At 63.3% G+C, this 223,888-nt stretch carries 223 protein-coding genes, 1 tRNA gene and 2 pseudogenes (2 of these 226 running past the window's edge); 119 read left to right on the top strand and 107 right to left on the bottom strand.

The features are described from left to right. The 3 genes in view from pgsA to AAIH46_RS07890 are tightly spaced (at most 20 nt apart) and all read left to right on the top strand, a layout consistent with a single transcriptional unit that may run on beyond the window. Positions 1-41, top strand: partial view of a CDP-diacylglycerol--glycerol-3-phosphate 3-phosphatidyltransferase gene (gene pgsA, locus AAIH46_RS07880; protein ID WP_430305241.1) — the final stretch only. The gene continues 547 nt to the left of window position 1, outside the view; only the last 41 of its 588 coding nucleotides appear in the window; its start codon lies off the left edge, out of view; it ends in the stop codon at positions 39-41. Then, entirely contained in the window at positions 38-295 is a 258-nt protein-coding gene (gene moaD / locus AAIH46_RS07885) for a molybdopterin converting factor subunit 1 (protein WP_430305242.1), read from the top strand. The genes pgsA and moaD overlap by 4 nt, the downstream gene beginning before the upstream one ends. A 20-nt stretch (positions 296-315) precedes the next feature. Continuing rightward, positions 316-780 carry a molybdenum cofactor biosynthesis protein MoaE gene (locus AAIH46_RS07890; RefSeq protein WP_430305243.1) on the top strand — a complete coding sequence of 155 codons (465 nt, stop codon included), beginning with the start codon at positions 316-318 and terminating at the stop codon, positions 778-780. Positions 781-814: 34 nt separating this feature from the next. Here AAIH46_RS07890 and AAIH46_RS07895 read toward each other — a convergent pair whose 3' ends face one another. The 3 genes from AAIH46_RS07895 to AAIH46_RS07905 all read right to left on the bottom strand — a co-directional run bounded on the left by AAIH46_RS07895 (position 815) and on the right by AAIH46_RS07905 (position 2,814). Beyond that, on the bottom strand, positions 815-1,489 hold the full coding sequence (locus AAIH46_RS07895; RefSeq protein ID WP_430305245.1) for a spermidine synthase: 675 nt from the start codon (positions 1,487-1,489) through the stop codon (positions 815-817). A 103-nt stretch (positions 1,490-1,592) separates the two neighbouring features. Further along, positions 1,593-2,015, bottom strand: a complete 423-nt coding sequence (gene ndk, locus AAIH46_RS07900) for a nucleoside-diphosphate kinase (RefSeq protein WP_430305248.1) — start codon at positions 2,013-2,015, stop codon at positions 1,593-1,595. 115 nt (positions 2,016-2,130) lie between these two features. Beyond that, positions 2,131-2,814, bottom strand: coding sequence for a glutathione S-transferase family protein (locus AAIH46_RS07905; RefSeq protein WP_430305250.1), 684 nt, complete (start codon positions 2,812-2,814; stop codon positions 2,131-2,133). A 142-nt stretch (positions 2,815-2,956) separates the two neighbouring features. Here AAIH46_RS07905 and AAIH46_RS07910 point away from each other — a divergent pair, with 142 nt between their 5' ends. The 5 genes from AAIH46_RS07910 (at position 2,957) to AAIH46_RS07930 (ending at position 8,719) form a co-directional block, all read left to right on the top strand. Beyond that, positions 2,957-3,466 carry a DinB family protein gene (locus tag AAIH46_RS07910; RefSeq protein ID WP_430305251.1) on the top strand — a complete coding sequence of 170 codons (510 nt, stop codon included), beginning with the start codon at positions 2,957-2,959 and terminating at the stop codon, positions 3,464-3,466. A 49-nt stretch (positions 3,467-3,515) separates the two neighbouring features. Next, a complete protein-coding gene (locus tag AAIH46_RS07915) occupies positions 3,516-5,399 on the top strand; it encodes an ABC-F family ATP-binding cassette domain-containing protein (RefSeq protein WP_430305253.1) in 1,884 nt (627 codons plus the stop codon). A 59-nt stretch (positions 5,400-5,458) separates the two neighbouring features. Continuing rightward, a complete protein-coding gene (locus AAIH46_RS07920; protein WP_430305254.1) occupies positions 5,459-5,629 on the top strand; it encodes a type II toxin-antitoxin system VapC family toxin in 171 nt (56 codons plus the stop codon). Positions 5,630-5,677: 48 nt separating this feature from the next. Beyond that, complete coding sequence (locus AAIH46_RS07925) at positions 5,678-7,741, top strand: prolyl oligopeptidase family serine peptidase (protein WP_430305256.1); 2,064 nt, start codon at positions 5,678-5,680, stop codon at positions 7,739-7,741. A gap of 111 nt (positions 7,742-7,852) precedes the next feature. Next, a complete protein-coding gene (locus tag AAIH46_RS07930) occupies positions 7,853-8,719 on the top strand; it encodes a polysaccharide deacetylase family protein (protein ID WP_430305257.1) in 867 nt (288 codons plus the stop codon). Between the two features lie 65 nt (positions 8,720-8,784). Here the strand turns inward: AAIH46_RS07930 and AAIH46_RS07935 are convergent, their stop codons facing one another. The 3 genes from AAIH46_RS07935 to AAIH46_RS07945 form a co-directional block, all read right to left on the bottom strand. Further along, positions 8,785-9,393, bottom strand: a complete 609-nt coding sequence (locus AAIH46_RS07935) for a nitroreductase family protein (RefSeq protein ID WP_430305259.1) — start codon at positions 9,391-9,393, stop codon at positions 8,785-8,787. Between the two features lie 223 nt (positions 9,394-9,616). Then, entirely contained in the window at positions 9,617-10,066 is a 450-nt protein-coding gene (locus AAIH46_RS07940; protein ID WP_430305261.1) for a DNA polymerase III subunit chi, read from the bottom strand. Positions 10,067-10,074: 8 nt separating this feature from the next. Further along, positions 10,075-11,559 carry a leucyl aminopeptidase gene (locus AAIH46_RS07945; protein WP_430305262.1) on the bottom strand — a complete coding sequence of 495 codons (1,485 nt, stop codon included), beginning with the start codon at positions 11,557-11,559 and terminating at the stop codon, positions 10,075-10,077. A gap of 303 nt (positions 11,560-11,862) precedes the next feature. Between AAIH46_RS07945 and AAIH46_RS07950 the strand changes: the two genes are divergently transcribed. From AAIH46_RS07950 to rsmA, 7 genes are all read left to right on the top strand, one after another. Then, the gene (locus AAIH46_RS07950) at positions 11,863-12,528 is read left to right on the top strand and encodes a phosphatase PAP2 family protein (protein ID WP_430305264.1); all 666 of its coding nucleotides are present in this window, start codon (positions 11,863-11,865) and stop codon (positions 12,526-12,528) included. An 81-nt stretch (positions 12,529-12,609) separates the two neighbouring features. After that, positions 12,610-13,788, top strand: a complete 1,179-nt coding sequence (gene lptF / locus AAIH46_RS07955) for an LPS export ABC transporter permease LptF (RefSeq protein ID WP_430305266.1) — start codon at positions 12,610-12,612, stop codon at positions 13,786-13,788. Continuing rightward, the gene (gene lptG, locus AAIH46_RS07960; RefSeq protein ID WP_430305268.1) at positions 13,785-14,873 is read left to right on the top strand and encodes an LPS export ABC transporter permease LptG; all 1,089 of its coding nucleotides are present in this window, start codon (positions 13,785-13,787) and stop codon (positions 14,871-14,873) included. Before lptF ends, lptG begins: the two co-directional genes overlap by 4 nt. Then, positions 14,873-17,206: an LPS-assembly protein LptD gene (locus AAIH46_RS07965; protein WP_430305270.1), complete on the top strand. Its 2,334-nt coding sequence runs from the start codon at positions 14,873-14,875 to the stop codon at positions 17,204-17,206. The genes lptG and AAIH46_RS07965 overlap by 1 nt, the downstream gene beginning before the upstream one ends. Positions 17,207-17,335: 129 nt before the next feature. Then, the gene (locus tag AAIH46_RS07970) at positions 17,336-18,277 is read left to right on the top strand and encodes a peptidylprolyl isomerase (protein ID WP_430305272.1); all 942 of its coding nucleotides are present in this window, start codon (positions 17,336-17,338) and stop codon (positions 18,275-18,277) included. Then, positions 18,274-19,305, top strand: a complete 1,032-nt coding sequence (gene pdxA / locus AAIH46_RS07975; RefSeq protein WP_430305273.1) for a 4-hydroxythreonine-4-phosphate dehydrogenase PdxA — start codon at positions 18,274-18,276, stop codon at positions 19,303-19,305. The genes AAIH46_RS07970 and pdxA overlap by 4 nt, the downstream gene beginning before the upstream one ends. Next, positions 19,305-20,132 carry a 16S rRNA (adenine(1518)-N(6)/adenine(1519)-N(6))-dimethyltransferase RsmA gene (gene rsmA / locus AAIH46_RS07980; protein ID WP_430305275.1) on the top strand — a complete coding sequence of 276 codons (828 nt, stop codon included), beginning with the start codon at positions 19,305-19,307 and terminating at the stop codon, positions 20,130-20,132. Before pdxA ends, rsmA begins: the two co-directional genes overlap by 1 nt. Before the next feature lie 36 nt (positions 20,133-20,168). On the opposite strand, the gene gmk is transcribed toward rsmA, so the two are convergent. The 8 genes from gmk to AAIH46_RS08020 form a co-directional block, all read right to left on the bottom strand. Continuing rightward, a complete protein-coding gene (gene gmk, locus AAIH46_RS07985) occupies positions 20,169-20,837 on the bottom strand; it encodes a guanylate kinase (protein WP_430305277.1) in 669 nt (222 codons plus the stop codon). Between the two features lie 3 nt (positions 20,838-20,840). After that, entirely contained in the window at positions 20,841-21,734 is an 894-nt protein-coding gene (locus tag AAIH46_RS07990; RefSeq protein ID WP_430305279.1) for a YicC/YloC family endoribonuclease, read from the bottom strand. Between the two features lie 45 nt (positions 21,735-21,779). Then, positions 21,780-22,988: an endolytic transglycosylase MltG gene (gene mltG / locus AAIH46_RS07995; protein WP_430305281.1), complete on the bottom strand. Its 1,209-nt coding sequence runs from the start codon at positions 22,986-22,988 to the stop codon at positions 21,780-21,782. A 139-nt stretch (positions 22,989-23,127) separates the two neighbouring features. Beyond that, complete coding sequence (fabF, locus tag AAIH46_RS08000; protein ID WP_430305283.1) at positions 23,128-24,390, bottom strand: beta-ketoacyl-ACP synthase II; 1,263 nt, start codon at positions 24,388-24,390, stop codon at positions 23,128-23,130. A 113-nt stretch (positions 24,391-24,503) separates the two neighbouring features. Further along, positions 24,504-24,740 carry an acyl carrier protein gene (locus AAIH46_RS08005; protein WP_003502080.1) on the bottom strand — a complete coding sequence of 79 codons (237 nt, stop codon included), beginning with the start codon at positions 24,738-24,740 and terminating at the stop codon, positions 24,504-24,506. Positions 24,741-25,026: 286 nt separating this feature from the next. After that, positions 25,027-25,764 carry a 3-oxoacyl-[acyl-carrier-protein] reductase gene (fabG, locus tag AAIH46_RS08010; RefSeq protein WP_430305285.1) on the bottom strand — a complete coding sequence of 246 codons (738 nt, stop codon included), beginning with the start codon at positions 25,762-25,764 and terminating at the stop codon, positions 25,027-25,029. 17 nt (positions 25,765-25,781) lie between these two features. Then, a complete protein-coding gene (gene fabD / locus AAIH46_RS08015; protein WP_430305286.1) occupies positions 25,782-26,726 on the bottom strand; it encodes an ACP S-malonyltransferase in 945 nt (314 codons plus the stop codon). Positions 26,727-26,819: 93 nt separating this feature from the next. Further along, on the bottom strand, positions 26,820-28,106 hold the full coding sequence (locus AAIH46_RS08020) for an Nramp family divalent metal transporter (RefSeq protein ID WP_430305288.1): 1,287 nt from the start codon (positions 28,104-28,106) through the stop codon (positions 26,820-26,822). Positions 28,107-28,369: 263 nt separating this feature from the next. Between AAIH46_RS08020 and AAIH46_RS08025 the strand changes: the two genes are divergently transcribed. Continuing rightward, on the top strand, positions 28,370-29,413 hold the full coding sequence (locus AAIH46_RS08025; RefSeq protein WP_430305289.1) for an aldo/keto reductase: 1,044 nt from the start codon (positions 28,370-28,372) through the stop codon (positions 29,411-29,413). 46 nt (positions 29,414-29,459) lie between these two features. Here the strand turns inward: AAIH46_RS08025 and AAIH46_RS08030 are convergent, their stop codons facing one another. Continuing rightward, positions 29,460-30,179 (bottom strand): cytochrome c biogenesis CcdA family protein, encoded by a 720-nt coding sequence (locus AAIH46_RS08030; protein WP_430305291.1) that lies wholly within the window; start codon positions 30,177-30,179, stop codon positions 29,460-29,462. 3 nt (positions 30,180-30,182) lie between these two features. Then, positions 30,183-30,584, bottom strand: coding sequence for a thioredoxin family protein (locus AAIH46_RS08035; RefSeq protein ID WP_430305293.1), 402 nt, complete (start codon positions 30,582-30,584; stop codon positions 30,183-30,185). 379 nt (positions 30,585-30,963) lie between these two features. Here AAIH46_RS08035 and rpsF point away from each other — a divergent pair, with 379 nt between their 5' ends. From rpsF to rplI, 4 genes are all read left to right on the top strand, one after another. Beyond that, complete coding sequence (rpsF, locus tag AAIH46_RS08040; protein ID WP_430305295.1) at positions 30,964-31,425, top strand: 30S ribosomal protein S6; 462 nt, start codon at positions 30,964-30,966, stop codon at positions 31,423-31,425. 24 nt (positions 31,426-31,449) lie between these two features. Then, positions 31,450-31,698, top strand: a complete 249-nt coding sequence (gene rpsR, locus AAIH46_RS08045) for a 30S ribosomal protein S18 (protein ID WP_430305297.1) — start codon at positions 31,450-31,452, stop codon at positions 31,696-31,698. Between the two features lie 198 nt (positions 31,699-31,896). Next, positions 31,897-32,868 carry a DUF2232 domain-containing protein gene (locus tag AAIH46_RS08050; protein ID WP_430305299.1) on the top strand — a complete coding sequence of 324 codons (972 nt, stop codon included), beginning with the start codon at positions 31,897-31,899 and terminating at the stop codon, positions 32,866-32,868. An 18-nt stretch (positions 32,869-32,886) separates the two neighbouring features. After that, positions 32,887-33,468 (top strand): 50S ribosomal protein L9, encoded by a 582-nt coding sequence (gene rplI / locus AAIH46_RS08055; RefSeq protein WP_430305301.1) that lies wholly within the window; start codon positions 32,887-32,889, stop codon positions 33,466-33,468. Between the two features lie 96 nt (positions 33,469-33,564). On the opposite strand, the gene AAIH46_RS08060 is transcribed toward rplI, so the two are convergent. From AAIH46_RS08060 to AAIH46_RS08070, 3 genes are read right to left on the bottom strand one after another with little or no spacing between them, the layout of a single operon-like run. Then, on the bottom strand, positions 33,565-34,617 hold the full coding sequence (locus AAIH46_RS08060) for an HlyD family secretion protein (RefSeq protein WP_430305303.1): 1,053 nt from the start codon (positions 34,615-34,617) through the stop codon (positions 33,565-33,567). A gap of 4 nt (positions 34,618-34,621) precedes the next feature. After that, complete coding sequence (locus tag AAIH46_RS08065) at positions 34,622-36,349, bottom strand: MFS transporter (protein ID WP_430305306.1); 1,728 nt, start codon at positions 36,347-36,349, stop codon at positions 34,622-34,624. Continuing rightward, a complete protein-coding gene (locus tag AAIH46_RS08070; protein ID WP_430305308.1) occupies positions 36,336-36,800 on the bottom strand; it encodes a MarR family winged helix-turn-helix transcriptional regulator in 465 nt (154 codons plus the stop codon). Before AAIH46_RS08070 ends, AAIH46_RS08065 begins: the two co-directional genes overlap by 14 nt. Before the next feature lie 376 nt (positions 36,801-37,176). Between AAIH46_RS08070 and AAIH46_RS08075 the strand changes: the two genes are divergently transcribed. From AAIH46_RS08075 to AAIH46_RS08160, 18 genes are all read left to right on the top strand, one after another. Then, on the top strand, positions 37,177-38,673 hold the full coding sequence (locus AAIH46_RS08075) for a replicative DNA helicase (protein WP_430305310.1): 1,497 nt from the start codon (positions 37,177-37,179) through the stop codon (positions 38,671-38,673). 96 nt (positions 38,674-38,769) lie between these two features. Then, a complete protein-coding gene (gene alr / locus AAIH46_RS08080) occupies positions 38,770-39,936 on the top strand; it encodes an alanine racemase (protein WP_430305312.1) in 1,167 nt (388 codons plus the stop codon). 52 nt (positions 39,937-39,988) lie between these two features. Then, positions 39,989-40,246 carry a type II toxin-antitoxin system ParD family antitoxin gene (locus tag AAIH46_RS08085; protein WP_430305314.1) on the top strand — a complete coding sequence of 86 codons (258 nt, stop codon included), beginning with the start codon at positions 39,989-39,991 and terminating at the stop codon, positions 40,244-40,246. Between the two features lie 11 nt (positions 40,247-40,257). Further along, positions 40,258-40,539, top strand: coding sequence for a type II toxin-antitoxin system RelE/ParE family toxin (locus AAIH46_RS08090; protein ID WP_430306517.1), 282 nt, complete (start codon positions 40,258-40,260; stop codon positions 40,537-40,539). A 4-nt stretch (positions 40,540-40,543) separates the two neighbouring features. Continuing rightward, entirely contained in the window at positions 40,544-41,947 is a 1,404-nt protein-coding gene (gene radA / locus AAIH46_RS08095) for a DNA repair protein RadA (protein ID WP_430305316.1), read from the top strand. Between the two features lie 124 nt (positions 41,948-42,071). Beyond that, positions 42,072-42,668: a CvpA family protein gene (locus tag AAIH46_RS08100; RefSeq protein ID WP_430305318.1), complete on the top strand. Its 597-nt coding sequence runs from the start codon at positions 42,072-42,074 to the stop codon at positions 42,666-42,668. 141 nt (positions 42,669-42,809) lie between these two features. Continuing rightward, the gene (purF, locus tag AAIH46_RS08105) at positions 42,810-44,300 is read left to right on the top strand and encodes an amidophosphoribosyltransferase (protein ID WP_430305320.1); all 1,491 of its coding nucleotides are present in this window, start codon (positions 42,810-42,812) and stop codon (positions 44,298-44,300) included. Between the two features lie 73 nt (positions 44,301-44,373). Beyond that, positions 44,374-45,114 carry an SDR family NAD(P)-dependent oxidoreductase gene (locus AAIH46_RS08110; protein ID WP_430306518.1) on the top strand — a complete coding sequence of 247 codons (741 nt, stop codon included), beginning with the start codon at positions 44,374-44,376 and terminating at the stop codon, positions 45,112-45,114. Positions 45,115-45,160: 46 nt separating this feature from the next. Then, positions 45,161-46,048, top strand: a complete 888-nt coding sequence (locus tag AAIH46_RS08115; protein ID WP_430305322.1) for a DMT family transporter — start codon at positions 45,161-45,163, stop codon at positions 46,046-46,048. A gap of 263 nt (positions 46,049-46,311) precedes the next feature. After that, the gene (gene cysS / locus AAIH46_RS08120) at positions 46,312-47,700 is read left to right on the top strand and encodes a cysteine--tRNA ligase (RefSeq protein WP_430305323.1); all 1,389 of its coding nucleotides are present in this window, start codon (positions 46,312-46,314) and stop codon (positions 47,698-47,700) included. Between the two features lie 56 nt (positions 47,701-47,756). Then, positions 47,757-48,008: an antitoxin gene (locus tag AAIH46_RS08125; RefSeq protein ID WP_430305325.1), complete on the top strand. Its 252-nt coding sequence runs from the start codon at positions 47,757-47,759 to the stop codon at positions 48,006-48,008. Between the two features lie 14 nt (positions 48,009-48,022). Beyond that, a complete protein-coding gene (locus tag AAIH46_RS08130) occupies positions 48,023-48,421 on the top strand; it encodes a type II toxin-antitoxin system VapC family toxin (protein WP_430305327.1) in 399 nt (132 codons plus the stop codon). Beyond that, on the top strand, positions 48,418-48,915 hold the full coding sequence (locus AAIH46_RS08135) for a GFA family protein (RefSeq protein ID WP_430305329.1): 498 nt from the start codon (positions 48,418-48,420) through the stop codon (positions 48,913-48,915). The genes AAIH46_RS08130 and AAIH46_RS08135 overlap by 4 nt, the downstream gene beginning before the upstream one ends. Then, positions 48,912-49,373: a GFA family protein gene (locus tag AAIH46_RS08140; protein WP_430305331.1), complete on the top strand. Its 462-nt coding sequence runs from the start codon at positions 48,912-48,914 to the stop codon at positions 49,371-49,373. The genes AAIH46_RS08135 and AAIH46_RS08140 overlap by 4 nt, the downstream gene beginning before the upstream one ends. A 2-nt stretch (positions 49,374-49,375) precedes the next feature. Further along, a complete protein-coding gene (gene pip / locus AAIH46_RS08145; protein WP_430305333.1) occupies positions 49,376-50,335 on the top strand; it encodes a prolyl aminopeptidase in 960 nt (319 codons plus the stop codon). A 38-nt stretch (positions 50,336-50,373) separates the two neighbouring features. Continuing rightward, entirely contained in the window at positions 50,374-51,990 is a 1,617-nt protein-coding gene (gene cimA, locus AAIH46_RS08150; protein WP_430305335.1) for a citramalate synthase, read from the top strand. A gap of 158 nt (positions 51,991-52,148) precedes the next feature. Further along, the gene (rarD, locus tag AAIH46_RS08155) at positions 52,149-53,063 is read left to right on the top strand and encodes an EamA family transporter RarD (RefSeq protein WP_430305337.1); all 915 of its coding nucleotides are present in this window, start codon (positions 52,149-52,151) and stop codon (positions 53,061-53,063) included. A 25-nt stretch (positions 53,064-53,088) separates the two neighbouring features. Beyond that, positions 53,089-53,418 (top strand): DHCW motif cupin fold protein, encoded by a 330-nt coding sequence (locus tag AAIH46_RS08160; RefSeq protein WP_430305339.1) that lies wholly within the window; start codon positions 53,089-53,091, stop codon positions 53,416-53,418. 45 nt (positions 53,419-53,463) lie between these two features. Here AAIH46_RS08160 and AAIH46_RS08165 read toward each other — a convergent pair whose 3' ends face one another. Next, the gene (locus tag AAIH46_RS08165; protein WP_430306519.1) at positions 53,464-54,084 is read right to left on the bottom strand and encodes a TIGR00730 family Rossman fold protein; all 621 of its coding nucleotides are present in this window, start codon (positions 54,082-54,084) and stop codon (positions 53,464-53,466) included. A 153-nt stretch (positions 54,085-54,237) separates the two neighbouring features. Between AAIH46_RS08165 and AAIH46_RS08170 the strand changes: the two genes are divergently transcribed. From AAIH46_RS08170 to AAIH46_RS08195, 6 genes are all read left to right on the top strand, one after another. Next, positions 54,238-56,127, top strand: a complete 1,890-nt coding sequence (locus AAIH46_RS08170) for a LysM peptidoglycan-binding domain-containing protein (protein WP_430305341.1) — start codon at positions 54,238-54,240, stop codon at positions 56,125-56,127. A gap of 146 nt (positions 56,128-56,273) precedes the next feature. Next, positions 56,274-58,160, top strand: coding sequence for an ABCB family ABC transporter ATP-binding protein/permease (locus tag AAIH46_RS08175; RefSeq protein WP_430305343.1), 1,887 nt, complete (start codon positions 56,274-56,276; stop codon positions 58,158-58,160). Positions 58,161-58,338: 178 nt separating this feature from the next. Further along, positions 58,339-59,523: an N-methyl-L-tryptophan oxidase gene (solA, locus tag AAIH46_RS08180; RefSeq protein WP_430305345.1), complete on the top strand. Its 1,185-nt coding sequence runs from the start codon at positions 58,339-58,341 to the stop codon at positions 59,521-59,523. Between the two features lie 305 nt (positions 59,524-59,828). After that, positions 59,829-60,530, top strand: coding sequence for a phosphatidylserine decarboxylase (locus AAIH46_RS08185; RefSeq protein ID WP_430305347.1), 702 nt, complete (start codon positions 59,829-59,831; stop codon positions 60,528-60,530). Between the two features lie 23 nt (positions 60,531-60,553). After that, positions 60,554-61,369, top strand: a complete 816-nt coding sequence (pssA, locus tag AAIH46_RS08190) for a CDP-diacylglycerol--serine O-phosphatidyltransferase (protein WP_430305349.1) — start codon at positions 60,554-60,556, stop codon at positions 61,367-61,369. Between the two features lie 221 nt (positions 61,370-61,590). Next, positions 61,591-61,722: a hypothetical protein gene (locus tag AAIH46_RS08195; RefSeq protein ID WP_430305351.1), complete on the top strand. Its 132-nt coding sequence runs from the start codon at positions 61,591-61,593 to the stop codon at positions 61,720-61,722. A 27-nt stretch (positions 61,723-61,749) separates the two neighbouring features. Here AAIH46_RS08195 and AAIH46_RS08200 read toward each other — a convergent pair whose 3' ends face one another. Both AAIH46_RS08200 and AAIH46_RS08205 read right to left on the bottom strand, forming a co-directional pair. Further along, the gene (locus AAIH46_RS08200; protein ID WP_430305353.1) at positions 61,750-62,511 is read right to left on the bottom strand and encodes an SOS response-associated peptidase; all 762 of its coding nucleotides are present in this window, start codon (positions 62,509-62,511) and stop codon (positions 61,750-61,752) included. A gap of 31 nt (positions 62,512-62,542) precedes the next feature. Then, a complete protein-coding gene (locus AAIH46_RS08205) occupies positions 62,543-62,872 on the bottom strand; it encodes a YnfA family protein (protein ID WP_430305355.1) in 330 nt (109 codons plus the stop codon). A gap of 62 nt (positions 62,873-62,934) precedes the next feature. Between AAIH46_RS08205 and AAIH46_RS08210 the strand changes: the two genes are divergently transcribed. The 7 genes from AAIH46_RS08210 to AAIH46_RS08240 all read left to right on the top strand — a co-directional run bounded on the left by AAIH46_RS08210 (position 62,935) and on the right by AAIH46_RS08240 (position 67,074). Then, entirely contained in the window at positions 62,935-63,402 is a 468-nt protein-coding gene (locus AAIH46_RS08210; protein ID WP_430305357.1) for an NUDIX hydrolase, read from the top strand. A gap of 68 nt (positions 63,403-63,470) precedes the next feature. After that, positions 63,471-63,908, top strand: a complete 438-nt coding sequence (locus AAIH46_RS08215; RefSeq protein ID WP_430305360.1) for a TIGR02301 family protein — start codon at positions 63,471-63,473, stop codon at positions 63,906-63,908. A gap of 105 nt (positions 63,909-64,013) precedes the next feature. Further along, positions 64,014-64,271, top strand: a complete 258-nt coding sequence (locus tag AAIH46_RS08220) for a hypothetical protein (protein WP_430305362.1) — start codon at positions 64,014-64,016, stop codon at positions 64,269-64,271. A gap of 16 nt (positions 64,272-64,287) precedes the next feature. Further along, positions 64,288-65,028 (top strand): hypothetical protein, encoded by a 741-nt coding sequence (locus AAIH46_RS08225; RefSeq protein ID WP_430305363.1) that lies wholly within the window; start codon positions 64,288-64,290, stop codon positions 65,026-65,028. 71 nt (positions 65,029-65,099) lie between these two features. Beyond that, complete coding sequence (locus tag AAIH46_RS08230; RefSeq protein WP_430305364.1) at positions 65,100-65,945, top strand: YgfZ/GcvT domain-containing protein; 846 nt, start codon at positions 65,100-65,102, stop codon at positions 65,943-65,945. Continuing rightward, positions 65,942-66,559, top strand: coding sequence for a hydrolase (locus AAIH46_RS08235; RefSeq protein ID WP_430305365.1), 618 nt, complete (start codon positions 65,942-65,944; stop codon positions 66,557-66,559). Before AAIH46_RS08230 ends, AAIH46_RS08235 begins: the two co-directional genes overlap by 4 nt. Continuing rightward, positions 66,556-67,074, top strand: coding sequence for a tyrosine phosphatase family protein (locus AAIH46_RS08240; protein WP_430305366.1), 519 nt, complete (start codon positions 66,556-66,558; stop codon positions 67,072-67,074). The genes AAIH46_RS08235 and AAIH46_RS08240 overlap by 4 nt, the downstream gene beginning before the upstream one ends. Positions 67,075-67,113: 39 nt before the next feature. Here the strand turns inward: AAIH46_RS08240 and AAIH46_RS08245 are convergent, their stop codons facing one another. After that, a complete protein-coding gene (locus tag AAIH46_RS08245; protein ID WP_430305367.1) occupies positions 67,114-67,521 on the bottom strand; it encodes a DUF2000 family protein in 408 nt (135 codons plus the stop codon). Here AAIH46_RS08245 and AAIH46_RS08250 point away from each other — a divergent pair. Next, entirely contained in the window at positions 67,520-68,413 is an 894-nt protein-coding gene (locus AAIH46_RS08250) for an AraC family transcriptional regulator (protein ID WP_430305368.1), read from the top strand. The two genes, AAIH46_RS08245 and AAIH46_RS08250, sit on opposite strands and share 2 nt — an antisense overlap. A gap of 140 nt (positions 68,414-68,553) precedes the next feature. Beyond that, positions 68,554-69,378: a mechanosensitive ion channel family protein gene (locus tag AAIH46_RS08255; RefSeq protein ID WP_430305369.1), complete on the top strand. Its 825-nt coding sequence runs from the start codon at positions 68,554-68,556 to the stop codon at positions 69,376-69,378. Between the two features lie 23 nt (positions 69,379-69,401). Here the strand turns inward: AAIH46_RS08255 and AAIH46_RS08260 are convergent, their stop codons facing one another. The 3 genes from AAIH46_RS08260 to AAIH46_RS08270 all read right to left on the bottom strand — a co-directional run bounded on the left by AAIH46_RS08260 (position 69,402) and on the right by AAIH46_RS08270 (position 72,236). Beyond that, on the bottom strand, positions 69,402-70,226 hold the full coding sequence (locus AAIH46_RS08260) for an ABC transporter permease (protein WP_430305370.1): 825 nt from the start codon (positions 70,224-70,226) through the stop codon (positions 69,402-69,404). Further along, positions 70,223-71,011, bottom strand: a complete 789-nt coding sequence (locus tag AAIH46_RS08265) for an ABC transporter ATP-binding protein (RefSeq protein WP_430305371.1) — start codon at positions 71,009-71,011, stop codon at positions 70,223-70,225. Before AAIH46_RS08265 ends, AAIH46_RS08260 begins: the two co-directional genes overlap by 4 nt. Positions 71,012-71,204: 193 nt before the next feature. Then, a complete protein-coding gene (locus tag AAIH46_RS08270) occupies positions 71,205-72,236 on the bottom strand; it encodes an ABC transporter substrate-binding protein (protein WP_430305372.1) in 1,032 nt (343 codons plus the stop codon). A gap of 255 nt (positions 72,237-72,491) precedes the next feature. Between AAIH46_RS08270 and AAIH46_RS08275 the strand changes: the two genes are divergently transcribed. From AAIH46_RS08275 to AAIH46_RS08300, 6 genes are all read left to right on the top strand, one after another. After that, positions 72,492-75,230, top strand: coding sequence for a DUF2339 domain-containing protein (locus AAIH46_RS08275; protein ID WP_430305373.1), 2,739 nt, complete (start codon positions 72,492-72,494; stop codon positions 75,228-75,230). Then, the gene (locus tag AAIH46_RS08280; RefSeq protein ID WP_430305374.1) at positions 75,227-75,883 is read left to right on the top strand and encodes an HD domain-containing protein; all 657 of its coding nucleotides are present in this window, start codon (positions 75,227-75,229) and stop codon (positions 75,881-75,883) included. Before AAIH46_RS08275 ends, AAIH46_RS08280 begins: the two co-directional genes overlap by 4 nt. Before the next feature lie 12 nt (positions 75,884-75,895). Then, complete coding sequence (locus tag AAIH46_RS08285; RefSeq protein ID WP_430305375.1) at positions 75,896-76,741, top strand: MOSC domain-containing protein; 846 nt, start codon at positions 75,896-75,898, stop codon at positions 76,739-76,741. A 106-nt stretch (positions 76,742-76,847) separates the two neighbouring features. Further along, a complete protein-coding gene (locus AAIH46_RS08290; protein WP_430305376.1) occupies positions 76,848-77,741 on the top strand; it encodes a DMT family transporter in 894 nt (297 codons plus the stop codon). 160 nt (positions 77,742-77,901) lie between these two features. Next, positions 77,902-78,870 (top strand): flagellin, encoded by a 969-nt coding sequence (locus AAIH46_RS08295; RefSeq protein ID WP_430305377.1) that lies wholly within the window; start codon positions 77,902-77,904, stop codon positions 78,868-78,870. 139 nt (positions 78,871-79,009) lie between these two features. Next, positions 79,010-80,230 carry an MFS transporter gene (locus AAIH46_RS08300; protein ID WP_430305378.1) on the top strand — a complete coding sequence of 407 codons (1,221 nt, stop codon included), beginning with the start codon at positions 79,010-79,012 and terminating at the stop codon, positions 80,228-80,230. 6 nt (positions 80,231-80,236) lie between these two features. Here AAIH46_RS08300 and recO read toward each other — a convergent pair whose 3' ends face one another. Continuing rightward, entirely contained in the window at positions 80,237-80,998 is a 762-nt protein-coding gene (gene recO, locus AAIH46_RS08305; RefSeq protein WP_430305379.1) for a DNA repair protein RecO, read from the bottom strand. 157 nt (positions 80,999-81,155) lie between these two features. Here recO and AAIH46_RS08310 point away from each other — a divergent pair, with 157 nt between their 5' ends. Further along, entirely contained in the window at positions 81,156-81,548 is a 393-nt protein-coding gene (locus tag AAIH46_RS08310; protein ID WP_430305380.1) for a hypothetical protein, read from the top strand. Between the two features lie 12 nt (positions 81,549-81,560). On the opposite strand, the gene era is transcribed toward AAIH46_RS08310, so the two are convergent. The 7 genes from era to rpoZ form a co-directional block, all read right to left on the bottom strand. Continuing rightward, on the bottom strand, positions 81,561-82,502 hold the full coding sequence (gene era / locus AAIH46_RS08315) for a GTPase Era (protein ID WP_430305381.1): 942 nt from the start codon (positions 82,500-82,502) through the stop codon (positions 81,561-81,563). A gap of 7 nt (positions 82,503-82,509) precedes the next feature. Next, the gene (gene rnc, locus AAIH46_RS08320; RefSeq protein WP_430305382.1) at positions 82,510-83,229 is read right to left on the bottom strand and encodes a ribonuclease III; all 720 of its coding nucleotides are present in this window, start codon (positions 83,227-83,229) and stop codon (positions 82,510-82,512) included. Beyond that, entirely contained in the window at positions 83,226-83,972 is a 747-nt protein-coding gene (lepB, locus tag AAIH46_RS08325) for a signal peptidase I (RefSeq protein WP_430305383.1), read from the bottom strand. The genes rnc and lepB overlap by 4 nt, the downstream gene beginning before the upstream one ends. A 66-nt stretch (positions 83,973-84,038) precedes the next feature. Further along, positions 84,039-84,464 (bottom strand): holo-ACP synthase, encoded by a 426-nt coding sequence (gene acpS, locus AAIH46_RS08330; RefSeq protein WP_430305384.1) that lies wholly within the window; start codon positions 84,462-84,464, stop codon positions 84,039-84,041. Between the two features lie 295 nt (positions 84,465-84,759). After that, positions 84,760-84,912: a DUF3563 family protein gene (locus tag AAIH46_RS08335; RefSeq protein ID WP_430305386.1), complete on the bottom strand. Its 153-nt coding sequence runs from the start codon at positions 84,910-84,912 to the stop codon at positions 84,760-84,762. Positions 84,913-85,045: 133 nt separating this feature from the next. After that, positions 85,046-87,289, bottom strand: a complete 2,244-nt coding sequence (locus AAIH46_RS08340) for a RelA/SpoT family protein (RefSeq protein ID WP_430305387.1) — start codon at positions 87,287-87,289, stop codon at positions 85,046-85,048. Positions 87,290-87,405: 116 nt separating this feature from the next. After that, entirely contained in the window at positions 87,406-87,819 is a 414-nt protein-coding gene (gene rpoZ / locus AAIH46_RS08345) for a DNA-directed RNA polymerase subunit omega (protein WP_430305388.1), read from the bottom strand. A 287-nt stretch (positions 87,820-88,106) separates the two neighbouring features. Between rpoZ and AAIH46_RS08350 the strand changes: the two genes are divergently transcribed. The 3 genes from AAIH46_RS08350 to AAIH46_RS08360 all read left to right on the top strand — a co-directional run bounded on the left by AAIH46_RS08350 (position 88,107) and on the right by AAIH46_RS08360 (position 90,317). After that, positions 88,107-88,685 (top strand): NYN domain-containing protein, encoded by a 579-nt coding sequence (locus AAIH46_RS08350; protein ID WP_430305389.1) that lies wholly within the window; start codon positions 88,107-88,109, stop codon positions 88,683-88,685. 95 nt (positions 88,686-88,780) lie between these two features. Next, positions 88,781-89,845: a bifunctional transcriptional activator/DNA repair enzyme AdaA gene (locus AAIH46_RS08355; protein WP_430305391.1), complete on the top strand. Its 1,065-nt coding sequence runs from the start codon at positions 88,781-88,783 to the stop codon at positions 89,843-89,845. A 175-nt stretch (positions 89,846-90,020) separates the two neighbouring features. Beyond that, on the top strand, positions 90,021-90,317 hold the full coding sequence (locus tag AAIH46_RS08360) for a hypothetical protein (protein ID WP_430305392.1): 297 nt from the start codon (positions 90,021-90,023) through the stop codon (positions 90,315-90,317). A gap of 75 nt (positions 90,318-90,392) precedes the next feature. On the opposite strand, the gene smpB is transcribed toward AAIH46_RS08360, so the two are convergent. Together smpB and dapA are read right to left on the bottom strand one after the other, a co-directional pair. Next, complete coding sequence (smpB, locus tag AAIH46_RS08365; RefSeq protein ID WP_430305393.1) at positions 90,393-90,869, bottom strand: SsrA-binding protein SmpB; 477 nt, start codon at positions 90,867-90,869, stop codon at positions 90,393-90,395. A gap of 159 nt (positions 90,870-91,028) precedes the next feature. Further along, a complete protein-coding gene (gene dapA, locus AAIH46_RS08370; protein ID WP_430305394.1) occupies positions 91,029-91,913 on the bottom strand; it encodes a 4-hydroxy-tetrahydrodipicolinate synthase in 885 nt (294 codons plus the stop codon). Positions 91,914-92,130: 217 nt separating this feature from the next. Here dapA and AAIH46_RS08375 point away from each other — a divergent pair, with 217 nt between their 5' ends. Further along, positions 92,131-94,194: a lytic transglycosylase domain-containing protein gene (locus AAIH46_RS08375; protein ID WP_430305395.1), complete on the top strand. Its 2,064-nt coding sequence runs from the start codon at positions 92,131-92,133 to the stop codon at positions 94,192-94,194. A gap of 649 nt (positions 94,195-94,843) precedes the next feature. On the opposite strand, the gene AAIH46_RS08380 is transcribed toward AAIH46_RS08375, so the two are convergent. The 3 genes from AAIH46_RS08380 to AAIH46_RS08390 form a co-directional block, all read right to left on the bottom strand. Beyond that, on the bottom strand, positions 94,844-95,884 hold the full coding sequence (locus tag AAIH46_RS08380) for a porin (protein WP_430305396.1): 1,041 nt from the start codon (positions 95,882-95,884) through the stop codon (positions 94,844-94,846). 100 nt (positions 95,885-95,984) lie between these two features. Next, complete coding sequence (locus tag AAIH46_RS08385) at positions 95,985-97,049, bottom strand: porin (RefSeq protein WP_430305397.1); 1,065 nt, start codon at positions 97,047-97,049, stop codon at positions 95,985-95,987. A 525-nt stretch (positions 97,050-97,574) separates the two neighbouring features. Next, the gene (locus AAIH46_RS08390; protein WP_430305398.1) at positions 97,575-97,997 is read right to left on the bottom strand and encodes a winged helix-turn-helix transcriptional regulator; all 423 of its coding nucleotides are present in this window, start codon (positions 97,995-97,997) and stop codon (positions 97,575-97,577) included. Between the two features lie 99 nt (positions 97,998-98,096). On the opposite strand from AAIH46_RS08390, the gene AAIH46_RS08395 reads away from it, so the two are divergent. The 7 genes from AAIH46_RS08395 (at position 98,097) to AAIH46_RS08425 (ending at position 104,288) form a co-directional block, all read left to right on the top strand. Then, complete coding sequence (locus AAIH46_RS08395) at positions 98,097-98,825, top strand: SDR family NAD(P)-dependent oxidoreductase (protein ID WP_430305399.1); 729 nt, start codon at positions 98,097-98,099, stop codon at positions 98,823-98,825. A 409-nt stretch (positions 98,826-99,234) separates the two neighbouring features. Continuing rightward, positions 99,235-101,589 (top strand): bifunctional diguanylate cyclase/phosphodiesterase, encoded by a 2,355-nt coding sequence (locus tag AAIH46_RS08400; protein ID WP_430305401.1) that lies wholly within the window; start codon positions 99,235-99,237, stop codon positions 101,587-101,589. Between the two features lie 12 nt (positions 101,590-101,601). Then, positions 101,602-102,063 carry a BLUF domain-containing protein gene (locus AAIH46_RS08405; RefSeq protein WP_430305402.1) on the top strand — a complete coding sequence of 154 codons (462 nt, stop codon included), beginning with the start codon at positions 101,602-101,604 and terminating at the stop codon, positions 102,061-102,063. Positions 102,064-102,285: 222 nt separating this feature from the next. Beyond that, positions 102,286-102,540, top strand: coding sequence for a hypothetical protein (locus tag AAIH46_RS08410; protein WP_430305403.1), 255 nt, complete (start codon positions 102,286-102,288; stop codon positions 102,538-102,540). 199 nt (positions 102,541-102,739) lie between these two features. Then, on the top strand, positions 102,740-103,057 hold the full coding sequence (locus AAIH46_RS08415) for a PepSY domain-containing protein (RefSeq protein WP_430305404.1): 318 nt from the start codon (positions 102,740-102,742) through the stop codon (positions 103,055-103,057). Positions 103,058-103,082: 25 nt separating this feature from the next. After that, entirely contained in the window at positions 103,083-103,685 is a 603-nt protein-coding gene (locus AAIH46_RS08420) for a general stress protein (RefSeq protein ID WP_430305405.1), read from the top strand. 108 nt (positions 103,686-103,793) lie between these two features. Then, entirely contained in the window at positions 103,794-104,288 is a 495-nt protein-coding gene (locus AAIH46_RS08425) for a ferritin-like domain-containing protein (RefSeq protein WP_430305406.1), read from the top strand. Between the two features lie 110 nt (positions 104,289-104,398). On the opposite strand, the gene AAIH46_RS08430 is transcribed toward AAIH46_RS08425, so the two are convergent. Continuing rightward, the gene (locus AAIH46_RS08430; RefSeq protein ID WP_430305407.1) at positions 104,399-104,920 is read right to left on the bottom strand and encodes a cupin domain-containing protein; all 522 of its coding nucleotides are present in this window, start codon (positions 104,918-104,920) and stop codon (positions 104,399-104,401) included. A gap of 159 nt (positions 104,921-105,079) precedes the next feature. Continuing rightward, on the bottom strand, positions 105,080-105,394 hold the full coding sequence (locus AAIH46_RS08435; protein WP_430305408.1) for a hypothetical protein: 315 nt from the start codon (positions 105,392-105,394) through the stop codon (positions 105,080-105,082). A gap of 172 nt (positions 105,395-105,566) precedes the next feature. Here AAIH46_RS08435 and AAIH46_RS08440 point away from each other — a divergent pair, with 172 nt between their 5' ends. Beyond that, positions 105,567-106,145: a carboxymuconolactone decarboxylase family protein gene (locus AAIH46_RS08440; protein ID WP_430305409.1), complete on the top strand. Its 579-nt coding sequence runs from the start codon at positions 105,567-105,569 to the stop codon at positions 106,143-106,145. A 57-nt stretch (positions 106,146-106,202) separates the two neighbouring features. Here AAIH46_RS08440 and AAIH46_RS08445 read toward each other — a convergent pair whose 3' ends face one another. After that, the gene (locus AAIH46_RS08445) at positions 106,203-107,468 is read right to left on the bottom strand and encodes a DUF2254 domain-containing protein (RefSeq protein WP_430305410.1); all 1,266 of its coding nucleotides are present in this window, start codon (positions 107,466-107,468) and stop codon (positions 106,203-106,205) included. Between the two features lie 379 nt (positions 107,469-107,847). Between AAIH46_RS08445 and AAIH46_RS08450 the strand changes: the two genes are divergently transcribed. Further along, the gene (locus AAIH46_RS08450; RefSeq protein WP_430305411.1) at positions 107,848-109,200 is read left to right on the top strand and encodes a chloride channel protein; all 1,353 of its coding nucleotides are present in this window, start codon (positions 107,848-107,850) and stop codon (positions 109,198-109,200) included. A 196-nt stretch (positions 109,201-109,396) separates the two neighbouring features. Further along, on the top strand, positions 109,397-111,388 hold the full coding sequence (locus AAIH46_RS08455) for a BCCT family transporter (RefSeq protein ID WP_430305412.1): 1,992 nt from the start codon (positions 109,397-109,399) through the stop codon (positions 111,386-111,388). 174 nt (positions 111,389-111,562) lie between these two features. Here the strand turns inward: AAIH46_RS08455 and AAIH46_RS08460 are convergent, their stop codons facing one another. Further along, on the bottom strand, positions 111,563-111,805 hold the full coding sequence (locus AAIH46_RS08460; protein ID WP_430305413.1) for a hypothetical protein: 243 nt from the start codon (positions 111,803-111,805) through the stop codon (positions 111,563-111,565). Positions 111,806-112,779: 974 nt separating this feature from the next. On the opposite strand from AAIH46_RS08460, the gene AAIH46_RS08465 reads away from it, so the two are divergent. From AAIH46_RS08465 to AAIH46_RS08490, 6 genes are all read left to right on the top strand, one after another. Then, the gene (locus AAIH46_RS08465) at positions 112,780-113,175 is read left to right on the top strand and encodes a hypothetical protein (protein WP_430305414.1); all 396 of its coding nucleotides are present in this window, start codon (positions 112,780-112,782) and stop codon (positions 113,173-113,175) included. A 16-nt stretch (positions 113,176-113,191) separates the two neighbouring features. Next, on the top strand, positions 113,192-114,175 hold the full coding sequence (locus tag AAIH46_RS08470; RefSeq protein WP_430305415.1) for a phosphorylase: 984 nt from the start codon (positions 113,192-113,194) through the stop codon (positions 114,173-114,175). A 105-nt stretch (positions 114,176-114,280) separates the two neighbouring features. Beyond that, positions 114,281-117,286 (top strand): type I restriction endonuclease subunit R, encoded by a 3,006-nt coding sequence (locus AAIH46_RS08475; RefSeq protein WP_430305416.1) that lies wholly within the window; start codon positions 114,281-114,283, stop codon positions 117,284-117,286. After that, positions 117,276-118,571 (top strand): restriction endonuclease subunit S, encoded by a 1,296-nt coding sequence (locus AAIH46_RS08480; protein WP_430305417.1) that lies wholly within the window; start codon positions 117,276-117,278, stop codon positions 118,569-118,571. The genes AAIH46_RS08475 and AAIH46_RS08480 overlap by 11 nt, the downstream gene beginning before the upstream one ends. Then, complete coding sequence (locus AAIH46_RS08485) at positions 118,568-119,746, top strand: AAA family ATPase (protein WP_430305418.1); 1,179 nt, start codon at positions 118,568-118,570, stop codon at positions 119,744-119,746. Before AAIH46_RS08480 ends, AAIH46_RS08485 begins: the two co-directional genes overlap by 4 nt. Continuing rightward, on the top strand, positions 119,739-121,370 hold the full coding sequence (locus AAIH46_RS08490; RefSeq protein WP_430305419.1) for a type I restriction-modification system subunit M: 1,632 nt from the start codon (positions 119,739-119,741) through the stop codon (positions 121,368-121,370). The genes AAIH46_RS08485 and AAIH46_RS08490 overlap by 8 nt, the downstream gene beginning before the upstream one ends. A 3-nt stretch (positions 121,371-121,373) precedes the next feature. On the opposite strand, the gene AAIH46_RS08495 is transcribed toward AAIH46_RS08490, so the two are convergent. Next, positions 121,374-123,374: an AAA family ATPase gene (locus AAIH46_RS08495; RefSeq protein ID WP_430305420.1), complete on the bottom strand. Its 2,001-nt coding sequence runs from the start codon at positions 123,372-123,374 to the stop codon at positions 121,374-121,376. After that, positions 123,355-124,140 carry a metallophosphoesterase gene (locus tag AAIH46_RS08500; RefSeq protein ID WP_430305421.1) on the bottom strand — a complete coding sequence of 262 codons (786 nt, stop codon included), beginning with the start codon at positions 124,138-124,140 and terminating at the stop codon, positions 123,355-123,357. Before AAIH46_RS08500 ends, AAIH46_RS08495 begins: the two co-directional genes overlap by 20 nt. A gap of 2,769 nt (positions 124,141-126,909) precedes the next feature. On the opposite strand from AAIH46_RS08500, the pseudogene AAIH46_RS08505 reads away from it, so the two are divergent. Then, positions 126,910-128,028 (top strand): annotated as a pseudogene (locus AAIH46_RS08505) (recombinase family protein); the annotation flags it as partial. 225 nt (positions 128,029-128,253) lie between these two features. Here the strand turns inward: AAIH46_RS08505 and AAIH46_RS08510 are convergent. The 3 genes from AAIH46_RS08510 to AAIH46_RS08520 form a co-directional block, all read right to left on the bottom strand. Continuing rightward, positions 128,254-128,499 (bottom strand): hypothetical protein, encoded by a 246-nt coding sequence (locus tag AAIH46_RS08510; protein ID WP_430305422.1) that lies wholly within the window; start codon positions 128,497-128,499, stop codon positions 128,254-128,256. A 57-nt stretch (positions 128,500-128,556) separates the two neighbouring features. Next, positions 128,557-128,647: transfer RNA gene (locus tag AAIH46_RS08515), tRNA-Ser, on the bottom strand. Positions 128,648-128,760: 113 nt separating this feature from the next. Next, positions 128,761-129,978, bottom strand: a complete 1,218-nt coding sequence (locus AAIH46_RS08520; protein WP_430305423.1) for an NAD(P)/FAD-dependent oxidoreductase — start codon at positions 129,976-129,978, stop codon at positions 128,761-128,763. 200 nt (positions 129,979-130,178) lie between these two features. Here AAIH46_RS08520 and AAIH46_RS08525 point away from each other — a divergent pair, with 200 nt between their 5' ends. Further along, positions 130,179-130,532 carry a hypothetical protein gene (locus AAIH46_RS08525; protein ID WP_430305424.1) on the top strand — a complete coding sequence of 118 codons (354 nt, stop codon included), beginning with the start codon at positions 130,179-130,181 and terminating at the stop codon, positions 130,530-130,532. Between the two features lie 144 nt (positions 130,533-130,676). Further along, on the top strand, positions 130,677-131,789 hold the full coding sequence (locus tag AAIH46_RS08530) for a pyridoxal phosphate-dependent aminotransferase (RefSeq protein ID WP_430305425.1): 1,113 nt from the start codon (positions 130,677-130,679) through the stop codon (positions 131,787-131,789). A gap of 123 nt (positions 131,790-131,912) precedes the next feature. Here the strand turns inward: AAIH46_RS08530 and AAIH46_RS08535 are convergent, their stop codons facing one another. Further along, a complete protein-coding gene (locus AAIH46_RS08535; RefSeq protein ID WP_430305426.1) occupies positions 131,913-132,179 on the bottom strand; it encodes an SEL1-like repeat protein in 267 nt (88 codons plus the stop codon). Positions 132,180-132,668: 489 nt separating this feature from the next. Here AAIH46_RS08535 and AAIH46_RS08540 point away from each other — a divergent pair, with 489 nt between their 5' ends. From AAIH46_RS08540 to vapC, 5 genes are all read left to right on the top strand, one after another. Continuing rightward, the gene (locus AAIH46_RS08540) at positions 132,669-133,010 is read left to right on the top strand and encodes a DUF2147 domain-containing protein (RefSeq protein ID WP_430306520.1); all 342 of its coding nucleotides are present in this window, start codon (positions 132,669-132,671) and stop codon (positions 133,008-133,010) included. A gap of 153 nt (positions 133,011-133,163) precedes the next feature. Continuing rightward, the gene (locus AAIH46_RS08545) at positions 133,164-133,340 is read left to right on the top strand and encodes a hypothetical protein (RefSeq protein WP_430305428.1); all 177 of its coding nucleotides are present in this window, start codon (positions 133,164-133,166) and stop codon (positions 133,338-133,340) included. A gap of 102 nt (positions 133,341-133,442) precedes the next feature. After that, positions 133,443-134,939 (top strand): AMP nucleosidase, encoded by a 1,497-nt coding sequence (locus AAIH46_RS08550; protein ID WP_430305429.1) that lies wholly within the window; start codon positions 133,443-133,445, stop codon positions 134,937-134,939. Between the two features lie 59 nt (positions 134,940-134,998). Beyond that, positions 134,999-135,229 (top strand): type II toxin-antitoxin system VapB family antitoxin, encoded by a 231-nt coding sequence (locus AAIH46_RS08555; protein ID WP_430305430.1) that lies wholly within the window; start codon positions 134,999-135,001, stop codon positions 135,227-135,229. Continuing rightward, positions 135,226-135,615 carry a type II toxin-antitoxin system VapC family toxin gene (gene vapC, locus AAIH46_RS08560; protein WP_430305431.1) on the top strand — a complete coding sequence of 130 codons (390 nt, stop codon included), beginning with the start codon at positions 135,226-135,228 and terminating at the stop codon, positions 135,613-135,615. The genes AAIH46_RS08555 and vapC overlap by 4 nt, the downstream gene beginning before the upstream one ends. A gap of 6 nt (positions 135,616-135,621) precedes the next feature. Here vapC and AAIH46_RS08565 read toward each other — a convergent pair whose 3' ends face one another. After that, positions 135,622-136,578 (bottom strand): lysylphosphatidylglycerol synthase transmembrane domain-containing protein, encoded by a 957-nt coding sequence (locus AAIH46_RS08565; RefSeq protein WP_430305432.1) that lies wholly within the window; start codon positions 136,576-136,578, stop codon positions 135,622-135,624. A 106-nt stretch (positions 136,579-136,684) separates the two neighbouring features. Between AAIH46_RS08565 and AAIH46_RS08570 the strand changes: the two genes are divergently transcribed. After that, positions 136,685-137,704 carry a glycosyltransferase family 2 protein gene (locus AAIH46_RS08570; RefSeq protein WP_430305433.1) on the top strand — a complete coding sequence of 340 codons (1,020 nt, stop codon included), beginning with the start codon at positions 136,685-136,687 and terminating at the stop codon, positions 137,702-137,704. Continuing rightward, positions 137,685-139,205, top strand: coding sequence for a glycosyltransferase family 39 protein (locus tag AAIH46_RS08575; protein WP_430305434.1), 1,521 nt, complete (start codon positions 137,685-137,687; stop codon positions 139,203-139,205). The genes AAIH46_RS08570 and AAIH46_RS08575 overlap by 20 nt, the downstream gene beginning before the upstream one ends. An 8-nt stretch (positions 139,206-139,213) precedes the next feature. Here AAIH46_RS08575 and AAIH46_RS08580 read toward each other — a convergent pair whose 3' ends face one another. Continuing rightward, positions 139,214-140,662: an aspartate aminotransferase family protein gene (locus AAIH46_RS08580; protein WP_430305435.1), complete on the bottom strand. Its 1,449-nt coding sequence runs from the start codon at positions 140,660-140,662 to the stop codon at positions 139,214-139,216. Between the two features lie 71 nt (positions 140,663-140,733). On the opposite strand from AAIH46_RS08580, the gene AAIH46_RS08585 reads away from it, so the two are divergent. The 3 genes from AAIH46_RS08585 to AAIH46_RS08595 all read left to right on the top strand — a co-directional run bounded on the left by AAIH46_RS08585 (position 140,734) and on the right by AAIH46_RS08595 (position 142,907). Continuing rightward, entirely contained in the window at positions 140,734-142,083 is a 1,350-nt protein-coding gene (locus AAIH46_RS08585; protein ID WP_430305436.1) for a glutamine synthetase family protein, read from the top strand. Positions 142,084-142,170: 87 nt separating this feature from the next. Continuing rightward, entirely contained in the window at positions 142,171-142,536 is a 366-nt protein-coding gene (locus AAIH46_RS08590; protein WP_430305437.1) for a type II toxin-antitoxin system RelE/ParE family toxin, read from the top strand. Then, complete coding sequence (locus tag AAIH46_RS08595) at positions 142,536-142,907, top strand: helix-turn-helix domain-containing protein (protein ID WP_430305438.1); 372 nt, start codon at positions 142,536-142,538, stop codon at positions 142,905-142,907. Before AAIH46_RS08590 ends, AAIH46_RS08595 begins: the two co-directional genes overlap by 1 nt. A 47-nt stretch (positions 142,908-142,954) precedes the next feature. On the opposite strand, the gene AAIH46_RS08600 is transcribed toward AAIH46_RS08595, so the two are convergent. After that, complete coding sequence (locus tag AAIH46_RS08600) at positions 142,955-143,914, bottom strand: diacylglycerol/lipid kinase family protein (protein WP_430305439.1); 960 nt, start codon at positions 143,912-143,914, stop codon at positions 142,955-142,957. A gap of 237 nt (positions 143,915-144,151) precedes the next feature. Between AAIH46_RS08600 and AAIH46_RS08605 the strand changes: the two genes are divergently transcribed. Both AAIH46_RS08605 and AAIH46_RS08610 read left to right on the top strand, forming a co-directional pair. Then, complete coding sequence (locus AAIH46_RS08605; RefSeq protein ID WP_430305440.1) at positions 144,152-145,372, top strand: MFS transporter; 1,221 nt, start codon at positions 144,152-144,154, stop codon at positions 145,370-145,372. Positions 145,373-145,470: 98 nt separating this feature from the next. Then, the gene (locus AAIH46_RS08610) at positions 145,471-145,884 is read left to right on the top strand and encodes a DoxX family protein (RefSeq protein WP_430305441.1); all 414 of its coding nucleotides are present in this window, start codon (positions 145,471-145,473) and stop codon (positions 145,882-145,884) included. A gap of 42 nt (positions 145,885-145,926) precedes the next feature. Here the strand turns inward: AAIH46_RS08610 and AAIH46_RS08615 are convergent, their stop codons facing one another. From AAIH46_RS08615 to xth, 5 genes are all read right to left on the bottom strand, one after another. Further along, positions 145,927-146,553, bottom strand: a complete 627-nt coding sequence (locus tag AAIH46_RS08615) for a L,D-transpeptidase (RefSeq protein ID WP_430305442.1) — start codon at positions 146,551-146,553, stop codon at positions 145,927-145,929. Positions 146,554-146,655: 102 nt separating this feature from the next. Beyond that, positions 146,656-147,426, bottom strand: coding sequence for a pentapeptide repeat-containing protein (locus AAIH46_RS08620; protein WP_430305443.1), 771 nt, complete (start codon positions 147,424-147,426; stop codon positions 146,656-146,658). A gap of 97 nt (positions 147,427-147,523) precedes the next feature. Next, positions 147,524-149,182 carry an electron transfer flavoprotein-ubiquinone oxidoreductase gene (locus tag AAIH46_RS08625; protein ID WP_430305444.1) on the bottom strand — a complete coding sequence of 553 codons (1,659 nt, stop codon included), beginning with the start codon at positions 149,180-149,182 and terminating at the stop codon, positions 147,524-147,526. A 149-nt stretch (positions 149,183-149,331) separates the two neighbouring features. Beyond that, a complete protein-coding gene (locus tag AAIH46_RS08630; protein ID WP_430305445.1) occupies positions 149,332-149,892 on the bottom strand; it encodes a DUF4334 domain-containing protein in 561 nt (186 codons plus the stop codon). Further along, entirely contained in the window at positions 149,885-150,661 is a 777-nt protein-coding gene (xth, locus tag AAIH46_RS08635) for an exodeoxyribonuclease III (protein ID WP_430305446.1), read from the bottom strand. Before xth ends, AAIH46_RS08630 begins: the two co-directional genes overlap by 8 nt. Positions 150,662-150,931: 270 nt before the next feature. Here xth and AAIH46_RS08640 point away from each other — a divergent pair, with 270 nt between their 5' ends. The 6 genes from AAIH46_RS08640 (at position 150,932) to AAIH46_RS08665 (ending at position 155,180) form a co-directional block, all read left to right on the top strand. Then, positions 150,932-151,720 carry an SDR family oxidoreductase gene (locus tag AAIH46_RS08640; RefSeq protein ID WP_430305447.1) on the top strand — a complete coding sequence of 263 codons (789 nt, stop codon included), beginning with the start codon at positions 150,932-150,934 and terminating at the stop codon, positions 151,718-151,720. Between the two features lie 111 nt (positions 151,721-151,831). Further along, positions 151,832-152,029 carry a hypothetical protein gene (locus AAIH46_RS08645; RefSeq protein ID WP_430305448.1) on the top strand — a complete coding sequence of 66 codons (198 nt, stop codon included), beginning with the start codon at positions 151,832-151,834 and terminating at the stop codon, positions 152,027-152,029. 448 nt (positions 152,030-152,477) lie between these two features. Then, positions 152,478-153,773 carry an Hsp70 family protein gene (locus AAIH46_RS08650; RefSeq protein WP_430305449.1) on the top strand — a complete coding sequence of 432 codons (1,296 nt, stop codon included), beginning with the start codon at positions 152,478-152,480 and terminating at the stop codon, positions 153,771-153,773. A 44-nt stretch (positions 153,774-153,817) separates the two neighbouring features. Continuing rightward, positions 153,818-154,696 carry a uracil-DNA glycosylase gene (locus AAIH46_RS08655; protein WP_430305450.1) on the top strand — a complete coding sequence of 293 codons (879 nt, stop codon included), beginning with the start codon at positions 153,818-153,820 and terminating at the stop codon, positions 154,694-154,696. Positions 154,697-154,835: 139 nt separating this feature from the next. After that, on the top strand, positions 154,836-155,027 hold the full coding sequence (locus AAIH46_RS08660; protein WP_430305451.1) for a hypothetical protein: 192 nt from the start codon (positions 154,836-154,838) through the stop codon (positions 155,025-155,027). A gap of 12 nt (positions 155,028-155,039) precedes the next feature. Then, positions 155,040-155,180, top strand: coding sequence for a hypothetical protein (locus AAIH46_RS08665; RefSeq protein ID WP_430305452.1), 141 nt, complete (start codon positions 155,040-155,042; stop codon positions 155,178-155,180). 16 nt (positions 155,181-155,196) lie between these two features. Here AAIH46_RS08665 and AAIH46_RS08670 read toward each other — a convergent pair whose 3' ends face one another. Next, positions 155,197-156,135 carry a DMT family transporter gene (locus AAIH46_RS08670; protein WP_430305453.1) on the bottom strand — a complete coding sequence of 313 codons (939 nt, stop codon included), beginning with the start codon at positions 156,133-156,135 and terminating at the stop codon, positions 155,197-155,199. Positions 156,136-156,407: 272 nt separating this feature from the next. On the opposite strand from AAIH46_RS08670, the gene pepN reads away from it, so the two are divergent. Further along, a complete protein-coding gene (gene pepN, locus AAIH46_RS08675; RefSeq protein ID WP_430305454.1) occupies positions 156,408-159,065 on the top strand; it encodes an aminopeptidase N in 2,658 nt (885 codons plus the stop codon). 213 nt (positions 159,066-159,278) lie between these two features. Next, positions 159,279-161,660: a PAS domain-containing sensor histidine kinase gene (locus tag AAIH46_RS08680; protein ID WP_430305455.1), complete on the top strand. Its 2,382-nt coding sequence runs from the start codon at positions 159,279-159,281 to the stop codon at positions 161,658-161,660. Between the two features lie 21 nt (positions 161,661-161,681). Here AAIH46_RS08680 and AAIH46_RS08685 read toward each other — a convergent pair whose 3' ends face one another. From AAIH46_RS08685 to AAIH46_RS08835, 31 genes are all read right to left on the bottom strand, one after another. Beyond that, entirely contained in the window at positions 161,682-164,645 is a 2,964-nt protein-coding gene (locus AAIH46_RS08685) for a bifunctional [glutamine synthetase] adenylyltransferase/[glutamine synthetase]-adenylyl-L-tyrosine phosphorylase (RefSeq protein WP_430306521.1), read from the bottom strand. Between the two features lie 38 nt (positions 164,646-164,683). Continuing rightward, positions 164,684-166,093 carry a sensor histidine kinase gene (locus tag AAIH46_RS08690; RefSeq protein ID WP_430305456.1) on the bottom strand — a complete coding sequence of 470 codons (1,410 nt, stop codon included), beginning with the start codon at positions 166,091-166,093 and terminating at the stop codon, positions 164,684-164,686. A gap of 7 nt (positions 166,094-166,100) precedes the next feature. Next, positions 166,101-166,790, bottom strand: coding sequence for a response regulator transcription factor (locus AAIH46_RS08695; RefSeq protein ID WP_430306522.1), 690 nt, complete (start codon positions 166,788-166,790; stop codon positions 166,101-166,103). Between the two features lie 147 nt (positions 166,791-166,937). Continuing rightward, a complete protein-coding gene (locus AAIH46_RS08700) occupies positions 166,938-168,509 on the bottom strand; it encodes a Do family serine endopeptidase (protein WP_430305457.1) in 1,572 nt (523 codons plus the stop codon). Positions 168,510-168,691: 182 nt separating this feature from the next. After that, the gene (locus tag AAIH46_RS08705; protein ID WP_430305458.1) at positions 168,692-169,165 is read right to left on the bottom strand and encodes a cytochrome c-type biogenesis protein; all 474 of its coding nucleotides are present in this window, start codon (positions 169,163-169,165) and stop codon (positions 168,692-168,694) included. Beyond that, the gene (locus AAIH46_RS08710) at positions 169,162-171,150 is read right to left on the bottom strand and encodes a heme lyase CcmF/NrfE family subunit (RefSeq protein ID WP_430305459.1); all 1,989 of its coding nucleotides are present in this window, start codon (positions 171,148-171,150) and stop codon (positions 169,162-169,164) included. Before AAIH46_RS08710 ends, AAIH46_RS08705 begins: the two co-directional genes overlap by 4 nt. Continuing rightward, positions 171,147-171,596 carry a cytochrome c maturation protein CcmE gene (gene ccmE / locus AAIH46_RS08715; protein WP_430305460.1) on the bottom strand — a complete coding sequence of 150 codons (450 nt, stop codon included), beginning with the start codon at positions 171,594-171,596 and terminating at the stop codon, positions 171,147-171,149. The genes AAIH46_RS08710 and ccmE overlap by 4 nt, the downstream gene beginning before the upstream one ends. Beyond that, positions 171,593-172,723, bottom strand: a complete 1,131-nt coding sequence (ccmI, locus tag AAIH46_RS08720; protein ID WP_430305461.1) for a c-type cytochrome biogenesis protein CcmI — start codon at positions 172,721-172,723, stop codon at positions 171,593-171,595. Before ccmI ends, ccmE begins: the two co-directional genes overlap by 4 nt. Before the next feature lie 184 nt (positions 172,724-172,907). Continuing rightward, entirely contained in the window at positions 172,908-173,336 is a 429-nt protein-coding gene (locus tag AAIH46_RS08725) for a hypothetical protein (protein WP_430305462.1), read from the bottom strand. 171 nt (positions 173,337-173,507) lie between these two features. Continuing rightward, a complete protein-coding gene (locus AAIH46_RS08730; RefSeq protein ID WP_430305463.1) occupies positions 173,508-174,905 on the bottom strand; it encodes an ATP-binding protein in 1,398 nt (465 codons plus the stop codon). Further along, entirely contained in the window at positions 174,895-175,566 is a 672-nt protein-coding gene (locus AAIH46_RS08735) for a response regulator transcription factor (RefSeq protein ID WP_430305464.1), read from the bottom strand. The genes AAIH46_RS08730 and AAIH46_RS08735 overlap by 11 nt, the downstream gene beginning before the upstream one ends. A gap of 46 nt (positions 175,567-175,612) precedes the next feature. Continuing rightward, positions 175,613-175,867 carry a hypothetical protein gene (locus tag AAIH46_RS08740; RefSeq protein ID WP_430305465.1) on the bottom strand — a complete coding sequence of 85 codons (255 nt, stop codon included), beginning with the start codon at positions 175,865-175,867 and terminating at the stop codon, positions 175,613-175,615. 117 nt (positions 175,868-175,984) lie between these two features. Further along, positions 175,985-176,197 (bottom strand): hypothetical protein, encoded by a 213-nt coding sequence (locus AAIH46_RS08745; RefSeq protein ID WP_430305466.1) that lies wholly within the window; start codon positions 176,195-176,197, stop codon positions 175,985-175,987. Then, positions 176,197-180,009 carry a baseplate multidomain protein megatron gene (locus tag AAIH46_RS08750; protein ID WP_430305467.1) on the bottom strand — a complete coding sequence of 1,271 codons (3,813 nt, stop codon included), beginning with the start codon at positions 180,007-180,009 and terminating at the stop codon, positions 176,197-176,199. Before AAIH46_RS08750 ends, AAIH46_RS08745 begins: the two co-directional genes overlap by 1 nt. 315 nt (positions 180,010-180,324) lie before the next feature. Continuing rightward, complete coding sequence (locus tag AAIH46_RS08755) at positions 180,325-180,765, bottom strand: NlpC/P60 family protein (protein ID WP_430305468.1); 441 nt, start codon at positions 180,763-180,765, stop codon at positions 180,325-180,327. Continuing rightward, a complete protein-coding gene (locus tag AAIH46_RS08760) occupies positions 180,762-181,637 on the bottom strand; it encodes a DUF2163 domain-containing protein (RefSeq protein ID WP_430305469.1) in 876 nt (291 codons plus the stop codon). Before AAIH46_RS08760 ends, AAIH46_RS08755 begins: the two co-directional genes overlap by 4 nt. Further along, positions 181,634-182,272 carry a phage distal tail protein, Rcc01695 family gene (locus tag AAIH46_RS08765; protein WP_430305470.1) on the bottom strand — a complete coding sequence of 213 codons (639 nt, stop codon included), beginning with the start codon at positions 182,270-182,272 and terminating at the stop codon, positions 181,634-181,636. The genes AAIH46_RS08760 and AAIH46_RS08765 overlap by 4 nt, the downstream gene beginning before the upstream one ends. A gap of 16 nt (positions 182,273-182,288) precedes the next feature. Beyond that, positions 182,289-182,840 (bottom strand): phage tail tape measure protein, encoded by a 552-nt coding sequence (locus tag AAIH46_RS08770; RefSeq protein WP_430305471.1) that lies wholly within the window; start codon positions 182,838-182,840, stop codon positions 182,289-182,291. A 47-nt stretch (positions 182,841-182,887) separates the two neighbouring features. Next, positions 182,888-183,043 carry a rcc01693 family protein gene (locus tag AAIH46_RS08775; protein WP_430305472.1) on the bottom strand — a complete coding sequence of 52 codons (156 nt, stop codon included), beginning with the start codon at positions 183,041-183,043 and terminating at the stop codon, positions 182,888-182,890. Further along, entirely contained in the window at positions 183,043-183,477 is a 435-nt protein-coding gene (locus AAIH46_RS08780; RefSeq protein WP_430305473.1) for a gene transfer agent family protein, read from the bottom strand. Before AAIH46_RS08780 ends, AAIH46_RS08775 begins: the two co-directional genes overlap by 1 nt. Further along, positions 183,477-183,884, bottom strand: coding sequence for a phage major tail protein, TP901-1 family (locus AAIH46_RS08785; RefSeq protein WP_430305474.1), 408 nt, complete (start codon positions 183,882-183,884; stop codon positions 183,477-183,479). Before AAIH46_RS08785 ends, AAIH46_RS08780 begins: the two co-directional genes overlap by 1 nt. 33 nt (positions 183,885-183,917) lie before the next feature. Next, a complete protein-coding gene (locus AAIH46_RS08790; RefSeq protein WP_430305475.1) occupies positions 183,918-184,316 on the bottom strand; it encodes a DUF3168 domain-containing protein in 399 nt (132 codons plus the stop codon). Further along, positions 184,313-184,648 (bottom strand): phage head closure protein, encoded by a 336-nt coding sequence (locus AAIH46_RS08795; protein WP_430305476.1) that lies wholly within the window; start codon positions 184,646-184,648, stop codon positions 184,313-184,315. Before AAIH46_RS08795 ends, AAIH46_RS08790 begins: the two co-directional genes overlap by 4 nt. Beyond that, positions 184,648-185,217 carry a head-tail connector protein gene (locus AAIH46_RS08800; RefSeq protein ID WP_430305477.1) on the bottom strand — a complete coding sequence of 190 codons (570 nt, stop codon included), beginning with the start codon at positions 185,215-185,217 and terminating at the stop codon, positions 184,648-184,650. The genes AAIH46_RS08795 and AAIH46_RS08800 overlap by 1 nt, the downstream gene beginning before the upstream one ends. Before the next feature lie 117 nt (positions 185,218-185,334). Next, the gene (locus tag AAIH46_RS08805) at positions 185,335-186,588 is read right to left on the bottom strand and encodes a phage major capsid protein (RefSeq protein ID WP_430305478.1); all 1,254 of its coding nucleotides are present in this window, start codon (positions 186,586-186,588) and stop codon (positions 185,335-185,337) included. 4 nt (positions 186,589-186,592) lie between these two features. Next, complete coding sequence (locus tag AAIH46_RS08810) at positions 186,593-187,165, bottom strand: HK97 family phage prohead protease (RefSeq protein ID WP_430305479.1); 573 nt, start codon at positions 187,163-187,165, stop codon at positions 186,593-186,595. A gap of 52 nt (positions 187,166-187,217) precedes the next feature. Then, the gene (locus tag AAIH46_RS08815; RefSeq protein WP_430305480.1) at positions 187,218-187,541 is read right to left on the bottom strand and encodes a DUF6107 family protein; all 324 of its coding nucleotides are present in this window, start codon (positions 187,539-187,541) and stop codon (positions 187,218-187,220) included. Between the two features lie 314 nt (positions 187,542-187,855). Further along, entirely contained in the window at positions 187,856-188,158 is a 303-nt protein-coding gene (locus AAIH46_RS08820; protein WP_430305481.1) for a type II toxin-antitoxin system RelE/ParE family toxin, read from the bottom strand. Further along, entirely contained in the window at positions 188,158-188,457 is a 300-nt protein-coding gene (locus tag AAIH46_RS08825) for a CopG family ribbon-helix-helix protein (RefSeq protein ID WP_430305482.1), read from the bottom strand. The genes AAIH46_RS08820 and AAIH46_RS08825 overlap by 1 nt, the downstream gene beginning before the upstream one ends. A gap of 64 nt (positions 188,458-188,521) precedes the next feature. Then, complete coding sequence (locus tag AAIH46_RS08830; protein WP_430305483.1) at positions 188,522-189,694, bottom strand: phage portal protein; 1,173 nt, start codon at positions 189,692-189,694, stop codon at positions 188,522-188,524. 36 nt (positions 189,695-189,730) lie between these two features. Further along, positions 189,731-190,375 (bottom strand): hypothetical protein, encoded by a 645-nt coding sequence (locus AAIH46_RS08835; RefSeq protein WP_430305484.1) that lies wholly within the window; start codon positions 190,373-190,375, stop codon positions 189,731-189,733. A 204-nt stretch (positions 190,376-190,579) separates the two neighbouring features. On the opposite strand from AAIH46_RS08835, the gene AAIH46_RS08840 reads away from it, so the two are divergent. Then, a complete protein-coding gene (locus tag AAIH46_RS08840; protein WP_430305485.1) occupies positions 190,580-190,717 on the top strand; it encodes a hypothetical protein in 138 nt (45 codons plus the stop codon). A gap of 51 nt (positions 190,718-190,768) precedes the next feature. Here the strand turns inward: AAIH46_RS08840 and AAIH46_RS08845 are convergent, their stop codons facing one another. After that, positions 190,769-192,058 (bottom strand): DNA-packaging protein, encoded by a 1,290-nt coding sequence (locus AAIH46_RS08845; protein ID WP_430305486.1) that lies wholly within the window; start codon positions 192,056-192,058, stop codon positions 190,769-190,771. Between the two features lie 166 nt (positions 192,059-192,224). Further along, positions 192,225-192,836 (bottom strand): hypothetical protein, encoded by a 612-nt coding sequence (locus AAIH46_RS08850; protein ID WP_430305487.1) that lies wholly within the window; start codon positions 192,834-192,836, stop codon positions 192,225-192,227. Positions 192,837-193,164: 328 nt separating this feature from the next. Here AAIH46_RS08850 and AAIH46_RS08855 point away from each other — a divergent pair, with 328 nt between their 5' ends. Genes AAIH46_RS08855 through AAIH46_RS08870 form a run of 4 tightly spaced genes read left to right on the top strand, consistent with a single transcriptional unit; the run spans position 193,165 to position 198,130 of the window. Then, a complete protein-coding gene (locus AAIH46_RS08855) occupies positions 193,165-193,689 on the top strand; it encodes a (2Fe-2S)-binding protein (protein ID WP_430305488.1) in 525 nt (174 codons plus the stop codon). After that, the gene (locus AAIH46_RS08860; RefSeq protein WP_430305489.1) at positions 193,686-194,702 is read left to right on the top strand and encodes an FAD binding domain-containing protein; all 1,017 of its coding nucleotides are present in this window, start codon (positions 193,686-193,688) and stop codon (positions 194,700-194,702) included. The genes AAIH46_RS08855 and AAIH46_RS08860 overlap by 4 nt, the downstream gene beginning before the upstream one ends. Positions 194,703-194,714: 12 nt before the next feature. After that, the gene (locus tag AAIH46_RS08865; RefSeq protein ID WP_430305490.1) at positions 194,715-196,982 is read left to right on the top strand and encodes a xanthine dehydrogenase family protein molybdopterin-binding subunit; all 2,268 of its coding nucleotides are present in this window, start codon (positions 194,715-194,717) and stop codon (positions 196,980-196,982) included. Continuing rightward, a complete protein-coding gene (locus AAIH46_RS08870; RefSeq protein ID WP_430305492.1) occupies positions 196,979-198,130 on the top strand; it encodes a catalase family protein in 1,152 nt (383 codons plus the stop codon). The genes AAIH46_RS08865 and AAIH46_RS08870 overlap by 4 nt, the downstream gene beginning before the upstream one ends. Positions 198,131-198,300: 170 nt before the next feature. Here the strand turns inward: AAIH46_RS08870 and AAIH46_RS08875 are convergent, their stop codons facing one another. Both AAIH46_RS08875 and AAIH46_RS08880 read right to left on the bottom strand, forming a co-directional pair. Next, positions 198,301-198,534 (bottom strand): hypothetical protein, encoded by a 234-nt coding sequence (locus tag AAIH46_RS08875; protein ID WP_430305493.1) that lies wholly within the window; start codon positions 198,532-198,534, stop codon positions 198,301-198,303. 263 nt (positions 198,535-198,797) lie between these two features. Next, the gene (locus tag AAIH46_RS08880) at positions 198,798-200,315 is read right to left on the bottom strand and encodes a protein adenylyltransferase SelO (RefSeq protein WP_430306523.1); all 1,518 of its coding nucleotides are present in this window, start codon (positions 200,313-200,315) and stop codon (positions 198,798-198,800) included. Between the two features lie 219 nt (positions 200,316-200,534). Here AAIH46_RS08880 and AAIH46_RS08885 point away from each other — a divergent pair, with 219 nt between their 5' ends. Then, positions 200,535-201,170: an outer membrane protein gene (locus AAIH46_RS08885; protein WP_430305494.1), complete on the top strand. Its 636-nt coding sequence runs from the start codon at positions 200,535-200,537 to the stop codon at positions 201,168-201,170. An 81-nt stretch (positions 201,171-201,251) separates the two neighbouring features. Here the strand turns inward: AAIH46_RS08885 and AAIH46_RS08890 are convergent, their stop codons facing one another. From AAIH46_RS08890 to AAIH46_RS08905, 4 genes are all read right to left on the bottom strand, one after another. Beyond that, positions 201,252-201,455: a heavy-metal-associated domain-containing protein gene (locus AAIH46_RS08890; protein WP_430305495.1), complete on the bottom strand. Its 204-nt coding sequence runs from the start codon at positions 201,453-201,455 to the stop codon at positions 201,252-201,254. Positions 201,456-201,488: 33 nt separating this feature from the next. Then, a complete protein-coding gene (cueR, locus tag AAIH46_RS08895) occupies positions 201,489-201,920 on the bottom strand; it encodes a Cu(I)-responsive transcriptional regulator (protein WP_430305496.1) in 432 nt (143 codons plus the stop codon). Beyond that, complete coding sequence (locus tag AAIH46_RS08900; RefSeq protein WP_430305497.1) at positions 201,917-204,421, bottom strand: heavy metal translocating P-type ATPase; 2,505 nt, start codon at positions 204,419-204,421, stop codon at positions 201,917-201,919. The genes cueR and AAIH46_RS08900 overlap by 4 nt, the downstream gene beginning before the upstream one ends. 99 nt (positions 204,422-204,520) lie before the next feature. Continuing rightward, positions 204,521-205,387 (bottom strand): DMT family transporter, encoded by an 867-nt coding sequence (locus AAIH46_RS08905; protein WP_430306524.1) that lies wholly within the window; start codon positions 205,385-205,387, stop codon positions 204,521-204,523. Between the two features lie 107 nt (positions 205,388-205,494). Here AAIH46_RS08905 and AAIH46_RS08910 point away from each other — a divergent pair, with 107 nt between their 5' ends. After that, a complete protein-coding gene (locus AAIH46_RS08910; protein ID WP_430305498.1) occupies positions 205,495-206,919 on the top strand; it encodes a PLP-dependent aminotransferase family protein in 1,425 nt (474 codons plus the stop codon). A 22-nt stretch (positions 206,920-206,941) separates the two neighbouring features. Here the strand turns inward: AAIH46_RS08910 and AAIH46_RS08915 are convergent, their stop codons facing one another. The 5 genes from AAIH46_RS08915 to AAIH46_RS08935 form a co-directional block, all read right to left on the bottom strand. Beyond that, the gene (locus tag AAIH46_RS08915) at positions 206,942-207,226 is read right to left on the bottom strand and encodes a type II toxin-antitoxin system RelE/ParE family toxin (RefSeq protein WP_430305499.1); all 285 of its coding nucleotides are present in this window, start codon (positions 207,224-207,226) and stop codon (positions 206,942-206,944) included. Beyond that, complete coding sequence (locus AAIH46_RS08920; RefSeq protein WP_430305500.1) at positions 207,223-207,522, bottom strand: type II toxin-antitoxin system RelB/DinJ family antitoxin; 300 nt, start codon at positions 207,520-207,522, stop codon at positions 207,223-207,225. The genes AAIH46_RS08915 and AAIH46_RS08920 overlap by 4 nt, the downstream gene beginning before the upstream one ends. A 63-nt stretch (positions 207,523-207,585) precedes the next feature. Continuing rightward, entirely contained in the window at positions 207,586-208,479 is an 894-nt protein-coding gene (locus tag AAIH46_RS08925) for an NAD-dependent epimerase/dehydratase family protein (RefSeq protein ID WP_430305501.1), read from the bottom strand. A gap of 166 nt (positions 208,480-208,645) precedes the next feature. Beyond that, positions 208,646-212,029 carry a class I SAM-dependent DNA methyltransferase gene (locus AAIH46_RS08930; RefSeq protein WP_430306525.1) on the bottom strand — a complete coding sequence of 1,128 codons (3,384 nt, stop codon included), beginning with the start codon at positions 212,027-212,029 and terminating at the stop codon, positions 208,646-208,648. 382 nt (positions 212,030-212,411) lie between these two features. Further along, entirely contained in the window at positions 212,412-212,882 is a 471-nt protein-coding gene (locus AAIH46_RS08935; RefSeq protein ID WP_430305502.1) for a YcgN family cysteine cluster protein, read from the bottom strand. A 178-nt stretch (positions 212,883-213,060) separates the two neighbouring features. Here AAIH46_RS08935 and AAIH46_RS08940 point away from each other — a divergent pair, with 178 nt between their 5' ends. The 5 genes and pseudogenes from AAIH46_RS08940 (at position 213,061) to AAIH46_RS08960 (ending at position 217,178) form a co-directional block, all read left to right on the top strand. After that, on the top strand, positions 213,061-215,259 hold the full coding sequence (locus AAIH46_RS08940) for a transglycosylase domain-containing protein (protein ID WP_430305503.1): 2,199 nt from the start codon (positions 213,061-213,063) through the stop codon (positions 215,257-215,259). A 43-nt stretch (positions 215,260-215,302) separates the two neighbouring features. Then, positions 215,303-215,555: pseudogene (locus AAIH46_RS08945) on the top strand (BrnT family toxin). Then, entirely contained in the window at positions 215,552-215,866 is a 315-nt protein-coding gene (locus tag AAIH46_RS08950; protein ID WP_430305504.1) for a BrnA antitoxin family protein, read from the top strand. The pseudogene AAIH46_RS08945 and the gene AAIH46_RS08950 overlap by 4 nt, the downstream one beginning before the upstream one ends. A 183-nt stretch (positions 215,867-216,049) precedes the next feature. Further along, positions 216,050-216,637: a DUF1214 domain-containing protein gene (locus AAIH46_RS08955; RefSeq protein WP_430305505.1), complete on the top strand. Its 588-nt coding sequence runs from the start codon at positions 216,050-216,052 to the stop codon at positions 216,635-216,637. Continuing rightward, entirely contained in the window at positions 216,630-217,178 is a 549-nt protein-coding gene (locus AAIH46_RS08960) for a DUF1254 domain-containing protein (protein WP_430305506.1), read from the top strand. Before AAIH46_RS08955 ends, AAIH46_RS08960 begins: the two co-directional genes overlap by 8 nt. 19 nt (positions 217,179-217,197) lie before the next feature. Here the strand turns inward: AAIH46_RS08960 and AAIH46_RS08965 are convergent, their stop codons facing one another. Beyond that, entirely contained in the window at positions 217,198-217,401 is a 204-nt protein-coding gene (locus tag AAIH46_RS08965; protein WP_430305507.1) for a hypothetical protein, read from the bottom strand. 699 nt (positions 217,402-218,100) lie between these two features. Here AAIH46_RS08965 and AAIH46_RS08970 point away from each other — a divergent pair. Continuing rightward, positions 218,101-219,063, top strand: a complete 963-nt coding sequence (locus tag AAIH46_RS08970; RefSeq protein WP_430305508.1) for a DUF2336 domain-containing protein — start codon at positions 218,101-218,103, stop codon at positions 219,061-219,063. A 23-nt stretch (positions 219,064-219,086) separates the two neighbouring features. Here the strand turns inward: AAIH46_RS08970 and AAIH46_RS08975 are convergent, their stop codons facing one another. Further along, complete coding sequence (locus AAIH46_RS08975) at positions 219,087-219,425, bottom strand: DUF1491 family protein (RefSeq protein WP_430305509.1); 339 nt, start codon at positions 219,423-219,425, stop codon at positions 219,087-219,089. A gap of 154 nt (positions 219,426-219,579) precedes the next feature. On the opposite strand from AAIH46_RS08975, the gene AAIH46_RS08980 reads away from it, so the two are divergent. Continuing rightward, the gene (locus tag AAIH46_RS08980; RefSeq protein WP_430305510.1) at positions 219,580-219,813 is read left to right on the top strand and encodes a hypothetical protein; all 234 of its coding nucleotides are present in this window, start codon (positions 219,580-219,582) and stop codon (positions 219,811-219,813) included. A gap of 59 nt (positions 219,814-219,872) precedes the next feature. Here AAIH46_RS08980 and AAIH46_RS08985 read toward each other — a convergent pair whose 3' ends face one another. Continuing rightward, positions 219,873-220,775, bottom strand: coding sequence for a peptidoglycan-binding protein (locus AAIH46_RS08985; RefSeq protein ID WP_430305511.1), 903 nt, complete (start codon positions 220,773-220,775; stop codon positions 219,873-219,875). A gap of 16 nt (positions 220,776-220,791) precedes the next feature. Beyond that, a complete protein-coding gene (locus AAIH46_RS08990; RefSeq protein WP_430305512.1) occupies positions 220,792-222,327 on the bottom strand; it encodes a sensor histidine kinase in 1,536 nt (511 codons plus the stop codon). Positions 222,328-222,776: 449 nt separating this feature from the next. On the opposite strand from AAIH46_RS08990, the gene AAIH46_RS08995 reads away from it, so the two are divergent. Continuing rightward, on the top strand, positions 222,777-223,259 hold the full coding sequence (locus AAIH46_RS08995; RefSeq protein ID WP_430305513.1) for a DUF5330 domain-containing protein: 483 nt from the start codon (positions 222,777-222,779) through the stop codon (positions 223,257-223,259). Between the two features lie 160 nt (positions 223,260-223,419). Next, entirely contained in the window at positions 223,420-223,839 is a 420-nt protein-coding gene (locus tag AAIH46_RS09000; protein WP_430305514.1) for a SufE family protein, read from the top strand. Positions 223,840-223,852: 13 nt separating this feature from the next. Here the strand turns inward: AAIH46_RS09000 and AAIH46_RS09005 are convergent, their stop codons facing one another. Next, on the bottom strand, positions 223,853-223,888 hold the 3' portion of the coding sequence (locus tag AAIH46_RS09005; protein WP_430305515.1) for a DUF6456 domain-containing protein. The gene runs 849 nt beyond the window's last position; 36 of the gene's 885 nt are visible here — the last part of the coding sequence; its start codon lies beyond the right edge, outside the window; it ends in the stop codon at positions 223,853-223,855.

Consider the following 223,888-nt stretch of genomic DNA (forward strand, 5'->3'; position numbering starts at 1 on the left):
ACTTCAAGGCCGGGCTCAAGCACGTGGTGGACGCAGAATGAGGGTCAAGCTCGTCTATTTCGCCTGGGTGCGCGAACGCATCGACAAGCCCGAGGAGGACATCGACCTTCCGGAGAGCGTCGTGACGGCAGGCGATCTGCTGGATTACCTGAAGACGCTCGGCGAAGGCTATGAAGCGGCGCTGCAGTATCCGGATGTCATCCGGGTGGCGGTCAACCAGGAACATGTCGATCACGACGAGCCGATCGCCGGCGCCCGCGAAATCGGCATCTTTCCGCCGATGACCGGCGGCTGAGCGGTTTCCCGGAGAACAGCATGACGTCCATCGTCCCGACCATCCGCGTCCAGGCAGAGGATTTCGACCTGCAGGCGGAGATCGATGCGCTGACGGGCGGGCGCCGGGATGTGGGGGCGGTGGTCACGTTTTCCGGCCTCTGCCGTGACGAAGGCGGCAGCCTGACCGCACTCGAACTCGAGCATTATCCCGGCATGGCGGAGGCCGAGATGCGGCGGATCGGTGAACTCGCCGTGAACCGCTTTTCGCTTCTCGGGCTCACCGCCATCCATCGCTATGGCAAGATCGCTCCCGGCGGCAACATCGTCCTGGTCATCGCCTCGGCATCGCACCGGCAGGCAGCCTTCGACGGCGCCAGCCTGATGATGGATTTCCTGAAGACGGCGGCGCCTTTCTGGAAGAAGGAGCATCTTGCCGACGGGACGTCCGGCGGCTGGGTGGCCGCCAAGGATGCCGACGACGCGGCCCGAGACAAGTGGCTCTGACGCCTCCGGCGACCAACCCCGCTCCAAATACCTCTTACGGCTTCACCGCCAGCCAGATGACATGCCTCGCCCCGCTGCGCTTGGTGCTCGCACGGGCCTTGACGGCTTCCGCATGGAAGCCGCTGTCCTTGAGGCGACGCGTGAATTTGGCATCCGGCCCGGAAGACCAGACGGCGAGAACGCCGCCCTTGCGCAGCGCTTCGTGCGAGGCGCGTAGCCCCTGATGATCGTAGAGGCTGTCGTTGCTGGTTCGCGTCAGGCCGTCGGGACCGTTATCGACGTCGAGCAGGATCGCATCGAAGCCCGCACCGGAGCTGCGGATCAGTTCGCCGACATCGCCGACATGGATGGATACGCGTGGATCGTCGAGGCATCCCCCGAAAACCTCGGCCATCGGACCGCGCGCCCATTCGACCACCGCCGGAACCAGTTCAGCAACGACCACCTTCGCATCCGCCGGCAGCACGGCAAGTGCTGCACGCAGGGTGAAGCCCATGCCAAGACCGCCGATCAGCACGACCGGCTTTGGCCGGTCCCTGATGCGTTCCTGCGCCAGTACCGCCAGAGCCTCTTCCGAGCCGCTGAGGCGGCTGTTCATCAGCTCGTTTGCACCCAGCATGATCGAGAATTCCTGGCCGCGCTGTTTCAGGCGCAGTTCGGACTTGTCGCCCGGTACTCTGACGGTATCGAGCTGGATCCACGGCAGCATCGGCAGGTTTCCTCACGCAAAAGAAAGCCGCCCGCAAGAGGATCTCGCGAGCGGCTTTACCAATAGTCTTACATACAGGCTCTCCGGAAGACCGGAGAAAGGTTCAGCCGACGATTTCGGTCTCTGCGAACCAGTAGGCGATTTCCTGGGCAGCGGTTTCCGGAGCGTCCGAACCGTGTACCGAGTTCTCGCCGATCGACAGCGCGAAGGACTTGCGGATGGTGCCTTCGTCGGCGTTGGCCGGGTTGGTGGCGCCCATGATCTCGCGGTTCTTGAGGATGGCGTTTTCGCCTTCGAGAACCTGGACGATCGTCGGGCCGGAGGTCATGCCTTCAACCAGTTCGCCGAAGAACGGACGTTCCTTGTGAACGGCGTAGAAGCCTTCGGCTTCGCGCTTGCTCATCCAGACGCGCTTCGAAGCAATGACGCGCAGGCCGTTGTCTTCGAAAACCTTGGTGATCGCGCCGGTCAGGTTGCGCTTGGTTGCGTCGGGCTTGATCATGGAGAAGGTGCGTTCGATCGCCATTGCCAAAAATCCTTATTGTCAGGGAATGAGTGGGCGGTGTTTAGCCGCCCCGAATCACGAAGACAAGAGGGCTCCGGGAATTTCACGCGGCCGTCACAAGCCCGGCTGCGCAGGCTCAGGCGACCGCCCTGCCCTTGCCACCGTAGAGATCAAGGCAGCGCTCGAACCAGTCGCTGACCGGATCGTCCGCCGGCAGCAGAGTGAGCCTTGTCGTCACCCGCACCCATTGCAGGGCGCCAAAAAGGATGTAGTCGGCAAACAGCGGCCCTTCGCCGCCGATGAAGGGCTGATGTTTCAATGTCTGGCGGATCGCCTCGAACCGGCTTGCAATCGCGGAGATTTCAGCATCCCGGTCGGCATGCACGTCTTCCAAGTTCCTGCCGAGCCGCGCCTCGCGGCTGTGACGGAAGTAGATCTGGTCCGTCTCTCCCAGCAGGTCGTGAATGTCCTTGATGGCGACCTTGACCAGCGCCGGATGGATCAGGGTATTCGACACGCTTTCGACAAAGCGCGACAGCGCCTTGCCGCCTTCGCCGCCGAACAGCGTCGGGCCGTCCGGATAAGTTTCTTCCAGGTAGAGTGCGATGTCGAAGCTGTCGCGGATCAGCAGGTTACCATCGCGCAGGATCGGCACGGTTTTCGAGAAACCGTTCTCCAGCGTCGGGATCTGCGTGAACGGCACCGGCTTCTCGATGTAGTCGAGCCCCTTGTGGGCGAGCGCCAGCGACACTTTCCAGCAGTGGGGCGAAAACGGCCGCGTGTCGTCGCGGCCACACAGTGAATAGAGAATTCTGGTCATCCGGATCATCGTCCTGTTGCGTTCGGCGCCCATTGAACCGCAGCCGGGCCCCAGATCCAATCACGAAATTTCATCGGTGCCATCACAGGCACGACGCGCGGTATGCGATAGGGTGCTAGAGACCATTCAGAAAGGGAACCGGATGCTTCGCCATTACCAGATGCTTGCCGATTACAACCGGTGGGCCAACGAGCAGGTTTATGCCGCCTGCGCTGCGCTGACCGACGCGGACTATCGGACCGACAAGGGCGCCTTCTTCGGATCGGCGCACCGGACGCTCAACCACATCCTGGCGGCCGATCGGATCTGGCTGAAGCGCTTCTCCGGGACCGGCGACGCCCCAACCTCGCTCGATGCCGTTCTGTACGACGATCTCGACGGCCTACGTGCCGCGCGAGTGGTCGACGACCGCCGGATCATCGACTGGATCGACGGACTGACGGCGCAAGCACTTGCCGGCCTCGTCTCCTATACGCCGATCACCGTCGCGACGCCGATCACCCAGGCGCTCTCGCCGCTTCTGGCGCATGTCTTCAACCACCAGACCCATCACCGTGGCCAGGTGCATGCGACGCTTACGGCGCTCGGCCAGCCATCGCTGGCGCTCGACCTCGTCTATTTCCTCAGACGGGAGGGACAGCGCTGGCAATAGCGCCCCGCCCGGCTTGCCACGGCCGGAAACTTCGGTCAAAACCGCGCGCATGATCACCATTACCGACCTTTCGGCGCGCATCGCCGGCCGCCTTCTCCTCGACCATGCCAGTGTCAGCCTGCCGACCGGAACGAAAGCCGGCCTTGTCGGCCGCAACGGTGCCGGCAAGTCGACGCTGTTTCGCATCATTACCGGCGATTATGCGTCGGAGACCGGCGACGTCACCCTGCCCAAGGCGGCGCGCATCGGACAGGTGGCGCAGGAAGCGCCGGCAACCGAAGAGTCGCTGATCGACATCGTGCTTTCCGCCGACAAGGAACGCACGGCGTTGATGCTGGAATCGGAAACCGCAACCGACGCGCACCGGATCGCCGACATCCAGATGCGGCTGGTCGATATCGACGCCCACTCGGCCGAAGCGCGGGCGGCAAGCATTCTGGCCGGCCTCGGCTTCGACGCCGAAGCGCAGCTACGCCCGGCCTCGTCCTTCTCGGGCGGCTGGCGAATGCGCGTCGCACTGGCGGCGGTGCTGTTTTCCGAACCGGACCTGCTGCTGCTCGACGAGCCGACCAACTATCTCGATCTTGAAGGCACGCTGTGGCTGGAGGATTATGTGCGGCGTTACCCGCACACGGTTCTGGTCATCAGCCATGACCGCGACCTCCTGAACAATGCCGTCAACGCGATCGTCCATCTCGACCAGAAGAAGCTGACCTTCTACCGCGGCGGCTATGACCAGTTCGAGCGCCAGAAGGCCGAGAACGACGAACTGCAGATGAAGTCGAAGGCTAAGAGCGACGCGGCGCGCAAGCACCTGCAGACGTTCATCGACCGATTCAAGGCCAAGGCTTCCAAGGCCAAGCAGGCGCAGAGCCGCGTCAAGGCGCTGGAGCGCATGGGAACCGTCGCCTCGGTGATCGAGGACCATGTGCAGCCGATCAATTTCCCGGAGCCGGACAAGCAGCCCTCCTCGCCGATCGTCGCCATCGACGGCGGTGCCGTCGGCTATACGCCCGGCCAGCCTATCCTGAAGAACATCACCCTCAGGATCGACAACGACGACCGCATCGCGCTGCTCGGCTCCAACGGCAACGGCAAGTCGACCTTCGCCAAGTTCATCTCGGGACGGCTCGCAGCTGAAAGCGGCAGCGTGAAAACGGCGCCGAACCTGAAGATCGGCTTCTTCGCCCAGCACCAGCTGGACGACCTGATCCCCGACCAGTCGCCGATCGAACACGTCCGCCGGCTGATGCCGGACGTGCCGGAAGGCAAGGTTCGCGCGCGCGTCGCGCAGATGGGACTGGCGACCGAGAAGATGAACACCGCCGCCAAGGACCTGTCCGGCGGTGAAAAGGCGCGGCTGCTGATGGGGCTTGCGGCGTTCCACGCCCCCAACCTTTTGATCCTCGACGAGCCGACCAACCACCTCGACATCGACAGCCGGCGGGCGCTGATCGAGGCGCTCAACGACTACAACGGCGCGGTGATCCTGATCAGCCACGACCGGCACCTGATCGAGGCAACCGTCGACCGGCTTTGGCTGGTCAACAACGGCACCGTCACCTCGTTCGAAGGCGATCTGGAAGAGTATCGCAGCCTGATTGTCTCTTCGGGTAAAAAAAAAGAAGAAAAACCTGAAGTCGTAGTCGATACGGGCTCGAAGGCGGACCAGCGCAAGCTTGCCGCCGAACGCCGCGCCTCGCTCGCGCCGCTGAAGAAAAAGATCAACGAAATCGAGGCCCTGATGAAGAAGCTGGAGACCTCGATTCAGGCGCTTGATGCAGAGCTTGCGGATGTCTCGCTCTACGAGAAGTCGCCCGCCAATGCCGCCGACAAGATGAAGCAGCGCGGTGAGGCCGCGGCCCGGCTGGCAAGCGCCGAAGAGCAATGGCTCGAGTTGTCGACGCAATACGAGGAGGCGATGGCGGGCTGAGTTCGCCATCCTTTCCGCGCTGGGGAATGTGCGCTAGTGTCCGGACGTATATTCACGAGGTGACGCGCGAGACTGCCTTCGCCGCGCTTGATGCGTTTTCACGCTATGGCAAGGGCCACCATCAGGCCCGTCTCAATTTCGGCGATCGTTTTCCCTATGCCGGAGCCAAGGCAGCCGCCGGCGGCCAGCTCAACGTGGGCGACGATCTACGCCGAACAGATCTTGGCTGACGGCAATCGAACATTTTCAGGCAAAGAATGACAGCAGGGAGTGGCATCATGGATCTGTTTCTCGAAAGGGATGACGATCCCGCCACGCGTGAATTCGTCGACGAGCGCAATATCCTTTCCCAGGCGGCTCTCGATACGCCGGCCATGCGCGCGGACGCCGAGGCGCTGCAGGCCATGATGGAACGCGACGATCGGCTGATCATGCCTGCGCGGCGCGGCAACTGGCTGTTTGATTTCCGGCGCAGCAAGGACAATCCGCTTGGGCTCTGGCGGCGGCTGCCGGCGGATCAGGATCCTCTGCCGAACGCAGAGTGGGAGACGGTATTCGACCTCGATGCCTTCTGTGCATCGGAAGGCAAGCGATGGATCTATGCGGGCGCCGTGACCTGTCCATGGGAGCCGACGCGGGTTCTGCTGCGGCTTTCGGATGGCGGATCCGACCTCACGCGGCTGCTCGAATTCGACGCCGAGGCGAAGGAAATCGTCGCCGGCGGCTTTGATCTGCCGGCGGTGCGGTCGCATGCCAACTGGCTGAGCCGCGACGAGATCTGCTATTTCGGCGCGATCGACGAATTTTCGGCAACGCTGTCGGGCTGGCCGCGGGTCGGCCGGCGGTTGCAGCGGGGCGTTGCGCCGCAGGAGGGATCGATCCTCTACGAGGCAGCCCGCACCGACGTCTACGGCTATGCCTTCGTCATCGACCCGGCACTCGGTGATGCGGTCATCGACGACGCTAGCGGCGATCGTCGACAGATCCATGTCTTCTTTGCCGGGCACCAGATCGGCAAGATGAGCATCCACGCGGAGGATGAGAAAGGCGCGCTGCGGCGCCTCGACCTGCCCGTCGAGATCGAGGCCGACCTCAATCGCAGCCATTGTCTGTGGCTCGCCAAATCGGACGAGGCGGTCGCTGCCGGAAGCCTCGTGCTGCAGCGTCTTACGCCGTTCGGTGCGGCTCCGCTCGATGCGGAGCGGCGGATCATCTCGCTGCCGGCCGACGGACGGTCGATCCGGCAGTTCCGGCTGTTGCGCAGTTATGCGGTCTGGGTGGTCGAGGACCGCCTGGTTCCCAGACTGTTCGTGCTCGACCTTAGCAGAACCGATGCCGAGCCGCTGGAGGTGGTGCTGCCGGAGGGCGTCGAATCGGTGAGTTTCACGCCGCGCTTTGCCGATCTGCAACTGGGCGACGATACGCTCTGGGTCGTCGGCCAGGGCTTTCTGCTGCCGCCGACCCGCTATCTTCTTGACCTATCGGAGCAGCGGGCGCCGCTGGCCCTGAAGGAGCCGCAGGCCTCCCCCGCCTATTTCGATGCCGAAGGGATGACGAGCGCCTTGCTGGAGGCAGTGTCGGAGGATGGCACGCGCGTGCCCTATCACCTGGTTCTGCCGAAGGCATTCAGGACCGGCGAACTGCCGGTGCTGATCTATGGCTATGGCGGCTTTGCCGCATCGCTCGGCCCGCACTATTCCGGAACGACCGGGCGCTGGCTGGAACAGGGTGGCGGCTATGTGCAGGCGTATATCCGCGGCGGCAGCGAGCTTGGGCCGCAATGGCATAGCGTCGCCAAACGAGAAGGCCGACACAAGGCATTCGAGGATTTTGTCGCCATCGCCCGCGATCTGGTCAAGCGCGGCTACACGAAGCCGTCGCGGATCGCCTGCACCGGCGCCAGCAATGGTGGCCTGCTGTCGGCCGTGATGCTGACGCGCTACCCGCAGGATTTCGGCGCCGTCTGGTGCCGCGTACCGGTGATCGACATGACGCGCTTCCAGCAGTTTCCGGCCGGCCGGGCGTGGATCGACGAGTACGGCGATCCGGACGACGAGGAGGATCGCCGCTTCATGCTGGATTACTCACCGCTGCAGGCGATCCGCCCGGCTTTGCAACAAAGGTATCCGGCACTGTACATCGAAAGCTCGTCGAACGACGACCGGGTGCATCCCTCGCATGCGCGCCGCTTCGCCCTGCGTCTTGAGCAGGCCGGCCACCGGCCGCTGTTCCACGAGTTCGGCTCTGGCGGACACGGCGGCGCCGGCAATTCGGCGGAAATGGCGCGACGCACGGCGATAGGCTACAGCTTTCTGCGGGGGGCGATCCTCGAACCCCGGTAGTCGTCGGGGGCTGGGCAGGAGTTTGCCCATCTGGAAGATACCGACTGTTAACCATCATCGGAGACAGTGCCGTCACCTCCTTCCGGCACCTGTCATCCGAGTCGTTCCCCAATGTCCCTTCGCGTCGTCTGCGTCGCCGCCTCCTTTGCATGCCTGCTTTCCGCCTGTGCCGGCCGCGTTCCGAGCGAAGGCGGCACCTTTGTCTCCGCCTTCGCCGCGCATCCCGCGATGAAGCCGTCGACGGTGACCGATGCGGACACGCCCGTTCCCCTGACACCCGCCGCCTGGGGACGCGTCACCAACCCTTCCAGTCTTGCGGGCCGGACCATCGACGTGAATTCGCTCGAGGATATCGCGCTGCGCGACAAGGAAGTGGTGCTTACGTTCGACGACGGCCCGATGCCGAAGAAGACGGAGCGGATCCTTGCAACGCTCGACGAGTTCGGCGTCAAGGCGACCTTCCTGATGGTCGGGGAGATGGCCCAGGCGTATCCGCAGATCGCCCGGGAGGTCGTCAGCCACGGCCACACGATCGGCAGCCACACCTATCACCACGCCAACCTGCGCAACCTCTCCTTCGATGGGGCTATGGCGGAAATCAACAAGGGCAGGAAGGCTGTCAGCACGGCCACGCGTGAAGATGTCGGCTTCTTCCGCTTTCCGTATCTGTCGGATACGCGGCGCCTGCGCCGATCCGTCGCCAGCGAGGGCATGGTGGTGCTGGATGTCCAAGTGGATTCGAAGGACTATTTCAGCGAAAGCCCGGCAGCCGTTGCGACCCGGACCATGCATGCGCTCAACGCCCATCGTCGCGGCATCATCCTGCTGCACGACATTCATGTGCGGACGGCCGCCATGCTGCCGGCGCTGCTGACCCAGATGCGCGCCGAGGGCTACAAGGTGGTGACGTTGCGCCGCAAGGCGCCTTCCCTGCTGATGGCATCCGTCCAAACCGCGACCGCCGGCGACAGCCATTAACCGCGGTCTAAACGAGAACGGCCTCCACGTGGGAGGCCGTCTTGCTCTTGCCAAAGATCGGACGCTCAGGCCTTGCTGAACCTCCCGTGAAACGCGGTGGCTGCGAGCGGATGACGCGGGCTCGGCACTTCGCGCGCCTGCAATCCTTCCGGAAGGCTGGAAGCGTCGCCCTGGCGGCCGATGGCGATGGCCGCGTGCAGGACGAAGGTTTCCGGCATGCTGGTGACGGCCGCCATCGCGCTGCGATCGAAACCGGCCATGGCATGCGATGCCCAGCCGGCGATGTGCGCCTGCAGGGCGAGATAGCCCCAGGCGGTGCCGGCGTCGAAGGCATGGCTGCCGTTGTCGGAGGCTTCGGTCTTTCCGGGTGCGGTGAACTTCGTGTCGGAGGCGAGGATCACCAGAGCCGATGCCTTCTGCGCCCAAGTCTGGTTGAACGGCAGAATGGCGCCCAGAATACCATCCCACGCGGCGTCACCGCGCAGTGCATAGGCGAAACGCCAGGGCTGCGCATTGAAGGCGGAGGGTGCCCAGCGGGCGGCCTCAAGCAGACCGAGCAGTTCCTGTTCCGTTATCGCCGCATCGGTGAAGGCCCGCGGCGACCAGCGCTCGGTGAAAAATTCGGCAATCGGATGATCCGCTACGCGGGCGGCGGTCGGGCTGTTGGCGGTCATGGGATGCGGCTCCAGGTCAATGATGACTACCAGCTACCAAGCGATATTGCGCTGCACAAGTGACGTCGGAAGAACAGGGAGCCGGCTGAACATCAGCGATGCGCGGGATCTGACCGCCGCTGCCAACGCCATCTGCCCGTAATGCCGAGTGCCTGATGCCCACCACCTCTGGCTTGACACCGGTCCGGCAGACTGCCGAGCCGGCGACCAGCTTGAGCAAGCGTCAGGCCTTCTTGACCCAGCGGCCGTCCGGCGCCTGCTGCCAGTAGGTGAGATTATGTCCGCCGCCCTTCAGCCGCTTCCACTGGCTGCGCGCCCCCTCGAGCTGGGCGGCATCATATCCGTCGAACATGAAGACCACCCGCTCATAGGATTCGATCTCCGGCGGCTCGGCGCCATCGACAAGGAAGCGGATGTTTCCGCCATTGGCGTTTTCGGGAGAGACCGTCAGCAGCACCGGCTGGTCTGCCGGATGCGCCGATTGATCCGTGCCGTGCGGCAGGAAGCTTTCCTCGCGGTAGGTCCAGAGATGCTGGTCCAGCGCATCACGCCGCTCTTCGCCGACCGTCTGCAGCACGACGCGCCAGCCACGCTCGACGCTCTTCTCGAGGAGCGCCGGAAGCGCCTCCTCGAGCTTCGATTCGGTCAGGTGGTAGAACAGCACCTCTGTCATGATGCGGCTCAGGCCTCGTAGCGGTCGCGGACCAGCTGGTCGAGAAGCCGCACGCCATAGCCGGAGCCCCAGGACTGGTTGAACTCGGTGGCCGGCGAGTTCATCGCGGTACCGGCGACGTCGAGATGCGCCCAGGCGGTCTCGCCGACGAAGCGCTTGAGGAACTGGGCGGCAGTGATCGAGCCGGCAAGGCGTCCGCCGCTGTTCTTCATGTCGGCGAACTTCGAATCGATGATCTTGTCGTAGTCCTTGCCGAGCGGCATGCGCCACAGCTTCTCGCCGGTCTCTTCGCCGGCCGCCAGCAGGCTCTCCGCCAGCTCGTCATCGTTGGAAAACAGGCCCGCATGCAGGTTGCCGAGTGCCACGAGGATCGCGCCGGTCAGCGTCGCAAGGTTGATCATGATCCGCGGCTTGAACCGCTCCTTGCAGTACCACAGCGCGTCGGCCAGCACGAGGCGGCCTTCGGCATCGGTATTGATGATCTCGATGGTCTGGCCGGACATCGAGGTGACGATGTCTCCCGGCCGCTGGGCATTGCCGTCCGGCATGTTTTCGACGAGGCCGAGAATGCCGACGGCGTTGACCTTGGCCTTGCGTGCGGCAAGCGTATGCATGAGGCCAATGACCGCGGCTGCACCGCCCATGTCGCCCTTCATGTCTTCCATGCCGGCACCGGGCTTGATGGAAATGCCGCCTGTATCGAAGACAACGCCCTTGCCGACGAAGGACACCGGCGTCTCACCCTCGGTGCCACCCTTCCACTGCATGACTGCCAAACGGGCGGGACGCGCAGAGCCTTGTGCCACGCCGAGCAGCGCGCCCATGCCCAGTTCCTGCATCTCTTTCTCGGGGAGGATCTCCACCTCGACGCCCAGCGTTTCCAGCGCCCGGGCGCGATCGGCGAATTCTTCCGGCCCAAGCACGTTGGGTGGAAGGTTGACCAGTTCGCGCGCCAGGTTGACGCCGCCAGCCACCGCCTGCGCCTGCTCGAAGGCTGCTGCCGCCTGCTCGTGAGCGGCGGTGACGATGGTCACGGCAACCTGCGCCGGCGCCTTGTCGTCATCCTTCTTGGTCTTGTAGGCGTCGAAGGAATAGGCACGCAGCAGCATGCCGAGCGCCACATCGGCAGCCTGTTCCGCGGATACGTCGAGACCCGGCACGTCGAGGAAAACGGTCATCCGTTCGGCGCGCTTGGTAAGACTTGCGGCCTTGCCGCCGGCACGCAGCCAGTCCAGCGCCTTCAGCTCATCGGCCTTGCCGAGGCCCAGCACGACGATCCGGTCGAACGGCGACTGATGCGGCGCGAGGATATCGAGCACCGCCATCTGTTTGCCCGAATAGGCCGATACCGCGCTGGCCTTGCCGATGACCGCACCCGGGTCGGCGGTAGCGGCGCCGGCGGGAGCGCCATCGCCCTTGAGCTTCAGGAGGACGGCCAGGCCGGCCTCTTGCGGAGCGGACGGGGCGAAGCGGATGGTGAATTGAGAGGACATCGTGTCTCCAGGAAGCAAGTTCGAATGAGATGAACGAGCACCAGACCTAAGGCATGGCGAAGGCCCGAACAAGGCGTCGAGCAAGGACAGCCGGTAAAGCCTTCCGGTGGCATCTTGCCACTGCCTTCTCAACTTGCTTAATGTAGACACGCTGGCAATCGAGGCAAACCCGTTTTGGCATACATCTACCAGACACGTCGGCCGTTTTCGAAACGGCGCCTCCGGGTTCTGTTCAGTCGGCCCCAGGCCTGGCTCGTCACCCTGCTGGCGCTCTGGTGGCTTCTTCTGGCGTTCTTCTACGCCGTGCCGCAGCTCGACATCGTGGTTGCACGGGCCTTCTTCCAGGAGATCACCTGCACCGCGTCGGCGCACACGGCGCGTATCTGCGGCCTGTTTCCGTATGCCAGCGAAGGCGCACTGATTGCCGTTCGCAAGATCTTCTTCTACCTGCCGGCGCTCTCGGCGATCACCCTGCTGGTCCTGCTGATTCGCAACCTCCAGCACCACGGGGCGACCTACAACCCGGTAAAGACGCGGCAGTACTCGATCGCGCTCATCGCCTTCGGCCTCGGGCCCTATCTGCTCGTCAACCTCATCCTGAAAACCATCTCTGGGCGCCCGCGTCCCTATGAAACCGACCTTTTCGGTGGCCACCAGGTGTTCACCGCGGCCGGGACCCTTGATGGCGGCTGCATCAACAACTGTTCTTTCATTTCCGGCGAAGCCGCCGGCGCCGGGTGGATCGCCTGCCTGGTGGTTCTTCTTCCGCCTCGGCTGCGGCTGATCTTCGGGCCGCCGATCATCGCCTTCTGCCTGATCTCGCCGGCTTTGCGCATCACCTTCGGCGGCCACTACCTCTCTGACGTGCTTCTGGGCTTCCTGTCGTCATGCGTGATCTACGCCGCAGTCGCGACGTATTTCGAAATGACACAGAGCGCGAGAAAACGTACTCAGCAAACAGCTTTGTGACGTTTGAGCTGTCGCATTCTTCCCTGAAATTGCTTAGATGCCGGCTAGCGCCGCGATGACAGGACGGCGTGGCGGATCTCTATGAAACTTCTTGAGCTCTACATCTTCCGGCGCGCGTTCCAGATGTTTCTGGTCACCCTGTTGCCGGTGCTGACCATCATCTGGACGATCCAGGTGCTCGGTCGCATCAATCTGGTGACGGATACCGGTCAATCGATCGGTTCCTTCGCGACGCTTGCGACATTCATCCTGCCGACGATCATCCCGGTGGTCCTGCCGTTCGCCATCGTCATCGGCGTGACGCAGACGCTGAACGCGATGAACAATGATTCGGAGCTGGCAGTCATCGATGCGGCCGGATCGGCACGCTCGGTGATCTATCGGCCGGTGATCCTGCTTGCCGTCCTGATGGCGGCGTTCTCCTTCCTGATCACCAACTTCGTCGAGCCCGCGTCGCGTGTCAGCGCCCGCGAGATGGTCGCCGAGGCCTATGCAGACCTGTTGTCCTCGGTGATCGAGGAAAAGACCTTCCGGAGTATCGAAGAAGGCCTCTACGTGCAGATCTCCGAGCGACACTCGAATCGCGTGCTGACCGGAATCTTCCTGGTCGACTACCGCGATCCGAACTGGGACCTCATCTATTACGCGCGCGAAGGTTCGATTGCCGAAGACGGCAAGACGCTGACGATGCGTGACGGCGAAGTGCACCGAAAGGCCAAGGACGGTCGCATCTCGATCGTCAAGTTCGTCTCCTATGCGTTCGATCTTTCGTCGATGACCGAATCGACTGGTGAAGCGCCGGTCTTCTCCAGCGACCGCAGCCTGGCGTTCCTGCTGAACCCCGACCCGACGGACAAGACCTTCCTCGCCTCCCCCGGCAGCTTCCGGGCCGAACTGCACCGGCGCCTGTCCGACTGGATCCTGCCGATCGTCTTCGCGCTCCTGTCGCTGGTGGTGACAGGCGGCGCACGCTCGAGCCGCCGCGCCCGGCTGCATCCGATGGTCGTTGCGCTGGCGATCTGCTTTGCGCTGCGCTGGCTCACCTTCTACGTCACCAATCTCAGCCGAAACAATTACAGCATCACCCCGCTCATCTACGGCGTGCCGATCGCCTTCGGCCTGCTGGCGATCTTCATGCTGGCAACCAACCGGCAGCTGACCATGCCGTCGCTCCTCACCGATTTTACCGGACGCTGGGTGGGCAAGGCCCGTAACCGTCTGGTAAATGGTGCAAGCGGACCCAAGGGAGGCACCGCATGATCCCGGTAACCCTCAGCCGCTACTTCTTCAAACGCTACGTGATCACCGCAATCTGGTTCTTCATCGGCGTCTGCGGCATCATCTTCCTTGCGGATTTCAGCGAGACGAGCCGGCGCATGTCGGGCTTCGTCGGCTATACGGTGCCCGGCGGCCTGCTGATGAGCGCGCTGCGGCTGCCGCTGATCTTCCAGCAGACGATCCCGACGCTGACGCTGTTCATCGGCATGACGACGCTGATCGCGCTTAACCGGCGCTCCGAACTGGTCGTCGCCCGCGCCGCAGGATTGTCGGTCTGGCAGTTCGTCATGCCGTTCGTCGTCGGTGCCTTCCTGATCGGCGTCTTCGCCATGGCCGTCATCAATCCGATCTCCGCGTGGGGCCAGAGCAAGGCCAGCCTGATGGAGACGGACTGGCGCAAGGCCAGCAATGCCGCCAAGGCCTCCAACTTCCTGCCGTGGATCCGCCAGATCAGCAATGACAACGATACCGTCATCGGTGCGAAGGGCTACGAGGACGGCGGGACTCAGCTGTTCGACGTGGTGCTGTTCCATTTCGACAAGGACGGCCGCATCGTCATGAGACAGGATGCAGCGACGGCGACCTTGGAAGATGGTTACTGGAACCTTAACAACGTTCTGGAAACGCGGACCGACTCGCCGCCGACCCGCAAGCCGACGGCACAGGTGCGCACCAATCTGAAGCGAGAATTCCTTCAGGAGAGCAATACCAAACCGGAAAGCGTTGCTTTCTTTGACATTTTACGAAAAATCGAAGTAGCTCGGTCTTTCGGCATCTCGACCAAGGCGCTCGAGACCCAATTCCATTCCTTGTTGTCGCTGCCGCTTCTCTTGGTGGCGATGACCCTCATCGCCGCAACCGTTTCCCTTCGCTTCAGCCGTATGGCGCAATCGCGCTCGGTGATTCTGGGTGGAATCGTGTGTGGCTTCGTGCTTTATGTCGTGACGGTGCTCGTAAGGGCATTCGGGAGCAGCGGAGTTGTTCCACCCTTCGTGGCGGTCTGGGTTCCAGTCGTCGTCGCGATGGCACTCGGGGCAACAATTCTGCTTCATCAGGAGGATGGCTAGTGGCGGTAAATGACCGCGGGACTATCAGACGGCTTCTCGCAGCCCTGCTGACCAGCACGGCTGTGGCCATGACGGCCGTCTACCCGTCGACCGTTATGGCGCAGGGATCTCCCCTGGCGCCGGAAGTCGCCGATGGAGCCAAGATGCTCCTGCGGGCGAACGAACTCACCTATAATCAGGATGCCGAGCGCGTCACTGCCGTCGGCGGCGTGCAGATCAACTACAACAGCTACCGGATGGTGGCGCAGCGCGTCGAATACGATCAGAAGAGCGGCCGCGTGATGGCCACCGGCAACATCGAGCTGATCGAGCCGGGCGGCAACCGCATCTATGCGGATTCGCTGGATGTGACGGACAATTTCGGCGAGGGATTCGTCAACTCGCTGCGCGTCGAAACGACCGACAATACCCGTCTTGCGGCAGAGAGCGCCGAGCGCCTGCCGGAAGAAAAGATGGTGCTGAACAACGGCGTCTACACCGCCTGCCTTCCGTGTGCTGCGCGTCCCGACCGCGCGCCACTGTGGCAGGTGAAGGCACAGAAGGTTATCCGCGACGGCAAGGCCCACACGATTCGCCTGGAGCGCGCGCAATTCGAACTGTTCGGATTCTCGCTGGGCAGGCTGCCCTTCCCGATCACGGTTCCAGACGAGACCGTCGAGCGCAAGTCGGGCATCCTGTTTCCGCGCATGAGCGTGACGCAGAAGCTCGGCTTCGGCCTGACCGTTCCCTACTACCATGTCTTCTCGCCGAGCATGGACGCAACGATCAGCCCCACCTACTACACCAAGCAGGGCCTTTTGCTGGCGGGAGAGTTGCGCAACCGATTCGAGACCGGCGAGCACACGCTGCGGGTGGCGGGTATCGACCAGAAGAGCCCCGGCACATTCGACAAGGGCTCCAGCGACGAACGCGCCGATCAACGCGGCATGATCGCCTCCAAGGGCCGCTTCGAGATCAATCCGCGCTGGACCTTCGGATGGAACGTCATGCTCCAGTCCGACAACAATTTCTCGAAGACCTACAGGCTTGCCGGCTACAACACGACGCCGTTCACCAATGACATCTACCTGAACGGGCTCGGAACGCGCAATTCGTTCGAACTGCACAACTACTACTTCGACGTTCAAGATACGGACTATGCCCGCACTGCCGAAAAGCAGCAGGCCGTCGTCTATCCGTCGCTTGACTACACCTATTACGCACCGGAACCGATCTACGGCGGCCAGCTGTCGATCACGAGCAACTTCACCAACCTGTCGCGCAAGCAGGACGACTTCTACACCGAAGGGACGTCGACCCGCTTCCGCGGCCTGGAAGGCAGCTACACCCGCTTCACCACGGAAGCCGAGTGGAAGCGGACGTTCACCACCGACGAGGGACTGCTTCTTACGCCGATCCTGGCAGCTCGAGGCGACGGGATCCGCCATACGGGCAACAGCAGTCCAAGTTTCAATGGCGTCACCTATGACGGCGACTTTGAAAGCTCAGGCGGTGATGCGCGCTACATGCTGACGGCCGGTCTCGAAGCCCGCTACCCGATCCTGATGACCACGGCGACGAGCAGCCACTTGCTGGAGCCGGTGGCTCAGATCCTCGCACGTCCGGACGAACAGATGGCCGGCGGACTGCCGAACGAGGACGCGCAAAGTTTCGTCTTCGATGCCACCTCGTTGTTCGAGCGCGACAAGTTCTCAGGCTATGACAGGGTCGAGGGCGGTACGCGCGCCAATGTCGGCATCCGCTACACCGGCACGTTCGACAACGGCATCGGCCTGCGCGGCCTGTTCGGCCAGTCCTACCACCTGGCCGGGACGAACTCGTTCGATACGTCGGACCTCCTGAATGTCGGGGCTCAGTCCGGTCTCGAATCGGATGCGTCGGACTACGTCGCGCTTGCAGCCGTCGATCTGCCGCAGGGTTACAGCGTGCAGGGCCAGGGCCGTTTCGACGAGAAGAGCTTCGAGCTGGAGCGTGCCGACGTGGCACTGACCTACGCTCTGCCGCGTGTCAGTGGCGCTGTCGTCTACACCAATATCCAGGCCCAGCCGGACTACGGCTTCCAGAAGGAAGCGGAGTATCTGAAGACGGCAAGCTCGCTGCGCATCAACGAGCAGTGGTCGCTGTCGGGATCGACGACCTGGGACATCAACAAGAACGAGGTCATTCGGCGCGGCCTGGGTGTCACCTATGCCGACGAGTGCACGGTGTTTACGGTCGCCTATACGGATCAGCCGGACAGCGCCGATGCCGACGACTGGACGGTCACGGCACGGTTGAGCTTCCGAACCCTCGGCGAAATTGCCGTCGGATCGACGGATCTCGACGAGGAATAGCCCTCGACGCAGGCGGTTTGTTCCAATCGTCATTGTTTCGCCGCATGAAGTATGCAATCCAGCGGCTGATCTAAACGCGACAGAAGCGCGGCCGGGACGGCCGTGCGTATGCCAGGAAGGACGAGATAGATGTTTGCCAGCGTAGCATGGAGGCGTGTCGCCCTTGCCGCCACAGCACTCGCCGTCTCCTTTGTCGTAGAACCGATGCAGCAGAACGCGTTCGCTGCGACCCAGGTGGCTGCGGTCGTCAACAAGACGCCGATTACCAATACCGACGTTGCCAAGCGCGTCGCATTCCTGAAGCTGCAGCGGCGCACCGGCAATCTGCAGAAGATGGCCCGCGACCAGTTGGTCGACGAAGCCCTGAAGCGCGACGAGATCGCCCGTGTTCGAGGCTCGGTGAGCACCGAGGACGTCGACAAGGCGTTCGAGCGGTTTGCCGCCAGCAACAAGATGAACGTCACGCAGATGACCGGCATCCTCAGCCAGGCAGGCGTGGGTGCGGACCACTTCAAGTCGTTCATCGCTGTGCAGATGAGCTGGCCGCGGCTCGTCAACTCCCGTTACGGCGTCGGCAAGATGTCGTCGGAAGAGCTCGTCAAGCGGATGATGCAGAACAAGGAAAAGCCGGTCACTACCGAATATTACCTCAAGCAGGTTATCTTCGTCGTGCCGGCTGCCAAGCGCAACGCCATCCTCGGCAAGCGCCAGAAGGAAGCCGAAGCCTCGCGTTCGAAGTTCCCGGGCTGCGACCAGGCCAAGGACTTCGCCAAGACCATGCTCGACGTGTCGATCCGCGATCTCGGCCGGGTGATGAAGCCTGAGCTTCCGGAAGACTGGAAGCCGTTCATCGAGAAGGTATCCGGCAACGGCACCACCCAGTCCCGCGTCACCGAACGCGGCGTCGAATTCCTGGCGATCTGCACCCAGCGTCAGGTTTCCGATGACGCGGCGGCGGAAGTCGTGTTCCGCGCCGAAGACCTGGGCAAAGAAAAGAAGGACGGCGAAAGCGCCAACGAGGCGAAGTATCTTGAGGAACTGCGTAAGAAGGCGCAGATCGTCTATCCTTGAGCCCCGCCGGCAGATCAGACCGGCCGCTGGCCCTGACGCAGGGCGATCCCGCCGGGATCGGCCCTGATATCACCATCGCCGCGTGGATGCGGCGACACGAGCTTTCCCTGCAGCCCTTCGTCTACATCGGCGATCCGGATGTGCTTGCCGCACGGGCTCGCATGCTCGAGATCGATCTGCCGATCAGCGAAGCCACCGCTGCCACCGCATGCTCAATCTTCGCCGATGCCCTCCCCGTCCTGCCGATCAAGATCGGTTCGGAAATCGAGGCCGGTCGTCCACATGTCGCCTCGGCATGCAGCACGATCACGGCGATCGAGGCGGCTGTCGCGCTGTCGCTCTCCGGCGAGGCGAGCGCCACGGTCACCAATCCGATCGCCAAGTCCGTCCTCTATGAAGCAGGCTTCGGCTTTCCGGGTCACACGGAATTCCTGGCGGATCTCGCAGAGCGGGCGACGGGTCGGCCATGCCGGCCGGTGATGATGCTCGCCGGGCCGAAACTGCGGGCAATCCCGGTCACCATCCACATTCCGCTCAAGGACGTACCGACAGCGCTGAACGAGGATCTCATCCTGGAAACGTGCCGGATCGCAGCCCATGACCTTCGCCACCGTTTCGGGCTACTTCATCCGCGTCTGGCGATTGCCGGCCTCAACCCGCATGCCGGCGAAGACGGCGCGATCGGCAGGGAAGATCTAGATATGATAGAACCGGCGATCGAGATCCTGCGTCGGGAGGGAATCAACGCCGTCGGTCCGTTGCCGGCGGATACGATGTTCCACGACGAAGCGCGCACGCGATACGACGTCGCGATCTGCATGTATCACGACCAGGCTCTCATCCCGGCCAAGGCGCTCGGCTTCGATGACAGTGTCAATGTCACACTCGGTCTGCCCTTCATCCGCACCTCGCCGGATCATGGCACGGCCTTCAGCCTGGCCGGCAAGGGTATCGCGCGGGAAAGCAGCCTGGTTGCCGCCCTGCGGCTGGCCGGCGAACTGGCGGCCCAGGCAGGATTGCAGCATTAATGGCCACTCTCGACGGACTTCCGCCGCTCCGCGACGTCATCGACCGGTTCGGCCTCGACGCCCGCAAGGCACTCGGCCAGAACTTTCTCCTCGACCTGAACCTCACCCAGAAGATCGCCCGGACAGCCGGTCCGCTGGAAGGCATTACCGTCATCGAGGTCGGACCAGGACCCGGGGGGCTGACCCGGGCAATCCTGTCGCTCGGCGCCAAGAAGGTGATCGCGGTCGAACGCGATCCGCGATGCCTGCCGGCACTGGCGGAAATCGAAAGCCACTATCCGGGGCGGCTGGAGGTGATCGAGGGCGATGCGCTGAAGACCGATTTCGCCTCTCTCGTGCCGGACGGTCCCGTGCGCATCATCGCCAACCTTCCCTACAATGTCGGGACGCAACTGCTCGTCAACTGGCTGCTTCCAGCGACGTGGCCGCCGTTCTGGCAGTCGATGACGCTGATGTTCCAGAAGGAAGTAGGCCAGCGGATCGTCGCCGAAGAAGACGATGACCATTACGGTCGGTTGGGCGTGCTGTGCGGCTGGCGTACAGAGGCGCGGATGGCGTTCGACGTGCCGCCACAGGCCTTCACCCCGCCGCCGAAGGTAACGTCGACGGTCGTCCACCTGACACCGCGCGACAACCCCCTGCCCTGCGACGTGACGAAGCTCGAGCGCGTGACGATGGCCGCATTCGGCCAGCGACGAAAGATGCTGCGCCAGAGCGTCAAGTCGCTTGGTGGTGAAGCATTGCTGCAGAAGGCCGATATCGATCCACAGCGGCGGGCCGAGACCTTGTCGGTGGAAGAGTTCGTCAGGCTGGCGAACGCGCTCTGAGGCCGCCGGCGGCGGCCCGAGGCGAAGCGAACACTATCAGGCCGAAAGCACCGGCTCTTCTTCCAGAAGGTCCCGCACGAAATCGAACAGGCCGTGGCGCCGGTCGCGACGGATCCGCTCGGCGTTGACGATGCAGCTGACATGGCCGAAAGCCTCGTCCAGGTCATCGTTGACGATGACGTAGTCGTATTCGCGCCAGTGCTCGATCTCGGCGCGAGAGTTCAGCAGCCGGGTGCGGATCACCTCTTCGGTATCCTCGGCGCGACGGTGCAGGCGCGACTGCAGCTCGGTCATGCTGGGCGGCAGCACGAAGATCGAAACGATGTCGGCCTTCATCTTGTCCTGCAACTGCAGGGCGCCTTGCCAGTCGATGTCGAACAGCATGTCCCGGCCCTCGGCCATGGCGGCCTCCACAGGCTCACGCGGCGTGCCATAGAAATTGCCATGCACTTCCGCCCATTCCAGCAGCTCGCCGCTGTCGCGCATGCGCTCGAACTGCGGGATGGTGATGAAGTGGTAGTGCTTGCCGTTGATCTCGCTCGGGCGCTTCGTCCGCGTCGTGACGCTGACCGAGATCTCCAGGCTGTGGTCATCGCGCAGCAGGTTGCCCGCGATGGTCGATTTGCCCGCGCCAGACGGCGAAGACAGAACCAGCATCAGGCCACGACGGGCGATCTTGATGGGCGAGGACTGCGCCGGGCTCATGGACTACTCCAAATTCTGGACCTGTTCTCGGAACTGGTCGATAACGACTTTCAATTCGATGCCTGCCGCGGTTACCGCAGCCGAGTTGGATTTGGAACAGATTGTATTGGACTCGCGGTTAAATTCCTGTGCAAGAAAATCGAGCCGCCGGCCGATAGGTCCGCCTCGGGCCAATAGATCGTCCGCCGCCGCCACATGCGCCTTCAACCGGTCGATCTCCTCGCGCAGGTCTGCCTTCGTCGCCAGCAGAGCTACTTCGCCATAGAGACGGTCGCGGTCGAGCCCCGAGCCGCCGCTCTCCAGCAGCGTCGACAATTGAGCCGACAGACGGCGGGCAATCTCCTCCGACGATCGCGAGGGATCGTTTTCAACCGTCGCCGTCAGCGCTTCAATGGTCCGCACCTGGCCGCTCAAGATCGCCGCAAGCGCTGCCCCCTCGCTGCGCCGCATGGCGACCAGATCCTCCAGCGCGCGGTCGAGCCCTTCGAGGATTGCCGCATCCCGGACAGACACAGCCTCGGCATCGTCTTCCGCCTCCTTGAACTCGACGAGCCCGCGGATGGAGAGGAGGCTGTCGAGGCGTAGCGGCGAAGGGTCAACCAGGTCGCCAAGCTCGCTCCGCAAGACCTGCAGCGCCGCCAGCGCATCGCGGTTGAGCACCGCTTCGATCTTCGGCTCGCTGTAGCCAATCGACAGCGACGCCTGGATATTGCCGCGCCCGAGTTCAGCCGCGATACGGCGGCGCACTTCGGTTTCCAGGAGATCCAAGCCGGGCGGCAGCCGCAGCCGCACATCCAGTCCCTTGCCGTTGACCGAGCGCAGCTCCCAGGCCCAGCGATAGCGCCCCGTCGTGCCCTCCCGGCGGGCAAAACCGGTCATCGATTGCACAGTCGTCATAAGACCCTTCCGAACGAAAAAGGCCGCCGAGCGGCGGCCTGTCTCCTAGTTGCCTTTCGGCGGCTTTTCGGCGTCCGCCCCGCCGGGAAGCCCGTCCGACAATTCCTGATCGGCGCCGCCCGCAGCGGCGCGATCCGCCTCGATCTTGCGCCAGCGGCGGACATTGGCATTGTGCTCGTCGAGCGTCGCGGCGAACACATGACCGCCGCTGCCGTCGGCGACGAAATAGAGGTCGTTGGTGCGCCACGGGTTGGCAACCGCTTCCAGCGCGGCGCGACCGGGATTTGCGATCGGCGTCGGCGGCAGGCCGCGCACCTGGTAGGTGTTATAAGGCGTCTGCTTGTCGAGATCCGATTTCAGGATCGGCCGGTCGGAGGGCTTACCCGCGCCGCCGAAGATGCCGTAGATGATCGTCGGGTCGGACTGCAGTCGCATGCCCTTGTTCAGGCGGTTGATGAAGACCGAAGCGACATGCGCCCGCTCGTCATCCTTGCCGGTTTCCTTTTCGACAATCGACGCCAGAACGACGAATTCCTGCTTCGTCTTGATCGGCAGGTCGGGATCGCGCTTCTCCCAGATCTGGTCGACGAGGCGCTCCTGAGCGACCCGCATCTGCGACAGGATCTCGCTACGCCGGGTGCCGCGCGAGAACTTGTAGGTATCGGGCCGCAGGCTGCCTTCCGGCGGATGCTCGTTCGGCAGATCGCCCTCCAGCACCGAATCTTCCGACAGTCGGCTCAGCATCTGCTGGACCGTCAGTCCTTCCGGCATGGACACGGAATAGAGAATGGACTTGCCTGACTCGAGCAGGGTCGCGACGTCCTTCATCGAGGCGCCGGCCTTGATCTCGTATTCGCCGGCCTTCAGCGTCGCCCCATCTCGCAGGTTGCTTGCCGTCATGTAGCGGAAGATCCGCCCGTCGGAGACGATGCCGTTACGCTCCAGGCTCTGGGCGATTTCCGCCAGACCGGAGCCTTCGCGCACGGTAAAATGCGTGTTGGTCTCGAGCGGACCCGGGTTCTGGTAGGAGGTGACGACGTAATAGAAGGCGGCGATCGCCGCGATGCAGCCGAGAACGACCATCGTCATGAGGAAGTTGAGGAAAATGACGATCTGGCTGCGCGCCTTCTTCGAGCGCCGCGGCGGCTCCGGAACCCGTTCCGGCTTCAACGCCTCGTTCGGCGACTTCGGCATGAAAGGCCCGCCGCCCTGGCCGGCATCGCGGCCGGAAGCCTGATCGCTGCTGCTGTTCATGTCGATTACCGGCACTCCTTCTGAGGTTCTCTCATCGTTGGTCCATGACCAAGCAATGCGGCGAAAACAGGGTTCAGAAGACGACGACAACCCGGCCGCGGATCAACAATCCGAGGCCGGGCAGACCCGTCTCGCAGTCTCAGCCTTCGTAGCGCCGAAGCACGAGCGAGGCGTTGGTGCCGCCGAAACCGAATGAGTTCGACAATGCAACATCAACCTGCCGCTTGCGCGCCACGTGCGGAACGAGATCGATCGCCGTCTCGACGTCGGGATTGTCGAGGTTGAGCGTCGGAGGCACGACGTTATCGCGAATGGTGAGCGCCGAAAAGATCGCTTCGATGGCGCCGGCGGCACCCAGAAGGTGACCGACCGCCGATTTGGTCGACGACATCGAGATCTTTGAGGCGGATCCGCCGACCAGCCGCTCCACGGCACCGAGTTCGATCGTGTCGGCCATGGTCGAGGTGCCATGGGCGTTGATGTAGTCGATGTCCGACGCGCCGAGACCGGCACGCTTCAGGGCCGCGGTCATGCAGCGGAAGGCACCGTCGCCGTCTTCCGACGGAGCCGTGATGTGGAACGCATCACCCGACAGACCGTAGCCGATCACTTCGGCATAGATCTTGGCACCGCGTGCCTTGGCGTGCTCGAGTTCCTCGAGCACGACGATGCCGGCGCCCTCGCCCATGACGAAACCGTCGCGGTCCCTGTCATAGGGACGCGACGCCCTTGTCGGCTCATCGTTGTGCTGCGTGGACAGCGCCTTGCAGGCGGCGAAACCGGCAAGCGAGATGCGGCTGATCGGCGATTCTGCGCCACCTGCCACCATCACATCGGCATCACCGAAGGCAATCAGACGGCTCGCATCGCCAATCGCATGGGCGCCCGTGGAACAGGCCGTCACCACCGAATGGTTGGGACCGCGCAGCTTGTGACGTATCGACACGTGGCCGGAAATCAGGTTGATCAGGCGGCCAGGAATGAAAAAGGGCGAGATGCGGCGCGGCCCCTTGTCGCGGAGCGTATAGCCCGCTTCGACGATGCCTTCGATGCCGCCGATGCCGGAGCCGATAAGCACGCCGGTGGCGCACTGATCTTCGTCGGTCTGCGGATGCCAGCCGGCATCTTCGAGCGCCATGTCGGCGGCTGCCATGCCGTAGATGATAAACGGATCAACCTTGCGCTGTTCCTTGGGCTCCATCCAGTTGTCGGCACTGAACGTTCCGTCGGAACCGTCGCCGAGCGGAATGCGGCAGGCGATCTTGGCAGGAAGGTCTTCGACTTCGAACTCGGTGACGCGGCGCGCTGCATTCTGGCCAGCGATCAGACGCGCCCAGCTCACTTCAGTGCCACAGCCCAGAGGAGATACCATACCGGTACCGGTGATAACGACACGCCTCATGCCAGCGTCCCACCCCGCATGTTCTATGTTATATCACGTCAATAAAACGGCCCGAACATGCCGGGCCGCCAAAGAACTTCCCAAGCGAGGGAGCTCTCAGATATCGATCGAAATCAGGCCTGAGCCTTTTCGATGAACTTCACGGCATCGCCGACCGTCAGGATCGAGTCAGCAGCGTCGTCCGGGATTTCAACGCCGAACTCTTCTTCGAAAGCCATGACGAGTTCGACGGTGTCGAGGGAGTCAGCGCCCAGATCGTCGATGAAGCTTGCGCCTTCGACAACCTTGTCGGCGTCAACGCCGAGATGATCAATGACAATTTTCTTAACGCGCTCTGCGATATCGCTCATGTCGGTTTTCCTCGACCTTTATCTTTTCGGACTACCGTAACGGCATCCGCACCCTGTTGAAAACCCCCGAACCGCCTGGTGAGGCCGGTCGAGGGCAAACTCGCGCACCCGAGAGAAGTTGCGATCCATGATGCGCGAAACGCATGGAGGACGCCAACCTTCGGGGTGACTGTTCACAGTCATGGCCCGCTTAACACGGTTTCACCGCGCCGCAAAGCCCGAAAATCGCCCGCCGCCACGCCGCCAACAGGCAATCGAGCAGCGTTCGACAGCGGGCGCAAACCATTCAGATCATTGCCATGCCACCGTTGACATGCAGCGTCTGGCCGGTGACGTAGCCGGCCTCGTTGGAAGCCAGGTAAAGGACGGCAGACGCGATGTCGGCGCCGACGCCCATCCGCTTCATCGGGATGACCCCGAGAATGCCTTCCTTCTGCTTGTCGTTCAACTTTCCGGTCATGGCGCTCTCGATAAAGCCGGGGGCGATGCAGTTGACCGTGACGTTGCGGGTGGCGATTTCCTGGGCCAGCGACTTCGACATGCCGATCATGCCGGCCTTCGAGGCGCAGTAATTGGCCTGCCCCGGATTGCCGGTGACGCCGACCACCGAGGTGATGTTGATGATGCGGCCAAAACGGCGGCGCATCATCGGATGGGTGAGTTCGCGCGTCAGCCGGAAAGTCGCCGTGAGGTTGACCTCAAGAACCGCGTCCCAGTCCTCGTCGCTCATCCGCACGAACAGGCCGTCCTTGGTGATGCCGGCATTGTTGACAAGAATATCGACGCCGCCAAGTTCGGCTTCAGCCTTCTCGCCGAGCGCCTTTACCGCGGCGCGATCACTGAGATCGGCGGGGAAGACGTGCGCCCGTTCGCCGAGTTCGGCGGCCAGGGCCTCCAGCTTTTCGGCGCGCGTGCCATGCAGCCCGACGGTTGCGCCCTGTGCATTAAGCAGCCTGGCGATTTCTTCGCCGATGCCGCCGGTCGCACCCGTCACCAAGGCCTTGCGGCCGGTCAAGTCAAACATCGTCTATTCCTTTGTTCTCAGCCGAGGAGCGTCTTTACCGCTGCTTCGATATCGGCAGGCGTATTTACCGCGATGCCGGTGACGTTCTTGTCTATGCGGCGCGCCAGGCCTGTCAGCACCTTGCCGGAGCCGATCTCGTAGAGCGTCGTCACATCGTTGGCGCCGAACCACTCGACAGTTTCGCGCCAGCGCACCTGGCCGGTGACCTGGGTGACGAGAAGCTGGGCGATCTCGCCGGCATCGCGCACCGGCGCGGCCCGGACGTTGGCGATCAGCGGCACGACCGGATCATTCTTCGTCACCAGGTCCAGCGCGTGCTGCATGGCACTTGCGGCCGGTGCCATAAGGTCGGAGTGGAAAGGTGCCGAAACCGGCAGCATGATGGCACGCTTGGCGCCCTTTTCCGAGGCCAGTGCGGCGGCTTTTTCAACGGCAGCCTTCGAGCCGGAGATGACGAGTTGTCCTCCGCCATTGTCGTTGGCGATCTGGCAGATGCCGACCGGCAGGACTTCGGCGCAGACGGCTTCGACATCTGCATGTTCCAGCCCGATGATCGCCGCCATGGCGCCCTCGCCGACGGCGACTGCCGACTGCATGGCGTTGCCGCGGGTGCGCAACAGGCGAGCCGTATCGGAGAGGCTAAAGGCGCCGGCGGCGCACAGCGCCGAATATTCGCCGAGTGAATGGCCGGCGACGTAGGCGACTTTTTCGGCCAGCCTCACACCATTGGCTTCCAGAACGCGCATGACCGCCATCGACACGGCCATCAGCGCCGGCTGCGCATTGGCCGTCAGCGTCAGCTGATCTTCCGGGCCATTCCACATGATCTCGGAAAGCTTCTGATCGAGCGCCTCGTCGACCTCATCGAAAACGGCACGCGCCTCGGGGAACGCCTCGGCGAGATCCTTGCCCATGCCGACCGACTGGCTGCCCTGGCCCGGGAATGTAAATGCAATGCTCATGGGATCCGTTTCCTTTCCCTTTTCGCCTCTCCATTCACATTCCCGCCGGGAGAGTCAAGGCTCCCGGACGGGGACGATGCCGTCTGCTGCCCGCTAACCCCCGGAAACCAGGCCGACCACCTCGTTGATGCACAGGACGATAAACAGCAACGCGGCAACGCCCAGCAGACCGTTCGATACCCAGCCGCTGCGCCATTCCTTCGGGACGCGCGACGAGTTGAGCAGCCAGATCAGCGTCAGCGCCAGGAACGGCATGAAGAAGGCGCCGAGCGCTCCGTAGACGATGACGAGCGTGAACGGGCGACCGAACCACAGCAGTGCCATCGGCGGGATGGTCAGCCAGAACAGGTAGAAGCGGAAGGCGTTGGTCTTCTCGAGATTCTGCCCGCGGCCCGTGCCGCCGCGCAGGATGTGGATGAAGTCGGCGAACAGCAGCGAGACACCGTGCCAGACGCCGAGGATGGAGGAGATGGCGGTGGCGAAGAAGCCGATGAGGAAGATTGTCGACACGACCGGCCCGAACCGTTCACGCAACACCTCGTCGAGGTCGAGAAGGCCGCGGTCGCCCGTCGAGAGGGTGATCTGCGCCGTGTAGAGCATTTCGGCGCCGATGATCAGCATGGCGACGACGAAGATACCGGTGATGGCGTAGGAGACGCGGTTATCGAGGCGCATGACGCCCATCCAGGCCGGCGTGCGCCAGCCCTTGGCGTTCACCCAGTAGCCGTAGGAGGCCATGGTAATGGTGCCGCCGACGCCGCCGATCAGGCCGAGCGTGTAGACGACCGAACCTTCCGGTATGCTCGGCACCAGGCCCGTCAGGGCGTTGCCGACGTTCGGCGCGACCATCAGCGCCACGCCGACGACGATGACGAACATCAAGCCGATGAAGAACTTCATGACGTTCTCGAACATCTCGTAGCGGTTGAGCGCGACGAAGACGGCGCAGATCGAGCCGCACAGCATGGCCCAGAGCCAGAGCGGCACCGCCGGAAACAGGGCGGCGAGCGGCAGCGCCGTGGCGCTCATCGCCGTTGCGCCGTACACGAAGCCCCAGATCATGATGTAGATGCCGAAATACCAGCTCGTCCATTTGCCGAGCGACCGCCAGCCCTCCAGCATGGTGGAACCGGTGGCGAGGTGGTAACGGGCGGACCCCTCAGCCAGGGCAATCTTGACGATGCAGCCGATGACGGCAGCCCACAGCAGCGCATAGCCGAAGCGCGACCCGGCGATCAAAGTCGCCACCAGATCACCGGCGCCGACGCCCGTGGCAGCCGCCACGATCCCCGGTCCGATCAGCTTCCAGCGGCCATGTCTAGGCGGCGCCGACAGGTCTGCCGGAGGGGCCTCAGCCTGCTGTTTCGTCACATCATTCATGCTTTTCTCCTACACCAATGGAACACGGCCATTGAGGCAGAAAGTCAATTCGGCGGAAAAAGTTGCCTCATTTCCTCCATCATTGCCCTCTGCCTGCTTTGCCACGTTCCCTGCCGCAAGAGCCGGATCTTGCCTTGAGGCGAAAGCGGGTTACATTCGTCATGCCCGACCCGCTCCAATCCCCAAGGCCTTCGCAAGGTCGCCAGCGGTTCTCCTCATCGGCCGCCCAGCCCATCCCACCATCTCAAGACGGAAACATCTGCATGAACTTCAAGACGCTCGGTCGCACCGGTATCAAGGTGTCGCAAATCTGCCTCGGCACGATGACCTGGGGCTCCCAGAACAGCGAGGCGGAAGCCTTTCAACAGATGGATTACGCGCTGGACCAGGGCGTCAACTTCTTCGATACCGCCGAACTCTATCCGACGACCCCGGTTTCGCCCGAGACCTACACCGACACCGAAAAGATGATCGGCAACTGGTTCGAGAAGACCGGCAACCGTGACAAGGTCGTGCTGGCCACCAAGGTCGCCGGCGCCGGCCGTCCGTATATCCGCAACGGCGCGCCGATCAATGCCGAGACCATCCGCCAGGCGGTCGACGCGAGCCTATCCCGGCTGAAGACCGACTATATCGACCTCTACCAGATCCACTGGCCGAACCGCGGGCACTACCATTTCCGCGGCGCCTGGAATTACAATCCGTTCGAGCAGGACAAGTCCCGCACCCGGGACGAGATCACCGAGAAGCTCGAGGCGCTCGGCGAGTGCGTCAAGGCCGGCAAGATCCGCGCCATCGGCCTGTCGAACGAGACGGCCTGGGGAACCCAGAACTTCCTGACGATCGCCGAAAAGCTCGGCCTGCCGCGCGTCGCAACCGTGCAAAACGAATACAGCCTGCTCTACCGCACCTTCGACCTGGACCTGGCTGAACTGTCGCATCACGAAGATGTCGGCCTGCTTGCCTATTCGCCACTCGCCGCTGGCATCCTCTCCGGCAAGTATCTGGACGGCGGCAAGCCGGCTGGTTCGCGCGGTTCGATCAACGGCGACCTCGGCGGTCGGCTGGTGCCGCACCAGGAGCCGGTGACACGCGCCTATGTGGGACTGGCGCGTCGTCATGATCTCGATCCGACGCAGATGGCTCTCGCCTTCTGCCTCACCCGGCCGTTCATGACGTCGGTGATCATCGGTGCCACCTCGATGGAGCAGCTGAAGCTCAACATCGGTGCCGCCGACGTGGTTCTCTCCGATGAGGTGATGAAGGGAATATTCGACATCCACCGCCAGTACCCGATGCCGATCTGACGAAAACCGGCGCGGTTGCAAAAAACCGCGCCGGTTAGGACCCAGCTCAAAACTGTGTCGTCAGGCGTGTCAGCCAATCCGGCGACAGTTCCACCAGGCGCGTCTCGACCAGCTTGTCGAGCCCCGTCAGAACCGCCAGGCCGACAAGCAAGAGCAGCAGTCCAAGGCCGATCTTCATCGTCTTGCCGGCATCCATCAGGCGGCCGCGCCAACGCTGCATTGCCTCGCGCGACAGGGTGCCCAGCAGGAGAAGCGGTGTTGCGGCACCGATGCCGAAGGCGACCATCGTCAGGAAGACCTCACCGAGGTTCTGCCCCTGCGCGGCCATCACCGAGGCCGCGCCGAGCGTCGGTCCGACGCAAGGGCTCCAGACCGCACCTAGCAGGACGCCAACCAGGAACTGCCCCGTCCAGCCCTCCTCGCCGAAACCGCCGAAACGGCGCTCGGCCCAGTTGCCGACCGGGCCGGCAGCGGCCGCCAGCCGTGTCTGCATGGACGGCGCCATCAGCACGAGGCCGAAGGCGATCATCATCAGCGCCGCGAAGCTGCGGAAGAAGGCGAGGTCAAAGCCGAGGCCGAAACCGATCGTTGCCACGAACATGCCGATCGCGACGAACGAGCCGGCAAGGCCGAGCGCCAGCGCCAGCTGACCATACCGATGCTTGCTTGCAGCACTCGTCAACACGATCGGCAACAGCGGCAGCACGCAAGGGGAGAGGATCGAAAGCAGGCCCGCGAGTGCCGCGAGCGACAGGGAGCCGACCATCGCCTAGTTCTTTACCGTCGATCGGAACAGCGCCTCGATCTTCTGCGCACTCGTGTCACCGACCGACCGTGAGGTCTCGGTCTTGCCCTTGAATGCGATCAGCGTCGACTGGCTCTGCGCGCCAAAGGTCCGCACGACGTCCTTCTGCGTGTCGAAGTCGACCCGGAAGATCGTCAGCTCGGAGAAGTCCGGCGACGACGCCAGGTTCTTGATGATCGGCTCCTGGGCCTTGCAGGTCGGACACCAGCTCGCCCAGACGTCGACGACGATCGGTTGGTTCTTCTGCTGCGCCGCCTGAAACGACGCCTTATCATAGGGCTTCAACTCGGCTGCGCCGGTCGTCGTCGCCAAGGCGATCATGCCCACGAAGCCGGCTGCCAGTGCCGATACCATTCTGGTGTTCATCTGATTCTCCCAGGTTTCCGATTGATGACGATATCTTGTACGGGCGCAGGTGCTGCGCGGTTACAGGTCTCGCAAACACATCCGCGTGATGCGCCACGGCCGATCCACTCGCAACATTCTGGCGTGCGGTGTTGCGTTCTGGCGAGAAATCCGTATAAGCGCGGCTGTTCACAACACCCGGTCATTTGGCTGGTGGCTGAACGGAGGGCTGGCTTCCGGCAACGGAAACCGCAGGAACTAGAGAGTTCCGGTCTCCCGTGTCTCCGCTCTCGACCGTCTCGAACAACGCTTTTCTTGCATCGGTTACCCGAACAGGAGCAGTCGTTGAGGCTTAGCGCCGGACCCGGGTGTGACAACCGCAAGAAAAGGCAAAGCTACCATGGCTCTTTACGAACATGTATTCCTTGCCCGGCAGGATATGTCCGCACAGCAGGTTGATGCCCTCGTCGAACAGTACAAGGGCGTCCTCGAAGCTAATGGCGGCAAGGTCGGGCGTGTAGAGAACTGGGGCCTCAAGTCCCTGACCTACCGCATCAACAAGAACCGCAAGGCTCACTACGCGCTCATGGACATCGATGCACCGGCTGCTGCCGTGCATGAGATGGAGCGCCAGATGCGCATCAACGAAGACGTTCTTCGCTACATGACGGTTTCCGTCGAGAAGCACGAAGAAGGCCCGTCTGCAATGATGCAGAAGCGCGACCGCGACGACCGTCCGCGTCGTGACGGCGACGATCGTGGCCCGCGCCGCGAAGGTGGCTTCGGCGACCGTGGTCCGCGTCCGGACCGTGGCCCGCGTGAAGGCGGCTTCGAGCGCCGTCCGCGCGAAGATCGCGCCTAATCGAGAGCTCAAGGAGAACACATCATGGCTGAATCATCCTCCGCTCCGGCACGCCGTCCGTTCCATCGCCGCCGCAAGACCTGCCCCTTCTCGGGCGCAAACGCTCCGCGGATCGACTACAAGGACGTTCGCCTCCTGCAGCGCTACATTTCCGAGCGTGGCAAGATCGTACCTTCGCGTATCACGGCCGTTTCCCAGAAGAAGCAGCGCGAACTGGCCCAGGCCATCAAGCGCGCCCGTTTCCTCGGCCTGCTGCCCTACGTTCTGTCCTAATCGGACCTGACTGAGAGGGAAGGCAGTCTCTGCCTTCCCTTCTCCCTTCCGCGTTGGGCGCGGATCGGAATCCTACACAGGCCGCGGCGCGGTACCGGAGTTCGTCCGGAGCGGCGCCAGCGGACAAAACCCATGTTGGGGACCAGCAATCCGGAGATCCGGAGCTTCCCCTAACTGCTCGACAGCAGGACAGCGACCGTGACCGGACTGAACCAGACAGTGCTGACAACCGGCATCCTTGCCGGCATTGCCGCCGCCTTGCTCGTGCTGGGCGCCAATGCGCAGCCGTCGTTCGCCTCGATTCTCTATGCCTCCTCCGCCCTTCCGGTCCTGGTTGCCGGCCTCGGCTGGGGCAATCGCGCCGCCATCGTCGCGATCGTCACCGCTGCCATCATCGGCGCCCTGCTGGTATCGCCGATGTTCGCGCTGGCAATGGCGATCTTCACGCTGATACCGGCCGGCTGGCTGTCGCACCTGGCAAACCTGGCGCGCCCGGCATCGGAACTCGGCGGTCCGGACGACCTGGTGGCCTGGTATCCGATCTCCAACATCCTGATGCATCTGTGCGGGCTGGTGACGGTTGCCGTCGTCATCCTCGGCGCGGCAATCGGCTACGGCCCCGAACTGACCGACCGGATGGTCGACGTGATGGTCGACAGCTTCAACAGCCAGGATGCCGGTCTCGTGCCGGATCCGGCCGGCATCGCCCAGACCAAGGCGATGGCGGTCCTGATGCTGCCGCTCATCCAGGGTGGGCTGTGGGTGATCCTGCTGTTTGCGGCCTTCTACCTCGCGGTCCGCATCGTGTCGCGCAGCGGCCGTGCACTTCGCCCGCGCGAGGACATGCCATCGGCGCTGCGCATGAACCGCAACGCCATCTTCGTGTTTCTCGGCGGCATCGTGCTGACCTTTCTTGGCGGCGTTCCGGCGATGATCGGCGCAACGATCTGCGGCACGTTCGGCGGCGGCTTCCTGATGGCCGGCTTCGCCTCTCTTCACTACCGCACCAAGGGCAAGGACTGGCGCGTCCCGGCCCTGGTGCTCGTCTACCTGTCGACGATGATGGTGCTTCCGGCTATCGCCATCCTCATCATCGGCCTTTCCGATACCCGCCGGACGATCGCCCTGACGCCGGCCCGCAATACCGATAAAACAAACACATCCGATTGATAGAAAGGAACATCAACGATGCACGTCATCCTACTTGAACGCATCTCCAAGCTCGGCCAGATGGGCGAAACCGTCAAGGTTCGCGACGGCTACGCCCGTAACTTCCTGCTGCCGCAGGGCAAGGCACTGCGCTCCAACGCTGCCAACAAGACCCGCTTCGAAGCCGAGCGTGCGACGCTCGAAGCCCGTAACCTGGAGCGCAAGTCGGAAGCCGAACAGGTTGCCGAAACGCTGAACGGCAAGTCGTTCATCGTCGTACGCGCCGCCGGCGAAACCGGTCAGCTCTACGGTTCGGTCGCCGCTCGCGACGTTCTTGAAGTGCTCTCGGCCGAAGGCTTCGCCATCAGCCGCAGCCAGGTCGACCTCAACAACCCGATCAAGGCCATCGGCCTGCACAAGGTGGTTCTCCACCTGCATGCCGAAGTCGAGATCGAAATCGAGCTCAACGTCGCTCGTACGCCGGAAGAAGCCGAGCGCCAGGCACAGGGCGAAAGCCTCACCTCGGCCGACGCCATCTACGGCGTTGACGAAGACGCCCTGCGTCCGGAAGACTTCTTCGATCCGGATGCAGACCGCGACGGCGAAGGCGACGACGAATAATCGACCGCCAAGCATCATGAAAATGGCCCCGGACCTGACTGGTCCGGGGCCATTTTTTGTTCGGGCATCTTCTGTAGCTGCGAGCTTCTCTGACCCTTAGCGGTTCTCAGGAGCCGCCGAGGTATCCACCCTGACCACCACCGACATGCCGGGATCGAGGTCCTTGGCAGACTCCTGGTCGGCATCGATCGAGATGCGCACGCCGACGCGCTGGGCGATTTTGACGAAGTTGCCGGTCGCGTTGTCGGACCGGATGACGGCAAATTCCGAAGCGGTCGCCGGCGCGAACCGTTCGATGCGGCCGCGCAGTTGACGATGGCCCAGCGCATCGACGCTGATCGCCACCGGCTGGCCGACCTGCATGCCGGCAAGCTGCGTTTCCTTATAGTTGGCGATCACCCAGACCTCCGACGGCACGACCGCCAGAAGCTGCGTGCCGGCGGTCACGTACTGGCCGAGGCGCACCCCGACCTCGCCGACCCGGCCATCGCGCGGTGCATGAATCTCGGTGTTGGCGAGATCGATCTTGGCAAGTTCGACGGCAGCTTCGGCACCGGTCACGGCAGCCTCCAGCGATCCGCGGTTGACGACGATCGTCGTCAGTTGCTGGCGGGATACCTCGAGCTGCGCCTGCGCCTGGGCGACGGCTGCGCGTGCCTTCTCCAGTTCGGCTGCGGACTGTTCCTGCGCGCTCAAGACGCCGGCGCCGCTGCGACTGAGGTTTTGCTGGCGTTCGGCGGCAAGCTGGGCCTGTTTCAGGGCGGCCTGCGCGCTGTCCACGGTCGCCTGGCTTGCGCCGATATTGGCGTTCGCGGAAACTTCCTGCTGGTGCGAGTTGGCGAGTGCGGCCTTTTGGCTTTCCAGCGTCGAATTGGCCTGTGCCAGCTTCTGCACGTAGGTGCGGTCGTCGATCTTCACCAGCAGCTGGCCTTCCGTGACCCGCTGGTAGTCCTTGATCGGGACTTCCACCACGTAGCCGCTCACCTGTGGGCTGAGCACCGTGACGTAACCGCGAACATAGGCGTTGTCGGTCATTTCAAGGGTGCTGGTGAACGGCGGCAGCCGCCAGGCATAGAGCACGAGGCCTATGCCGGTCAGGCCGACCAGGAGGACGATGAGGGTTGCCGGCGAAAAGATACGTTTGAGCATGAGTTCAGACCTGTTTGGGTAGTGCCATGCCTGCCTCGCCCGATGCGGGCTTGGAGCGTGCCACGGCGAAGCGGTTCCAGGCAAGGTGGAGTAGAAGGATGGCGAGCGAGGCGATGGTGACGCAACCGATCAGCAGGAAGGCATCGTTGTAGGCGAGCACGTAGGCCTCGCGCGAAACCTGCTGGCCAAGCAGCGCCAGACCTTCGGCGTTGAGCAGCGTTCGGTCGGTGATCGTGTGGCTGTAGCCGCCGACCAGCTGCGAGATGCGCTGGGTGACCTGCGGATTGGTGAGCAGCACGTTCTCGACGAGGATCGAGGAATGAAACTTCTCGCGGATGGTGACGAAGCTGCCGAGGAAGGCGGTGGTGATGACCGACCCGGTGATCTGGGTGAACAGGAAGATGGTGATGAAGTTCACCAGATGCGGCGCCCCCCGCTCCATCGCCGAGGCAAATCCCTTGGCCATGACCGGCGGCAGAAACATCGCGGCACCGAAGGCGATCATCGACTGGCTGAGATACATCTGCTCCGGGCGGGTGAGATTGTTCGACTGGCTGTCCAGGAAGGCGCCGGCGGCAATCAGGCTGAGCGCGATGACGTGCGCCAGGCCGGTGCTTTCGCGCAGCATGAGGCCGGCGCAGACCAGTCCGCCGAGAACCGACGCGATCAGTATCAGCACGTAGAGGAACGTCATCTGGTCGTTCTGCAGCCCGAGCTGCTGGTAGAAGCTGACGATGGTGGTCGACTGCTCCGACGTGATGGCGCGGAACATGATCAGCACGGCGGCCAGATGTAGGTTGGAGCGCGAAAAGATCCAGCGCAGGTCGAGCAGCGGATTTTCGCGGCGCAGCTCGATCATCCCGTAGGCGGTGAGGAAGGCGAGCGCGCTCGCCAGAAGAACGCCAAGCCATGGTGCTTCCAGCCACCAATAGAAACGGCCGAGCGTGAAGAAGACGGCGAGCGAGCCGAGGCCGATCGCCAGCAGCAGATAGGTGAAGACATCGGTGCGCTGGATGACCTTGGCGCGCGGCGGCGGGGTGAGCGGCAGCAGGTAGATGATCGGCAGCGCGATCAGCGACAGGCCGAGCTCCATCGTGTAGAGCGCCCGGTAGCCGTCGAAATCGAGCAGCGTCGGCGAGATGATGCGGGCTGCCGGAGCGGCCAGAAGCGTTCCCATCAGCGCGATGCTGAGGCCAAGGTTCAGCTTGCGCTGCGGTGGGAAGGCTTCGAGGATGTAGAGAAATCCGAGCGACGACAAAGGCGCTGCCGCCATGCCGCTGACGAAGCGCACGACGACCGCCGAATGCAGATCGGTGACGAACAGGTTGAGACAGGATGCCAGCACGAAGGCGGCGATGCTGAGTTCGGCGAATGGACGCAGGCCGTACTGGACGCGGATCTTGAACAGCGCCAGCGACAGGCTGGCATAGGGGAACATGTAGGCAGCCGACAGCGCCGCAACCTCGGCAACAGTCGCCGAGAACGTCCCCTGCAGCTGGTAGAGGTTGACGTTGACGATGTTGAGGCCCAGCCCCTGGGTGAGGAACATCATCAGCCCGGAGGCGATGTAGAGGCCGGTCAACCAGGCGGGCCTCTGCTCGACGGGAATGGGGCTGCCCGGCGGCAGCGGCGCCGCAGGGCCAGGCGTCGCGGCAAGCGTCGTTCCGGGCGCTGCAGCCGGCCCGGCGCCGGAAGGAGCTCCCTCGACAGCCACGGTATCAGCCTTCGTCATCAGTCGCCTTCCCCGTGTTCAGGTCCGAAAGATTGCCGTTCAATCGCTGCAGAACACGCAACGCCACATCAAGATCCCGCTCATCTATGTCGACCACCAGTTGTCCGCGTAAGTCGGCCGCCAAGGCTTGGACATTCCTGCCGACCTCTGTGCCTTCCTCGGTCACATGGATGAGCTTGACGCGCCGGTCAGAGCCTTCAGCCCGCCGCTCGATGAGAGACTGTTTTTCCATGCCGTCCAGCACGCGCACCAGCGTCGGTGTCTCGATTTCGAGTTCCTGCGCAAGATCGGTCTGGCTGAGCGGGCCGCGACGGCTGAGCGCGAAGAGCACGCGGGCGCGCGGCAGGGTAAGCCCCGTCTGCCGCGCCCGCATGTCGAACATCGATCGAAGCCGCCGGTTGAAGGCCGACATCTCGTCGAACAGCCTCTCCGTCATGGTGTGGCGAGACATTGGTAACCCCGGCTGATCATTAGGTTGCTAACTATTCGTGGACTACCTATTGCTGACGTCAGCGCCTTTCAAGCGGCAGGCTTGCATTGCAGCCATGCAACAGACGAAGTTGACGTAAGTTCGCTGGATCGACGCCAGCCAGTCGCGCGGATACGCCTAATGCTTCCGGTGGATGGGCTTTTGCGCGATGATGAAGCCCGGCTGCAAAGCGATTCGGCAGAGGTCACTGTCAATGGAATTCGGCGGCGCGCGAACAAAATTTGCCTTGCTGCAGACAGGCCCTGTGAATTGATATGTGTTGCGGTTAAACGCCCTGTTCTCGGCGCAGCGCTTCACTACACTCCGCCGCTCACAGACAAGATATGGATCCGACGTCATGAACGAAGCAGCGCGCAAGCTGGGCAATATCGCACCGGCGGAGCCGCATTTCCGCGAGGCTCCCAACAACCTTGAAGCCGAGCAGGCTTTGCTGGGCGCGATCCTCGTCAACAACGACGCTTATTATCGCGTGTCGGATTTTCTGAAGCCCGTGCATTTCCACGAGCCGCTGCACCGCAAGATCTTCGAGGTCGCCGGCGACATCATCCGCATGGGCAAGATCGCCCACCCGGTGACGATCAAGACATTCCTTCCGGCCGACACCAAGGTCGGCGAATTGACGATCGCTCAGTATCTCGGCCGGCTGGCGGGCGAGGCTGTGACGATCATCAACGCCGAGGACTATGGCCGGGCGATCTACGACCTGGCGCTTCGCCGGGCGCTGATCACCATTGGCGAGGACATGGTCAACATCGCCTACGACGCGCCGCTGGACATGCCGCCGCAGACGCAGATCGAGGACACCGAGCGCCGGCTGTTCGAGCTGGCCGAGACCGGCCGCTACGACGGCGGCTTCCAGACGTTTTCCGATGCCGTCGCCCAGGCAATCGACATGGCCGGCCAGGCCTTCGAGCGTGATGGCCATCTGTCGGGCATCTCGACCGGCATCATGTCGCTCGACAACAAGATGGGCGGCCTGCAGCGCTCCGACTTGATCGTGCTCGCCGGACGTCCGGGCATGGGCAAGACGTCGCTCGCCACCAACATCGCCTATAACATCGCCGCCTCCTACGAACCGGAGGTGCAGCCGGACGGTTCGTTCAAGGCCAAGAACGGCGGCGTCGTCGGCTTCTATTCGCTCGAAATGTCGTCCGAGCAGCTCGCCACGCGTATTATCTCCGAGCAGACGGAAGTGTCGTCGTCGAAGATCCGGCGCGGCGACATCACCGAGGCCGATTTCGAGAAGCTCGTCGCCTGCAGCCAGATGATGCAGAAGGTGCCGCTGTTCATCGACCAGACGGGTGGTATTTCGATCGCCCAGCTATCGGCCCGAGCCCGCCGCCTGAAGCGCCAGCGCGGCCTCGACTGCCTGGTGGTCGACTATATCCAGCTGATGACCGGCTCGGGCAAGTCGGGCGAGAACCGCGTTCAGGAAGTGACGCAGATCACGACTGGTCTGAAGGCGCTCGGCAAGGAGCTGAACGTTCCGATCGTCGCCCTGTCGCAGCTGTCGCGTCAGGTGGAAAACCGCGAGGACAAGCGCCCGCAGCTTTCAGACTTGCGTGAATCCGGATCTATCGAGCAGGACGCAGACGTCGTGCTGTTCGTGTTCCGCGAGGAATACTATGTGAAGAACATGGAGCCCCGCGATCCCGCCGACCCAAAATACGCGGAGTGGGAAGCGCAGATGGACAAGGTGAAGGGCACGGCTGACGTGATCATCGCCAAGCAGCGCCACGGGCCGACGGGCACAGTGAAGCTCGCCTTCCAGTCGGAATACACCCGCTTCGCCGACCTCGCCGAACCGAGCTTCACCCAGTACGAAGAGCACTGATGGGGCGACTGGCCTGCTTTCTTCTTGAGCCGTATGCAATTTGTCATCGACGAAGGCATACGCATCAGGCCGGCAACGATTGAACGGACCGCTGGCATGACCGACATGGACCTGACCGAAGCCGAACTCGATCCCTTCGAGGCAGCGCCGCTTCGCCTGACCATCGACCTGCAGGCGCTGACCGACAACTGGCGGGACCTCGCGCAGCGGTCTGGCCGGGCGCGCACCGGCGCGGTGCTGAAGGCCGATGCCTACGGGCTCGGCATCGAGGATTGCGGCACAGCCCTCTACCATGCCGGCGCGCGCGACTTCTTCGTCGCTGCCGCCACGGAAGGCGAAACGCTTCGTCCTTACGCGCCGGAAGCGCGGATTTTCGTGCTGTCCGGCATATGGCCCGGCCAGGAGAAGACCTTCTTCGACAACGATCTGGTGCCGGTTCTCGCATCGGAAGAGCAGCTGGCCTTCTGGATGTCGGTGATTGCCGAGCGCGGCGACCACCCCTGCGCACTGCAGGTCGATACCGGCTTCAACCGACTTGGACTATCCGTCGCGGAAGCGCTGGAGCTTGTCGGCGACGTGTCGCGTCCGGCGAGCTTCTCACCGGTGCTTTTGCTGTCGCATCTGCACAGCAGCGACCTCAGCAGCGCCGACAGCAATCGGGTGCAGCTTGAGGCATTCCGCAAGGTGAGCCATGCCTTCGACGGCATTGAGGCGAGCCTCAGCGCGTCGGCCGGCATTTTCCTGGGCCCGGAATACCACTTCGACCTAACGCGTCCGGGCATCGCGCTCTACGGAGGCCAGGCCGCCGGCGAGATCCGCAACCCGATGCGGCCCGTCGCCACGGCCGAAGCCCGGATTCTGCAGGTCCGCTCGGCGCTTGCCGGCGAGACCGTCAGCTACGGCGGAAGTCACAGGCTCGCCCGCGACAGCCGGCTGGCGATCGCTGCAGTTGGCTACGCGGATGGATATCTGCGCGCACTTTCGGGCGCCGGAATACCGCTGCGGCAGGCCGTGCCGTCGGGCGCCTTCGGTTTTGTCGCCGGCCAGCGCGTTCCCGTTGTCGGGCGCGTGACGATGGACCTCACCATCTTCGACGTGACCGACGTTACCTCCACGGCGGTGCGCGCCGGCGACTATATCGAGCTGTTCGGACCCAACATGCCGCTCGAAGAGGTGGCAAATGCCGGCGGAACGATCGGCTATGAACTCCTGACCGGCCTTGGATTGCGCTACGAGCGCCGCTACCTGGATCCCGATATTTGACCTCTGGTCAGCGGTCGCGCGCCGCGCTATAAGAGAACAAAAGGAGATCGAAATGGCCGAGATCCAGTTGAGCGATGAAGATCGCGCGTTCATCGAGAGCAAGATGCGTACGGGTGCTTATAGAAGTGCCGAAGACGTCGTTAGGGCAGGCCTTCGCTTGCTCGATCGCGACGATGAGCACATCCGCGAGATGATCGATGCTGCCGACGCTCAAGTGGCTTCAGGCGACACAGTACGTTTCGCCAGTGCCGAGGCGGTCGCCGATTCGATCATCGATCGGGGGATGCGCCTATTAAACCGAAGGAGCTAGTTTATACTCCGCTGGCAGATCAGGACCTCCTCGCCATGTTCGTTTACATCGGTCAAGAGGATGTGAACGCAGCTGCCCGGTTCATCCGCCAGATAACCGACAAGATCGATTGGATCGCCGCGAGTGGTTTCCCAGGAGTTCCGCGTGACGATCTCCGCCCTGGACTGAAGGCCTTGCCGTTTCGTCGGCGCTGCATCTACTTCCGAACCACACCGGAACAGGTGATCATTCTGCGCGTCCTGCACGGCCACCAGGACATTTCGCCTGATCATTTCACCGACATAAAAGACTGACCTCATGGCAAAGACCAAGACCCAATTCGTGTGCCAGAACTGCGGCACCGTGCACAACCGCTGGGCCGGCAAGTGTGATGGCTGCGGCGAGTGGAACACCATCGTCGAAGAAGATCCGATGGGCGGCATCGGCGGCGGCCCCGGCAAGGTGCCGAAGAAGGGCCGCGCCGTGGCCCTCACCACGCTGTCGGGCGAGACAGAGGAAGCACCACGCATCTACACCGGCATTTCCGAACTTGATCGGGCGACCGGCGGCGGCTTCGTGCGGGGCTCGGCCGTGCTGATCGGCGGCGATCCCGGCATCGGCAAATCGACGCTTTTGATGCAGGCGGCGGCAGCGCTGTCGCGGCGTGGCCACCGGATCATCTACGTCTCTGGCGAAGAAGCGGTCGCCCAGGTGCGGCTGCGTGCCCAGCGGCTGGACGCTGCCTCTTCCGACGTGCTGCTGGCGGCCGAGACCAATGTGGAGGACATCCTGGCAACGATCGGCGAAGGCAAGCGGCCGGACCTGGTGATCATCGATTCGATCCAGACGCTGTGGAGCGATACCGCCGATTCGGCGCCCGGCACCGTCACCCAGGTGCGCACCGGCGTGCAGGCAATGATCCGTTTCGCCAAGCAGACCGGCGCCGCCATGGTGCTGGTCGGGCATGTGACGAAGGAGGGCCAGATCGCCGGGCCACGCGTCGTCGAGCACATGGTCGATGCGGTCCTCTATTTCGAGGGCGACCGGGGCCATCATTACCGCATCCTGCGCACGGTGAAAAACCGGTTTGGCCCGACCGACGAGATCGGCGTCTTCGAGATGTCGGACAAGGGCCTTCGCGAGGTGACCAATCCATCCGAACTGTTTCTCGGCGAGCGCAATGCCAAGGCACCAGGTGCCGCAGTGTTTGCGGGAATGGAGGGAACGCGGCCGGTCCTCGTCGAGGTGCAGGCGCTGGTGGCCCCCACCTCGCTCGGCACGGCGCGACGCGCCGTCGTCGGATGGGACGGGTCGCGCCTGTCAATGATCCTTGCGGTGCTGGAGGCGCATTGCGGCGTCAAGCTCGGCAGCCATGACGTCTATCTCAACGTGGCCGGTGGCTACCGGATTTCCGAGCCGGCAGCCGACGTGGCGGTTGCCGCGGCACTGGTTTCGTCGCTTGCCGGCGTACCGCTGCCCCCTGAATGCGTCTATTTCGGCGAGGTCAGCCTGTCGGGCGCCGTGCGGCCCGTGTCGCAGACGGCGCAGCGGCTCAAGGAGGCCGAGAAGCTGGGCTTCACCTCGGCCATGCTGCCCGCCTCCTCGGCGGAAATCCCGAAAGGCGGGGAGAAGCGCTGGAGCAAGATCGAAGGACTTCCGGATCTGGTCGTCACCATTGCCGGCTCGGCGAGGAAGCTGGGGACGCCGCCGCAGGAGGATTGATCTTTTCCCGGCGACGCCGCTGTTGTAAGGAGTGCGCCATACGGCGAGCGGCGGGGTTATGTCCGACGCCATCACCAGATCACCTTTCGGCTTTGCCGGGCCAGTCTTGGAGTTAGATCATCCCATGCCCATCACGATTTTCGACGGCATCGTCCTCGGCGTCACACTGTTCTCGGCGGTGCTCGCCATGGTCCGCGGCTTCTCCCGCGAGGTGCTGTCGATCGCCAGCTGGGCAGGCTCGATCGCCGCGGCCTACTATCTCTACCCGGTCATCCTGCCCTATGCGAAGAACTACACCAACGACGACAAGATCGCGCTTGCCGCATCGGCCGGCCTGATCTTCCTCATCGCGCTGATCGTCATCACCTTCATCACCACCCGCATCGCCGACTTCATCATCGACAGCAGCATCGGCGCGCTCGACCGGACGCTCGGCTTCCTGTTCGGCGCCGCCCGCGGCATCCTGTTGCTGGTCGTCGCCGTCGCCTTCTGGAACTGGCTGGTCGACGTGCGGTCGCAGCCGGAATGGATCACCCAGGCAAAGTCCAAGCCCTTCCTCGACACGCTGGTCGGCCGGCTGGAAGCCGTGCTGCCGACGGATATCGAGCCGCAGATCCGCGCCCGCATTCTGGGCCATGGCGATGAGGCCCCGGCCACCGGCACCGAGCCCGCCCCCTCCGACGAGGCACCGGCTCCGGCGCCAGGTGTGACAAACAATTGACGCTAAGTTGCGATTGTAAGGGCTCTCAAGCATTCCCAGATATGCTATAGGCAATTCGAGAGGCCGGAAGCAGGCGTCACCCGCACGCCCTTCCGGCCTCTTCCCATTATCGACACTGAGACAGCGCAAGGACCTGCAGACATGAATCAGCCGGTTGCTCATGATATTTCCGATGAACTGGACGGCGATACGCTGCACGAGGAATGCGGCGTCTTCGGCATTCTGGGGCATCCCGATGCGGCGACGCTCACGGCACTTGGCCTGCACGCGCTGCAGCATCGCGGTCAGGAGGCGGCCGGCATCGTTTCCTTCGACGGCCAGCAGTTCCACACGGAAAAGCACATGGGCCTGGTGGGGGACCACTACACCAACCCGCTGACGCTGGCGAAGCTGCCGGGCAACATGGCGATCGGCCATACCCGCTACTCGACGACCGGTGAGGTCGCGTTGCGCAACGTCCAGCCGCTGTTTGCCGAACTGGAAGTCGGCGGCATCGCCGTTGCCCATAACGGCAATTTTACCAACGGCTTGACGCTGCGGCGCCAGCTGATCGCCGGCGGCGCCATCTGCCAGTCGACCTCCGATACCGAAGTCGTGCTGCATCTCATTGCCCGCTCGCGCTACGCCTCGACCACCGATCGCTTCATCGATGCCATTCGGCAGATGGAAGGCGGCTACTCGATGCTCGGCATCACCCGCACCAAGCTGATCGCCGCGCGTGACCCGACGGGCATCCGGCCGCTAGTGATGGGCGACCTCGATGGCAAGCCGATCTTCTGTTCGGAAACCTGTGCGCTCGACATCATTGGCGCCAAATTCGTCCGCGACGTCGAAAACGGCGAAGTCATCATCTGCGAGATCCAGCCGGACGGCTCGATCACCATCGATTCCCGCAAGTCGACGAGCTCCCAGCCGGAGCGGCTCTGCCTGTTCGAATATGTCTACTTCGCCCGGCCTGACTCGGTCGTCGGCGGCCGCAGCGTCTACGTCGCGCGCAAGAACATGGGCATCAACCTTGCCAAGGAAGCCCCGATCGAGGCTGACGTCGTCGTGCCGGTTCCGGACGGCGGTACGCCGGCTGCCCTCGGCTACGCGCAGGAAAGCGGCATTCCGTTCGAATACGGCATCATCCGCAACCACTATGTCGGCCGCACCTTCATTGAGCCGACGCAGCAGATCCGCGCCTTCGGCGTCAAGCTGAAGCACTCGGCCAACCGGGCGATGATCGAGGGCAAGCGCGTCGTGCTGGTCGACGATTCGATCGTCCGCGGCACGACCTCGCTGAAGATCGTCCAGATGATCCGCGATGCCGGCGCCAAGGAAGTCCACCTGCGCGTCGCCAGCCCGATGATCTTCTACCCGGACTTCTACGGCATCGACACGCCCGATGCGGAAAAGCTGCTGGCCAACCAGTATGACGGCGCGGAAGCCATGTGCCGCTATATCGGCGCCGATACCCTCTCCTTCCTGTCGATCGACGGCCTCTACCGCGCCGTCGGCGGCGAGCCGCGCAATCCGGCGCGCCCGCAGTTCACCGACCACTACTTCACCGGTGACTATCCGACCCGCCTGCTTGACAAGGATGGCGAACCGGTGGGACGCAAGCTGGCTGTGATGGCCAGCAACGGCTGATCGAGCAAACGGCTGAGGGAGATCGCGCGCGGGCGCCTGCATGGGCGCTCACGCCGAAGGGGCAACGGGACGGATAATGACGGATCTGAAGGGCAGGATCGCGCTGGTCACCGGCGCGTCGAGGGGCATCGGCTACTTTACCGCATTGGAACTGGCAAAGGCTGGCGCGCATGTGATTGCCTGCGCCCGCACCGTCGGCGGGCTTGAAGAGCTCGACGACGCCATCCAGGCGTCCGGCGGCAGCGCCACGCTCGTACCCTTCGACATCACCGACATGGCAGCGATCGACAAGCTCGGCGCCTCGATCTTCGAGCGCTGGGGCAAGCTCGACATCCTCGTCGCCAATGCCGGCATCCTCGGCGTCATCTCGCCGGTCGGTCACATCGAGGCAAAAGTCTTCGACAAGGTGATGCTGACCAACGTCACGGCCACCTGGCGGCTGATCCGCTCGGTCGAACCGCTGCTGCTGAGATCAGACGCGGGCCGTGCGTTGCTCCTGTCTTCGGGCGTCGCCACCGATGCGCGCGCCTTCTGGGGTGCCTATGCTGCCTCCAAGGCCGCCGTCGAGATGCTTGGCCGCACCTGGGCTGCGGAGACGAAGCAATCGAAGCTCAGGGTCATAAACGTCAATCCGGGCGCCACCCGCACCGCGATGCGGGCGCAGGCGATGCCGGGCGAAGATCCTGCCGACCTGCCGCATCCCTCGGAAGTGGCGCAAAAGCTTCTGCCGCTCTGCGGACCGGAGATGACCGAGACCGGCCGGCTGTTTGTCGTCCGGCAAAACAAGTTCGTCGACTACCGCCTGCCGGAATAGCCAGACCAGACCGGCCGCCCGCCCTCCTCCATCACCGGATTTCCGCATGCGCCCGCGCGATCTTGCCGCCTACCTTTGTCTGGCCGTCGCCTGGGGCCTCTCCTTCCTGCTGTTGCTGAAGGTGGTTCAGGCATTTGGCTGGGTCGGCGCGGTGACCTTCCGCTGCTTCATCGCCGCAGCCATCCTGCTCGTCCTGGCGCGGGTGACGCGGCGCCGCCTCGACTTTCCAGAGAACTGGACGGCGCTGGCCGTGGTCGGCGCGACGACGGTGGCGGGCCAGCTCATCGGCCTTTCCTACGCAATGCCGCGGATCGGTACGGCCATGGCGGCGATCTTCGTTGCATCGATCCCGCTGTTTTCCATGGTCATCTCGCAGGCCTGGGGCCTTGAGAGGATCACGCCGACACGCGTGGCCGGACTGGCGCTCGGCACGATCGGGCTCATCATGCTGGTCGGCTTCCCGGCCGTCCCGGTGACCACGCCGTTCCTGCTGGGATGCGCAGCAATGCTGTTTTCCACCTTCTCCGCCGCCTATGGCAGCAACCACGCCAGCCGTCACCTGTCGACGACCGGGCCGTGGGAGGTAACGATCGGTGCGTTCCTGGCCGGCGGGCTGATGATCCTGCCGCTGCTTGCCGCGGTGCCGGTGCCCGGCATTCCGCAGCTGCTGGACTACGTCTACCTGATTGCGCTGGCGGGCCTGATGAGCGCGCTGACCTACGTCCTCTACTTCGGTCTCGTCGCCAGCATCGGCGCGACGCGGGCAATCAGCGTCGAGTTCGTCGTCACGCTGGTCGCCGTCCTCGTCGGTGCAACCGTGCTCGACGAACCGCTGACGCTGGTACAGATCATCGGCGGCGTGGTGATCATCGCCGGTTGCGCGCTGGTGCTCGGCCTCGTGCCGGCCAGGGACAAGATCCCGGTTTCTCCGTAAGGCAAGAGACGCAGCTATCGCCTGCCCGCCGACCGGGGAATTTATTTGCCGCACATCTGGCGCAGCTGGATGGTGCACCCTTGCCCTCCCTTGACCAGCCGCGCGTTGCGCGCCATAACCTTTGCCATGAACACGGCCCTCTGCATCATCTGCGGGAAGATTATTCGCTAGCTTTCGCTGGCCGGCCGTTCTCGTCTCTCGAAGTCCGAAAGAAGACACAGAACCGGTCCGGCCGGTTACAGTGCATTCCGGGAGACACCTCGATGAGCCTCACGCTCAAGCTCTACAACACGCTGACCCGCCAGAAGGCGCCGTTCCAGCCCATCGATCCCGAGAACGTGCGCATGTATGTGTGCGGGCCGACGGTCTACGATTTCGCCCATATCGGAAATGCCCGGCCGGTCGTCGTCTTCGACGTGCTCTATCGGCTGCTGAGGCATGTCTATGGCGACGCGCACGTCACTTATGCCCGCAACATCACCGACGTCGACGACAAGATCAACGCACGGGCACTACGGGATTATCCGGGCCTGCCGCTCAACGAGGCGATCCGCGCCGTGACGGACAGCACCGAGCGCCAGTTCCAGGCCGACGCTGCAGCACTCGGCTGCCTGGAGCCGAGCATCCAGCCGCGCGCCACCGACAACATTGCGCAGATGATCGACATCATCGAGCGGCTGATCGAGCGCGGCCATGCCTATGCGGCCGAAGGCGAAGTGCTATTCGACACCCGCTCGATGGCCGATTACGGCCAGTTGTCCAAGCGGCCGCTCGACGAGCAGCAGGCCGGCGCCCGCATCGCCGTCGACGCGCACAAGAAAAACCCCGGCGACTTCGTGCTGTGGAAGGCGTCCAGCGACAGCGAACCGGGCTGGGACAGCCCCTGGGGCCGCGGCCGTCCCGGCTGGCACATCGAATGCTCCGCCATGGCGGGTCGCTACCTCGGCGAGGTCTTCGACATCCATGGCGGCGGGCTGGACCTGATCTTCCCGCACCACGAAAACGAGATCGCCCAGTCGCGCTGCGCCCACGGCACCGAGGTGATGGCGAATTTCTGGATGCACAACGGCTTCGTGCAGGTGGAAGGCCGCAAGATGTCGAAGTCCGAGGGCAATTTCGTCACCATCAACGAGTTGCTGGAGACCGACAAGTTCGGCGGCCGGAAATGGCCGGGCGAAGTGCTGCGGCTCGCCATGCTGATGACACACTACCGCGAACCGATCGACTTTTCGGTCAAGCGGCTGGAAGAGGCGGAACGGCTGATCTCCAGATGGCCGGTCGTCGAGCCGGACGACGACGCGCGGCCCTGCGAAAGTGTGCTCGATGCGCTCGCCGACGATCTCAATACCGTCGCGGCCGTGCAGGCGCTGCACGGGCTGGCGCAGGCGTCTCATTCGGATGCCGACGCGCGGCGCCGGTTTGCCGGCTCTGCCGCGCTTCTCGGCCTGCTGCCGAAGCAGACGGAGGTCGACGACGCGGTGGCGGCGGGCATCGATGCCGTCGTCGAGATGCGCCTGGAACTGCTGAAGGCGAAGAACTTTGCCGAGGCCGACCGCATCCGCAACGAGCTTGCCGACAAGGGCATCCAGCTGAGGGACGGCAAGGATCCGGCAAGCGGCGAGCGGGTGACGACCTGGGAGATGAAGCGGTAGGCTTGCTGCCTCACACAGCGAAGCATAGGCTGCCAAGAGTGATCAAGGAGGACAGCATGGGTGCCGAACATCATGTGAAGTTTTTCCGCAATGGCGGAAAACAGGCCGTGGTCATTCCTGCCGAGTTAGAGATGACAGGTGAAGAGGCCGTCATGCGCAAGGAGGGCGACCGGATCATTCTAGAGCCAGCCAGGCCAAATGAAGAAAACCTTATCCGGTGGCTTCAGGCCCAGCCGCGTCTGAGTGACGAGGATCTCAATTTCGACTTTGATGAAAAGGGACCGCCGCCCCGGGACGTGGATCTTTGACCGAAGCGGCCTTCATGCTCGATACGAACATCCTCTCGGATGCCTTGCGCAATCCGTTCGGCAAGCTCGCAGCGCAGATCGACAAATTCCGGCACGACCTCATCTGCACAAGCGCGATCGTCGCGTCCGAGATGCGCTACGGAGCTGCAAAGAAGGGATCCCAAAAGCTGGTCGAGCGGGTCGAAGCCGTGCTCAGTCGCATCAGCATCGTGTCTTACGATGCAGAGGCGACGGTTCATTACGCGGCGATCCGGACCCATCTCGAGATGAGGGGAGAGATCATCGGCTGGGGCGATCTGTTTATCGCCGCCCATGCACGATCTCTGGGCATGGTACTCGTCACTAACAACACGCGCGAGTTTTCCCGGGTACCGGGTTTGACGCTGGAAAACTGGCTGGAGGAATCCGCATGACCCAGATCTACACCGGCGGATGTCAGTGCGGCGCGATCCGCTTCCGGGCAGAGGGAGAGATCAGCCGCGCGTCGATCTGCCACTGCCGCATGTGCCAGAAGGCGTTCGGCGGCTATTACGCGCCGCTCGTCTCGGTGCGCGAGGTCGACTTCCAGTGGACGCGCGGCGAGCGCAAGATTTTTCGCTCCAGCAACGTCGTGTCGCGTGGCTTTTGCGGCGATTGCGGCACGCCGCTGACCTATGAGGCGCCGGACGGAATAGCGATCGCCGCCGGGGCCTTCGACGATCCCTCCAGCGTGGCGCCGACCCTGCAGTTCGGCGCCGAAGGCAAGATCGGCTTCGTCGACCATCTGCACGAACTGCCGTCGCGCCGGACTGAAGAGGATCTACAGGACGAGCCGTTCCTTGCGGATCTCGTCTCCTACCAGCATCCGGACCACGACACGCCAGAATGGCCGCCGAATGACCGGTCGGCAAAGGATGGGCAGCCATGACCATGACTGGCGTTTTCACCGGCGGCTGCCAGTGCGGTGCGGTGCGGTTCCGGGCGGAAAAGCTCGGCCGCCCGTCGATCTGCCACTGCCGCATGTGCCAGAAGGCGTCCGGCGGCTTTTTCGGCGCCTTCGTCACCGCCGACCAGGCGCATCTGACCTGGACGCGCGGCCAGCCCAGCCTGTTTCGCTCTTCGGCGAAGGTGAAGCGCGGCTTCTGCAACCGCTGCGGCACGCCGCTCACCTATCATCATCCGGGCGGCGTCGAGATCACCATCGGCGCGTTCGACCAGCCTGAGCTGCTGGAACCGCAGGTGCAGGTGAACCACGACAAGCGCCTGCCCTGGGTCGAAACGCTGTTTGACAAGCCGCCTGCCGCACAGAGCCTCGACGCAACCGAGATGGTGTCCTACCAGCATCCCGATCACGACACGGCCGAGTGGCCGCCAAAGGACGAATGAGCATGACCGCTGACCTGCGCGGGTTCTATCCCGAAATCGAACCCTACGAGACCGGCTTCCTGGACGTCGGCGACGGACACAGCGTCTACTTCGAGCGGGTCGGCACCCGCGGCGCCAAGCCGGCGGTGTTCCTGCACGGAGGCCCCGGCGGCGGCATCGGCCCCACCCAGCGGCGGCTGTTCGATCCCCATCTCTACGACGTCATCCTGTTCGATCAGCGCGGTTGCGGCAAGTCGACCCCGAATGCTTCGATCGAAGCCAATACCACCTGGCATCTGGTGGCCGACATCGAGCGGCTGCGCGAGATGATGGGCGTCGAGCAGTGGCTGGTGTTCGGCGGATCCTGGGGCTCGACGCTGGCGCTCGCCTATGCGGAGACGCATCCGCAGCGGGTGTCGCAACTGGTGCTGCGCGGCATCTACACGCTGACCCGGGCGGAGCTCGATTGGTACTATCAGTTCGGCGTGTCGGAGATGTTCCCCGACAAGTGGGAGCGGTTCCAGGCGCCGATCCCGCAGGAGGAGCGTCACGAGATGATGGCCGCCTACCGCCGCCGCCTGACCGGTGACGACCGCGACGAGCAGGTGCGCGCAGCGCTCGCCTGGAGCACCTGGGAAGGCGAGACGATCACGCTTCTGCCGAACCCGGATTATTCCGGTGGCTTCGGCGAGCCTGACTATGCGCTCGCCTTCGCCCGCATCGAGAACCACTTCTTCGTCCATGCCGGCTGGCTGGAGGAAGGACAGCTGCTGCGCGATGCAGTGAAGCTGAAGGACATTCCGGGCGTCATCATCCATGGCCGCTACGACATGCCCTGCCCGGCGAAATATGCCTGGATGCTGCACAAGGCCTGGCCGAAGGCGGAGTTCCACCTCATCGAAGGTGCCGGACACGCCTATCTGGAGCCCGGCATTCTCGACCAGCTGATCCGTGCCACGGACCGGTTCGCCGGCAAGAACTGAAGGCTCGGGCAATGCATAGCGTGCTGGGAGGCACCGACATGACACGGGAAAAGATTCATCTCTTCGATACGACCCTGCGTGACGGGCAGCAGACGCCCGGCATCGATTTCTCGGTCGAGGACAAGATCGCCATTTCCCGGCTGCTGGACCAGTTCGGCATCGACTATGTCGAGGGCGGATATCCCGGTGCCAATCCCACCGATACCGCCTTCTTCACTGAAAAACGCACCCGCAAGGCAAAGTTCGTTGCCTTCGGCATGACCAAGCGAGCGGGCATTTCGGCCGCCAACGATCCGGGTCTTGCGGCACTGCTGCAATCGAAGACCGATGCCATCTGTCTTGTCGCCAAGAGCTGGGACTATCACGTGCGCGTGGCGCTCGGCTGCACGAATGAAGAAAACCTCCAGTCTATCCGCGAGAGCGTCGAGGCCGTCACCGCCTCCGGTCGCGAGGCGCTGATCGACTGCGAGCACTTCTTCGACGGCTACAAGGCCAATCCGGGCTACGCTCTCGCCTGCGCCCGGACCGCCTTCGAGGCGGGCGCCCGCTGGGTCGTCCTCTGCGACACCAATGGCGGCAGCCAGCCGAACGAGGTGCGCGACATCGTCTCGGCCGTCATCGCCGCCGGAATCCCGGGCAGCGCGCTCGGCATCCACGCGCATGACGATACAGGACAGGCGATCGCCAATTCGCTGGCCGCCGTCGAAGCCGGTGTGCGGCAGATCCAGGGCACGCTGAACGGCATCGGCGAACGCTGCGGCAACGCCAACCTGGTGACGCTAATCCCGACGCTGGCGCTGAAGGAGACCTATTCGTCGCGGTTCGAAACGGCCATCGATGCCGAGCGGTTGACCGAGCTGACGCAGCTCAGCCACGCCTTTGACGAGCTGCTCAACCGCTCGCCCAATCATCAGAGCCCTTACGTCGGCGCGTCTGCCTTTGCGACCAAGGCCGGTATCCACGCCTCGGCGCTGCTCAAGGACCCGCGCACCTATGAGCACGTGGTGCCGGAGAGCGTCGGCAATTTCCGCAAGGTGATGGTGTCCGACCAGGGCGGCAAGGCGAACTTCCTCAACGCCCTGAAGCGGCGCGGCATTGAGGTGGCGAAGGACGATAGCCGGCTCGATACGCTGATCTCGATCGTCAAGCAGCGTGAAGCGCAGGGCTATGCGTACGAAGGCGCCGATGCGAGCTTCGAACTGCTGGCGCGCCGGACGCTGGGGACCATCCCGAGCTTCTTCGACATCGACGGTTTCCGGGTGATGGTGGAGCGCCGGTTCGACGCCAACGGCCAGATGAAGACCGTCTCGGAAGCGGTCGTGCGCCTCGTCATCGACGGCCAGCGGATCATGTCGGTGGCGGAAGGCGACGGGCCGGTCAACGCGCTCGACCTTGCGCTGCGCAAGGATCTCGGCAAGTTCAACCGCGAGATCGAAGACCTCGAACTGGTGGACTACAAGGTGCGCATCCTCAACGGCGGGACGGAGGCGATCACCCGCGTTCTGATCGAATCCATGGACGGCGACGGCACCCGCTGGTGGACCGTCGGCGTCTCGGAAAACATCATCGACGCCTCGTTCCAGGCGCTGATCGATTCGATCATCTACAAGCTGATGAAGAACCGTCACATGGCCGGACGGCTGGCGGCGGAGTGAACCGCACGGCGCGTCTAATCGACATGCAGACCTTCGACTGATCTCAGCCTGCACGGGCGGATCGGATGAACGATGTTGATGCAAGCACCAGACGAATGAATTGGCGCAAGCCTTCGTTCCGGCCTATGGAGGGCGCGAATCATCGAAAGGCGACCCCCATGGCGACAGACAGCGCTGCTTCCCCCGCGGTCCAGACGGCCGATCAACCGCGCGGCTTTGCCTATGCGCTGACCGTTTACTGCATGTGGGGCTTCCTGCCGCTCTACTTCAAGGCGCTGGCGCACATCTCGCCCTTCGAGGTGCTGGCGCACCGGGTCGTCTGGTCGGTGCCGATTGCCGCGCTGATCCTGCTGATCACCGGCCGGACCGGCGACCTCAAAACGGCGCTGCGCTCGCCGCGCACGCTGGTGATGGCGGCGGTGACAGCGACGCTGATCACCGTCAACTGGTGCACCTATGTCTATGCGGTCGGCTCCGGCCAGACGGTCGAGGGCGCCCTCGGCTACTTCATCAATCCGCTGTTCAGCATCATGCTCGGCGCGATGCTGCTCAACGAGCGGCTGGCGACCACCCAGAAAGTCGCCATCGCGCTGGCCTTCGTGGCGGTAGCGATCCTGACCTTCGAGGCCGGCCGCCTGCCGTGGATCTCGCTGACGCTGACCTTCAGCTGGGGCTTCTATGCGCTCCTGCGCAAGACGCTGCCCGTTGGACCGAACCAGGGCTTCTTCCTCGAAGTGGCGATCCTGTCGGTGCCGGCGGTGCCCTACATCCTGTATCTCGAAGCAACCGGCACCGGCCATCTTCTCAACGGCACCACGTCCGATGTCTGGCTGTTGGCAGCGGCGGGTATCACCACCGCCGTGCCGCTGATGATCTACGGCAATGCGGCCAAGCTCCTCCGGCTGTCGACGATCGGCATCATGCAGTACATCACCCCGAGCATCGTCTTCCTGATCGCTGTGTTCATCTTCCACGAGGCGATGAACCCGATCAAGCTTTCCGCCTTTGCGCTGATCTGGACGGCGCTTGCGCTCTACAGCTGGTCGATGCTGAAGAACTACCGGTCGCGCTGACGGGGTAAGAACAAGGACAAGACGGATGCAGATCAACGATATTCCCTTCGGCACCACCGACTGGAACCAGGTGGAACGGAGCGAACACCAGGGCGAGAGCGGCATCGCCGTCTGGCGGACGCAGCGTTTCGGCGACATTCGCGTGCGCATGGTCGAATATACGCCCGGCTATCTCGCCGACCACTGGTGCGAGAAGGGCCACATCCTGCTCTGCCTCGACGGCGAACTGACGACCGAGCTCGAAGACGGCCGCATCTTCGTGCTGAAGCCGGGCATGAGCTATCAGGTGGCCGACAAGGCCGAGCCCCACCGCTCCTCCACCAGCGTCGGCGCAAGACTGTTCATCGTCGACTGACGCCGGCCCGTAGACCGACGTCGAGGTTGGTTCCAGATTGCGGGGTCAGAGCTTGGCGATGACCGCCTCCTCGCCTTCCTCGGTCGGCGCATTGCCCCAGGCCTCAAGGATCGCCGGGACGATATCCTCGATCCGGTCGATGACCAGCGGCTGCACAAGCGCCGCGTTGTGGATGAACCCTTGGGCGCGCATGTGGTCGACGAGTTCCAGCATCGGATCCCAGAAGCCGCCGATATTGGCAAACACCATCGGCTTGCGATGCCGCCCGAGCTGCGCCCAGGTCATGATCTCGACGATCTCCTCCAGCGTGCCGATGCCGCCCGGCAGGGTGACGAAGGCATCCGAGCGCTCGAACATGGCGTGCTTCCGCTCGTGCATGTCCTTGGTGATGATGAGCTCGTTCAACTGGCTGAGCGAATGGCGGGTCGCCTCCATGTCGACAAGAAATTCCGGAATGATGCCGGTTACCTCACCGCCGCCCGACAGCACGCCCGAGGCCACGGCGCCCATGATGCCCTTGGTGCCACCGCCGTAAACGAGTCGCAGGCCATGGTCGGCGATTGATTTGCCGAGGGTCCGGCCGGCAGCCACATAGGCCGGGTCGCGGCCGGGCTGCGAGCCGCAGTAAGCACAGATGGATCGAATCGACACAAAATTCTCCGTCAGATGTCATGAAGGGCGCCGTTCATCATCGCCCGACCGGTAAAAGTGACGGGAAATCAAGCTTCGGGCAAGCGGAAACCCGCGGGCAAGCTTGTGAACGAGTGGTGAAAGCTGTAATTCCATTGTCATCGACGGAGTTCCGTCTGGAGAGGTCTGATGATCAAGAATCGTGCCGGCTGGCTCGCACTATCCGTACTCGCGATCGCAACGGTACTGATGGTTTTCTTCGTGATGCCGCGGCTGTCGAAGGATGAGCAGCCTGCAGGCCAGGCGCCGGTTGCGGCGGGTTCCGCCACCCCGGCACCGACAGAGAGCGCCGATGCGGTGCGTCAGGCCGCTCAACCCGCTGCGGGTCAAGCAGCGCCTGGAGAGGCCGCTCCGAAGACCGATAGCCAGACTGCCGCCGGCTCCGCCACGCTGCCCTCCCCCACGACACGAGGAACGGCCGTCGCGCCCGCCGCAGAAACGGCGAAGACGGCACTCGTGGTGCCGACCTTCGACGTGCTGCGCGTCGAGCCCGATGGGTCGGCGGTCATCGCCGGTCGGGCCGAACCCAAGGCCAAGCTCGAAGTGGCCGATCAGGCCCGCACGGTTGCCGCCAGCCACGTAGATACCGCCGGCGAGTTCGTCGCAATTCTTGACGCGCCGTTGCCGCCTGGTGACCATCAGCTGGTGCTGAAGGCGACGTCCGCGGACGGCCGCACCGTGATTTCTGAAGAGATCGCCACCGTTTCCGTGCCGATGACCAAGGATGGCGAGCTGCTCGCCATGGTCACCAAGCCGGGCACCGCAAGCCGCATCATCGCCATGCCGAGCGCCGGCGCGGGGGCCAAGACCGAACGCGTAGCGCTTGCCGGCAAGGATGCCGCAGCCGTGGCACCGCAGGTGCAAGATGCCGCGAAGCCCGGTCAGCCGGCGGCGCCTTCCGCAGGCGCTCCCTCCACGACCACCGCAACTGCTCCGGCGACCGAGACCGCGTCTGCACCGGCGGCGGCCAATACGGCTGGCACCGCCCCGCAGGCGGCACCGGCTGCCGGCGCGCCGGATCTTCAGGTGAGCGCCGTCGAGATCGAGGGGGACCGCATCTTCATCGCCGGCATCAGCCGCCCGGGCGCCAAGCTCCGCGGTTATGCGGACGGCACTGCCGTCGGCGAGGCGCAGGCTGGCACCGACGGCCACTTCGTCATCGAGGGTCGCCAGACGCTGCCTGTCGGACAGCACCGCATCGCCGTCGACCACATCGGCCCTGCCGGCGAGGTCATGCTGCGCGTCGAGGTTCCGTTCGACCGACCGGCCGGCGAACAGGTGGCGGCTGTGGCGACCCCGCAGGCCGGCACCGCCGGACTGGCACCGATCGACCAGGGCGCCTTCGACCGTCTGCGCACCGACGTCTCGCGCGCCTTCCAGCTGTTGAGCAACCTCTACGCCGATGGCGCAACGCCGTCCGCCGAACAGGTGGCGGCAGCCCGCTCGGCAACCGCCATTGCGCTTCGCTCGCTCACCGAATACCGGCTTGCCGCCGGTGCCGAACAGAATGCCGGTCTGATCGTCGAACGGACGGCGAAGGACGCCGCTGCGGCACTGGCCGCGCTCGAGGCTCTGCCGAGCGACGTGGCGGGCCTCGGCGCAGGTCTGCCGTCGGTTCGCGACATGATCGCCAAGACGATCGGCCCCATTTTGCCGGACGGTGCGGTAGCACCGCTGCCCGAGACGCTCGCGGCTGCACAGGCGGTCGATCCGGCTGCCGGTTCGACGACGGGCCAGCCGGCGGCAGACGGTGCCGCCACTGCACCAAAGACCATCGCCCAGGCGCCGCTGACGCAGAGCGAGGCCGCATCGGTGATCATCCGCCGCGGCGATACGCTCTGGCAGATCTCGCGGCGCATCTATGGCCAGGGCGTCCGCTACACGACGATCTACATCGCCAACCAGGATCAGATCAACAATCCCAACCTGATCGAACCGGGTCAGATCTTTGGCTTGCCGAAAGATGCGATGCCGAACGGCGAAGCCGAGCAGATGCATCGGCGGCTCAACAAGAGCTGACGGTCAGCCCTCATATTCATCCCTGTGGAAGGGCGTCGTTTGCGGCGCCCTTTTGCTTTTTCCGATGACCCGGACACTTAGACCGGCCTTTCATTTGCAAAGCGGCGCCGACCGGCCTATGTGCTCAGGGCTTCCGGAGACCCATCATGGCAGACAGCAAGAAGACGGTTTCGGCGGATTCCAGCAATCCGCTGGCAACGATGGTGAACCTTTGGCCCTACATGTGGCCGAGCAACCGCCGCGACCTCAAGGCCCGGGTCGTCTGGGCCACCTTCTTCCTGTTCGTTGCCAAGCTGGTGCTGATCGGCGTTCCCTACTTCTTCAAGTGGGCAACCGATGCGCTGAACGGCCGGCTGGACATGGTGGGGCTGCTGCCAGCCTTCCTGCTCGGCGCCGTGGCACTGGTCATCGCCTACAACCTGACGCGCATCATCCAGCTCGGCCTCAACCAGCTGCGCGACGCGCTGTTTGCCTCGGTCGGCCAGCATGCGGTGCGCCAGCTCGCCTATCGCACCTTCGTCCACATGCACCGGCTATCGCTGCGTTTCCACCTGGAGCGCAAGACCGGCGGCCTGTCGCGGATCATCGAGCGCGGCACCAAGGGCATCGAGACGATCGTCCGCTTCACCATCCTCAACTCGGTGCCGACGCTCGTCGAGTTCCTGCTGACGGCGATCATCTTCTGGTACTCCTACGGCTTCACCTATGTGGCGATCACCGCGGTCACCGTCTGGGCCTATATCTGGTTCACCATCCGCGCCAGCGACTGGCGCATCGGCATCCGCCGTTCGATGAATGCCAGCGACACGGACGCCAACACCAAGGCGATCGACTCGCTGCTTAACTTCGAAACGGTCAAGTATTTCGGCAACGAGGACATGGAGGCGACGCGCTTCGACACCTCCATGGCGCGCTATGAGAAGTCGGCGACGCAGGTATGGACCTCGCTCGGCTGGCTGAACTTCGGCCAGGGCCTGATCTTCGGTCTCGGCACCACGGTGATGATGGTGATGTCGGCGCTGGCGGTACAGCGCGGCGAGCAGACGATCGGCGATTTCGTCTTCGTCAACGCCCTGCTGATCCAGCTTTCCGTGCCGCTCAACTTCATCGGCTTCGTCTACCGCGAAATCCGCCAGGGCCTGACGGACATCGAGCAGATGTTCGAGCTGCTGGAGGTCGAAGCCGAAGTGGTGGACAGGCCGGGCGCCGCGCCGCTATCGATCGACCGCGGCAGCATCTCGTTCAGGGACGTGCATTTCGCCTATGACCCGGAGCGGCCGATCCTGAAGGGCATCTCCTTCGAAGTGCCGGCCGGCAAGACGGTGGCAATCGTCGGCCCGTCGGGGGCCGGAAAGTCCACCATTTCCCGCCTGCTCTACCGCTTCTACGATGTACAAAGTGGCTCGGTCGCAATCGACGGACAGGATGTTCGCGACGTCACCCAGAAGAGCCTGCGCGCGGTGATCGGCATGGTGCCGCAGGATACCGTCCTGTTCAACGACACGATCGCCTACAACATCCGCTACGGCCGGCTTTCGGCGACCGAGGACGAGATGCTGGCGGCGGCCGACGTGGCGCAAATCGGCCACTTCATCACCAGCCTGCCGGACGGCTTCGAGACCATGGTCGGCGAGCGCGGCCTGAAGCTGTCTGGCGGCGAAAAGCAGCGCGTGGCAATCGCCCGCACCATCCTGAAGGCGCCGCCGATCCTCATTCTCGACGAGGCGACCTCGGCGCTCGACACGACCACCGAGCAGGAAATACAGGCGGCGCTCGACGTGGTGTCGAAAAACCGTACGACGCTGGTCATCGCTCACCGGTTGTCGACGGTCATCAATGCCGACGAAATCATCGTGCTGCGCGACGGCCAGATCGCCGAGCGCGGGACCCATATGGGACTGCTCGAGAGCAATGGGCTTTATGCCTCCATGTGGAACCGCCAGCGCGAAGCGACGCAGGCGGAGGAACATCTGCGCCAGGTCCGCGAGAGCGACGACATGGGCGTCGTGGTGCGCAAGACGCCGGCAAATTGAGGCATCTGGGCCACTCCGGCGGTGCTCGAGAGAGCGCCTGCCGCTGCGTTTCTCTTCATCTCCTCAGCCGACATCACCGGCACCGGGCGTTACCTGCTGCAATCTGCTGCCAATATTTACCGCTCAAGCGTGCTTGTGTACGAAGACGTGAGCACAGACGCGTTATCTCGGCGGTGGCATGGTGGCAGCACGATACGAAGTGGCGGTTGTTGGCCTCGGCGCCATGGGGGCGGCCACCCTCTATCAGCTTGCAAAGCGAGGCGTGACGGCGGTCGGCATCGACCGACTGGCGCCGCCGCACGATCAAGGGTCCAGCCACGGGGACACGCGGATAACGCGCCGAGCAGTGGGTGAAGGCGACGCCTATATCCCGCTTGTCGCCAATTCGCACCGGATCTGGCGCGAGATCGAGGGCGAGCTTGGCGTGTCGCTGTTCGAACAGTGCGGGCTCCTGGTCATGACGTCGAGTGAGACGCCGACGTCACATCACGGAATGGCCGACTTCACGCAGAACACGATCCGGCTGGCAAAGCGTTACGGGATCGAGCATGAGGTGCTTGATGCCAAGCAGATACGCCATCGTTTCCCGCAGTTCAGCCCGGTCATCGACAGCGCCATCGGCTATTTCGAGCCGGGCGGCGGCTATGTCAGGCCAGAACGGTGCATCGATGCGCAGCTGACGCTGGCCAAGCGCTATGGGGCCGAGATCATCACCAATCGGACCGTCACCGGTCTGCGTTCGGTGAACGGGGCGGCCGTGGTGTCGATGGATGGTGGCGAGATCGTTGCCGACAAGGTGATCGTCTGCGCCGGCATGTGGTCAGCGGAACTGCTTGGCGCGCCCTTCGATCGGTTGCTCAAGGTGTGCCGACAGAACCTCTACTGGTTCAAGCTCGCCGAGCCTTCCATCTTCCCGGATCCATCGCCCGCCTTCATCCTGTCGCATGGCCCGACGGATCAGGACATATGCTACGGCTTCCCGCCGCTTGCCGGAGAGGGCAGCATGAAGATCGCCACCGAGCAGTTCCGCGTGCCGACGACGCCGGAAGAGCTTTGGCGGCATGTCGAACCCCATGAGTGCCGCACGATGTTCGACACGCAAGTGGCCGGGAAGATCTCCGGGGTGCTGCCTGAAGCCGTCAAGACGAGCGTCTGCACCTACACGCTGACGCCCGACTTCGGGTTCATCATCGACCGGCATCCGATGATCGACAATGTCGTGGTTGTCAGCGCGTGTTCGGGCCACGGCTTCAAGCACTCGGCGGGTATCGGTGAAGCGCTCGCGCAGCAACACGTTGACGGTACAAGCCAGACCGACCTCAGTGCCTTCTCCCTGAGCCGCTTTTCGGCCGAGAGCCGCTGACGCCACTGCCAGGCAAGCGGCTGCGCGTAAGGGTGATCTCGATGTTCATGTCACGACGCTGGACGGCCGCTGATCGCTGCGCGTGACCGATGCGGCCGCTGGCGTTCCAGAGAGGAGCCCCGCGCGGTCATGGTCGCATTCCTGTGCCCGCAGTCTTTTGCCAACAACTGCTGACGCCTTCGCAGCAGCCAGCCAGAACTCTGTTACCCTTCGCCACTCCGGCGGAACCGGATTGCCCCCAATTCTGTTTGCCTGTAGTCAGCTAGGAACAAGATCCCTGGCTGGACAATCTGGAGAAACACTCGTTGGTCAATCTTTTCGACACCATCCGCAACACGCTCGTGCCGATCCACAAGGAAGGCTACATCTTCGTCATCGCCTTCTTCGTGGCGTCGCTGGTCCTCGGCCTGATCGCCCAGCCGCTGTTCTGGATCGGCCTGGTGCTGACGCTGTGGTGCGCCTACTTCTTCCGCGATCCGGAACGCGTCATCCCGCAAGACGACGACATCATCATCAGCCCCGCCGACGGGCGCGTGTCTGCCGTACAGGTCGTCGTGCCGCCGGTGGAACTCGATCTTGGATCGGCGCCGATGTTGCGGATCTCGGTGTTCATGAATGTCTTCGACTGCCACATCAACCGGGCACCGGCACGCGGTCGCGTCTCGCAGATCGTCTACCGTCCGGGCCAGTTCATCAATGCCGAGCTGGACAAGGCCAGCGTCGACAACGAGCGTAACGGCCTGGTGATCGAGACAAAGCACGGCAAGCTCGGCGTCGTCCAGATCGCCGGGCTGATCGCACGGCGCATCCTCTGCTTCGTGCACGAGAACGAGCCCGTCGATGCCGGCGAGCGTTTCGGCCTGATCCGCTTCGGTTCGCGCCTCGACATCTACGTGCCGGAAGGCGGCCAGCCGCGCGTTTCGCTCGGCCAGCGCACCATCGGCGGCGAGACGGTGATTGCCGAATTCGCTTCGCTGAAGGGCCCGACCATCAGCCGCCGCAACTGACACAGCCCATCCTGGAGAACGCCATGCAGCCGAACGAGATCCCCGAGACCCGTGACGACGACGCCGCGCGTGGGCCACGCTTCCGGGAGATCCCGCTTCGGCTGATGGTGCCCAACCTGATCACCGTGCTTGCCATCTGCGCCGGACTGACGGGCATCCGCCTCGCCTTCGAGAACCGCTTTGAACTGGCGGTCGCCATGGTGCTGCTGGCAGCCTTCCTCGACGGCATTGACGGTCGGGTGGCGCGCGCCCTCAAGGCAACCTCGAATTTCGGTGTCCAGATGGATTCGCTTGCCGACATCATCAATTTCGGCGTCGCCCCTGCCCTGGTGCTCTACGTCTTCGTCCTCGATCAGGTCGGCTCGATCGGCTGGATCGCCGCGCTGATCTATGCGATCGCCGCCGGTCTGCGGCTGGCGCGGTTCAACGTCATGGCCGAACGCCAGTTCAAGGCCAAATGGCAGTCGGAGTTCTTCGTCGGCGTGCCGGCACCAATGGGCGCGCTGCTGGTTCTTCTGCCGGTCTATCTCGGATTTCTCGGTGTCGAGCAAAGCCGGCCGATGGCCTTCATCGCCACCGCCTATACGGTGCTGATGGCCTATCTGCTGGTCAGCCGCCTGCCCGTCTGGTCGGGCAAATCGGAAACCCGCGTCCGACGCGACCTGATGCTGCCGGTGCTGCTCGGCGTCGTCATCTATGTGGCGCTGCTGATGAGCTATACCTGGGAAGTGCTGTCGGTAACGGCGATCGCCTACCTCTGCATCCTGCCGTTCAGCGCCCGCGCCTGGAAGCGCCGCTACGGCACGCTGACCATCGAAGATGATCACGCCAATATTTGATGCGGCGCAGCAAAGGTTAACGGAAGCTTAACAACGCAGCGCAGCATTCTTCGGCGCCGCAGCAAAACTGCGTTGTTTCGACAACAGTTTTCGACCATCGGCATCTACAAACAGACTAAAATGCCGCGAACTTCTTGCTCGACAAATTTCCGCCCGGTTTTCTGACGAAACGCGCAGTCCCAACATTGATTCCGAGTGAATCGCGCCTCGAGGAAAAGACCATGAGCCAGGACAAGACCACTGCTTCGCACGCCAAGAACGACCTGCACGCGCCGCTGCGCCCGCTCGGTCTGAAGGCTGTTGCCGCTGCCGCCATGATGCTGCAGCGTAAGAGCATGAAGCCGGCTTCCTGAGCCTTCCCTGACCTTGGCGGCAGCAGATCAGAACAGCGAAAGTTGGTTCTGCTGCCCGCGCGGTTCTGATCGCCCCGGCCGCAGCTTCGGCTCGACCGGCTGTTGCAGTTCCTGTCCCATGTTGGCGACCTTGTTGACGAGGTCGGACACCGGGATCATCTCGAAGAGATCATCATCCGCCGGCTTCATCAGGTCGGCGATGTTACGCGGCTCCTGCGTCTTGCAGTCCAGCCAGCGCTCGAAGTCATGCGGATCGACCACCACCGGCATGCGATCGTGAATGGTGCCGATCGTGCGGTTGGCGCGGGTCGTCAGGATGGCCGCCGTATCCACCTCGGAACCGTCGGCAGACGACCACGTCTCCATCAGCCCGGCAAAGGCGATGATGCCGCCGCGCTTCGGGCGGATCCAGTAGGCCTGCGACGGGCCGCCCTCCTCCTTCGACGGCCGATGCCATTCGTAGAAACCCGATGCCGGAACCAGCACGCGTCTGTGGCGCATGGCGGCGCGGAAGGATGCCTTGCCGATCGCCGTCTCTGCCCGCGCGTTGATGAGCAGCGGAAACTCCTTCGGATCCTTCACCCATCCTGGCAGAAAGCCCCAGCGGGCAAGCACCGCCTGGCGGGCCGGCAGGTTGCTTCCCGGTAGAGGCTTCTCGCCGGCGACGATGAGCAGCACCGGTTGCGTCGGCGCAATGTTGAACCGCTTGGGGAAATCATCGATCGACACGACGCTCAGGAATTCGAGGATCTCCTCGGGCGTCGCGGTCAGGGAGTAGCGTCCACACATGCCGATGTGATCGCATCGCCGGGCGTAAGGGTCAAGCGCCGGCCCGGGGGCCGAACAGGATGACCCCGCAGCCGGCAAGGCACAGCGCACCGCCGGCAAGATCGAACCGGTCCGGCATGCGGCCCTCGACCGTGAACAGCCAGAGGAGCGAGGCTGCGACATAGATGCCGCCATAGGCGGCGAAGGTACGACCCGCGGCGGCGCTGTCGACGAGCGCAAGCAAAAGCGCAAAGACGATCAGGGATCCGGTGCCCGGCAGCAGCCACCAGGCCGACTTGTCCAGCCTCCACCACGCCCAGAAGGCGAAGCAGCCGCCGATTTCGGCAAGCGCGGCGGCGATGAACAGCAGAGAGGTCTTCATCCTTCGTTCGTGGCAGAGGCGAACCGCTTGCGCAAGATGGCTGCCCTTGCCAGTGTGCGTCCATGACCTCGCACCTGCCCGGACAACCCACATCATCCACCGCCGCCCGCAGCCGGCCGCATCCCGCCTCCTCGGCGATCCTCGAGAGGGACGGCCGCTACCTGCTGATCCGTCGGCGCAATCCGCCATCGGCCGACATGTTCGCCTTTCCCGGCGGCCGCGGCGAACCCGGCGAGACGCCCGCCGAAACGGCGGTGCGCGAGTTTTACGAAGAGACGGGGATCCAGGCGTTCGATCCGCAGCTGTTCGCCACCTATGATCTGGAACAACGAGATGACGAGGGCCGCATGGTGAGCCACTTCTTCCTCTCCGTTTTCACCGTCACTGCCGATGCCGCGACGCAGGCGATTGCCGCCGACGATGCCGCCGATGCCGGCTGGTTCACGGTCGACGAGATCCGCGCGCTGCCGGTGCCGTCCAGCGTCCTGGAATGTGCCGAGAGACTGGCGGCAGAACGGGAAGCAGGCTAAAGCTTCCGCGCCTGCCGTTGGCTCAGACGATGGCGGACCACCTCCATTTGCCAAGCCCGATGGTGTCGATGCTTCAAAGTCCTGTCCGTCTCCTCGTCGTCTTCTGCCTTGCGCTGGCAAGCCTTGCCACGCCGGCAGTCGCCCAGAAGAAGGGACAGGAGCCAGTGCCGCCTGTTGCCCCGGCACCGCCGGCCGAAGAGAAGCCCGCCCCATACGACACCCAGTTGATGCGGCTTGCGGAGGTGCTCGGCTCCGTGCACTACCTGCGCACCCTGTGCGGTGCCGATTCGGCCGACTGGCGTTCCTCGATGCAGACGCTTCTGGATGCCGAGACGCTGAACGAGCCGAAACGCCGGGAACGGCTGACGGCATCGTTCAACCGCGGCTACCGGGCTTTCGCCGCAGTGCACACCACATGCACCACGGCGGCCCGGGTGGCGGAGGAACGCTACCGTAACGAAGGTGCAACACTGGCCGGTGAAATTGCCGCCCGCTATGGAAATTAGACCTTTATTAACCTCTTTCACGCCGCGCACGTGTCGTTTTGATAAAAGGCTGCTAGTGTTGTTAACGTGCCGGTAAGATAGCCAACCGTTGCAAGAGGAATTGAAATGCAGACTGCGCGCAACGACATCGACGACATGATTGTGCACGAGAAGATGCAGGCGGCGCTCGAATATCAGAACGAAGCCTGGGCTGACGGACGTGCCGACGGCATCGAAGCCGAGATCATCGCTGACGCCGCTATCGCGCTGGCGATGCGTGAAACCATCCGCCTTCATGGCGAAGACGGCGCCGAAGCCATGCTTGAATCTCTGCGTGCCCGCATGCTGGCAGGCGAGTTTTCCCCCGAGCGCATCGTCCAGTAAGAGCCGAGGCCTTCCCATGATGGCGAATGCGCCGACGTCGATTCGCAGCTTTGTTCGCCATGGACTGGTCGCCTGCGGTCTTGCTTTCACGACGCTTACGGCTACAGGAAGCCTTCCGGCACTGGCGCTGTCGGGCACCACGGCGCAGTCGGCGGAGCCCGCGCCACAAACCACTCCTCCGGCGACCGGCTTGCCGCTTCCCGATCCGATGGTGAAGCAGAGCCAGGCACCCGCCACCACGCCATCCGCGGGCGAGGCTCCGGCTGCCGGAGCGCCTGCAGCAGCCACACCGAAGATCGACATCCTGCACGACCTGAGCAAGCTGCCGGACGCGGTGCAGAAGACCCGCCAGGCGCTGGCCGAAGCGGCTGCCTCTGGCGACATCGAGCGGCTTCGTCCGCTGATGAGTTTCGATGCCGACGTGATGCAGCAGTTGCAGGCGGACGGTGGCGATCCGGTCGAGGCGTTCAAGAGCCTTTCGGGCGATCCGGACGGCCTCGAAATCCTGGCGATCATCCTCGATGTGCTGCAGACGGGCGCCGCGCATGTGGGCGTCGGCACGGCCGACGAGATGTATGTCTGGCCCTATTTCGTCGGCAAGCCGGTCACTGGCTTGAGCGCTCCGGAACGTGTCGAGCTTCTGCGTCTCATCACCGCCGGCGATCTGGTGGCGATGGAAGAGACCAACAACTATAATTTCTACCGTCTCGGCATCACTCCCGACGGCCGCTGGCGGCTGTTTGCCGGCGGCGACTGACATCGCCCGCCCGGTGCTTGCCTTGGCCGGCGCCGGCGCCTATGTCTGGATCAGAACCGGACGTTGACCCCATGCCATCCGCCTATCTTCCCGACCGCAGCCTGATCCTGATTGCCGGCGCCGAAGCGCAGAGCTTCCTGCAGGGCATCCTCACCACCGACGTCGATGCGCTGGTGCCCGGCGAGAGCCGTCCGGGCGCGCTGTTGACGCCGCAGGGCAAGATCCTCTTCGACTTCAACCTCTGGCGCGACGGCGAAGGTTTCCAGCTGGAATGCGACGCCGAGCACCGCGATGCGCTGATCCGCCGCCTCACCATGTACAAGCTGCGCGCCGCGGTGACGCTTGCGCCGGGCGACACCGGCCTGACGGTGATCTGGGGCGACGGGGCCAAGGAAGCCGAGGGCATCATCGACGGCGCCTTCGACAAGGCCGGCATCCTTCTCAGGCGCCAGCCCGGCAATCTCGCATCTTCCGATGGCAGCCAAGCCTACGACGCCATGCGGATCGAGGCGGGCCTTGCGCTTTCGGGCCGCGACTTCGCGCTTCAGGACGCGTTTCCCCACGATGTTCTGCTGGATCTCGACGGTGGGCTGTCCTTCCGCAAGGGCTGCTATGTCGGCCAGGAGGTCGTATCGCGCATGCAGCATCGTGGCACCGCGCGTCGCCGCGTGGCGCAGGTGACGGGTGGGACCGATCTGCCGGCTTCCGGCACCGAGCTCATGGCCGGCGGCAAGCCGGTCGGCACGCTCGGCACGGTGGTCGGTTCCCGCGGGCTTGCCATCGTCCGCACCGACCGCGTCGGTGCCGCCATGGCCGCCAACCTGCCGATCCTGGCTGGCGAGACGCCGGTGACGCTGGCACTGCCGCAGTGGTCGGGTCTCACGTTTCCGATCGAGGCGAGCGAGGCCGAGCAGTGACCAACCCTGCTTCGGCCCGCGCATGGCAGCGGATGCTTTCCGGCCGGCGGCTCGATCTGCTCGACCCCTCGCCGCTCGACGTCGAGATCTCCGACATTGCCCACGGGCTGGCGCGCGTCGCCCGCTGGAACGGCCAGACGCGCGGTGATCATGCGTTTTCCGTCGCCCAGCATAGCCTGGTGGTGGAGGAAATCTTCCGGCTTTCGGTGCCCGGCGCTACGGCCGGCGAGCTGCTGATGACGCTGCTGCACGATGCGCCCGAATACGTCATCGGCGACATGATCTCGCCGTTCAAGGCTGTCGTCGGCGGTGGCTACAAGGGTGTCGAGAAGCGGCTGGAAGCGGCAGTTCACCTGCGCTTCGGTCTTCCGCCGCATCCGACCAAGGAGTTGAAGGCACGCATCAAGAAGGCCGATACGGTTGCCGCCTTCTTCGAGGCAACCGAACTTGCCGGCTTCACCGCCGCCGAGGCCCGCAAGTTCTTCGGCCTGCCGCGCAACATTACCCGCGACATGCTGCCGTTGCAGCCGATGGCGGCCGTCGAGGCGCAGCAGCGGTTTCTCGACCGCTTCCAGACGCTGGAAGAAGCGCGCCGCGTGGAAGGTCTGCGATGACCGGCATCGTCGTCTGCCCGCTTGCCAGCATCGCCGAACTGGCCGTTCGCCACCGGGCCCGCGAGATGGTGAGCCTGGTGGCCGCCAACCAGGATTTCCACCGCCCAGGCGTCATCCGCGCCGAGCGACATCTGAAGCTTGCGATGAACGATATTGTGTTCGCCGGCACCGGCGATCTGGTGGCCCCGAGCGAAGGCCATGTCGACGACCTGATCGCCTTTGCCCGTGGCTGGGACCGGACGGCCCCCATCGTCATCCACTGCTGGATGGGAGTTTCGCGGTCGCCGGCCGCAGCGGTGATCGCGGCACTTGCCGTCGACCCGGACCAGGATGACTTCGCGCTTGCCCGGCGGCTGCGGCAGGTCGCGCCACACGCAACGCCGAATAGCCGGCTGATCGACATCGGCGACCGCGCCCTGAAGCGCGACGGACGGCTGGTGGCTGCGATCAAGGCCATCGGCCGCGGCAGTGAGACAGACGGCCGGGCGTCATTCTTCCTGCCGCTTTCCGGCTAGGTCACCCTGCAGATCGGACGATGCGAAGGACGAGCTGGGCTAGCCGTGCATCGCCGCGCCCTTGGTGATCTTGTCGACGATCTTCCTGTCGGCCCGCAGGGCAATGCCGACGAAGTTCGCATCGTCCGGCTTGGAGCGAGCGAAAACCTCGCGGTTGGCGGCGTCATGGCCGGTCGCGAACATCTCCTCAACATAGGCGGAGGTGATCACCTGCCGCTCCAGCGCCCGCTTCTGGATCGTCCGCAAGGTTTCCTGATCCGCGACGAGGACCACCATTGGCTGGATGGTCATTGGGTTGTAGACATTGCCGGCCGCATCCCGGTACGCTTCGCCGATGATATCCGGCGCCTGACCGACGATGCCGCTCGTCAGGAAGGCCGTGACGTTGAGCTTCTGCCAGGCGGCAAGATCGTCGCGGACAACAATTGCAATCTTGGTCTGGAACATGCGGGACAACTCCGTTCAAGGCATCGAGAGAGGCGAACTCCTAGCGCCCGATCCGCATCGCGGTCTTGAACGTTCGTGCACGGACGGCAAGGGCGACGGCATGCGGATATCGAACTCGGCGCGCGGCATCGAACGCATCGAGGCCCGCTTTCACGGCAACGGTTTTTCGCCCCACCGCCATGACACCTACGCGCTCGGGCTGACGCTGCACGGCATCCAGACGTTCCACTATCGCGGAACCTCGCACTTCAGCCGCCCCGGCAACGTCATCATCCTGCATCCGGACGAGGTGCATGACGGGGCAGCCGGGACAGATCTCGGGCTGATCTACCGGATGATCTACCTGCCGCCCCAACTGCTCGCCGCCGTCGGCGACTACCGCCATGCATTGCCCTTTGCTCCTGATCCCGTGACGGCCGATGCGACACTGTGGCAGGCGCTGGCGGAGGTTCTCGACGATCTCGACCACGAGCCGAGCGAACTGCTGCTCGACGACGTGGTCTTACGCATTTCCGATGCGCTCAACCGACACGCCGGCGGACCAAACGCCGCGGTGGCGACGCCGGCGCGGGTTGCCGTCATGCGGACGGTCGACTTCTTGGAAAGCCATTACAACGACAGTATCGGATCGGAGGACCTGGAGGCGGTGAGCGGGCTGAGCCGCTTCGAGCTTGCCCGGCAGTTCCGCCGGCTGATGGGCACGAGCCCGCACCGATACATGGTCCTGCGCCGGCTGGACCAGGCAAAGCAGTTGCTGACGGACGGGGTCGGCCTTGCAGATGCGGCAGCCGCCGCCGGCTTTGCGGACCAGCCGCACTTCACCCGCCATTTCCGCAAGACCTTCGGCATGACGCCCGGCCGATGGCTGGCGCTGAGGAGCGGCGGCAAATGAGCCGCTACTGCAGCATCTCGATTCGGGTCTGCCTCAAGATGAAGCGGACCGGCCTATTCCGCCTCAAATCCCCTTGACCGCTCTCGCTGCCGCGCCAGTTAGCCTTCTCAACCGGACAGGACCAAGGAGAGATTGGCAGTATGGATGAAGCATCCCAGTTCGTGATCGCCACGCGCGCGGCGCTGACGCAGCTTTCGGCGCTTGCCGTACAGTATTCGTTCTCCGTGGTCGGCGCGATCATCCTGCTCTGCCTCGGCTGGCTGGCATCGGGCATGATCAGCCGCTGGGCCCGAGAGGGACTTGGCCGGATCCACGGCATCGATGCGACGCTGGCGCAGTTCTTCTCCAACGTCATCCGCTACGCCATCCTGGTGCTGGTCATCGTCATGGTGCTCGGACAGTTCGGAGTGCAGACCGCGTCGGTGCTCGCAGCGCTTGGCGCCATCGGTCTGGCTGTCGGTCTGGCGCTGCAGGGCACGCTGCAGAACATCGCCGCCGGCATCATGCTGCTCGTTCTTCGGCCGTTTCGCGTCGGTGAGACGATCGAGACCAACAACGTCAGCGGAACCGTCGTCGATGTCGGGCTTTTCGCGACCGAGCTGAAGACCGCCGATGGCGTGTACCGGCTGGCGCCGAACCAGACGCTTTGGAACGTGCCGATCACCAATTACAGCCGCCACGACAGCCGCCGCAACGAGATCACCGTCACGACCGACAGCAAGATCGGCATCGAGAAGGCGCAGGAACTTTTGCTGGCCATCGCGGCCGCCGACCAGCGGGTCCTGCAGTCGCCCGCACCGACGACGTATGTGGCCGAGTTCGGCGATTCGTCGGCGAAGGTGACGCTGCGCTACTGGGCGAGAAGCCGCGAATGGGGACCGGTGCGGCGCGACCTTGCGAAGGCGGTCAAGCTGCAGTTCGACCGGCAGCGCACCGAGGCTGACGCCGCCAAGGTCGCGGACTAATCGGCTGCCGGTTCGCCGGCTGATCAGTTGGCCATCGTCGAGCGGTGCGCCCAGCCGGTCATCCGCCGCTCGATCCACGCCATCAGCGCGTACATGGCGATGCCCTCTACCGCCAGCATCAGCAGGCCGGCGAATACCAGCGGCACGTTGAACTGGCTTTGCGCCGAGCTCATCATGTTGCCGAGGCCATAGTTGGAGGCGACGGTTTCCGAGACGACAGAGCCGACGAAGGCGAGCGTGATGGCGATCTTCAGGGAGCCGAAGAAATACGGCATCGAGCGCGGGATGCCGACCTTCAGCATGATGTCCATCTTGCGTGCCCCCAGCGCCCGCAGCACGTCTTCCGTCTCCGGCTCGATGGTGGCAAGCCCGGTGGCGACATTGACGACGATCGGGAAGAACGAGATCAGGAACGCGGTCAGCACGGCCGGCACCGTGCCTATGCCGAACCAGATGACAAGGATGGGCACCAGCGCCACCTTGGGGATGGCATTGAAGCCGATCATCAGCGGATAGAGCCCTGCATAGATCGTCTTCGACCAGCCGATGAACAGGCCAATCCCGAGGCCGGCGACCACAGCGATCGCAAAGCCGACGGTGGTGGTGTAGAGCGTCTGCAGCGAGTTCTTCCAGATCGGTGACCAGTACTGAACGATCGCCTGGAATACCCGGGTCGGTGACGGCAGGATCGTCGCCGGCATGTCGAGCACCAGCACCAGCACCTCCCAGGCAGCGAACAAAGCGAGCGTGTAGAGCCAGGGCGCCGCGCGGACCCAGTTGATCCGGGATGCCGGCGGCTTCGCCTGCACGATTTTCGCGGGGGCGGCGGTGTCGATCACGGTGCTCATGCGGCTACCCTCGCTTTGGCGATTTCCCCGTGCAGGTCGTGCACCATGTCGTTGAAGGCCGGCTGGTACATGATCTCCAGGTCTCGCGGCCGGGCGAAGGGCACGGCGTGCTCCCTCAGGATGCGGCCGGGCCGTGCCGTCATGACGAAGATCTTGTCGGCGAGGAAAACCGCTTCGCGCAGATCATGGGTGACCAGCACGATGGTGACACCCTGCGCGGCGTGCAGATCGCGGATGACGCACCACAGTTCTTCGCGGGTGAAGGCATCCAGCGCACCGAAGGGCTCGTCGAGCATCAGCAGGTCGGGCTCGTGGATCAGCGCCCGGCAGAGATTGGCGCGCTGCTGCATGCCGCCCGACAACTGCCAGGGAAATTTCGAACCGAAACCCTTGAGGCCGACCGTTTCCAGCAGATGCTCGGCCTTTTCCACATATTCCCGCTTGTTGGCCCGCAGCCGGTGGCGATGCCTCTCGACGATCTCCAGCGGCAGGAGAATGTTCTCGAGCGTCGTGCGCCACGGCAGCATGGTCGGGTTCTGGAAGGCCATGCCGACGATCGAAACCGGTTTGGTGACCTGCTCGCCGGCGACGATGACGACACCGGCCTGTGGGATATGCAGCCCAGTCACCAGCTTCATCAGCGTCGACTTTCCACAACCGGACGGGCCGACAACGGCTGCGAACTCGCCTTTGTCGACGCGCATGGTGAGACCGGAGACGGCAAGCGTGCCGTCGGTACCGCCGTAGCGCATGTCGACATTATCGATGGAAACGAGGTGGGACATCAGTTCTCCGTCCAGTCTCATGCAGGCCCAAAGACCCCCTCTGGCCTGCCGGCCATCTCCCCCACAAGGGGGAGAAGACCCGGGGCACCCGCCTGACCTTCTCCGCGCAGTTCGCGCTCGATATGCGTAAGCCCGTGCGGCAGGTTAAGCCCCTCCCCCTTGTGGGGAGGGGTTTGGGGCGGGGTGTTAAGTTTCAAGGCAGCATGCGCTCGGCTTTCGCCGGCAGGTAGCTGGCGTCGAAGACGTCCTGCGCCTTAACATTGCCCTTCAGGCCCATCGAGACCTTGAGCGTTTCGATCGAAGCGCCGAGGCGGGCCATGTCGACACCGCCAAAGCCGTTGTCGACGACATAGGGCGTCTTGATGTTCATGGAATTTGCCATGTTGAGGCGCTCGAGCTCGATCGCGCTATCGAGCGTTTCGTTGCGCTTGAGGACGGCTTCCACGCCCTCTTCCGGGTTGGCAATCGCGTCGGCAAAACCCTTGGCGAGCGCCTTGACGAAGCCCTTCACCGCCTCCGGATTCTTCGCCGCAAAATCCTCGTTCACCAGAACGGCGTTGCCGTAGAGATTGAGGCCGTGCTCGGCCATCAGGATCGTGGCGATATCCTCGTCCTTGATGCCCTGCTTCTTCAGGTTGAGAATGACCGAGAAGGCAAAGCCGAAGACGGCATCGACATCACCCTTGGCCAGCATCGGCTCGCGCACCGGAAAGCCGATGGATTCGATGGTGATCTTGCTGTCGTCGATCTTGGCAACCTGCTTGAAGGCCTTCCACTGGGCAAAGGCGCCATCCGGCGGCGGTGCGCCAAGCTTCTTGCCCTCCAGCGACTTGGGATCTTCGGTGATGCCGAGCGACTTGCGGCCGACGACCGCGAAGGTCGGGCGCTCGTAGATCATCATGACCGACTTGACCTTCTGGCTCGGATCCTCGTCGAGGAACTTGATCACCGAGTTGATGTCGCCGAACCCCATCTGGTAGGCGCCGGTCGCGACGCGCGGGATCGCCTCGACAGAACCGTTGCCGCTGTCGATCGTGACGTCGAGGCCCTCTGCCTTGAAGTAGCCCTTGTCGAGCGCCAGCAGGAAGCCGGCGGCAGGACCTTCGAACTTCCAGTCGAGGGTGAATTTGACCGCCGTATCGGCAAAGGCCGGTGCGGAAAGACCGGTTGATATCACAAGCGCGGCTACGGCCGGCAGCTTGCTGAAGAGGCGGCGAGTGAACATGGTGTCGAATTCCCCCTTGGAACGTGCTGAACTGTCGCTATCAAAATCGATTCCTCACCCGCGACGCAACATCAAAATGCCCATTATCTAATCATTTTGACGTTACGTCCACTTAATGGGCAAATGCACTTCAGGAGGCTGGCAAGTGCAAAGAATTTGAACAGCAGCGGTTGTGAGGCCTGATCTGGAACAGCGGCTTTTCTTTCGCAGCCGCAGGGCGATATAAGCGGACTGCTGAACCATGGCGGGGCCTAGATGCTGGAACTCCTTCTTCTCGTTTTGCTTTTCGCGCTGCTGATCTGGCATCGCCGTCTGTCGCAGAGGTTGCGGACGCTGGAGACACAGGTGGCCGCGCTGACGACCGCCGTCGCCTCCGGTTCCATCGCAAGACCGTCCATCGATGAGACAGCGGACGGTTCGGCGACGCTGGCGACAACCGACGCAGCATCCGCGGACATGGTGGAGGCACCCGCCGATATCGAGGCGGCGCGCGAGAGAGTGCCGGATGAGGTTGACGAGGCCCCGGCGGCCGCAACCGCGCCCGCACCACCGCGTCAGAGCTTCGAGAGCCGGTTCGGCGCACGCTGGCCGGTCTGGGTCGGCGGATTGGCGCTGGCGCTCGGCGGCATCTTCCTGGTCCGCTACTCGATCGACAGCGGGTTACTCGGTCCGGCGGCGCGCCTCAGTCTTGCCGCTGTGTTCGGCTTGCTGCTGGCGGCAACCGGTGAGTTCATGCGACGCGGTGGCGGGCTGCCGCGCCTGCCATCGGCCTATTCGCACGCGATGATCCCAGGCGTGCTGACGGCAGCGGCGAGCGTGACGCTGCTGGCGACCATCTATACCGCCTATGCGGTCTACGGCTTCCTCGGATCGGCGCCGACCTTCGCGCTGCTGGCGATCGTTTCTCTGACGACGCTTCTCCTGTCGCTGTTGCATGGACAGGCGCTTGCAGGGCTCGGTCTCGCCGCCTCGCTCGTGACGCCGGCACTGGTCGCGTCTTCTTCTCCTAACATCAGCTTCCTGTTCGGCTTCCTGTCGCTTGTCTGGCTTGCCGCCGATGCGGCGGCACGCATTCGCCGCTGGCGGCTGCTTCCAGTGCTCGCCAACCTGGGACTGGCGCTCTGGGTCCTGGTCTATGCCGTGAACGCGGAAATCCTCGATCCCGTGCCCGCAGGCTGGGCGCTTCTGGTAATGGTGGCCGGCACCGCGTTCATATGGCCTGGACGCCTGTTCGAAATACCGACGGAAGAGCCCGAGGCAGACGGCGGGATCTGGCGGCGGACGCGGCGGCTCATCGGCCGGCGTCCGCGGTCGATCATGCTGTCGGTATCGCTCTCGGTCTTCCTGCCGTTGCTGATGCTGATGGCCGTGGATGCCCCGTCCGTCACACATCCGGTACTGATCCTGGTGGCGGTGGCGGGCGCACTGGCCGGCCTCGGCGCCGGTCGCCGCGCCGGCTTGCTGCCGGCGACCTTTGCGGCGCTGTCCGGCCTCTGCGGCGTGTCGCTGATCGCGATCAAGGATCTCTCGACCTCGATTGCCGATCCCTCGGCCGCTGCCGTCACCGGCTGGCTTGCCGCCATCGGTCCCGAAACCCTCGGCGGCCTGGCGCTCGGGGCGATCTTCACCCTCTGCGGTGTCAGCGTCGCGCGCCGGCGTAGCGCCAGCGATCCGGATTTTGCTGCATTCTGGGCGATCCTTGCTGCAGCGATGCCGGTGACACTGGCGACCATCACCCACCTCAACTACGGGACGCTGGGCGGCGACTGGCTGCACGGGATCTATGGGCTCGCGATCGGCCTCGCCCTGCTGCTGACCGCCGAGCGCATCTCGACACGGTCCCCAAGCGCTGCCACGGCGAGCACGCCGCGCGACCTGCTGGTGCTCGGCGCCTTCGCGGCCTTCGTCTTTGCCCTGCACACGGTGACTCACGCGTTGACGACGACGATCGGGACCGCCCTTATTGGCTTTGCCTTCGTTGCGGCGACGACCGTGCGGCCATGGCGCGGCCTGCCCTGGGCGATGGTCGCAGCCGCGATCGTCGTCGGCCTGCGGATTGCCTGGGAACCGACGATCGTCGGGCCGGATCTTCTGGGCAAGACGCCGGTGTTCAACGCCCTCATCGCCGGCTACGGCATTCCGGCGCTGCTGCTGACGCTGTCGGCCTTCTGGCTGCGCGCCTGGCCAGGACGCCGGGTGCTCAATGCCCTGCAGGGGCTCGCAGCGCTCGGCTGCCTGATGACGGTCGCAATCCTCGTTCGCCACGCCATGAACGGCGGCCTGCTCGACGAGCGGGTGCCGACGCTTGCCGAACAGTCGATCTACACGCTGCTGCTGATCGGGCTTTCCGGCATCCTCATGACGCTCGACCTGAAGAGCCCCAGCCGCGCCTTCCGCTACGGCTCGATGCTCGCCGGCATCATCGCGACGCTCAATGTTCTCAGCCTGCATCTCATCGGGCTCAACCCCTATGCGACCGGCGAAGACATCGGCAGATGGCCGCTCATCAACCTGCTGCTGCCGGGCTACCTGATGCCGGCCCTCGCCTATGCCGGTCTCGCCCTATACGCGCGCGGCAAGCGGCCGATGCCCTATGTCGTCATGCTGGCGCTGGCAGGCGCGGTGCTCGGCTTCGCCTGGGCGACGCTTTCCGTCCGCTGGTTCTGGCAGGGATCGGAGATCAGCGCCTGGAAGGGCTTCCTGCCGGGCGAGACCTACACCTATTCGGTGGTCTGGCTGGCGATCGGCGTCGGCCTGCTTGCGCTCGGCTCCCGACTCGATGCACGCAGCCTGCGTCTCGTTTCGGCGGGACTGGTGCTCGTCTCCGTGCTGAAGGTGTTTCTCGTCGACATGTCGAACCTCGAGGGCATCCTGCGGGCGATCTCGTTCATGGGGCTCGGCGTCGTGCTGATCGGCATCGGCCTCTTCTACCAGCGCATCCTGGCCCGCTCGGCAGAGACGGCCAAACCGACAGCCCCCGGAGATCCCTCGTGACCGACACCTCCACCGCCGCTGCCGCCTTTGCGCCGTTCGAGGACCTGGCCGCTGCCCTCCTGCCGCATGCCGAGGATGCCGGCGACGGTGCCCACGACGTGGCGCATCTGCTGCGGGTATTCCACAATGCCATGCGACTTCAGGCAACGGAGGGTGGCGACGCGCAACTGCTGGCGGCCGCAGTGCTGCTCCACGATTGCGTCTCGGTGGAGAAGAATTCGCCGCACCGGGCAGAGGCCTCGCGGCTCGCCGCCGACAAGGCCACGGCAATCCTTGCCGATCTCGGCTGGCAGCCGGAGCGCATCGATGCCGTGGCGCACGCCATTCACGCCCACAGCTATTCGGCCAATGTCGAGCCGGTGACGCTCGAAGCGCGCATCCTGCAGGACGCCGACCGGCTGGATTCGCTCGGCATGATCGGCGTGGCGCGCACCTTCTACATTGCCGGCCGGATGGGCTCAAAGCTCTACCACGCAGCCGACCCGCAGGGCACGGATCGGCCGCTGGACGATCGAACCTACGGCCTCGACCACTTCGAAACGAAACTGATGAAGCTGTCGCAGGGCTTCAAGACCGACAGCGGAAAGGCTATGGCAGCCGAGCGGCACCGGCGCCTCGTGCAGTTCCGCGACCTGTTCCTCGACGAGATCTGAAGGATCCGCCCCATGCACATCTCCGCCCTCAACATCTTTCCGCTGAAGAGCGCCCGCGGCATTGCGTTGAACGAGGCCGCAATCGATGGCTGGGGGCTGGCGGACGATCGGCGCTGGATGATCACCGATCCGAGCGGCGCCTTCATCACGCAGCGGGAGCTGCCGGCACTTGCCCGTATCGAGGTCTCGCCACATGCGCAAGGCCTGCGGCTGGCGATGGACGGCAAGAGCGACCTGGATGTCGCAATGCCCAATGGCGACGGCCGACTCGACGTGGAGATCTGGAAATCGCCGGTCAGCGCAGCGCTTGCCGACGACGCCGTGCATGCGGTGCTGAGCGACTGGCTTCAGCGCGAGGTGCGGCTCGTTCATTTCGACGCAGATGCCCGTCGGACCGCGAGCACCGATTGGGCGGGACCCGAGACGCCGGTTGCCTTTGCCGACGGCTACCAGGTGCTGGTCACCACCACCGGCTCGCTCGGCGCGCTGAATGCCGACATGGCGAAGAACGGCGAAGCGCCGGTCGGCATGGACCGGTTCCGCGCCAATATCGTCCTCGAGCATGATCAGCCGTGGGCAGAGGATGGCTGGGCATCGATCGAACTCGGCGGTGTGACACTTCATCTGGTCAAGCCCTGCGCGCGCTGCATCATGACGACGCAGGACCAGCTGACCGGATCACGCGAGGGCGCAAGTCCGATGCCGGCGATGGGCCGCATCCGCATGTCGGCGGACCGGCGCGTGCCGGGACCGCTATTCGGCTGGAATGCGGTGCCGGTCGGAAGCGGCAGACTGAGCATCGGCCAGGAGGTTCGCGTCGTCGAGCAGCGGCCCGCCTGGGACATCAAGCGTCGCTGACAGCGGATGGCAGCGGGATGTTCCTGACAATGGTCCCGCAGCCAGCAATTCCCTTCCCCTCGTCGCCGGCAGGCGGCGAACTTCTCCTGACATTCGAGCAGCATTCATGACAGCAAGATCCAAAGGCCTCGCCTTCGCCCTTACAGCGGTCATCATCTTTGCGGCGCAGGACGTGGTCTCGAAGTATCTCGGAACACACTACCCGCCGATCTTCATCATCATGATCCGATACTGGGCCTTCGCCGCCTTCGTACTGCTCCTGTCGGCCCGCTCCCGCGGCGGCATCGCCGGTGCGGCCCGCACCGCCCGACCGCTGCTGCAAATCTCCCGCGGCGTCATCCTGGTCGTGCAGATATGCTTCGCCATCACCTCGTTCGCCGTGGTCGGCCTGTCGCAGACGCAATCGATCTTTGCCGCCACACCGCTGGTGGTTGCGGCATTGTCCGTGCCACTGCTCGGCGAGAAGGTCGGCTGGCGGCGCTGGACGGCCATCGGCATCGGGCTGTTCGGCGTGCTGATGATCGTCAACCCGGTCCAGGCAAGCTTCGGCCCGACGATCCTGCTGCCGATCGCCGGCTCGGTGATCTTCGCCCTCTATGCCATCACCACCCGGCTGGCGGCGCGGGTCGACAGTTCGACAACCAGCTTCTTCTACACCGGCATCGCCGGCGCCGTCGCCATCACCTTCGTCGGCCCTTTCTACTGGACGCCGCTTGCGCCTGAGGACTGGATCTGGATGGCTGTTCTTTGCCTCACCGGCACCGTCGGCCATTACCTGCTGATCCGCGCCTACGATCTCGTCGACGCCGTCACCGTCCAGCAGATCGGCTATGTGCAGGTGGTTCTCGTCTGCATCCTCGGCGTGCTGATCTACGGCGAAATCCTGACGTTGAACATGATCGCCGGCGCCGCGCTGGTCATCAGCGCCGGCCTGTTCACCATCTGGCGCGAAAGCCGCAAGGCTCGGATGAACGGCCCGTCCCTCCCTGACCAGGAATAGGACCAGGCAAGAAAAAAGCATGTCATGGCTTTCTATTTAAGCGAGCATTAAGGTTAGCGATGCTTGAATGAGACCCAAGAGATACTGACCTCCGTTCACCATGCAGCGGCGGTCGCCACAGTCTCTCCTGCGTTTCGTAAGTGTTTGAGTAGAGCGTATCATGACGAGTATCAGGACCAACGTCGCCTCGATGGCGGCGCTTGCGACGCTGCGCCATATCAGCGACGCCCTTGATCTGACCCGGTCGCGCATGGCAAGCGGCGAGCGGGTCGGTCAATCCTCCGAGAATGCCGCCTATTGGTCGATCGCCGCGACGATGAAATCCGACGACAAGGCTCTCGGAGCCGTGCAGGATGCCCTCAACCTCGGTTCGGCGACCGTCGACGTCGCCTATGAGGGCATGCAGGCTGCGATCTCCGTGACCGACGAGATCAAGGCGAAGCTGGTTTCCGCCAGCCAGCCCGGCGTGGACAAGGACAAGGTCAACAGCGAGATCGAACAGCTGAAAGGGCAGCTGAAATCCATCGCCAGTTCGGCGACCTTCAACGGGGTCAACTGGCTGACCATTACTGATGATTCCGACCAGACGGCGAAGCTTGCAGCCTCCTTCTACCGCGACCTCGACGGTGGGGTTTTTCTGGAGACCATCGAGAACCGGTTGTGGACATCCGGCGGGACGATCAGCCCGCTGATCGACGACCGGTCGAACAGCACCACAGGCGACGCCGGCATCCTCACCAGCACGAGGTTTTCAAGCGAGGCCGGAGCTTCGACCACATACGTCCTGCTGGCAAACGACAGCAATAGCGGCGCAACCGAAGTGTCGATCGGCGCCGGCACGACCTCAGAACAGCTGACCGACATGATCAAGACGGTCGACGGCATGTTGCAGATGATGGCTGATTCGGGCGCCAACTTCGGCTCGATCCAGGCGCGGATGGAAATCCAGACGGAGTTCACCGCCAAACTCCGCGACTGGATGAGCCGCGGCATCGGTACGCTGGTCGATGCCAACATGAACGAGGAGGCCACCCGGCTGAAGGCGCTGACGACACAGCAGCAGCTGACGCTGCAGGCGCTGTCGATTGCCAACAGCCAGCCGCAGTCGCTGCTGACACTGTTCAACTGAGGCGGGCGGCGAAACCCCTCCCCCCGTTGTTCAGGCAGCCTGCGATCCATCAGCCAAACTGATGCAAGGGCCAAGAAAACGCACTTGGCTTCCGGGCTGCGGCGGCTATTGTCGGGCAGGATTACGCAAGGGTTCCGACATGACTGCACAAAGCGCCCGCCGCATGCCGTGGCTGATCATTGCCAGCGGCTCGCTGATCGTCATGCTGACGTTCGGGCCGCGCTCGGCGATGGGGTTCTTCCAGCTGCCGATGCTGGCCGATACCGGCTGGGACCGCTCGACCTTCGGTCTGGCCATGGCGCTGCAGAACCTGTTCTGGGGTCTCAGCCAGCCGTTCTTCGGCGCGCTCGCCGATAAATACGGCACCGCGCGGGTGCTGGTGATCTCCGGCCTTCTCTATGCCGCCGGCCTGCTGGTGATGTCGCATGCGGCCGGACCAATGTGGCTGCATGTCGGCGGCGGCATTCTCGTCGGCATGGCGATCGGCGCCGGCTCGTTCAGCGTCGTGCTCTCCGCCTTCGCACGGCACGTGACGCCGCAGCAGCGGTCAATGGCCTTCGGCATCGGCACCGCCGCCGGCTCGGCGGGCATGTTCCTATTTGCGCCGATCAGCCAGACGCTGATCACCCAATACGGCTGGTCGGACAGCCTGGTGATCATGGGCGTGATGATGCTGATCGTGCCGCTTCTGGCGTTCCCGCTGCGCGGCAACTCGTCGTCCGGCACGCAGAGCCAGGCGCAGTTCCAGCAGAGCATCGGCGAGGCGCTGAACGAGGCCTTCCGGCATCGAAGCTACCTGCTGCTGGTCAGCGGCTTCTTCGTCTGCGGCTTCCAGGTGGCGTTCATCACCGCGCATTTCCCCGCCTATCTCGGCGACATCGGCATAGACGCCCGCTACGCCGTCATCGCCATGGCCTGCATCGGCTTCTTCAACATTGCCGGGTCGCTGGCAGCCGGCGTTATCGGCCAGCGCTATTCGAAGCCGTATTTTCTTGCCTACATCTATATCGGCCGCTCGATCGCCGTGACGGCCTTCCTACTGCTGCCGCAGACGCCCTTCTCGGTCATCGTCTTTGCCATCGTCATGGGGCTGCTGTGGCTGTCGACCGTGCCGCCGACGAACGCGCTGGTGGCGATCATGTTCGGCACCCGCCATCTCGGCCTGCTGGGCGGCATGGTCTTCCTGTCGCACCAGATCGGCTCGTTCCTCGGCGTCTGGCTGGGCGGCTTCCTCTACGACCGGTTCGGCTCCTATGATGCGGTCTGGTGGCTCGGCGTGGTGCTCGGTCTGTTTGCCGCAGCCGTGCACCTACCGATCCGCGAGCGCCCCGTCGACCGGCCGATCGCGGCAGCCGCATAGAGGCCGCTACGCACCGGTTTCCGAAGATTTGTCCTCCAGCCTGACCAGCGCCTTCAGCGCCGCCTGGACGAAACCGTCGCGGGCCGTGTTCTGCTGCAGCCCGCGCGGCTCGTAGACATGCCGGTGCAGGAAGAAGCCGCTCAGCCGAAAGGCCGCCAACAGGCTGTCCGGATCGTTGCTGCGGCTGCCCTCCGGGCGCAGGAAGGGCGGTAGCGTGAGAAGCCGGTCCGCATAGGCCGCGCCGGCGTCGCGCGAGACGGCCCGGCCGCTCTTCGGCGACACATAGATGAGATCCTGGCGCTCGCCGGTCGCCGCACATTCGCTGAGGTCGAGACCGAAGCCCAGGTCGTTGAGGACCGCCAGCTCGAAGCGCACGAACAGTTCGCCAGCCCCCACCGGGTCGTCCATGTGATCGAGGATGACGTCGAGCGCTTCGTAGAGATGCGGATGCGGATCCCGCTCCGGCAGCAGCCGCAGCAGCGCCCCCATCGCCTGCACCCCATAGACCGCCGTGGCGCTTTCCATCAGCCGTGCGGCACGCAGGTGGATCGGCTCGAGCTTGAAGTCGCCGAGATGTTCGTCCAGGCGTGCCCGCCAAACGGCATCGACGCGGTTTCCGGGCTGCAGCACCGGCTGCATCGTGCGTGACCGGCCGCCGCGAACGAGGCCCATGTGGCGGCCGCGCTCGCGGGTCATCAGCTCCGCCACGACGCTGGTTTCCCCGTGCCGGCGAACCCCTATGACGATGCCTTCATCCTGCCACTGCATGCTGCCGGCTCATCCTTTGCTTTCGATTCAACAATAGCCGGTAAGCCGCTCCGACTGAATCGCTTTCTGCACTCGCTGGACGACCTCGAGCACAGCGGGCGATGGAACAAAAATCCAAGTCGCGGGTTGCTGGGCACAGACAATCTCTGGAGAACCCATGCGCCACGCTGCCTATGCCACCGCCCTCATCGCCCTGCCGATGCTGTTTGCCAGCCCGGTCACCGCATCGGCGCAATCTGCCGGCCTCGACCAGGCCTGCGTCGCCGTCGCCAAGAACTTCCTGCTGGCCCCGGTGCTGACCACCGGCGTGGTCCAGTCCTTCCCGGAATTGCAGCCGCCGGGCGCCCGCCTCACCTATTCGACGCGCGCCAAGCCGGAGCCTTCCGATTTCACCAGCGAGATCAACTGCGAGTTCGAGAAGGCCCAGGCACCGTTCGGCCTGACGCGCTTCTGCATTTCCAACACCTGCTATTCGGCTTCCGAACAGGATGAGGAACGCCAGCGCCGCTACCGCGAGGTCAAGGCGCTGATGGATCGCCAGCAGAAATAAGCGGTTCGCCGCTCAGCCCTTCGGGAATTCCAGGCCCATCTCGCGGAACCTCTCGGGATCGTCGCCCCAGTTCTCGCGCACCTTGACGAACAGGAACAGGTGCACGGGCTGATCGAGAATTTCTGACAATTCCTTGCGCGAGGCGGTCGAGATCGACTTGATGGCCTCGCCGCCCTTGCCAAGCGCAATCTTCTTCTGGCTGTCGCGCTCGACGTAGATGACCTGCTCGATGCGCACCGAGCCGTCCTTGCGCTCTTCCCATTGTTCCGTCTCGACATGCGACGAATACGGCAGTTCCTGATGCAGGCGCAGGAACAGCTTTTCACGGGTAATCTCGGCCGCCAGCTGACGCATGGGCAGGTCTGAAATCTGGTCTTCCGGGTAGTACCACGGACCTTCCGGCAGCTTTGCCGACAGATGCGCGATGAGGTCGTCGCAGCCGGAACCGGTGGTGGCCGAAATCATGAAGGTATCATCGAACGTGACGACCTCGTTGGCTGCAGAGGCGAGCTTCAGCAGATCCTCGCGCTTGACCTGGTCGATCTTGTTGAGCACCAGGATCTTCGGCTGACGAACCTCCTTCAGCCCCTCGAGAATGGCTTGCGCATCGCCGCGCAGACCGCGTTCGCTGTCGACCAGCATGACGATCAGATCGGCATCCTTGGCGCCACCCCAGGCGGAGGTGACCATCGCCCGGTCCAGCCGGCGACGCGGCTTGAAGATACCCGGCGTATCCATGAAGACGATCTGCGTGCGGTCGTGGATGGCGATGCCGCGGACGATGGCGCGCGTCGTCTGCACCTTGTGGCTGACGATCGACACCTTGGCGCCGACGAGCCGGTTGAGGAGGGTCGACTTGCCGGCATTGGTGGCGCCAATCAGCGCCACGAAGCCCGACCGGGTCGGAGTGGTCGGCGCCTCGGGCAGGCCTGTCGTGTTGTCTTCTTCGGTCATAGCGTCCTTAGCCTTCGTCGGCGGGCTTTTGCCACACGCCTTCACGTTCGAGCATCTTGGTTGCGGCCACCTGCTCGGCGGCACGTTTGGAGCGGTCGACACCGGTCTCCGGCGCCACGCCCTTCACCTCCACCGTAACAGTGAAGCGCGGATCATGATCCGGCCCGGAGCGATCGTCGACGCGGTATACGGGCGTCAGCCCGGAGCGGGCATGCGACCATTCCTGCAGTTCGGTCTTGGCGTCGCGACGGGCAGCATCGGCGGCCGTCGCCCGCTTTTCCCAGTAGCGCAGGATGAAGCGACGCGCCGCTTCCAGGCCTGCATCCAGATAGATAGCAGCAATCAGGCTTTCGACAACGTCGGCGCGGACGTTCATCATCCGCTTGCCGGTGAGCTTCTTCACATCGGCGCCGGTGCGGATGAACTGGTGCAGGCCAAGTTCGTCGGCGACGCTGGCGCAGCTGTCGGCGCTGACCAGCTGGTTGAGGCGCACCGAGAGCTCGCCTTCGTCGGCAGTGCGGAAGGTGCTGAACAGCAGTTCGGCGACGCAGAGGCCGAGCACCCGGTCTCCGAGAAACTCCAGTCGCTCGTAATTGCCGGATTTGGCGGTGCCGGTGCTTGCGTGGGTGAGCGCCCGGTCAAGCCATTGCTTGTCGGCAAACGCGTGCCCGAGAACCGTTTCCAGTTTTGCCCGCTGGTCTGCCGACAGCGTTGGTGCCTTCATCAATCGACCACCTTGAACAGACGCTCCCAGCGCATATTGGACGGCCACTTCCAGATCTCGCGGAACGAGGTGTCGTTGCCAAGCGAGAAGAAGATGACGCTGGCGCGGCCGACGAGGTTTTCGGTGGGCACGTAGCCAACGTCGAAGCGGCTATCCAGGGAGTTGTCACGGTTGTCGCCCATGAAGAAGTAATGACCGTCCGGCACGACAAACTCGCGGGTGTTATCGCCGCGCGAATTGGGCGACTGGTCGAGCGTCGTGTACGATTTGCCGTTGTCGAGGGTTTCGCGGAATACCGGAACGTCCGAGCCCGGGTCGAGGCGGTAATCGGAGGTGAAGGTGCCATCGGGCATCTTCGGAACCGGCTGGCCGTTGACCTGCAGCACGCCGTCGATCATCTGTACGCGGTCGCCCGGCAGGCCGATCAGGCGCTTGATGTAGTCGACGTCCGGATCCGTCGGCAGGCGGAAGACGATGACATCGCCACGCTTCGGCTCGGAAAACTCCAGCACGCGGCCGGAGAACAGGTCCGGCGAGAACGGCAGCGAGTACTTCGAGTACCCATAGGCGAACTTGTTGACGAAGATGTAGTCGCCGACCAGCAGCGTCGGCATCATCGAGCCGGAAGGAATGGTGAAGGGCTGAAACAAGACCGTGCGGATGACCATCGCCAGCAGCAGTGCCTGGATGATGACCTTGATGTTTTCCCAGAGGGCGTTCGGCTTCTTTTCAACTTTTTCAGACACGTGCACGTCTTTCGTTTGCAGCGATTTGCGCTTCTCTAAACCCTTCACCCCGTGCGGGCAATGGCATCAATCGCCAGGTGACGGCGACAGCGCTGCGGCAGGTCGGGCCTCGATGATGACGAAGGCCTGCGCATACGGGAATTCATCGGTGATGGTGAGGTGGATGACGGCGACGTGGCCCGGCGGCATCAGTGCGGTGAGACGATCGCCTGCGCCGCCGGTCAGTGCCATCGTTGGCTTGCCGCTCGGCAGGTTGACGACGCCCATGTCCTTCCAGAATACGCCCTGGGCCAGACCGGTGCCAAGCGCCTTCGAACAGGCTTCCTTGGCTGCAAACCGCTTGGCGTAAGAGGCGGCGCGCATCTTGCGGCCATCGGACTTGCGGCGTTCGACTTCGGTGAAACAGCGATGCGTGAAACGATCGCCAAAACGCTCAATCGACCTCTCGACGCGTCGAATGTCGATGAGGTCGCTGCCCATGCCGATGATCATGCGGTTCCTTTCGCCTGCCTGTCGAGCTTTTCTGCCAGACAGCGATGCGAATGTCGACCAGAAGCACTAGGTGCGGCCCGCAGCCGCAGGCCTTGGGCGGAATGGTTGCCGGGCACCAGCCTCGGCGTCGCAGTTGGATGGGTCAGCCCAGAACAAACGACGTCGGCGGACGCTGGGGGGATCCGTTCGAAAACAGGAACCGACCAGCCATGCGACAAGCGCATGGAAGATATGCAGGCCAGCGCAACGCAGGCGGACCGGCTTCGGACGGTGAAGCCGGCGGTAGAACTCTGGATCAGAGACCCTTGCGGAACATTCCGCGGTCGATCTGGCGCATGCGGTATTCGAGTTCGATCGCGTCGTGCGACTCGTTGAGGTAAGCCATTTCGCGTTCCTGGACGGACGGGGCACGAAGGGCGCGGGCGAACTGCTTCAGCGGCTTGAACATGATTTGCTCCTTATGATGTTGGACAGAACATAAGGGTTCCCACCGCATTCCACCATCGCCAGCTTCCACCGGCAGCCCTGCGTCAGACGCATAACAGCGGGGAGCAGGCGCAGGCCGCCTGCTCAATTGGCAATCAATCGTAGACGCGCTTGACGGTCGAGATGCAGTCGAGGTCCTTCAACTGGGCCAGCAACTGGTTCAGCTGGCGCAGGTCCCAGACCTCGACTTCGAGCGACAGTTCGGAGAAGTCCGTGGCGACGCGTCCCATCGTCATCCGGCGAATGTTGATGTCGAGCCGCGCGATCGTCTGTGCCACCGTCGCCAGGGTCCCCGGCTCGTTCAGCGCGTTGATATTGAGCTTGGCGGTGAAGCGCGACTTGTTGGCCTCATCGAGATCCCAGCGCACGTCGATCCAGCGTTCGGGCTGGTCGTCGAACTTCTGCAGGGCCGAGGCCTGGATCGGGTAGATGGTGATGCCCTTGCCGTCTTCCATGATGCCGACGATCCGATCGCCCGGCACCGCACCGGCCGGCGCGAAACGGACCTCGGTGGAGCCTGCAAGGCCGCGGATCGGCAGCGGATCGAGCCCGGCGCCCGGCACCTCTTCGCCCGGCTTGCCAATGTCCTTGACGGTCCGGTCGCCGCCCGGCAGGCGGAACATCATGCCGCTTGCCGTCTGCACGTTGAACCAGCCCTGGTCGGCGGCGGGCTTAATCGTCGTCCGGTCGTCCTTGAAGTCGGGGAAGACCGCCCGAAGCACGTCGAGCGACGACAGCTCGCCACGTCCGACGGCTGCGATCGCATCCTCGACATCCTTCTGCGCCAGCCGGTAGAGCGCCGGCTTCAGCGCCTCGCGGGAGAACTCCTTGCCGGCGCGCTCGAAGGTGCGCTCCAGGATACGGTGGCCGAGGCCGGCATACTGCTTGCGGATCGCCATGCGCGTGGCACGGCGGATGGCGGCACGCGCCTTGCCGGTGACGACGATTTCTTCCCAGGCGGCCGGCGGCACCTGCACGCCGGAGCGGATGATCTCCACCTCGTCGCCGTTGTTGAGGCGCGTCACCAACGGCATGATACGGCCGTTGATCTTGGCGCCGACGGTCGTGTCGCCGATATTGGTATGCACGGCATAGGCGAAATCGATCGGGGTTGCGCCGCGCGGCAGCGCGATCAGCTTGCCCTTCGGCGTGAAGCAGAACACCTGATCCTGGAACAGCTCGAGCTTGGTGTGCTCGAGGAACTCCTCCGGGTTGTCGCCCTCGGACAGCGACTCGATCGTATGGCGAAGCCAGGAATAGGCATTGCTGTCGCGCGACAGCAGTTCGCCCGGCTCGCCGTTCTCGCCGTCCTTGTAGAGACTGTGGGCGGCTATGCCGAATTCGGCGATTTCGTGCATGCGCTTGGTGCGGATCTGCAGCTCGATGCGCTGCCGCGACGGCCCGATGATCGTCGTGTGGATCGACCGGTAGTCGTTCTGCTTCGGTGTCGAGATGTAATCCTTGAAGCGGCCGGGGACGACGCGCCAGCGCGTGTGGACGATGCCGAGGGCCCGATAGCAGGCCGGCACGTCATCGACCACCAGACGGAAACCGTAGACGTCCGACAGCTGTTCGAACGACAGGGACTTCGACTGCATCTTGCGGAAAACCGAATAGGGCTTCTTCTGGCGCCCCTTGACGGTGGTGTTGAGCAGGCCGTTGGCGATCAACAGGTCGCGCAACTCGTCCTCGATCTTGGTGATCAGCCCCTCGTTGCGCGCCGACAGTTCCGACAGACGGTGCGTGACTGTCTCGTAGGCCTCCGGATTGAGGTAGCGGAAGGACAGATCCTCCAGCTCGTCGCGCATGTCCTGCATGCCCATGCGGCCGGCAAGCGGCGCATAGATATCCATCGTTTCTTCGGAGATGCGGGCGCGCTTTTCCTGCGACATATGCTCGAGCGTGCGCATGTTGTGCAGACGGTCGGCGAGCTTGACGAGCAGGACGCGGACATCGTCCGAAATCGCCAGCAGCAGTTTGCGCAGGTTTTCCGCCTGCTTGGCCTTCTTCGACACGAGGTCGAGGCGCTTCAGCTTCGTCAGCCCCTCGACGAGGCGGCCGATGTCCTCGCCGAACAGCTCGTCGATTTCGGCACGGGTTGCGGTCGTGTCCTCGATCGTGTCGTGCAGCAGGGCAACCGCGATCGTCGACTCGTCCAGATGCATGTCGGTGAGGATGGCGGCCACTTCCAGCGGGTGGGAAATGTAGGGGTCGCCGCTGGCGCGCTTCTGCTGGCCATGCTTCTGCATGGCATACACATAGGCTTTGTTGAGGAGAGCTTCGTTCGCTTCGGGCTTGTACTTCTGAACCCGCTCGACGAGCTCGTATTGCCGCATCATGCCTCGAGAGATCCTTCAAACCCGTAAAACAAAAAGGCCCGCCAACCGTTCTAGATTGGCGCAGCCGGTATCAATGCCAGAAAGCGCCTCGCCCGAGGCGTCGACAAGCGCCGATCTTAGTAGTCGTCGCTCTTTTCCGGCGGGACAAGGCCTTCGATGCCGGCCAGCAGCTCTTCTTCCGACATCTGGTCGAAGGTGACGGTTTCCGGCAGGTCGTCCTCGTCCGAGCCGCGCTCGGCACCCGTCGCAGCGCCGGCATTGCTGGAGATCAGCGTCGACGGATCGGGTTCCGGCTCGTCCACTTCCACATGCTTCTGCAGCGAGTGGATGAGGTCTTCCTTCAGGTCGTCGGGGGACAGCGTCTCATCGGCGATCTCGCGCAGGGCAACCACCGGGTTCTTGTCGTTGTCGCGATCGATGGTAATCGAAGCGCCCTGCGAGATCTGCCGCGCGCGGTGGCTGGCAAGCAGCACCAGCTCGAAACGGTTGTCGACTTTGTCGATGCAATCTTCTACTGTGACGCGGGCCATTGCCTGTCCTTTACGGTCGATATTTCGTGGATTGAACGCCCGATACAGGGATTAGCCATGAAATTCAAGTTTTTCCTCACTCATCACGACTCCGCCGCACGCGGTCGGGTTACACAACGGCTAATTCAACCAAAGGTTGCTTGGATATCGACGCTTCGTACCTTAAAGACTTAATATATGAATATAACATAATGTAACACGCCTTTTCCTTGTCACCGGGCCGGTTCCGGGGATCTAATTAGCCTGGCGGAAGTTACTTCGTGTATTGAGACAGGGAGCGAGAATACATGTTTGACCCGAGGGAAAAGATCGCCCTTTTTATCGATGGCGCTAATCTTTATGCTGCATCCAAGAGTCTCGGCTTCGACATCGATTATCGGAAACTGCTGAAGGCGTTTCAAAAGCGCGGATACCTGCTGCGCGCCTATTACTACACGGCGCTGATCGAAGATCAGGAGTATTCGTCGATCCGGCCGCTCATCGATTGGCTGGATTATAATGGCTACAAGGTGGTGACCAAGCCGGCCAAGGAGTTCACCGACTCGATGGGCCGCCGCAAGGTGAAGGGCAACATGGACATCGAACTCGCGGTCGATGCCATGGAGCAAGCGGCAACGGTGGACCATCTCGTACTGTTTTCCGGCGACGGCGACTTCACCACCCTGGTCGAGGCCATTCAGCGCAAGGGCCGCAAGGTTTCAGTCGTCTCAACGCTTGCAACCCAGCCGCCGATGATCGCCGACGATCTTCGCCGCCAGTCGGATCACTTCATCGACCTGATGTCGCTGAAGGCGGAAATCGGTCGCGATCCCTCGGAGCGCGCGCCACGTCCGGCCGAACCGACCGTCGAACCCGAAGCTGAATAGATCCAGGCTTTGGACGAAGCCGCGTAGAGCGAGCAGCTGAAATAGCTGCCCGTTTTTCGGCGGCAAAGACGCGGAAGCGAGACTATGGTGGCGGCATGCTGATGACCCGCCCTTCCGACGACACTCTCTACCAGGCCCTTCTCAGCCGCGATGCGGCCTATGAAGGATTTGCCTATGTCTGTGTCACGACAACCCGCATCTTCTGCCGGCTGACCTGCCCGGCGCGCAAGCCGCTCCGCGACAACTGCCGCTTTGAAGCGAGCATCGCCGCCTGCCTGGACGGCGGATACAGGCCCTGCAAGCGGTGCACACCGATGCTGCGCCTCGGCGAAGGCGAGCCGACGATCCGGGCTCTGCTTGATGATCTGGAACGGGCCCCCGAAAGGCGCTGGAGCGAAGCCGATCTCCTAGCCCTCGGCTACGATCCCTCGACCATCCGCCGCATCTTCAAGCGCCGGTTCGGCATGAGCTTTCTGGAGATCGCCCGCCGCAGACGGCTGAGCCATGCCGTCACCACGCTTGGCACCGGCGCATCCGTCATCGACGCGCAGCTGGAGGCGGGCTTTGAGTCCGGCAGCGGCTTTCGCGCCGCCGTCAGCCAGTGGCTGGGTGCCGCCCCGCAACAGGTGAAGTCGCAAAGCCTTCTGAAGGCCGCCTGGATCGAGACGCCGATCGGGCCGATGCTGGCGGTTACCTGCGACCACGCTTTGCACCTCCTGGAGTTCGCGGACCGCCCTGCCCTGCAGGCGGAACTCACCCGGTTGCGCGACCGCAACGGCCGGGCAATCATCATGGGGCGTACGGCGGTCACCGATCGCGTCAGCGAGCAGCTGGCGGCCTACTTCGAGGGTCGCCTGACGACGTTCTCCCTGCGCATCGGCGATCACGGCACGCCGTTCGAGCGACAGGTCTGGCGTGCGCTGCAGGAGATCCCTTCCGGAACGACGGCCAGCTATCGGGACATCGCAGAGGCGATGGCCAGGCCCACTGCCGTGCGCGCTGTCGCGCGTGCCAATGGCGCAAATCAGATCGCCATCGTCATTCCCTGCCATCGCGTGATCGGCACCGACGGCAGCCTGACCGGCTATGGCGGCGGGCTGTGGCGCAAGCAGTGGCTGCTGCGTCACGAGCAGCGCGCTGGGACCAATACTACGTCCTGATCCATCATCGACATTGATGGCCCGCATCGAAAACATTCACTAGACCCATGGATCCGGCTCAAGCAGGGTGCTGTTGCCGCATCAGGCGGCTTCACCCCGAGCCCGATCTCCAGCCCTCACCCTCGTCTCAGCCCGCTGCGGGACTGCTTCTGCGCGTCTTCGAAAGGATCAAATCATGCGCACCACGGACAGCAACCTCGCCATCCTGACGAACGACAAAGAGAGGCGCGACGCGATCCGAACCGGTCGCGCGGGCTTGCGCTGGATCGTCACATTCTTCCGCCCGCTTATCGGCACTGCGCGGCGGCTCAATCGCCTCGGTGATCTCGACCAGAGGCAGCGGCGCGACCTCGGGCTCCAGGGAGATCTAGACTACAAGGATCCGATTGACCGGGCCGCGCGGCAGGACGCGCTGCTGCAGCAGGCGCGCGACAGGGCACTGCTGCTGGCGCTTGGTCACAGAGCACGTTGACCCAACGCAACAAGCCGCAGGCGAGAACCTGCGGCTTGTTGAGGAGACCATTGAATCTGCGGGAGACCGGCTGGGTCAGCCGGACTTGAGCAGCCTGCTCTTCTGCCGGTTCCAGTCGCGTTCCTTCTCGGTCTCGCGCTTGTCGTGCAGCTTCTTGCCCTTTGCCAGAGCCAGTTCCAGCTTCGCCCGTCCCTTTTCGTTGAAGTAGATCTTCAACGGCACGAGTGTCATGCCCTCGCGGTTGATGCCGACGCGCAGACGGTTGATCTCACGCTTGTTGAGCAGCAGCTTGCGACGCCGGCGCGGCTCGTGGTTGAAGCGGTTGGCCTGCAGATATTCCGGCAGATGCGAGTTGATCAGCCAGATCTCTTCGCCTTCGTCCGAAGCATAGGATTCGGCGATGTTCGCCTTGCCCTCGCGCAGAGACTTTACCTCGGTGCCGGTGAGGACGATGCCGGCCTCATAGGTATCGATGATCTCGTAATTGTAGCGCGCCTTGCGGTTTTCCGCGACGATCTTATTGACGATGCGCTGGCTGGCTCTGGGTGCCATGGACTGTGGTTGTCTCCGCCCTCAAAGGGTCTGGTTGCCGGTCGAGCGCGCCAATTCGGCGCTGCCCGGTGGCTGTATGTAGTGTTTCGTACCCGGCTTGGAAAGTCATCCGGCGCCAGCTTCGGTCGGAAGCCGCGGAACGCGGCCGGATGCTGCCTCTCAGTTCAGCAGGCCGGCATGTCGAAGTGCTGCATCGATCGCCGCCTCCGTGCCGGGCTCCAGCGTCGAAAGCAGTGGCGAACGGACGGTGCGGTTCATGCCGCGGGTCCGCGACAGCGCATATTTCGCGCCGCAGAGACCAGGCTCGATGAAGATCGCCTTGTGCAGCGGCATCAGCCGATCCTGGTATTCGAGCGCCTTGGCAAAATCGCCGGCAAGCGTTGCCTGCTGGAATTCGGCGCAGAGACGCGGCGCGACATTGGCGGTGACCGAAATGCAGCCGACACCACCATGGGCGTTGAAGCCGAGAGCCGTCGCATCCTCGCCGGACAGCTGGACGAAATCGGTGCCGCAGGTGATGCGCTGCTCGGAGACGCGCTCCAGCTTGCCGGTTGCATCCTTCACACCGACGATGTTCTTGTGCGCCTTGACGAGCGTACCCATCGTATCCGGCAGCATGTCGATCACCGAGCGCGGCGGAATGTTGTAGATGATGATCGGCAGGCTGACAGCCTCGGCGATCGCGCCGTAGTGGGCGATCAGGCCCTTCTGCGTCGGCTTGTTATAGTAGGGCGTGACCACCAGCAGGCCATCGGCGCCGGCCTTCTCGGCATGCTGCGCCAGCTCGATCGCCTCGCGCGTATTGTTGGATCCGGCCCCGGCGATGACCGGCACCCGGCCGCCAGCGACCTCGATGCAGATCTCGATGACCCGCTTGTGCTCGGCATGCGACAGGGTGGGCGATTCTCCGGTCGTGCCGACCGGCACCAGACCTGTTGAACCTTCGGCAATCAGCCACTCCACATGGGCGGCGAAGGCTTCCTCATCCACTGCACCCGCGTCGGTAAACGGTGTGACGAGCGCGGGCATGGACCCCTTGAACATGCGATGACTCCTGCGCGGCCGACTTCACGCTTCGGCCGTAATATCCGGTTATGAGGCGGGCACCATAGAGCGGCCGATTGCGGGCGACAAGCCGAGTTCTCGCTGAATTGCAACAGATCGTGATGGGCTGAAGACACACGCGGCGGCATCCGGTAAGGTTCCGTTAACAAGACCCGTCGCTAACTGGGGGTAGCTCCTTCTTGCCACGAGTGAATGGATGAAAAAGTCTGTTCTGATCGCGTTCCTGATCCTGTCGACAGGGCTGGAAACAGCCTTGGGCGCACCGCTGCCAGAGGGTCCGGCACCGCTTCCCTATGCGCGGCCGGACCGGTTGACCGACGCGGCCATGCCGACCCCTGAAATCACCGGAGCCATTCCGCGCGCAGTGCCCGACGCGGCGCCGATCACCCAGCTGAAGACTGGTCTCGACGCCCTTTCCGACCGCGACCCTGCTACCGCAATCATCACCCGCGACGGGATGGCAAGAGGTTCGCTCGACCGCCACCTGCTCACCTGGGCGATCGCCACCTCCGGGCAGCGCGGCGTGCCGTCGCGCGAGATAGCCGAAGCGCAGCAGGAGCTGCGCGGCTGGCCGGGCCTGCAGCATCTGCGTGCCAGTTCCGAGCGGGCACTCTACCTGGAAGCGCCCTCGCCTGAGGAAGCACTGGCGGCATTCGGCAAGACCCGGCCTGAGACGCCGCAGGGCGCCATCGTGCTCGCCCGCGCACTTGTCGCGACCGGCAAGCCGAAGGATGCGGCAGCCACATTGCGACCGTTCTGGACTGGTACGGCGCTCGACAAGGACTTCGAGGACCGGCTGCTGCAGGAGTTCGGCCGGCTGCTCACGGCCGCAGATCACCGTGGCCGGATGGATTACCTGATGTATCGCGGCCGTGTGGCCCAGGCGAAGCGATTTGCCGACCTCGGCGCGGCGCAGAGCCTTTATGCTGCCTGGGCAGCGGTCGCCGGCCAGGCCAAGAACGCCGCCGCACTGATCGATACGGCGAGCGCCTCCTTTGCGAAGGATCCGGCCTTTCTGTTCGTCCGCATCGAACACCTGCGCCATCAGGATCGTTACGAGGACGCGGCAGCGATCCTGGAAAAAGCTCCGCGCGCCACATCCGAACTGGTGAATGCCGGCGAATGGTGGAACGAGCGGCGGATCATTGCCCGCGGGCTGGCAGACAAGGGAGATTACCGGCAAGCCTACCGGCTGGTTGCGAGCCATGCCGCCGCCACGCCGGCCGATATCGCCGACGCCGAGTTCCATGCGGGCTGGTACGCGCTGCGGGCTCTGAACGATCCGGCCACTGCCGAGGGTCACTTCCAGCGCATCCTGCAGGCTTCCACCCGGCCGCTCTCGGCTTCTCGCGCTTGGTACTGGCTGGGCCGTGCAGCGGAAGCTGGAGGCCCGGGCAAGTCTGCGGACTATTATGCCAAGGCGGCCCGCTATCCGGCGACCTTCTACGGCCAGCTTGCCGCCGCCAAGCTGCAGATGAAGACGCTCGACGTCTCCTACCCCTCGCCCAGCGGCAGCGACCGGCTGACCTTCGAGACGCGCGAGGCCGTGCGCGCCATCGACAGGTTGGACGCCGCCGGACATGCGAACCGTGCCGATGCGCTGTACAAGGCGCTTGCAGAAGAGCTGACGAGCCCTGGCGAACTTGCGATCCTATCGGCGCGCGCCGAGCACAACCGCAACCACGCACTCTCGCTGCAGATCGGCAAGACCGCCTTCAACCGCGGTGTCGATGTGGCGGCGCTCGCCTTCCCCGTCGGCGTCATTCCCTCGAGCGCCAACATTGCCGGATCCGGCAAGGCCCTGGCCTATGCGATCGCCCGCCAGGAAAGCGCCTTCAACCCCGCCGCCGTCTCGCCGGCCAATGCCCGCGGCCTGCTGCAGATCCTTCCGGCGACAGCCCAGGGCGTCGCCAAGCGGCACGGCCTCAACTTCAAGGCCGACCGACTGACCACCGACGCCGGATATAATGCGACGCTTGGCGCCCATTATCTCGGCGAGCAGATCGATGCCTTCGGCGGCTCCTACATTCTGACCTTCATCGCCTACAATGCCGGGCCGCGCCGTGTTCCCGAATGGATCGCCCGCTACGGCGACCCGCGCGGCAAGCCGCTCGATGAGGTGATCGACTGGATCGAACGAATTCCGTTTCCGGAGACCCGCAACTACGTGCAGCGGGTGATCGAGAATTACGAGGTCTACAAGGTGCGCCTGGGCCAGACGGCGGAGATTGACAGCGACCTGCGCCTCGGCCGCCAGTAATCCCGGTTGCGGTCGTGCTGGGTCGTGACCGACGAAGTCATCGCACCGCTGCGCAGGAATCTCTGAGGTTCATCTGCAGGACCGAGACCGAGCCCCGGGGAATTTCCGACAAGGCGGCGATCATTGCGTGAGAACGTCGCTACGCGCCTTCGAACCGCTACGCGTCGCTCTCCTGCGCAGCGTGATCTCGACTGGAACGCATCACCAACCGCACCAGGGGAGAACTTCTCACCGTGCGGATTGGCTTCGTCAACAGGCGGATGACATCGACGCCGCCTGCCATCGTGCACGGGCTGCGCCAATTCCGCGGGCATTTGCCAACAATGATTCCGGAGACATGGCCAGTTAGCAGTTTGACCGCCGCTGGCCAATGGGTGGGCCGCGGCTCCTCCCCCCAACCTTTCTACCGCGCCGCGCTGACGGCAGAGGAAAGACGCGAATGCCGCAGGACCAGCACCGCGAACTTGTGCCGGAAGGGCTGCTCGCTGCGACATGCGGTGCGAGCCGACGCCCGAGCTCTCGAGCCTCACAACGACTGCCGCAACATCCGCCTTTCGACAGCCCAGTTGGTGCCGAGGTCCCTAGACGGTAAAACGAAAAAGGCCCGGCCTTGCGGCCGAGCCTTTCTGACTGGAGGGTCGAATGCGGATCAGAACGTGCGCTGCAGGCGGAAGAAGCCCGACCATACGTCGGCAGCTGCACCGTCTTCTTCGGTGTACTGAACGCTGACCTTGGAATCCAGGCCGGCGGTGATCGCGTAGTCAAGGGTCACGCCGGCGCGCCATGCTTCGCTGTCGCCGCTGAAGTCGCCGTTCGCCAGGTTGACGTCACGGTTCCACCAGTACTGGACGCCCGGCGTGATGCCGAACTTGTCGTTGACCTTCAGTGCGTACTGAGCGGCAACAGTCCATTCTGCGAGATCGTAGTAGGCGTTTGCACCGCTCGAGTAGATGCCGGCGAGGCCGAGCTGGCCCGGGCCGATGTCAGCGGTCATGAGAGCGCGAACCGAACCGTTTTCAGCAGCGAAGTCGTAGCCGCCGAGCAGGTAGGCCTTGATGCCGCCGAAGGTGCCGGAGATCTGGCCTTCGATACCAACATTGTCGTTGCCGGTGTAGTAGCCCGGGAACAGATCGCTGTAGGTCTTGGTCAGCTCGTCGGCGAAGATGCCAACCGAGAATGCGTCGGTCGTGAATTCGTAGCCGATCTGGTTGATGCGGTTCGAACCGATATCATCGGTTTCGCCGGACAGATCGTTATCCCAGTAGTTGTAGCCGTAGCCAGCGCGGAAACCGCCGAGCGTGATGAAGGCTTCGTCGAGGTCGAGGCTGTTCTGGGTAGCATCGCCTTCAGCCCAGGTACGAACCGTGATCGTCGAAGCCAGCGCACCGAGTTCGGTGTCCGACTTGGCATTGACGGTCAGAAGGCCACGCGTACGAGCGTTCCAGTCGAAATCGTCTACGCCCGGACCGCGATCAAAGCTCGACCAATCCAGCTGTGCACGGACGTAACCGTTGATCTTGAGGCAGGTTTCGGTGCCAGGAATGTAGAAGTAGCCGGTGCCGAATGCGTCGCAGACGCGAACGTATTCCATCGGCTCGGGCTCGGCAGCAACGATAGCGTCGGCAGCCTGTGCAGTCGATACGGCCATCAGCGCTGCGGAAGAAGCGAGAAGCAGAGATTTCATGTGCATGGAACACATCCCCTGATAATGTTATATAATAACGTTTTGGAGCTTGAAACAGGCCCGGCGCAATGCCGGGCCTATCCCTAAATCAGGAAGCGGCGTTCGATCAGAACGTGCGCTGCAGGCGGAAGAAGCCAGCCCATACGTCGGCAGCGTTGTCGTCTTCCGTGTACTGAACGCTGACCTTCGAGGTCAGGCCGGCAGTGATAGCGTAGTCGAGGGTTACGCCAGCCTTCCAAGCGTCGCCGTCGGTGAACGAACCACCAGCGTCAACACCGGTGTTCCAGAAGTACTGGAAGCCGGGGGTCAGCTTGAACTTGTCGGTGATCTTTGCTGCGTATTCAACAGCAACGGTCCATTCGGCAACGTCGTAGTAGGCGTTGACGCCCGACGTCCAGATACCAGCAGCGCCGAGCGTGCCCGGGCCGATTTCAGCGGTGCCCATCAGACGAACCGAGCCTTCTTCAGCAGCGATATCGTAGCCGCCGAGGAGAGCCAGCTGTGCCGGGCCGAGAACGCCGGAGATCTGACCTTCAACACCAACGTTGTCGTTGATGCCGTCGTTGATGCCGCCGGTGCCGTAGGTGCCAGCGTTGAACGCTGCGCCGCCGCGGCTGTAGGACTTGGTCAGCTCGTCAACGAATACGCCTGCCTTGATGGCGCCAGCGTTGTATTCGTAACCGATCTGGTTGATGCGGTTGGAGCCCAGGTTGTCGGTTTCACCCGAAAGGCCAAGGTCCCAGTAGTTGTAGCCGTAGCCAACGCGGAAGCCGCCGAGCGTGATGAAGGCTTCGTCGAGGTCGAGGCTGTTCTGCGTAGCGTCGCCTTCGGCCCAGGTACGGATCGTGATCGTCGAAGCCAGCGCACCGAGTTCGGTGTCGGACTTGGCGTTAACGGTCAGAAGGCCACGGGTACGAGCATTCCAGTCGAAGTCGTCAGCGCCACCGGCGCGGTCGAAGCTCGACCAGTCGAACTGTGCACGGACGTAACCGCTGATCTTGAGGCAGGTTTCGGTGCCCGGGATGTAGAAGTAGCCGGTGCCGAATGCATCGCACACGCGAACGTATTCCATCGGCTCGGGTTCGGCAGCAACGATAGCGTCGGCAGCCTGAGCGCCGGATACTGCTGCGAGTGCAGCAGCGGAGCCGAGAAGAAGGCTCTTGATGTTCATAATGACCTCCAGTCAAGTTTCGTAAGGGTATGGGTTCTTTGGCTGAAGGACAGCATTCCCTGCCCCATCCCCGTCGGTTTTAGAAGACAGACGATCCACCGCCTCGCTTCTGTTGGTGACCATACAAGACCGACATCGGCTTGCAATCGCGAACTGCCCGCCAGACTTGCCTGCACACCCGCTTCACCAAGTCCTGTTGCTGAAAGGACACAAAACCGTGAGGCGAACCGTTCAATTTTTACCAATCATTAAGAAAAGCCTTAAGGGACAAGCATTTATGCGGACCGGAAGACGACGTCGGATGCCAAGGAACCAACGCGAATCCCGGGAAACGCGGCGTCTTTCGGAAAGGTGGAGGTCGGGTATCGCCAGCGCCGCCTGTCTTCGCCGGCCATCGACAGAGCCTGCAGACGCAGAATCGGTCGAATCGTGCGGTGCGATTCTCGCAGCAGCGGACGGGCTCGCATGCGAGTCGCCATGATAAGAGAGGAGAAGACAGACCGGGAGACGGAGGGAGACACGCGATCACGTCCGGGCGCTGTCGTACTCCATCTGCGCACCTTCCATTTCGGGTCCATACGCCATCGCCCAGGCGTAGAGCGCTTCGAACGGCTCCCGAAGCGAATGGCCGAGAGGCGTGATCGTATACTCGACGCCGACCGGCGTCGTGGTGGTCAGCACCTCGCGGCGGATGAGGCCGTTGCGCTCCAACCGCTTCAACGCGTCGGCGAGCGCCTTGTGGGTGATGCCGTCGAGACGTCGCATGATCTCGTTGAACCGCGATGGCCTCGTGCACAGGACCGTCAGAATCAGGATCGACCATTTGTTGGCGATCTGCTCCAGCACCGGCCGCGCCTTCTGGACGTCCAGCAAGGCTTCCGGCGAGACGGGCTTCGGCCGCGCTGGCCGGCTGATCTCGGTAAAACGATCGTCTGTCAGGGCTGACATCGGTATACTCCGGGTTATCTGCTTTACCCATAGCGCGTAATTGACCGTAGATATAGCATATATATCTGTGAGCCTTCTTCTTTCTCTGATGGAGGTCACATGAGCAGACTTGAAAACAAGATCGCACTGGTCGTCGGCGGCAGTGGCGGGATCGGCAGTGCCATCACGCAAAGGTTCGCCAGCGAAGGCGCCCGCGTCTACGCCACCAGCCGCAAGGGAGGCGACGGGATTTCCGGAGCAAAGGGCACCGGCTCCGTCCTCTTCGTTCAGGCGGATGCAAGCAGCAACGCCGATCTCGGACGCGTCTTTGAAGAGATAAGGGTCGAGGAGGGACGCATCGACGTCCTCGTGGTGAATGCAGGGCTTGCCGAACACGCGCTCCTTGAAGACCTCAGCGAGGACCACTTCGACCGGACCTTCGGCCTCAACGTCCGGTCCCTGGTTTTGGCGGCACAGGGCGGGATCCAACTGATGCAGCCAGGCGGGACGATCGTGCTGATCGGCTCCATCGCCGGCGATATCGGCACGAAGGGATATGGTGTCTACGGCGCCACCAAGGCGTCGGTTCGCGCATTCGCGCGGACGTGGGCCAATGAACTCGCGCCGAAGGGCATCCGCGTCAACGTTGTCAGCCCGGGACCGACGGATACCCCGATGATGGCGAATGCCAGCCAGGAGATCCGCGACGCGATCGTCAGCCTGGTGCCGCTTGGCCGCATGGCCCGGCCCGAAGAAGTGGCCGCGGCGGCACTCTTCCTCGCCAGCGACGAGAGCAGTTTCACCACCGGCGCGGAACTTGTCGTCGATGGCGGCATGAATCAGGTCTGACGCTGCGGCAGACGCACATACATAGAGAGGATACCGGCGCCCGTCTGGCGGCGCCGGTATCCGCACACGCCTCCATCTCGCATCCATGTCCCGCGTCGGACCTTAGCAGTGACGCAGGAGATCGATCGTGCGGGCGCGATGACATCCCGGCTGGAGCCGGAACAGGCTAGCCATGGCGGCGGAAACTGCCGGCACGCGATCCATCAGCGATTAGCAGGCGTCGATTGTATAAGTAACTACTGATATAAATGAGGCGCCGGACCGGGCCGTCGAACGCGGGCAAGATCGGCCGCCAAGACATGCAACTATTCTACACAATCTATTTATCATATTCCGACCTTCGACCGTGCCTTTCCTATCAGCCGTTAAGAACTCGCTGATATGAGCCTTCGGGAACGGAGGGAAGCCCATGCAGGACGTCTACAGCTGTCTTCGCGAAGCGCATGATCAGTACTTGTTGGCCATTGCCGCGATCGTGTGCATCGTTGGCGTCTACGCCTCGTTCTCGATTGCCAGACATGCGAGCCGTGCGGAAGGCCCCTCGAGACGGACATGGGCGGGCGTAGCCATCCTGGCTGCCGGCTGTACCGCATGGGCCACGCACATGATCGGCCTGCTTGCGTTTCAGCCCGGCATGCTGAGCGGGTTTGAACCGCTTCTGACGGCTGCTTCCTTGCTCTTCACGATCATTGGTATCGGTATCGCCGTCGCGACAGCGATCGGCAGACGCAACCGGCTCTGCCGAATGGCGTCGGGCCTGCTGCTCGGCTGCAGCATCATCCTGCTCCACTATCTTGGACAGTCCGCCTTTCTCGTTACCGGCCACGTCAGCTGGAACACCAGGTTGATCGGACTTTCGATCGTCGCCAGCCTGCCCTTGTTCGCCGTTGCCATGGTCATTGCCGGCGATAAGCGGCGCGCACTGAGGAGGCTGGCGGCTCCCCTCCTCGTCATTGCAGTAGCGGTTCTTCATTTTGCCGGAATGGCAGCGCTGCAGCTGGAATACGATCCGCGCATCGAACTGCCGGAGAGCGCCATCTCTCCGGACGTCATCGCACCGATCGTCGCATCCGTCAGCGCTGGACTGGTCCTGCTCGCCTTTGTCGGTCTCCGATTCGCGCTGGCCGCACGTGCGCAGCAGCGCCGCGATCAACTTCGTCTGAAGCAACTGGCGGATCTCGCCGTCGAAGGGTTGCTCATCTGCGAGGATGACATCATCCAGGCGACGAACAGCAGTTTCTCCAACCTGGCCGGCCTTCGGCAAGAGGATGCGGCCGGCAGGCCGGTCACTGCGCTCATCCCCGGCTTTATGGCATCCGAACTGGACGAGGGAGAAGAACAGGACGCCAGCCTCAACCATGCCGACGGTCGATCGATCCCGGTGCGCATTCTGCGCAAGACGGTAGCTGTCGGCACCAGACAGCAGACCATCATCGCCGTTCGAGATCAGAGCGAGCGGCTCCGAACCGAAAGCCGGATGCATGCGCTCGCCTATTTCGACGATCTGACGGGCCTGTCGAACCGACAGCGGTTCAACGAGATCCTGCAAGGCTGCTGCCATGCGACAGAGCGCGACGGCCATCCGTTCGCACTGCTGCTCCTCGACCTCGACCGGTTCAAGTCCGTCAACGATACGCTGGGGCATGTGACGGGCGACCAGCTTCTCACGCGCGTTGCCAAGCGGATCTGTGCCTGCGTCGGGGAGGCTGATGTGGTCGCACGGCTGGGCGGCGACGAATTCGCCGTCATCGTCCGAGATGCCGAGCATGCCGATCGAACTGCCGGCATGATCGCCGATCTCCTCGAACGGCCGTTCCTGATCGACGGTTCGGTGATCGATGTCACCAGCAGCATCGGCATCGCCGTCGCGCCTCGTGATGGTTGCGAACCGACCCTGCTGTCGCGTCATGCGGATCTGGCGCTCTATGCCGCCAAGCACGGTGGCGGCGCATCGTTCCGTCACTTTGAAAAAGAGATGAGCGAACGGGCGCAGGCGCGACGGGCGCTGGAGCTCGATCTGCGCCGTGCACTGGCCCGCGAGGAATTTGACGTTCACTACCAGCCGCAGGTCGATCCGGGTTCGGGAGCGTATCAGGGCGCCGAAGCGCTGGTTCGCTGGCAACACCCCATCAGAGGAATGGTGGCGCCGGCGGACTTCATTCCCCTGGCGGAGGAGATCGGTGTGATCGGCGCGCTGGGAGAATGGGTGCTGCGGACGGCATGTCTGGAGGCTACCGCCTGGCCCGACCATATCTCGATTGCCGTCAACCTGTCGCCGCTCCAGCTTCGCGACAGCAATTTCACCGCCATCGTGGCGAATGTCCTGCGTGAGACTGGCCTTTCCGCTTCACGGCTGGAGCTCGAGATCACCGAAAGCGCCTTGCTGCAGGACGGCGAGACGGCCTACCGCATTCTCCACGAATTGCGTGCGATGGGCATCCATATCTCGATGGATGATTTCGGCACCGGATATTCGTCGCTCAGCTATCTCAGACGTTTCCCGTTCACGAAGATCAAGATCGATCAGTCATTCGTCCGGCAGGTCCCCGAGGATCGGGATGCAGTCGCCATCGTCCAGGCGATCACGTCGCTTGCCGCCAAGCTGAACATGACGGTCACCGTTGAAGGTGTCGAGACGACCGAACAGCGGGACTTCACCATTGCCGAGGGCTGCAATCAAATTCAGGGCTACCTCATCAGCCGACCGGTTGAACGATCGGTGATCAGGTCGCTGTTCAGCGTCGCAGACAAAGCCGTCGCCTAGGGAGATCACGCCATGCCCCTTTACCGCCTGTTGTACCGGAGCGACATCGCCCTGTCGCCGGAAGCCAGTCCGCTCGATCAGCAGATCGAGGCCATCGTGGCGTCGTCGGCACTTGCGAATACACGCGACAATCTTTCCGGTGCGCTGATCGCGTCGAATGGCGTCTTCATCCAGGCCCTTGAGGGGCCTCTGACGGCGCTGGAGACGACCTTCGAAAGGATCTGCCGCGACCTCCGGCACCGACGTGTGCGGCTGATCGAGCTTGCAGCGGCCGAAGAGCGGGCGTTTCCCGAATGGCGGATGATCCGCGTCAACAATAAGGAAGATGTCCTCCAGCTCTGCAGCGAATTCGGCCTGCAGGGCTCAGGCCGGCCGGACGCCCTCAGGACGAGTGCCATCATCGCACTGATGCGATCTGTGCTGGTGAGCAATGCGAGGGTCGCGACCGGAGCAGGTTTCCCGCTGCACGGCTAGGCATCCTCGATAAGCCGCCGCGTCGACAGCAGACCCTGTGACCGGGCCGCCCCCCCTTGCCGCTCGCATAGCGAAGAACTGAATCCTCGCATCTCGTGTCGTCTGCCAGAGCGCCCGGACGGGTGGCGGATGTAGCGTCCATGGTCATGGAACTTCGGGAGCGGTCGCAGGTTCGGCCGCCTCAAGAGATAGGTTTCAGTCCGAGGGGAGGATGTCAGCGTCGTGACCGAGCGAGCCAAGCAGCGCGGACCCGATAATCTCCATTCGCGGCAGACGGTCGCCGCCAGGGTCATCGCCCGTATGCGCGAGCGCGGCGTGGCGATCGATGCCGACGCGGAATTCATGGAGCTGGTCGGGCTTTGGACCAGCGGGGCTATCGACATGCAGGAATGTCGATCCCGCTATCTCGATCTGCTTAAGCGCTACGAACGGGAACGGAGCCTTGGTCCGACACCGGCGGAGCAGCAAGCGCCGTGAACTTCCGACCCCCTGAAGGCTCACCGTCCTTAAAGGTCGGCGGTCATGCTGACGTCATCGTCGTTTCCCGGTGGAAGTGGTTCACGCGCCCTTCCCGCCGGTAGCCAACTTGTGCGGTGCGACGGAACCAAACCTCTCCCAGCGGGTTGCCTGCTCACGGATCTGTGAACAAGGATCCAAACGAGAGGAAATTCCCGACATGAAGAAAATCATCTACGCCGCGGCGCTTCTTGGCGCGTCCGCGCTCTCCGCTGTCGCCCAGACGGCACCTGCCGCCACGACCAACGGCAACACTCCGGCAGTCGCCACGCCGGACTCCAAGAACACGACGGCGCCCGTCGAAGGCGCCAACAGCTTCACCGAAAGCCAGGCGAAGAGCCGCATCGAAAAGGCAGGCTACGCCGACATCAAGGATCTCAAGAAGGATGACAAGGGCATCTGGATGGCGTCCGGCATGAAGGACGGCAAGCCCGTCATGATTGCCCTCGACTATCAGGGCAACGTCGTCGCCAAGTAATTCAATCCTTCAAGGAGACTATCATATGAAGACGATCACTGGACTTTTCGACGATTACACCGATGCCAGCGCAGCCGTCAGCGCACTCGAAGCCGCCGGCGTTCCCTCCAAGGACATCAGCATCGTATCCAACAATGCTGACAATCGTCACGGCGAGCATTCCAACGCAGGCGAAGGCGCCGGCACGGGAGCCGGTATCGGCGCCGTGGTCGGTGGCGCTGGCGGTCTGCTGACGGGCCTGGGCCTGATGGCAATTCCGGGCGTCGGTCCGGTCGTTGCCGCCGGCTGGCTGGCTGCAACGGCTGCCGGTGCAGTCGCCGGTGCTGTCGCAGGCGGCGCAGCGGGCGGTCTGGTCGGTGCCATGACCAGCTCTGGTGTCTCCGAAGATGACGCGCATGTCTATGCGGAAGGCGTTCGTCGCGGCGGCTCTCTGGTCACTGCCAAGGTCGACGACGTGCTCGCACCGCAGGCAGACGTGATCCTCAAGCGCTCGAACTGGGTCGATCCGACCGAGCGACGCGCAGCCTACAATCAGGAAGGCTGGTCGACGTTCGACGACACGCTTGATCCCTATGGTCCCGACCAGGTCGAGCAGGAACGCCAGCGTTACCGCCGCACCGGCCTCTAATATCGCCGGTCTCTAATATCAATGGCGCACGACCCGTCCGTCGGGACGTGCGCCTCCCATTGCTACCCGAGGCCACCGGACGCTGGCCATAACGGACAGGAGCCCATCATGGCTGACAAGATCAAGAAGCTCGACGAACTCTTTCACGACACGCTGAAGGACGTCTATTTTGCCGAAGGCAAGATCGTCGAGACACTGCCGAAAATGGAAAAGGCCGCCAAGAGCAAGGAACTCAAGGCTGCGTTCACGAAGCACCTTGCGGAAACCAAGGTCCACATCGAGCGCCTCGAACAGGTCTTCAAGATCATCGGCGCCAAGCCGGAGAAGAAGACCTGCGATGCCATTCTCGGGATCACCGACGAAGGCGACGAGATCATGAAGGAATACAAGGGTTCGCCGGCTCTCGATGCCGGTCTGCTGGCTGCAGCTCAGGCCGTCGAGCATTACGAGATGTCGCGCTACGGCACGCTGCGTACCTGGGCTCTCGAGCTCGACATGAAGGATGCCGCCAAGCTCCTGCAGACGACGCTCGACGAAGAGCAGGCCACCGACATCGCGCTGACCGAGCTTGCGACCTCGGTCGTCAATCAGAAAGCCGAATAACGTCACGATCTGGGGCTCCCGGTGCCGGGAGCCCTTCGACCTGCTTACAAAGGGCCAGTCGACCACGATCGTCTCACGCTTGCGCCTGCTCCCCTGGAGCGGCACGTCGCCTAGGCTTGCGGCCGAGGCGACAGGACGGAGTAGATGTTATCGAATGGCGGAGGCCCGACGATCGTCGAGCCGGAATCTTCCGCCGAACTCGCAATGGCTTCAAGATCGCCGTTGCTGAGCGCGCCGATCATCCGGAACGCTTTCTCCATGTGTCCCGGGGAAAAGATGATGAGCATCCGGACTGCTTCATCCGACAGATTGCACCATGCGTGGGGCGTTCCCCGTTTGACAGTCGCCGCGTCTCCAGCAGATAGAGACAGGCTCTGGTCCCCATTGGTCAGATGAACGCTGCCCTCGAGCACCACGAAGTGTTCCTCTTCGTTGGCATGCGTGTGAACGGGTACGCCATTGCGAGCCTCGCCGACCATCTCGATGATGGTGTAGATGCCGTTCGTGTCGGCAGCCGACGTCAGTAGCCTGAAGCGCTCGCCAGGCGTGACTTCCCGCCATTCACTGTCGCCGTTCGGGTTGATGGGCAGGATCGCAACAGATGTATTCACTGGAATCTTCCTCTCAAGCAATGCCTGACACTGCGTCAGGACGATGCTGTCTTGAAAGATCCGTGCTACACGGCCGCTTCAATGCGCGGGCTTAATGTTTCAGACGAAGCTCACGGAAGGCTGCACGGAGGTAGGCGAGAGCGCGCGAACAAGCGCTCCGCCTACTCTCATCCCGGCCGGTTACCGGCTCGACACGTCGCGCGCGCCGGCCTCTTCGAATGCCGCCTGTGCCTTGGCGATATCTTCAAGCGCGAGATCGACGGACACCTGAAGCTGTCCCTCAAGCGCTGCATCGTTGCGTGTGCCAGAGCCTTCGCGGTTCAGGACATCACCTCCAGAGGGTTCCGTACCGGCCGTATTGTCCGCCCCCTTTGCCTCGACGAATACATCCGTGCGGTCGATCCCGTACTGCTGCACGAGATGCTCGATGGCGAGGTCGGCAGCTTGCCGGGTATCGAACGTGGCGTAGAGGGTTTTGACATTGTCACTGGACATCAAGCGGCTCCTGTTGCGTGCGAGGGAAACGGGATGTCGAGCCTCTGGTTCCCACAGGCATCGCGGCTCTCGCGGGCAATGCACATCGGCGCGAACCGACTGGACGCGGGTGTCGTCATCTGCTCGTTTTTCGCGTAGCTTCGTGGCGCTCTTTGGCCAAGGGAGGCACAGGATGTTCATCAGGACAGTCGAACCAGGCGAGGCAGACGGCGAGATCGCCGCGCTTTACAGCGGCGAGATACAGTCGACGGGGCGCGTCATGCAGGCGACCCAGTGCTGGTCAGCGCGTCCGGATATCCTCGTCCCCGTCGAGAACCTGCTCCATCAGATACGCGACGGGTCTTCCCTCGGGCTTCTCAATTTCCGGCTGATCACCTTCGTGGTCGCCCGGCACGTGCCGTCGAGCTATTGCTCCCACGTCTACTTCCGCAGCCTGTCAGGCATGCTCGGGCGCGAGCAGGCGCTAGCAATCCGGAGCGACTACCGCAACGCCGGGCTGAGCGACCAGCAGGTCGAGATGCTCGCCTACGCGGAGCAGATCACCCGCGACGCGTCCCGGATCACGCAAGCCGATATCCATCGGTTGCGAGATGCCGGCCTCTCAGATCTCAACATAGCCGACATCGCCTTGGCCGCCTCGTTCAGGAGCTTCATGAGCCGCTACTTCGATGCCGTCGGTGCGACCGTCGAAATGGAATTCCTAGATGACGATCCGGCTGTCAGGGAGTTGATGGCGGTCGGGCGGACGTAGCCCGACGTTAGAGCACGGTACCGGTGTCGGCGTGAGCGAGCTCAATGCACAGCGACCTCAATCGGCCGCCGGCATCAGTGCCGCATCCCGTATTCGCTGCTTGTCCGCCTCGATATGGAGACTTGCCTCAGCTCTGGCTAAAGCCTCTCTTGAATGTCTCGCGGCATCGAGGCGGAACTCCTTCTCGCTCATGCGCGACAACGCCTTGAACGTTTTCTGCAGCCTCAGTCCAACCTCCACCAGACCGGCGCCATCACGCGCTATCGGAGTGAATAGATCATCGAACACATCCTGCAGCCGTATCGGAACGACATGCAGTCGCGGATACCTTACCTGGCTCCGTTCCGGGTCCTCCGCTGGCTCAACCCAAACAGCCAGAATGCGCAGAGCCCTGGAGATCACATCGATCGCCGTCCCTGGATCATTGACGGCTGGCGACAAGGCGCGAGAGGCGATTTCCGACAGCACGGATGCCCCGAACCTCGGGTCCTGTTCGAAGGATCGGGTGTCAGCGATGGTGAAACAGGATGCGATCCGGTGAGTGAGTTCATCGTCCAACCCGCCGCTCGACCAGGCGATGGCCTCCGACGGATCGGCCAGTTTCCCGGGTATGGCCACGACGGAGATATCGATCTCAGCCTCTTCGGCAATCGCTGACAAGGCTGCGGCATCCACATGCTGGACGTAGCCGATATCGGAAGAGAATATCGGGTGGTTGGGATGTCCAATCAGGCCGGACGCAGCGTCGAGCGGTTGACCACCGAGATGAGGCGCAGATTTGGAAGCCCGTAGCGCCTTCACTGTAGCAGCCTCTACCCGCTGGGTTGTTTCCGTCACGCGCCCAAGCCGGGAAAGATGGTCGATCCAACGAAGAAGCGTAACGACAATGACAACGATCACCCCGATCGTCACGAAGAAGAGAACGATCCGACCTTGCTCGCCGTAGGCGCCAGTGGTGAGCGCAATGATGCCGACGAGGCTAAAGAGAAAGGAGCCGATAAAGGTGGCGAGCACGTTCTGTGTCGTGCTGTCCTCCATCACCAGTCTCGTCGCCCGCGGAGTGACATTTGTTGTCGCTGCAGAGTATGCCGAGACCATGGTGCTGAGTGAGAAGGTCGTGACGGTGAGCATGCTGGACGCGATGATGCCGAGAATGTTGTCGACAGCATCGGCTCCAATTTTCGTCGATAGCCCGACAGGGATGTAGGGAGACACGACGATCGCAACGAGGGCCGTGGCGACCGCCAAGATCGAAAACAACGTCGCCCTCAGCCAGATGCGCCGCGTGACCCTGGAGATTAGCCACACCCACCTTGACGTCATGATAGAGCCTCGCGTTGTCGTGCGGACATAGTCCCTCCGCAGCACACGGCAAGTTGGGTCCGAGCCGAAAGTGGGACCATCCACCGTGCAGTCGTTTCATGAGAGGTAGGCGGTAGAGACGTGAAGGACGCTCTGCCAAGTGCAGGATTGCGATTTGCCTCAGTTGTTCTTCGGCGAAACGGCCGTGTTGAAGATGCCGGGTTGGAGCTGCTGCTACCGGCGTCTTACGCTTTCACAAGAGTTCGCCAGAGGCCATAGTTCCGCAAGAATGGTGGCCAAGGGTTGCCATGCCGGACGGGCCTCTGGTTAATAGACGATCTGCCTCTGCCCAAATCTGCAGCGGCAATCCCATCCCATGATCTGCTAGAAGTTTGCCCAAGTGCGCACAGTCTACCGAAAAACCAAGGTCTTCCGTCGTTCGCGCGTCGTCTGGGGATCGGCACGGGTCTGGAAGCCGCGGCTGGTCTTCTGGACCGGAGCACTCGCCATCGGTGTCGTCAGTGTCGCCTTCGCGAAGCTGGCTGATCTCACCCAGCGTCTTTTCACGAGCATGACGTCCTCCGGTGAATGGTCGTTCTGTTTGCCTCTGATCATTACGCCGCTCGGCTTTGCACTGTCGGCCTATCTTGCAGCACGCCTGTTTCCCAACGCACAGGGCAGCGGCATCCCGCAGGCGATAGCGGCCCGTCACTTGCGCGAGGACGCTGACCGTTCGCGCCTATTGTCCTTGAGACTGGCATTCGGAAAGATCGTACTGACGGTACTCGGACTGGCCTCCGGCGCGTCGATCGGCCGTGAAGGGCCGACCGTACAGGTCGGCGCATCGTTCATGCTGGCGGTTGCCAGGTTTGGCGGCATGGCGCACACCCGAGGCCTTATCCTTGCCGGCTCTGCGGCAGGCATAGCTGCCGCGTTCAATACGCCGCTCGCCGGCATCGTCTTTGCGATAGAGGAGATGAGCCGTACATACGAATCGCGCGCCAATGGTCTCGTTCTGACGGCTGTCATTCTGGCCGGACTGGCGGCACTCGGGATATCCGGCAGCTACAACTATTTCGGGACGGCGTCTGCGGCTCCCAGCGAGATCGCCGACTGGGGCCTGGTCATCGCGTGTGGCGTCGGCGGCGGGGCTCTCGGCGCCGGGTTCAGCGGCCTCGCGCTGCAGATTGGATCCCGTGTCCGCCGCTGGGCGCAACCGGCGCCTCTCAAGCGGATGGTGTGGCTGGCATTCGCATGCGGCGTCGCAGTCGCGATAATCGGGGTGATGTCTGGCGGAGAGACATTCGGGACCGGCTATGATCAGGCGAGAAGCGCAGTCGAGGGCCAGCCGCTTCCGCTGATGTTCTTTGCCGAAAAGCTGCTTGCCAGCTTTGCCTCGATGATGTCCGGCATCCCGGGCGGAATATTTGCACCGTCGCTCTCGGTCGGGGCCGGGCTCGGAAGCACCATCGGCACGTTGATGGGAAGCAGCATAGCACTGGCCGCAATACTAGGAATGGCCGGTTACTTCGCCGGTGTCGTGCAGGCGCCAATGACCGCCTTCGTCATCATCCTCGAGATGACTGGCGACCACGATGCCGTCATCTCGATCATGGCTGTCTCGATGATCGGCTATGTCACGTCGAGGATCCTCTCCCGCGAGCCGTTGTATCACGGCCTCTCGCGGGTGTTCATTGCCGCAGCGATCAGGGCAAGACGTGCCGACGAGATCCAGAGCCCGCACGTCCCCTAGGGCACGGGCAATCAGCTTTCCGCTTTTGCCAGTTGAAGAGGCCAGCTCTGCCCACCGCGATCGCCGCGGTTCCGGACCATGCCCCGCGCCAAGTCAATGGTGGACTTCATATGAACTTCCCCTAATTTCCGTATAAACCAATACCAATTGTGCCGAGATGCCGAAGCGAATGCAGTAGGGGGCGACACAACGAACCATGAAAAGCTTCATTATCAATCCGCCGGTCTTCTATGGCTCTGTGATCGTGATCGGCATTTTCGTGGCTGTCGGCATCCTCGTACCCGGACAGGCGGGAGCAGTCTTCGGGGCCATTCAGGCCTGGATTCTCCAGACATTCGGATGGTTCTATCTTCTCTCGGTCGGCATCTTCCTATTGGCTGTCGTCATGCTCTGCTTCGGGCGGTTTGGCCAGTTGAAGCTCGGGCCGGACGACTCTGTTCCGGATTTCCGGTTCAGTTCCTGGATCGCCATGCTGTTTGCTGCCGGCATGGGGATTGGTCTGATGTTCTATGCTGTCGGCGAGCCCATGACGCATTTCATGGCGCCACCCACTGCCGAGCCGAGATCGATCGCCGCCATGCGCGAGGCCATGACGGTCACCTTCTTTCACTGGGGTGTGCACGCCTGGGCGATATACGCTGTGGTGGGTCTCTCACTCGCCTACTTCGGCTACCGGTATAATCTGCCGCTGACCATCCGCTCGGGGCTCTATCCGCTTCTGAAAGGTCGCATCGACGGGCCAATAGGTCATGCCGTCGATATCTTCGCGATCGTCGGCACGATGTTCGGCATCGCAACGTCTCTCGGCTTGGGCGTGTCGCAGATCAATGCCGGTCTCAACCATCTGATCGGGGTCCCGATCGGCATCGAGGTGCAACTGCCCCTGATCGCGGTCGTGACGGCGATGGCAACAGTCTCCGTCGTCACGGGTCTGGACAAGGGGGTCCGCATCCTGTCGGAGACCAATCTCGTTGTCGCCATCCTGCTGATGCTCTTCGTTTTCGTCGTCGGACCGACAAGCCAGCTGCTGCGTGACTTCGTGCAGAATTTGGGTCTTTACCTCGACACGCTCGTTCTTCGCACCTTCAACATCTATGCCTACCAGCCAACGCCCTGGATCGACGCCTGGACGCTGTTCTACTGGGCGTGGTGGATCTCCTGGTCGCCCTTCGTCGGCATGTTCATCGCCCGCATTTCCCGCGGCAGAACCGTGCGTGAGTTCGTCGCCGCTGTTCTCTTCATCCCGGCTGGCTTCACATTTTTCTGGATGACCGTTTTCGGCAATACCGCGATGTTCCTGGACACCGGCGCTGCTGGCGGTGCACTTGGAGCAGCCATTGCCGATGACGTGTCCGTCGGACTGTTCCGTTTTTTCGAGTACCTTCCCCTCCCCGCAATCACATCAACTCTTGCGGTGGTCTTGGTGTCGATCTTCTTCATCACCTCGGCCGATTCCGGTGCGCTTGTCATCGACTCCATTGCCGCGGGCGGCGAAACGCAGACCACGACCGGCCAGCGGGTATTCTGGTGTGGCATGGAAGGGGTGGTGGCGGGTTGCCTGCTGCTTGCGGGCGGACTGACAGCCTTGCAGTCTGCGACTATCGCAAGCGCCCTGCCCTTTTCTGTGGTCATGCTGGGGCTTGTCTTCTCACTGTATCTCGGCATGAGGGAGGATCTTGCCCAGAGAGAAGCGCATCACGGGCAGAACCTGCTGCCTTCCGCTCAGCCAGCGTCCGGGCAAACATGGCAGCGACGGCTTGCGCTCATGCTGACCGCTGCAACGGAAAAGGACGTGCGGCAGTTCATCACGACACAGGTCAGACCCGCTCTCGATCAGGTGGCGGCAGAGTTGAGCTCTCGAGGTCGACAGTCGAACGTGGTCGAAGAAGCCGACGGCGCCATTGCCTTGCGGTCACCCGCGGACGGTGTGCGGGATTTCGTCTACGGTGTCACGCTGACTGATCACCGTATCGCCAGCTTCACACCCGTGCGGGCTGGAGAGGCTGAGTTCAGATATGAGGCCAGGACGTATTTTTCGAGTGGCAACAGAGGCTATGACGTGATGGGCATGTCGAGAGACCAGCTCATCAGCGACGTGTTGGCGCAATTTGAGCGGTATCTGCATCTGGTTCATTCGCCTGATTTCCAGCTGGTGCACGGCGCCCCTGGCCATCAGTCGGGCGTTTAGAAAATCGCGCGATCAGCATCGTCCCGGCCGCTCCAACGGAGTTGAAGGCTTCCAGAATCTCTCAAGACACTGAGGTCGGTCCAGCTGTCCAGTTGAGTCGCTTGCGTAATCAGTCAGCTGATAGATCACATGGAGCATACAGGCGCGCGCCACATGAAATCCGCGGCACCTGGATTAGGTTATCTGAAGTAGAAGAGCCTTGATCTTCTCGGAAACAGGCAGCGCCGGCGCCTGATTGCTGCTTGAGCGGTACCGGGTATCGGCCGAATACCAGTCGATCAACGCGGAGGCGACTTCCAGTGCCCGCTCGTCCGACTTTTCAACGCCGTTTTCTTCACACCAGGCGGAATGGAACCGCTCTATTTCTTCCAGGTCCTCCGATGACAGGACCTTTGATGAGGTTGAACTGAAGATCATAATTTCGGTGCCGCCTGTGATGTGTGCAATCTCATAAGATGCAGCGGCTCACTTGGTTCCGATGGAAGCGGATGCCCTGGTCCGCCGTGACCGCGTTTTCCGCTCACGCACATAGTGCCGCAAGGCTTGTTCTGCCGGGTCAGCCGCGAAGATCCGAAACTGAAAACGCCGAAAGTTTGAACCGATCAGTCGGCCCATCGGCGCCGGACGAAGCTACCGGGGCTGTATAGCATCTCTCGATTTACCGCTTATTCCTGCGCAAGTTCTGCAGCGGATCAAGACCGAGGATGTTCACTGGACAGTCGGAGCAGTATCCGATTGGCGAGATCGCCGCCACAGCCCACGTCTACCGCCATCCGGAAGCGAGTAAAGCAAAGCGCGGCTCAGTTATCAGCAGCCGCTTACGCAAAACTATGGCGGATTGGGCAGAACATAAATGCGAACCCCGAGAACATGTGGAATATCAAGGTCTTACGCAACTCTTTAGTGCGACCTGGTCCTGCTCAGCTGCAGACAGAACATATCATTGCGATGCATTTAAACGGCACATCACAGAGGCAAATCGCCGAAGCGCTTGGTGTTGGCTTAGCATCAGTTTCACGGATCATTGCGTTGGCCAAGCCCAAAACAGAGGCCGCGTCTTGAATTCAGAAAGGCTTTTGAATTTCTGAGCTCGCATCAGATTTATGTTAAAGCGTTCTGCTTCCCGCTTTCTATCGGGATGGGTCGGCAGTTGATGTTCACTTGTGTCCAAGCTGATTCTCGTTGTCCGCAGCGGTCCGCCGGCTGAAGCACCGTGTAAGCCGCTCCCAGCGATTCTGAAGCACGCCGATAGGCACTTCGTTAACCTTACATTTGTACAATTGAACTCCTGACACCGGAAAGTCGGTTCGTGTAAGGCCCAAATGTGTGCATGTCGCCGGAATGGGGTTCCCTACACGAGTTGTCGAAATCAGACATGCGAGGATTCGGTCATGTATGAAGATGAGTTCGAGTTCGGCGAAAACATTGACGCTAGGTTCAAGCCACTTTTTACAGAATACAAGCGTTCCGCCGACTTTGTTCATAGTCTGACCTCCCGGCAAGACTTTTTTGAAGAGATCGATTTCTTCATCGCATTCAGCTTCTACATCGCTACATTGGAAGGCGAACGCGCGGCCATTGACTTCTGCGAACGTCTGCATCGCCGCCTTCTGGACGCCGACCGTGATGACCACCTTGGCTTAATGTTTTTGGCTCAGGCAAAGTTCTACGCCAAGCTCGGAAAGGGAATGAGCCGCGACCTCTATGCGATCGAAGCCGCAGAGGCTTTTGCTGCGCGTGGCGAGTTGAGTGCCGCAAGAAAAGCCTTGTCTCTGGTTCACGCGTAGTCAAGAGGCAAGCAGGTTGAACGACATAAGAGACGCGAACACGAAGATGAGAGGCCTTCCGCCTGAACAAAGGGCTGAAATTCTCCAAGAGCTCGTCGCGAAGAAGACCGAAGTACTTAAAAAACTTAGGGTCGCGGTAATCAATGCGATCCCGCATGAATACGCTGCAACCAACATCGTATTTGGTGAACCCGAGGTCATCCCCGTCATTGGGAAGCGGGAGGCGATGATTGAGTACGTCACGCTCCAAGATCGGGCTGGTAACGATTTGTATGTGGCGCTTGCCGGCACAAGCGGCCAAGGCATCGCTCAAGCAGCTGCAGCAACGGCGCTGATTGCCCATAAGTGTCCTTGGTTGGAAACAGTTATTTTGATAGGGATCGCGGCAGGACAACCTAACTTATCAGACAAGGAAAAGGACGTGCGTTTGGGCGATATCGTGGTCGGCGATAAGATGATACAGTACGACCATATTAAACGTACGGACGGAAAGACAGAACTTCGTGGCGACAATCTTCAACCAGGAGATAGCGGCATGTTGGCGACTGTTCGCCGTTTGGTCGCATCGCAGTTTCGAACCGATTCAAACGCCCCGCGGAAGGCTTGGGAGGACTTCATCTCCCTAAATGTTAGTAAACTTGCTAACGCAGAGCGCCCGTCACCTCCGCAGGACCCAAATTCGGTTAAGCGCAACTACAGCAAGGGCCACAATTTTCAACGGTCGGATGATTTGCCTTTCGTGCATGTGGGTACAATCGGCTCGGCGAATATTCTGCTCAAGGATGCGGCGTTCAGGAACGAGCTCAACCAAAACCACAAAATCATCGCTTATGAAATGGAAGGTGCCGGGGTGGCTATTGCAGCTGCGTCGATGCGTATGGGCTATCTCAATGTCCGCGGCATCTGCGACTACGGGGACAGCAGTAAAGACGATAACTGGCAGACCTACGCAAGCCTCTGCGCGGCCTCGTTCGCTAGAGCCATTATCGAGGGGGCATAGGCAAGGACGCAACAGCTGGCTGCCTTTTTGCTGAAAGAACAGGTATACGTATCGAATCTGAAAAAGGGGCGCCCAAGCCTTTGTTGTTGGAGTGACATTTTCGATATGAACACACTCGAAAGCGGCCTCGAAAAATCACTCGTTACTAAATTGCAGGACCTCAAATACGAATATCGCCCCGATATCCGCGATCGCTCCATGCTGGAGAAAAACTTCCGTGAGAAATTCGAAACGCTTAACCGCGTACGCCTGACCGAGGGCGAGTTCACCCGCCTCCTTGATGAAATCGTCACTCCTGACGTATTCACTGCGTCCCGCACGCTGCGGGAGCGCAACAGCTTCACCCGCGATGACGGCACGCCGCTCAACTACACCCTCGTCAACATCAAGGACTGGTGCAAGAACACCTTCGAGGTGGTCAATCAGTTGCGCATCAATACGGATAACAGCCATCATCGCTACGACGTCATAATTCTCATCAACGGCGTCCCCGCTGTTCAGATCGAGCTTAAAGCACTCGGCATCAGCCCCCGCCGTGCGATGGAGCAGATTGTCGAATACAAGAACGATCCAGGCAATGGCTACTCCAGGTCGCTTCTATGCTTCCTTCAGCTTTTCATCGTTAGCAATCGCGACCGCACCTTCTATTTCGCGAATAACAACGCCCGGCACTTCGCTTTCAATGCCGAAGAGCGCTTTCTGCCTGTTTATGAATTCGCGGACGTCGACAACAAAAAGATCACCCACATTGGTAGCTTCGCGGAGACCTTCCTCGTCAAATGCACCCTCGGGCAAACCATCAGCCGTTACATGGTGCTCGTAACCAGCGAGCAGAAGCTGCTGATGATGCGGCCCTATCAAATCTATGCGGTGAAGGCGATTGTGGACTGCATCGCCCAGAACTGCGGCAACGGCTATATCTGGCACACCACCGGTAGCGGCAAGACACTCACGTCTTTCAAGACCTCAACCCTTCTCAAGGACAATCCTGATATTGAGAAATGCCTCTTCGTCGTGGACCGCAAAGACCTCGACCGTCAGACCCGGGAAGAGTTCAACAGGTTCCAGGAAGGCTGCGTAGAGGAAAACACCAATACTGCCTCCCTCGTGCGCCGCCTCCTGTCGGACGACTACGCCGACAAGGTGATCGTGTGCACGATCCAGAAGCTTGGCCTGGCGCTGGACGAAAACAGCAAGCGAAACAAGCAGCAGAAGAAGGACGGCCGGCAGACATTCAAGGAGCAATTGGAGCCACTTCGCGACAAACGCATCGTCTTCATCTTCGACGAATGCCATCGCTCCCAGTTTGGCGAAAACCACAAAGCTATCAAGGAGTTCTTTCCCAGGGCCCAACTCTTTGGTTTTACTGGCACGCCCATTTTCGAGGAGAACGCCAGCCGAGTGAAGATTGAGGATGAAGAAGCCTCGTTCCAGACAACCAGCGAACTCTTCCAGAAGCAGCTTCACGCATACACGATCACACATGCCATCGAGGACGCAAATGTCCTGCGATTTCATATCGATTTCTTCAAGCCAGAAGGCAAGAAGTTGCCCAAGCCGGGCGAGCCGCTAGCGAAGAAGGCGGTCATCGAGGCCATTCTTTCCAAGCACGACGCCGCGACGGGCGGGCGTAGGTTCAATGCTTTGCTAGCCACCGCGTCCATTAATGACGCCATCGAATACCATCGACTATTCGCCGAACTGCAATCCGAGAAACAAAAAACTGCCCCCGACTTCCAGCCCTTGAACATCGCTTGTGTCTTCTCACCGCCCGCCGAGGGCGATCCCGATGTGAAGCAGATTCAGGAAGACCTGCCGCAGGAAAAAGAGGACAACGCTGTCGAGCCCGAGAAGAAGAAGGAAGCCCTCAAGGCCATCCTTGCAGAATACAACACGCGCTACGGCTCTAACCACAGTATTGGCGAGTTCGACCTCTATTATCAGGATGTGCAAAAACGCATCAAAGACCAGCAGTGGCCCAATGCCGACCAACCACATGCACAGAAAATCGACATCACGATCGTGGTAGACATGCTGCTCACTGGCTTCGATTCCAAATATTTGAACACGCTGTACGTCGACAAGAAGCTCAAGCACCACGGTTTGATCCAGGCGTTTTCTCGCACCAATCGCGTGCTCAACGCCACGAAACCGTACGGCAACATTCTCGACTTCCGTCAGCAGCAAGACGCCGTCGATGCCGCTATCGCACTTTTTTCTGGCGAGTCAGCCGGGGAAAAGGCCCGTGAAATCTGGCTTGTCGACAAGGCCCCCGTCGTTATCCGGAAACTGGAAGTCGCGGTGCAGAATCTGGATGCCTTTATGAAATCCCAGGGCCTCGACTGCGCCCCGGACGCGGTGCCCAACCTCAAGGGCGACGCCGCCCGCGCTGTGTTCATTGAACGCTTCAAAGAAGTCCAGCGCCTCAAGACCCAGCTTGACCAATACACCGACATCACGGACGAAAACGCCGCCGCCATCGAGCAGATTCTGCCGAAGCAAAATCTGCTTGGGTTCCGGGGTGCCTATCTGGAAACCGCCCAGCGGCTTAAAGCCCAACAGGACAAGGTGACGGACAGACCCAGTCCGGAAGTGGACGAGCTCGATTTCGAGTTCGTCCTCTTTGCTTCTGCCGTCATCGATTACGACTACATCATGGGCCTCATCGCTCGCTTCTCTCAAGCGACGCCGGGCAAGCAAAAGATGAGCCGCGAGCAACTCGTTGGCCTCATCCAGTCCGATGCCAAGTTCATGAACGAAAGCGAGGATATCGCCGCGTACATTGCCACTTTGAAAGCCGGCGAGGGGCTAAGCGAAAAAACCATCCGCGAGGGCTACACGCGATTCAAGGCGGAGATGGAAGTTAAGGAACTTGCCGATATCGCGGACAAACATGGCCTAACTACCCGCGCCCTTCAGGCTTTTGTGAACGGCATCCTGCACCGTTTAATCTTTGATGGAGAGCAACTTACCGACTTGATGGAACCGCTCGGTCTGAATTGGAAGGCCCGCCGCGTGAAGGAACTTGATCTTATGGGTGAGCTGATGCCTCTACTGATCAAACGCGCTGCAGGGCGCGACATCTCCGGATTGAATGCATATGAGCAGTAAGGCTAAAACCGCAACGATGAAGAACGATGACAAATTCTTATTGGAACCCGCGAGGCGCTTTCCTGGGTTCAGCGCTCCTTGGATGCTTGAGCCGCTTTCGAAGGTTCTGAAAGAACAGAGAATCAAAAATTCCGCTGGCCGTGACGTGTTCTCAGTCTCGATGGAAAGTGGTGTCGTCAACCAGGTCGAACTCTTGGGTCGGAGTTATGCGGCAGCAGACGCCTCGCGCTACACCATCGGACAGCGTTTCGATGTTGTTTACACAAAAAGCCCATTGAAGGCTTTCCCGTTTGGCATCGTAAAGCAATGCAAGTTCGATGGGGAGGTTGCGCTGTCCCCGCTATATGGTGTTTTCACGCCGACTAATCCTCACCTGGGCTTGATGATCGAGGCCTATTTCGAATCCCCCGACCGTTCAAAAGCCCTTCTTTCTCCGTTATGTCAGAAAGGCGCGAAGAATACGCTTCAGATCGCGAACACTACCTTCTTATCTGGTCGTCTGCCAATTCCGACGCAAACCGAGGAACAGAAAAAGATCGCCGACTGCCTGACCTCAGTCGATGAGCTGATAGCTGCCCAAGCCAAGAAAGTGGAAACGCTGACGACGTACAAGAAAGGGCTGATGCAGCAGCTTTTTCCATGCGAAGGCGAAATCCAGCCCCGCCGGCGCTTTCCCGAGTTCCAAAGCGCAGGGGTGTGGAAGGAAGAGAAGCTCGAAAGTCTAGCTAAAAGAGGTTCTGGCCACACGCCAAACAAGACGATGGATGAGTACTACAATGGGGGCATAAAATGGGTGTCGCTTGCTGACTCAAAGCGCCTGGACAAGGGATTGATCTCAAAAACTGCGATTGAGATTTCCGAACTAGGAATCAAAAACTCGTCGGCTGTTCTTCACCCCGCTGGTTCCGTGATCCTTAGCCGCGATGCAGGTGTGGGAAAAAGCGCGATCTTGACTGAGCCAATGGCTGTAAGCCAGCACTTCATTGTCTGGCGCTGTGATAAGCGCCACATAACTAACTGGTTTTTGTACTATATTCTGCAGATCAAAAAGCCAGTGTTCGAGAGGGTGGCATCCGGCAACACCATAAAGACAATCGGGCTCCCATTCTTTCAAGAAATGCGTATCTCCATTCCTTCGGTGGCGGAACAGCAGCGCATCGCCGAGTGCCTCACTTCCCTCGATGATCTCATCGCCCAGCAAACCCAGAAATACGCCGCCCTCAAGGTCCATAAAAATGGGCTGATGCAACAGCTTTTCCCGTCTTCGGAGGAGGTTGAAGCATGACTGGCATCCGCACTTACAATAGCCTACGCGATCTGGTGGCACGGCTGCGCGATGACTTGAATAACGCGCAGCTCGTGCTCCTCTATGCCTACAACCGCACCGGCAAGACGCGTCTCTCGATGGAGTTCAAGGACGTCGGGAAGCGCCAGAACAACGGGAATGCGGACACCCTCTACTTCAACGCGTTTACTGAAGACCTTTTCATATGGGAGAATGACCTCGATGGAGACAGTGTTCGCCATCTTCAGTTAAACAAGAATTCAAGATTTTTCACAGCGCTGACCGAACTGGCGCTGGATGAAACAATTGCTGGATATCTCGACCGCTATACAGATTTTGACTTCGACATCGACTATACTGCTTGGAAAGTGTCTTTTCGCAAGGGTGAAGAAGAAAATATAAAGATTTCCCGAGGTGAACAAAATATCTTCATCTGGTGTCTTTTCATGGCTGTCTGCGAGCGAATGCTTGATGGTCACATTTCCTATCAGTCAAACAAATATCTTTACATAGACGATCCTATCTCATCGCTCGACGATAATAATGCTATTTCGGTTGCCTGTGATCTTGCCAAGCTTCTGCGCCGCGCCGCTAGTCGCAAAGATAGCGACGGTGTTCCGGCCCCCATAAAGGTCATCTTCTCATCTCATCACGTTCTATTTTTCAATGTCATTTGCAACGAGGTTGGCAGGCGCGTGGATGACGAGCCAAAAGTTATCCACAAGCGCTATTTTTTGCATCGTCCGAACAACGACGGTGTCTACACGCTTAGGGCCACCGAGGATACGCCACTTTACCATCACGTCGCGACCCTCTCCGAGTTGCAACGGGCCGCCGATCCGAGCACCGGCACACTTTACACGTTTCACTTCAATGCTCTGCGCAGCATTATGGAAAAGACAGCATCCTTTTTCGGGCATACCGGAATGGCCTTCTGCCTGAAAGCTCTGGACAACGAGGATGACCGAGCACTCTTCAACCGGGCACTCCAACTGCTAAGTCACGGTGCGTATGCTATCCACGAGCCCACTGAAATGGGTGAAGACAATAAGGAACTTTTTCGCCGAATTTTGATGGAGTTCATAGAGAAATTTGAATTCGCCTTGCCTGCATTGGTTCCGGCACTTGCACCTAACCTATCTCCAGCCCACGAAGAGCACCCAGCCCATGAATGATCAAGCTCAGAAGAAACTCGGTGCAACCCTCTGGAGCATTGCCGATCAGTTACGTGGGGCAATGAACGCGGACGACTTCCGCGACTACATGCTTTCCTTCCTCTTCCTCCGATATCTTTCGGACAACTACGAGACCGCCGCGAAGAAAGAACTGGGTAAGGATTACCCAATCCTCGCCGCAGACGACCGCCGCGTGCCGCTAGCCCTGTGGTACGCGAACAACCCTGAGGACGTCCTTGAGTTTGAGAAACAAATGCGCCGCAAAGTGCATTATGTCATCCAGCCGCCCCACCTGTGGAACAGCATCGCCAACATGGCCCGTACCCAGAATGGCGAACTGCTCAACACGCTGCAGGCGGGTTTCAAGTACATCGAAACTGAGTCATTTCAGAGTACTTTCAACGGCCTATTCTCCGAGATCAATCTCGGCTCAGACAAACTCGGTCGCAAGTATGAGGACCGCAATGCCAAGCTCTGCGCCATCATTTCAGAAATCGCCAAAGGTTTGGCGGTTTTCTCTTCCGAAATTGATGCCCTCGGTGATGCCTATGAGTACCTGATCGGCCAGTTTGCGGCCGGCTCCGGCAAGAAGGCGGGCGAATTCTATACCCCGCAGCAGATTTCCGATATCCTGTCCGCTATCGTAACCCTCGACAGCCAAGAACCATCCACTGGCAAAAAGGATCGCCTGGCCAGTGTGCTCGATTTCGCCTCCGGGTCCGGCTCGCTGTTGCTTAATGTGCGCAATCGTATGGGGCCACACGGCATCGGCAAGATTTTTGGCCAAGAAAGCAACATCACGACTTACAACCTTGCCCGGATGAACATGCTGCTGCATGGGGTGAAGGATACGGAGTTTGAAATCTACCACGGCGATACGCTAACCAACGACTGGGACATGCTGCGCGAGCAGAACCCCGCCAAGAAACCCGCGTTCGATGCCATCGTCGCCAATCCGCCCTTTAGTTTCCGATGGGAACCGACCGAGGCGATGGGCGACGACGTGCGGTTCAAGAACTACGGACTGGCACCGAAATCCGCCGCCGATTTCGCTTTCCTACTGCACGGTTTTCATTTCTTGAAGGACGACGGCGTGATGGCAATCATCTTGCCGCACGGTGTGCTTTTCCGAGGTGGTGTTGAAGAGCGCATCCGCACCAAGCTTCTCAGAGACGGTCATATCGATACCGTCATAGGCCTTCCCGCCAATTTGTTCTACTCCACAGGTATCCCGGTCTGCATTCTCGTGCTCAAAAAGTGCAAAAAGCCGGACGACGTACTTTTCATCAACGCCGCCCAGCACTTCGTAAAAGTCAAACGCCAAAACGGCCTCACAAACGAGCACATCGCAAAGATAATCGACACCTATCAATTCCGCAGGGAAGAAGATCGATACTCGAAGCGCGTTGGCATGGATCGTATCGCCGATGAAGGCTACAACCTCAATATCTCCCGATACATCAGCACAGCCGAACAGGAGACCGCGATCGATCTATCTGCCACACACAGGGAGTTGGTCGAGATCGAGAAGCAGGTCCGCGAGGCAACAGCGAAACACAATGTCTTTCTCAGGGAACTCGGGCTGCCCCTTTTGCCAATAGTCGATGAACAGCGTGGGGACTGAACACTAAATGGCATGACGCGCGACTTGACCAGGATAATCGGGTTCAGACGTATCGATGCCCAACGGGTCGGCATCCGAACCAGGATGCCGACGAAGGACCTCGCTAACTTCCGCGGCGCTCATCGAACGTGCCGTCAGCAGGGTATCGGCGATATTACCGAGTGCTTTGTTCCGGAGGTCCAAAATTTCCTTCGCGCGGTTGAACTGCCGAGCGAGGATTTCAGATACCGCGGCACGGACCCTGTTATCGGTTGTACGCAGCCTACCCAGTTCGTGGTCGAGAACGACGTCGATCGCCAATGTGCTTCCCATTCCGAAACTCGCTTCAACTTTCGTCGCGAGAGCTGTTGCCACCCCCAGATCAGAGTTCGGATCGCTGGCACCAGATTCGGTAAACTCGCCGAATATCAGGGTTTCAGCCGCGAGGCCGCCGAGATACATTGTAATGAGATTAAGGTAGAACGACTTCGTTTTCATTGGGAAGGCTTGCCTTGTGAACAACGCCCCGCCCAAGGTATTCACGCCCTCGGCCAAGATTTTATCCGCAACGCTGATCCCCTTCAGTTCCATTCCCAACTCGAGACCAACAATGGCGTGTCCCGCTTCGTGAAACGCCGCTACCCGTATGAGTTCGACCGGAAGGTCGATTTGCGGCTTTGCCGCTTCTAGGACTTGTTCAAATCCAAATGAAGCTCCAGAGCGGCGGGCTATTCGTCTCCCATCTCTCACCAGTTGCTTCAACCCTGCACCTGCCATGCCGGCAGTGGAACGGGCAAATTGATCTTCGTAATCTTCGGGGACGGCAAACCCAGCATGGAACTGGAATATCTGCTTGCGCGTCTTCGAGTCAGGCAGCGGTATTTCGAAATGCCGATCAAGCCGTCCTGGTCGTAGAATAGCAGGGTCGATATCCCCCGGATGATTGGTCGCTCCCACGACGACAACACCAGTACGACGCTCAAAACCATCAAGGAGCTCGAGCAGTCCGTTTATTACTTGCCGTTTGTAGTCCGCATTTTGACTGTCGTTGACCGCTCGGCTTCCCATCGCATCGAGTTCATCGATGAACAGCAATGCTGTTCCTTTCGACTGCGCTTCCCGGAAACTTTCACGCATCGCTTTGAGAAGGTCATTGAGATACCCGGCCGCCTGCCACTGTGCGGCCGACGCGGCGACAATCGGCAAGGCACACGTCCGCGCCAATGCCTCGGCGAATAGTGTCTTGCCTGTCCCGGGAGCGCCTGAAATCAGAGCACCAGTGTCCACGTCGTCCCATGGAATAAGACCTGCTTTGAAATCCGCAAGATCGCGCGCGAGCTCAAGACCCCAATCTTTGGCGAGACCGAGACCACTCAAGTCCTCGAGTGTCGGCCCCGTTGCGACGGCCGCCACCTTTTGCACTGATGCGCGGTAGGCAGTTTCGCGAAGACGGCGCAGGCCTGCCAATACCGAGCGATCCGGCGGAAAGGCGTAGACAAGCCGCGTCCAGGACTCGGATGCTATCATCTGTTCTTCGGGTGTAGTCAGGATGTGGCCATACCGCTTGAAAGTTGCCGCAATTTGGTTCGGAGTCGGCTGTGGGATTGTCACCACCACATCCGCGAACAGTCTGAGCTCTTCGTCCACGTCGCCCAGGCTTGTACATAACAGAATACCTCGACCGTCTTCGGCAGCGCGACGGTAGACATCCAGTTCGGATGGTTTGTCGCTCTTCCGCTGCTTTATGGCTCGAACAAACGGGTCCGAATATCCGCGACGATTGAGGAATTGGCGCAGGAACAGGCGGCCGGCATGAACGTAGCTGTCGATCGAATCAGGTGTTGTGGTCGCGAGGACCGCAAGCGACGACGTCTTCGCCGCAACATGATGCCGGAGCGCTGCGGCGATCCCGCAATACGCGAGGTAGATAGGGATCGTGACATCTGATTGATCGGATGTGTTGTCGGGCTTCCAAAGCGAACGCCCGCGCGTTCTTGTAGGTTTGTTATTGGGCGAGTTTGTCAAGGTCGATCACCAGGTCCGGAATAAATGTCTCACGCGACTCCTCTTCTGGATAGCCGAGGGGATTACAGATCACCCGCGTCTTGCCAAGGAAGTAGTCGCTGGCTGAATGAATGTGACCGTGCACCCAAAGACGCGGCTCGTATTCGAGGATACGATACTCGAACCGCGACGCGAATGAGGGTGTCAGGCCGTCCTTCAGAAATTTCCGAGGCACTGACATAAGACTTGGCGCGTGATGGCTAATGATGACCGTAGGAAGGTCGCATTGAGAGCGGTACGCGTTGTCGATATCGATGGCCGCTCGGAGATGAAGGTGAAGGCTCTCCTGCGGCGAAAAACGCTTAAACGGGGTCTTTGATAGCTTGATGCGGCGGTAGTCGTTCAATTCGTCCTTAGCGATGGCCATTGCCAACCTGGGATCGTCGTGCAGATCGAAATTCGTCCAGAGCGTTGCCCCGATGAAACGGTAGCCGTCGAGGATGATCGAGTCCCCATCCAGAAGAAACAGGTTATCATAGGCTTCTGCCAGCTTATAGCCGGCCGCGAGCCCTTCTCTGAAGGCACTCCTGTAATATTCGTGATTACCGGGCACGAACACGACCGGCATGTGGGGGGCAACATTTTCGCCCAGCCACATGATACTCGCAATCACACCGCCATCGAGAATGTCGCCGGCACAGAGACAAACTTCCGCCTCTGGAACAGTGGTGAGTTGGAAGCCCTCGTCCACTTCGAGGTGTAGGTCAGAGAATATCCAGGCTCTCATCGCTGCACCGGAAAGCGATGTTCCCAATAGCTGGGATCGACCTGGTTTCCAAGTTCATACCAGCGGGAGAACGAACGTGCGATTCGTTTGTCGGGATCAAGGTAATATAACTCGCTAGAGTAAAGAGGTTCGCCGTCCGAAATCCTTGGATGCGAAGTGGGGATGCCAATAAGGCAAGGAACTGCTCGCCTAGCCACCATCCAATGGTCAATTCGCGTTATCGGTCCGCTCGCGGAGATTGAGGCAACCTCAAGCTCATCGGCCAGCTGTCTTAATCGGTGAACCAGTTTCAACCTGGTCATACCAAACCAGGCGATCGATGATGTATCACTCACGGCAAACTCCGTTATTTTGACGGTGCTCCGGGGCAGAGCGCTCCCGCATTTGTCGAAACTTCTTTGATCGAATCGGCGCTGACAGCCTCCTCTTGAGGACGGATGCCATACCAAAAAGACGTCAAATATGCTTCTACAATGAGTCTATGAAGAATTAAAAGACTTCATAATGAGGAAATTTGACATTGCGTTCTGAAACCGGCCTTAGGTTTCTATGAGAACGCTTCTGTCCGCCGATGCACTTAGAGCAGCCCGTACGCTTGCTGGACTTAGCCAGCGAGAAGCGGCCAACGGCGCGTTGATGACTCAAAAAGCCCTTTGGCTCGCAGAGGGCGAAAACCCACTCGGCATTTCCACCAATGCAAAGCTCAAGATGTTCTATGAAAATTTGGGCATAGAGTTTCTAGGAACAGTCGATCTTGCGACCGGGCAAACGGCAGGCCTTGGGGTGCGGTGGCGTTCTCCGTCACAGCTGCCGACTCTATCTCCGATGCCATCCGAGTTTCACACAGAACGGACAGGTGTCGCATTTGGCCCAGCGAGGGCGATTCTCAACAAAAACCAGTCCGAAATAGCTGACCTTTCCGGGGTTCCGCAACGAAAGATCGGTCTCATGGAGACAGGTGGATCGGTCGATCAAGCCTCCTCGCTCCGTCTAAGGTCGTATTACGAGCGGGAGGGCATCGCGTTCCTCGGATGGGGCGACGTTACGTCAGGCTTGTTCTACGGCGTGGGCATTAAGTGGGCAGCGACGCCGCTGTCCAGCCCAGATCGGGCTGAACCGTGAAGTTATTCGATCCTTCGATTGCTCGTGCCGCTAGGGCCTATACAGGGCTCGGACAAATTGAGCTTGCTCGTGCGGCCAAGGTTGCATCGAGAACGGTCTATCGGCTCGAGCAAGACGGGCATGTAACACAGGCATCACTAGACAAAATCCTGAATGCGCTGAACGCACGAGGAGTCAAGATGGTCTCTGATGATTTTGGACGGGTGTACGGAATGACGTTTAGCATGCCTTCAAATTCACAGAAGTGACTTGCTCAAAATCAGGCTGCCTGCACGTCTTTGGAAGCTACGGCTTCGCAGGGGTATTGGGAAATGATATCTGCAGGAGGCAGAAGTGGCCTAACATTTGTCGGGTCTCAGCCTCGGCTTCGGCTTGATTCAAGCGTGAGGCCTGTAGTCCGCTCGCGGGCCGTCGAAAAATGTCCATCTCCATTCGGCGCTCCTGTCAGGCGAGCATAGCTAGAGCGACAAATTGCGCGCGGATCACGATTCCTGATTAGCACGTCTATCAGTCCGTCAAAGATATGCTCCTAGAAAGTAGTCGGCATGTGTGTCTTGGCGCCGGAGCGGCCGATGGAAAACACGTCCCGTGTTCGGATATTGTAGACGTTTCAGTCGCCGCGCGACGAGCATCTTGCGCAGTTTCTTGGCAGAAAATGGCTTGCTCAAGATGGGTCGACGAGGTGGCAATTCTAAAAGATTCGGTTTTGGCATGCATTTTCGTGCATTCGTTTCGCATATTTTTTCAACCGTCAATTTATTCAGCCGGCTATTGACCTACACATTGGGGGTCGATCCGCTGGGCAATTGATGCAGTCACAGTGCATTTTTCTGCGAAATTCAAAACCTAAAGTCTTTCGCCAAAGACCCCAATACGCCTGCGCGATGTCGAGGTTGCCCACGCTCTGGAGTCTTCAATTACGATCTCCAAATAAACAACGTTTTCATAGGCTTGTTGACTCCTGCTAAAGTTTTTGTTTCATTATGCAGTAGTGAAGGGAGCTGTGATTTCGCAACACACAAAACAGGAGCGATATCGCCGCTGCCGGCATACTGGGTCAAGAAACCGGGGTAGTGTGTATGACCATTGAGCGTGAGAATGGTAATTCGCAGGAGCCTGAAAATCTCTCACGAGTATTTTCGCCAAGCGCAGAACGCGTTCGCAGATCACGACCCCCATCGCAAGACAAACACCACGATGAAATATCGCGGCTTAACGTTCGGTGTGGTGGGTTGCCTGAGGAGGCAGGTGAGAGCGTCAACTCACCAAAAATGACGAAGATAGACAAAATATGCCGACCGAACGCATCGAAATGGCAGGTTTCCAACTCGGTTGTCCTGCCGCGTCGGGTAACGGATCGCGAAGTTAATGCCCTTTCAGCGATTTTGAAAACGAAAACAACACGTAGATTCTAGAGGAGTGATGACGATGGCAAAATCCCGCGGTGGATCACATTCGACAACCGCCCCTGGTAAGAAGTCAAAATCTGGAAGGGCTTCAAATAAGAAACCACCGGCTGATAATGCGCGTTTCACCGATCCGAGAAATCCTCTGCAGGTTCTATTTGACGATGTACTAAGCCGGAAAACTAAAAGAGAGGGGACTCTGGAACGCAGAAAGCGGCAAGCTGCCCTGACCAACGTGTCGATGAGCGTCCCTGAAGTTGTTCCCATTCGTGCTGCGTTATATGTGCGGGTTTCCAGTGACAGAAGTGTTCGAAGCGACCTCTCCATGCCCGATCAGGAAATCCAGCTTCGGAGATATTCCGATCACCAGGGATGGGAAGTCGTTGCTGTGTACTACGAACCGGGAAAGTCGGCGAAATCAACTGCTCGCAAGGAATTCAAGAGCATGATCAAGGATGCTTCCTGCGAAGGTGAGCCGCCATTTGATAAAATACTGATACACAGCACGTCCAGGTTTGCTAGGTCCACGAGAGACTACATGGTTTTTGAGGCACTCTTACATCAGAAGAATGTGGAGATACTATCAATTACACAAACATTTTCAAAAGATGCGGGCGGTATGGTTGCTATGCGCCTGACTAATCTAATGGATGAGTTTCACTCGTTGAGATCGTCAGTCGATTCGACCCGAGCGCGACGGCATATGATAGACAAAGGATTTTGGCCGGGCGGTCTTCCACCGTATGGTTATAGGTGTGTCACCAGTCCAGACAACCCGCAACGTTCCATCCTCGCAGTTGATCTGGAAGAACGCATCTTAGTCGAGAAGGTCTATGGTCTAGCTGTCTACGGAGACGGAAAAGGTCCGCCGATGGGGATAAAGGCTATAGTGCGTTCACTCAATGGGCAGGGCTATAGGACGAGGCTTGGATCAAGGTGGAGTATTCAGGGCATCCATCGGATTCTCACTAACTCGATATATTACGGTGAATACTATTGGGGAGTGAGCCAAGTCGAACACCAGTTCCAGGAGAAACAGGAGGCGCGGTTACTCAAAGTACCCCCCATTATATCCCGAACGGAATTTGACAAAGTGCAGGAAATGCTCGAGCGACGAAATCCGCAGATGGGTGGAGCGAAACTTACTAGCAGCCCACTTTTACTGGCCGGAATTGCCAGATGTGCCTGTGGCGCGTCCATGACCTTAGGGACCGGAACTGGAAAGCTCGGCAAGGTGTATCGCTATTACAGATGCAGTAGCGACAACAGAGGCACCAACCTTGTCGCGTCGAATTCTACAAAGGAAAATGTTTGCAGCCGGCCCCGAGTTGCCGAAGACGTCCTCGATGCGGTTGTACTTGAGCAAGTCCGAGATCAGGTCCTGTCCCCGGACCGGCTGCTTGAGCTTCTGGTCAAATTGCGTGACAGGGATGAGTTGGCAAGGCAGCATGAAAGCGGCTTAGTACCAGAGCTGCGGGCACGGATCACTAAGGCAGAGGCGGAGCTTAGTGGATTGTTCGCGATCGCCAAGCAGGTTCCGTCCATCAGTGATCAGCTACCGTATCAGAAAGACGTTACAGCCGTATCAATACAGCTCAGAGCCGCCAACCAAATGCTTTCCGACTTGCTGCGCAGAAGTTCGGACCAATCGAGCGATATAACACCCGAGAACATCGATTTTTTCCGCCGCGATATGATGGAAGTGCTTTTTGGCGAAAACAGAGCGATCGCGAAAATATACCTGGGTACGATTGTAGCTGTTGTGGTCGTGGGGAAAAATCACATCGACATTCAGGGGCACATAACTGACCTTGTCGCGGGTATCGATCATGCTAGTCGGAGCCAGCTTGAACCATCCGCTTCAGGGGTTCGTACATATGAACGCAGATGGCGGAGAGGAAGGGATTCGAACCCTCGATACGCTTTTGACGTATACTCCCTTAGCAGGGGAGCGCCTTCGACCACTCGGCCACCTCTCCGGTGCGGTCTGATTAAGTGGGAGTGCTCGGCTTTGCAAGAGATTTTGCACGCGCGTCGCAATTTCCCCGCCAATGCCGCGAAAACCAGGAGATCGAGGCGACCGGAGACCTGCTCAGCCAAGCAGCTGCTTCAGATCCGCGGCAGGATCTGCGAGAATCAGGCGATCCGGCTGCAGGTCGCTTTCCAGCAGCTTCTTGCCGGTGACATAGGCCTTGGCATCGTTGATCGCATCCACGGCGATGAACCGCCCCTGGCGAAAGTACCAGACGGAGAGGCTGCCCTCGCGGCTGCCGGGCCGGGTGACGGTTTCGTCGTAGCCGAGATTGAAGCCGGCGATCTGCAGCTTCACATCATACTGATCCGACCAGAACCACGGTTTCGGCCGATAGGCATCTGCACCGCCGGCAATGGCGGACGCGGCAGCCTCCGCCTGGTCGACCGCATTCTGCACCGATTCGAGCCGGACGCGGCCATCTTCCCATGGCAGTTCGGCACAATCGCCGACGGCAAAGATCTGCGGGTCGGAGGTTCGCGAGAATGCATCGACCGCGATGCCGTTGCCGACATCAAGGCCGGCAAGCTGGGCGAGCTCAGCGTTGGCGCTGACGCCGATCCCGACGATGACGAAATCGACCTTGATGGTCGTCTCGTCCGCCAGTTCTGCCGCAACGACATGACCCTCGTGGCCGAGCAACCGCCGGAGGCCCGTCGATTCGCGGATCGATACGCCGTGCCGCTGGTGGATGTCGCGCATCGCGTCGGCCGTTTCTTTGGCCGCGACACGCTTCAGGATACGGTCTGCCATCTCGATGACGGTCACCTCCAGCCCCTTGTGCCGGGCGACGGCTGCCGCTTCAAGCCCGATGTAACCGCCGCCGATGATCAGCACGCGCCGCCCGGGGCGCATTTCCTCGGCCAGCCGGTCGGCATCGCGCTTGTCGCGCATCACGTAAACGCCGGAGAGATCGCCGCCGAGCGCTGCCGGCAGGGTGCGAGGCGTAGCACCCGTCGCCAGCACCAGGACGCCGTAGTCGAGCGTTGAGCCGTCCTGCATGCGCAGCCGCCGGGCGTCGCGGTCGATCTGCTCGACGAAGGCCGAGAGGCGCAGTTCCACATCGTTCTGCGCATACCAGTCGAGCGGCCGCAGCAGCAGCCGCGCAAATTCCATCTCACCCAGCAGATATTTCTTCGACAGTGGCGGGCGCTGATAGGGAGCAACGTCCTCCGCGCTGAGGATGGTGATCGGCCGCGGATCCTTCAGCGCCCGCAGCTTGGCTGCCAGCGAGAAGCCGGCCTGACCGCCGCCGATGATGACCACTCGATCCGCCACGTCGTCACTCCTCCTGCCCGTCTGCAAATACTGCGGCAGCAGGCGTAGCGCCGCCAAGCCAAGCCGTCAACGCACGCCTGGATCTCGTGTCGGCGGCACGACATGAATCCAGCCGATCGGTCGCATTTGAAAGATCCGCTTCAACGTAAAGCAGCGAAACGCATGTAGGCTCACGGCAGATAGAGGCGTGGGAGGGTTGGATGCCCTTGGATATCGGTAGAAACACACAGAGCGGCCCGGCGGCCGAAGACGGTTTCGAGACGTTCCAGATCGATCGCCCCGGACGGATCATCTTCGTCGAGCATCACCTCAGCACCAAGAGCCATTGCCGCTGCGTGGTGCGCAGGATCTCGCGTTCGGGAGCCGAACTCGACGTCAGTCCCAGCATCGTCATTCCGAAAAACTTCTTCCTGGAGATCCTCGGCGTCAAGGGAGAGATCGGCTGCACGCTATCCCGGCGCCAGGAGGAGAAGCTGAAGATCAGCTTCAACATGCTGATCGACCCGGATTTTCTCCATCATGTGCTGCGCATGTGCTTCCAGACCCGCCACTGACCACGACGGCGAAGACCGTCACCGCAGTTTTGGATCGGAAGCGCCACCGAGCGCAAAACCGGGGCGATCCGGGCGCGGCTTGATCTTGCGCGGCGACGAATCCCTCCTATTGTGTGGCGCTTCACACAGACCGGATCCATCAGCATGTCGTCTTTCGCGCATTTCACTCCCCTCGCCGCAAGCCTTCCCGCAAGCGTTCCCTTCGTCGGCCCGGAAGCCATCGAGCGCAGTCGCGGGCTCACGGTGAAGGCCCGCATCGGCGCCAATGAGAGCGGTTTCGGTCCGGCTCCCTCGGTGCTGGAGGCGATCGGCAGCGCCGCGGCCGAGACCTGGAAATATGCGGATCCGGAACATTTTGCCCTCAAGCAGGCGCTTGCCGCGCATCTCGGTTGCCGGCCGGAGAACTTCGCTATCGGCGAAGGCATCGATTCGCTGCTCGGGCAGATCGTGCGGCTGGTCATCGAGCCCGGCGCACCGGTCGTCAGCTCGTTCGGGGCCTACCCGACCTTCAACTTCCACGTCGCCGGCCACGGCGGTCGGCTGGTGACGACGCCCTATGTCGACGATCGCGAGGACATGGAGGGACTTCTGGCGCTGGTGAAGCGGGAAAACGCGCCGCTCGTCTATTTCGCCAACCCCGACAACCCGATGGGAAGCTGGTGGGACTCCGAGCGCGTCGTGGAGTTTGCCCAGAGCGTGCCGGAGACCTGCCTGCTGATCCTCGACGAAGCCTATTGCGAAACAGCCCCGGACGGCGCGACGCCTGCCGCGACAGCGCTCATCGACCGGCCGAACGTGATCCGCACACGGACCTTCTCCAAGGCCTATGGCCTGGCCGGTGCGCGCGTCGGCTACGCGATCAGCACGCCCGGCAACGTCCAGGCCTTCGACAAGATCCGCAACCACTTCGGCATGTCGCGCATCAGCGTTGCCGCGGCACTGGCGGCACTCAAGGATCAGGATTACCTTCGGACGGTGGTTACCTCGATCGTGCAGGCGCGCGAGAGGATCGCCGGCATCGCCCGCGAAAATGGCCTGCATCCCCTGCCCTCGGCGACGAATTTCGTCACGATCGATTGCGGCCGCGATGGCACCTATGCGCGCGCCATCGTCGACGGGCTGATGGAGCACGGCGTGTTCATCCGGATGCCCGGCGTCGCGCCGCTCAATCGCTGCATCCGGATCAGCACCGGTCCCGAGCCGGACATGGCACTGCTGGCCGAGGCACTGCAGCAGGTGCTGCGCACGCTCGGCTAATCGAAAACGAGCAAAGACCGCGCCGGCCTTGTTTCTGCCGGTCGCGGTACATCATCCGGCGACGATGGCACGAAGCCCGTCGCTTCTCTCGTTCCGGCACCGTCATGGTCCCGGCAATCTCTATCAGTGCATGGTCATCCATTCACGGGCGGCGCGAAGAGCTTCCGCCAGCTGCATCTTGGTCATCGAATGGGAGAGGTCGGCGCGCAGTTCGGCGGCGCGGTCCGATCCCTTGATCGCGGCGATGTTCAGCCATTTGTGGGCGGCGATGAGATCGACAGGGCAGCCCCGGCCGGTCGCATACATCAGGCCCATGTCGCAGAAGGTTTCGGCGCGGGCTTCGCCACCGAAAGTGGCCATGTCGGAATTGTACATTTCAAAGCGTGCCATCGGTAAAGATCCCTGTTCGAGCCTGTCGTTTGTAGTCCCTGTTTGATGCCCTCGCGGGCGCTCTCCGGATCACCGTCTTCTGCGGCTTTTCGATCCTTCAAGCCGGCAGGTTGTCCTGCTCGTTTGATGAACCCACTATGCCTGCCGGACTTCAAAATTCGCCTAAAATGCATGATTAATTCGACGCAAACAAAGTCCAAACGCTTGGTAAACTTGAGTTTTCGTTAAACATCAGAGCGCCTGCGGGGCAGCCGTTTCGGCGATTTGAGAAGCTTCCGCTAACCATGCCGGTTTTACCGTTCGTTCACCCTGCCAGCAGCGGCCTCACTCCGATCTCACGCGTAGGGTGACCTCCGAGACGCCGCGAACGACCGTCAGGTCCCGCTTTACGTTTACGTGTGCGTAAGATATTTGGGCAATGGCGCGATGGGCAGACGGGAGGAGCCGTACGTCCGGCGCACAACGGGATGATCAGTGGGAGGAAATATGATGATCCGCGAGACGACCTTGATCCTGGCAGTGCTTGCAAGCGGTGCAGTCCAGGCTTTTGCCGCAGAGCCCATCGAGGGCAGCTGGAAGACAGCCAGCGGCGAGACCGCCGCCATTTCCAAATGCGGTTCCGCCTATTGCGTGACGTTGAAGACGGGCAAGCATGCCGGCAAGCAGATCGGCATGATGTCCGGCACGGGCAGCGATTACAAAGGCGAGATCACCGATCCGGAGGCCAACAAGACCTACAACGGATCCGGCTCGGTCAGCGGCAATGCACTGAAGATGAAGGGCTGCGTGATGTCGGTGTTCTGCAAGACGCAGACCTGGTCGCGGCTTTAGTCGGGTTGGCGGGTCATCAACCCGCCTTCTCCCGATCTCTCTCGGCCCACCCGTCCATCCGAGCCCACTTGTTGAACGGTTGATGAACCGCCGGATCAGCGATCATTCAGTTCCCATCTCTATTGTCATACCTAAGGATAAGGGAGAGGGATCATGCACCGGATCGTCAGGCGATTGACCATCATTACACTGACAATGGCGATCTTCGCCTTCGGCTTCGCATCCTTGGTTCAAGGGGTTCAGGAGATGCGCGGCACGGCGCGGCTTGAAGCCGGGGCGACGCCGACCTGCCAGCCGCTCGGTGGCATGCATTGCCGTAGCATCCTCTAGCAGAGACGCCAGACGCGCGGCTGTCTTCGCGCAGCCACATCGAGGCTGATTTGCGGGCTCGCCTGTGATTTGCTTGTTAGGAAGAGCGCATTATAATGCGCCATGAGCAAAAGAATCTTCGCATCTGCCTCCCCCAACTGCATCAGCCCCGAGCCGTACGAACCGCAGGTTTTCGACGACGCGGCCCAGGCGGTCGATGCGCTTACCGCGCTCTACGAGCGCAACACCGCCTTCCTGATCGACGGGTTTTCGCGCCTTGCCGACGGCGCTCCGGTTGGCGGACGTCTGCGCGCCTGCTATCCGCAGGTCAGCATCGAGACGACCAGTTTCGGGCATATCGACTCGCGCCTGTCCTACGGCCACGTGGCATCGCCCGGCCTCTACACGACGACGGTCACGCGCCCGAAACTGTTCCGCCACTACCTGATCGAGCAGTTGGGCCTCCTGGTCCGCCACCATCACGTGCCGATCACCGTATCTGAATCAGAGACGCCGATCCCGCTGCACTTCGCCTTCGGTGAAGGCGCGCATGTGGAGGCCTCGGCCTCGGCGGCGCTCACCGACATGCCGTTGCGCGACCTGTTCGACACGCCCGACCTCAACATCACCGACGATCTGATCGCCAATGGCGAATATGATCAGGTGGCAGGCGAACCGGCGCCGCTCGCGCCGTTCACGGCACAGCGCATCGACTATTCGCTGGCCCGCCTCAGCCACTACACGGCCACCAGCGCCGATCATTTCCAGAACTTCGTGCTGTTCACCAACTACCAGTTCTACATCGACGAATTCGCCACCTGGGCGCGCGAGCTCATGGCGGAAGGCGGCGGTGGCTATACGGAATTCGTCGAGCCTGGCAACATCATCACCCCCGCCGGCAGCCGCAGCAACGAGATGCCGGTCCGCCTGCCGCAGATGCCGGCCTACCATCTGAAGAAGAAGGGCCACTCCGGCATCACGCTCGTCAACATCGGTGTCGGCCCGTCGAACGCCAAGACGATCACCGACCACATCGCCGTCCTGCGCCCGCATGCCTGGCTGATGGTCGGCCACTGCGCCGGGCTGCGCAACAGCCAGCGGCTGGGCGACTACGTGCTGGCGCATGCCTACATGCGCGAGGATCACGTGCTCGACGACGACCTGCCGGTCTGGGTGCCGATCCCGGCGCTTGCCGAGGTGCAGCAGGCACTGGAGGATGCTGTCGAGGAGATCACCGGCCTCGAAGGTTTCGAGCTGAAGCGCATCATGCGCACCGGCACCGTGGCGACAATCGACAACCGCAACTGGGAACTGCGCGACATGCGCGGACCGGTCAAACGACTGTCGCAGGCGCGGGCGATCGCCCTCGACATGGAATCGGCGACCATTGCCGCCAACGGCTTCCGCTTCCGCGTTCCCTACGGCACCCTGCTCTGCGTGTCGGACAAGCCGCTGCACGGCGAGCTGAAGCTGCCGGGCATGGCGACAGACTTTTACCGGACGCAGGTGCGCCAGCACCTGAAGATCGGCATCCGCGCCGTTCAAAAGCTGGCCGCCATGCCGACCGAGACGCTGCATTCGCGCAAGCTGCGCAGCTTTTACGAGACAGCGTTTCAGTAGAATTGTGAACATACCCCTTTAGGTGTACGCTCAGCTCAAATTATACACACGAGGGTGCCATGCGTACCAATATCGATCTGGACGATAGCTTGATCGTAGAAGCGATGGAGCTCGGAGGTCTTCCGACGAAAAAGGCGGCGGTTGATCAGGCACTACGGGAATTCGTGCGTATCCGCCGGCAGTTGCGTGCTGTCGATAATCTGGAAGGGATTGGCTGGGAAGGTGACCTTGATGCGATGCGCGAGGGAACAGCCGAACAAATCGACTGGGGCTTGAAGGCTGGCCAATGATCGTCGCGGACAGCTCCGTCTGGATCTCGTTGTTCAGGAAGGATGATCTCGGCGTTTCAAAGCAGCTGCGCGCCTATATATCGCAGGGGACTGTTCTGGTCGGTGACATCATCATGCTGGAAGTGCTTCAGGGCGCGCGTGATTATCATCACGCCCGATGGATCGAGCAGAATTTCCGGGATTTCCCCACCGCCCGGATGCTATCTGCGGATCTCGCCATCAAAGCGGCCGCCAATTATCGGTTGCTCCGCGACCGTGGCATCACTGTCCGCAAGACCATAGACACCATCATCGGCACCTACTGCATCGAACATGGTCACCGCCTTCTTCAGCGCGACAAGGATTTCCTGCCAATGGCAGAACATCTCGGCCTGCGGCTGGCGTGACTGCCCTCAGGCCTTCGACCTTGCCACCAGCATCGACAGCAAAGTTCCGATCACGGACGTCACGATGATCAGCAGATGGGCGTTGACGGCGGCCTTGCCGAGCGCCTCGACTGCGCCTTCCGTGTGCGCGGCGCCGAACCCCAGCGCGCCGGCGGTGATGCCGGCCGGATAGGTGCCGACGCCCCCCGGCGCGTGCACGGGCAGGATGGACGACAGTTCGCCGCCCAGCGCACCGCCGAACGACGGTGCCAGATCGAGGTTGCCGAGAAGCATCAGCACCCAGGCCAGAACGGCGATCTTGACGAACCAGTTGACCAGCGTCACGCCCCAGGCGCGGCAGAAGGCCAGTGCATCGGCGGGCAGACCGCCCTCAATCTCCGCGACGAGCCGTTGCAGCCTTGCCGGCAGCAGGCGATGCAGCAGCGCAAGCAGCGGGCGACGTGCCGTGAAGGCAATCGCCGGGAGGATGGAAAAGGCGGTCCACGCCAGCCAGGCCGCCGGACGTCCGTGTTCCAGCGCCAGACCGATACCGGCCGCCGCCATGAGCGCATGCAGGTCGAGCAGCCGCATCACGAACAGCGCCGCACCTGCGCGGGTGAAGGAGACGCCGAACTCCTGCTTCATCAGCAGCGGAAAGGAGACCTCGCCGCTGCGGAACGGCAGCATGACGTTGAGCAGGTTATGCACCTGCACCAGCCGCAGAAGCCGCGCAAATCGCCCACCCGTCTCCAACGGAAAATAGTCGTGGATCCGCCAGGTGCGCAGCACGTAGGTCGACAGCAGCAGCGCCACCGCCGAGACGAGCGCGGCCAGACCAACCTCCCGCCACAGGGCGATGATCTGTCCCCATCCCCAGAACCATTGGATGAAGACGATGTAGCCGAGCACCGCAGCACCCGTCAGGAGGCTGGTTGCGTTTCGAATAATCCACGGCTTCCGGCTGGCAAGCATGTCGTTCTTCATATAACACGGCGCTCTGATGGCGCGGTTTCCGGGAAACTGCGGCGGCCCGGGAACTATCGGCTCTGCCGGCGGATCAACGGGCACTGAGGTTTAGGAGAAAGATCTGGTGCGGACAACGGCCGAGTCGACGGAAATTGCGGCGAGCGGTACGCCGGCGGTGGAACTCTCCCTCGTCGTGCCGATCTTCAACGAGGAAGAAAGCGTCGCTCCGCTGATCGCCCGCATCGTCGAGGCGATGACCGGCTACGCGGCACCATGGGAACTGATTCTCGTCGACGACGGCAGCACCGATGCAACGCTTGCCGTTGCGCGAGAGGCACTCGGCCGCCCCGGGCTTGACCTGCACGTGGTCGCCCTGCAGCGCAATTTCGGGCAGACCGCCGCGATGCAGGCCGGGATCACCCAGGCCCGCGGTCGGCTGATCGCGACACTGGACGGCGATCTGCAGAACGATCCGAAGGACATTCCGGCTATGGTTTCCGAGCTGGAGCGTCGCGAGCTGGATCTATTGGTCGGCTGGCGCCAGAACCGTCGCGACGGCCTGCTGCTGCGCAAGGTGCCGTCGTTCATCGCCAACCGGCTGATCGGCCGCATCACCGGCGTCCGGCTTCATGATTACGGCTGCAGCCTGAAGGTCTACCGCGCCACGGTGATCAAGCAGGTAAAGCTGATGGGCGAAATGCACCGATTCATTCCGGCCTGGGTCGCCGGCGTCGTGCCGAGCTCGCGGATCGGCGAGATGCCCGTTACCCACCACGCCCGCCAGCACGGCGTTTCCAAATACGGCATCTCGCGCACTTTCAGGGTAATCCTCGATCTGCTGTCGGTGATGTTCTTCATGCGCTTTCGCGCGCGGCCGGGGCATTTCTTCGGCTCGCTCGGACTTGGCCTCGGCGCCCTGTCTGCGGTCATCCTCGCCTATCTGTCGGTCGAGAAGTTCATCCTCGGCAACGACATCGGCACACGGCCGTTGTTCATCATCGGGGTCATGCTGTTTTTGTCTGCCGTCCAGTTGATCACCACCGGAATTCTGGCAGAAATGATCGCCCGCACCTATTCCCGGGACGATAGTTCCGTCAGCTATATCGTGAGAGACGTCTACAGCGGTGAGCAACCGAATTCATAATCTCCTCGTCCGACGTCCGGAAATCGTTTTCTGGCTGATCCTCGGCTATTTCGTCCTGTCGGTCCTGCTGCGGGCGCTGCGGTCCGACAGCCTGCAGAACGACGAGGCCGAACAGGCCTTCCAGGCGCAGTTCCTGCTTCTCGGCTACGGTCGCCAACCGCCCTTCTACAACTGGCTGCAGATCGGCATGGCGGAGGTGTTCGGCCTGTCGATCTTCACCATTTCGCTGTTGAAGAACCTGCTGCTCTTGCTGTGCTGCCTGTTCTACTGGCTGGCGGCAAGGATGCTGATGGACGACCGGCGCCTGCCGCTCGTCGCCATGCTCGGCGTGCTCGCCATCCCGTCGGTGACGATCCTGGCTCAGCGCGACCTGACGCATGCGACAGCCACTCTGTGTCTGGTATCGGTGTTTCTGTGCATCTTCATCCGGACGCTGAAGCAGCCAAGCCTCGGCAGCTACATCATGCTTGGCGTGACGGTGGGCATCGGTGCCATCACCAAGTACAACTTCGTCATCGTGCCGCTTGCCGCAGCACTTGCCGTGCTGCCGGAGCCGCAGTTCCGGAAGCGGTTGCTGGACGTGCGTGTCCTGGCCGCCCTCTGCGCCGCGGCCGTCGTCGCGCTGCCGCACCTGATCTGGGCAGTCATGCACCTTGAGGCGGCGACAACCGGCACGGTCGAGGCCATGCGCGAGGGTTCCTCCGGCGATCCGTTGAAGGACACGATTCGCGGCCTGATCTCTATCCTGCTGTCGACCCTCGAGGGCAGTCTGCCGGTCATCATCCTGTTCGGGCTGGTGTTCTGGCGCGATGTCGGCGCCGCCTGGCGGGCGGAAAATGCCTGGACGCGGGTCATCGGCCGGATGATCGTGGTCTGCATCGTGCTGGTCGCCGTCATCGGCATCGGCTTCGGGGCATCGAGCATCCGCCAGAAGTGGCTGTCGCCCTTCCTCTTGCTGCTGCCGCTCTATCTGTCGCTGAAGTTCGCCGCGGCGCGCACCGACAGCGGCGCCAGTGTTGCGCGGATGGCGCCGCCGCTGATGGGCATCGTCACCGGCTTCATCGTCTACCTGGCGCTCAGCAACATCATCGGCCCATTCCTCGGCAAATACGGCAAGGAACACATCCCCTACCGGCCGATGCTGGAGCAGGTGCTGGCGCAACGCGGCGAGCATCCGGCCTATATCATCACCGACGATCTGATGACGGCCGGCAACACGCGGCTGCACTACCCCACTGTGCCGGTGATGATGCCCGGTTTCGACCAGCCGATCCCGCTCGTATCTGCCGAGCGCCGTGGACCGGGCCTGCTGATCTGGCCGGCCGGCGGCGAAGCCGATGCGCTTCCGGCGCCGCTGGCCGATCTGGTAAGAGCGAACGGCGTCGCACCCGAGACGGTGCCGATTGCCTATCTGGACGTGCCGTACAACTTTTCCCGCCGCGGCGACGCCATGCGGTTCGGCTATGCGTGGCTGGAGCAGGCGCCACAGACGAGCCGCTGACAGGGGGCTCATTTGCGCAATGTCTCGCGTAGGTGATCGAGCCCCAGCCGCAGCGTGTCGACCATCTCGTCGACCTGCGAACGGGAAATGATCAGCGGCGGCGAGGCCAGCATGCGGTCACCGGTTGCCCGCATCACCAGGCCGTTCTCCAGGCAGTGGTTGCGCACCGCAGCTCCCGCATCATCAAGCTTTGCAAAGCGGCGGCGGGTTGCCTTGTCGGCTGCCAGCTGCACCCCGGCGATCAGTCCGACGGCATCCACCTGCCCGACAATCTCGTGGTCCTCCAGCGTCTTCAGCGCCGCGGCGAAATAGGGGCCGATCTCGTCACGGACCCGCTCCACCAGTCCTTCCTCCTCGATGATGCGCAGGTTTTCCAGCGCTGCTGCCGCGCAGACGGGATGACCGGAATAGGTGAAGCCGTGATTGAAATCGCCGACCTCCTCGATCATCACTTTCGCGACGCGGTCGCCGACGAGTACGCCGCCGATCGGCAGGTAGCCGGATGACAGACCCTTGGCGATCGGCGCCAGGTCCGGCTGGAAACCGAAATGCTGGTGGCCGAACCAGGTGCCGAGCCTGCCGAACCCGCAGATCACCTCGTCGGAGACCAGCAGGATGTCGCGCTCGCGGCAGATCCGGGCGATCTCCGGCCAGTAGCTGTCGGGCGGTACGATAACGCCGCCGGCGCCCTGGATCGGCTCGGCGACGAAGGCCGCAACATTCTCCTCGCCCAGCTCATCAATCATCGCTTCCAGTTCGCGCGCCCGTGCCAGCCCGAAATCGTGCGGCGTGAGATCGCCGCCCTCCGCATACCAGTAGGGCTGACCGATGTGTGAGATGCCGTCGATCGGCAGGCCGCCCTGTTCGTGCATGTGCCTCATGCCGCCGAGCGACGCTCCGGCGACCGTCGACCCATGGTAGCCGTTGCGGCGGCCGATGATGTGCGTCTTCGACGGCTGGCCGAGCGCCTTCCAGTAGACGCGCGCCATGCGAAACCAGGTGTCGGTCGCCTCGGATCCGGAATTGGTGAAGAAGACATGGTTCATCCGGCCGCCCGTATAGCCGGTGACCTTCTGCGCCAGGAGTGCCGTCGGCTGGGTCGTGGTGCCGAAGAAGGTGTTGTAATAGGCAAGCTCGTTCATCTGCCGCGATGCAGCCTCGGCGATCTCGCGACGGCCGTAGCCGATGTTGACGCACCATAGGCCGGCGAAGGCGTCGAGATACTTCTTTCCCTGCGCATCGAAGATATGCACGCCGTCTGCCCGGGCGATCACCCGGCTGCCATTGTCGTTCAACGCCTTCATGTCGGAGAACGGATGCAGATGGTGGGCTGCATCGATCGCTGCCAGATTAGAGAGGGGCGTCAGAGGGTTCACGGATCTTTCTCCCGAAGCGGCGGCCGTGGGGGACCGGTCGCGCGGCACATTGTAAGGCGGTTTGCGATGGGCTACGACCATGGCCCAGCGACAACAGGTTTGGCAAGATCCCGGTGGTTTGACCGGGTTCGCCTGACGAGAAGGGATGCGTCATGACCGATCAGCCGGAACGCGATTGCGCTGCAGCCACACCGCGTATCGAGGTGCTTCTCGTCGGCATGAACGGCGACCTGCGCGGCAAGATGATCCCGCTGAAGGCCGAGGACAAGGTCTGGAAGAACGCCGTCCGTCTGCCCTCCTCCACCCAGTCTCTCGACATCTGGGGCGACGACAACGACGACATCACCGGTATCTCGCTGACGCTGGGCGACCCCGACGGGATCTGCGTCGCCGACCCGCGGTCGCTGACTGCCCTTCCGTGGGGGCCGTCGGGGTCCAAGCAGGTGCTGGCGACGATGCACAGGCTCGACGGACAGCCGCATTTCATCTGCCCACGCGCCATCCTCGCCCGGGTGCTGGAGCGCTACACGGCACTCGGCCTGACGCCGGTGGTGGCGACCGAGCTGGAATTCTACCTGATCGAAGCGGATTTCCGCGAGACCGGCCGGTCGATGCCGCCAAAGTCGCTGGTGATGAACGGCGAGGTAGAAGGTTTCCAGCTCTACGACATGCGCGCCACCGCAGCGCTCTCCGAGTACCTTGATACGGTTCGGGCCTACTGCGACGCCATGGAGCTGCCGGCCGATGCGACGACGGCCGAATTCGGACCGGGCCAGTTCGAGGTGAACCTCCTGCACCGGCCGGACGCGATGGCGGCTGCCGACGACTGCATCTACCTGAAGCGAGTGATCGACTTTGCCGCCCGCCGGCACGGGCTAAAGGCCACCTGCATGGCAAAGCCCTACAGCGACCATGCGGGTTCCGGCCTGCACGTGCATGCCAGCATCATCGACCACAACGGCAGCAACGTGCTCGATTCGCATGGCGGTGATCCCGCGCGGCTGAAATCGGTGACCGCCGGCATGCTGCAGACGATGCAGGATGCGCAGCTAGTGTTTGCGCCGTTCGCCAATTCCTACCGGCGGTTCCAGCCGGGCTCCTTCGCGCCCGACAAGATCGACTGGGGGTTCGGTCATCGGGGGACGGCTGTGCGCATTCCAGACAGCGAGGGACTGGCTTCCCGCATCGAGCATCGCGTCGCCGGCGCCGATGCCAATCCTTACCTGCTGCTGGCCGCCATCCTCGGCGGCATGCTGCTTGGACTGGAACAGGATCTCGATCCGGGGCCGGTCACTGCCCCCGGTTCGGCGCCCGACAATCCCGCGATGCTGACGCATGATTTCCTGACGGCGGTCGACCGCTTCCGCGCCTCCGCCTTCGTCCGCGACATCTTCGGCGCGGACTACCAGCGCATCTATGGCGACACCAAGCGCAAGGAGGCGATCACCCACCTGCGCACCGTCTCGAGCTTCGACTACCAGACATACCTGCCGCGGGTTTGATTATCAAAATACACCACGCGCATGGCAGACCACGCTTGCCGCATTTGATGATAGCATTGACGTTATATACGCTGAAAGCTATACAAGATGACGTGGAATGTGCTTTTCGACGATGATTTCGCGCGCGAGTTCGGCCAGTTCGAGCCTGACGTGAAGATCGAACTGCGCGCGTTGATCTCGCTGCTGGTCGTCCACGGGCCGAAGCTTGGAAGTCCCTGGGCTGATACGCTCAATGGGTCTCGCTACACGAACATGAAGGAGCTCCGCTTCAGGGCGGCTGACGGCGTATGGAGGGCAGCTTTTGCCTTCGATCCCGGGCGGAAGGCCATAGTGCTGGTGGCTGGAGACAAATCGGGTTCGAGCGAGAAGAACTTCTACAGGAGACTAATCCGCACCGCCGATCAGCGGTACGAGGCGCATCTCGGAAGCCTGAATTCGAAGGAGAGCAAGTAATGGCCATCCCGGCAAACGACGTCTTCGCCAACACCATGTCTCCGAAGATGATCACCGCATCGGACCACCGCGCAGCTGACCTGCTCGAAGACTACGACACGCTGAAGAAACTACGAAAGGCACTCGATCTGACGCAGGAGCAGATTGGCCGGAAGATGGGTACCCGCCAAGTCTCGGTGGCTCAGCTTGAGAAACGATCCGATGTGCTGCTGTCGACGCTGCAAGACTACGTCGAGGCGCTGGGCGGAGAGTTGGAGCTGATTGTTCGCTTCCAGGGTCGTGCGCCGGTGCGGCTACAGGGAATCGGCGACGAGAAGCCAATCGGACTGTCGAGCAAACGAACGGGTCGCTCGCGACGCACCGCCGTCTGACACTGTCCCGATAGGCAGTTCCCGGCATAGTCAGGCTGGCGGAAGCCTCAAAGCCCGGTCGGCTGCGGCGCGATGCCTTCCTGTGCCTGGACCTGTGCCATCGGCTGCTGCGGCTCGCGCACCAGGACCTTCAGCTCGCCGGCGTGGATCTTCAGAATGACGTCGCGCTCCATCGGTAGAAGCTCGCCATCGATCACGCATTTGACGTCGTGGCGCGCCTTGGGGAAATGCAATTCGAGTTCGGTGGCCGTCATCGCATTGACCGCCTCGTTCTCTTTCAGGCGGCCACGCATGATGTCGAGGGCGAGCTTGGCGACACCGGCCGGGGTCAGCGGATCCGCGGTATAGAACCCCAAATGTCCGCCGGTGACGCTGTCGGCATACATCAGCGCTTCGCGGCCAAATTCGTTGTTGGAGACGGAGATGGCGGAAACCTTGCGGCGGCCCTGGTGGCCGCTGGCGTTGAACTCGACCTCGAAGACCGGAGGATTGAGCATCACGCCAATGGCGGCGCGGGTGCTTGCACGCATCTTGCCCAGCCGGGAGCCGAAGCTCATCTGGTTACGGTAGCGAACCATCCGCGCATGCAGGCCGGCGGAAAACTGGTGGACGAAGCTGCGGCCGTTGGCGCTGGCGATGTCGACATCCTGCACCTCGCCATCCGCCAGAACCTCCAGCACCTGCCAGATGTCGAGCGGCAGCTTCAAGGTTCTCGCAAACAGGTTCATCGTCCCGGCAGGCACGACGCCGAGCACCAGCCCGCTCTTCCAGGCAATGCCGGCTGCCGCCGAGATCGTGCCGTCGCCGCCGCCGGCGATCAGTCCGTCGATGCCTGACGTAGCAGCCACCTCTTCCATCGCCGAGACGACGTCCTTGCCGGACACGACACGGCACTCGATCTCGTGCCCGCCGGCGCGGAACGCCTGCAGCGCCCGCTCACAATAGGCGTCCATGTCGGTCGTCTTGAACGTGCCGCCGTCGCGGTTGAAGATAGCAATGAGCTTCATGGGTCAGGTGATCCCGAGAGGTATGAGCGCGCCACACAACGGCGCAAGTGGGAAATGGTTGCTGCGGCGCGCTGCAACAAGAGCTTAAGGACCCTAAGGCGCAGAATGATAGGGCCGTTGCAGCTTCGCCTCTCCCGCAGTGCAAAATAGTATGTTAGCCTTATCAATAACGCCGAGCCCTCCCCATCATTTCAGTGACCACCTGACAGGCTGGTCGAACGCGCACGAAACACACTCATGACCAACGCATCCGCTGCTCTTCCCGCCGACTGCGCTCCCCCGCAGGACGCCCGGCTCTCTCCGCTTACCATTGCCCTCATCGAACTTGCGCTCGCTGTCGGCGGCTTTGCCATCGGCACCGGCGAATTCGCCATCATGGGCCTTCTGCCGGACGTTGCCGCAAGCTACGGCGTGACAATCCCCGAAGCCGGCCACGTGATCAGCGCCTATGCGCTGGGCGTTGTCGTCGGCGCACCGGTGATTGCAGCACTTGCCGCCAAGCTGCCGCGCAAGACGCTGCTGCTGATCCTGATGTCGCTGTTTGCCGGCGGCAACATTCTGAGCGCGCTGGCGCCGCAGTTTCTCAGCTTCACGGCGCTGCGGTTCGTCACCGGCCTGCCGCACGGCGCCTATTTCGGCGTCGCGGCGCTGGTTGCCGCCTCCATGGCGCCGCCACATCGGCGGGTCCGTGCCGTGGCACGGGTGATGCTCGGCCTGACGATCGCCACTCTGGTCGGCACGCCCATCGCCACCTTCCTTGGCCAGATCCTCAGCTGGCGGGCGGCCTTCATGATGGTCGCTGCCATCGGCATCATCTGCGTTTTGTTGATCGCCATCTACCTGCCGAAGGACCAGGTGGCCGAGGGCGCCAGCATGCGCCGCGAACTCGGCGCCTTCAAGCGGCTGCAGGTGTGGCTGTCGTTTGCCGTGGCAGCGATCGGTTTCGGCGGGATGTTCGCCATCTTCAGCTACATCGCCAAGACGACCACCGACACGGCCGGCCTGTCCGTCAGCATGGTCGCGGTGGTGCTGGCACTGTTCGGCATCGGTATGAACGTCGGCAATGTCGTCGGCTCGCGCATGGCCGACCGCTCGCTGAACGGCACGATCGGCGGCATGCTGGCCTTCAACGTGGTGCTGATGGCAATTTTCTCGATGACGGCCCACAACCCGGTGATGCTGTATGTCTGCGTCTTCCTGACCGGCTGCGGCTTTGCCGCCTGCCCCGCCGTACAGACGCGGCTGATGGATGTCGCAGCCGATGCACAGACGCTCGCTGCCGCCACCATGCACTCAGCCTTCAACATCGCCAATGCGCTCGGCGCCTGGCTGGGCGGCGTCGTGATTGCAGCCGGTTACGGCTACGGTGCCACCGGCTACGTCGGCTCGGTGCTGTCGGCGCTCGGCCTCGTGGTGTTCCTGATCTCGATCGCCGTGGAGCGCCGCCAGGCCCGCTGATGGCGATTGAAGCCCTGCCGTTTCAGTCGACATAACATCTGGTTTGAGCACAATCTGAACCTCGGCTATGATCACTCCTTCACGAAGGGGGAATGATCATGGCTCTGGCAGACAGCGGACGTGCATCGTCCGGTATGGCACTCTTCAACACCACGTGGTTCGGCTATCTGGCGCGGACCGTGCTGACCCTCATGTTCTGGGGAAGCGGGCTGTCGAAGCTCATCGACTTCCCGGCCGGGGTCGCCGAGATGACGCATTTCGGGTTGGAACCGGCAGCGGCTTACAATGTCGCCGTCATCGTCACCCAGCTCGGCGGGTCAGCGCTGATCATCCTGAACCGGTATGCCTGGCTCGGTGCCGGGATGCTGGCGGTCTTCACGCTGCTGACTATCCCGATCGCCCACAATTTCTGGGCGATGGAGGAGCCGATGAAGACGCTCGAATTCTACGTGGTGGTGGAGCACATCAGCATCGTCGGTGCGCTGATGCTGGTCGCCTGGAAATGCCGCTGATGCAGCGTGCGGGAGGACTAGACCTCCCGCCGCCAGCGCCGATCAGGCCCGGGCTTCCTGGATGACGACGACCCGATCGGCGACGTTGACGCGCGCGTAGAGGTCGATCACGTCATGGTTCATCATGCGGACGCAGCCGCTCGACATGGCGTGGCCGATCGAGTCCGGCTGATTGGTGCCGTGGATGCGGAAATGCGTGTCGTTGCCGCCGCGGTAGAGATACATGGCGCGGGCGCCGAGCGGATTGTTCGGTCCACCCGGCAGGCCGCCGGCATATTTGAGGTTCTTCTGCGGGTCGCGGCGGATCATGTTGGCCGTTGGCGTCCAGGTCGGCCATTCGGCCTTGCGGCCGATATAGGCGCTGCCGGCAAAAGCGAGACCGGCGCGGCCAACGCCGATGCCGTAGCGCATCGCCCTGCCGCCGCCGAGAACGTAGTAGAGCCGGCGCGCCGGCGTATCGACGACGATGGTGCCGGGCTTGTAAGGGGTCTCGTAGGCCACCTCGGTGCGGCGCAGCTCGGGCTTGATGCGATCGACCGGGACCGGCCGCAGCGGGAATTTCTCGTCCGGCAGAGCGGCGTAGTCTGCCTGCGGGTTCAACCTGACGGTGGAGCATCCGGCAAGGAACAGCGGCAGTCCGAAGAGCAGCCCGCGACGGGAAATCGACATGAAAGTGTCCTTATTGCGGTCGGTTCGTGATGACCGGCAATTTATGGACGCTATGGTTAATGAAGAACTAACGCCGGCGGTCGGGCCATCGACGTTGCAGGATCATTCCTCGCGGCAGGGCCAATTGGCCGGCCGCGTCAGCCCCGGCGGGAGAATGGTTGCCGCATCGCCGCAGGCAAGCCCCAGTTGCTCCTGCTCAAGGCCGGTCGCCTGCGAAAGATCGACGCCCTCGATGCGGGTGAGGAACAGAAACGCATCGGTGAAATCCACCGGCCCGGTGACCTTGGCGTTCTGGAACGTCGCGCGAGACAGGTTGACGGTGGCGAAACGGGTATTGCCCAGCGTCGCCTGCGAGAAGATCACCCGCCCGAGTTCGGCCTTGGTGAAATCGGTGTTGGTAAGAACGGCTCCGGCGAAATTGGCGCGCTGCATCTCGGCGCTGACGAAGGTAGAACCGTCCGCCTTGACCTCGGAAAATTCGCCGCGATAACCCTCGACCTTCTGGAAGACAGCGCCTTCGGCGTCGGCCTTCGACAGCGAGGCGCGCATCAGGTTGGCCTTGGTGAAATCGACCTTCTTCAGGCTGCTGCCGTTGAGGTCCGTACGGCTGAGGTCGGCGCCGGTGAATTTCGCGCCGTCGAGCCGGCTGTGGTCGAGCATCAGCATGCTCTTGCGGCAGTCGCTCCAGTCGACGGAGGGTCCGGCATCGGTGCGGCATTTTCCGACGACACCGGTCGGCCACTGGGTGACCACCAGCAGCAGACCCCCGGCCAGGCCGACCACGATCAGCAGCGCCCGGCTGCGGCTGTAGCGAATGCGCTGCCAGGCCCGCATCAACAGGCTGCCGTTCTTCGTCCGCTCAGCCGCCTTCATTGCCAATCCTTCACCTCTTGCCACGCCGGCCACTCAGTCATACCCCGCCTGCCCCCGAACCGGAAGCCGCAAAGCCCGACCCGGGCCAAGACGACAGTCACATGCTCGGATAGACCGGGCCTTCGCCGCCCTGCGGCGGCACCCAGTTGATGTTCTGGTTCGGGTCCTTGATATCGCAGGTTTTGCAGTGAACGCAGTTCTGTGCGTTGATCACGTAGACCTCCTCGCCGTCCTTCTCGACCCATTCGTAGACGCCGGCCGGACAGTAGCGGGTCGACGGGCCGGCATAGACACCAAGCTCCGACCGCTTCTGAAGTTCCATGTCCTTCACCTGAAGGTGGACCGGCTGGTCCTCCTCGTGGTTGGTGTTCGACAGGAAGACCGAGGACAGGCGATCGAAGGTCAGCACGCCGTCGGGCTTCGGGTAATCGATCTTGCGAAAGCCCGCGGCCGGTTCAAGACTTGCCGCATCCGTCTTGCCGTGCTTGAGCGTGAAGGGCGACGAGCCGAAGATCTGGTTGATCCACATGTCGATGCCGCCCAGCGCAACGCCCAGCACGGTGCCGAACCGCGACCACAGCGGCTTGACGTTGCGGACACGTTTCAGATCCGTGCCGATCGGAGTCGAGCGCCATTCGTTCTCGATTGCCACCGGCTCGTCATTGGCGCGCCCGGCAGCGATGGCCTCGGCGATCTTCTCGGCCGCCAGCATCCCCGAGAGCACGGCATTATGGCTGCCCTTGATGCGCGGCACGTTGACGAACCCGGCGGAACAGCCGATCAGCGCGCCGCCCGGGAAGGACAGTTTCGGCACCGACTGGTAGCCACCCTCGGTGATGGCGCGGGCGCCGTAGGAGATGCGCTTGGCGCCCTCGAAGGTGTCGCGGATCGCCGGATGGGTCTTGAACCGCTGGAAATCGTCGAACGGCGACAGATAGGGGTTCTTGTAGTTCAGGTGGACGACGAAACCGACGGCCACCAGATTGTCGTGAAGGTGATAGAGGAACGAGCCGCCGCCGGTCCTCATGTCGAGCGGCCAGCCGAACGAATGCTGCACGAGGCCGGCCTTGTGGTGCTCCGGCTTGACTTCCCAGAGCTCCTTGAAGCCGATGCCGTATTTCTGCGGCTCGCGTCCCTCGTCCAGCTTGAAGCGGGCGATCAGCTGCTTGGCGAGTGAACCGCGCACGCCCTCGCCGATCAGCACGTACTTGCCGAGCAGCGCCATGCCGCGCGTGTAGTTGGGGCCGTGCTCACCGTTCTTTTCGATGCCCATGTCGCCGGTGGCGACGCCGATCACCGCCCCGTCTTCATTGTAGAGAACTTCAGTCGCCGCAAAGCCCGGATAGATATCGACGCCCAGCGCCTCCGCCTTCTCGGCCAGCCACCGACAGACGAGCCCGAGGGAGACGATGTAGTTGCCGTGATTGTTCATCAGCGGCGGCATCAGGGCATTCGGCAGGCGCACGGAGCCGGCAGGCCCGAGCAACAGGAAATGGTCGTCGGTCACAGGCGTGGTGAAGGGATGGCCGCTCTCGGCGCGCCAATCCGGCAGCAGCTTGTCGATGCCGCTCGGATCGACCACGGCACCGGAGAGGATATGCGCACCGACCTCGGCACCCTTTTCCAGGACGACGACCGAAAGCTCCGGATTGACCTGCTTGAGGCGGATCGCCGCGGAAAGACCGGCTGGCCCCGCGCCGACGATCACCACGTCGAACTCCATGCTCTCGCGTTCCGGAAGCTCCTGTTCGCTCATTCTCATGCTCCGCTCGGCCTGATCCCCGTCAACTGCATCCTCCTTGTCAAAACCCATGCGACTTGTCGAGCCGACATGCGACGCGGAATGACGAACTGATCGGACTCTCCTGTTTCTGACTGAGAAATTAGATAACGTTTACGTACACGTCAATGATCTGCTTCCGGGGCGGGCGTGGCTTGCGCGTCTTCGGCAACCCGCTGGAGCGTGAAGAAATACGGTCGGGGGTCGCCTTCCACGCACATGACGCCCAGCAGTTGGTCATCCGAGATCCGGCGGAAGTGATCGGTGATCGGCTGCCGGTCGTAGACCATCGCGGCGCTGGACTGGCCACGGAACGCCATCGCCCTGACGGAAGCGACCGGTGCCTTGGCCCACAGTGAACGCAGAAGATGCGAGAACAGGTTGCGCGCCGCACCGCTTCTGCCGAGCCACTGGAAGCGAAACAGCATTCGCACCGGCAGGCCCGACGGATCGACCGGCACGAGCCGCCGCCCGCCGACCCGAAACAGCAGCGCGTCGGCGCGACGGTCGGCGTGGAAGCGCTTGCCGTACCAGCCGAGGTTCTCGAGCACGCCGTCCAGCGGATGGCCGCTGGCGATCCCCTTGCCCTGCCAGAGGCCGACAAGTTCGATCGGCGAGACGTTTGCGAGGGTGTCAAAATAGGCGAACCCGGCGTCGGGCGAGGCAAAGGCGGTCGGTTCAGTCATCGGCAAGCTCCATCCACACCGGCGCGTGATCGCTGGCATGCGGCCAGCTGCGCACAGTCTTGTCCACACCCGTTCGCAGAAGCCTTGGCGCGAGGCTCTCGCTCAGCAGGAAATGGTCGATCCTCAGCCCCGCATCGCGGGCGAACGCGTTGCGGAAATAGTGCCAGAACGTAAAGATCTTCTCGCGCGGGTGAAGATGGCGCACGGCGTCCGTCCACCCCTCATCGAGAAGCCGCTGGAACGCTTCGCGGACCTCTGGCCGAAACAGCGCGTCGTCACGCCAGCGATCCGGATTGTAGACGTCGAGATCGGTCGGCATGACGTTGAAGTCGCCGACCAGCGCCACCGGAACCTCGAGCGCCAGAAGCTCCGCGGCATAGCTGTGCAGGCGTTCGAACCAGCGCAGCTTGTAGTCGAATTTCGGGCCGGGTGTCGGATTGCCGTTCGGCAGGTAGAGGCAGCCGACGACCACCCCGTCGACGACCGCCTCGATGTAGCGGCTCTGCTGGTCGTCGGGATCGCCCGGCAGGCCGCGGCGGGTGAGGATCGGATCCGCATCTCGCGCCAGGATCGCGACGCCGTTCCAGCTCTTCTGGCCGTGCCAGACGGCGCCGTAGCCGGCCTTTTCCAGCTCCCGGTGCGGAAATTTCGCATCCGGCGCCTTCAGCTCCTGCAGGCAGACGACATCCGGCCTCCGCTCGTCGAGCCAGTGCAGCAGGATTTCGAGGCGGCCATTGATGCCGTTGACGTTGAATGTGGCGATCTTCACGGCTGATCGGCTCTCCACCGGAGAGGCCGAGACCAGTGCCGTGTGACGGAGATGGCGGCAGCAAAGCGCGTCTGACCCTTGCTCATGATACTCCCGAAGCTGGACGTGGCAGAACAACTCGTGCGCGCCGGAAAGGATGCAGCCGGCTGATGCCATGTCAGGCGGGGAAACCGTCGCCCGGCTGCCGGTTTATCGCCGGGGCCCCTTTCGGATGCAGCGTTCCGCTTATAGGCTCGCTTCATACGCAATGGCATATCGGAAGGACATCACATGGATCTCGGCATATCCGGAAAGCGGGCGCTTGTGCTCGCCTCCTCGCGCGGCCTCGGCCTCGGCATCGCAACGGCGCTGGCGAAAGAAGGCGCGCATGTGCTGCTCTGCGGTCGCAACGACGACCGGCTGGAGGAGAACTGCAAGGCCATCAATGCCGAAGGCAAGGGCAAGGCCGACTGGATGCGGGCGGATCTCGCAGAAGACGACGCCGTGGAGACCCTGCTGAAAGGCGTGGATGACAAGCTTGGCGGCGTCGACATCCTGGTCAACAACACCGGCGGCCCGACGCCCGGCACGGTGGCCGACATGACGGCCGACAAGCTGGAAAGCTATTTCCAGGTGATGGTGCTGCGGGTGATCACGCTCACCAACGCGCTGCTGCCGCGGATGCAGGAACAGGGTTGGGGCCGCATCCTCACCGTCGCCTCTTCCGGCGTCATCGAGCCTATCCCCAATCTGGCGCTGTCGAACACGCTGCGCGGCGCGCTGGTCGGCTGGAGCAAGACGCTGGCGACCGAGGTTGCCGGCCACGGGATCACCGCCAACCTCATCCTGCCCGGCCGCATCCACACCGACCGCATCGACGAGCTCGACGGTGCCAACGCCAAGCGCCAGGGCAAGAGTGTCGACGAGGTGCGCAGCGCCTCGATCAAGTCGATCCCGGCCGGCCGTCTCGGCACGGTCGAGGAATTCGGTGCCGTCGGCGCCTTCCTCTGCTCGCAACAGGCAGGCTACCTGACCGGCAGCATGTTCCGCGTCGACGGCGGCTCGGCTAAATCGCTCTGATCCCAAGCAGCGCCGAGCCGGCGGCTCGGCGCTGCTTGGCGGTCGATGGGGGCCGTGCTAGGACGTGAAGCCGTCATTGACGACGGCGCTATCAGAGACAGGACCATCCGCATGACTCGTCTCGTTATGAAGATCATCGCCGTCCTGGCGATCCTCCTCGGCCTCGTCTGGGTCGGCCAGGGAACCGGTTACTTCCCCTACCCCGCGTCCAGTTCCATGATCAATCAATCGCCCTGGATCCTCTACGGCGCGATCCTCGCGCTCGTCGGCTTCATCGCTCTCTTTGCGATACGGCGTCGCCCGGTCTAGGACCCCAACTGAAAACGGCCAAGCGCTTAATCGCCGGCAGGCCACTGCCGGCGGTCTTGTTCCTGCACTTGCCGGCTGCCGCGCATAACCACCGACGTGACGTCATTTCCGTGCCGTTCAGGCGTCTGGATTGCGGCAGCGGGCTGTCGCCTCTCGGCTATCTGTGGCCCTCAAGTTTCTCGTCGCTCCGCGCCGTCAGAACCACGGCTGCAACCGTTGCCACGGCCGGCCGCAAGCGATCTGGTCGGAAGGATCAACGATTTCCGAAGCGGAGGCAGCCGTCCCGCACGCGTAAGAACCTTCCGAAGCAGACCATCCTGGCGGCTTGAATTTGCACCTCGCCTGTGTCATCAGCGCGTCCTTGACGTGACGGGCGCTGCTGCGCCCTCGACATGGGGAGCGCAGGCCGCTCCGTTCCAGAGACATTTCGGACAGGAAGGACGACGCCATGACACGCGCGCTCGGGCTCGATTTCGGCACGACCAACACCGTTCTGGCGATGGCGACCGGCCAGGCGAATGCCACCCACTCGATGTCATTCGCCAGCAGTGCCGGCGAGAGCGACAGCATGCGCACGGCCCTGTCGTTCATGAAGGACAGGACGCTCGGGGCACAGGCGCTGAAGGTGGAAGCCGGCCAGGCAGCCATCCGCATGTTCATCGACAATCCCGGCGATTGCCGGTTCCTGCAGTCGATCAAGACATTCGCCGCCAGCGCCGCCTTCCAGGCGACCCTGGTCTTTGCCCGTCGCCAGCAGTTCGAGGATCTCATGGAGATCTTCCTGCGTCGGCTGAAGGCCTATGCCGGCGACAACTGGCCGGAAGACGTGTCGCAGCTGGTCGTTGGCCGCCCGGTGCGCTTTGCCGGTGGCAATCCGGACGAGGCGCTGGCGCTGCAGCGCTATCAGGCGGCGCTGTCGCGCTTCGGCTTCCCGGAAATCCACTACGTCTACGAGCCGGTGGCCGCCGCCTACTATTTCGCCCAGTCGCTGACTCGCGACGCCAATGTGCTGGTCGCGGATTTCGGCGGCGGCACCACCGACTATTCGCTGATCCGCTTCGAGCGCCATGCGGGCGAGTTGCGTGCCGTGCCGATCGGCCATTCGGGCGTCGGCATCGCAGGCGATCACTTCGACTTCCGGCTCATCGACAACCTCGTCTCGCCGGAAATCGGCAAGGGCAGCCACTTCAAGAGCTTCGACAAGCTGCTCGAGGTGCCGGCCGGCTACTACGCCAATTTCGGCCGCTGGAACCAGCTGTCGATCTTCAAGACCACCCGCGAGTTTGCCGACCTGCAGTCGCTGGTGCGCTCGGCCACAGAGCCGGACAAGCTGGAACTGTTCATCGATCTGATCGAGCACGACGAAGGCTATCCGCTCTATCAGGCGATTTCGGCGACCAAGATGGCGCTGTCGCAAGCGGAAGAGGCTGAATTCAACTTTGCGCCGCTCGGCAAGGCCGGCCGCAAGACCGTCAAGCGTTCGGATTTCGAGACGTGGATCGCCGACGATCTCGCCCGCATCGAGGATGCGCTGGAGGAAGTCCTGCAGAAGAGCAACACCGAGGCCGGATCCGTCGACAAGGTCTTTCTCACCGGTGGTAGCTCGTTCGTGCCGGCCGTGCGGCGGATCTTCGAGCGGCGCTTCGATCCATCACGCATCGAGAGCGGCGGCGAACTCCTGTCGATCGCCCACGGCCTGGCACTGATCGGCGAAAGCGGTGATGTCGGCCGCTGGACGGCGTGAAGCATGGCTTGGACGGCGGAGACGGATGGGCTAAAGTCGCGCCCATGAACTCTTCCCCGATCTCGCCCGAGAACCTCGCTGCTGCAGAACTGGCATCGCTTCTGCACTTCTATGCGGATTCGGGCGTCGAATGGCTGCTCGAAGATGCCCCGGTAGACCGGATCGCAGTCTTTGCCGAACAGAAGGCAAGCCATGCCGCCGCCGCGCGGCAGCAGCCTCACGCCGCGACCGCGACCGCTGCACGACAGGCACCCGCTGCCGATCCGTCCGCAACGCCGCTCTTGCGGTCCTCCGCGCCGGCGGCCGCAGTCGCGGTTCCGGATGCCGATGCCGTGGCTGCCGCGCGCTTTGCGGCCGACGGTGCTCGTTCCCTGGACGAGTTGAAGACGGCTCTTGAGGCCTTCAACGGCTGCAACCTGAAGCACGGCGCGCGTTCGACCGTCTTTGCCAGCGGCGACCCGACGACTGGCATCATGGTCATCGGCCCGATGCCGTCGGCCGATGACGACCGCGACGGGCTGCCCTTCTCCGGGCGCCAGGGTCAGCTTCTCGACCGCATGCTGGCCGCCATCGGCCTGTCACGACAGGGCGTGCTGCTGACCAATGTCGTACCATGGCGGCCGCCCGGAAACCGCATCCCCTCGCCCGCCGAGATCGAGATTTGCCGGCCGTTCATCGAACGGCAGGTGACGCTTGTCGAGCCGCGGTTGCTGCTCTTGCTTGGCAACTTCACTGCGCGATTCTTCCTGGAGAGCGAGACGTCGATCTTCGGGCTGCGCGGCCAGTGGCGGGATCTTTCGATCGGCGGGCGAAGCATTCCTGCCCTGGCCAGCCTGCATCCGCAGGATCTGTTGACGGCGCCCGCAAACAAGGCACTTGTCTGGCAGGATCTGCTCCTTTTTCGGCAGGCACTGCTCAATTAATCATCAATGTTAACGCTTTATGAAGCCAGCCATGCGGATTGCGCATAACAGCGCTTCGTTCATCGTCGTTGCCGAATCTATGTTGCGGTGCAATATTCACCAAGTCTCGGGAGGAAACCCAGACAAGGAACCAGGCACCATGACCACCCGCATCCGTCCCATTCATTCCGGCTTCGAAACGCTGCGTCTCGCCGGCCTGTCGCCCCGTTCGACCGAGGGCTACCACAACTTCGGTTCGGCGACGAATGAACAGATCTCCGCACGCGGCTACCTGCGTCGTGGCGGCCTTGCACGCCCGACCGCCGTCTTTGCCGACTTTCGCGAACGCTGAGAAGGTTTGTCGATGATCAAGTCCCTCCGCACCATGCGCGATAGCGTCCGCGCCATTGGCACCGCCGTGCGCGCCAGCTCGGAATACAGCCGCGCCACGTCCACGGGCGACCGTTCCAGCGACGCTGCGGCGACTGCCTGCATCCCTCTCTGAAGTCGATTACCGCGCGTCACGCCGGCGGCGAGGATGCCTTGCGCGCCGCCTTGCGTTCCAGCCCGAGCTGGTGCTCGCGGTAGATGATGAAGATGCCGGCCGAGACCGTGATCGCCGTGCCGATCAGCATCGACCATGACGGGATATCGCCGAACAGAACGTAGGCGATGGCGATTCCGAGGATGATCGAGGAATAGTCGAAGGGTGCGACGGTCGAAACATCCGCATGCCGATAGCTCTCGGTCAGAAAGATCTGCCCGAGCCCGCCGCAGACACCTGCCCCGACGAGAAATATCTTGTTTTCGAGCGTCAGCACCGCCCAGCCGAACGGGTAACTGGCAAGCGACAGAACGGCCGCCGTCAGCGAGAAGTAGACAACGATGGTCGCGGTCTTTTCGGTGCGCACCAGCTGGCGCGTCTGGACCATGGCCAGGCCGCCAATCACCGCCGACATCAGCACCGCGACGGCACCCATTGCCTGGGTGGATTGCATGCCGCCGCTCTCGAACATCGATAGTTTTGGCCATGAGATGATCAGCACCCCGAAAATGCCGAGCGCCACGGCCGTCCAACGATAGATGCGCACGCTCTCCTTGAGGATCAGCGCGGCGAAGATGACTGCCATCAGCGGCGATGCGTAGCCGATGGCGATGGCATCGGGAAGCGGCAACTGGATCAAGCCGTAAAAGCCGCAGGCCATGGCCATGACGCCGAGCAATCCGCGCTTCAGGTGACCGAAGGGGCTGTCGGTGCGGAATGCCGTCGACAGGTCGCCGCGCATGGCGAGGTAGCCGAGGATCGGCACCAGCGCGAAGGCCGAGCGGTAGAAGGTGATCTGGCCTGCGGGGATGCCGTCTCCGGCCGACTTGATGCAGGTCTGCATGCCAAGAAAGACGATGACGGACAGGACTTTCATGGCGATCCCCCGCAAGGGATCCTGCGCTACCGGATTCATGCTGTCGCTCGCGGCAGACGATGATACGCCGCCGGTTGGTGTGTGACTCGATCTTTGCTAGACTACCGCACGTGCGAAGAGCAGAAGCATCACGTCTTGTGATGTATCGATCAATTATAAAGGCGATTGATCAATGAATTACGGTCGTTACGTCAAAGTGTCCTTTTTCGGAACGGCTTTAGCAATCGTTCAGTTTTGAATGTGATAGTGCGGCCGTCACTGCAAGGGCCATAGACCTGCAGCAGCATCCTGCAAGCCAACCAGGGAACATCATGCGTACAGACACGGGTCAGATTGTGCATCTGGCAGATTATCGCCCCACTGACTTCGTTCTGGAACGCGTCGACCTTACCTTCGAACTGGACCCGACCGCGACGCGTGTCGAAGCGCGGCTGATCTTCCATCGGCGCGAAGGCGTTGATGCCGGCCTGCCGCTGATCCTCGACGGCGACGAGCTGGCGTTGAGCGAACTGCGGCTTGACCAGATCGACCTGAAGCCGGAACAGTTCGACGTCTCTCCCGAGCAGTTGACCATCCGCGACCTGCCGGAAAGCCAGCCGTTCGAGATCACCGTCGTCACGATCATCAACCCGGAGGCCAACACCCAGCTGATGGGCCTCTACCGAACCAACGGCATCTACTGCACGCAGTGCGAGGCGGAAGGTTTCCGCCGCATCACTTACTTCCCCGACCGTCCGGACGTGCTGGCGCCCTATACGATCACCATCGTCGCCGACAAGGCAAGCAACCCGCTGCTGCTGTCGAACGGCAATTTCCTCGGCGGCGGAAACTACGATGAAGGCCGGCATTTCGCCGCCTGGTTCGATCCCTTCCCCAAGCCGAGCTACCTGTTCGCGCTGGTCGCCGGTGACCTCGGCGTCGTCGAGGACAGTTTCACCACGCTGTCCGGCCGCGACGTGACGCTGAAGATCTTGGTAGAGCACGGCAAGGAGCCGCGCGCGGCCTATGCCATGGATGCGCTGAAGCGCTCGATGAAATGGGACGAGGAACGGTTCGGCCGCGAATACGATCTGGATATCTTCATGATCGTCGCCGTGTCGGACTTCAACATGGGGGCGATGGAGAACAAGGGTCTCAACGTCTTCAACGACAAGTATGTGCTGGCGGACCCGGAGACGGCGACCGACCAGGACTACGCCAATATCGAGGCGATCATCGCCCACGAATATTTCCACAACTGGACCGGCAATCGCATCACCTGCCGCGACTGGTTCCAGCTGTGCCTCAAGGAAGGTCTGACGGTCTATCGCGACCACGAGTTTTCCGCCGACATGCGCTCGCGCGCCGTCAAGCGCATCGCCGAGGTCCGCCACCTGAAGGCCGAGCAGTTTCCGGAGGATGCCGGCCCGCTTGCCCATCCGGTGCGCCCGACGACCTACCGCGAGATCAATAACTTCTACACGACGACCGTCTATGAGAAGGGCTCGGAGGTCACCCGGATGATCGCGACGCTTCTCGGCCGCGATCTGTTCAAGAAGGGCATGGACCTCTATTTCGAGCGTCACGACGGCGATGCGGCGACGGTCGAGGATTTCGTCAAGTGTTTCGAGGAAGCCGGCGGCCGAGACCTTTCGCAGTTCTCGCGCTGGTACCACCAGGCCGGCACGCCGATGGTGACCGCCTCCAGCGCATATGACACAGCAGAGAAAACCTTCACGCTGTCGCTGGAGCAGACGGTTCCGGCCACGCCCGGCCAGCCGGTGAAGGAACCAATGCACATTCCGCTGTCGTTCGCACTGATCCTCGACAACGGCTCTATCGCCGAACCGACAGCGGTCACAGGCGGCGAGATCACCGGCGAGGTGCTGCACCTTACCGAACGCAAGCAGACATTCACCTTCTCGGGCGTAGCCTCTCGCCCGGTGCTGTCGCTCAACCGCAGCTTCTCCGCGCCGATCAACCTCGACCTCAGCCAGCCGTCCGCCGATCTCGCACACATCGCCCGCCATGACAGCGACCTGTTCGCCCGCTGGCAGGCGATCACCCATCTGGCACTGCCGAACCTGATGCAGGCCGCACGCGATGTCGGCGAAGGCAAGCCGATCGACTGCGATCCGGCCTTCGTCGAGGCGCTGCTTGAGGCGGCCGACGACGACAATCTGGAACCGGCCTTCCGGGCGCAGGTGCTGGCACTGCCGAGCGAAGCCGACATTGCCCGCGAACTGGGCGGCAAGAACGATCCGGACGCCATTCATGCGGCCCGCCAGGCCATCATCGCCATCATCGCCATCATCGCCGACAAGGGCGCTGCCGTCTTCCAGAGGCTGTTCGATACCCTGCGCATCGACGGCCCCTTCGCGCCGAGTGCGGAAGATGCCGGCAAGCGGGCGCTGCGCAACAGCGCGCTGTCCTATCTGTCCTACGCTGACGGCGGCATACAGCGCGCCGCCGATGCATTTTCGGCCGCCGACAACATGACGGACATGATCCAGGCGCTGACGGTGCTGGCTCACCGCTTCCCGGGCAAGTCAGAGACCGCCAATGCGCTCGGCGCCTTCCTCAAGCGCTTCGAGACCAATCCGCTGGTGCTCGACAAATGGTTCTCCATCCAGGCGACCATCCCCGGACCCGGCGCACTGGCGCGGGTCAAGGCGCTGATGGAGGATCCGCATTTCGTGGCCACCAATCCCAACCGGGTCCGCTCGCTGATCGGCGCCTTCGCCTTTTCCAATCCGACCGGCTTCAACCGGGCGGACGGCGAAGGCTACCGCTTCCTTGCCAAGCAGATCCTGGCGATCGACCCGCGCAATCCGCAGCTGGCGGCGCGGATCCTCACCTCCATGCGGTCGTGGCGGTCGCTGGAGCCGGTGCGTGCCGATCATGCCCGCGCGGCATTGGCCGAGATCGAGCGGACCTCCGAGCTTTCGACCGACGTGCGCGACATCGTCGAGCGGATGCTGAAGGCCTGAGACAATGAGAGCGTGCGCAAGGATTGCGCGCGCTCTTTCGTCAGCATCTTCGAAAGCTCGCAGATGAGCCGGCCGCGACTCGCCCAAAGCGTCGCCTTTTCAATTGATTAAAAAATTCCTACCAAAGCGCTGGACAAGCCGAATCGGCAATGATTCACTGTGCACAGATCGCAAGCGGCATTGCGAATCACTCACGAGGGATCAACCGGAACGATGGCGGACGTGCAGCGGGAAACCGCGGCCGAAGGACGGCTGCACTTCAAATTCCTGGATAGGCTGGCTTCGGCCCGCCTCGGTCTGGCGGAACGTTTTGCTGCGGGCGGCCTGATTGCCCGCACCCGTCACTGGCTCGAGCGGCTGCCCAGCACCGAACTCTGGCTGAAGCGCTCCATCCCGCTCCTCATCATCGCATTCCTCGCCGTTGTTGCCGCCTCGCGATTGATGGGCCTGATGTCCGAGCGCAGCCGCATGGAAGAGGACGCGCGGCAGACCACCGCTCTCCTCGCCGCCGCCAGTTCCGCAGCCTTCACCGGGCACGAGACGACGCTGTCGAGCGGCAACCGGCAGGCGGCAGAGTCCCAGCTGTCGGCGTTCCTGCCGCAGTTGCGGTTCGATCCGAGCACTTTCGTCCTGCTGGTCGATGCCAATGGCCGCATCTTCGGCGGCTCTGCCATCAGCACCCCCTATATCGGCGCCCGCTTCGACAGCTTCCTGCCGGAAACTGTCGCCATGCGCCGCTTCGGCGATGCCGACGGCATCATCGAGACCACCTTCAACGGCATTCCCCATTACGCCGCCATTCGCAGCGTCTCCGGCGGCTTGATCGTGTCGGCCCACTCGCTCGATGCCATCGAACAGTTCTGGCGCCAGCAGGTCTCGCTCAACGTCACGCTGTTCACCGGCATTTCCTCCGTGCTGCTGGTGATCCTCTACGCCTATTACATGCAGGTAAAACGGGCCCGCGACGCCGACGAGATTTTCCTCGAATCGAACATGCGCGTCGAGACGGCGCTGTCTCGCGGTCGCTGCGGGCTGTGGGATTTCGACCTGTCGAACCGTCGGCTGTTCTGGTCACGCTCGATGTACGAGATGCTTGGCCTGCCGCCGGGCAAGAACGTCATGTCGTTCAGCGAGGCGGCGCGGATGATGCATCCGGCCGACGGCAATCTGTTTGCGCTGGCGCGCGCCGTCGGGCGCGGCAATGCCAAGCAGATCGACCAGGTGTTCCGCATGCGTCATGCCGCCGGCCACTATGTCTGGATGCGCGCGCGCGCCCAGATCATGCATACCGGTGCTGGCCGCACGCACGTCATCGGCATCGCCATGGACGTGACCGAGCAGCACCGCCTGGCGCAGCGCTACGCCGAAGCCGACCAGCGGCTCGCCGATGCCATCGAATGCACGTCGGAAGCCTTCGTGCTGTGGGACAAGAACGACCGGCTGGTGATGTGCAACACGCACTTCCAGCAGGCCTACGGTCTGCCGGACAGCGTTCTGGTGCCGGGCACCGAACGCAGCGTGCTGACGGCCGCCGCCGCGCGACCGGTGATCGAACGCCGCATCGCCGATCCCGACCACAACGGTTTTTCGCGAACCACCGAAGTCCAGCTCGCCGACGAGCGCTGGCTGCAGACCAACGAGCGGCGCACCCGCGACGGCGGCACGGTGTCGGTCGGCACGGATATCTCGCTGCTCAAGCGCCACCAGGAGCGGCTGCGCGAGTCCGAACGGCGGCTGATGGCGACGATCGGCGATCTATCGGCGTCGCAGAAGAAGCTGGAGCGTCAGAAGGCCGAACTGTCGGTTGCCAACGCCAATTATCAGGCGGAAAAGGAACGCGCCGAGGCCGCCAACAAGGCCAAATCGGAATTCCTCGCCAATATGAGCCACGAGCTGCGCACGCCGCTCAACGCCATCCTCGGCTTTTCCGAGATCCTGCTGAACGGCATGTTCGGTCCGGTCGGTTCGCCGAAATACAGCGAATACGCCCGCGACATCCACGAGAGCGGCAAGCACCTGCTGAACGTCATCAACGACATCCTCGACATGTCGAAGATCGAAGCAGGGCATATGAAGATCCACTGCGAGACGATCGATCTTGCACCGCTGATCGAAGAAAGCATCCGCTTTACCTCCATCCCGGCGGAGGAAAAGTCGATCGCCGTCACCCAGCGCATCGACGACGGCCTGAGAATGGCCGGAGACCGCCGGGCGATGAAGCAGATCCTGCTCAACATCCTGTCGAACGCGGTGAAGTTCACCAACGAAGGCGGGCGCGTGGAATTGCGCGCCCGCCAGTCGGAGCGCGGCCTGCTGCTGACGATCGCCGATACCGGCATCGGCATCCCGAAGACGGCGCTCGGCAAGATCGGCCAGCCCTTCGAGCAGGTGCAGAGCCAGTATGCCAAGAGCAAGGGCGGATCGGGTCTCGGCCTTGCCATCTCCCGCTCGCTTGTTTCGCTGCACGGCGGAAGCATGCGCATCCGCTCGCGGATGAACCAGGGGACCGTAGTCGCCCTGTTCATCCCGCAGCAGCAGGAAAATCCGGCGGACGACCGGCTTGGCGTCGAACAGAGCTCGACAGCGGCAGCCTGACGACCGATCGGCTGAGCCGCCCTACGACGCCGGCCTCAGGGTCTTGTCAAAAACCTTTCGCACCGCCTTCGACAGCCGCCGAACCTCGCTTTCCAGCGACTTCAGGTCGGGGCAATCCGCCACGCGGCAGAGGAATTCGGTGAGGCCTGCAGGCACGTCCTTGGGATCGAACGGCCCGTCGATGCAGAGCCGGATCATCTGCGACAGGTCGGTGAACAGGGCAAGCGCCTTCAGGCAAGCGTCGACGTCGTTGGGGTCAAGCCGGTCCCGCCCCAGGCTCGCCAGCGCGTCTGCGGTGCGCGTTCCCGCAGGCGACGCCGCTTCCGTCCCGACCGGCGCCACGAGCCGCAGATACTGCGCCAGGAATTCAAGATCGATCAGGCCGCCGGGGATGAGCTTCAGGTCCCAGATGTCGCGTGGCGGCTTCTCCGTCTCGATCAGCTTGCGCATCTTGGCGACGTCGGTCGCAATGCGCTCCTGGTCGCGCGGTGCCGCCAGGACCCCGGCGATCACCTCCTGCGCCTCCTCGATCAGGCTGTCATCGCCGCAGATCATCCGCGCCCGGGTGAGCGCCATGTGCTCCCACGTCCACGCCTCTTCCTGCTGGTACTTCCGAAACGCGTTGATGCGGGTCGCCACCGGCCCCTTGTTGCCTGACGGGCGCAGACGCATGTCGACCTCGAAGATCACCCCTTCGGCCATCGGCGCCGAGAGGGCGGCGATCAGCCGCTGCGTCAGCCGGGTAAAGTAGCGGCCCGCGTCCAGCGGCTTCGGCCCATCCGATTCGAGCGCCTCGGCCGAATGGTCGTAAAGCAGGATCAGGTCGACGTCCGAGCCTGCCGTCAGTTCGTGGCTGCCGAGCTTTCCCATGCCCATGACCGCCACGCGCCCGCCGGGAAAATGGCCATTCGTCTGCGCCACCTCCGCCAGTACCGCCGCGAATGCTTCGCTGATCATCAGATCGGCCAGATCGGCAAACGCGCGTCCCGCCTGCCCGCCGTCAATGGCGCCGGTCAGAAGCCGGATGCCGATGAGGAACCGTTGTTCGGCAGCAAAGATGCGCAGACGGTCGAGCGTCTCCTCGTAATGCCGCGCGCCGCCAAGGAAGCCGGACAGGCGTTCGCCCAGATAGGGCTTGGTGGGCAGTTCGGCCATCAGCCCCGGATCCAGCATGCCGTCGAAGACGTGCGGACGGGCGGCGATGATATCGGCCAGCCTTGGCGCCGCAGACATGATGGTCACCAGCAGCGACAGGAGGCCGGGGTTGTTGCCGAGCAGCGAGAACAGCTGGATGCCGGCCGGGAGTGCCTTGAGGAAACCGTCGAAGCGCAACAGCGCCTCGTCGGCACGCTTGCTGCGCCCGAACGCGGTCAAGAGGTCAGGCATGACTGCCGTCAGCCGCTCGCGTGCCTCCACCGATTGCGTCGCGCGGTAGCGACCGTTGTGCCAGGTGCGGATGACGCGTGACATGTCGGCGGGTCTCTCGAAGCCGAGTGCCGCCAGTGTCTTCAACGTCTCGGGATCGTCGTTCTGGCCGGTAAACACGAGATTGCCATCGCCATGCGAAAGTTTCGCTTCCTGCTCGAACAGCTCCGCATAGCGCTGCTCGACGGTTCGCAGCACCGTCTCCAGCCGTGCCGCAAAGCCTGCCGTATCGTCGAACCCGGCAAGATAGGCGATCCGCTTGAGTTCGGCCTCCGTCTCCGGCAGCCGATGCAACTGCTCATCCCGCACCATCTGGATGCGATGCTCTGTATCGCGCAGGAACCAGTAGGCGTCGATCAATTCCTCGGCGATCTTCGGCTTGATCCAGTGCGCTTCGGCGAGCGCCCGCAACGCCTCTTCCGTCTGACGGATCCGCAGCGACGGCATGCGTCCGCCGGCGATCAACTGCTGCGTCTGGACGAAGAACTCGATCTCGCGGATGCCGCCGCGGCCCAGCTTCACGTCGTGGCCCTTGACGGCGATGGCGCCGTGGCCCTTGTGCGCGTGGATCTGCCGCTTGATCGAGTGGATATCGGCGATCGCCGCGTAATCAAGGTATTTGCGGAAGACGAAGGGCACCAACTGGCGGAGAAACACCTCGCCGGCGGCAAGGTCGCCGGCCATCGGTCGCGCCTTGATGTAGGCCGCCCGCTCCCAGTTCTGGCCGCGACCCTCGTAATAGATCAGCCCCGCCTCCACCGATACGGCAAGCGGCGTCGAGCCCGGGTCCGGGCGCAGGCGAAGGTCGGTCCGAAAAACATAGCCGTCGCCGGTTCGCTCCTGCAGGATGCGGACGAGCCGGCGCATCATCCGCCCGTAGAACTCGCTCGCCTCCATCGGATCGGCGAGAATGCCGGCGTCCGGGTCGAAAAACACGACGATGTCGATGTCGGAGGAATAGTTCAGCTCGCCAGAGCCGAGCTTGCCCATGCCGATGACGATGAGGCCCGAGCCGGTGCTTGGCTGCTCGGGGTCGTCAAGCGTCAGTCTGCCGGCCAGATGGCTGGCGAGAAGCAGGTGGTCGATGGCGGCTGCGACCGCCGCATCGGCCAGGCGGCTCAGCCAGGCGGTGGTCTCGCGCGGTGAAAAGAGTTTTCCCAGATCGGCGAGCGCCAGCAGGAATGCCACCTCGCGCTTTGCCTTGCGCAGGCTTGCCATCACGGCGGCCTCGCTTGGCACGGAGGAGCCGTCTTCGCTGCGCCAGGCCGTCCGAGCACGCTCAACCGCTGCCTCGAGCTGCTCCTCGAGCGGAGCACTCAGTGCAGCGTTCAAAAGCTGCGGGTGGAGGTGCGCGATCTCCTTCAGGAACGGCGACAGCGAGAAGGCAGCAACCAGGAACGACTTCAGCGGCCCGTCCTGCGCGAGAACCTCAGCAATCGCGGACTGGTCCGCTGCCATCTCCTTCAGGGCCGCGAGCGCTGCTCTGGCTTCCGTCTGGTTGAACGGCTTCAGTATCGCGCTGCCGAGATCGCCGAGGCGGGTCGCCTTGTCCGTCACGATTGGTCCTCCCTGGTCTCCCCGGTCAGACTTAGGATGTTTCAGGCCTTTTGAACAGGAAAGACCAGCGTCACCGTCAACCCCGGCGTCGCCGCCGCGTCACCGTTGGTGGACGACAGCTGCAACTGCCCACCGTGAAGCTCCATCACCGCCTCGACCAAGGAGAGGCCAAGCCCCGTGCCGGGCTTGGAGCGGCTCTCGTCTAGCCGCACGAAGCGCTTCACCACTTCGCTGCGCTTGTCTGCGGGAATGCCCGGGCCGTTGTCGGCCACAGACAGATGCGTACCGCCGGCACCACGGCGAAGCGTCAGGCGGATCGGCGTGTCGCCGTCGCTCTCTGCCGCGTACTTGATCGCATTGTCGAGGAGGTTGAAGATCGCCTGACCGATCAGCTCGCGATTGCCCTGCACCATCAGTCCCGACTCGATCTCCGTCACCAGGGAAAGTCCCGCCTCTTCCGCCGCCGGTTCGTAAAGTTCGGCGCTGTCGGCGGAAATCGCCGAGAGATCGACCGGGCTCATTTCGGCGGCGATCGAACCAGCCTCCACCCGTGAAATCATCAGCAGCGCGTTGAAGGTGCGGATCAACTGGTCCGACTCGCCGATGATGCCTTCGAGCGCGGCGCGTCGCGCGTCCGGTGCGTCCTCTTCCAGGGTGTCAGCTGCCTTGTTGCGGAGCCGGGTGAGCGGCGTCTTCAGGTCGTGGGCGATGTTGTCGGAAACCTGCCGCAGTCCTCCGTTCAGCTTTTCGATCCGCTCCAGCATCGCGTTCAGGTTTTCCGACAGCCGGTCGAACTCATCGCCGGAGACCCCGACGGGCAAACGCTGCGAGAGATCCCCCGCCATGATCTTGGTGCTGGCCGCCGACATCCGGTCGATGCGCTTCAGCGCATTGCGGCCGATGCCGAACCAGATCACAAGAGCACCGAGCCCCATGATCGCGAGCGCCACCATCAGCGCCCGCCGGACGATGCCGCGGAAACGACCCGGCTCGCCGAGATCGCGGCCGACCATCACCCGCAGGCCGTTGTCGAGGAAGAAGACGTTGGCAGTCGCCATGTGCGGGCGCGGCGGACCCGTCTCCGTGAACGGCTCGTAGCTGAACGGCATGCGCGTCCAGCCCTCGCGGTCGAGCACGCCGGGTTCGACCGAGGCGACATTGCCGGCCAGCATCTCGCCGGTCGTTCCGGCAATCACGTAGAGATTGGCGCCAGGCTGGCGCGCGCGTCGCTCCATCACCCGCAGCAGCAGGTTCATGCCGCCACGATCGTAGGCGCCGCGGACTTCGGCGGTCTCCTGATTCAGTGCCTCGCGCACCTGCTGTGCCAGGAGCCGCTCGGACATCGCCGTCACGTAGACGACGAGGAAGGCGGCGCAGATGGCAAACAGCACGATGTAGAGCGCCGAGAGGCGCACCGTCGTCGAGCGGAACAGCAGACGCAGACGGCTCATCGAGCGGTCATCCCTCGTCCTTGATCATGTAGCCGGCACCGCGGATGGTCTTCAGCAGCGGCTTTGGAAAATCCTTCTCGATCTTCGAGCGCAGGCGCGAGACGTGCACGTCGATGACGTTGGTCTGCGGGTCGAAGTGGTAGTCCCAGACGTTCTCGAGCAGCATGGTGCGGGTCACGACCTGGCCGGCATTCTTCATCAGGTATTCGAGCAGCCGGAACTCGCGCGGCTGCAGCAGGATCTCCTTGCCGCCGCGGCGCACCTCGTGTGACAGCCGGTCCAGTTCCAGGTCGCCGACGCGGTAGACCATCTCCTGCTCGGGGCTGCCCTTGCGCCGGCCCAGAACCTCGACGCGCGCCAGAAGCTCGCTGAAGGCGTAGGGCTTTGGCAGGTAGTCGTCGCCGCCGGCGCGCAGGCCTGCCACCCGATCGTCCACCTGGCCGAGCGCCGAAAGGATCAGCACCGGCGTATTGACGCCGCGCTTGCGCAGCTCGCTGATCACGGAAATGCCGTCGCGGCGCGGCAGCATCCGGTCGATCACCATCACGTCGTAGGTGTTCTCCGACCCCATGAACAGGCCGCTGTCGCCGTCGCTCGCGTGGTCGGCAACGATGCCCGCCTCGCGAAAGGCCTTGGTCATGTAGGCCGCAGCCTCCAGGTCGTCTTCGATCACCAGTATCTTCATGTGCGGGACCATAGCGTCCCGCTGTTGCCCGTTGAAGGTGGATTCTGCGGAGCCGTGGATTTCCGGTGTCTCGGTGCGCATGCGTTCAAGCCTCCTTGAATGAAAAAGGGCGCCGGACTGTTGTCAGCCCGGCGCCCCGCAATCGATCAGGCGACGCGATCAGCCTTCGTTGATCGGCAGGGCCAGGAAGCGGCTGCCCGCCTGCGATTCGATCTGGAAGAGCGCCCGCGTGCGGCCATCCTTGCGAGCGGCATCGATCGCCTTGCTGATGTCTGCGGCGGAGGCGACGGTCTGGTTGTTCACCGAGGTGATCTTTTCGCCTTCACGCAGGCCCTTGGCTGCAGCTTCGGAGTCCGGATCGACATCCGTGACCGAAACTCCGCTGCCGTCCTCTGCGGGAGCAACGGTGATGCCGAGGCTGGCAAGTGCCTTCTCGCTCGACGGCTGCTGCTCTTCCTCGGCCGGTGTGCTTTCGGCCTTGGCGGCTTCGTCGCTGGCGAGGTTGCCAAGCGTGACCGGAACCGTCTGCGCCTTGCCGTCGCGCCAGATCGCGACATCGACCTTCTTGTTCGGGCCGATGGCGGCAACCTTCTTGGCCAGCTCGCGGGCATCCTTGATCGGGTCGCCATTGACGGCGGTGATCACGTCACCCTGCTTGATGCCGGCCTTGGCACCCGGGGAGTTGTCCTGCGGGGCAACGACGAGCGCGCCCTTGGCTTCCGACAGGCCGAGCGATTCGGCGATGTCCTGGGTCACCGGCTGGATCTGCACGCCAAGCCAGCCGCGTTCGACCTTGCCGTCCTTCATCAGGTCGTCGATGACGTCCCTGGCGGTCGAGGCCGGGATGGCGAAGGCGATGCCGACATTGCCGCCGGACGGCGAGAAGATCGCCGTGTTGATGCCGACCACTTCGCCCGAGAGGTTGAAGGTCGGGCCACCGGAGTTGCCGCGGTTGACGGCAGCATCCACCTGGATGAAGTCGTCGTATGGGCCGGAGCCGATGTCGCGGCCGCGGGCCGATACGATGCCGGCGGTGACGGTGCCGCCGAGGCCGAAGGGGTTGCCGACAGCGACGACCCAGTCGCCGACGCGGGTCTTGGAGTCGTCGGCGAACTTGACGTAGGTGAACTGGCGCTTGGTATCGACCTTCAGCAATGCGAGGTCGGTGCGGCTGTCCTTGCCGACAAGCTTGGCGTCAAGCTCGGTGCCGTCGTTCATCACCACCGTGTAGGCGGATCCGTCGGAAACGACATGGTTGTTGGTGACCACATAGCCGTCTTCCGTGATGAAGAAGCCGGAACCCTGTGCCACCGGACGCATGGCGTGCGGGCGGTTCGGGTTGCCGCGCTGCGCCTGGTCCTTGTTGCGGCTGCCGGGGCCCTGGGTGCCAGGTGCCTGGTTGCCGCCGAATTCGCGGAAGAAACGCTTCAGCGGATGGTCGTCCGGCAGGTCGTCGAAACCGCGGCCGCCGAAGTTGAACGAGAAGCCGTTGCCGCTCTCGTCGGCAACCGGCGTCGCATCAGACTTGACGCGGACCGAAACGACGGCCGGCGACACGGCGGAAACGACGTCGGCGAAGCTCGGGGCCTGCGGGGCGGTCACGGTGACCGGCTCGGCAAACGACTGATAGACCTGCGCTGGGATGCCGGTCGAGAGCATGACTGCCGCGAGGCCAGCGACGGTCGTGCCCTTCAGAACTGTTTTCAGTGAGGGGCGTCCGATCTTGCTCATGGAATGCTACCTTCTTTTCACGTGTTCAGACTGGAGTGCCGGTCTGCCGGCTGCGGTGGATGACGAAGATATAGGATCCGCCACCTTAACTGCACGTGTCCGGGGTGTGAAAAGTTGGTAATGTTGAGGCCGACCTCATGCCTCCCGCGCTGCCCTGTTGCACTCTGCGTTGGCTATGATCGCTACGGGCGGTCGTCGGTCAGCAGCGCATCGAGCCTCGCCTGCTCCTCGGCCGTCAGCCGAAGCTCCGGCTGGTCCGGGCGGCGCCGACGCAGAAACACCGCCACGGTGATCCCGCCAATCACCAGCAGTACGCCGGGTGCGGCCCATAGCGCCATCGTCTTGCTGCTCACCCGCGGGTTCAGCAGCACGAACTCGCCGTAGCGGGAAACGATGTAGTCGATCACTTGGCTGTCGCTGTCGCCGCCGGCAATCCGCTCTCGCACAAGCACGCGAAGGTCGCGCGCCAGCTCGGCGTTGGAATCGTCGATCGACTGGTTCTGGCAGACCATGCAGCGGAGTTGGCCCGACAGATGCCGCGCCCGCTGCTCAAGCGCCGGGTCGCGCAGTACCTCGTCCGGATTGACGGCAAGCGCCGGCCAGGTCACCAGCGCCAGCATGAGCACCAGCAGGGTCCTGGCGAGGCTCCGGCTCATTCGGCCGGCTCCATCGCCGCGCGGGCGGGCTTTGCCTGCCGGCGAGGTGCGCCGACGCGCAACCGTCTGTCAGAGAGGGACACGAGGCCGCCGAATGTCATGATCAGCGCCCCGCCCCAGATGCACAGGATCCACGGCTTCCACCAGATGCGCACGACGATGCCGCCATCGGCCATCGGATCGCCCAGCGAGACATAGAGCTGGCTGAAGCCGAAGGTCAGGATGCCGGCCTCCGTCGTCGGCATGCGGCGGGCCGTATAGATGCGCTTCGATGACCAGACGTCGGCGACAGCGATCCCGCCGCGGCTGATGGTGAAATGGCCGCGCTCCTCGGTGAAGTTGGGGCCGATCGCCTCGCGCATGCCGTCGAAGACCAGCGCATAGCCGCCGGCCTGCGCCGTCTGGCCCTGTTTCATCTCGACCACCGTCTCCGACTGGAAGGTCGTCACGGCAACGATCCCGAGCACCGTCACGCCAAGGCCGAAATGCGCAAGTGCCGCACCGAAAGCCGAGCGCGGCAGACCCTTGAGGCGGGCGAAAGCGATAGACGGAGCCGCCTTGGCGAAACCGGCGCGGTAGAAGAGGTCGGTCAGCGCGCCGAACATAAGGAAGAATCCGAGGCCGAGGCCGAGCGCCGCCATCACCGGGCCACCGCTCTCCAGGTAGAACAGCGCAAAGCCGGCCACCAGCGCCAGTCCAGCGGCAACATAAAGCCGCTGCAGGGCGCCCAGAAGATCGCCGCGCTTCCAGGCGAGCAGAGGCCCGAACGGCACCGCCATCAGCAGCGGGATCATCAAGAGGCCGAAGGTGAGATTGAAGAACGGCGCGCCGACGGAGATCTTTTCGCCGGTCAGCGTTTCCAGCACCAGCGGATAGAGCGTGCCGATGAGGACCGTTGCCGCCGACACCGTCAGGATCAGGTTGTTCAGCACAAGAGCCCCCTCGCGGGAGATCGGCGCGAACAGGCCGCCGCTCTTCAGGTTGGGAGCCCGCCAGGCAAACAGGGCAAAGGCGCCGCCGACGAAGATCGTCAGGATGGTGAGGATGAAGATGCCGCGCGTCGGATCGGTGGCAAAGGCATGCACCGAGGTCAGCACACCCGAGCGCACCAGGAAGGTGCCGAGCAGCGACAGCGAGAAGGTCATGATCGCCAGCAGCACGGTCCAGATCTTCAGCGCCTCGCGCTTTTCCATCACCAGCGCCGAATGCAGGAGCGCGGTGCCGGCAAGCCACGGCATGAAGGAGGCATTCTCGACCGGATCCCAGAACCACCAGCCGCCCCAGCCGAGCTCGTAGTATGCCCAGTAGGAGCCCATGGCGATGCCGGAGGTGAGGAAGGTCCAGGCGGCAAGCGTCCACGGCCGAACCCAGCGGGCCCAGGCGGCATCGATGCGGCCCTCCATCAGCGCCGCGATGGCGAACGAGAAGCACACCGAAAACCCGACATAGCCGAGATAGAGGAGCGGCGGATGGATCGCGAGGCCCGGATCCTGCAGCACCGGGTTAAGGTCCTGGCCTTCGGCTGGCGCCGGGTCGAGCCGGATGAACGGATTGGAGGTCAGCAGGATGAACATCAGGAAGGCCGAGGAGATCCACGCCTGCACCGACAGCACATTAGCCCGCAGCGTGTCGGGAAGGTTGCGGCCGAAGATCGCCACCATGGCGCTGAACAGCGTCAGTATCAGCAGCCAGAGCAGCATCGAGCCTTCGTGATTTCCCCAGACGCCGGACAGCTTGTAGACCAGCGGCATCAGCGAATGGGAGTTTTCCCAGACGTTGCGGACGGAGAAGTCTGAGACCGCGTAGGCCCAGGTCAGCACGCAGAACGACAATGCGACGAGGCCGAACAGCGTCAGCGTCCCGACCGGTGCGAGCGCCATCAGCGCCGCATCCTTGCGCCGCGCCCCGACCGCCGGCAGCACCGACAGGATGATCGCCGTCGCCAGCGCCAGCACGAGTGCGTAATGGCCGATCTCGATGATCATTGCGTCGCCCCCTTGCCGTCGTTCCAGACGCCGCTCTTCTTCAACCCGTCCGCCACCTCCTTCGGCATGTAGGTCTCGTCGTGCTTGGCGAGCACCGAGTCGGCGACGAAGGCGTGCGTCGCGTCGAAGGCGCCCTCGGTCACCACGCCCTGCCCCTCGCGGAACAGGTCGGGCAGGATGCCGACATAGCGGACCGGTACCGCGTCATGCCCGTCGGTCACCGTAAAGCGGACCTGCGAGCCTTCGCTGCGCACGACGGAGCCTTCCGCCACCAGTCCACCGAGGCGGATGCGGGTTCCGGGCGCCAGTTCCGCCTTGGCGAGATCGCCGGGCATGTAGAAATAGGCGATCGACTGGCTGAAGGCGAACATCACCAGCAGCACCGCGGCGAGAATGAAGCCGACGCCGCCGGCAATCACGGTCAGCCGTTTCTGCTTGCGCGTCATGGCGTCGCTCCTTCAGGCTTCACGTCGATCTCGCGCGCCAGCGCCAGCAGTCGCCTGCCCGCTTCGCTGTCGGCCGGAAAGGTCTTCAGCCCGGTCTGCAGCGCCTGGCCGGCCTTGTCGTCCTCACCCATCACCTTGTACGAGCGGACCAGTCGCAGCCAGCCCTCTATGCTGTTGGGATCATCCTGCAGCTTGGCGGCCAGACTGTCGACCATGCTGCGGATCATCTGCTGCCGGTCGGCCGGCGCGAGGTCCCTGGCCGCGGCAACCGCGTCGGCGTCGGGCTTTCCGGGCACGTTGGCAGCGGCCGGCCTCCCGCCGTTCTTGGCAATGTGTTCATCGACCAGCGACGCCCAGGTGGCGCCGGGCGGGGTATCCCTGGCGATCGCCTCGAAGGCATCGCGCGCTTCGGCAGCCTTGCCCGCCTGTTCCAGGCTCAGCGCCAGATAGAAGCGCGTGCGGAAATTCGGCTTGTCCAGCGCCGCGGCACGCTCAAACGCATGACGCGCATCTTCGACCACGACGCCGTCATTGGCCGCCACCAGCGTCTCGCCAAGACCTGCCAGCCGCGCCGGCGTCTCGCCGAGGATGCGGATCGAATTGCGATAGGCAAGTTCCGCGTCGGCGAGCCGCATGCTGCGGAAATAGATCGGCGCCAGCAGATCCCATCCGGCACCGTCCTGCGGGTTCTGCGCCAGGTGGCGTTCCGCCTTGGCAACCAGCAGCGACAGGTTGTTGCCGGGATGGGCGAGACGCGCCTCCAGTGGCTGCGCCGGAAGACCGGGGCTGCCGAGCAGGATGTAGAGACAGAGCCCGATGGCCGGCACGCCGACGAGGATCAGCGACGTCGACAGGCGGTGGCTGCGATGGGATTGATCGGGGGACGGGGGACGGGTCTGGGTGACGGAGAGCAGACGCCGGCCGATCTCGGCGCGGGCGTAGTCCGCCTCCTCTGCGCCGATCAGCCCTTGCGCCATGTCGCGATCGACCTCGCGCAGCTGATCGCGGTAGACGGCCGCCTCGTCCTCACGGTCGGAAATGGCCACGGGAGACGCCTTCATCAGCGGCGCTATGAGAAGCGCCGCGACCACGGCCGTCAGACATGCGAGAACGATCCAGAGAACCATGCAGGCCCAATTACTTCAAGCAGGCCGACAATCCAATCGAAAGCCGGCCGATGACACGAATTTGAGGCGTTTCGCCGCAAGCAACCGGGGCGACCTATCGGCGCGTCGGTCACCCGACGCCTTGATCTGCGTCAAGCCCGACGCCCCGCCTGGACCGATGTCTGGCGAGGCCGCGCTTGTGGGTTTACGTCAGCGGTGTCCAGGTGCCGTCCGGATTGCGGCAAGCGGCGCCACGCGCCTTGACCTCCTTGCCGGACGCTGACAGCGTGTGCCGGTACTGGCGGCAGTTCTGCGAGCCGACCTGGTAGGGTGCGGAAGCGACCACCTCGCCCTTGGCGCCACGACCCGCCCAGACCACCGGCTGTCCGACCGCCGCACCTTCCAGCGCGCGGTACTCGGCTTCCAGCGCCCGCTGGCGATCGGCGGTGCTGATCTCGATCCCGGAGCTGCCGACGATGCCGCCCTGCAGCGCTGCGATGAACGGCGTGCCGTTGGAGGTTTTCCCGGACAGGAGTGCCGTGGACTGGCTGCCCCCTCCGGTCGTCGAGCAGGCGGTCAGCGCGCCGAGGATCATCACCGGCAGGACAGCAAGTCTGGCAAAACAAAAACGCATTCGTCTCCAACCATCGTCATGAACCGCGCCATCTTCGGCGCATCGGAGCGAGCAGTCGCCCGATCGGCATGTCTGATCTATTATCGTTTTCAGCCGCAAGGTCGAGACCTGATCCACGCGCCGTCGATCGTTCGCGTTGCAAGTGTCGCATAAGCGACACGCCGTGAACTCTCAGGCGACCTCCTTGGTGACCCCCGGCAGCGTCAGTGCTGCGCGCAAGCCGCCGCGTCCGCCGCGCGTCAGTTCCAGTCTGCCCTGGTATTCCCGGGTAATCTCGCCGACGATCGACAGGCCAAGCCCGGTTCCCGGCTTGCTCTCGTCCAGCCGCCGGCCGCGCTTCAGCGCTTCCTTGATCTCCGCCGGCTCCAGCCCCGCCCCGTCGTCTTCCACCACGATCTCGATCCAATTGCGACGGATGGCTTCCGGACCTTCCGGTGCAACGGCCGGCATCACCTCGATCCACACCGACTGGGTGGCGTGACGGGCGGCATTTTCCAGAAGATTGCCGACCGTCTCCTCGACGTCCTGCTGCTCCATCGCAAGCGCCAGGCCGGACGTCGGCGCGCTCAGCACGAAGGTCTTGTCCGGGTTGAGCCGGCGCATCACCCGCACCAGCCGCTCGAGGACCGGCTCGGTCTCGGTACGCGCCAGCAGCGATTCTCGCTGCGCGGCGATGCGGGCGCGGTTGAGGTAGGATTGCACCTGCGCCTGCATGGCTTCCGCCTGGCTGCGCACCAGTTCGCCATGCGGCTTGTCGAGCAGCCGCGATTCGTTCAGCAGTACGGCGATCGGCGTCTTCAGAGAATGCGCCAAATTGCCGACCTGCATCCGCGCCCGTTCGACGATGCGCCGGTTGCTCTCGATCAGCGCATTCATCTCGACGGTCAGCGACTGGACTTCGCGCGGAAACTGGCCCTCGAGGCGTTCCGCCTCGCCACGCCTGACGCGTTCCAGCGCCCGTCGCGCCTCGTCCAGTGGACGCAGTCCGAAAAGGATCGCCAGACCGTTGACGAACAGGCTCAGCACGCCGAACACGACCAGCGCGATGTAGAGGTTGCGGGTGAATGAGCTGACATCGTCGACCACGACGCTGAGGTTGCCCGAGACGCGGAACCGCGCCGCCCGCCCTTCGCTGTCCAGCACCACTTCGGTCTCGGCGACCAGCACATCGTTGCCGAACGCGTCGCTTGCCGAATAGAAGCGCTCGTAGCGGTTGTTGAAGGGGGCGGCGAGGATGGACGGCACCGCGATGTTCGAGACGCCCAGCGACGACGACGACAAGGGAGTGGCGGCAAACGTACCGAGCGGCTCGACGATCCAGTACCACCCGGTCTCGGGCTGCGAGAAGCGCAGGTCGCCGAGCTGCGGGTTGCCCTGCAGGCTGTTGTCGTCGCCGATGGTGATCGAGTTGATGACGTTGTAGAGCTGCGCCCGCAGGAGGTCGGTGAAGGCGCGCTCGGCCGATTTCGTGTAAAGCGCCGAGATCACCACCGCGATCACCACCAGCGCCAGCCCCGACCAGGCGGTCGCCAGCAGCAGAACGCGGGCGGTGACCGATCTAAAGTACATCGGAGGGCGCTTGCATCCGGTAGCCGAGGCCACGCACGGTTTCGATCAGGTCGACACCGATCTTCTTGCGCAGCCGGCCGACGAATACCTCGATGGTGTTGGAATCGCGGTCGAAATCCTGATCGTACATGTGCTCGATCAGTTCGGTCCTGGAGACCACCTCGCCCATATGGTGCATCAGGTAGGAGAGCAGGCGGAACTCATGCGAGGTCAGCTTCAGCGTCATGCCGTTGACCGTCGCCTTGGAAGCCTTGGTGTCGAGGCGGATCGGGCCGCAGATGAGTTCGGACGAGGAATGGCCGGCGGCCCGGCGGATCAGCGCCCGCACCCGCGCCAGCACCTCTTCCACGTGGAAGGGCTTGGCGACGTAGTCGTCGGCACCGGCATCGATGCCGGCAACCTTGTCGCTCCAGCGGTCGCGGGCCGTCAGCATCAGGACCGGCATGCCCTTGCCCTGCTCGCGCCATTTCTCGACGACGGTGATGCCGTCCATTTCCGGCAGGCCGATGTCGAGGATGACGGCGTCATAAGGCTCCGTCTCGCCAAGATAATGCCCCTCTTCGCCGTCGAACGCCTGGTCGACGACGTAGCCGGCCTCCTTCAATGCATCGGTCAGCTGGCGGTTGAGGTTCTCGTCATCTTCGACCACAAGAATGCGCATGGGTGCCCTTCGAAACGGATTACCGGGTTTGGTTGACCCGCTTCTACTACATCGGCACGCGGACCGTCACCTTGCGCGGACGTTCTCCGCTTCCCTGCACGAGAACGGTGACGATGCAGGTACGCCCGTCGTTCGACGGCTGGGCCGACAGAAGCTGGCCGCCCGTGTCCCTGACGACCTTCGTTGCGGCATCACCGCAATCGCTGGCGACCAGAAGCAGATAATCACGAGCGAAGGCCTCGGCGGTCGCGAGGCTGAACAGTGCCGCAGCGACAATCGCGATCATCCGTTTTGATGCCATAATTACAACTTCCGCTCGCGATGAGGATCGGGTTTCTGACCGAACCATTGTAGGAATTATGTAGCGAACAGCTTCTGAATGGCAAATGAATGCGTCGTTCACCCGTTCACGCTGACGTCAGCGGCCGCGAATGCTGGCCGTTGCCGCAAGCCTGCCGTAAATGGCGAGGATGCCGCCGACGACGCCCGCGAGATTGATCGCAGCGTCGATCATGGCGGCCTGGTCGGCGAGCGAAATCTCGGTGCCGGCGGCTTTCATCAGGGCGGCAGCGATCGCTACCAGCCCGCCCCAGACCGTCTTCGACTGATACCAGTCCTTGGTCGTTTCCATCACGCATCTCCTTCATGTTTAGGGACAAGATCGGCCATCGCGGCGATGCCGAGCGGGACCGCCCGGCCAAGCTGGCGCAGGCGGATCTGGAAACCGGCCTGCAGCGTGCCGAAATCGGCAAGTTCCAGCGCCTGTGGATAATCAAAGGCCGGGGCCGTCACCTCCACCCGCCGGAGCGTGGTGGCTGCCGCCATGATTTCGAGCGCGTAACGCTCCTCCGGCTCGTCCAGCGGAATATCGGTCGCAGCCCAGTCGTCGGCACCCACGCGTCCGCGCCGCATCCAGGTGAACCGGACCTGGTCCGGGCCGCGGCGGGCGCGAAGATGGACCGGCGCCAGCGGCGTCTCCGCCCGCACTCCGCCGGCCAGCACATAGGGGCCGGCACGGCCTGCGGCGCTGCCCAGTGGCTCGACCAGCCAGTTGAGCGCCATGCTGCGTTCCTCCGGCAGAAGGCCGATGGGCACCACCGCCGCATCGAGGAAAACGACCGGCGCACCGTGTGTCGCCCCGGCAGCCATGGCGTCTTCCGTGCCGGCGAGCCCGCGCAGCAGCCGGCTCACCCGCCAGCGGTTCGGGGCGATTTCGGTCGCGTTGCAGAAGCCGATGATCTCGAAGCTGCCGTTGCCGGACAGCAGCGCCAGCCGGTTGTTGCCGCCGAGCACCGCTGCCTCTGCCGCAGACGACAGGCTTCCCGAAACAAGATCCACGACGATCTCGCCGCTCCGGTCGAACCGGCCGACAATGCAAGCCGAAATCGCAGCAGCAAGACGTCCGATCGTTGCCGGCCGCTCGATCGCCGCTCTCGTGCGGAAACCCTCGCCGCTCGTCGAGCTCGACAGCAGCATGCGCCGGAACGGTCGGCAGAAAGCGGCGATGCGCGCAAAGCCGGCGGCATCGCTTCCGTCGAAGCGCGGCAGATCGAGAAACTGAACGAGCGGCGAGAAGGACGACGAGGCTGTGGCCGCCGAAGTGCGCTCGCTCGCACCTGCCGAAGCCGGAATGGGAGCAGCCGGTTCGTGACGACGCGCCTCGATCCGTCGCACATCGCCATCCTCGATCCGAGTGACGACATAAATGCCATCCGGCCCGTCGACGACGCGGATTGCATCGCCGGGCATGACCGAGACGTCGGTCGGCGACAGCGGCAGGGTCAATGTTCGGCGCGATACATGATTGTCGCGCAGCAGCGCTTCAGCTGTCCCTTGCGCCGCATCCTCGTAAAGCACGCCGGCGATATCGGCCTGGATGATGCGTTGGCTGGCGCCGGCAATCCGCCGGGAGCGAACGCTCGCCTGCTCGTAGTCGAGCACGGGGTTTGAAAAACTTGCCACCGCCTCGGCGGCAAAATCGCTGTCGTGGCCGCGCGTCTCGCTCCACGCCGGCTCGTCCGGGCGCTCTGCCAGCACGTCGATCTCCCGGGCCGGCAGGCTCACCTTCGTCCGGCTGCGAAAGCGCAGGGTGCCGCGGTCTTCGATGACATCGAGCAGGAATGTCTGCACCAGCGGCTCGATCAGCGCGCGCGCCGATCCGACATCCGCCTTAATGTAGCCGATGAGGTCACCGGCCACCTCCGAGACGTCATACTCGACGAACCCATGCTCGGTCAGGATCGCGGCGATCGCGTCGGCAAGCGTCGTCGCCCCCAGCCGCCCCGTCAGCCAGTGACCGGTGCGCCAGTTCTCACCGTCGCTCCAGATGGACAGGTCGTTGGGGAAGACCGGATACGGACGCGAATCCCAGGTCCACAGGAAGATCCGGTCCGTGTCCAGCATGCCGGCGGGTGCTGCGCTGCCGTTCCACCAGTCGAGATGCGCCTCCAGGAACCGCCGCTGCATGCTGTCGCTGCGCCCGCCGCTCGAAAAATACGGTCTTGCGCTCTCGGATGACTTCGGGTCGACGAAGACGTTCGGCTGGTTGGCGCCCTTGTCGATCGCCGGGCAGCCGAGTTCGGTGAACCAGATCGGCTTCGAGCCCGGAACCCAGCCGGTCGGCACCGGCCGTTCCGACCCGCCCACCCGGTCGAAGTGCTGGTTGCTCCACCAGTTCCGGATGTCCTTGTAGCGGAACACCCACGGCTTGCCGGCCAGTCCGTCGGTGATCGGCGAACGGTTGCGCGCCGCCCGATCTGCGTCGCTTGCATAATACCAGTCGTAGCCCTCGCCGCGGCTGACGGCCGCCATCAGCGCCACCGGATCCTCGGCAAGCCGCGCACCGTCCGGGTTGGCATCCGCCAGATCCTCGTCGCGCCAATCCGACAACGGCATGTAGTTGTCGATGCCGACCGCATCGATCGCCGGCGAGGCCCAGAGCGGGTCGAGATTGAAGTAGACGTCGCCCGATCCGTCCTGCGGCTGATAGCCGAAATATTCACTCCAGTCGGCGCCGTAGGTGAGCCGGGTCGCCGGCCCCAGCAGCGCCCGCAGGTCGCTGGCCAGCCGCACGAGTTCGGCAACGAAGGGGAAGCCGTCGCCCGGTCCACGCACGCGCGTCAGCCCGCGCAACTCGGAGCCGATGATGAAGCCGTCGACGCCGCCTGCTTCGGCGGCAAGCGCCGCATAGTGCAGCACGAGCCGACGATATCCCTCCGCGCCGTTGCAGAAGAGGTCGACTTCGGCCGCCGCTGCGGCGCTGCGATCCGTAGATCCGGCATTCCCCGGCGCCGGATGGCAGGTGATCCGCCCACGCCAGGGATAGGGTGGCTGCACCGCACCGCCATAGGGGTCCGGCAGCGTGTTGCCGGCCGGAACGTCCATCATGACGAACGGGTAGAGGAAGATCTTGATGCCGCGGGCCTTCAGGTCCGCGATTGCCTGCAGCACGCTTGCGTCTCCCGGTGTTCCGCCATAGGCGGGGCCGGTGCCGTTGCGGCTCACCAGATAGGCGTCGCCGCGCTCGATGCCGGCCACCTGCCACGGCTGGCTCTCCCCGTCGCGGCCGGAGACTTCGACGCCGGGCACGATGCGGCAGTGTCCGGCCCTGAGGTCGGTGCCGAACCAGCTGACCACCAGCGCCACCGCGTCGAGGTTCGGGCAGAGCGCCTGCAACTCGTCCAGCGATGCCTGCCAGTCGGTCGCAGCGGTCAGGATGTTGCGGTTGAGAATGCGCGCGCTGCCCTCGCCGGTCTGCTCCGTCACCTGTTCGGTGGCATAGCCATGCTCTGTCGATCCGGGGATCAGCGTCACCGCTCTGACCTGCCGCTCAAGCCGGCCGACCGGCCGCACCACCTCGAACTGCAGGAGCGGTATCCGGTTGCCGAAATCGTTGATCGGCAGCCGCTCGAAGACCACGTAGGCGAGGCCGCGATAGGCAGGCGCTTGGCCCGCACCCTGCTTCGCCTCGATCAGCGGATCGGCAAGCTGGTCTTCGGTGCCGCGGTAGACGCGCATCTCGATCGTCGTCAGGTCCAGTTCCCGGCCATCCGCCCAGACCCGCCGCACGAGCGCGATCTCGCCTTCGCAGAGGCCGACCGCGAGATTGGCGTAGTAGCTGAAGGTCTCCACCCGCTTGCCGGACGTCGCCTTGCCGCCCTGCCGTTCGCTCGTCACCTCTTCCTCGAAGCGCGTCGCCCAGATCAGCGTCCCGCCGATGCGGGCCGTACCGTAGAGGCGCGTGATCGGAGTGCCTTCGTCGGCACCCGGAATGCGGGCCGTTGCCAGTCGCGGGCCGGTAACCGTCGAAGATCCGCCGCCGATCAGCGCACGGTCGACGGCCGCACCGGCAAGTCCACCGACCGCCCGTCCGAGGATCGCACCGAACGGACCGAATGCGGAGCCGAGGGCTGCCCCCGCCGCCTGAAACAGGATGGTCGCCATGGGAGCTCCGCCACGCATGGAGATGCGCGTTAAAAGTGTGCTAGCGTGTGAAGATGTTCGCGGCAGAAGCAGTACGCGTCAGACCAGTGACGCGCCGGTGAGGATTGGCCCCACCGGCTCAGGCAAGGGCCTTGCTGTCGAACATGGAGGTTTTGCTATGAGGCTCATGCCGATTGGCATCACGCTCATCTTGAGGAAGGCCCGGACGGGCTGGATTATCACCGTCCGGGTTTACATCTCAAGATAAGTAAAACGGTGAGCGGAGCGACAACTCCGCTCACCACTCCCTCCCTATACAGCTCATTGGTGCGTAATTCAACAATCAAGCGGCTCCGGAAATCGGTGCACGGCAGCAATTCTGCGTCGCCAGGACGGCACCAGCGCCGAGCAGGTCACCGCCGCCTGCTCGTAGGCGTGGATGAAGTGCTGATCGTCCTTCAGGATACCTGCGTGCTTTGCAGCACAACCCGTCTGCCAGCGAAACAGCAGCAGGTCGCCGGCCTGTGCTTCGCCGATCAATAGCGAGGGGCCGAACAGGCGCAGCCCGGCCTCGAGGAGACGTTCCTCGCCTGACCGCTCGGCCCAGTCCGGCGCATAGGCCGGCACTGGTCCGGGCTCTTCGCCGTATACCTCGCGCCAGACGCCGCGGATCAACCCGATGCAGTCGCACCCAACGCCTTTCGTTGCACCCTGATGACGGTAGGGCGTGCCGATCCAGCCCTCCGCCAGCTGGACGATGCGCTCGCCCGCCGTCATTCGAAGATCGTGCTGCCATCGTGCAGCCGCTCCCCATCCACGTAGGAATAGCTGAAATCGGATCCCGGCACGTGCGGAAATCCGCGAAAGTTGAGGTGGTTGGCGAACCGGCTCCTGCAGGTGGCAAAACGCTTGTCGCATCCGGCGATGGTGGTGACGGTCTCGCCCGCCTGCACGGCCCGATCGAGGGGCAACCAGAGCGTCAGCCGCGCCCTTCCGTCGGCCGACAACACATGGCCATCGATCGCGATCTCTTGGCTGTCGGCAAGAACAAGGCTGCCGCGATCGAAAAAGCCGGACGCGAAACTCGCCAATCCACTGACGACGAGATGGCTGCGGTCGGGCATCTCGACCACGGTGCCGGTGGCGCGGAACAGCGTCAGATCGACCCCGCAGCGCGCATCTCCGAGGCTTGCGTCGCAGCGCCGGCCATAGATCCGTCCCTGCGGCTGGTCGAGCCTGTGGGCGATGCTGCGCAGCTCCGCGGTAAACCGTTCGCCGGCGCGCGACACCTCGCCGATCTCGCGCACCGCCAGTGCCAGATGCTGTCCGGGATCTTCCCAGTTGACGAGGAAGAGTTCGACCCGTGCGCCGTCGAAGCGGCCGCTTGCCAGGTCGACCTCGGAGATCGCGGCGCTCGAAAAGCCGCCAGCCACCTCGCCGCTGCCAGCGGCCAGACCCGCCGCGGCCTCGTTCTCGGTGGTGGCGAAACCACTTGCCGCATGGCACAGCGTGCCGGCGACCGTCAGATCGCCGTCGTGATCGGTAAAGCCCAGTACCGCTCCGTCGCGGCGCGTCACCCGCCATGCATGGCAGGTGGTCGTGGCGTCGGCAGCAAGATGCGCCGCCAGAGCAGCCGGAACCTCTCTCATGGCAGGATCTCCGTCAGAGGAATGGCCGGGATGCTCCCGGCGTTGAAGGCCGAGAGGTTGATGTCGATCCGGTCGATGTCGAAGCGTACCGGAACGTCGAACTCAAAGCCGGCGCGGATTTCGGCACCTGGCCCTGGCACATGTCCCGGCTGAAAACTCACCATTCCGCTCGCCGCGTCGCAGAGGTAGCGATCCGTGGCCACGACAACACCGCCGACCGCTATCTGCACCGTCCCGACAACCGGTTTGGCGATCGTGCGTACCACGCCGCCCGCCGCATCGGCATAGGTCTTTACCAGCTGGAACTGCACCGTCACGCCGTCGCCGGTGCCGATCATCTGGTCAGTTGCCTGCGGCATCTGGATTGGAGAACATGACTTCCAGTCGAGCGGATCGTGGAACCGGAAGCCGTGCAACTGGCCACGCCGGGCCTCGAAAAAGGCCAGCACCTCGTAGAGATCGGCCAGCGATTTGACGCCGGATCCGGCATCGTAGCTGCGCCGCGCGTGCCGCCAGCGCGCATTGCGCTGCTCGCGGCCGTTGGAGAGGTTGACGATATCGGTGCGCCGCACCGGCCCGCCGCTGACCCCCAGCGCCACCCTCAACGGAAAGCGCACCTCGTGGAATGCGGTCATTTGTCTTCCCCGTCTGTCAGAGCCCGCGCCGGCCGCGCGCCACGCTGCGTGCTAGGAGTGCGGAGATCTGCGGTTCGCTCTTGCGGAAACTTGCGGCGTCGCTGGCGGTCACGTTGAAAACGATCTGCGGCGCAGCGCCCGAGCCTGCTCCAGCGACCGAAACGCCAAGCGCGCCGTCCGGCCCGCGTCGCAGCGGCATGATCGCTTCGGCACCCGCCTCACCCATCAGGCCGAGGCCGCCACCCATCGAGAACATCGCAGGGCTTCGCACGACGCCACCGTCGGCAAACGGCGTGACCGACCCCATCGAGCCGATGAGACTGGTCGCTGCCCCGGAAACGAGACCCTCCAGCGGCTTCAGTGCCGCCGACAGGCCGACATCGGTCAGCCGCAGCGCCAGCTTGCCCAGCACGTCCTCGAGGCTCCGGCCGCTGACGGTCGCCGACTTCAGGGCACCCGAAAGCGCCGAGCCGAAGCGGGCCGAGCGGCTTTCCAGATCGGTTAGCGCCTGCGCCAGCGCCTGGGTGCCGGTGAGGCTTGTGACGAGATCCTCGCTGTCGATGTCCATCCGATTCCCCAAGGTGAGAGTTGTGCGGTTCGTCGTGCGTAGTGTCGCTAGTCCGGGAATTGATGCATCAGTGTCTGCAGGCCAACGCGCTGCAGGACCGGGGCGACCGGTCGCCAGGCGCCGCTCATGGCCGTCAATTCACGCGGCGTCAGAGCCCAGAAGTCGGTCGGCGTCAGCCGCAGCAGGCAAAGCCCGACATGCATCACGAGCGCCCAGGACTGCGTTTGTCCGGCATGCTCGTATGCTGCTGCGGCTGCGGAGGGTTTGGCGCCGCCTCCGTCTGCGGTCCGGTAAACGCCGCCTCCAGCAAGTCGGCCGCCACCCGGGCGCAGGCAGGGATCCCGCCATCGACGCTCATCGCCGCCACCTCCTCGTCGGAAAAGCAGTTGCCGCCGCCGCGCAGTCCCGCCGCCATCACGCAGACGAGATCGCCGGCCCGCAGCCTTCCGGACGAGAAGCGCGCGGCAAGGTCGGAAAGATCATCTGCACCGAAAGCCGTTTCGAGTTCCGCCAGCGCGCCGAGCGTCAGGCAGAGGATGCGTCGCTCGCCGTCGATCATCGCCTCCACCTCGCCGCGCCGGCGGTTGGCCCGACCCAGCCGGACGCCGGGCCCATAGCCTCCCGCATCGCCGGCCATCAGACGGCACCGAAGGTCAGGTTGCCGGCCGATTCCAGCGCCAGTTCGAAGCGCACCTCGCCATTGTGATCGCCGGCATATTCCAGGGCAGTGATCTGGAACCCGCCGCTCACCGTTCCGAAGGCCGGGATGACCAGCTGCCAGGTGAGGATCGCGCCGGCAAAGAAGGCGGACCGCACGAGCGCATCCGACGCCTGGTCCTTGAACAGCCCGGCACCGGTCAGCGAGGCGCGCTGAATGCCGGCGCCACCCAGCAGTTCGCGCCAGCGCCCGGCGCTCTCGCTGTCCGTCACGTCGACCGTCTCGGCGTTGAACGCGAGGCGCTTGGATCGCAACCCCGCCACGGTCAGCCAGCTGCCGCCATTGTCGACCTTCAGCAGAAGGTCCTTGCCTGCCTGCGCTACCATCGCATCTCTCCTGTCTGTGTGGCTTAAATGCCGTCACTCGGTTACGGCGCGAAAGCGCAGCTCGATGACGCTGAGCCTGGTTTCCTTGTCCCGCCGGCTCGTCATCCCGGTGCAGACAATGCTGACCAGATGCGCATCCGAAAGCGGCAGCGAGGCAGCATGCAGCAGCGCTTTCACCCGCGCGGCGATCTCCAGCGCCCGCGCCCGGCCTTCGCCTTCGGCCCACACCTCGATGGTGGCTAAATGCTCCTCGCCAGGCTCGGTTGCTGTCGAATAGTCGCGGCTCTCGATTGTGCCGTAGACGATCGCCGGCAGTTGCATGCGCGGCAGGACGCGGTCGCGGATGCCGTCACTGCCGACTTCGGCCATGAGGGCGGCATCCTGCGTCAGATGCTGATGGACCGCCCGCAGAAGGGCTTGCTGCGCGCTCATTGCTGTTGCTCCTCGCAATCGAGAACCAGGAAGCGTCGCGTTTCGTCCGGGTCGCGCACCAGCCGCACGATGAAGATGCGCGACGCTTTTCGCAGCCGCTGGCCGGCGACGATGTCACTCCGCCAGCCCGTCCACATATGGTGCGTGACGGTGGCTCGGTTGCCGCCGGCAACCTCCGTCACCCGGGCCGAGACCGGCTCGATGCGCGCCCAGAGCCTGTCGGCGCACTGGAATGTCGTCGAAGCACCACCCTGGCCGTCGGGCGCCTCCGCCGGTAACTCGCGGTCCAGCCGCGCCGTCAGCGCACCGGGATCAAGCGGCAGCCTGTCCATCAGAGCCTCCGCATCCGGTAGCCGGCGATCAACCGCTCGTAGCCGTCCGGCACACCGGCCGGCTGGTCCTGAGGCGCCACAACGCCGCGATAGGCGAACATGAAGGCGACATGGATCAGCATCGCCCGGATCAGCGTGCCTGGCACGTCGGTGCCGGCCTCGCCGTAGCCGGCGGAAAAGTCGATCTCGATGCCGTTCATCCGCCGTTCGGGAGCAGGCGGATCGCGCAGCCAGAGCCGTACCGGGCGGCCCGCGCCATCCAGCAGGTGATCTTCAAGCGATACATCAGAGGCGGTCCCGTCGGCTGCGTAAACCGTCACTGCATCAACGGCTTGCACCGGGCTCCTGGCAATCGGAATCACGCCGCCGATCGGCCAGCCGTCCAGGTAAAGCCGCCAGCGCTGCGCCAGCAGGCACAGCCCCGTCTCACGCTCCAGATGCTCTCGCGCCGCGCGGATCAGCGCCGTCAACAGGTCGTCCTCGTCCGTCTGGTCGAGGCGCAGATGCGCCCTCACCTGGGCAAGCGTCAGCGGCTCCGCCGTCGGCGGATCGATCAGGGCATAGGTCATCAAAGCATCCTTCGTCAGCGAGAAACGCTGCAGTGTCCTCTTCCCTCTCTCCGCGTGCGGAGAGAGGGTCAGGGGTCAATAGGCGGGCACGGTTGAGCGACACGTCCACTGGTGGGCTCAGCTGGCGGAAAACTTCACCAGCTTGATCGCCTCGAAATTCTGCACCCCGCCGCCGACGCGCTTGGTGGTGTAGAACAGCACGTAGGGCTTGGCCGAATACGGGTCGCGCAGTACCCGGATGCCGGTCCGGTCGACGACGAGGTAGCCGGAGCGGAAATCGCCGATGGCGATGGACAGTGCATTGGCGGCAATGTCCGGCATCTCCTCGCCTTCGGCGACCGGAAAGCCCATCAGTGTCGCCGCCTGTCCCGCCGATGCCGGCGGCCGCCACAGGTAGTTGCCGTCGGCATCCTTGAACTTGCGGATCTCCCCTTGCGTCTTGCGGTTCATCAGGAAGGTGGCGTTCTGCCGGTGACCCGCCTTCAGCGCATAGACGGCGTTGATCAGCACGTCGGAGGGTCCGCTCGAGGCAAACCCGCCGGCGGCACCGGTCGCCAGATAGCCGAGACTGCCCCAGCTCCAGCCGCTGTCGGCGACGGCGTCGTAGGCGAGAAAACCCTTCGGCTTGTTCACCCCATCACCGCGAATGAAGGCATCGCCTTCCTGCTCGGCAAACACCATGTCCACCTCGCCGGCCAGCCAGGCCTCGATGTCGACTGCCGCGTCGTCGAGCAGGCCTTGCGTCGCCGCCGGCATGGCGTAGAGCTCCATGGTCGGGAACGACAGCTCCGAAAGCTGCGGTGCACCGGTCTGCGGCCGGGCAGCCGTCTCGGCCACCCAGCCGGTCGCCGGACCGCTGATAGCGAACGGCTTCTTCAGCACCGCCGAGGACACGGTGCGCACGCTCGACAGGGCCCGCATCGGCGAGACATGGCTCATGCGCCGCCCGATCTCGGTGTCCGTCTCCGGCGGCACCAGATAGCCGCCGTCGCCGCCGACGCCGGCATTCATCGCCTTGACGTCGAGCTCGCGCAGGCCGCCCTCCTCGCCGCGGCGAACATAGGCGTCGAAGGCTGCCTTGTGCTCCGTCATGTCGTCGGAGATCTCGGCACGCCCGCCAAGCGCCGGCCGCGCCTTCTTCAGCACCAGCTGGTCGATCACGGCCTTCTGGTCGTCCATGGCGCGATTGATCCGCTCCATCTTGTCGCGCGTCACCACGTCAGCGGTAAGCTTCTGCTCGATCTCGCCGAGCCTGCGATCGTTGACGTCCTTGAACGCCTCGAAGGCCTCCATGAAATCCTCGAAGGCGGCGGTCACCGTGTCCGGCACCGCCTTCACCTCCGGTGCACCGGTCGTCGTTGCTTCAGCCATGATCCTATCCCTTGAAGTTGGTTGCCCACAAAGTCTTCGCCGCCCGCCGCATGCTGCGGACGAGTTCGGTTTCTCGATCGCGGAAGAACCGCGCATGCTTGACGTCCGACACGCGCGCCGACGGCAGCATCGGAAAGGTGACGATGGAAATCTCCCAGAGGTCCGCCTCGAGGATGCGCCGGACGCCGGTTCTGGCATCATTGCGGGCCTTCACCGTTCGAAAGCCGATCGACAGGCCGTCCAGCGCGCCGCTCTTCATCAGCGCATGCACCTCGCGCGCCCGCGCCACGCCGCCCGCCAGCTGCCCCTCGACATAAAGCCCGCGACCATCCTCGCGGATGGTCGTCCATGCGCCGATCGGCTCGTTCGGGTCGTGCTGGTAGAGCATGCGCACGCCGGCCGCGCCGCGTTCGACGAGCGAATTGCCGAAGGCGCCGCGCTCGATCGTGTCCTTGCCGAGATCTACCTCGCCGAAGACGCTGGCATAGCCGGCAAAGCTGCCGTCGCCGGTCAGCCCGCGCAGTTCCAGGCTCGCAAATTTGCGCGCGTTCGGGCGCGGCCCGCGGTAAGCGTGCATGAGGTTCTCCAGCGGTTTCGGTGTTGTGGAAGGGTCGGGAGCGGCAGACGCCTCAGGAGGCGTCGGAGCGGTCGCCGTAGCGGTTGGCGATCCGCACCAGGGCGCCAAGCACCCACCAGGCCGATAGGCTGGCGCTCGCAGCCCCGGTCAAAGTCGTTTCGACGGCTGTCAGCTGCCCGGTCAGGCCCAGCCGCGCCGTCAGCCACAGGCCGGCGGGACCGCCGAACATCACGCCGCAGGAGATCCCGGTCAGGAAACGGCTTACCGCCTCCCGGCCGCTTGCCGGCACCAGGTAGACGAGCGAGACCCAGGCGCCTGCAGCAGCGCCGATGATCTTTGCAGCCAGCAGGCCGCCATCATGGCCAAGATCAGCCATTTGTTCACCTTTTCGATGTAGTGTCGGATGTCGGAGCGCCGTGGCGCGCATGAAAAAACCCGCGTGGTTCGACCACCGCAGGTTGGAGATTTGTCGAGTCTTCAGAATCGGATGGCGCCGGTTTCTCACGCAGAGTGTCCGGGTCTTCACAGATTGATTCAGGTTGTTGAAGCTCTAGATCAGCGCGGCCGTGGTAACTGCCGGCACGGTCGCGTCAGGACCATTCACCGGCAGGCTGCCTGCCTATGATGCATTGAAGCGGAACGTCCGCTCCGAACTTCTCCACGAAGAACCAGCGGCGGTACAGCCCGTGCTCAGTCGCCCGGATCCAGATCGGATTCGAGTTCCTGCCGCAATTGCCGTCCATGCCAGACCGAGATGATCACGATGCCGGTGCGACGCACCACATAGTGGATGTGGTACGGCGCCAGCACGTACCGGCGAACCTGCTCCACCGGTCCAACCACCGCGCCAGCTTCGGGATGAGAAGCAAGCAGACGCGAAGCGCGCTTGATCTTGGCCGAGAAATCCAGAGAGGCCCAGCGGCTATGAGCCTCCAGATATTGCTTTTCCTTGAGAACTTGCCGCTGAGCCTCGTCAGAAAAGCGAACCCTCATCAGGCAGCATCCTCACGTGAAGCACCGTCCAACCTCTGCAGTTCGGCAAACAGGTCTTCCGCATCCACCATTCTGCCCTCAGCCTCATCGTTGAGGCCCCGCTGGATGCTGAGGATTTCCGCTCCCTCCGCCATCAGGTAGTATTTCAGCGCCCGCACGATCACCCAGCTGCGGCTGCGCTCAGTCGCCTGGGCAATCTGCTCCACCTCGGCGAGGATATCCTGCGGCACGCGCAGCGTGATCGGATCGGACAGCGCGGACTTGTCCGTGGTCGTCGGCTTGTCGGAGTTTTCTGCCATTCTCGGGCTCCTCGTAATACAGCGTATTACAGACACCCTACGCCTGTTGCGGGAGCCCGTCCAATCACGCCGTATAACCCACCGCCTGCCGCTTCTCCGCATCGGTGAGAAACCCGGCCTGCCCGACACGGGCCCACAGCGCATCCCGCTCGGCAGACAGCCCGGAGATCCGATCCAGATCCGGCTCCAGCCGGAGCGTCGTCCCGTAGGCATCCGAAAGCCAGGCGGAAAAGCTGGCGGCGGTGCGCGTCAGCAGCGGCACCACGGTCAGCCGGTAGAAGGCGCGGTTGGCTTCCTGGTAGTTGGCATAGGTGTTGTCGCCGGGAATGCCGATCAGCATCGGCGGCACGCCGAGCGACAGTGCGATGTCGCGGGCCGCGGCGTTCTTCGCCTCGATGAAATCCATGTCCTTCGGCGACAGTCCCATCGCCTTCCAGTCCAGCCCACCCTCCAGCAGCAGCGGCCGTCCCGCATTGACGGCACCGGCATAGCCCTGTTCCAGTTCGGCCCGCAGCCGCTCGTACTGGTCGACGGAAAGATTGCCGCCCTCCTTCGGCTGGTAGACCAGCGCCCCGGAGGGCCGGGCGGAATTGTCGAGCAGCGCCTTGTTCCAGCTCGCCGCAGCATTATGGAGGTCAAGCGCCGCACCGGCCGCGGCAAGCGGCGGAAAGCCGCCATGATCGTCGAGCGGGTGGAAAAGCTTGAGATGCAGGAGCGCTGGACCTGAGCCCGCCGCCGCAATGCGCCGAACCGTGCCGCCCACCCGGTAGTCGTAGGCGGTCGGCCAGCCGTCGGCGCCGAGCACGACGCCGATCCGGTCCGGCCGCAGCAGGTGCATTTCCCGCGGCCGGCCTTCCAGCGTCAGCCGCTCGACATAGGCATTTCCCGACAGCAGCAGATGGCCGTAGAGCGTCTCCAGGAAATCCGGCCCGCCCATGCGGGCGTTCGGCCTTGCGAGAAGCGACAGCACCGGATGCTCGCTCACCTCCCGCGTCCCCTCGTAGGCCAGCCATGGCACGGACGCTGCAGCCTCGGAGACAAGCCGCACCGCCCGGTGGACGATCGGGTTCTTCATGAACCCCGCCCGCGACAATGCCGCATAGGATCGCCCCGACCACTGCGCCGTCGCTTCGCCCGACAGAAGCGCAAGACCGCTCCCGAAATCGGTGGTCTTGCGTTCGACGGGCTGTACGGCCTTCGTCTGCGAGCGGAAGGGAAAGCGGAATGGCGTCTTCATGTCGATCCTCACAGATGTCGTCGAAACGAGAAGCCGTCAGACGTCGAGCGCCAGCGCCCGGGCGTAGAGCCTTGCGTAGCGGCCCACGTCGGCTGCCCGGTCGGTGCCGTTGATGATCCGGCGCGCGCCGATCCAGTCGGCCCGCGCGGCTGAAAAGAAATCGCTCAGCCGGCATCCGGTGAAGCGGCCGAGGCGCATCCCGGAAAACAGGATGTCGATCGCCCGCTTCTGCTGCAGGGCGGCATCCGGCGTCTCTTCGATGCCGAAGGTCCGGTAGTTCGCCCGGCCGGTGATCTGCACCAGTCCGCGGCCGCGAAAACGCCAGCCGTCGCCGCTCTTCTCGTCGCCATTGCCCATCCGACCGGCATAGGCGCGATTGGCAATCGGCTCGGGTTGTCGCGCATAGCGCCTCGCCTCGGTGGGCGAAAAGCGCCTCGGAAAGGTCTTCAGCAGGCCCGTTTCGCTGTAGTTGAGATTTTCCTCGATGGGTTGCATTCGCGCGCCGGTCTCATGAAACGCCGTCGCCAGAATGTAGGCCAGATGCCTGCGGTCGCCGTTTTCAGGATCGTCCTGCCAGCGTGCGAGGAGGCTTGCGTGACCGGCTGCAGCTGCCGGCGAAACACCTTGCGGGTAAAGGCTGGCGCGCAGGCGGGCAAAGAAGATCGTCCGGTCGATGTTCATCTTCCAGCTCCCGATGATCGGTTGAAGCGGCGCAATCCGGGCGTGCGCGATGGCACCGCCTGAGGTTGTGCAGGACTTTCAATCGATTTGAAAAATACTAATCGTTTTAGCCGTTTAGCCAGCGCTTTACTTTCCGCTAACGGTATGGAACCAACAGGCCTCACCGCCGTTCAGTGCCCGGCATTTGATCAGAAGGAGATCATGATGATGCAGCAGACCCCCGCCGTGTCCCCGGCCGCGACCGGACCGAAGCAGCAGATCCCGCAGCACCTGGTGGAACGACTGGAAGCCGAGTGGAAGCAGATGCGCGAAGCAACGCTTTCGCCCGTCACCCCTCGCTGATCGACCGCTGATCGATCGACACACGTCATCAATCGACAAGACGGAGGGGCGTCAGAGCCCGCGCACCCGCGGTTCGCTCTGCCCCTCCAGCATCAAGGCCGTCAGCGCCCATACCAGCGCATCGAGACGGTCGGGAGACCGGCCCGACGACAAACCGTCCGGGCCAAAATCGCACATCTGGTCTTCCAGCGCCGAAAAGCGGCCGGCATGCGCCACCCGCCCCTGTTCGTAGAGCGCCGCCACCGGTTCAGCCCGCAGATACTTGCCACGTGTCGCCCTGACCTGCGTCAGCGGCAGCGTCTCGTCGATGCTGCGCAGCATCGCCGCCACCATCTCGCCGCCCTGGTTGACTTCCGCCACCACCCGGTCCGCCGAGAACCGGCGAAACGTCTTCACCACCTCCGATGCCCAGCCAGCGGGGCTCCTGCCCTCCACCGAACAATCGGCCAGCACCACTGCCCGGCCACTCGCCTCAAGCCCGGCTGCAACGATACCGCAGCAGGAAGCAACGCCGATGCCGGACGGCGGGTCGACCGCCACGACGATGCGCCGCAGCGCTCCGGTGAAGCGGATCGTCAGCGCTTCCAGATCGGCGCGCTTCCACAAGGCGTCCGGCCGGTCCTCGATCAGTTCGCCATCCAGCTCCTGGCGCCCCAGCCTCGTGCCGCCGTAGCGGTTTTCCAGTGCGGTGATGAAGCCGGGCGCCATGTTGCCGGCATTGTCGCGTGTCGACATCCGCGCCAGAACCGTGCCCGGATCGGCGATCAGCCGCTTCAGGATCGGCACCGGCCGCGGCGTCGTCGTCACAAGCTGGCGCGGATCGCTTCCCAGCCGCAGCCCGAACTGCAGCATGTCGAAGGTCTCTTCGGCGTGCCGCCATTTGGCGAGCTCGTCGCACCAGGCAAAATGGAATTGCGGCCCGCGCAGGCTCTCGGGATCCTCGGAGGAGAAGATCTGCGCCACGGCGCCAGTCGGCCAGACCAGCCGCCTGCGCGAGGTCTCGAAGTCCGGCACATGCTTGCGGGCAATCCGGCAGATGCCGGACACGCCGTCGATCATCACCTCACGGGCATCGCCCAGCGTTTCGGCCACCAGCGCGATGCGCAGGCCCTTGGCGCCCGCACCGGTCGCCAGACCATGCACCCATTCGGCACCGGCGCGCGTCTTGCCGGAGCCGCGACCGCCCATCACCAGCCAGGTATGCCAGTCTCCAGACGGAGGCTTCTGCTCCTGGCGCCCGGCGAGCGTCCAGTCACGCCGGACATCGAAGACATGCCGGCGGATCCTTGGCGTCAGCCCCTCGCCATCGACGGCAGACGGGCCGTGCGCTTTCAACTGCATGACCGGCATCTCTGCGGCAACCGCAGCAGGCGGGGAAGGACTATGCTCACGCAGGCTCCTTCCCGTCTCCAGGCCGGCGCGCATTGCCGTTTGAGCGGCCTTTATCACGTCCATCGACTGCCTGAAATTCTCGGCGCCCTTGCCTGCGAGGTCACGGGCCCGGCGCTCAGCTGCTGTCAGGCGATGGCGGCTTGTCCCCAGGCACACCGCCGGGTTCGCCTTCAGCGCTCTCGGCGCGCTGCCGCTTTTGCCAAAGCTCGAGCGCCCTTTGTTCGATGAGCGCCTGGACGTCATGCAGCGCCTCCTCATAACCGGTCTCTTCCGCCAGCCGCTCGGCTTCGGCAGCGCGATCGCGCGCCAGCTGCCGCTGCAGGCTGTCCACCTTCTCGAGCGTCCGAACGATCAGGCTCATGGCATCGGTCGCCGCCTTCAGGTCCGCACGTGCCAGCTTCTGGGCCGCCTCGTCGCCGTCAGCGGCCAAGCCCTCGGCGTTCGATCGCATCTGGCGGAAGGCGATGAATTCGGCCCGCAACTCGCGGGTCATCTCGCTCAGCAGCAGCCGCAGATCATCGCTTCCCTGGGCAGCCTCGGCATCCGCCGACTTGAGCTCCAGCAGAACGCGATCGGCTTCGGCCTTGACCGTCCCGACAAGCGGCAGGTCTTCCTCAGCCAGGGTCCCCGTCAGACGAAAGCCGGTTTCCATGCCAGCTGCATCGGCCATCGGCACGTCGTCCCAGAGCCCGAACAGCGACGGGTCCAGCTGGTCGAACATGTCCATGGCGGTCTCCGGTATCAAAATGATCATGCCACCGCTCGCGCTCCCGATGGAGCGGCGTCGCGTCAGACCTGCAGGAAGCGGATAAAAAGACGGCCCCGGTTTCAAGAACCTGGGGCCGTTGACTGGAAGCACTGTCAGCCGGCGAAGCCGCCGGATGCAATTCTTCGACTGTGATCAAAACCTATCAAACCAGCGTCACGCCGTCAAGGACTATTTTCCTATCCGTCTGTTTTTCGGCGCCGGTTCGGCGCTGCCCGCATCCGGCGAGGAACATTCGGCCAAGGCCTGCGGTTCTCCATCAGACCCTGCCCCAGCGAAGGAAGCCGAAATGTCTCTCGATCCCGCGCCGACGCCGTTTCCCACCGTCCCCGTCACGCTCACCGTCAACGGCCACCGACATCAGCTCGACGTGCCGCCGTTCGTCACGCTGCTCGACCTGTTGCGCGGACGGCTGGAGCTCAACGGCACGAAGAAGGGCTGCGATCACGGCCAGTGCGGCGCCTGCACGGTGCTGGTCGACGGCGTGCGCATCAATTCCTGCCTGAAGCTCGCCGTCAGCCTCGATGATTGCGAGATCACCACCATTGAGGGGCTCGGCACGCCCGACAACCTGCACCCGCTGCAGAAGGCCTTCGTGGAACGCGATGCTTACCAGTGCGGCTACTGCACGCCCGGGCAGATCTGTTCCGCCGCGGGAATGATCTCGGAAGGTCATGCCAAGACCCGCGAAGAGATCCGCGAACTGATGAGCGGCAACCTCTGTCGCTGCGGCGCCTACACCAACATCGTCGATGCGATCGAGGATGTCATGGGCGCCGACCAGCACGCGGTTCACCGGGAGGCAGCGGAATGAGGGATTTCACCTATCTGCGCGCCACCGATATCTCGGAGGCGGTTGCCGCGCTTGCCGCGCGGCCGAATGCCCAGCTGCTCGCCGGCGGAACGAACCTCGTCGACCTGATGAAGTACGACGTCGCCCATCCGGATGCCGTCATCGACATCAACAGCCTGCCGATGAAGGAGATCGAGGTGCTCGAGGGCGGTGCCCTGCGCATCGGCGCGCTCGCCACCAACAGCCAGGTCGCCTATGATCCGCGCGTCCAGTCGGACCTGCCGCTTCTCTCCTCGGCGATCCTGGCGGGGGCGTCGGCACAGCTGCGCAACGCCGCGACCACCGGCGGCAATCTCCTGCAGCGCACCCGCTGCTACTATTTCTACGACCCCTCGACGCCGTGCAACAAGCGCGAGCCGGGCTCCGGCTGTTCGGCGATCGGCGGCGTCAACCGCATCCATGCGATCCTCGGTGCCAGCGACGCCTGCATCGCCACCCATCCGTCGGATATGTGCGTGGCGCTCGCGGCGCTCGATACGACCGTCGAGGTGGTCGGGCCGGACGGCACGCGCGACATTCCCTTCCTCGACTTCCACCGGCTTCCCGGCGACCACCCGGAACGCGACAACACGCTGCGCAGCGGCGAGATCGTCACCGCGATCCGCGTCGCAGGCGGCCATTTCCGCCGGCACCAGAGCTATCTGAAGCTGCGCGACCGACTGTCCTATGCCTTCGCGCTGGTTTCGGTCGCCGCCGCCCTCGATCTCGACGATGGCAGGATCATCGATGCCCGGGTGGCGCTCGGCGGCGTGGCCCACAAGCCGTGGCGCGATCCGCTGGCAGAAGCAGAACTCGCCGGCCAGCCGGCAACGCGCGAGGTCTTCGAGGGCTTTGCCACGCGCCTTCTCGCCCAGGCCCGCGGCCAGGGTGAGAACGACTTCAAGATCCCGATGGCACACCGCGCCATCGTTCGCGCCTTGACGCAGGCGGCCACGGGCCGTTCGCAGATCCAGGCCGAAAAGCGCATCCGCTGAGGAGGACGAGACATGGCAGAAACCACTCCGCCGAACGGCCGCGTCGTCGGCTTTCCGCTGTCGCGCATCGACGGCCCGCTGAAGGTCTCCGGCAAGGCGCCCTATGCGGCCGAACACCATCCGGCCGGCCTGCTGCACGGCTTCGTCACCATCGCCACCATCGGCGTCGGCCGGATCACCGGCATCGATACGACGCAGGCGGAAGCGGTCCCGGGCATCGTCAAGATCTACACGCATGAGAACCGGCCGCGCACCGCTTGGTGGGACAGTTCCTGGAAGGACGAGGTAGCGCTTCCCGGCCATCCCTTCCGGCCGCTCGAAAACGACCGCGTGCTCTATGACGGGCAACCCGTCGCCTTCGTCGTCGCCGAAACCTTCGAGGCTGCCCGCGATGCCGCCTCGATGATCCGCGTCTCCTATGCGCCGGAGGCGTCGCACACGGATCTCACCGAGGAGCGGCAGAACGCCTACGTGCCGAAACAGAAGCGCAGCGGCATCGCGCCGCCGCCGCCGCCGCGCGGCGATCCGGACGCGGCGTTCGAAACTGCCCCCTTCAAGATCGATGCGCAATACATCCACGAGGGCGAGTATCACAACCCGATGGAGCTGTTCGGCTCCACCGTCATCTACGAAGGCGACGGCCGCCTCACCATCCACGACAAGACGCAAGGGTCGCAGAACTCGCAGAACTACGTCTGCGGTGTCTTTGAGCTTGATCCTGCAAACGTCCGCGTCTTCAACAGCTATGTCGGCGGCGCCTTCGGCTCGGGCCTGCGTCCCAAGCACCAGCTGTTCCTGTCGACCATGGCGGCGCTCGATCTGAAGCGCAGCGTGCAGCTGGAGATCAGCCGACGGGAAATGTTCTACCTCACCTGGCGCCCGGCCACCGTCCAGCGGGTGCGGATGGGCGCCGATGAAACCGGCCGGCTGGTGGCGGTTCTGCATGATGCGGTGCAGGCCACCTCGCTCTACGAGGATTACCAGGAGGTCGTCGTCAACTGGTCCGGCCTCGCCTACAAGTGCGACAACGTCAAGCTGACCTACGAACTGGCGGCGATGAATGTCTCGACGCCCGGCGACATGCGGGCACCGGGGGCCGCGACCGGCGTCTTTGCGCTGGAATCGGCGATCGACGAACTGTCCTACGAAGTCGGCATCGACCCCCTGGAGATGCGCGTGCGCAACTTCGTGCATGTCGACCAGAACGAAGGCAAGCAGTTTACCTCGAAGGCGCTGCATGCCTGCTACCGCGAGGCTGCCGAGCGGTTCGGCTGGTCGCAGCGCCTGCATGCGCCGCGCTCCATGCATGACGGGCAGGATCTCGTCGGCTGGGGCATGGCGACCGGCATCTGGGAGGCGCAGGTCACCCAGGCGGCGGCGCGCGCCCGGCTGGACATTGATGGCTCGGCTACTATCTCGGCCGCCGCCTCCGATATCGGCACCGGCACCTACACCATCCTCGGCCAGATCGCCGCCGACTGCTTCGGCCTTCCCGCCGATCGCGTCACCGTGCGGATCGGCGATTCGTCTCTGCCCAAGACCAGCGTCGAGGGCGGCTCGTGGACGGCGGCATCGTCCGGCTCGGCAGCCCAGGCGGCCGCAACCGCAGTGCGGGCGACGCTCCTCGCCCACGCCAAGAACATGGACAACTCGCCGCTTGCCAAGGCCACCGTCGAGCAGACGGCGATCCGGGACGGACGCCTGGTTCTCGACGTCAACGACCAGATCGGCGTGTCGATCGACGACATCATGGCGTCGAAGAACATCACCTTCGTCGAGGAGGAAGGTCAGGTCGGTCCCGACCAGTCGAAGATGAAGGTGTTCAGCAGCTATACGCATTCGGGCATCTTCGTCGAAGCCAGGGTCGACGAAGAGCTTGGCGTCGTGCGCGTCACGCGCGTCGTCATCGCCGTTGCCGCCGGCCGCATCCTCAACCCGAAGACCGCCCGCAGCCAGGTGCTCGGCGGTGTGGTTATGGGCATCGGCATGGCGCTTCACGAGGAGGGTCTCGCGGATCACCGCAGCGGCCGGATCATGAACCACAATCTCGCCGAGTACCATGTGCCGGTGAATGCCGACATCCACGACATCGACGTCATCTTCATCGAGGAGCACGACGACAAGGCGAGCCCGATCGGCGTCAAGGGGCTCGGTGAAATCGGCATTGTCGGCGTTGCGGCGGCTGTCGCCAACGCCCTCTACCACGCCACCGGCAACCGGGTGCGCCACCTGCCGATCACCATCGACAAGCTGTTTTACGCCAAGGAGGCCGCAGAATGACGCGCCAGATCCCAGACCGACTGCAACGCTACCATCCGGGCGTCGAGGATGTTCAGCCGGACGAGCCGCAGCTTGCCCAGGCGCTCACCGAAACCATGCTGTCGATCTCCTACAAGACCTATGCCGACAGTGCGCATGCGACGCGCAGCGTGCATGCCAAGAGCCACGGGCTGCTGGGCGCCGAGATCGAGATCCACGACAACCTGCCGGCGGAGCTGTCGCAGGGGTTGTTCGCCAGGCCCGCCACCTACGATGCGGTGATCCGCCTCTCGACCACCCCCGGCGATATCCTGCACGACAGCGTCTCGGCACCGCGCGGCATGGCGCTGAAGATCCTCGACGTCGAGGGTGAACGCCTGCCGGGCTCGGAGAAATCCACCTCGCAGGATTTCGTCATGGTCAACGGCAAGGTGTTCAACTCGCCGAGTGCCAAGGCATTTCTAACCAACCTCACCCTTCTGGCGGCGACAACCGATCGCGCCGAGGGCCTGAAGAAAATCCTGTCGAAGGTGCTGCGCGGCGTCGAAAGCGCGCTCGAAAGCGTCGGCAAGGAGGTCACGCCGCTGAAGGTGATGGGCGGCCAGCCGCTGACGCACATGCTCGGCGAGAGCTTCTTTACCCAGGTGCCGGTGCGCTTCGGCGACTATATCGCCAAGCTCGGCGTCGTGCCGGCTTCCGAGAACCTGAAGGCGTTGGTCGACCGGGCGGTGGAGGTCGCCGGCGATGCCAATGCCCATCGTCATCTGATCGAGGAGTTTTTCGAGACGGAGACCGCCGTCTGGCAGCTGAAGGCGCAGCTCTGCACCGATGTCGGAGAGATGCCGATCGAGGACCCGATGGCGCTCTGGGACGAGGACAAGAGCCCGTATCTGACCATTGCCACGATCACCGCCGGGCCGCAGACCGCATGGAGCGAGGAACGCGCCGAACAGGTCGACGACGGCATGAAGTTCTCGCCGTGGAACGGCATCCGGCCGCACCAGCCGCTCGGCCAGATCATGCGCCTGCGGCAGATGGCCTACGAGCGCTCGGCCGCCTTCCGCTCGGAACGCAACCCGACTCCAGTCACGGAACCGCGCAGCTGTCCCTTCGGCCACGGCGCGCCCTCAAGCGTCGTCGAGGACACCGGCGCGCGGGTCTTTCCGTAAGGATTGCCTAGCAACCGATCCGGGCGGCGGATGACGCCACCCGGATCGGGGGCCAATGGGCTTGGGCGCGCGTCGCTAGGCATCGGGCAGCAGGCAGTGGGCAATCGCGCCTGCACTGCCCCTCTCCCCATAAGCAGCGCTGCGCTGCCGGTCCGCCGTCGCCAAAACCCTCAGGCGGCGGAGAATTTAACCGTCACGCCGCGCTGGCGAAAATAGGCCTGCATGAGCTTGCGGCCGGAGCGGTTGTTCTGCACGAGCTTCGCCGGATCGAAGACCGCCTCTTTCAGGCCTTCGCGCGCCAGGGCCGCCTTCAGAGCCGCGATATGCATGTCGATGTCTGCATTGTCCGCCTGCAGCGATTGATAAATGCGGTCTGTTGCTTCTGCTACGGTCGGCTCGCTCACGGGTCCACTCCTGTTGTCGTTGGCTGGCGCTTAGCACGTTTCGCAGCGTCACCCTATCGTCGTTAAGACTATCCACGGCAAACAGTGCCGAGTGCGGCGACCGGCCTCCCACGGACATCCATGCAGCCGGCAGGCATGAGAAGCGCAACCGATCGGCGCCGGCGGTGGACAGCCGCGCCGGCGTGATGGGGTGCCGGGGGGAGCACTGTAACCTACTGCCTACTGCCTAGTGCCTGCTGCCTCTTCCCTATTCGCTCTCCACCTCACGTGCCGCAGAACGTCCGCAGCACGCGCTGCTCGTCGCGCGGCGACTCGGCGTAGGCTGCAAATTCCGGCCGGTCCTCGTAGGGTGCCTGCACCGCATCGAGCAGCCGGTTGAACGGTCCAAGGTCGCCGTCGAGGGCCGCGGAAATCGCCTCCTCGATCCGGTGGTTGCGCGGGATGATCGCCGGGTTGACCGAGCGCATCAGCGCTGCCGCCCCGGCCGCCGAAGGTTCGCGGGCCAGCCGCTCGCGCCACAGCGGCAGCCAGGCTTCCGCCTTCTCCCAGGGCATGAAGCCCTCGACGAAGGCCGCTTCGGCCTGCAGGCGCGCCTGCTCGTCCGCCTTGCCATCTCCGGCGGCTTGCGCGCTCGCCAGATCGGCAAGCCGGCGGAAGGTCAGCGTGAAGTCAGCCCTTCCCTCGTGCATGGCTGCCAGCAGGCCCTGCACCAGGTCGGCGTCGCCCGGCTCCTCGCTGTTGAGCCCGATCTTGCGGCGGAAGACGGCGATCCAGGCTGCCTGGAAGCGTTCGCCGAACCGTTTCAGCACGCCGTTCGCCTGATCGACGGCGGCATCCTGGTCCGCGTCGATCAACGGCAGCAGGCATTCGGCCAGCCGCGCGATGTTCCACTGGGCAATCCCCGGCTGGTTGCGATAGGCGTAGCGGCCCTGGGCGTCGATGGACGAAAACACCTTCATCGGATCGTATTCATCCAGGAAGGCGCAAGGGCCGAAATCGATGGTCTCGCCGGAGACCGTCACGTTGTCGGTGTTCACCACCCCGTGGATGAAGCCGATCCCGAGCCAGCGGGCAACAAGCTCCGCCTGCCGTTCTGCCACCCGCTCAAGAAGCGCCAGATACGGTTTTTCCGCTGTCTTCAGGTCGGCGTAGTGCCGGTCGATCACGTAGTCGGACAGCGTCCGCAGCCCGTCGATGTCCTCTCGCGCGGCGAAGAACTGGAAGGTGCCGACCCGCACATGGCTTGCCGCGACGCGGGTGAACACCGCCCCCGGCAGCGTTGTCTCGCGGTAGACCGGTTCGCCGGTGATAACCGCTGCCAGTGCCCGTGTCGCCGGGATGCCGAGCGCCGCCATGGCTTCCGAAACGATGTATTCGCGCAGCACCGGGCCGAGCGCCGCGCGTCCGTCACCGCGCCGTGAGAACGGCGTCGGCCCTGCCCCCTTCAGCTGGATGTCGCGCCGGATGCCGGCGGCATCGACCACCTCGCCGAGAAGGATCGCCCGGCCGTCGCCTAGCTGCGGCTGGAAGTTGCCGAACTGATGGCCGGCATAGGCCATGGCCAGCGGCTCGGCTCCCGGCGGCAGCACGTTGCCGGAGAAAATCGCCGCCAACCGGGCGGTGTCATCCTCGTCAAGGTCGAGACCGAGATTTTTCGCAAGCGGCCCGTTGAACTTGATCAGGGTCGGGCCTCTAACCGCCTCCGGATAGACCGAGGCATGAAAGCGTTCGGGCAGACGTGCATATGAATTATCAAACTTGAACAATGGCTTATTCCTCATCTGCAGCGGATCGAACGGCATGGTCGTAGCACCCTTTGAGTTCGATATGGGTCGCCCGGAGGGATCCGCAAGGCATCGGCCGGGCTGCTGCGCGGCGCCTGTTTTGGCGGCGTCCAGATGCATTTTCGAGCATTCCTGACACACTGTTGTAATTTAGCTACAGCTTTGTGAGCTGGGCGCACTAAATGGGTTCTCATGTCTAACCAAGGGAATGCACCCATGAAAAAGATCCTGTTTCTTGCAGCCACGGTTGCCCTGACTGCTTCCACCGCCGCTCTTGCAGCTGATGCCGTCGAACAGATCCCGGAAGCACCGGTTGCTGTCGAGACCGCTGTACCGTTCTCGTGGAACGGCGCATATCTCGGCGTGCTCGGTGGCTACGGCTGGGGCAACGGTGAAGGCTCCGTACCTGGCTTCGGCGCCTCCGACGATTTTGACGGCGGCCGCGTCGGTGGCTTCGTCGGTTATAACTGGGAACTCTCCTCCGGGTTCATCGCCGGTATCGAAGGCGACGTGAACTACGACTGGAACGACAACAGCTACGGCGGCGTCGAAGTCGGCACCGACGTGTCGGGCTCGGTTCGCGGCCGCGTCGGCTTTGCCATGGACCGCGCGCTGATCTTCGCAGCCGGCGGCTGGACCGCCACCAACGGCTACCTGGACGGCGCTGGCGTTGACGAAAGCGAAACCTTCAGCGGCTGGACCGTCGGCGCCGGCGTCGACTACGCCTTCACCGACAAGATGTTCGGCCGCGTCGAATACCGCTACAACGATTTCGGCGACAAGGACATCGGCGGCATCAATGCCGAGTTCGACCAGCACATCGTCAACGTCGGTCTCGGCGTGAAGTTCTGATCCTGATTGCGGCCGGGGGTTTTCCTCCGGTCCATCGTAACGAGCCCGGCATCCCCGGGCTCGTTTGCGTTTAGGCGGGCCTCAGGCCAGCGCCAGGCGCTCCGGCGTATAGCCGGCATCGCGAATGGCGGCTTCCGCCTTTGCCGCATCGCCGCCATCCAGCGTCACCCGGTGGCCGGCCAGATCGACAGCCACCGGCACGCCGGGAAGCGTGCGGGCGAGTGCCTCGCGCACGGTCTTTTCGCAGTGGCCACAGGTCATGTCCGGCACGTTGAACGTCGTCATTTTCGTCTCCTTTTCGATAAAAGCTTTCCGGCGTCAGCGACGCACGGGTTGTTTCGCCGCTGCGGCGGGCGGTGGAGCCTTGCCAGCCAGATCCTCGAGGATCGGGCAGTCCGGCCGGTGATCACCGCCGCAGCAATGAGCCAGGTGTTTCAGCGTCTTCACCATCCCCTGCATCTCGGCGATCCGCCGCTCCAGGTCGGCGATATGGCTCGTCGCCACCTCCTTGACCGCGGCGCTCTCGCGATCCCGGTCCTGCCACAGCGCCAGCAGACGCTCGGTTTCCTCCAGCGAGAAGCCGAGGGAACGGGCCCGGCGGATGAAGCGCAGCACGTGCACCTCGTCCTCGCCATAGACGCGATAATTGTTTTCGCTGCGCGCCGAGGGACGGATCAGGCCAATCTGCTCGTAATAGCGGATCATCTTTGCCGATACGCCGGATGCCTCGGAAGCCTCGCCGATGTTCATGTGCGTTTGTCCTTCACCTCGATCCGCCGCAGCCTCAGCGCATTGCCGAGCACGAAGACGCTCGAAAGCGCCATGGCGCCGGCCCCGATCATCGGCGACAGCTGGATGCCGAACGCCGGGTAGAGCGCACCGGCTGCCAGTGGCACCAGAGCGATATTGTATCCGAACGCCCAGAACAGGTTCTGGCGGATATTGTTCATCACCGCCCGGCTGACGGCGATCGCATCGACGACGGCCGACAGGTCGCCGCCGGACAGCACCACATCGGCGCTCTCGATCGCCACATCCGTTCCCGTTCCCACGGCAATGCCGATATCGGCGGCCGCCAGCGCCGGCGCGTCGTTGATGCCGTCGCCGACGAAGGCCACCGTGCCGCCCTTGGCCTGCAGCGCCCGTATTGCCTCGACCTTGCCTTCCGGCAGCACCTGCGCCACCACGTCGTCGATGCCGGCCGCATCGGCCACGGCGCGGGCGGTGCGGGCATTGTCGCCGGTGACCATCGCCACCCGCAGGCCCATCGCCTTCAGCCGACCGATCGCCGCGACGCTCGTTGGCTTCATGGGATCGGCCACCGCCAGGATCGCCGAAAGCCTGTTGTCGATGGCCGCATAAAGCGGCGTCTTGCCGGCGCTGCCCAGCCGTTCGGAGGCAGCCGCGAATTCCTCGACCGACAGTCCAAGCTTTTCCATGAAGCGATCGGCGCCGACCGAGACCCGGCGTCCGTCGACCGTCGCTGCGATGCCGTAGCCGGCCACCGCCTCGACATTCGAAGCCTCGCCGACCGCGAGCCCACGTGCCTTGACGGAGGCGACCAGCGCCTCGGCCACCGGATGCTCGGAGCGCGCCTCGACGCCCGCCACCAGCGCCAGGACCTCGTCCTCATGAAAGCCGCTCGCGGTGATGATGTCTGTCAGTTCCGGCCGTCCACGGGTGATCGTGCCGGTCTTGTCGAGCACCACCACATCGACGTCGCGCAGCCGTTGCAGCGCATCACCCTTGCGAAACAGCACGCCCAGATCCGCGGCGCGCCCGGTACCCACCATGATCGAGGTCGGCACGGCAAGCCCCATGGCGCAGGGGCAGGCGATGATCAGCACCGCGACCGCCGCCACCAGCGCATGCGGCAGCACCGGCTCGGGGCCAAGCATCCACCAGCCAAGGAAGGTCAGCGCCGCCACGGCGATGATCGCCGGCACGAACCACGCGGTCACCCGGTCCACCACCGCCTGGATCGGCAGCTTGGCGCCCTGCGCCTCCTCCACCAGCCGGATGATCTGCGACAGCATCATCTCGGCGCCGACCTTTTCGGCCCGGAAGCGGAAACTGCCGGTGCCGTTGATCGTGCCGCCGACGACGCTTGCGCCCTGCTGCTTGGCCACCGGCAGCGGCTCGCCCGAGATCATCGATTCGTCGATATTGGAGCTGCCGTCGATCAGCGTGCCGTCGACGGCGATGCGTTCCCCCGGCCGGACGACCAGGATGTCGCCGGGCATCACCTCGTCGGTCGGGATATCGAAGGTCTCGCCGTCGCGTTCCACCCGCGCCGTCTTTGCCTGCAAGCCGAGCAGCCGCTGGATCGCCACTCCCGTGCGGCCCCGCGCCCGCGCCTCCAGCATCCGTCCGAGAAGGATCAGCGTGACGATGACGGTGGCGGCTTCATAGTAGACGAAGCGCGACTGTGGCGGCAGCAGGTCCGGCGCAAAGGTCGTGACGATCGAGTAGCCGTAGGCGGCCAGCACGCCGAGCGCCACCAGCGAATTCATCTCCGGCGCACCCTTGACGAGCGCCGGAATGCCGGCTTTCAGGAACCGCAGGCCGGGGCCGAAGATCACCGCCGTCGCCAGCGCGAGATAGGCATAGTAGAGCGTTTGCGGCGCGATCACGCCCATCAGCGCGTGATGGAAGGGCGGATAGAGATGACCGCCCATTTCAGCGACAAACAGCGGCAGCGTCAGCACCGCGGCGATGATCAGGTCGCGCTTCAGCCGCCCGGCATCCTCGTCATGATGGCTGTGGCTGTGGGTTTGGATGTGCGGGCTTTCCCCGCCCTCCGCATGCGCGTGATGCGTCTTCGATGCCAGCGCCACGCCCTCGGCCTGCAGCGCAGCCGCCAGCCGCCGGCGCATGTCGCGGCCAAAAACCTCGGCGGAAATCCGGCTGCCGTCGATCTCGACGCGCACAACGCCCGAAACCGCCTGCAGCACCCGGCGCAGCCGATTGGCCTCTGCGTCTGCGGGCGCTTCCGCCAGCGTCAAAGCTACCGTTTCAGACTTCGGTTCGTAGCCGGCCTTGCGGATCGCCTCGGCCAGCAGCGTGGCGGAAAAGCCCTCGCCCGGCTCGACGCTCAGGCTTTCGGTGGCGAAGTTGACGGCGCTTGTCGATACACCCGGCACCCTGCCGGCAGCCGCCTCCACCCGCCGGACGCACGAGGCGCAGCTCATGCCCTCGACGGGAATGACGATCGGGTGGCTTTCGGCGGTGGTTCTGACGGTCTGGTTCATGGGACGGAAACCTCGTTTCCCACCCCATGTAAGGCTTCCCATCATGGGAAGGTCAAGGCCTCCCGCACACTATTGGAAAAACACCGTGCGCGGCCTGATCTAGCGGGCGAAGCGGCGGGCGGCGGCCACACAGGCAACCACACCCAACGTGGCGCACAGCATGGCCGGCGTCACGGCCTCGCCGAGCACGGCACCGGCCAGCAGCAGGCCGAAAAAGGGCTGCAGAAGCTGCAACTGGCCGACCGCCGCGATGCCGCCCTGCGCCAGGCCGCGATACCAGAAGATGAAGCCGATCAGCATGCTGAACACCGAGACATAGGCGAGACCCGCCCAGGAGGGCGCGCCGACCGCCGACAGATCACCCGGCAGCGTGACGAGTGCCAGCACCGCCATCGGCGGCGCGGCCAGCAGCAGGGCCCAGCAGATCACCTGCCAGCCGCCGAGCCTGCGCGACAGGCTCGCACCCTCCGCATAGCCGAGGCCGCAGAGGAGGATCGCCGCCAGCATCAACAGATCGCCGGCAACAGAGATCCCGCCGCCATTGTCGGCGAGCGCGAAGCCTGCGACCAGCGCGCTGCCGAGGCTGGAGAACACCCAGAAGGCCGGGCGCGGCCGCTCGCCACCGCGCAACACGCCGAAGATGGCGGTCGACAGCGGCAGCAGGCCGATGAAGACGATCGAATGGGCGGAGGTCACATGCTGCAGGGCAAGCGCCGTCAGCAGCGGAAAGCCGGCAACCACCCCGACCGAGACGATGGCGAGCGATGCGAGATCGGCACGCGTTGGCCGCGGCTGGCGAAACACCGACAGCAGCATCGCCGCCAGCAGTGCCGCGATCACCGCCCGCGCGCCGGTGAGGAACAGCGGCGACAATGCCGCCACCGCCACCCGGGTCGCCGGCAGCGAGCCGCTGAAAATGATGACGCCGGCCATTCCGTTCGCCAGCCCGCCCTGGATTTCTTTCATCACGACCTCGCTTTCCTGTCCCGGATTACGGCGAAAGCGATGGCAGGAACAGCAACGATACGGTACGATTTCGCCAAACTGTATGGCTCTCGGTAATGGTACGGATGATGGATCAGAACACTGTTCGTGAGACGAAGGCAGACGGCACCCGACCGCCGGGCCGTACCGCACAGGTGATGGCGGCCATACGTCACCGCATCGACAGCCGCAGCCTGGCCTCGGGCGACCGCTTGCCATCGGTACGCGGCCTTGCCTCGACCATGGGTATCTCGCCGTCGACAGTCGTGGAGGCCTATGAGCGGCTGGCGGCGGAAGGGCTGATCCGCGCGCGGCCGGGCTCCGGCTTCTATGTCTGCGATCGGCCGCCCGCGCCGCTCAAGCTTGCCGGCGGCGTGACACCACGCGAGCGCGCCGTCGATCCTTTCTGGGTGTCGCGCCTGTCGCTGGATGCCGAACCCGGCATGCTGATGCCCGGCTGTGGCTGGCTGCCGGCCGACTGGATGCCGAGTGACGCGCTGCGGCGCGCCCTCCGCCACCTGTCCCGCGCCGACGATGCGCTGCTCTCCAACTACGGCTCGACGCGAGGCTCGGCGACGCTCAGGCGGCTGCTGGTATCTCGCTTCGCCGATGAAGGGCTGCCGGTCAATCTCGACCAGATCCTGCTCACCGGCTCGGGCAGCCAGTCGCTCGATCTCGTCTGCCGGCTGCTGCTGCGGCCGGGCGATTGCGTGCTGGTCGATGACCCCTGCTATTTCAACTTCCAGACGCTGCTCAGAGCCCACCAGGCACGCGTCGTCAGCGTTCCCTACACGCCGAGCGGGCCCGACATGGACCGCTTCGAGGCGATGGTTGCGGCCGAGACGCCGCGCCTCTACCTCACCAATTCTGGGCTCCACAATCCGACGGGCGCCACACTGTCTCCGGCCGTCGCGCATCGCGTGCTGAACGCTGCCACACGCGCCGGGATGATGATCGTCGAGGACGAGATCTTTGCCGATTTCGAGCCGGATCCCTCCGTGCGGCTGGCGGCGCTCGACGGATTGCAGCAGGTGATCCGCATCGGCAGCTTCTCGAAAATCCTGTCCGCCTCGGTGCGCTGCGGCTATATCGCCGCCCGCGCCGATCTCTGCGAACAACTCGTCGACCTGCAGGTGGCCAGCAATTTCGGCGGCCCGAGCCCGGTCTCGACCGAACTTGTCGCCCAGGTTCTCTCGGGCGGCGGGCTGCGCAAGCATGTGGAAGAGGTACGCCGCAAGCTGTCGCAGGCCCGGCGCGAGACCATCGACCGGCTGGCCCAGCTCGGCATCACACCGTGGATCATGCCGCGCGGTGGCTTCTATCTCTGGTGCCAACTGCCGGAGGGGTGCGATTCCGCCGACCTGGCCCGGCTCGCCATCGCCGAGGGCGTGGTGCTGGCCCCCGGCAACGTGTTCAGCGTCGCCCAGACCTCCGCCGGCTTCATGCGCTTCAACGTCGCGCAGATGACCGATCCGCGCATCTACGCAGTGCTGGAAAAGGCAATGAGAGCCTAAAGGGGCGTTGGAGGCGCGGGAGCTAGAAACCGTCAGGCCACTGCTGCGCGCCGTGCAGAAGCCGCAGGATGCGGATCCTGTCAGCCCCCACGTGATAAGCGATGATGTAAGGCGTGCCGGCGACAACCAGTTCACGCGTTCCGTCCACGCGGCCGGCGCGTCCGCTCATCGGAAACTCGCACAGGTGGTTGGCAGCAGCCGACAGTCTCTCGTCAAGCCGGATCGCTGCTTGCGGATTTTCCGCCAGCACATGATCGAAAATCGCCTCGCGGTCAGCCACGGAATGGGCTGACCAGATCAACATCATGAACGTTTGGCTTTGCCGGCAGCATCCCGGCGACTGGCGAAATGCTGTTCGACCTCGGCGTGCAGGACATCGGGTCTGTCGTCCGTTAAAGCCTCCAGAACCTTTCCGCGGAACCAGGCATCATGCGCCTCTTTTTCCATGAGAAGCTCTATCGGCGGCGCACCTTCTTCTGCCGTCCGGGTCAGCAGAATCCGCACGGCATCGGAAATCGTCAGCCCCATGCCTTCCAGCACGGTTGCGGCGCGGTCACGCACATCGGCGTTGATACGCGCCTGGACGAGGGCATCGGCGCTCATCGCAGTTCTCCCGTTGAGCCCCGAGTGTACATCAGGTGAATGACGTTGTCAGGAGCCGCCGCCTTATCCCTGCACGTGATCGCGCCAGTCGTGCTCCTCGCGAAAGCCCAGCACCTCACGGATCTTGCGGTTGCTGATCGGCGCTCCGAATTCCTCCAGATCGCCGACGATCGGCGTTTCCGGCGCCCATTTTGCCAGAAACTCCCGGGTCGGCTCTTTGGCGGTGATCGTGTCGTTCACGGCATTGAACACCTGGAAGCCGAGGCCATCCTTGGCAACGCAGAGATCGACGATCTGGCCGAGGTCGCGGGCGTCGATATAGCTCCAGGCATTGCGCTTGCGGCACGGCGGATCCGCAAGATAGCCGGGAAAGTTGTCGTAATCCTCCGGCGAGACGACATTGCCGATGCGCAGTGCATAGACATCGGCCTTGTAGCGCATGGCAAAGGCGCGCGCCGTCTTCTCGTTGACCACCTTGGAAAGCCCATAGCTGTCCATCGGGTCGACGTCATACTCTTCCGTCAGCGGAAACTGATGATAATCCTTGTCGCCCTCGGCAAAGCAGACGCCGTAGGTGGTTTCGCTGGAGGCGATGATCACCTTGCGGATGCCGAGCTTCACCGCCGCCTCGATGACGTTATAGGTGGAGGTCGCATTTTCCGCGAAGGTGACGTTGTCCGGGCGGATGAGGATGCGCGGCACGGCGGCGAAATGCACCACCGCATCAACCGGCGCCGGGCCCCTGCCGGTCTCCAGTCCGTCAAAGCCGAAATGCGTCGACAGCGCGTTGAACACCTCGCCGCTGTCGGTCAGGTCGGTGATCAGGGTCGCGACCCGGTCGCCGGGAAACGGCTGGCGGTCGAGGTTCAGCACCTGATGGCCCTTGTCGAGAAGATAGGGCACGACGTGCCGCCCCGCCTTGCCGCTGCCGCCGGTAAAGATGATCCGCTTGCCCATGGTATTTTTCCTCCCGCATGACATGTCGCGGCAGAGATAGCGCGACAGGCAGCGGTTGGGAATGGGCGCGTGCGGGTGCGGTCGAGGACCGCCTGTCGGCGTCAGGACTGACGAGCCGCTCCCGCCACGCACTCACCCGCCGACTTCGTCTGCCAGACCCGACGCTTCAAGCAGCGCGTCTGAACGCAAAGCGCTCGCCGTCGGCGGTCGAGACCAGCCCCATGCGGAAGAGCGAGGCGAGCACCGCCTGCACGGCAGGAAGGCATTTGCGGCCCTGCTTGAAAGATGCGGCGATGGCTGCCGCATCGACTGGCCCCTCCGCTTCCATCAGCTGGTGCAGCACCGCCGGGGTCTGGTCGCGCTCGTCGGTGGGGAAGCTCGGCTTCGGGCCTGACACCGCCGCAAGGATCGCCTCGCCGAGATCGGCCTCCATTTGCTCTTCCTTTTCCTTCTCCGAGCCGAAACGCGGGATCTGGTAATCGGGCCGCAGCCAGCGCACTTTTCCGCGCTTTTCCTCCTTCGCCCGCTCCTTGTTGAGTGCGACGAGATTGGCCAAGACCTCTTCCGCGGGCAGATCGACCGGCCAGCCATAGGCATCCGCCACGGCGAGATCGAGCCGCTCGTGCAATTCCTTCAGGATCAGCACCAAACCGTCATCGAAAATGCGGCGCTCCTTGTCGTTCAGCTCATCTGGCCTGGCGCCGGCCTTCAGCCGCTCCAGCACATTGTAAAGCCCCGTCAACGTCAGGTGCGGATGCGCCTCCAGAACGCGCTTGCGATGGGCATCCAGCTCCTCGGCAATTGCGCCGATTTTTTGCTTCTGGGCTTCAGAAGTTTCCGGGAATGGGAAGGGGTCGAAAGTGCGTGTCTTAACGTAGACAGAGTCGTTGCCGACACCGAGCCAACTGCCAGATCGCATAGCCCAGAAAACGTGAAACTTCGAAGATAATTTGCCCAGAGAGTAGGCGTCGAACAAAGCAATTATGAACAGCTTATTATCCGGTATGATAGCACTCTCTAAAAACTGGAAGACACGGTGCTTTGCTGTTTCAACTGTCACGATATATCGATCGATATTTTCCAGTGCTGGACGGATTTCATCTCTTGTTCTGCCGAAGAGCCACCAACGCCTTTTGATATCAGCATCCCGGTTCGTATCTCGCTCAGGCTTAACTGTCGTTAGCAGGTGTTGATATACCTCAGGATAGTGTGACCTCACCTCCTCGGCACTTAGTCCAAACATGTCGATGATCATCAAGTCTCGTGAAGACGCCATCAAATCCCGACCGTTGCGAAAAGGTCGGATCCGTTCGATCAACCCTTTTCGGGTGCTGGCCCCTAGCTTCAGCAGCATATTGCGATCCACCAAGAAGCCTGCCCCGTGAAGCTTCATTCCAGCTGAAGTAATCCCTCTTGTCGCTGCTAGCTCCACCGCCGCCGTTACATCCACCCCAACGGTCAAATCCGAATTGATCCTGCCCGCCTTCTCGGCAAACAAAATCACCGGGCTGTCCGTCTCGACGCCCTCCTCCGCCGTCACCTCCAGCAGCCGCCCGTCGTGCTTCCCCGCCTGTGCCACCGTCATGGCGATGCGCACGGCGGCGCTGTCGCGGGTCACCTTCGTCCAGGGATGGTCGGCCACCGCCATGGTGAGCGACAGCGGCTTCTTGGCATCCAGATAAGGCTCCATGACCCGGCGCTGAAAGACCTGGCTGATGGAGTTGGTGGTGACGAAGCCGAAGCGCTTCAGCTTCGTCTTCGGACGCAACAGCATTTCGGCCGAGCGGTCCCACCAGTACATGACGAAATCGGCGCTCTCGTTCATGTGCTTGTGGGCCTTCCACAGCGCCTCCGCATAGCCGCCGCCCATCCTGGCGCGGATATCCTTGCCGCCGACAAACGGCGGATTGCCGACGATGTAATCGGCATCGGGCCATTTCGGCCGGCGCGGGTTGGGATAGGTCTCCTTGCCGTCGACGACTTTCGGCATGGGACAGCCGTCCCACAGCAGCACCGAGTCGCGGTTCTCGATATTGTGGAAGGCCTTCAGGATCGGTTCGGAGGGGGCGACGCCGCGATTGCGAAAATGCCATTGCAGATGGCCGATCCACAGGACCAGCTCGGCAATTGCCGCGGCGCGCGGATTGACCTCAAGCCCCAGGAACTGGTGCGGATCCACCGTGTGGCTTTCGAGCGCAAGACCTTCCTGGCCGCCGAGGTTGACCAGCGCCTCCAGCACCTCGCCTTCCAGCCGCTTCATCAGCTCGAGAGAAACATAGAGGAAGTTGCCGGTGCCGCAGGCCGGATCGAGCACGCGGGTCTCGCAGAGCCTGTCATGAAAGGCCTGCACGGTCTTGATCGCCGCTTCGGCTTTCCCTTCCGCCTTCTGCCGATCGGCGGTGGAACGGGCATTGTCCCATTCGGCGCGCAGCGGATCGATGACGGTGGCGATCACAAGCCGCTCGACATAGGCGCGCGGCGTGTAATGGGCGCCGAGCTTGCGCCGGTCGGCGGGATCGAGCGCCTGTTCCAGAAAGGTGCCGAAGATGGCAGGCTCGACATCCTTCCAGTCGTAGCGGGCCGCTGCCAGCAACTCGCCGATCTCTTCTTTCGCCAAGGGCAGCGCGCGGCGGTTCTTGAAGAACTCGCCGTTGAATTTCTTGACCTTCTCGCGGATGGTTGCGGTAAAGCCGCCCTCGTCCATGGCCTTCCAAAGGTCTTCCATCATGCCCGGAAAGATTTCGGGCTTTTGCGCGCAATCTTTCAGGAGTTCCTTGGAGCTGTCCTTGGGCAGCAGCTCGACATCTTCCGCAAACATCGTGAACAGCATGCGCATCAGGAACATCGCCACCTCTTCGGTGGCATGGCCGGATTTTTCCAGCGCCTGGCTGACCTTGGCGATGCGGACGGCGATCTCGCGGGTGACCTTGGCGGCATGGCGGGAGGGATCGAGCGCGGTCGGATCGGTCCAGATCGCTTTCAGGCGCTCGCGCACGGCCTCATCGCGCAGGTCCTCCAGATAGATGCGGAACGAGCGGCGGTCGGGGAACTGGTCGTAGGCTTTTCCGTCGCGGCGAAACTTCGCATAGACCTCGATCGCATGACCGACATCGCAGACCAGCACGAAGGGCGGCGGTTCGTGCGAAGCCGGCAGCAGGCGCACATAATTTTCCGCCTGCGCCCGGGCGTTCAGCATCAGCACATCCCAGGAGCGGTTGGCGCTGGCACGTTTTCCGCGCGGTGCGGTCTCCTCGGCCAATGCCAGGCCCGGAAGCTGCGGCGTACCGGTCAGCTTTTTATCGCCAGCCAGCCGGCTCTGCTTGGCCTCCAGCACGAAGCAGTCGCGCTTGTAGAGATCGATGCGCCGTGAAGACGCCGCACCTTCGCGGGCCGGCACCTTCACCACCCGCTCGAAGACGTAGTCGTTGTCTTCGTGGGCTGCGGAAGCCGGGTCGGGATGATCAAGCCCCAGAAGGCCGCAAAGCTCCGTCAGGAAGAGCGCATAGTTTGCCCGCTCCTGGCCACCCTCCTGCCCCTGCCACCGCGCGATGAACGCCTACCACGCTCTATCAGTGAACCCGGATCATAGTCATCGCATAGGCCGAGGCCACGGGGAAAAGGTGGGTGGAGGTATCATCCCAAAGACGTCGTGCCGGATTTCGGCCCCCTCTGGCTGCCGCCATCTCCCCCACAAGGGGGGGGAGAACCTTTGCGGCAACCGAGCAGGCTTCAACGTGCTTCGGCGGGGCGGCTGGGTTAAAGCCCTCCCCCTTGTGGGGAGGGCTTGGGAGGGGCTTTCTTAACAGGCACAGTCCCCTTGTGGGGAGATGTCCGGCAGGACAAAGGAGGGTTAGCACATGCGTAACTCGGCAGGACAGAGTGGGCGTCCACACTCAAAACTCCCTACTGCCTGCTGCCCTGTTCCCTCCCACTCACCGCCGCTCCTGCGCCCGGTCGCCGACATGCAGCGGCCAGTCGATCAGGTAATCCTCGAAATCGTCGACATCGACGGTCTCTTCGGACACGGTGCGACCGCGCGCCGAAATGCCGGCCTGGTGCACCGTCTCCGGATCGCCGGAGACCAGCGGGTGCCACCAGTAGAGGTCCTCGCCGTCGCGCACCAGCCGATAGCCGCAGGTCGGCGGCAGCCAGGGAATGTCGCGCACGCTGTCGGGGGTCAGCTGGATGCATTCCGGAACGAATTCCTGACGGCGGGGGTAGTTGGAACAGCGACAGCTGTCGCCGTCGAGCAGCCGGCAGGCGACCGAGGTAAAAGCCACCTCGCCGGTATCCCAGTCCTCGAGCTTGTTCAGACAGCACAGCCCGCAGCCGTCGCAGAGGCTTTCCCACTCCGCCACGGTTAACTGTTCAAGGCTTTTCGTCTTCCAGAAAGGATTTTCCATCTTGCCATTTCACGCACCGGCTGAACATATCGTGTCCTTGAGAGGACCTTGCAGGCGGCGACTTTTGGCGTGCGTCAACCAATTGTCAGCGATTGCCGAATAGAGACATCGGACGGCTTTTCGTCCTTCGTGTCCCGGGCGTCAAGCAAGTGCAGGTCCGAGGAAGGAAAATCCAACCGTGCAGGACGATCCCCAATCGCCGGAACCGGAACGTCGCCGCAGGCGGCATCTGCTGCTACGCGTCGACAGCTGGATCGACTCCACCGTCTGGAACCTCGGCTTCAAGCTCTCCGAGATCTGGGAAGAGATTACCATCTTTTCCAGGAAATTCCGCGTCCGCGGCGGAAAAAGGGTGATCGTCGAGCTCCTCGACGAGGGCATGACGTTCGGCACTGCCGGCATGGTTGTGCTGCTGGCGCTTGCCATTCCGGCCTTCGAGGAGACCAAGGAGGATTGGCGCTCGCGCGGCGATTTCGCGGTCACCTTCCTCGACCGCTACGGCAATGTCATCGGCCATCGCGGCATCATCCACGAGGATTCGGTGCCCGTCGACAAGCTGCCCGATCATCTGGTGAAGGCAGTTCTGGCGACCGAGGACCGGCGCTTCTTTTCGCATTTCGGCATCGATTTTCTGGGCCTTGTGCGCGCCATGAGCGAAAACGCCAAGGCCGGCGGCGTCGTGCAGGGCGGCTCGACGCTCACCCAGCAGCTGGCCAAGAACCTCTTCCTCACCAACGAGCGGTCGATCGAGCGCAAGATCAAGGAAGCCTTCCTGGCGCTGTGGCTGGAAGCCAACCTGTCGAAGAAGGAGATCCTGTCGCTCTATCTCGACCGGGCCTATATGGGCGCCGGCACGTTCGGCGCAGCGGCGGCGGCACAGTTCTACTTCGGCAAGAACATCACCGAGGTGAACCTGGCGGAAGCCGCGATGCTCGCCGGCCTGTTCAAGGCGCCGGCCAAATACGCCCCGCATGTCAACCTGCCGGCCGCTCGCGGGCGCGCCAACGAGGTGCTGACCAATCTCGTCCAGGGCGGCCTAATGACCGAAGGTCAGGTGATCGCCGCACGCCGCAATCCGGCCACCGTCATCGACCGGGCCGCCACCCCCGCCCCCGACTATTTCCTCGACTGGGCCTTCGAGGAGGTGCAGCGGCTGGCCGGCGACGGCCGGCTGAAGAAGCGTTCGGTGGTGGTGCGCACGACGATCGACATGGGCCTGCAGCAGGCAGCCGACGAGGCGATGGAATCGTCTTTGCGCGAATATGGCGAGAGCTACCGCGTCAAGCAGGGCGCGCTGGTGATGATCGAGACCGGCGGCGCCGTACGGGCCATGGTCGGCGGGCGCGATTACGGCGAGAGCCAGTTCAACCGCGCCACCAAGGCGCTGCGCCAGCCGGGATCGTCGTTCAAGCTCTATACCTATACGGCGGCCATGGAGAAGGGTTTTACGCCGGAATCGGTGATCTCGGATGCGCCGATCACCTGGCGCGGCTGGTCGCCGCAGAACTACGGCCGCTCCTACAAGGGCCGCGTGACGCTGCTTTCGGCCATGGCGCAGTCGCTGAACACGGTTCCCGTGCGGCTGGCCAAGGACGAGCTCGGCACCGACAAGATCGTCGAAACGGCAAAGCTGATGGGCGTCGAGACGCCGCTGCGCTCCGACAAGACGATCCCGCTCGGCACCTCGGAAGTCACCGTCATGGACCAGGCGACCGCCTATGCGGTGATGCCGGCCGGCGGCCTGCAATCGCGCCGGCACGGCATCGCCCAGGTGCTCGATTACGAGGGTGATGTTCTCTACGATTTTTCCCGCGACGCGCCGGCACCGCAGCGCGTGGTCTCGGAAAAGGCCATGTCGTCGATGAACCGCATCCTGACGCAGATCCCGGTGATCGGCACGGCAAAGCGCGCAGCGCTCGATGGCGGCATCGTCACCGGCGGCAAGACCGGCACATCGCAGAGCTACCGCGACGCCTGGTTCATCGGCTTTACCGGCAACTACACGACGGCCGTCTGGTTCGGCAACGACGACTTCACCTCGATGAACAACATGACCGGCGGCGCGCTGCCGGCGATGACCTTCAAGAAGCTCATGGACTATGCCCACCAGGGCATCGAGCTCAAGCCCGTCCCCGGCATCGACAATCCGCTGCCGCACGGCAACCACGCCAGCGGCCCGGCGGTGGCCGCCAAGGGCAGTGAGACCGGCCTGCCGCCGCTCATCCGGCCCCGCTCGCTGTCGGCGGAATCGACCCGCATCCTGCGCGGCATCGCCGAAAGCCTGACCAAGGCCTCCGACCTCGGCCGTTCATCGCAGAAGGTGGCGGACGCGACCCTGCGCAGCCAGACGGGCGAGCCGGAAAAGGGTCGGCCGTAGGTCCGGACATTGCCAGCCTCAATAAATGTAGCTACATTTATCCATGAAGATCGTCTGCGACAAGTCTAAGCGGCATGCCAATCTGGCAAAGCATGGCCTGGACTTCGCCGGTGTCGGCGAGCTGGACTGGCAGACCGCTGTCGTGGTGGAGGCTTTACCGGCAGACGGCGGTTGAAGCCATCGCTTATTTCCGCGATGGCGCCGCTGCCGTCGTATTCGCCTTGCTCGGCATGGAAGCGATCTCGATCAACAGCTTCCGGCCGGCGAGCAGGAATGAAAGAAGGTGCCTTCCATGACCAAGGCCGCACGCGCCAATGTGCAGAGATCGACCCCGACCTACTCGGCCGAAGATATTCAGGCTGTCGATTTCCCAGAGATGAGCACCGAAGAGCTCGCAAACCTGCGGCCGGCCGGCGAGGTGCTGCCGCCCGACTTCTTCGACGCGATGAAGGAGCTGCGCCGCACACGCGGTCGCCCGTCTGTCGAGCACCCGAAGAAGCAGGTAACGCTGCGGCTCGATGACGACGTTCTTGAAAGCTTCCGTGCCACCGGCAAGGGCTGGCAGGGCCGCATCAACGCCGCGCTGCGCAAGGCGGCCGGGCTCTAAGGCCGTCTCCAGCATGAACCGCCACGCCCCCTTGCCCCTGGTTGATGGCACTGGTTCCAGGCGTCAGCGCCAGGCTCCCACGACGCCCCCCACAAATTGATGGTCCGCTCCCGCTGCTCCACCATTTTCCCGCAAGCCAAACAATGCTAACCCTCGGCCACACTTCTAGAAAGGCCACCCTGCTTGTTCCGCCTGCCGCTTCTCGTCGCCCTCAGCCTGATCATCGCCTTCGGCGGCGGCATCTGGTCGACCCTCATCGCGCTGGATGCGACGGAAGGCTTCGGGGCGATCAAGCTCGGCGCCTGGGAAGCCTTTCCCCAGGCCCAGACGATCGATGCCGACCCCTATGCCAAGGCGCACCGCGCCAATGACGGGCGGTTGCTGTTCGGCGGTGCCGAGGGGCTAACGTTTTCGGCCAGCGTCGACAGTTCAGGCGCGCCGCTGTCGGGCCAGTGCAGTTATCGGATGACCGGTCAGACGCCACCGGCGCGGCTGTGGACGCTGTTCGCCCAGAGCAGCGGCGGCGAAGCGGCAACCGCCTTCGGCGACCTGCCGACGGCACTCAATTCGCACACCGTGCTGCGCCGTGGCGACGGCAGCTTCGAGATCACCATCGGCGCGGCCGCCGCGCCCGGTAACTGGCTGGCGGTCAGGGCCGGCCAGTCCTTCCGGCTGGTGCTCAACCTGCTGGACACGCCGACGGCCGGCAGCACGGGTCTGATCGACCTCACCATGCCGTCGCTCCAGCGCATCGGGTGCGGCAATGCTTAGACTGCTGCTCGCCATCGTCGCCGGCATCATCGGCGCCGCGCTCCTGCATCTGGTGATCATCCTGTCGCTGCCCTCGTTCAGCGAGCGCGACGCGTTCAGCCGGGTCTCCGGCGAAGGCGCGCCGTTCCGCTTCCATCCGCTGGGCGCGCGGCCGGATGCCGCAGGGCTTGCCAAGGAAGACCCGTTCCTCGAAGTCGCCGTCTGCTCGTTCGACCTCAGCGACGAGCCGGTGCGGATTTCGGCCGAAGGCCGCGTGCCCTTCTGGTCGCTCGCCACCTTCGACAGCGCTTCCAACGAGACGTTCAGCATCAACGACCGCACGTCGGCGGGCGGCGAGCTGGACGTGATCGTCGCGACGCCGGTGCAGGCGACGGCGCTGCGCAAGGAAATGCCGTCGACGCTGATGCAGTCGATCATCGTCGAGACCCAGCAGGTTCAGGGATATGCCGTGTTGCGGGCGATGGCCCCCCAGCAGAGCCTGCGGCCGTCGACGACGACCTTTCTCGCCGGCGCCGATTGCAGCCCGATGGCCTGGGAATAAATTTCTGTCGAACCGGGCCTCAGTGCGTGTCGGACCGTAGCGGAATGCCGTCGAGCCGTGGAGCCTCCCGTTCGTCGATCCGCTCGTAGCGTACGCCGAGGAACAGCAACAGCTCGGCCTGCGGCCTCTGGCCCAGCCAGATCTCCGGCTTCAGCGGCGGGTGAACCGGCACGCGCTGCGGATGCGTGTCGCGCCAGGTCTTCAATTCAACAATCTCGGCCATGCGCGTCTCCTTCGAGGACTTCGAGAGGGATGAAGGGACGTCCGATTTCATCCTGCCCGACCTGCGGGCCGGCGCATCCTCGACCGAGGCATCCGCGCCGTTCTCGTTCAAGGCTGCGGCCAAAGTGCAACCGCAGGCTCCAGCGATGCATGCGAACATGAGGCTCGGTGCGTCTCTACCCTTGCCAAGCCAGTCCGGGTTCGAACCGGATTGTGCTGCCGCCCTCTCCACCAGGAGAAGCCTCATGCGGTGTGACCCGGATTGAGCCATAACAGGGTTAACAGGAGGTTAATGCTAATAGATTGCGGCTCTCGTGGAAGCGCAGGTCCTCGTGCCCTCTCCGCCGCACCGATCGGCCACGCCATCACGGGTTGCCGAAGCATATCCGGGCTCTCCAGAGTTCGATGCGGGGATTGCCTGCAACGGTTCGATACAAGCAACGCCTTCTGCTGTCTCATTGTGCGCTTCTTCACCAGCCATTAACCGCGTGCTGCATAGCATGTCTTAACCATGCCGAGAGGGCGACGGCGGGTAAATCCCCTCGCCTCCTCACCCTGTCCAGTGACGGGATCCCGGCGGATGATCCGTCGCGGGCAAGCTCGACTGTCTATCTTTTGTAATGCGTCGGTGGATATGACCGTGGACCGGTATCGTGAACTTGAGAGGCCGCAGGCCATGCGCAGAAAGGATGTGGTTCTGATGGCCACGGTAACCAGTTTTGAGGAACTGCCGCATCCGACAAAGTCGGAACTGCGACAGTTCGCGGAACTGTTTTCGCCGCTGTTCTCCGCCTCCAGCGAGGAAGCCCGCCGACAGGCCGTGGCGTCGCTGTCGCAGTCGCGGAACGTGCCGCCGGCCGTCGCATTCTTCATCGCCTGCCAGCCCATCGCCATCGCCGCGCCGTTCCTTGTCGCCTCCCCCTGCCTCGACGACGAGACACTGGTGACCATCGCCCGCACCCAGGGCGAGGAGCACGCGCGCACCATCGTCAAGCGCGACAATCTTTCGCCGGCCGTCATCGATGCGCTGGTCGGACTGCGCCAGAGCCGCAGCCCCGCCGAACGGCCGATCGAGACGACAGCCGCCATCGAACACACCGGGTCAAATACCGTCGAGCCGCCTGCCCCCCAGGCAGACGCGCAGGCGGACCGCGAGGAAGCCCTGCGATCGCGGCTGAAGCAGATGGCGGCACAGCATCACCGCCCGCATACGGACCGTCTTGGGCTTCGTACCATCACCGCCGTGCAGGAGGCGCTGCTCGTGCGCTTTGCCCGCACCCGCGAGGCCGACGCTTTTGCGACAACGCTCTCCGACGCGCTGTCGGCCAGCCGCTGGCTTGCCGAACGCATCATGCTCGACATCTCCGGCCATCAGCTTGGCACGACACTGAAGGGCATCGGCATGAGCCGCCGGGAGGCGCTGTTCGTGCTCGAACGGTTCTACGGCCATCTGCGCGAGGCGATTGGCGACGAGACGCGCGGCGCTATCCTGTGGGCGCAACTCGATGAGGACGCGTGCATCCGCCGCGTCGACGCCTGGCGCCGCGCCGATCACTATACCTATGCGGATCCCGCATCGGGCACGGCAAACGCTTCCCAAGCGCAAGGCCTGCGGACCACGGCCACCCATCGGCCGCTGAACATCGCCCGAGGCGGCCGGTAGGCCGATCGCAGCTACTCTGCCGGCTAGGTGTCGTCTGTGACCGGAAACAGGTCGCCGAGCGTGTCGACATCCAGTTCCACCAGCCACAGATCGCTGTCAAAACGGGCCTCACGGGCGATCGTCGCGTCGACATCCGCGGCTTCGACGCGCGTCAGCCGCCGTTCGAAGCGACGCTCGCCATCCTCGCCCGCCATCATCTGCGGCGCCGGTGCATAAAGGTCCTCGGTACCGTCGCGGTGTCGGTGGCGGATGAAGATCGCGCCGGCCTGGTCGGCACCGCGTCGCTCGATCGCGGCAAATCCGCCAAGCCCGAAGACACGGCGCGTCAGGGCAGAAATGAAGATGTCGGATCGCAGGCGCATGGCATTTCTTAGCCTACGAGCCCGATGAAGAACAGCACCGGCGAGTATGCCGTCATTGAAGTTTCGATAACCGTCAGGCCGTACTCTTGGCGGTCAGGGATCGCAGGCGTGCGCCTGAACCCGCAGACATCCGCCTCGCCCCCACGGAGACGCAATGGCCAAGTACAAGTATTCCGACCATCTGGTGCGCAGCGAGGTCGCGGCCTTCGACAAGCAATGGCTGCCGGGTCAGGTTCCGCCGAATGCCGGCATCTACCGATGCAGGACCTGCGGCGACGAGATCGCGGTCGGCAAGCGGCAGGCATTGCCGCCGTCGCATCACGAGCACCGGGTGCTCGGGCCGGTCGTCTGGCAGATGCTGGTCTTTGCCCAGGAACACCCGAAGTAACCTGTGAGGGTCGATGCGGCGGCTTAACGTCGCCGTGTTCGTCATCTCTGACGAAGGCTTCAGAGCGCCCCGATCGAGCGCAGCTTGCGCAGCACGATCTCGGAGGGTTCACCGTTCTCCGGCAGCCGGTAATGCTTCTGGAAGTGCCGGATGGCAGCCCGCGTCTGGGCGCCTGCCACGCCGTCGATCGTCACGTCGGTATAGGCGATGTTCACCAGGCCGCGCTGGATCTGCATGACGAGGTCGACGGCCGAACCGGCGGAAACATTGGTCGGGCGGGCGGCGACCTGATCGGCCCGCGTCGCCCGGGCGTTGACCGGCGTGTCGGACGGCACATCTGCCGGCGGAACGATGGCGGGCCGCGGCGCAGATGCCGCCTGCGTCGCATTCCGCTCGGCCGGAGCACGCTGCGGAGCCGGGCGTTCGGAGGCGCGGATGGCGGCTGCCACCGGATCTTCCGCCGCAAGCTTGCCGGCCGGCCGCTGGGTCGGCACGACCTTGGGAACGACGGGCGGAACAACGGGGGTGACGGCGGCTGCGGTCTTCTCTTCGGCCGGCTGCGCGATCAGCGGATCGACGAACGGCTGGATCGCCGGACGTGACGTGCCGGAGGTTATCGCGGTCGACTGTGGCAGTTCGATCGCCGTCGGCGCCGGCTGCTCCGCCGGCCTTACCGGCAGCACGTCCGGCACTTCGTTTTGGCGTTCGATGTGGAAGGTGGTGACCTCGCCAGGCGCATCGCGGTCGGCGGGACGATAGCCGGCAATGGCATTGGGATCTTCTGGGTCGCGGGTCTGGAAGAAGGGGTGCGGATGGCCGCCCGGCTGGTACCAGAGGGCGTTCGCGGCGACAAAGCTGAAGGCGACGGCGGCGCAGACGCCACCCGCCAGCGCGCGCGGCTTGCGCGCCACCAGACGTCCGGCACCGACCACTGCCTGCCAGAGGATGCCGGGCTGCTTCACCGGCCTCTTCTTCCGGTCAGGCGCTTTTCGCTTCCGCGCGCTCATGCGCCAATCCCTGTCCATATGTTACGGCCACATCGCCGAGAGCTCTCAGACGCGGCGGGAATTCGATCGTCTCTCCGGTTTCATGCCCGGCTTCCAGATCGTCCCGGCCGTCGATCGGGAGGGTGATGGTTACCACGGTTCCGTCACCCGGGCGACTTTCAATCTCGAACCGTCCACCGTGAAGCGCAACCAGCCCCTTCACCAGCGCCAGTCCGAGGCCGGTTCCCTCAAAGGCGCGGGCGTAGTCGCCCTGCACCTGCATGAAGGGCTGGCCGAGCATGGCCATCTTGTCGGCGGCGATGCCGATGCCGGTGTCGCTGACGACGAGCTTCACGTCACGGCCAACCTGCGCCGCATCGATGGACACGACGCCGCCCGACTTGGTGAACTTGATGGCGTTGCCGGCAAGATTGATCAGGATCTGCTGCACCGCGCGCTGGTCGGCGGTCACTTCACCGAGCCCACGGGCGATGCGGGTGGTGAGCGTGATGCCCTTGCTGCGGGCCTGCAGGTCGAGCATGGCGCGGCAGGTCTCCACCGCGTCGGCGATGCGGAAGGGTTCTGTCAGCAGTTCGTAGCGGCCGGCCTCGATGCGGCTCATGTCGAGCATCGTGTTGACGACGGCCAGCAGATGAGCGCCGGACTGGCGGATCAGCGCCACGTATTCCCGCTGGCGGTCGTTTTCCAGGCGGCCGAAATATTCGCCTGCCAGCACGTCGGAGAAACCGAGGATGGCGTTGAGCGGCGTGCGCATCTCGTGGCTGACGGCGGCCAGGAAGCGCGACTTGGCATCATGCGCCGATACCGCTTCTTCCCGGCGGGCGACGATCTCGTCGCGCAGCTGCAGTTCGTCGGAGATATTGCGCATCTGGACGAAGATGCCGACAAGATCGCCCTCTCCGTCCGAGAGGCCCGACAGGTCGAGCCGTGCGGCGAGGAACTGGCGGCCGCCCTCGGCATCGAGGCCACGCTCGATCCTTGCATCGACCAGCGCCACGCTCTCGCCCTGGCGCAGAGTGTCCAGCGCCTGGGCAACGGCAATGCGGTCGGAGACGTGGACGAGTTCGGCAAGCGACAGGCCGAGCGGATCGCGGCGGAAGGTCGGCAGGAGGTTTTGGTCGCGGCCACCGGTGCGCAGCACGATGCCGTGTGCGTCGCAGTGGAAGACGACACCCGGGCAGGCCTCGAAAGCGAGGTCGTCGGCAGCGGTCTCGACAGGCTGGATCTCCCGGCTGCGCGACAGGCGGACGGCGGCAGCGGCAAGGCACACCAGGCTTGCCAGCATCAGCGCGGCGGCGACCGGCAGGGCCAGCGCCGGGCTCAGCAGCATGGCCGACATGGCCGGCAGCAGCAGCAGGCAGGCAAGGCAGGCAAGGGCCAGCACGCGCAGCGCAACGACATCGCCGGTGCGCACGCAACCGTTGTCGCCGAGCTGCTGGAGCCAGCGAAGGGAGGCCCGATCGATGCTCCGGATCGCCCTTTCGCCAATGTTGGTCAATACGCGCACTCTATACCCTAACCGCGAATCTTGATGCCCAGACCTTAGGCGTCGGGCGCTTAAGGAAACTATAAACGAAGCCCCCTGGAGGGGTCCGCAAAGGCCCAAAACAGCCGTTTCGCTGTCCCGGAACGAACCATCGTCCGGCGTGGTTAATGGGGCGTAACCAGCGGAATTGTTTCAATTTTCCGGATCTCGTTAAGGATTGCGGCAGGCTCCCCGCCCGCTCTTCCCCAGCTTTCCGGCGCGCCCGCCACAGTTATGCTTAACGGCGACCGCTAAAGTTTGACGAAAAGCCGCCGGAAGCCCCCCGGAAAGGGTGATCGATAAAATTTGATGCAAATGCGATTCAAAACGCAGCTTTTGCCGCAATCGGACGTTTCCCGGTCGAGCCTAGGTTGGGCTCATCCAAGACCGGAAGCGATCCGGCGCCGACGAGAAGCAGCAGGTGAACGAGTATGTGGTTCCTGATCAAGACAAGCGTGGTGTTTGCGGCCGGCCTGGTGGTGCTGTCTTATTTCAGCAGCCACCCGCAGGCGCCGACCGAGAATACCGCCGGACAGCTTCAGCTCGCCGATGCATTCACCGCCGCCACCGGTGCCTACACCTATCTCAGCGGCCTCTGCAGCGAAAAGCCCGAGGTCTGCGTCAAGGGCGGCGAAACCTTCACCGCCCTTGCCATCCGCGCCAAGGAAGGCGCCCGGGTGGCCTATGAATTCCTCGATCGCCAGCTGGCGCCGGCCGAACAGGCTGCTGCGACGGCATCGGCCTCCCCTGCCGCACATCCGTCTGCGCTTTTGCCGTCGATGCCGAAGCTGACGCTGACCTCGGCGCCCAGCCAGCCGCTGCCGCAGAAGCTGGCCGAGGCAGAGGGTCGCCGTTCGACCGACAGCGTGGTGACCGGCACCGTGCCGCTGCCGCAGAAGCGCCCGGAGCGCTGAGACCCTTCTTCCAAAGCTTGCACCGGATCTTCCGATGCCTGTTCTGCCTGTCACCTTTCAGCCGATTGCTGGCGCCGCGAGAAACCTGTTCTCGCGGCGTTTTTTTCGTTTTCGTGGCGGTGGGCGACACCTATATGAGACGCAAGCCCAAGGAGCCCGCATGACCAGCATCGATAAGATCATCGAAGACTTCGAGTTCCTCGAGGATTGGGAAGACCGCTATCGCTATGTCATCGAACTCGGCAAGGCACTGCCGGACCTGCCGGACACGGACCGCACCGCGCAGAACAAGGTGAGCGGCTGTGCCAGCCAGGTCTGGGTGGTCTCGCACCCGGGCGACGGCAGCGATCCCGTTATGCGCTACGAGGGCGATTCCGACGCGCACATCGTTCGCGGACTGGTGGCCATCGTGCTTGCCGCCTATTCCGGCAAGCGGGCGTCCGAGATCGCCACCACCGATGTCATCGAGATCTTCGACCGGATCGGCCTCGTCGAAAACCTGTCGTCGCAGCGGGCCAACGGATTGCGCTCAATGGTCAAGCGGATCCGCGACGAGGCACGCGGCATCGTCTCTCACTAGCTCCTTAAAGCCGTCAGAGATCCGGACGGTAATCCTCCGCTCCCCAGCG

The organism is Rhizobium sp. 0TCS1.26, from assembly GCF_050455525.1.
Classification (GTDB): domain Bacteria; phylum Pseudomonadota; class Alphaproteobacteria; order Rhizobiales; family Rhizobiaceae; genus Neorhizobium.

Coding starts and splice junctions, on each gene's coding strand:
- AAIH46_RS08005 (WP_003502080.1), bottom strand. CDS start 24,740: ATGAGCGATATCGCAGAGCGCGTTAAGAAAATTGTCATTGATCATCTC.
- AAIH46_RS08465 (WP_430305414.1), top strand. CDS start 112,780: ATGTATGAAGATGAGTTCGAGTTCGGCGAAAACATTGACGCTAGGTTC.
- AAIH46_RS08310 (WP_430305380.1), top strand. CDS start 81,156: ATGCGCCACGCTGCCTATGCCACCGCCCTCATCGCCCTGCCGATGCTG.
- AAIH46_RS08850 (WP_430305487.1), bottom strand. CDS start 192,836: ATGGACATGTTCGACCAGCTGGACCCGTCGCTGTTCGGGCTCTGGGAC.
- AAIH46_RS08420 (WP_430305405.1), top strand. CDS start 103,083: ATGAAGACGATCACTGGACTTTTCGACGATTACACCGATGCCAGCGCA.
- AAIH46_RS08845 (WP_430305486.1), bottom strand. CDS start 192,058: ATGCAGTTGAAAGCGCACGGCCCGTCTGCCGTCGATGGCGAGGGGCTG.
- AAIH46_RS08705 (WP_430305458.1), bottom strand. CDS start 169,165: ATGAGCCGGAGCCTCGCCAGGACCCTGCTGGTGCTCATGCTGGCGCTG.
- AAIH46_RS08655 (WP_430305450.1), top strand. CDS start 153,818: ATGAACTCTTCCCCGATCTCGCCCGAGAACCTCGCTGCTGCAGAACTG.
- fabF (WP_430305283.1), bottom strand. CDS start 24,390: ATGAGGCGTGTCGTTATCACCGGTACCGGTATGGTATCTCCTCTGGGC.
- AAIH46_RS08925 (WP_430305501.1), bottom strand. CDS start 208,479: ATGGGCAAGCGGATCATCTTTACCGGCGGCAGCGGCAAGGCGGGGCGG.
- pepN (WP_430305454.1), top strand. CDS start 156,408: ATGCGTACAGACACGGGTCAGATTGTGCATCTGGCAGATTATCGCCCC.
- rpsR (WP_430305297.1), top strand. CDS start 31,450: ATGGCTGAATCATCCTCCGCTCCGGCACGCCGTCCGTTCCATCGCCGC.
- AAIH46_RS08250 (WP_430305368.1), top strand. CDS start 67,520: ATGCGGGACAACTCCGTTCAAGGCATCGAGAGAGGCGAACTCCTAGCG.
- AAIH46_RS08790 (WP_430305475.1), bottom strand. CDS start 184,316: ATGAGCGCGCAGCAAGCCCTTCTGCGGGCGGTCCATCAGCATCTGACG.
- AAIH46_RS09000 (WP_430305514.1), top strand. CDS start 223,420: ATGACCAGCATCGATAAGATCATCGAAGACTTCGAGTTCCTCGAGGAT.
- dapA (WP_430305394.1), bottom strand. CDS start 91,913: ATGTTCAAGGGGTCCATGCCCGCGCTCGTCACACCGTTTACCGACGCG.
- AAIH46_RS08440 (WP_430305409.1), top strand. CDS start 105,567: ATGTTCATCAGGACAGTCGAACCAGGCGAGGCAGACGGCGAGATCGCC.
- rplI (WP_430305301.1), top strand. CDS start 32,887: ATGCACGTCATCCTACTTGAACGCATCTCCAAGCTCGGCCAGATGGGC.
- AAIH46_RS08645 (WP_430305448.1), top strand. CDS start 151,832: ATGACTCGTCTCGTTATGAAGATCATCGCCGTCCTGGCGATCCTCCTC.
- AAIH46_RS08195 (WP_430305351.1), top strand. CDS start 61,591: ATGAGCCAGGACAAGACCACTGCTTCGCACGCCAAGAACGACCTGCAC.
- AAIH46_RS08565 (WP_430305432.1), bottom strand. CDS start 136,578: ATGAAGAACGACATGCTTGCCAGCCGGAAGCCGTGGATTATTCGAAAC.
- AAIH46_RS08860 (WP_430305489.1), top strand. CDS start 193,686: ATGAGGGATTTCACCTATCTGCGCGCCACCGATATCTCGGAGGCGGTT.
- AAIH46_RS08030 (WP_430305291.1), bottom strand. CDS start 30,179: ATGGTCGGCTCCCTGTCGCTCGCGGCACTCGCGGGCCTGCTTTCGATC.
- recO (WP_430305379.1), bottom strand. CDS start 80,998: ATGCAGTGGCAGGATGAAGGCATCGTCATAGGGGTTCGCCGGCACGGG.
- AAIH46_RS08210 (WP_430305357.1), top strand. CDS start 62,935: ATGACCTCGCACCTGCCCGGACAACCCACATCATCCACCGCCGCCCGC.
- AAIH46_RS08540 (WP_430306520.1), top strand. CDS start 132,669: ATGATCCGCGAGACGACCTTGATCCTGGCAGTGCTTGCAAGCGGTGCA.
- cysS (WP_430305323.1), top strand. CDS start 46,312: ATGAGCCTCACGCTCAAGCTCTACAACACGCTGACCCGCCAGAAGGCG.
- AAIH46_RS08025 (WP_430305289.1), top strand. CDS start 28,370: ATGAACTTCAAGACGCTCGGTCGCACCGGTATCAAGGTGTCGCAAATC.
- AAIH46_RS08530 (WP_430305425.1), top strand. CDS start 130,677: ATGTCGTCTTTCGCGCATTTCACTCCCCTCGCCGCAAGCCTTCCCGCA.
- AAIH46_RS08535 (WP_430305426.1), bottom strand. CDS start 132,179: ATGGCACGCTTTGAAATGTACAATTCCGACATGGCCACTTTCGGTGGC.
- AAIH46_RS08785 (WP_430305474.1), bottom strand. CDS start 183,884: ATGGTAGCGCAGGCAGGCAAGGACCTTCTGCTGAAGGTCGACAATGGC.
- AAIH46_RS08435 (WP_430305408.1), bottom strand. CDS start 105,394: ATGTCCAGTGACAATGTCAAAACCCTCTACGCCACGTTCGATACCCGG.
- AAIH46_RS08380 (WP_430305396.1), bottom strand. CDS start 95,884: ATGCACATGAAATCTCTGCTTCTCGCTTCTTCCGCAGCGCTGATGGCC.
- AAIH46_RS08840 (WP_430305485.1), top strand. CDS start 190,580: ATGATGCAGCAGACCCCCGCCGTGTCCCCGGCCGCGACCGGACCGAAG.
- AAIH46_RS08205 (WP_430305355.1), bottom strand. CDS start 62,872: ATGAAGACCTCTCTGCTGTTCATCGCCGCCGCGCTTGCCGAAATCGGC.
- AAIH46_RS08920 (WP_430305500.1), bottom strand. CDS start 207,522: ATGAGCGCCGATGCCCTCGTCCAGGCGCGTATCAACGCCGATGTGCGT.
- AAIH46_RS08865 (WP_430305490.1), top strand. CDS start 194,715: ATGGCAGAAACCACTCCGCCGAACGGCCGCGTCGTCGGCTTTCCGCTG.
- AAIH46_RS08950 (WP_430305504.1), top strand. CDS start 215,552: ATGACCAAGGCCGCACGCGCCAATGTGCAGAGATCGACCCCGACCTAC.
- AAIH46_RS08580 (WP_430305435.1), bottom strand. CDS start 140,662: ATGGTCGTAGCCCATCGCAAACCGCCTTACAATGTGCCGCGCGACCGG.
- AAIH46_RS08750 (WP_430305467.1), bottom strand. CDS start 180,009: ATGGCGACCATCCTGTTTCAGGCGGCGGGGGCAGCCCTCGGCTCCGCA.
- ccmI (WP_430305461.1), bottom strand. CDS start 172,723: ATGGTTCTCTGGATCGTTCTCGCATGTCTGACGGCCGTGGTCGCGGCG.
- AAIH46_RS08835 (WP_430305484.1), bottom strand. CDS start 190,375: ATGAACATCGACCGGACGATCTTCTTTGCCCGCCTGCGCGCCAGCCTT.
- AAIH46_RS08065 (WP_430305306.1), bottom strand. CDS start 36,349: ATGACGAAGGCTGATACCGTGGCTGTCGAGGGAGCTCCTTCCGGCGCC.
- AAIH46_RS07895 (WP_430305245.1), bottom strand. CDS start 1,489: ATGCTGCCGTGGATCCAGCTCGATACCGTCAGAGTACCGGGCGACAAG.
- AAIH46_RS08275 (WP_430305373.1), top strand. CDS start 72,492: ATGCTGGAACTCCTTCTTCTCGTTTTGCTTTTCGCGCTGCTGATCTGG.
- AAIH46_RS08035 (WP_430305293.1), bottom strand. CDS start 30,584: ATGAACACCAGAATGGTATCGGCACTGGCAGCCGGCTTCGTGGGCATG.
- AAIH46_RS07940 (WP_430305261.1), bottom strand. CDS start 10,066: ATGACAGAGGTGCTGTTCTACCACCTGACCGAATCGAAGCTCGAGGAG.
- alr (WP_430305312.1), top strand. CDS start 38,770: ATGACCGACATGGACCTGACCGAAGCCGAACTCGATCCCTTCGAGGCA.
- AAIH46_RS08245 (WP_430305367.1), bottom strand. CDS start 67,521: ATGTTCCAGACCAAGATTGCAATTGTTGTCCGCGACGATCTTGCCGCC.
- AAIH46_RS08545 (WP_430305428.1), top strand. CDS start 133,164: ATGCACCGGATCGTCAGGCGATTGACCATCATTACACTGACAATGGCG.
- AAIH46_RS08215 (WP_430305360.1), top strand. CDS start 63,471: ATGCTTCAAAGTCCTGTCCGTCTCCTCGTCGTCTTCTGCCTTGCGCTG.
- AAIH46_RS08360 (WP_430305392.1), top strand. CDS start 90,021: ATGCGCACCACGGACAGCAACCTCGCCATCCTGACGAACGACAAAGAG.
- AAIH46_RS08855 (WP_430305488.1), top strand. CDS start 193,165: ATGTCTCTCGATCCCGCGCCGACGCCGTTTCCCACCGTCCCCGTCACG.
- AAIH46_RS08020 (WP_430305288.1), bottom strand. CDS start 28,106: ATGAATGATGTGACGAAACAGCAGGCTGAGGCCCCTCCGGCAGACCTG.
- AAIH46_RS08890 (WP_430305495.1), bottom strand. CDS start 201,455: ATGACGACGTTCAACGTGCCGGACATGACCTGTGGCCACTGCGAAAAG.
- rpsF (WP_430305295.1), top strand. CDS start 30,964: ATGGCTCTTTACGAACATGTATTCCTTGCCCGGCAGGATATGTCCGCA.
- AAIH46_RS08490 (WP_430305419.1), top strand. CDS start 119,739: ATGAATGATCAAGCTCAGAAGAAACTCGGTGCAACCCTCTGGAGCATT.
- AAIH46_RS08400 (WP_430305401.1), top strand. CDS start 99,235: ATGCAGGACGTCTACAGCTGTCTTCGCGAAGCGCATGATCAGTACTTG.
- AAIH46_RS08725 (WP_430305462.1), bottom strand. CDS start 173,336: ATGCGTTTTTGTTTTGCCAGACTTGCTGTCCTGCCGGTGATGATCCTC.
- AAIH46_RS08755 (WP_430305468.1), bottom strand. CDS start 180,765: ATGACGGCGGGCGAGCGCATCGTCCAGCTGGCGGAGGGCTGGATCGGC.
- pssA (WP_430305349.1), top strand. CDS start 60,554: ATGCAGCCGAACGAGATCCCCGAGACCCGTGACGACGACGCCGCGCGT.
- AAIH46_RS08350 (WP_430305389.1), top strand. CDS start 88,107: ATGTTTGACCCGAGGGAAAAGATCGCCCTTTTTATCGATGGCGCTAAT.
- AAIH46_RS08770 (WP_430305471.1), bottom strand. CDS start 182,840: ATGGACATCGACAGCGAGGATCTCGTCACAAGCCTCACCGGCACCCAG.
- AAIH46_RS08765 (WP_430305470.1), bottom strand. CDS start 182,272: ATGACCGCATTCCACGAGGTGCGCTTTCCGTTGAGGGTGGCGCTGGGG.
- AAIH46_RS08815 (WP_430305480.1), bottom strand. CDS start 187,541: ATGGCTGATCTTGGCCATGATGGCGGCCTGCTGGCTGCAAAGATCATC.
- AAIH46_RS07890 (WP_430305243.1), top strand. CDS start 316: ATGACGTCCATCGTCCCGACCATCCGCGTCCAGGCAGAGGATTTCGAC.
- AAIH46_RS08295 (WP_430305377.1), top strand. CDS start 77,902: ATGACGAGTATCAGGACCAACGTCGCCTCGATGGCGGCGCTTGCGACG.
- AAIH46_RS08620 (WP_430305443.1), bottom strand. CDS start 147,426: ATGAAGGCGGCTGAGCGGACGAAGAACGGCAGCCTGTTGATGCGGGCC.
- AAIH46_RS08870 (WP_430305492.1), top strand. CDS start 196,979: ATGACGCGCCAGATCCCAGACCGACTGCAACGCTACCATCCGGGCGTC.
- AAIH46_RS08285 (WP_430305375.1), top strand. CDS start 75,896: ATGCACATCTCCGCCCTCAACATCTTTCCGCTGAAGAGCGCCCGCGGC.
- AAIH46_RS08660 (WP_430305451.1), top strand. CDS start 154,836: ATGACCACCCGCATCCGTCCCATTCATTCCGGCTTCGAAACGCTGCGT.
- AAIH46_RS07935 (WP_430305259.1), bottom strand. CDS start 9,393: ATGACCGCCAACAGCCCGACCGCCGCCCGCGTAGCGGATCATCCGATT.
- AAIH46_RS08900 (WP_430305497.1), bottom strand. CDS start 204,421: ATGAACCAGACCGTCAGAACCACCGCCGAAAGCCACCCGATCGTCATT.
- AAIH46_RS07910 (WP_430305251.1), top strand. CDS start 2,957: ATGCTTCGCCATTACCAGATGCTTGCCGATTACAACCGGTGGGCCAAC.
- cueR (WP_430305496.1), bottom strand. CDS start 201,920: ATGAACATCGGCGAGGCTTCCGAGGCATCCGGCGTATCGGCAAAGATG.
- AAIH46_RS08270 (WP_430305372.1), bottom strand. CDS start 72,236: ATGTTCACTCGCCGCCTCTTCAGCAAGCTGCCGGCCGTAGCCGCGCTT.
- AAIH46_RS08760 (WP_430305469.1), bottom strand. CDS start 181,637: ATGAGAGAGGTTCCGGCTGCTCTGGCGGCGCATCTTGCTGCCGACGCC.
- AAIH46_RS08340 (WP_430305387.1), bottom strand. CDS start 87,289: ATGATGCGGCAATACGAGCTCGTCGAGCGGGTTCAGAAGTACAAGCCC.
- AAIH46_RS08730 (WP_430305463.1), bottom strand. CDS start 174,905: ATGTACTTTAGATCGGTCACCGCCCGCGTTCTGCTGCTGGCGACCGCC.
- AAIH46_RS08615 (WP_430305442.1), bottom strand. CDS start 146,553: ATGTCGATTTCCCGTCGCGGGCTGCTCTTCGGACTGCCGCTGTTCCTT.
- smpB (WP_430305393.1), bottom strand. CDS start 90,869: ATGGCACCCAGAGCCAGCCAGCGCATCGTCAATAAGATCGTCGCGGAA.
- AAIH46_RS08260 (WP_430305370.1), bottom strand. CDS start 70,226: ATGAGCACCGTGATCGACACCGCCGCCCCCGCGAAAATCGTGCAGGCG.
- AAIH46_RS08910 (WP_430305498.1), top strand. CDS start 205,495: ATGGATCAGAACACTGTTCGTGAGACGAAGGCAGACGGCACCCGACCG.
- AAIH46_RS08550 (WP_430305429.1), top strand. CDS start 133,443: ATGAGCAAAAGAATCTTCGCATCTGCCTCCCCCAACTGCATCAGCCCC.
- AAIH46_RS08500 (WP_430305421.1), bottom strand. CDS start 124,140: ATGAGAGCCTGGATATTCTCTGACCTACACCTCGAAGTGGACGAGGGC.
- moaD (WP_430305242.1), top strand. CDS start 38: ATGAGGGTCAAGCTCGTCTATTTCGCCTGGGTGCGCGAACGCATCGAC.
- rpoZ (WP_430305388.1), bottom strand. CDS start 87,819: ATGGCCCGCGTCACAGTAGAAGATTGCATCGACAAAGTCGACAACCGT.
- solA (WP_430305345.1), top strand. CDS start 58,339: ATGGTGGCAGCACGATACGAAGTGGCGGTTGTTGGCCTCGGCGCCATG.
- mltG (WP_430305281.1), bottom strand. CDS start 22,988: ATGAACAGCAGCAGCGATCAGGCTTCCGGCCGCGATGCCGGCCAGGGC.
- AAIH46_RS08230 (WP_430305364.1), top strand. CDS start 65,100: ATGCCATCCGCCTATCTTCCCGACCGCAGCCTGATCCTGATTGCCGGC.
- AAIH46_RS08825 (WP_430305482.1), bottom strand. CDS start 188,457: ATGGCAGAAAACTCCGACAAGCCGACGACCACGGACAAGTCCGCGCTG.
- AAIH46_RS08425 (WP_430305406.1), top strand. CDS start 103,794: ATGGCTGACAAGATCAAGAAGCTCGACGAACTCTTTCACGACACGCTG.
- AAIH46_RS08385 (WP_430305397.1), bottom strand. CDS start 97,049: ATGAACATCAAGAGCCTTCTTCTCGGCTCCGCTGCTGCACTCGCAGCA.
- AAIH46_RS08735 (WP_430305464.1), bottom strand. CDS start 175,566: ATGCGCATTCTTGTGGTCGAAGATGACGAGAACCTCAACCGCCAGCTG.
- AAIH46_RS08405 (WP_430305402.1), top strand. CDS start 101,602: ATGCCCCTTTACCGCCTGTTGTACCGGAGCGACATCGCCCTGTCGCCG.
- AAIH46_RS08525 (WP_430305424.1), top strand. CDS start 130,179: ATGCCCTTGGATATCGGTAGAAACACACAGAGCGGCCCGGCGGCCGAA.
- AAIH46_RS08135 (WP_430305329.1), top strand. CDS start 48,418: ATGACCCAGATCTACACCGGCGGATGTCAGTGCGGCGCGATCCGCTTC.
- AAIH46_RS08140 (WP_430305331.1), top strand. CDS start 48,912: ATGACCATGACTGGCGTTTTCACCGGCGGCTGCCAGTGCGGTGCGGTG.
- AAIH46_RS07905 (WP_430305250.1), bottom strand. CDS start 2,814: ATGACCAGAATTCTCTATTCACTGTGTGGCCGCGACGACACGCGGCCG.
- AAIH46_RS08695 (WP_430306522.1), bottom strand. CDS start 166,790: ATGGTCCCGCACATGAAGATACTGGTGATCGAAGACGACCTGGAGGCT.
- AAIH46_RS08595 (WP_430305438.1), top strand. CDS start 142,536: ATGGCCATCCCGGCAAACGACGTCTTCGCCAACACCATGTCTCCGAAG.
- AAIH46_RS08125 (WP_430305325.1), top strand. CDS start 47,757: ATGGGTGCCGAACATCATGTGAAGTTTTTCCGCAATGGCGGAAAACAG.
- vapC (WP_430305431.1), top strand. CDS start 135,226: ATGATCGTCGCGGACAGCTCCGTCTGGATCTCGTTGTTCAGGAAGGAT.
- ndk (WP_430305248.1), bottom strand. CDS start 2,015: ATGGCGATCGAACGCACCTTCTCCATGATCAAGCCCGACGCAACCAAG.
- AAIH46_RS08220 (WP_430305362.1), top strand. CDS start 64,014: ATGCAGACTGCGCGCAACGACATCGACGACATGATTGTGCACGAGAAG.
- AAIH46_RS08555 (WP_430305430.1), top strand. CDS start 134,999: ATGCGTACCAATATCGATCTGGACGATAGCTTGATCGTAGAAGCGATG.
- cimA (WP_430305335.1), top strand. CDS start 50,374: ATGACACGGGAAAAGATTCATCTCTTCGATACGACCCTGCGTGACGGG.
- AAIH46_RS08605 (WP_430305440.1), top strand. CDS start 144,152: ATGACCAACGCATCCGCTGCTCTTCCCGCCGACTGCGCTCCCCCGCAG.
- AAIH46_RS08805 (WP_430305478.1), bottom strand. CDS start 186,588: ATGGCTGAAGCAACGACGACCGGTGCACCGGAGGTGAAGGCGGTGCCG.
- AAIH46_RS08265 (WP_430305371.1), bottom strand. CDS start 71,011: ATGTCCCACCTCGTTTCCATCGATAATGTCGACATGCGCTACGGCGGT.
- AAIH46_RS08390 (WP_430305398.1), bottom strand. CDS start 97,997: ATGTCAGCCCTGACAGACGATCGTTTTACCGAGATCAGCCGGCCAGCG.
- AAIH46_RS08255 (WP_430305369.1), top strand. CDS start 68,554: ATGGATGAAGCATCCCAGTTCGTGATCGCCACGCGCGCGGCGCTGACG.
- AAIH46_RS08075 (WP_430305310.1), top strand. CDS start 37,177: ATGAACGAAGCAGCGCGCAAGCTGGGCAATATCGCACCGGCGGAGCCG.
- AAIH46_RS08960 (WP_430305506.1), top strand. CDS start 216,630: ATGCTTAGACTGCTGCTCGCCATCGTCGCCGGCATCATCGGCGCCGCG.
- pip (WP_430305333.1), top strand. CDS start 49,376: ATGACCGCTGACCTGCGCGGGTTCTATCCCGAAATCGAACCCTACGAG.
- AAIH46_RS08780 (WP_430305473.1), bottom strand. CDS start 183,477: ATGGCCGGCGATGCGGGAGGCTATGGGCCCGGCGTCCGGCTGGGTCGG.
- gmk (WP_430305277.1), bottom strand. CDS start 20,837: ATGAGCCCGGCGCAGTCCTCGCCCATCAAGATCGCCCGTCGTGGCCTG.
- AAIH46_RS07915 (WP_430305253.1), top strand. CDS start 3,516: ATGATCACCATTACCGACCTTTCGGCGCGCATCGCCGGCCGCCTTCTC.
- AAIH46_RS08085 (WP_430305314.1), top strand. CDS start 39,989: ATGGCCGAGATCCAGTTGAGCGATGAAGATCGCGCGTTCATCGAGAGC.
- AAIH46_RS08975 (WP_430305509.1), bottom strand. CDS start 219,425: ATGCGCCTGCGATCCGACATCTTCATTTCTGCCCTGACGCGCCGTGTC.
- AAIH46_RS08395 (WP_430305399.1), top strand. CDS start 98,097: ATGAGCAGACTTGAAAACAAGATCGCACTGGTCGTCGGCGGCAGTGGC.
- AAIH46_RS08665 (WP_430305452.1), top strand. CDS start 155,040: ATGATCAAGTCCCTCCGCACCATGCGCGATAGCGTCCGCGCCATTGGC.
- AAIH46_RS08995 (WP_430305513.1), top strand. CDS start 222,777: ATGTGGTTCCTGATCAAGACAAGCGTGGTGTTTGCGGCCGGCCTGGTG.
- AAIH46_RS08415 (WP_430305404.1), top strand. CDS start 102,740: ATGAAGAAAATCATCTACGCCGCGGCGCTTCTTGGCGCGTCCGCGCTC.
- AAIH46_RS08375 (WP_430305395.1), top strand. CDS start 92,131: ATGAAAAAGTCTGTTCTGATCGCGTTCCTGATCCTGTCGACAGGGCTG.
- AAIH46_RS08885 (WP_430305494.1), top strand. CDS start 200,535: ATGAAAAAGATCCTGTTTCTTGCAGCCACGGTTGCCCTGACTGCTTCC.
- AAIH46_RS08510 (WP_430305422.1), bottom strand. CDS start 128,499: ATGATCGATACCCGCGACAAGGTCAGTTATGTGCCCCTGAATGTCGAT.
- AAIH46_RS08485 (WP_430305418.1), top strand. CDS start 118,568: ATGACTGGCATCCGCACTTACAATAGCCTACGCGATCTGGTGGCACGG.
- AAIH46_RS08700 (WP_430305457.1), bottom strand. CDS start 168,509: ATGAGCAAGATCGGACGCCCCTCACTGAAAACAGTTCTGAAGGGCACG.
- AAIH46_RS08460 (WP_430305413.1), bottom strand. CDS start 111,805: ATGATCTTCAGTTCAACCTCATCAAAGGTCCTGTCATCGGAGGACCTG.
- AAIH46_RS08225 (WP_430305363.1), top strand. CDS start 64,288: ATGATGGCGAATGCGCCGACGTCGATTCGCAGCTTTGTTCGCCATGGA.
- AAIH46_RS08475 (WP_430305416.1), top strand. CDS start 114,281: ATGAACACACTCGAAAGCGGCCTCGAAAAATCACTCGTTACTAAATTG.
- fabG (WP_430305285.1), bottom strand. CDS start 25,764: ATGTTTGACTTGACCGGCCGCAAGGCCTTGGTGACGGGTGCGACCGGC.
- radA (WP_430305316.1), top strand. CDS start 40,544: ATGGCAAAGACCAAGACCCAATTCGTGTGCCAGAACTGCGGCACCGTG.
- AAIH46_RS08810 (WP_430305479.1), bottom strand. CDS start 187,165: ATGCACGCTTACCGCGGGCCGCGCCCGAACGCGCGCAAATTTGCGAGC.
- AAIH46_RS08060 (WP_430305303.1), bottom strand. CDS start 34,617: ATGCTCAAACGTATCTTTTCGCCGGCAACCCTCATCGTCCTCCTGGTC.
- AAIH46_RS08795 (WP_430305476.1), bottom strand. CDS start 184,648: ATGGACAGGCTGCCGCTTGATCCCGGTGCGCTGACGGCGCGGCTGGAC.
- AAIH46_RS08335 (WP_430305386.1), bottom strand. CDS start 84,912: ATGTTCAAGCCGCTGAAGCAGTTCGCCCGCGCCCTTCGTGCCCCGTCC.
- AAIH46_RS08130 (WP_430305327.1), top strand. CDS start 48,023: ATGCTCGATACGAACATCCTCTCGGATGCCTTGCGCAATCCGTTCGGC.
- AAIH46_RS08915 (WP_430305499.1), bottom strand. CDS start 207,226: ATGATGTTGATCTGGTCAGCCCATTCCGTGGCTGACCGCGAGGCGATT.
- rarD (WP_430305337.1), top strand. CDS start 52,149: ATGGCGACAGACAGCGCTGCTTCCCCCGCGGTCCAGACGGCCGATCAA.
- AAIH46_RS08445 (WP_430305410.1), bottom strand. CDS start 107,468: ATGACGTCAAGGTGGGTGTGGCTAATCTCCAGGGTCACGCGGCGCATC.
- AAIH46_RS08590 (WP_430305437.1), top strand. CDS start 142,171: ATGACGTGGAATGTGCTTTTCGACGATGATTTCGCGCGCGAGTTCGGC.
- AAIH46_RS07925 (WP_430305256.1), top strand. CDS start 5,678: ATGGATCTGTTTCTCGAAAGGGATGACGATCCCGCCACGCGTGAATTC.
- AAIH46_RS08630 (WP_430305445.1), bottom strand. CDS start 149,892: ATGACTGAACCGACCGCCTTTGCCTCGCCCGACGCCGGGTTCGCCTAT.
- AAIH46_RS08290 (WP_430305376.1), top strand. CDS start 76,848: ATGACAGCAAGATCCAAAGGCCTCGCCTTCGCCCTTACAGCGGTCATC.
- AAIH46_RS08740 (WP_430305465.1), bottom strand. CDS start 175,867: ATGGCATCAAAACGGATGATCGCGATTGTCGCTGCGGCACTGTTCAGC.
- fabD (WP_430305286.1), bottom strand. CDS start 26,726: ATGAGCATTGCATTTACATTCCCGGGCCAGGGCAGCCAGTCGGTCGGC.
- AAIH46_RS08690 (WP_430305456.1), bottom strand. CDS start 166,093: ATGAGCCGTCTGCGTCTGCTGTTCCGCTCGACGACGGTGCGCCTCTCG.
- AAIH46_RS08650 (WP_430305449.1), top strand. CDS start 152,478: ATGACACGCGCGCTCGGGCTCGATTTCGGCACGACCAACACCGTTCTG.
- AAIH46_RS08175 (WP_430305343.1), top strand. CDS start 56,274: ATGGCAGACAGCAAGAAGACGGTTTCGGCGGATTCCAGCAATCCGCTG.
- purF (WP_430305320.1), top strand. CDS start 42,810: ATGAATCAGCCGGTTGCTCATGATATTTCCGATGAACTGGACGGCGAT.
- AAIH46_RS08455 (WP_430305412.1), top strand. CDS start 109,397: ATGAAAAGCTTCATTATCAATCCGCCGGTCTTCTATGGCTCTGTGATC.
- AAIH46_RS08625 (WP_430305444.1), bottom strand. CDS start 149,182: ATGAGCGAACAGGAGCTTCCGGAACGCGAGAGCATGGAGTTCGACGTG.
- era (WP_430305381.1), bottom strand. CDS start 82,502: ATGACCGAAGAAGACAACACGACAGGCCTGCCCGAGGCGCCGACCACT.
- AAIH46_RS07930 (WP_430305257.1), top strand. CDS start 7,853: ATGTCCCTTCGCGTCGTCTGCGTCGCCGCCTCCTTTGCATGCCTGCTT.
- AAIH46_RS08480 (WP_430305417.1), top strand. CDS start 117,276: ATGAGCAGTAAGGCTAAAACCGCAACGATGAAGAACGATGACAAATTC.
- AAIH46_RS08980 (WP_430305510.1), top strand. CDS start 219,580: ATGGCCAAGTACAAGTATTCCGACCATCTGGTGCGCAGCGAGGTCGCG.
- AAIH46_RS08600 (WP_430305439.1), bottom strand. CDS start 143,914: ATGAAGCTCATTGCTATCTTCAACCGCGACGGCGGCACGTTCAAGACG.
- AAIH46_RS08775 (WP_430305472.1), bottom strand. CDS start 183,043: ATGCATGTCGGGCTTTGCCTGCTGCGGCTGACGCCGACCGACTTCTGG.
- AAIH46_RS08820 (WP_430305481.1), bottom strand. CDS start 188,158: ATGAGGGTTCGCTTTTCTGACGAGGCTCAGCGGCAAGTTCTCAAGGAA.
- AAIH46_RS08070 (WP_430305308.1), bottom strand. CDS start 36,800: ATGTCTCGCCACACCATGACGGAGAGGCTGTTCGACGAGATGTCGGCC.
- AAIH46_RS08745 (WP_430305466.1), bottom strand. CDS start 176,197: ATGGAAACGACCAAGGACTGGTATCAGTCGAAGACGGTCTGGGGCGGG.
- AAIH46_RS07945 (WP_430305262.1), bottom strand. CDS start 11,559: ATGTCCTCTCAATTCACCATCCGCTTCGCCCCGTCCGCTCCGCAAGAG.
- AAIH46_RS07990 (WP_430305279.1), bottom strand. CDS start 21,734: ATGACGACTGTGCAATCGATGACCGGTTTTGCCCGCCGGGAGGGCACG.
- AAIH46_RS08670 (WP_430305453.1), bottom strand. CDS start 156,135: ATGAATCCGGTAGCGCAGGATCCCTTGCGGGGGATCGCCATGAAAGTC.
- AAIH46_RS08880 (WP_430306523.1), bottom strand. CDS start 200,315: ATGAGGAATAAGCCATTGTTCAAGTTTGATAATTCATATGCACGTCTG.
- AAIH46_RS08680 (WP_430305455.1), top strand. CDS start 159,279: ATGGCGGACGTGCAGCGGGAAACCGCGGCCGAAGGACGGCTGCACTTC.
- lptG (WP_430305268.1), top strand. CDS start 13,785: ATGATCCCGGTAACCCTCAGCCGCTACTTCTTCAAACGCTACGTGATC.
- AAIH46_RS08640 (WP_430305447.1), top strand. CDS start 150,932: ATGGATCTCGGCATATCCGGAAAGCGGGCGCTTGTGCTCGCCTCCTCG.
- AAIH46_RS08905 (WP_430306524.1), bottom strand. CDS start 205,387: ATGAAAGAAATCCAGGGCGGGCTGGCGAACGGAATGGCCGGCGTCATC.
- AAIH46_RS08355 (WP_430305391.1), top strand. CDS start 88,781: ATGCTGATGACCCGCCCTTCCGACGACACTCTCTACCAGGCCCTTCTC.
- AAIH46_RS08200 (WP_430305353.1), bottom strand. CDS start 62,511: ATGTGTGGACGCTACTCCCTGACCGCGACGCCCGAGGAGATCCTCGAA.
- AAIH46_RS08170 (WP_430305341.1), top strand. CDS start 54,238: ATGATCAAGAATCGTGCCGGCTGGCTCGCACTATCCGTACTCGCGATC.
- AAIH46_RS08160 (WP_430305339.1), top strand. CDS start 53,089: ATGCAGATCAACGATATTCCCTTCGGCACCACCGACTGGAACCAGGTG.
- AAIH46_RS08585 (WP_430305436.1), top strand. CDS start 140,734: ATGACCGATCAGCCGGAACGCGATTGCGCTGCAGCCACACCGCGTATC.
- AAIH46_RS08800 (WP_430305477.1), bottom strand. CDS start 185,217: ATGACCTATGCCCTGATCGATCCGCCGACGGCGGAGCCGCTGACGCTT.
- AAIH46_RS07970 (WP_430305272.1), top strand. CDS start 17,336: ATGTTTGCCAGCGTAGCATGGAGGCGTGTCGCCCTTGCCGCCACAGCA.
- AAIH46_RS08710 (WP_430305459.1), bottom strand. CDS start 171,150: ATGATCATCGAGATCGGCCATTACGCACTCGTGCTGGCGCTGGCGACG.
- AAIH46_RS08965 (WP_430305507.1), bottom strand. CDS start 217,401: ATGGCCGAGATTGTTGAATTGAAGACCTGGCGCGACACGCATCCGCAG.
- AAIH46_RS08970 (WP_430305508.1), top strand. CDS start 218,101: ATGGCCACGGTAACCAGTTTTGAGGAACTGCCGCATCCGACAAAGTCG.
- ccmE (WP_430305460.1), bottom strand. CDS start 171,596: ATGACGCGCAAGCAGAAACGGCTGACCGTGATTGCCGGCGGCGTCGGC.
- AAIH46_RS08100 (WP_430305318.1), top strand. CDS start 42,072: ATGCCCATCACGATTTTCGACGGCATCGTCCTCGGCGTCACACTGTTC.
- AAIH46_RS08830 (WP_430305483.1), bottom strand. CDS start 189,694: ATGAAGACGCCATTCCGCTTTCCCTTCCGCTCGCAGACGAAGGCCGTA.
- AAIH46_RS08240 (WP_430305366.1), top strand. CDS start 66,556: ATGACCGGCATCGTCGTCTGCCCGCTTGCCAGCATCGCCGAACTGGCC.
- acpS (WP_430305384.1), bottom strand. CDS start 84,464: ATGATCATCGGCATGGGCAGCGACCTCATCGACATTCGACGCGTCGAG.
- AAIH46_RS08300 (WP_430305378.1), top strand. CDS start 79,010: ATGACTGCACAAAGCGCCCGCCGCATGCCGTGGCTGATCATTGCCAGC.
- AAIH46_RS08115 (WP_430305322.1), top strand. CDS start 45,161: ATGCGCCCGCGCGATCTTGCCGCCTACCTTTGTCTGGCCGTCGCCTGG.
- lptF (WP_430305266.1), top strand. CDS start 12,610: ATGAAACTTCTTGAGCTCTACATCTTCCGGCGCGCGTTCCAGATGTTT.
- AAIH46_RS08610 (WP_430305441.1), top strand. CDS start 145,471: ATGGCTCTGGCAGACAGCGGACGTGCATCGTCCGGTATGGCACTCTTC.
- rsmA (WP_430305275.1), top strand. CDS start 19,305: ATGGCCACTCTCGACGGACTTCCGCCGCTCCGCGACGTCATCGACCGG.
- AAIH46_RS08935 (WP_430305502.1), bottom strand. CDS start 212,882: ATGGAAAATCCTTTCTGGAAGACGAAAAGCCTTGAACAGTTAACCGTG.